Origin of the sequence: Lysinibacillus sp. FSL W7-1291, from assembly GCF_038593415.1 — a bacterium.
Lineage (GTDB): Bacteria > Bacillota > Bacilli > Bacillales_A > Planococcaceae > Lysinibacillus > Lysinibacillus fusiformis_D.
Genome location: NZ_CP151994.1, coordinates 4,017,672 through 4,248,357 on the forward strand (window position 1 = coordinate 4,017,672; position 230,686 = coordinate 4,248,357).

Annotated in this window: 214 protein-coding genes, 9 tRNA genes, 3 rRNA genes, 1 pseudogene, 1 riboswitch and 2 other annotated features (1 of these 230 running past the window's edge); of the genes and pseudogenes, 61 read left to right on the forward strand and 166 right to left on the reverse strand. The window is 37.6% G+C overall.

Annotation, left to right across the window (positions count from 1 at the left end; all coding sequences use genetic code 11):
• Window positions 1-163 precede the first annotated feature (163 nt).
• Window positions 164-583, forward strand: a complete 420-nt coding sequence (locus tag NST76_RS19530) for a hypothetical protein (protein ID WP_058843580.1) — start codon at window positions 164-166, stop codon at window positions 581-583.
• A 13-nt stretch (window positions 584-596) separates the two neighbouring features.
• A complete protein-coding gene (locus NST76_RS19535; protein ID WP_342544369.1) occupies window positions 597-5,687 on the forward strand; it encodes a DUF4132 domain-containing protein in 5,091 nt (1,696 codons plus the stop codon).
• Between the two features lie 43 nt (window positions 5,688-5,730).
• On the opposite strand, the gene NST76_RS19540 is transcribed toward NST76_RS19535, so the two are convergent.
• Together NST76_RS19540 and NST76_RS19545 are read right to left on the reverse strand one after the other, a co-directional pair.
• Window positions 5,731-6,462, reverse strand: coding sequence for a hypothetical protein (locus NST76_RS19540; protein WP_036118980.1), 732 nt, complete (start codon window positions 6,460-6,462; stop codon window positions 5,731-5,733).
• Window positions 6,455-7,792, reverse strand: coding sequence for an AAA family ATPase (locus NST76_RS19545; protein ID WP_342544371.1), 1,338 nt, complete (start codon window positions 7,790-7,792; stop codon window positions 6,455-6,457). Before NST76_RS19545 ends, NST76_RS19540 begins: the two co-directional genes overlap by 8 nt.
• A 150-nt stretch (window positions 7,793-7,942) precedes the next feature.
• Here NST76_RS19545 and NST76_RS19550 point away from each other — a divergent pair, with 150 nt between their 5' ends.
• The 3 genes from NST76_RS19550 (at window position 7,943) to NST76_RS19560 (ending at window position 13,998) form a co-directional block, all read left to right on the forward strand.
• On the forward strand, window positions 7,943-8,407 hold the full coding sequence (locus NST76_RS19550) for a hypothetical protein (RefSeq protein WP_036118983.1): 465 nt from the start codon (window positions 7,943-7,945) through the stop codon (window positions 8,405-8,407).
• Window positions 8,408-8,946: 539 nt separating this feature from the next.
• Entirely contained in the window at window positions 8,947-10,695 is a 1,749-nt protein-coding gene (locus NST76_RS19555) for a methyl-accepting chemotaxis protein (RefSeq protein ID WP_036118985.1), read from the forward strand.
• A gap of 135 nt (window positions 10,696-10,830) precedes the next feature.
• Window positions 10,831-13,998, forward strand: a complete 3,168-nt coding sequence (locus tag NST76_RS19560) for an amino acid adenylation domain-containing protein (protein ID WP_342544372.1) — start codon at window positions 10,831-10,833, stop codon at window positions 13,996-13,998.
• A gap of 349 nt (window positions 13,999-14,347) precedes the next feature.
• Here the strand turns inward: NST76_RS19560 and NST76_RS19565 are convergent, their stop codons facing one another.
• The 5 genes from NST76_RS19565 to groES form a co-directional block, all read right to left on the reverse strand.
• The gene (locus NST76_RS19565) at window positions 14,348-15,358 is read right to left on the reverse strand and encodes an ABC transporter substrate-binding protein (protein WP_036118989.1); all 1,011 of its coding nucleotides are present in this window, start codon (window positions 15,356-15,358) and stop codon (window positions 14,348-14,350) included.
• A gap of 10 nt (window positions 15,359-15,368) precedes the next feature.
• On the reverse strand, window positions 15,369-16,130 hold the full coding sequence (locus tag NST76_RS19570; protein WP_036118991.1) for an ABC transporter ATP-binding protein: 762 nt from the start codon (window positions 16,128-16,130) through the stop codon (window positions 15,369-15,371).
• 4 nt (window positions 16,131-16,134) lie between these two features.
• Window positions 16,135-17,184: an iron ABC transporter permease gene (locus NST76_RS19575; RefSeq protein ID WP_180957836.1), complete on the reverse strand. Its 1,050-nt coding sequence runs from the start codon at window positions 17,182-17,184 to the stop codon at window positions 16,135-16,137.
• Between the two features lie 700 nt (window positions 17,185-17,884).
• Window positions 17,885-19,516 (reverse strand): chaperonin GroEL, encoded by a 1,632-nt coding sequence (gene groL / locus NST76_RS19580; RefSeq protein WP_058843576.1) that lies wholly within the window; start codon window positions 19,514-19,516, stop codon window positions 17,885-17,887.
• A 130-nt stretch (window positions 19,517-19,646) separates the two neighbouring features.
• Window positions 19,647-19,931 (reverse strand): co-chaperone GroES, encoded by a 285-nt coding sequence (gene groES / locus NST76_RS19585; protein ID WP_004224358.1) that lies wholly within the window; start codon window positions 19,929-19,931, stop codon window positions 19,647-19,649.
• A 171-nt stretch (window positions 19,932-20,102) separates the two neighbouring features.
• Between groES and NST76_RS19590 the strand changes: the two genes are divergently transcribed.
• Window positions 20,103-20,867, forward strand: coding sequence for a type II CAAX endopeptidase family protein (locus NST76_RS19590; protein ID WP_058843575.1), 765 nt, complete (start codon window positions 20,103-20,105; stop codon window positions 20,865-20,867).
• 77 nt (window positions 20,868-20,944) lie between these two features.
• Here the strand turns inward: NST76_RS19590 and tatC are convergent, their stop codons facing one another.
• The 3 genes from tatC to NST76_RS19605 form a co-directional block, all read right to left on the reverse strand.
• The gene (tatC, locus tag NST76_RS19595) at window positions 20,945-21,769 is read right to left on the reverse strand and encodes a twin-arginine translocase subunit TatC (protein WP_036119000.1); all 825 of its coding nucleotides are present in this window, start codon (window positions 21,767-21,769) and stop codon (window positions 20,945-20,947) included.
• 17 nt (window positions 21,770-21,786) lie between these two features.
• Complete coding sequence (locus NST76_RS19600; RefSeq protein WP_010857065.1) at window positions 21,787-21,972, reverse strand: twin-arginine translocase TatA/TatE family subunit; 186 nt, start codon at window positions 21,970-21,972, stop codon at window positions 21,787-21,789.
• 165 nt (window positions 21,973-22,137) lie between these two features.
• Window positions 22,138-22,773, reverse strand: a complete 636-nt coding sequence (locus NST76_RS19605; RefSeq protein ID WP_036119002.1) for a redox-sensing transcriptional repressor Rex — start codon at window positions 22,771-22,773, stop codon at window positions 22,138-22,140.
• Between the two features lie 253 nt (window positions 22,774-23,026).
• Here NST76_RS19605 and NST76_RS19610 point away from each other — a divergent pair, with 253 nt between their 5' ends.
• A complete protein-coding gene (locus tag NST76_RS19610; RefSeq protein ID WP_340812211.1) occupies window positions 23,027-24,970 on the forward strand; it encodes an ATP-binding cassette domain-containing protein in 1,944 nt (647 codons plus the stop codon).
• Between the two features lie 440 nt (window positions 24,971-25,410).
• Here the strand turns inward: NST76_RS19610 and tsaD are convergent, their stop codons facing one another.
• From tsaD to NST76_RS19640, 6 genes are all read right to left on the reverse strand, one after another.
• Entirely contained in the window at window positions 25,411-26,427 is a 1,017-nt protein-coding gene (gene tsaD / locus NST76_RS19615) for a tRNA (adenosine(37)-N6)-threonylcarbamoyltransferase complex transferase subunit TsaD (protein WP_058843573.1), read from the reverse strand.
• The gene (gene rimI / locus NST76_RS19620; protein WP_058843572.1) at window positions 26,427-26,879 is read right to left on the reverse strand and encodes a ribosomal protein S18-alanine N-acetyltransferase; all 453 of its coding nucleotides are present in this window, start codon (window positions 26,877-26,879) and stop codon (window positions 26,427-26,429) included. Before rimI ends, tsaD begins: the two co-directional genes overlap by 1 nt.
• Window positions 26,872-27,579 (reverse strand): tRNA (adenosine(37)-N6)-threonylcarbamoyltransferase complex dimerization subunit type 1 TsaB, encoded by a 708-nt coding sequence (gene tsaB, locus NST76_RS19625; protein ID WP_342544374.1) that lies wholly within the window; start codon window positions 27,577-27,579, stop codon window positions 26,872-26,874. Before tsaB ends, rimI begins: the two co-directional genes overlap by 8 nt.
• A complete protein-coding gene (gene tsaE / locus NST76_RS19630; protein ID WP_036119017.1) occupies window positions 27,576-28,025 on the reverse strand; it encodes a tRNA (adenosine(37)-N6)-threonylcarbamoyltransferase complex ATPase subunit type 1 TsaE in 450 nt (149 codons plus the stop codon). Before tsaE ends, tsaB begins: the two co-directional genes overlap by 4 nt.
• A gap of 185 nt (window positions 28,026-28,210) precedes the next feature.
• A complete protein-coding gene (locus tag NST76_RS19635; RefSeq protein ID WP_036119013.1) occupies window positions 28,211-28,549 on the reverse strand; it encodes a hypothetical protein in 339 nt (112 codons plus the stop codon).
• Between the two features lie 470 nt (window positions 28,550-29,019).
• Window positions 29,020-29,095, reverse strand: a tRNA-Asp gene (locus NST76_RS19640).
• A gap of 149 nt (window positions 29,096-29,244) precedes the next feature.
• On the opposite strand from NST76_RS19640, the gene opp3b reads away from it, so the two are divergent.
• The 4 genes from opp3b to NST76_RS19660 are packed head-to-tail and all read left to right on the forward strand — an operon-like array spanning window position 29,245 to window position 33,569.
• A complete protein-coding gene (gene opp3b, locus NST76_RS19645; protein WP_058843570.1) occupies window positions 29,245-30,174 on the forward strand; it encodes an oligopeptide ABC transporter permease in 930 nt (309 codons plus the stop codon).
• Window positions 30,171-31,202: an oligopeptide ABC transporter permease gene (gene opp3C, locus NST76_RS19650; protein ID WP_330493945.1), complete on the forward strand. Its 1,032-nt coding sequence runs from the start codon at window positions 30,171-30,173 to the stop codon at window positions 31,200-31,202. The genes opp3b and opp3C overlap by 4 nt, the downstream gene beginning before the upstream one ends.
• Window positions 31,203-31,215: 13 nt before the next feature.
• On the forward strand, window positions 31,216-33,207 hold the full coding sequence (locus NST76_RS19655; RefSeq protein ID WP_342544377.1) for an ABC transporter ATP-binding protein: 1,992 nt from the start codon (window positions 31,216-31,218) through the stop codon (window positions 33,205-33,207).
• Window positions 33,204-33,569 (forward strand): DUF3899 domain-containing protein, encoded by a 366-nt coding sequence (locus NST76_RS19660; protein ID WP_342544379.1) that lies wholly within the window; start codon window positions 33,204-33,206, stop codon window positions 33,567-33,569. The genes NST76_RS19655 and NST76_RS19660 overlap by 4 nt, the downstream gene beginning before the upstream one ends.
• A gap of 424 nt (window positions 33,570-33,993) precedes the next feature.
• Here NST76_RS19660 and NST76_RS19665 read toward each other — a convergent pair whose 3' ends face one another.
• Complete coding sequence (locus NST76_RS19665) at window positions 33,994-35,676, reverse strand: peptide ABC transporter substrate-binding protein (RefSeq protein ID WP_058843569.1); 1,683 nt, start codon at window positions 35,674-35,676, stop codon at window positions 33,994-33,996.
• A 136-nt stretch (window positions 35,677-35,812) separates the two neighbouring features.
• Here NST76_RS19665 and NST76_RS19670 point away from each other — a divergent pair, with 136 nt between their 5' ends.
• Both NST76_RS19670 and rpoN read left to right on the forward strand, forming a co-directional pair.
• Complete coding sequence (locus NST76_RS19670; RefSeq protein WP_036119051.1) at window positions 35,813-36,877, forward strand: Xaa-Pro peptidase family protein; 1,065 nt, start codon at window positions 35,813-35,815, stop codon at window positions 36,875-36,877.
• Between the two features lie 176 nt (window positions 36,878-37,053).
• Window positions 37,054-38,340, forward strand: coding sequence for an RNA polymerase factor sigma-54 (rpoN, locus tag NST76_RS19675; protein WP_036119053.1), 1,287 nt, complete (start codon window positions 37,054-37,056; stop codon window positions 38,338-38,340).
• A gap of 69 nt (window positions 38,341-38,409) precedes the next feature.
• On the opposite strand, the gene NST76_RS19680 is transcribed toward rpoN, so the two are convergent.
• Genes NST76_RS19680 through NST76_RS19700 form a run of 5 tightly spaced genes read right to left on the reverse strand, consistent with a single transcriptional unit; the run spans window position 38,410 to window position 43,921 of the window.
• Window positions 38,410-39,891, reverse strand: a complete 1,482-nt coding sequence (locus NST76_RS19680; RefSeq protein ID WP_342545311.1) for an aldehyde dehydrogenase family protein — start codon at window positions 39,889-39,891, stop codon at window positions 38,410-38,412.
• 18 nt (window positions 39,892-39,909) lie between these two features.
• A complete protein-coding gene (gene dapA, locus NST76_RS19685; RefSeq protein WP_058843566.1) occupies window positions 39,910-40,812 on the reverse strand; it encodes a 4-hydroxy-tetrahydrodipicolinate synthase in 903 nt (300 codons plus the stop codon).
• 26 nt (window positions 40,813-40,838) lie between these two features.
• The gene (locus NST76_RS19690; protein ID WP_089934207.1) at window positions 40,839-41,711 is read right to left on the reverse strand and encodes a proline racemase family protein; all 873 of its coding nucleotides are present in this window, start codon (window positions 41,709-41,711) and stop codon (window positions 40,839-40,841) included.
• Between the two features lie 12 nt (window positions 41,712-41,723).
• Window positions 41,724-42,743 carry a proline racemase family protein gene (locus NST76_RS19695; protein WP_058843565.1) on the reverse strand — a complete coding sequence of 340 codons (1,020 nt, stop codon included), beginning with the start codon at window positions 42,741-42,743 and terminating at the stop codon, window positions 41,724-41,726.
• Window positions 42,740-43,921, reverse strand: a complete 1,182-nt coding sequence (locus tag NST76_RS19700; RefSeq protein WP_036119068.1) for an FAD-dependent oxidoreductase — start codon at window positions 43,919-43,921, stop codon at window positions 42,740-42,742. Before NST76_RS19700 ends, NST76_RS19695 begins: the two co-directional genes overlap by 4 nt.
• Before the next feature lie 154 nt (window positions 43,922-44,075).
• Between NST76_RS19700 and NST76_RS19705 the strand changes: the two genes are divergently transcribed.
• The 5 genes from NST76_RS19705 (at window position 44,076) to NST76_RS19725 (ending at window position 49,455) form a co-directional block, all read left to right on the forward strand.
• Window positions 44,076-45,782: a sigma 54-interacting transcriptional regulator gene (locus tag NST76_RS19705; RefSeq protein WP_342504380.1), complete on the forward strand. Its 1,707-nt coding sequence runs from the start codon at window positions 44,076-44,078 to the stop codon at window positions 45,780-45,782.
• Window positions 45,783-45,923: 141 nt separating this feature from the next.
• A complete protein-coding gene (locus NST76_RS19710; RefSeq protein ID WP_058843564.1) occupies window positions 45,924-46,193 on the forward strand; it encodes a (2Fe-2S)-binding protein in 270 nt (89 codons plus the stop codon).
• Complete coding sequence (locus tag NST76_RS19715) at window positions 46,190-46,528, forward strand: (2Fe-2S)-binding protein (protein WP_036119074.1); 339 nt, start codon at window positions 46,190-46,192, stop codon at window positions 46,526-46,528. The genes NST76_RS19710 and NST76_RS19715 overlap by 4 nt, the downstream gene beginning before the upstream one ends.
• A complete protein-coding gene (locus NST76_RS19720) occupies window positions 46,521-47,741 on the forward strand; it encodes an FAD-dependent oxidoreductase (RefSeq protein WP_089934205.1) in 1,221 nt (406 codons plus the stop codon). Before NST76_RS19715 ends, NST76_RS19720 begins: the two co-directional genes overlap by 8 nt.
• Window positions 47,742-48,003: 262 nt before the next feature.
• The gene (locus NST76_RS19725; protein ID WP_342544381.1) at window positions 48,004-49,455 is read left to right on the forward strand and encodes an alanine/glycine:cation symporter family protein; all 1,452 of its coding nucleotides are present in this window, start codon (window positions 48,004-48,006) and stop codon (window positions 49,453-49,455) included.
• A gap of 34 nt (window positions 49,456-49,489) precedes the next feature.
• Here the strand turns inward: NST76_RS19725 and rrf are convergent.
• From rrf to acpS, 23 genes are all read right to left on the reverse strand, one after another.
• Window positions 49,490-49,605 (reverse strand): 5S ribosomal RNA (gene rrf / locus NST76_RS19730).
• 187 nt (window positions 49,606-49,792) lie between these two features.
• Window positions 49,793-52,720: ribosomal RNA gene (locus tag NST76_RS19735) — 23S ribosomal RNA — on the reverse strand.
• Between the two features lie 182 nt (window positions 52,721-52,902).
• Window positions 52,903-54,454, reverse strand: a 16S ribosomal RNA gene (locus NST76_RS19740).
• Together the 16S, 23S and 5S rRNA genes with 8 tRNA genes alongside form the textbook arrangement of a ribosomal RNA operon.
• A gap of 197 nt (window positions 54,455-54,651) precedes the next feature.
• A tRNA-Gly gene (locus NST76_RS19745) sits at window positions 54,652-54,725 on the reverse strand.
• Between the two features lie 18 nt (window positions 54,726-54,743).
• Window positions 54,744-54,820: transfer RNA gene (locus tag NST76_RS19750), tRNA-Arg, on the reverse strand.
• Between the two features lie 26 nt (window positions 54,821-54,846).
• A tRNA-Leu gene (locus tag NST76_RS19755) sits at window positions 54,847-54,932 on the reverse strand.
• A gap of 66 nt (window positions 54,933-54,998) precedes the next feature.
• Window positions 54,999-55,071, reverse strand: a tRNA-Lys gene (locus tag NST76_RS19760).
• A 15-nt stretch (window positions 55,072-55,086) separates the two neighbouring features.
• Window positions 55,087-55,161: transfer RNA gene (locus tag NST76_RS19765), tRNA-Gln, on the reverse strand.
• Between the two features lie 5 nt (window positions 55,162-55,166).
• Window positions 55,167-55,242, reverse strand: a tRNA-Asp gene (locus tag NST76_RS19770).
• 31 nt (window positions 55,243-55,273) lie between these two features.
• Window positions 55,274-55,345: transfer RNA gene (locus NST76_RS19775), tRNA-Glu, on the reverse strand.
• A gap of 1 nt (window position 55,346) precedes the next feature.
• Window positions 55,347-55,423 (reverse strand) — tRNA-Asn (locus NST76_RS19780).
• A gap of 89 nt (window positions 55,424-55,512) precedes the next feature.
• Window positions 55,513-55,971 carry a SprT family protein gene (locus NST76_RS19785; RefSeq protein WP_036119086.1) on the reverse strand — a complete coding sequence of 153 codons (459 nt, stop codon included), beginning with the start codon at window positions 55,969-55,971 and terminating at the stop codon, window positions 55,513-55,515.
• A gap of 74 nt (window positions 55,972-56,045) precedes the next feature.
• Window positions 56,046-58,214: a Tex family protein gene (locus tag NST76_RS19790; protein WP_089934475.1), complete on the reverse strand. Its 2,169-nt coding sequence runs from the start codon at window positions 58,212-58,214 to the stop codon at window positions 56,046-56,048.
• 137 nt (window positions 58,215-58,351) lie between these two features.
• Window positions 58,352-59,137 carry an RNA polymerase sigma factor SigB gene (gene sigB, locus NST76_RS19795; protein WP_036119097.1) on the reverse strand — a complete coding sequence of 262 codons (786 nt, stop codon included), beginning with the start codon at window positions 59,135-59,137 and terminating at the stop codon, window positions 58,352-58,354.
• The gene (gene rsbW, locus NST76_RS19800; RefSeq protein ID WP_036119099.1) at window positions 59,115-59,585 is read right to left on the reverse strand and encodes an anti-sigma B factor RsbW; all 471 of its coding nucleotides are present in this window, start codon (window positions 59,583-59,585) and stop codon (window positions 59,115-59,117) included. The genes sigB and rsbW overlap by 23 nt, the downstream gene beginning before the upstream one ends.
• On the reverse strand, window positions 59,585-59,917 hold the full coding sequence (locus tag NST76_RS19805; protein ID WP_036119101.1) for an STAS domain-containing protein: 333 nt from the start codon (window positions 59,915-59,917) through the stop codon (window positions 59,585-59,587). The genes rsbW and NST76_RS19805 overlap by 1 nt, the downstream gene beginning before the upstream one ends.
• 63 nt (window positions 59,918-59,980) lie before the next feature.
• Complete coding sequence (locus NST76_RS19810; protein ID WP_271911108.1) at window positions 59,981-60,976, reverse strand: PP2C family protein-serine/threonine phosphatase; 996 nt, start codon at window positions 60,974-60,976, stop codon at window positions 59,981-59,983.
• A 12-nt stretch (window positions 60,977-60,988) separates the two neighbouring features.
• Window positions 60,989-61,390: an anti-sigma regulatory factor gene (locus NST76_RS19815; protein WP_036119108.1), complete on the reverse strand. Its 402-nt coding sequence runs from the start codon at window positions 61,388-61,390 to the stop codon at window positions 60,989-60,991.
• A gap of 413 nt (window positions 61,391-61,803) precedes the next feature.
• The gene (locus NST76_RS19820; protein WP_004232054.1) at window positions 61,804-62,154 is read right to left on the reverse strand and encodes a type II toxin-antitoxin system PemK/MazF family toxin; all 351 of its coding nucleotides are present in this window, start codon (window positions 62,152-62,154) and stop codon (window positions 61,804-61,806) included.
• A gap of 4 nt (window positions 62,155-62,158) precedes the next feature.
• On the reverse strand, window positions 62,159-62,422 hold the full coding sequence (locus tag NST76_RS19825) for a hypothetical protein (RefSeq protein ID WP_036119113.1): 264 nt from the start codon (window positions 62,420-62,422) through the stop codon (window positions 62,159-62,161).
• 337 nt (window positions 62,423-62,759) lie between these two features.
• Window positions 62,760-63,881, reverse strand: a complete 1,122-nt coding sequence (gene alr, locus NST76_RS19830) for an alanine racemase (RefSeq protein WP_036119117.1) — start codon at window positions 63,879-63,881, stop codon at window positions 62,760-62,762.
• A gap of 213 nt (window positions 63,882-64,094) precedes the next feature.
• On the reverse strand, window positions 64,095-65,153 hold the full coding sequence (locus NST76_RS19835; protein ID WP_036119122.1) for an outer membrane lipoprotein carrier protein LolA: 1,059 nt from the start codon (window positions 65,151-65,153) through the stop codon (window positions 64,095-64,097).
• A gap of 124 nt (window positions 65,154-65,277) precedes the next feature.
• Complete coding sequence (gene acpS / locus NST76_RS19840) at window positions 65,278-65,631, reverse strand: holo-ACP synthase (protein WP_036119125.1); 354 nt, start codon at window positions 65,629-65,631, stop codon at window positions 65,278-65,280.
• A gap of 64 nt (window positions 65,632-65,695) precedes the next feature.
• Here acpS and NST76_RS19845 point away from each other — a divergent pair, with 64 nt between their 5' ends.
• Complete coding sequence (locus NST76_RS19845; protein ID WP_036119129.1) at window positions 65,696-66,319, forward strand: rhomboid family intramembrane serine protease; 624 nt, start codon at window positions 65,696-65,698, stop codon at window positions 66,317-66,319.
• Between the two features lie 61 nt (window positions 66,320-66,380).
• On the opposite strand, the gene NST76_RS19850 is transcribed toward NST76_RS19845, so the two are convergent.
• From NST76_RS19850 to NST76_RS19885, 8 genes are all read right to left on the reverse strand, one after another.
• On the reverse strand, window positions 66,381-66,956 hold the full coding sequence (locus NST76_RS19850; RefSeq protein ID WP_058844938.1) for a GNAT family protein: 576 nt from the start codon (window positions 66,954-66,956) through the stop codon (window positions 66,381-66,383).
• A gap of 580 nt (window positions 66,957-67,536) precedes the next feature.
• Window positions 67,537-69,009 carry a PH domain-containing protein gene (locus NST76_RS19855; RefSeq protein ID WP_058844724.1) on the reverse strand — a complete coding sequence of 491 codons (1,473 nt, stop codon included), beginning with the start codon at window positions 69,007-69,009 and terminating at the stop codon, window positions 67,537-67,539.
• Window positions 69,002-69,481 carry a PH domain-containing protein gene (locus NST76_RS19860; protein WP_080717038.1) on the reverse strand — a complete coding sequence of 160 codons (480 nt, stop codon included), beginning with the start codon at window positions 69,479-69,481 and terminating at the stop codon, window positions 69,002-69,004. The genes NST76_RS19855 and NST76_RS19860 overlap by 8 nt, the downstream gene beginning before the upstream one ends.
• A 135-nt stretch (window positions 69,482-69,616) precedes the next feature.
• Window positions 69,617-71,149, reverse strand: coding sequence for a DEAD/DEAH box helicase (locus NST76_RS19865; protein ID WP_249646076.1), 1,533 nt, complete (start codon window positions 71,147-71,149; stop codon window positions 69,617-69,619).
• A 352-nt stretch (window positions 71,150-71,501) separates the two neighbouring features.
• Window positions 71,502-72,194 carry an alpha/beta fold hydrolase gene (locus tag NST76_RS19870; protein ID WP_089934464.1) on the reverse strand — a complete coding sequence of 231 codons (693 nt, stop codon included), beginning with the start codon at window positions 72,192-72,194 and terminating at the stop codon, window positions 71,502-71,504.
• Between the two features lie 59 nt (window positions 72,195-72,253).
• Window positions 72,254-73,624, reverse strand: a complete 1,371-nt coding sequence (gene murF / locus NST76_RS19875; RefSeq protein WP_036119153.1) for a UDP-N-acetylmuramoyl-tripeptide--D-alanyl-D-alanine ligase — start codon at window positions 73,622-73,624, stop codon at window positions 72,254-72,256.
• Between the two features lie 11 nt (window positions 73,625-73,635).
• Window positions 73,636-74,715, reverse strand: coding sequence for a D-alanine--D-alanine ligase (locus NST76_RS19880; RefSeq protein WP_101966904.1), 1,080 nt, complete (start codon window positions 74,713-74,715; stop codon window positions 73,636-73,638).
• 237 nt (window positions 74,716-74,952) lie between these two features.
• Complete coding sequence (locus NST76_RS19885) at window positions 74,953-75,705, reverse strand: hypothetical protein (RefSeq protein WP_036119163.1); 753 nt, start codon at window positions 75,703-75,705, stop codon at window positions 74,953-74,955.
• Between the two features lie 346 nt (window positions 75,706-76,051).
• Here NST76_RS19885 and NST76_RS19890 point away from each other — a divergent pair, with 346 nt between their 5' ends.
• Window positions 76,052-77,239, forward strand: a complete 1,188-nt coding sequence (locus NST76_RS19890; protein WP_036119166.1) for an FtsW/RodA/SpoVE family cell cycle protein — start codon at window positions 76,052-76,054, stop codon at window positions 77,237-77,239.
• Window positions 77,240-77,296: 57 nt separating this feature from the next.
• Here NST76_RS19890 and NST76_RS19895 read toward each other — a convergent pair whose 3' ends face one another.
• Window positions 77,297-77,434, reverse strand: a complete 138-nt coding sequence (locus NST76_RS19895) for an Lmo0850 family protein (RefSeq protein ID WP_164908744.1) — start codon at window positions 77,432-77,434, stop codon at window positions 77,297-77,299.
• Window positions 77,435-77,743: 309 nt separating this feature from the next.
• Between NST76_RS19895 and NST76_RS19900 the strand changes: the two genes are divergently transcribed.
• From NST76_RS19900 to cls, 3 genes are all read left to right on the forward strand, one after another.
• Complete coding sequence (locus NST76_RS19900) at window positions 77,744-78,904, forward strand: MFS transporter (protein ID WP_058844749.1); 1,161 nt, start codon at window positions 77,744-77,746, stop codon at window positions 78,902-78,904.
• A gap of 62 nt (window positions 78,905-78,966) precedes the next feature.
• Window positions 78,967-79,761, forward strand: a complete 795-nt coding sequence (locus NST76_RS19905) for a YwqG family protein (protein ID WP_036119169.1) — start codon at window positions 78,967-78,969, stop codon at window positions 79,759-79,761.
• Between the two features lie 137 nt (window positions 79,762-79,898).
• Entirely contained in the window at window positions 79,899-81,356 is a 1,458-nt protein-coding gene (cls, locus tag NST76_RS19910) for a cardiolipin synthase (RefSeq protein WP_036119229.1), read from the forward strand.
• Window positions 81,357-81,406: 50 nt separating this feature from the next.
• On the opposite strand, the gene NST76_RS19915 is transcribed toward cls, so the two are convergent.
• The 4 genes from NST76_RS19915 to NST76_RS19930 form a co-directional block, all read right to left on the reverse strand.
• Window positions 81,407-82,189 carry a M15 family metallopeptidase gene (locus tag NST76_RS19915; RefSeq protein ID WP_036119172.1) on the reverse strand — a complete coding sequence of 261 codons (783 nt, stop codon included), beginning with the start codon at window positions 82,187-82,189 and terminating at the stop codon, window positions 81,407-81,409.
• A gap of 153 nt (window positions 82,190-82,342) precedes the next feature.
• Window positions 82,343-82,591, reverse strand: coding sequence for a hypothetical protein (locus NST76_RS19920; protein WP_058844729.1), 249 nt, complete (start codon window positions 82,589-82,591; stop codon window positions 82,343-82,345).
• Between the two features lie 55 nt (window positions 82,592-82,646).
• Window positions 82,647-83,408 carry a membrane protein insertase YidC gene (gene yidC / locus NST76_RS19925; protein WP_036119178.1) on the reverse strand — a complete coding sequence of 254 codons (762 nt, stop codon included), beginning with the start codon at window positions 83,406-83,408 and terminating at the stop codon, window positions 82,647-82,649.
• Between the two features lie 164 nt (window positions 83,409-83,572).
• Window positions 83,573-84,367 carry a helix-turn-helix transcriptional regulator gene (locus NST76_RS19930; RefSeq protein ID WP_036119181.1) on the reverse strand — a complete coding sequence of 265 codons (795 nt, stop codon included), beginning with the start codon at window positions 84,365-84,367 and terminating at the stop codon, window positions 83,573-83,575.
• A gap of 505 nt (window positions 84,368-84,872) precedes the next feature.
• Here NST76_RS19930 and NST76_RS19935 point away from each other — a divergent pair.
• The 3 genes from NST76_RS19935 to NST76_RS19945 all read left to right on the forward strand — a co-directional run bounded on the left by NST76_RS19935 (window position 84,873) and on the right by NST76_RS19945 (window position 88,658).
• Window positions 84,873-85,523 carry a LytTR family DNA-binding domain-containing protein gene (locus NST76_RS19935; RefSeq protein ID WP_036119184.1) on the forward strand — a complete coding sequence of 217 codons (651 nt, stop codon included), beginning with the start codon at window positions 84,873-84,875 and terminating at the stop codon, window positions 85,521-85,523.
• Between the two features lie 352 nt (window positions 85,524-85,875).
• On the forward strand, window positions 85,876-87,396 hold the full coding sequence (locus tag NST76_RS19940; protein WP_036119187.1) for a succinate CoA transferase: 1,521 nt from the start codon (window positions 85,876-85,878) through the stop codon (window positions 87,394-87,396).
• Window positions 87,397-87,515: 119 nt separating this feature from the next.
• A complete protein-coding gene (locus NST76_RS19945; protein ID WP_058844730.1) occupies window positions 87,516-88,658 on the forward strand; it encodes an MFS transporter in 1,143 nt (380 codons plus the stop codon).
• Between the two features lie 17 nt (window positions 88,659-88,675).
• Here the strand turns inward: NST76_RS19945 and NST76_RS19950 are convergent, their stop codons facing one another.
• The 12 genes from NST76_RS19950 to NST76_RS20005 form a co-directional block, all read right to left on the reverse strand.
• Window positions 88,676-88,984, reverse strand: a complete 309-nt coding sequence (locus NST76_RS19950; protein ID WP_036119194.1) for a hypothetical protein — start codon at window positions 88,982-88,984, stop codon at window positions 88,676-88,678.
• 496 nt (window positions 88,985-89,480) lie between these two features.
• The gene (locus NST76_RS19955) at window positions 89,481-89,762 is read right to left on the reverse strand and encodes a GNAT family N-acetyltransferase (protein ID WP_036119196.1); all 282 of its coding nucleotides are present in this window, start codon (window positions 89,760-89,762) and stop codon (window positions 89,481-89,483) included.
• A gap of 146 nt (window positions 89,763-89,908) precedes the next feature.
• Window positions 89,909-90,823, reverse strand: a complete 915-nt coding sequence (locus tag NST76_RS19960; RefSeq protein ID WP_036119200.1) for a DUF1002 domain-containing protein — start codon at window positions 90,821-90,823, stop codon at window positions 89,909-89,911.
• Window positions 90,824-90,971: 148 nt separating this feature from the next.
• Window positions 90,972-91,829 carry a S1-like domain-containing RNA-binding protein gene (locus NST76_RS19965; RefSeq protein WP_036119203.1) on the reverse strand — a complete coding sequence of 286 codons (858 nt, stop codon included), beginning with the start codon at window positions 91,827-91,829 and terminating at the stop codon, window positions 90,972-90,974.
• 29 nt (window positions 91,830-91,858) lie between these two features.
• Window positions 91,859-92,278, reverse strand: coding sequence for a transcriptional regulator MntR (mntR, locus tag NST76_RS19970; RefSeq protein ID WP_036119205.1), 420 nt, complete (start codon window positions 92,276-92,278; stop codon window positions 91,859-91,861).
• A gap of 122 nt (window positions 92,279-92,400) precedes the next feature.
• Window positions 92,401-92,703 carry a late competence development ComFB family protein gene (locus NST76_RS19975; protein ID WP_036119208.1) on the reverse strand — a complete coding sequence of 101 codons (303 nt, stop codon included), beginning with the start codon at window positions 92,701-92,703 and terminating at the stop codon, window positions 92,401-92,403.
• Window positions 92,704-92,867: 164 nt separating this feature from the next.
• Entirely contained in the window at window positions 92,868-94,991 is a 2,124-nt protein-coding gene (locus NST76_RS19980) for a heavy metal translocating P-type ATPase (protein WP_271911138.1), read from the reverse strand.
• Window positions 94,972-95,343: a metalloregulator ArsR/SmtB family transcription factor gene (locus NST76_RS19985; protein WP_036119214.1), complete on the reverse strand. Its 372-nt coding sequence runs from the start codon at window positions 95,341-95,343 to the stop codon at window positions 94,972-94,974. The genes NST76_RS19980 and NST76_RS19985 overlap by 20 nt, the downstream gene beginning before the upstream one ends.
• Window positions 95,344-95,494: 151 nt before the next feature.
• On the reverse strand, window positions 95,495-97,864 hold the full coding sequence (locus NST76_RS19990) for a penicillin acylase family protein (protein WP_342544384.1): 2,370 nt from the start codon (window positions 97,862-97,864) through the stop codon (window positions 95,495-95,497).
• A 417-nt stretch (window positions 97,865-98,281) separates the two neighbouring features.
• Entirely contained in the window at window positions 98,282-99,037 is a 756-nt protein-coding gene (locus NST76_RS19995) for an exodeoxyribonuclease III (RefSeq protein ID WP_342544385.1), read from the reverse strand.
• A 52-nt stretch (window positions 99,038-99,089) separates the two neighbouring features.
• Entirely contained in the window at window positions 99,090-100,004 is a 915-nt protein-coding gene (murB, locus tag NST76_RS20000) for a UDP-N-acetylmuramate dehydrogenase (protein WP_271911143.1), read from the reverse strand.
• Between the two features lie 223 nt (window positions 100,005-100,227).
• Window positions 100,228-100,533 carry a helix-turn-helix domain-containing protein gene (locus tag NST76_RS20005; protein ID WP_036119224.1) on the reverse strand — a complete coding sequence of 102 codons (306 nt, stop codon included), beginning with the start codon at window positions 100,531-100,533 and terminating at the stop codon, window positions 100,228-100,230.
• 326 nt (window positions 100,534-100,859) lie between these two features.
• Here NST76_RS20005 and NST76_RS20010 point away from each other — a divergent pair, with 326 nt between their 5' ends.
• Window positions 100,860-101,387 (forward strand): YceI family protein, encoded by a 528-nt coding sequence (locus NST76_RS20010; RefSeq protein WP_036119238.1) that lies wholly within the window; start codon window positions 100,860-100,862, stop codon window positions 101,385-101,387.
• Window positions 101,388-101,423: 36 nt separating this feature from the next.
• Window positions 101,424-101,795 carry a DUF2500 domain-containing protein gene (locus NST76_RS20015; protein ID WP_101966900.1) on the forward strand — a complete coding sequence of 124 codons (372 nt, stop codon included), beginning with the start codon at window positions 101,424-101,426 and terminating at the stop codon, window positions 101,793-101,795.
• Between the two features lie 25 nt (window positions 101,796-101,820).
• On the opposite strand, the gene NST76_RS20020 is transcribed toward NST76_RS20015, so the two are convergent.
• The 3 genes from NST76_RS20020 to NST76_RS20030 form a co-directional block, all read right to left on the reverse strand.
• Window positions 101,821-104,181 carry a bifunctional 2',3'-cyclic-nucleotide 2'-phosphodiesterase/3'-nucleotidase gene (locus NST76_RS20020; RefSeq protein WP_058844738.1) on the reverse strand — a complete coding sequence of 787 codons (2,361 nt, stop codon included), beginning with the start codon at window positions 104,179-104,181 and terminating at the stop codon, window positions 101,821-101,823.
• 304 nt (window positions 104,182-104,485) lie between these two features.
• The gene (locus NST76_RS20025; protein WP_036119245.1) at window positions 104,486-105,112 is read right to left on the reverse strand and encodes an FMN-dependent NADH-azoreductase; all 627 of its coding nucleotides are present in this window, start codon (window positions 105,110-105,112) and stop codon (window positions 104,486-104,488) included.
• A 184-nt stretch (window positions 105,113-105,296) separates the two neighbouring features.
• Entirely contained in the window at window positions 105,297-106,004 is a 708-nt protein-coding gene (locus NST76_RS20030; protein ID WP_036119248.1) for a DsbA family oxidoreductase, read from the reverse strand.
• A gap of 123 nt (window positions 106,005-106,127) precedes the next feature.
• On the opposite strand from NST76_RS20030, the gene NST76_RS20035 reads away from it, so the two are divergent.
• Entirely contained in the window at window positions 106,128-107,507 is a 1,380-nt protein-coding gene (locus NST76_RS20035) for an FAD-dependent oxidoreductase (RefSeq protein ID WP_089934454.1), read from the forward strand.
• Between the two features lie 133 nt (window positions 107,508-107,640).
• Here the strand turns inward: NST76_RS20035 and NST76_RS20040 are convergent, their stop codons facing one another.
• Complete coding sequence (locus tag NST76_RS20040; RefSeq protein ID WP_036128351.1) at window positions 107,641-108,567, reverse strand: manganese-dependent inorganic pyrophosphatase; 927 nt, start codon at window positions 108,565-108,567, stop codon at window positions 107,641-107,643.
• A gap of 457 nt (window positions 108,568-109,024) precedes the next feature.
• Here NST76_RS20040 and NST76_RS20045 point away from each other — a divergent pair, with 457 nt between their 5' ends.
• Window positions 109,025-109,828 (forward strand): GNAT family N-acetyltransferase, encoded by an 804-nt coding sequence (locus NST76_RS20045; RefSeq protein WP_036128353.1) that lies wholly within the window; start codon window positions 109,025-109,027, stop codon window positions 109,826-109,828.
• 112 nt (window positions 109,829-109,940) lie between these two features.
• On the opposite strand, the gene NST76_RS20050 is transcribed toward NST76_RS20045, so the two are convergent.
• Window positions 109,941-110,807, reverse strand: coding sequence for a MurR/RpiR family transcriptional regulator (locus tag NST76_RS20050; protein WP_089934452.1), 867 nt, complete (start codon window positions 110,805-110,807; stop codon window positions 109,941-109,943).
• A 305-nt stretch (window positions 110,808-111,112) separates the two neighbouring features.
• A complete protein-coding gene (locus tag NST76_RS20055; protein WP_051891771.1) occupies window positions 111,113-112,342 on the reverse strand; it encodes an MFS transporter in 1,230 nt (409 codons plus the stop codon).
• A gap of 204 nt (window positions 112,343-112,546) precedes the next feature.
• Here NST76_RS20055 and thrC point away from each other — a divergent pair, with 204 nt between their 5' ends.
• The 3 genes from thrC to NST76_RS20070 all read left to right on the forward strand — a co-directional run bounded on the left by thrC (window position 112,547) and on the right by NST76_RS20070 (window position 115,301).
• Window positions 112,547-113,599 (forward strand): threonine synthase, encoded by a 1,053-nt coding sequence (gene thrC, locus NST76_RS20060; protein ID WP_036128358.1) that lies wholly within the window; start codon window positions 112,547-112,549, stop codon window positions 113,597-113,599.
• A complete protein-coding gene (gene thrB, locus NST76_RS20065; RefSeq protein ID WP_342544387.1) occupies window positions 113,596-114,495 on the forward strand; it encodes a homoserine kinase in 900 nt (299 codons plus the stop codon). Before thrC ends, thrB begins: the two co-directional genes overlap by 4 nt.
• A gap of 119 nt (window positions 114,496-114,614) precedes the next feature.
• Entirely contained in the window at window positions 114,615-115,301 is a 687-nt protein-coding gene (locus tag NST76_RS20070) for an MtnX-like HAD-IB family phosphatase (RefSeq protein WP_058844741.1), read from the forward strand.
• A gap of 48 nt (window positions 115,302-115,349) precedes the next feature.
• Here NST76_RS20070 and zupT read toward each other — a convergent pair whose 3' ends face one another.
• The 8 genes from zupT to NST76_RS20110 all read right to left on the reverse strand — a co-directional run bounded on the left by zupT (window position 115,350) and on the right by NST76_RS20110 (window position 122,683).
• Entirely contained in the window at window positions 115,350-116,159 is an 810-nt protein-coding gene (zupT, locus tag NST76_RS20075; RefSeq protein WP_036128366.1) for a zinc transporter ZupT, read from the reverse strand.
• 377 nt (window positions 116,160-116,536) lie between these two features.
• Window positions 116,537-117,145, reverse strand: coding sequence for a phosphatase PAP2 family protein (locus NST76_RS20080; RefSeq protein ID WP_342544390.1), 609 nt, complete (start codon window positions 117,143-117,145; stop codon window positions 116,537-116,539).
• A gap of 84 nt (window positions 117,146-117,229) precedes the next feature.
• Window positions 117,230-117,361, reverse strand: a complete 132-nt coding sequence (locus NST76_RS20085; RefSeq protein WP_255358824.1) for a hypothetical protein — start codon at window positions 117,359-117,361, stop codon at window positions 117,230-117,232.
• Between the two features lie 37 nt (window positions 117,362-117,398).
• The gene (locus NST76_RS20090) at window positions 117,399-118,298 is read right to left on the reverse strand and encodes a hypothetical protein (protein ID WP_036128369.1); all 900 of its coding nucleotides are present in this window, start codon (window positions 118,296-118,298) and stop codon (window positions 117,399-117,401) included.
• Between the two features lie 422 nt (window positions 118,299-118,720).
• Entirely contained in the window at window positions 118,721-119,332 is a 612-nt protein-coding gene (locus NST76_RS20095) for a response regulator transcription factor (protein WP_244504882.1), read from the reverse strand.
• Window positions 119,316-121,562, reverse strand: a complete 2,247-nt coding sequence (locus tag NST76_RS20100; protein ID WP_051891772.1) for an ATP-binding protein — start codon at window positions 121,560-121,562, stop codon at window positions 119,316-119,318. Before NST76_RS20100 ends, NST76_RS20095 begins: the two co-directional genes overlap by 17 nt.
• A 47-nt stretch (window positions 121,563-121,609) precedes the next feature.
• Window positions 121,610-121,768, reverse strand: a complete 159-nt coding sequence (comX, locus tag NST76_RS20105; protein WP_036128375.1) for a competence pheromone ComX — start codon at window positions 121,766-121,768, stop codon at window positions 121,610-121,612.
• 12 nt (window positions 121,769-121,780) lie between these two features.
• The gene (locus NST76_RS20110; RefSeq protein WP_036128377.1) at window positions 121,781-122,683 is read right to left on the reverse strand and encodes a polyprenyl synthetase family protein; all 903 of its coding nucleotides are present in this window, start codon (window positions 122,681-122,683) and stop codon (window positions 121,781-121,783) included.
• A 587-nt stretch (window positions 122,684-123,270) separates the two neighbouring features.
• On the opposite strand from NST76_RS20110, the gene NST76_RS20115 reads away from it, so the two are divergent.
• Window positions 123,271-123,810, forward strand: coding sequence for a hypothetical protein (locus NST76_RS20115; RefSeq protein ID WP_036128391.1), 540 nt, complete (start codon window positions 123,271-123,273; stop codon window positions 123,808-123,810).
• 91 nt (window positions 123,811-123,901) lie between these two features.
• Here the strand turns inward: NST76_RS20115 and NST76_RS20120 are convergent, their stop codons facing one another.
• The 12 genes from NST76_RS20120 to putP form a co-directional block, all read right to left on the reverse strand.
• A complete protein-coding gene (locus NST76_RS20120; RefSeq protein WP_036128393.1) occupies window positions 123,902-124,216 on the reverse strand; it encodes an antibiotic biosynthesis monooxygenase in 315 nt (104 codons plus the stop codon).
• A gap of 1 nt (window position 124,217) precedes the next feature.
• The gene (locus tag NST76_RS20125; protein WP_036128395.1) at window positions 124,218-125,243 is read right to left on the reverse strand and encodes a siderophore ABC transporter substrate-binding protein; all 1,026 of its coding nucleotides are present in this window, start codon (window positions 125,241-125,243) and stop codon (window positions 124,218-124,220) included.
• 66 nt (window positions 125,244-125,309) lie between these two features.
• A complete protein-coding gene (locus tag NST76_RS20130) occupies window positions 125,310-126,071 on the reverse strand; it encodes an ABC transporter ATP-binding protein (RefSeq protein ID WP_036128397.1) in 762 nt (253 codons plus the stop codon).
• A complete protein-coding gene (locus NST76_RS20135; RefSeq protein ID WP_036128399.1) occupies window positions 126,068-127,021 on the reverse strand; it encodes an iron chelate uptake ABC transporter family permease subunit in 954 nt (317 codons plus the stop codon). The genes NST76_RS20130 and NST76_RS20135 overlap by 4 nt, the downstream gene beginning before the upstream one ends.
• Window positions 127,014-127,964, reverse strand: a complete 951-nt coding sequence (locus NST76_RS20140; protein ID WP_036128401.1) for an ABC transporter permease — start codon at window positions 127,962-127,964, stop codon at window positions 127,014-127,016. The genes NST76_RS20135 and NST76_RS20140 overlap by 8 nt, the downstream gene beginning before the upstream one ends.
• 285 nt (window positions 127,965-128,249) lie before the next feature.
• Window positions 128,250-129,302, reverse strand: a complete 1,053-nt coding sequence (locus tag NST76_RS20145; protein ID WP_036128403.1) for a membrane protein — start codon at window positions 129,300-129,302, stop codon at window positions 128,250-128,252.
• 42 nt (window positions 129,303-129,344) lie between these two features.
• Complete coding sequence (menC, locus tag NST76_RS20150) at window positions 129,345-130,451, reverse strand: o-succinylbenzoate synthase (RefSeq protein WP_342535129.1); 1,107 nt, start codon at window positions 130,449-130,451, stop codon at window positions 129,345-129,347.
• A 21-nt stretch (window positions 130,452-130,472) separates the two neighbouring features.
• Window positions 130,473-131,297 carry a GNAT family N-acetyltransferase gene (locus NST76_RS20155; RefSeq protein WP_058844744.1) on the reverse strand — a complete coding sequence of 275 codons (825 nt, stop codon included), beginning with the start codon at window positions 131,295-131,297 and terminating at the stop codon, window positions 130,473-130,475.
• Window positions 131,297-132,442, reverse strand: a complete 1,146-nt coding sequence (locus tag NST76_RS20160) for a M20 peptidase aminoacylase family protein (RefSeq protein WP_036128409.1) — start codon at window positions 132,440-132,442, stop codon at window positions 131,297-131,299. The genes NST76_RS20155 and NST76_RS20160 overlap by 1 nt, the downstream gene beginning before the upstream one ends.
• A 205-nt stretch (window positions 132,443-132,647) precedes the next feature.
• Entirely contained in the window at window positions 132,648-134,135 is a 1,488-nt protein-coding gene (locus tag NST76_RS20165) for a peptide MFS transporter (protein ID WP_036128411.1), read from the reverse strand.
• Window positions 134,136-134,548: 413 nt separating this feature from the next.
• Window positions 134,549-135,835, reverse strand: a complete 1,287-nt coding sequence (gene hflX / locus NST76_RS20170; RefSeq protein ID WP_249646074.1) for a GTPase HflX — start codon at window positions 135,833-135,835, stop codon at window positions 134,549-134,551.
• A 135-nt stretch (window positions 135,836-135,970) separates the two neighbouring features.
• On the reverse strand, window positions 135,971-137,458 hold the full coding sequence (gene putP / locus NST76_RS20175) for a sodium/proline symporter PutP (protein WP_249646073.1): 1,488 nt from the start codon (window positions 137,456-137,458) through the stop codon (window positions 135,971-135,973).
• Between the two features lie 199 nt (window positions 137,459-137,657).
• Between putP and NST76_RS20180 the strand changes: the two genes are divergently transcribed.
• Window positions 137,658-138,818, forward strand: coding sequence for an SAM-dependent methyltransferase (locus NST76_RS20180; RefSeq protein WP_249646072.1), 1,161 nt, complete (start codon window positions 137,658-137,660; stop codon window positions 138,816-138,818).
• A gap of 61 nt (window positions 138,819-138,879) precedes the next feature.
• Here NST76_RS20180 and NST76_RS20185 read toward each other — a convergent pair whose 3' ends face one another.
• Both NST76_RS20185 and NST76_RS20190 read right to left on the reverse strand, forming a co-directional pair.
• Complete coding sequence (locus tag NST76_RS20185; protein WP_036128417.1) at window positions 138,880-140,199, reverse strand: FtsX-like permease family protein; 1,320 nt, start codon at window positions 140,197-140,199, stop codon at window positions 138,880-138,882.
• Window position 140,200: 1 nt separating this feature from the next.
• A complete protein-coding gene (locus NST76_RS20190; protein ID WP_036128420.1) occupies window positions 140,201-140,887 on the reverse strand; it encodes an ABC transporter ATP-binding protein in 687 nt (228 codons plus the stop codon).
• A 423-nt stretch (window positions 140,888-141,310) separates the two neighbouring features.
• Here NST76_RS20190 and NST76_RS20195 point away from each other — a divergent pair, with 423 nt between their 5' ends.
• The 3 genes from NST76_RS20195 (at window position 141,311) to NST76_RS20205 (ending at window position 145,722) form a co-directional block, all read left to right on the forward strand.
• The gene (locus NST76_RS20195) at window positions 141,311-141,931 is read left to right on the forward strand and encodes a DUF47 domain-containing protein (protein WP_036128422.1); all 621 of its coding nucleotides are present in this window, start codon (window positions 141,311-141,313) and stop codon (window positions 141,929-141,931) included.
• A gap of 21 nt (window positions 141,932-141,952) precedes the next feature.
• Window positions 141,953-142,969 (forward strand): inorganic phosphate transporter, encoded by a 1,017-nt coding sequence (locus NST76_RS20200; protein ID WP_058844748.1) that lies wholly within the window; start codon window positions 141,953-141,955, stop codon window positions 142,967-142,969.
• 641 nt (window positions 142,970-143,610) lie between these two features.
• A complete protein-coding gene (locus tag NST76_RS20205) occupies window positions 143,611-145,722 on the forward strand; it encodes an MMPL family transporter (protein ID WP_036128463.1) in 2,112 nt (703 codons plus the stop codon).
• 46 nt (window positions 145,723-145,768) lie between these two features.
• Here the strand turns inward: NST76_RS20205 and NST76_RS20210 are convergent, their stop codons facing one another.
• The 20 genes from NST76_RS20210 to NST76_RS20305 form a co-directional block, all read right to left on the reverse strand.
• Window positions 145,769-146,377, reverse strand: a complete 609-nt coding sequence (locus tag NST76_RS20210; RefSeq protein WP_342544391.1) for an alpha/beta hydrolase — start codon at window positions 146,375-146,377, stop codon at window positions 145,769-145,771.
• Window positions 146,378-146,394: 17 nt separating this feature from the next.
• Window positions 146,395-146,586, reverse strand: a complete 192-nt coding sequence (locus NST76_RS20215; RefSeq protein ID WP_036128468.1) for a hypothetical protein — start codon at window positions 146,584-146,586, stop codon at window positions 146,395-146,397.
• Between the two features lie 21 nt (window positions 146,587-146,607).
• Window positions 146,608-147,072, reverse strand: coding sequence for a hypothetical protein (locus NST76_RS20220; RefSeq protein ID WP_036128470.1), 465 nt, complete (start codon window positions 147,070-147,072; stop codon window positions 146,608-146,610).
• Window positions 147,073-147,208: 136 nt separating this feature from the next.
• The gene (locus NST76_RS20225) at window positions 147,209-147,832 is read right to left on the reverse strand and encodes an NUDIX domain-containing protein (RefSeq protein ID WP_036128472.1); all 624 of its coding nucleotides are present in this window, start codon (window positions 147,830-147,832) and stop codon (window positions 147,209-147,211) included.
• Window positions 147,833-147,843: 11 nt separating this feature from the next.
• Window positions 147,844-148,935, reverse strand: a complete 1,092-nt coding sequence (locus tag NST76_RS20230) for an AI-2E family transporter (protein WP_036128475.1) — start codon at window positions 148,933-148,935, stop codon at window positions 147,844-147,846.
• Window positions 148,936-149,177: 242 nt separating this feature from the next.
• Window positions 149,178-150,875 carry a M3 family oligoendopeptidase gene (locus NST76_RS20235; RefSeq protein WP_036128477.1) on the reverse strand — a complete coding sequence of 566 codons (1,698 nt, stop codon included), beginning with the start codon at window positions 150,873-150,875 and terminating at the stop codon, window positions 149,178-149,180.
• Window positions 150,876-151,017: 142 nt separating this feature from the next.
• Window positions 151,018-151,578 (reverse strand): YdcF family protein, encoded by a 561-nt coding sequence (locus NST76_RS20240; RefSeq protein ID WP_101966906.1) that lies wholly within the window; start codon window positions 151,576-151,578, stop codon window positions 151,018-151,020.
• A 626-nt stretch (window positions 151,579-152,204) separates the two neighbouring features.
• Window positions 152,205-153,947 carry a cache domain-containing protein gene (locus NST76_RS20245; RefSeq protein ID WP_330493694.1) on the reverse strand — a complete coding sequence of 581 codons (1,743 nt, stop codon included), beginning with the start codon at window positions 153,945-153,947 and terminating at the stop codon, window positions 152,205-152,207.
• 199 nt (window positions 153,948-154,146) lie between these two features.
• Window positions 154,147-155,895, reverse strand: a complete 1,749-nt coding sequence (locus NST76_RS20250; protein ID WP_342544393.1) for a methyl-accepting chemotaxis protein — start codon at window positions 155,893-155,895, stop codon at window positions 154,147-154,149.
• Between the two features lie 82 nt (window positions 155,896-155,977).
• Window positions 155,978-157,273, reverse strand: coding sequence for an arsenic transporter (locus NST76_RS20255; RefSeq protein WP_036128494.1), 1,296 nt, complete (start codon window positions 157,271-157,273; stop codon window positions 155,978-155,980).
• A gap of 66 nt (window positions 157,274-157,339) precedes the next feature.
• Window positions 157,340-158,059 (reverse strand): YebC/PmpR family DNA-binding transcriptional regulator, encoded by a 720-nt coding sequence (locus NST76_RS20260; protein ID WP_036128496.1) that lies wholly within the window; start codon window positions 158,057-158,059, stop codon window positions 157,340-157,342.
• 200 nt (window positions 158,060-158,259) lie between these two features.
• Entirely contained in the window at window positions 158,260-158,721 is a 462-nt protein-coding gene (locus tag NST76_RS20265) for a low molecular weight protein-tyrosine-phosphatase (RefSeq protein WP_036128500.1), read from the reverse strand.
• Between the two features lie 58 nt (window positions 158,722-158,779).
• The gene (locus NST76_RS20270; protein ID WP_036128502.1) at window positions 158,780-159,382 is read right to left on the reverse strand and encodes a 1-acyl-sn-glycerol-3-phosphate acyltransferase; all 603 of its coding nucleotides are present in this window, start codon (window positions 159,380-159,382) and stop codon (window positions 158,780-158,782) included.
• Window positions 159,383-159,461: 79 nt separating this feature from the next.
• A complete protein-coding gene (locus NST76_RS20275; protein WP_036128503.1) occupies window positions 159,462-160,295 on the reverse strand; it encodes a putative RNA methyltransferase in 834 nt (277 codons plus the stop codon).
• A gap of 2 nt (window positions 160,296-160,297) precedes the next feature.
• Complete coding sequence (locus NST76_RS20280; protein ID WP_342545312.1) at window positions 160,298-161,653, reverse strand: MATE family efflux transporter; 1,356 nt, start codon at window positions 161,651-161,653, stop codon at window positions 160,298-160,300.
• A gap of 150 nt (window positions 161,654-161,803) precedes the next feature.
• The gene (locus NST76_RS20285) at window positions 161,804-162,571 is read right to left on the reverse strand and encodes a tyrosine-protein phosphatase (protein ID WP_036128509.1); all 768 of its coding nucleotides are present in this window, start codon (window positions 162,569-162,571) and stop codon (window positions 161,804-161,806) included.
• Window positions 162,572-162,713: 142 nt separating this feature from the next.
• Window positions 162,714-163,664, reverse strand: coding sequence for an ABC transporter substrate-binding protein (locus NST76_RS20290; protein WP_036128510.1), 951 nt, complete (start codon window positions 163,662-163,664; stop codon window positions 162,714-162,716).
• Window positions 163,648-164,205, reverse strand: coding sequence for a hypothetical protein (locus NST76_RS20295; protein WP_036128512.1), 558 nt, complete (start codon window positions 164,203-164,205; stop codon window positions 163,648-163,650). Before NST76_RS20295 ends, NST76_RS20290 begins: the two co-directional genes overlap by 17 nt.
• 152 nt (window positions 164,206-164,357) lie before the next feature.
• A riboswitch (cobalamin riboswitch) is annotated at window positions 164,358-164,558 on the reverse strand.
• 99 nt (window positions 164,559-164,657) lie between these two features.
• Entirely contained in the window at window positions 164,658-165,203 is a 546-nt protein-coding gene (locus NST76_RS20300) for a glutathione peroxidase (RefSeq protein ID WP_036128514.1), read from the reverse strand.
• An 84-nt stretch (window positions 165,204-165,287) separates the two neighbouring features.
• A complete protein-coding gene (locus tag NST76_RS20305; RefSeq protein WP_036128516.1) occupies window positions 165,288-165,836 on the reverse strand; it encodes a hypothetical protein in 549 nt (182 codons plus the stop codon).
• A gap of 90 nt (window positions 165,837-165,926) precedes the next feature.
• Here NST76_RS20305 and ytvI point away from each other — a divergent pair, with 90 nt between their 5' ends.
• Complete coding sequence (ytvI, locus tag NST76_RS20310; protein WP_036128518.1) at window positions 165,927-166,985, forward strand: sporulation integral membrane protein YtvI; 1,059 nt, start codon at window positions 165,927-165,929, stop codon at window positions 166,983-166,985.
• Window positions 166,986-167,179: 194 nt separating this feature from the next.
• Here ytvI and NST76_RS20315 read toward each other — a convergent pair whose 3' ends face one another.
• Both NST76_RS20315 and NST76_RS20320 read right to left on the reverse strand, forming a co-directional pair.
• Window positions 167,180-168,313, reverse strand: a complete 1,134-nt coding sequence (locus NST76_RS20315) for a C40 family peptidase (RefSeq protein ID WP_036128519.1) — start codon at window positions 168,311-168,313, stop codon at window positions 167,180-167,182.
• 848 nt (window positions 168,314-169,161) lie between these two features.
• The gene (locus NST76_RS20320) at window positions 169,162-171,150 is read right to left on the reverse strand and encodes an AarF/UbiB family protein (protein ID WP_058843809.1); all 1,989 of its coding nucleotides are present in this window, start codon (window positions 171,148-171,150) and stop codon (window positions 169,162-169,164) included.
• A 245-nt stretch (window positions 171,151-171,395) separates the two neighbouring features.
• On the opposite strand from NST76_RS20320, the gene NST76_RS20325 reads away from it, so the two are divergent.
• Window positions 171,396-173,090, forward strand: a complete 1,695-nt coding sequence (locus NST76_RS20325) for an FAD-dependent oxidoreductase (RefSeq protein WP_089933765.1) — start codon at window positions 171,396-171,398, stop codon at window positions 173,088-173,090.
• Between the two features lie 552 nt (window positions 173,091-173,642).
• Here the strand turns inward: NST76_RS20325 and NST76_RS20330 are convergent.
• The 11 genes from NST76_RS20330 to hmpA form a co-directional block, all read right to left on the reverse strand.
• Window positions 173,643-174,593, reverse strand: coding sequence for a c-type cytochrome (locus NST76_RS20330; RefSeq protein WP_089933762.1), 951 nt, complete (start codon window positions 174,591-174,593; stop codon window positions 173,643-173,645).
• Window positions 174,594-174,820: 227 nt separating this feature from the next.
• A complete protein-coding gene (locus NST76_RS20335; protein ID WP_058843909.1) occupies window positions 174,821-175,525 on the reverse strand; it encodes a DsbA family oxidoreductase in 705 nt (234 codons plus the stop codon).
• A gap of 2 nt (window positions 175,526-175,527) precedes the next feature.
• Window positions 175,528-176,313, reverse strand: coding sequence for a sulfite exporter TauE/SafE family protein (locus NST76_RS20340; protein WP_342504364.1), 786 nt, complete (start codon window positions 176,311-176,313; stop codon window positions 175,528-175,530).
• Between the two features lie 85 nt (window positions 176,314-176,398).
• The gene (locus NST76_RS20345) at window positions 176,399-176,626 is read right to left on the reverse strand and encodes a sulfurtransferase TusA family protein (RefSeq protein ID WP_342544395.1); all 228 of its coding nucleotides are present in this window, start codon (window positions 176,624-176,626) and stop codon (window positions 176,399-176,401) included.
• Between the two features lie 141 nt (window positions 176,627-176,767).
• Window positions 176,768-177,895, reverse strand: a complete 1,128-nt coding sequence (locus NST76_RS20350) for an MBL fold metallo-hydrolase (RefSeq protein ID WP_036128565.1) — start codon at window positions 177,893-177,895, stop codon at window positions 176,768-176,770.
• An 81-nt stretch (window positions 177,896-177,976) separates the two neighbouring features.
• The gene (locus NST76_RS20355) at window positions 177,977-178,372 is read right to left on the reverse strand and encodes a DsrE/DsrF/DrsH-like family protein (protein ID WP_036128567.1); all 396 of its coding nucleotides are present in this window, start codon (window positions 178,370-178,372) and stop codon (window positions 177,977-177,979) included.
• A 16-nt stretch (window positions 178,373-178,388) separates the two neighbouring features.
• Window positions 178,389-178,937 (reverse strand): sulfurtransferase TusA family protein, encoded by a 549-nt coding sequence (locus NST76_RS20360; RefSeq protein ID WP_342544396.1) that lies wholly within the window; start codon window positions 178,935-178,937, stop codon window positions 178,389-178,391.
• Between the two features lie 63 nt (window positions 178,938-179,000).
• Window positions 179,001-179,300 carry a rhodanese-like domain-containing protein gene (locus NST76_RS20365; RefSeq protein WP_036128571.1) on the reverse strand — a complete coding sequence of 100 codons (300 nt, stop codon included), beginning with the start codon at window positions 179,298-179,300 and terminating at the stop codon, window positions 179,001-179,003.
• Between the two features lie 11 nt (window positions 179,301-179,311).
• On the reverse strand, window positions 179,312-179,653 hold the full coding sequence (locus tag NST76_RS20370) for a rhodanese-like domain-containing protein (protein ID WP_342544398.1): 342 nt from the start codon (window positions 179,651-179,653) through the stop codon (window positions 179,312-179,314).
• A gap of 42 nt (window positions 179,654-179,695) precedes the next feature.
• Window positions 179,696-179,956: a metal-sensitive transcriptional regulator gene (locus tag NST76_RS20375; protein WP_058843906.1), complete on the reverse strand. Its 261-nt coding sequence runs from the start codon at window positions 179,954-179,956 to the stop codon at window positions 179,696-179,698.
• A 228-nt stretch (window positions 179,957-180,184) separates the two neighbouring features.
• The gene (gene hmpA, locus NST76_RS20380; protein ID WP_036128577.1) at window positions 180,185-181,351 is read right to left on the reverse strand and encodes an NO-inducible flavohemoprotein; all 1,167 of its coding nucleotides are present in this window, start codon (window positions 181,349-181,351) and stop codon (window positions 180,185-180,187) included.
• Window positions 181,352-181,541: 190 nt separating this feature from the next.
• On the opposite strand from hmpA, the gene NST76_RS20385 reads away from it, so the two are divergent.
• On the forward strand, window positions 181,542-181,979 hold the full coding sequence (locus NST76_RS20385) for an Rrf2 family transcriptional regulator (protein ID WP_036128579.1): 438 nt from the start codon (window positions 181,542-181,544) through the stop codon (window positions 181,977-181,979).
• A 48-nt stretch (window positions 181,980-182,027) separates the two neighbouring features.
• Here NST76_RS20385 and NST76_RS20390 read toward each other — a convergent pair whose 3' ends face one another.
• The 4 genes from NST76_RS20390 to NST76_RS20405 form a co-directional block, all read right to left on the reverse strand.
• Window positions 182,028-183,008, reverse strand: coding sequence for a GNAT family N-acetyltransferase (locus tag NST76_RS20390; RefSeq protein ID WP_342544400.1), 981 nt, complete (start codon window positions 183,006-183,008; stop codon window positions 182,028-182,030).
• A gap of 61 nt (window positions 183,009-183,069) precedes the next feature.
• Window positions 183,070-183,447 (reverse strand): VOC family protein, encoded by a 378-nt coding sequence (locus NST76_RS20395; RefSeq protein ID WP_036128583.1) that lies wholly within the window; start codon window positions 183,445-183,447, stop codon window positions 183,070-183,072.
• Window positions 183,448-183,882 carry a DUF1801 domain-containing protein gene (locus NST76_RS20400; RefSeq protein ID WP_058843904.1) on the reverse strand — a complete coding sequence of 145 codons (435 nt, stop codon included), beginning with the start codon at window positions 183,880-183,882 and terminating at the stop codon, window positions 183,448-183,450. It lies immediately after the preceding gene.
• Window positions 183,883-184,256: 374 nt separating this feature from the next.
• Entirely contained in the window at window positions 184,257-184,751 is a 495-nt protein-coding gene (locus NST76_RS20405) for a DUF1648 domain-containing protein (protein ID WP_036128585.1), read from the reverse strand.
• 311 nt (window positions 184,752-185,062) lie between these two features.
• Here NST76_RS20405 and NST76_RS20410 point away from each other — a divergent pair, with 311 nt between their 5' ends.
• Window positions 185,063-186,757, forward strand: a complete 1,695-nt coding sequence (locus NST76_RS20410) for a methyl-accepting chemotaxis protein (RefSeq protein ID WP_330493691.1) — start codon at window positions 185,063-185,065, stop codon at window positions 186,755-186,757.
• A 68-nt stretch (window positions 186,758-186,825) separates the two neighbouring features.
• On the opposite strand, the gene NST76_RS20415 is transcribed toward NST76_RS20410, so the two are convergent.
• Window positions 186,826-187,578: an HAD-IIB family hydrolase gene (locus NST76_RS20415; RefSeq protein ID WP_330493690.1), complete on the reverse strand. Its 753-nt coding sequence runs from the start codon at window positions 187,576-187,578 to the stop codon at window positions 186,826-186,828.
• A 198-nt stretch (window positions 187,579-187,776) separates the two neighbouring features.
• Window positions 187,777-188,015, forward strand: a binding site (T-box leader).
• Between the two features lie 91 nt (window positions 188,016-188,106).
• On the opposite strand from NST76_RS20415, the gene NST76_RS20420 reads away from it, so the two are divergent.
• A complete protein-coding gene (locus NST76_RS20420; protein ID WP_058843902.1) occupies window positions 188,107-189,678 on the forward strand; it encodes a 2-isopropylmalate synthase in 1,572 nt (523 codons plus the stop codon).
• A gap of 107 nt (window positions 189,679-189,785) precedes the next feature.
• Here NST76_RS20420 and metG read toward each other — a convergent pair.
• The 4 genes and pseudogenes from metG to rsgA form a co-directional block, all read right to left on the reverse strand.
• A pseudogene (metG, locus tag NST76_RS20425) lies at window positions 189,786-191,419 on the reverse strand (methionine--tRNA ligase).
• Window positions 191,420-191,478: 59 nt separating this feature from the next.
• Window positions 191,479-191,740: a binding site (T-box leader), on the reverse strand.
• A gap of 96 nt (window positions 191,741-191,836) precedes the next feature.
• Window positions 191,837-192,484: an NIF family HAD-type phosphatase gene (locus tag NST76_RS20430; protein WP_058843900.1), complete on the reverse strand. Its 648-nt coding sequence runs from the start codon at window positions 192,482-192,484 to the stop codon at window positions 191,837-191,839.
• A gap of 15 nt (window positions 192,485-192,499) precedes the next feature.
• Window positions 192,500-192,925: a FosM family fosfomycin resistance protein gene (gene fosM / locus NST76_RS20435; RefSeq protein ID WP_330493689.1), complete on the reverse strand. Its 426-nt coding sequence runs from the start codon at window positions 192,923-192,925 to the stop codon at window positions 192,500-192,502.
• Between the two features lie 17 nt (window positions 192,926-192,942).
• The gene (rsgA, locus tag NST76_RS20440; RefSeq protein WP_058843898.1) at window positions 192,943-194,013 is read right to left on the reverse strand and encodes a ribosome small subunit-dependent GTPase A; all 1,071 of its coding nucleotides are present in this window, start codon (window positions 194,011-194,013) and stop codon (window positions 192,943-192,945) included.
• A 402-nt stretch (window positions 194,014-194,415) separates the two neighbouring features.
• On the opposite strand from rsgA, the gene NST76_RS20445 reads away from it, so the two are divergent.
• Together NST76_RS20445 and NST76_RS20450 are read left to right on the forward strand one after the other, a co-directional pair.
• A complete protein-coding gene (locus tag NST76_RS20445; protein ID WP_036128609.1) occupies window positions 194,416-195,498 on the forward strand; it encodes a 3-oxoacyl-[acyl-carrier-protein] synthase III C-terminal domain-containing protein in 1,083 nt (360 codons plus the stop codon).
• A gap of 1 nt (window position 195,499) precedes the next feature.
• On the forward strand, window positions 195,500-196,042 hold the full coding sequence (locus tag NST76_RS20450; protein ID WP_101966888.1) for an isoprenylcysteine carboxyl methyltransferase family protein: 543 nt from the start codon (window positions 195,500-195,502) through the stop codon (window positions 196,040-196,042).
• A gap of 19 nt (window positions 196,043-196,061) precedes the next feature.
• Here the strand turns inward: NST76_RS20450 and NST76_RS20455 are convergent, their stop codons facing one another.
• Window positions 196,062-197,255 carry a GTP-binding protein gene (locus tag NST76_RS20455; protein WP_036128614.1) on the reverse strand — a complete coding sequence of 398 codons (1,194 nt, stop codon included), beginning with the start codon at window positions 197,253-197,255 and terminating at the stop codon, window positions 196,062-196,064.
• A 169-nt stretch (window positions 197,256-197,424) separates the two neighbouring features.
• On the opposite strand from NST76_RS20455, the gene rpmG reads away from it, so the two are divergent.
• Entirely contained in the window at window positions 197,425-197,574 is a 150-nt protein-coding gene (rpmG, locus tag NST76_RS20460) for a 50S ribosomal protein L33 (RefSeq protein WP_036128616.1), read from the forward strand.
• Window positions 197,575-197,910: 336 nt separating this feature from the next.
• Here the strand turns inward: rpmG and NST76_RS20465 are convergent, their stop codons facing one another.
• The 4 genes from NST76_RS20465 to NST76_RS20480 form a co-directional block, all read right to left on the reverse strand.
• Window positions 197,911-198,648 (reverse strand): hypothetical protein, encoded by a 738-nt coding sequence (locus NST76_RS20465; protein WP_230593978.1) that lies wholly within the window; start codon window positions 198,646-198,648, stop codon window positions 197,911-197,913.
• A gap of 8 nt (window positions 198,649-198,656) precedes the next feature.
• The gene (locus NST76_RS20470) at window positions 198,657-198,938 is read right to left on the reverse strand and encodes a hypothetical protein (RefSeq protein ID WP_036128620.1); all 282 of its coding nucleotides are present in this window, start codon (window positions 198,936-198,938) and stop codon (window positions 198,657-198,659) included.
• A complete protein-coding gene (locus NST76_RS20475; protein WP_036128622.1) occupies window positions 198,931-199,503 on the reverse strand; it encodes a hypothetical protein in 573 nt (190 codons plus the stop codon). Before NST76_RS20475 ends, NST76_RS20470 begins: the two co-directional genes overlap by 8 nt.
• A 153-nt stretch (window positions 199,504-199,656) precedes the next feature.
• On the reverse strand, window positions 199,657-200,295 hold the full coding sequence (locus NST76_RS20480) for a hypothetical protein (RefSeq protein ID WP_036128625.1): 639 nt from the start codon (window positions 200,293-200,295) through the stop codon (window positions 199,657-199,659).
• A gap of 235 nt (window positions 200,296-200,530) precedes the next feature.
• Between NST76_RS20480 and NST76_RS20485 the strand changes: the two genes are divergently transcribed.
• Both NST76_RS20485 and NST76_RS20490 read left to right on the forward strand, forming a co-directional pair.
• On the forward strand, window positions 200,531-201,706 hold the full coding sequence (locus tag NST76_RS20485; RefSeq protein WP_058843894.1) for a hypothetical protein: 1,176 nt from the start codon (window positions 200,531-200,533) through the stop codon (window positions 201,704-201,706).
• Between the two features lie 167 nt (window positions 201,707-201,873).
• Complete coding sequence (locus NST76_RS20490) at window positions 201,874-202,488, forward strand: exosporium glycoprotein BclB-related protein (protein WP_058843893.1); 615 nt, start codon at window positions 201,874-201,876, stop codon at window positions 202,486-202,488.
• Between the two features lie 82 nt (window positions 202,489-202,570).
• Here the strand turns inward: NST76_RS20490 and NST76_RS20495 are convergent, their stop codons facing one another.
• The 12 genes from NST76_RS20495 to NST76_RS20550 form a co-directional block, all read right to left on the reverse strand.
• The gene (locus tag NST76_RS20495) at window positions 202,571-203,083 is read right to left on the reverse strand and encodes a YfiT family bacillithiol transferase (RefSeq protein ID WP_036128632.1); all 513 of its coding nucleotides are present in this window, start codon (window positions 203,081-203,083) and stop codon (window positions 202,571-202,573) included.
• Window positions 203,084-203,162: 79 nt separating this feature from the next.
• Window positions 203,163-203,819 carry a hypothetical protein gene (locus NST76_RS20500; RefSeq protein ID WP_082673706.1) on the reverse strand — a complete coding sequence of 219 codons (657 nt, stop codon included), beginning with the start codon at window positions 203,817-203,819 and terminating at the stop codon, window positions 203,163-203,165.
• 367 nt (window positions 203,820-204,186) lie between these two features.
• On the reverse strand, window positions 204,187-205,740 hold the full coding sequence (locus NST76_RS20505) for a BCCT family transporter (RefSeq protein WP_058843891.1): 1,554 nt from the start codon (window positions 205,738-205,740) through the stop codon (window positions 204,187-204,189).
• Between the two features lie 117 nt (window positions 205,741-205,857).
• Window positions 205,858-206,628 carry an alpha/beta hydrolase-fold protein gene (locus NST76_RS20510; RefSeq protein ID WP_036128638.1) on the reverse strand — a complete coding sequence of 257 codons (771 nt, stop codon included), beginning with the start codon at window positions 206,626-206,628 and terminating at the stop codon, window positions 205,858-205,860.
• Window positions 206,625-207,407, reverse strand: coding sequence for an ABC transporter ATP-binding protein (locus NST76_RS20515; RefSeq protein ID WP_036128674.1), 783 nt, complete (start codon window positions 207,405-207,407; stop codon window positions 206,625-206,627). Before NST76_RS20515 ends, NST76_RS20510 begins: the two co-directional genes overlap by 4 nt.
• Window positions 207,408-207,436: 29 nt before the next feature.
• Window positions 207,437-208,468, reverse strand: a complete 1,032-nt coding sequence (locus NST76_RS20520) for an iron ABC transporter permease (RefSeq protein WP_271911233.1) — start codon at window positions 208,466-208,468, stop codon at window positions 207,437-207,439.
• A complete protein-coding gene (locus NST76_RS20525; protein ID WP_058843890.1) occupies window positions 208,461-209,468 on the reverse strand; it encodes an iron ABC transporter permease in 1,008 nt (335 codons plus the stop codon). The genes NST76_RS20520 and NST76_RS20525 overlap by 8 nt, the downstream gene beginning before the upstream one ends.
• A 162-nt stretch (window positions 209,469-209,630) precedes the next feature.
• Entirely contained in the window at window positions 209,631-210,611 is a 981-nt protein-coding gene (locus NST76_RS20530; protein ID WP_342544403.1) for an ABC transporter substrate-binding protein, read from the reverse strand.
• A gap of 203 nt (window positions 210,612-210,814) precedes the next feature.
• Window positions 210,815-211,645: an AraC family transcriptional regulator gene (locus NST76_RS20535; protein WP_036128644.1), complete on the reverse strand. Its 831-nt coding sequence runs from the start codon at window positions 211,643-211,645 to the stop codon at window positions 210,815-210,817.
• Window positions 211,646-211,776: 131 nt separating this feature from the next.
• Window positions 211,777-212,121: a DinB family protein gene (locus tag NST76_RS20540; RefSeq protein WP_271911273.1), complete on the reverse strand. Its 345-nt coding sequence runs from the start codon at window positions 212,119-212,121 to the stop codon at window positions 211,777-211,779.
• A gap of 18 nt (window positions 212,122-212,139) precedes the next feature.
• Window positions 212,140-212,709 (reverse strand): nucleotidyltransferase family protein, encoded by a 570-nt coding sequence (locus tag NST76_RS20545; protein ID WP_342544406.1) that lies wholly within the window; start codon window positions 212,707-212,709, stop codon window positions 212,140-212,142.
• Window positions 212,710-212,912: 203 nt separating this feature from the next.
• Entirely contained in the window at window positions 212,913-213,278 is a 366-nt protein-coding gene (locus NST76_RS20550) for a nuclear transport factor 2 family protein (RefSeq protein ID WP_036128648.1), read from the reverse strand.
• A gap of 119 nt (window positions 213,279-213,397) precedes the next feature.
• On the opposite strand from NST76_RS20550, the gene NST76_RS20555 reads away from it, so the two are divergent.
• The gene (locus NST76_RS20555) at window positions 213,398-213,889 is read left to right on the forward strand and encodes an SRPBCC family protein (RefSeq protein WP_340809585.1); all 492 of its coding nucleotides are present in this window, start codon (window positions 213,398-213,400) and stop codon (window positions 213,887-213,889) included.
• 25 nt (window positions 213,890-213,914) lie between these two features.
• On the opposite strand, the gene NST76_RS20560 is transcribed toward NST76_RS20555, so the two are convergent.
• The 3 genes from NST76_RS20560 to NST76_RS20570 all read right to left on the reverse strand — a co-directional run bounded on the left by NST76_RS20560 (window position 213,915) and on the right by NST76_RS20570 (window position 217,081).
• Entirely contained in the window at window positions 213,915-214,670 is a 756-nt protein-coding gene (locus NST76_RS20560; protein ID WP_058843885.1) for a hypothetical protein, read from the reverse strand.
• A gap of 73 nt (window positions 214,671-214,743) precedes the next feature.
• Window positions 214,744-216,375, reverse strand: a complete 1,632-nt coding sequence (gene abc-f, locus NST76_RS20565; RefSeq protein ID WP_342544407.1) for an ABC-F type ribosomal protection protein — start codon at window positions 216,373-216,375, stop codon at window positions 214,744-214,746.
• A 343-nt stretch (window positions 216,376-216,718) separates the two neighbouring features.
• Window positions 216,719-217,081, reverse strand: coding sequence for a hypothetical protein (locus NST76_RS20570; protein WP_330493687.1), 363 nt, complete (start codon window positions 217,079-217,081; stop codon window positions 216,719-216,721).
• 132 nt (window positions 217,082-217,213) lie between these two features.
• Between NST76_RS20570 and NST76_RS20575 the strand changes: the two genes are divergently transcribed.
• From NST76_RS20575 to NST76_RS20585, 3 genes are all read left to right on the forward strand, one after another.
• Window positions 217,214-218,071, forward strand: coding sequence for an endo alpha-1,4 polygalactosaminidase (locus NST76_RS20575; protein ID WP_342544409.1), 858 nt, complete (start codon window positions 217,214-217,216; stop codon window positions 218,069-218,071).
• Window positions 218,072-218,187: 116 nt separating this feature from the next.
• Window positions 218,188-218,661 carry a DUF2243 domain-containing protein gene (locus NST76_RS20580; protein ID WP_342535786.1) on the forward strand — a complete coding sequence of 158 codons (474 nt, stop codon included), beginning with the start codon at window positions 218,188-218,190 and terminating at the stop codon, window positions 218,659-218,661.
• 13 nt (window positions 218,662-218,674) lie between these two features.
• Window positions 218,675-219,469 (forward strand): cytochrome c oxidase assembly protein, encoded by a 795-nt coding sequence (locus NST76_RS20585; protein WP_036128662.1) that lies wholly within the window; start codon window positions 218,675-218,677, stop codon window positions 219,467-219,469.
• Window positions 219,470-219,482: 13 nt separating this feature from the next.
• Here NST76_RS20585 and NST76_RS20590 read toward each other — a convergent pair whose 3' ends face one another.
• Both NST76_RS20590 and NST76_RS20595 read right to left on the reverse strand, forming a co-directional pair.
• The gene (locus NST76_RS20590; RefSeq protein WP_089933710.1) at window positions 219,483-219,995 is read right to left on the reverse strand and encodes a DNA-deoxyinosine glycosylase; all 513 of its coding nucleotides are present in this window, start codon (window positions 219,993-219,995) and stop codon (window positions 219,483-219,485) included.
• Window positions 219,996-220,013: 18 nt separating this feature from the next.
• The gene (locus NST76_RS20595) at window positions 220,014-220,808 is read right to left on the reverse strand and encodes a DUF2268 domain-containing putative Zn-dependent protease (RefSeq protein ID WP_342535154.1); all 795 of its coding nucleotides are present in this window, start codon (window positions 220,806-220,808) and stop codon (window positions 220,014-220,016) included.
• Window positions 220,809-220,913: 105 nt separating this feature from the next.
• On the opposite strand from NST76_RS20595, the gene NST76_RS20600 reads away from it, so the two are divergent.
• Complete coding sequence (locus tag NST76_RS20600; protein WP_036128668.1) at window positions 220,914-221,174, forward strand: hypothetical protein; 261 nt, start codon at window positions 220,914-220,916, stop codon at window positions 221,172-221,174.
• 65 nt (window positions 221,175-221,239) lie between these two features.
• Here NST76_RS20600 and NST76_RS20605 read toward each other — a convergent pair whose 3' ends face one another.
• On the reverse strand, window positions 221,240-221,977 hold the full coding sequence (locus NST76_RS20605) for a polysaccharide deacetylase family protein (protein WP_036128670.1): 738 nt from the start codon (window positions 221,975-221,977) through the stop codon (window positions 221,240-221,242).
• A 241-nt stretch (window positions 221,978-222,218) separates the two neighbouring features.
• Between NST76_RS20605 and NST76_RS20610 the strand changes: the two genes are divergently transcribed.
• From NST76_RS20610 to NST76_RS20625, 4 genes are all read left to right on the forward strand, one after another.
• Window positions 222,219-222,350: a hypothetical protein gene (locus NST76_RS20610; protein ID WP_280139374.1), complete on the forward strand. Its 132-nt coding sequence runs from the start codon at window positions 222,219-222,221 to the stop codon at window positions 222,348-222,350.
• Between the two features lie 174 nt (window positions 222,351-222,524).
• A complete protein-coding gene (locus NST76_RS20615) occupies window positions 222,525-222,827 on the forward strand; it encodes a DUF1805 domain-containing protein (protein ID WP_036128672.1) in 303 nt (100 codons plus the stop codon).
• Between the two features lie 110 nt (window positions 222,828-222,937).
• Window positions 222,938-223,564 (forward strand): DUF2238 domain-containing protein, encoded by a 627-nt coding sequence (locus NST76_RS20620; protein ID WP_342535156.1) that lies wholly within the window; start codon window positions 222,938-222,940, stop codon window positions 223,562-223,564.
• A 47-nt stretch (window positions 223,565-223,611) separates the two neighbouring features.
• Window positions 223,612-224,256, forward strand: coding sequence for an SIMPL domain-containing protein (locus tag NST76_RS20625; protein WP_058843880.1), 645 nt, complete (start codon window positions 223,612-223,614; stop codon window positions 224,254-224,256).
• A 42-nt stretch (window positions 224,257-224,298) separates the two neighbouring features.
• On the opposite strand, the gene NST76_RS20630 is transcribed toward NST76_RS20625, so the two are convergent.
• Both NST76_RS20630 and NST76_RS20635 read right to left on the reverse strand, forming a co-directional pair.
• The gene (locus NST76_RS20630; RefSeq protein WP_036128684.1) at window positions 224,299-224,946 is read right to left on the reverse strand and encodes a phosphoribulokinase; all 648 of its coding nucleotides are present in this window, start codon (window positions 224,944-224,946) and stop codon (window positions 224,299-224,301) included.
• 238 nt (window positions 224,947-225,184) lie between these two features.
• Window positions 225,185-225,832 carry a TetR/AcrR family transcriptional regulator gene (locus NST76_RS20635; protein WP_058843879.1) on the reverse strand — a complete coding sequence of 216 codons (648 nt, stop codon included), beginning with the start codon at window positions 225,830-225,832 and terminating at the stop codon, window positions 225,185-225,187.
• 130 nt (window positions 225,833-225,962) lie between these two features.
• Between NST76_RS20635 and NST76_RS20640 the strand changes: the two genes are divergently transcribed.
• Genes NST76_RS20640 through NST76_RS20655 form a run of 4 tightly spaced genes read left to right on the forward strand, consistent with a single transcriptional unit; the run spans window position 225,963 to window position 230,304 of the window.
• Complete coding sequence (locus NST76_RS20640; protein WP_058843878.1) at window positions 225,963-226,982, forward strand: ABC transporter substrate-binding protein; 1,020 nt, start codon at window positions 225,963-225,965, stop codon at window positions 226,980-226,982.
• On the forward strand, window positions 226,969-228,027 hold the full coding sequence (locus NST76_RS20645; protein ID WP_036128690.1) for an iron ABC transporter permease: 1,059 nt from the start codon (window positions 226,969-226,971) through the stop codon (window positions 228,025-228,027). Before NST76_RS20640 ends, NST76_RS20645 begins: the two co-directional genes overlap by 14 nt.
• Before the next feature lies 1 nt (window position 228,028).
• Window positions 228,029-228,805 (forward strand): ABC transporter ATP-binding protein, encoded by a 777-nt coding sequence (locus tag NST76_RS20650; RefSeq protein ID WP_058843877.1) that lies wholly within the window; start codon window positions 228,029-228,031, stop codon window positions 228,803-228,805.
• 44 nt (window positions 228,806-228,849) lie between these two features.
• Window positions 228,850-230,304 (forward strand): MFS transporter, encoded by a 1,455-nt coding sequence (locus NST76_RS20655; protein WP_342544414.1) that lies wholly within the window; start codon window positions 228,850-228,852, stop codon window positions 230,302-230,304.
• A 120-nt stretch (window positions 230,305-230,424) separates the two neighbouring features.
• Here the strand turns inward: NST76_RS20655 and NST76_RS20660 are convergent, their stop codons facing one another.
• Window positions 230,425-230,686, reverse strand: the final stretch of a protein-coding gene (locus NST76_RS20660) for a DMT family transporter (RefSeq protein ID WP_036128694.1). It continues 593 nt past the right edge of the window; the window shows 262 of its 855 coding nt (coding positions 594-855); its start codon lies off the right edge, out of view; the stop codon is at window positions 230,425-230,427.

Here is a 230,686-nt window from a genome sequence, read left to right on the forward strand (position 1 = left end):
CCTTCTGTATAAATTCCCCCTCTTTCTACCTTATACATAAGTCTCTGTACGCTAGTTTTTGTCGCACTTTTCCCGAAATATTTAACGCAACTAGTATCATATGCCTTATTCTTTTCACTATCACCACTCTTGTATAATGAAATTATTGTAAGGAGGTGTTAGATTGCGTTTATTTTACCAGCAAAAAGTAATCGGCAAGAAATCTCGTAAGCTTCAAAAAATTCCATTTTCTATTGATGAGCCTGTTACAACTTTACAAGATTTACTTGTTCAACTTGTGACACAGCAGGTACAACAATTTAATGAAAAAATGGTCGATACACCACTTCATCTTTACTTAACGGATCAGCAATTAGATGACGCAACCCAGTATGGGAAAGTACATTTTGGAGAGAAGAAAAATGATTCTTTACAGTCAGTTGACCAAGCCATGTCCAATATGCTTCAAGCATTTCAAGATGAGCTGTTCTTGGTCCTTCACAATGAGGAATCGCTAGATTCTCTTACTACACCTTTAACCATACAGGAAGACGATGTTTTTACATTCATTAAATTAACTATGCTTGCAGGACGCATTTGGTAAGGAGGGATATTTCATGACACTTTCACATGAACAAAAAACATATTTTCAAGGTATAGTCGATTCCGCACCTATAGCTATACAGCCATTAGCTGCAGCATTACTAAAATATATGGACAACAGAGATTATGAAATAGAACAGCTGATTGCTGCTCAACAAAATTCAACACTTGAAGAGCTATTTAGTGGTCCACTATTTGACGTGCTTACGCTATTTTCTTCACAAGAACGTGCACTAAAGATTAAGAAACTAGCATTACGTTTTGATGCTACAATGTTCCAAACCGATGTTTTACGTCGATCATTTCGTTCATCTCAACCCGTGCAGGATCATCTATTCCAGTGTTTACAATTAATAGAAGAAATGCTGACCTTTGAGGAAATTACTTTGGAGGAGTTACTAGCGAATCATCATCAATACGAACATGGTACCTATCCCAATTACAGCTCTTACGTTTTGAAGAATGAAAATATAAAAGTAATGGGCTTTAACGTCTTTGAACAGTTGCTTGCTGACGAACTCTCTTTAGAAAATCCTTCTATTGAAGAGGTAGTGGAAAGTATTTTATTTGATGAGCATCACAGTAGCTTTTTCGGTCATCCGTTCATTCGGGGTATTTTTAAGTCCAATAACCACCGTATGCACGAGGCTCTTGGCAAATTATTAGTAGCAGCTGCCCGTCAAGAAGGGCTACGACAAGCAATCGTTGAAAATATTGACCATGGCAATCTTGTTGCACAGCTAAAAATGATGAAACTTATTCAAGAACATCAACTAACACGCTTCTCCTCTGTGATTCGAGCAGTCGATACTTGGATGGGGCTTGGCTATAATAGCTTTGAAAATCAAAAAGTGACGGAGGAAGTTTTAGCTTTAGCTGTCCAAGCCATCGAAGAAGATAACTTTGTTGAACAGCTACTAAAGAGTGAACGTACAATTGATATTTATGTCGCATTATGGGCAACTGCTACAAGAGACTATACAAGGCTAGATGCTGTCGTGACAACGCTCTTAAAGCGTAACAAACATATCCAGCTTACAACGCTTGCCTTTTTAAAAAATTTATCTAAGACCTCATTTACAGCGCCATTTGTGAAGGATTTAATTTTAACGACGAAAGATATCGAGTTATTTGCCTTTGCATGGGGCAATTTCCTCTATGCTAACCACTATATTAATAGCGAGTATGCAAGAGATCATGAATGGGATCAAAACCTTCAAAAATTCATGCAAGAAAATGCACAGTTGCAAGGCATTGAATATCTATTATTCGAACAACTAGAATGGGCTAAGAATGAAGTTACAAAAGAAGGGCTGAATATTACAGGTAAACCTTTATCCTTTGTCCATGTCCATTTATCATTAGAAGATTTAATTTCAACCCAAATTATTTTGGCCCATCATGTACAAGATGAGGTATTATTCCAACGAATTATTGCACAGGCAGATTCCTACTCACCATCAAGTAGAATCGGCTTACTTAATATTTATTGTCTTGATCCTAAAACACAAGGTCAACGTGAATTTTTATTTAATTCTTTACGAGATCGCAGCTCCATCAATCGTTCTCTTGCATTGAAAAAAATACATGCTCTGACACCAACCGAAGAAGAAATCGTAAAAATTGAAGATCTTTTAGCTAATAAATCAGGGGCACTTCGTAAAGAGGCTATCTCCTTGTTAAAAGCTCAACCACAGGACCCGTTATTGCAAAGTGCTGAACGACTGATAAAAGATAGTAAGCAGTTAAAAAGGCTTGGAGGACTTGAATTACTGTTAGAAGCTTCTAAGGACGACAATTTAACGAGTGAGCAAATTACCACTTTATGTTCCTTATTACCAAAAATAACAAAAAGTGAACAAGTTCTGTTAGAACAATTAGTAGCAAGGGATGTACCACAGTATAACGAGCGCAATGGCTTTGGCTTATATACGCCGCATTCCCCTATTCAATATGATCGTATTGCCGATGGGGCCATTCAAATGAATGGTGAAGAACCTTGGCAGCAGCTTGTTCCTTTCTATGTACAGACACCGACACCATTTGAACAATTTTTTCAATATGATATTGAAAAATTGCTGTCGAAGCTTGAGCAACTTATCCAAGTACTTGATGAACATGCTGAACTTGAGTATGAGACGTACCAATGGAATGATACGCCTATTACTACAACGTTAGGACAACAATATAGTGTCCTGACAGATAAAACGGACAGTCGGCGAGATGCTAGTCTAGATGCTTATCCTATTCCTGAGGAAATTGTTCAATGGATCAAGTCATCTCTATTTAGCCGTGAGGACTTAGTCTATTTTAATTTCTACAATAATCTATCAGAATACCCTGCTGCCCATGATCTTTCCGATGCAGCCCATACACTTATTAAACCTTTCTTCCAATACGAAGAAATTAAAGCACGAGTTGTTCAATTTGATTCCTTGAAATATAACTATACGATTCAACAAATTTTCTCTGTGCTATCGCAAGATAGCGATAAAATTTCAGGAGAGACAATGTTGCATAAAGAAGCTCTCTCATTACTAGAAAAGCATGCTCCTGAATTTAATAGCTTTGAACAGGCTATCGGCATAATGCTACAGCTATTCAAACAAATCCCTGCAGATCAGTGGCAGCTTGATGTTAGAGAGCAAAGTTATTATTACTATCGTTCTACATCTACTATTATTGATTTGGATGTTATTGAGACATTTGTAGAGCGATGCTGGTCTGGTTACTCAACCTATGGTGAATATGTCAAAATGCTCGCGATCAATGAAGAGCTTACAAAGCGTATGAAAAACGAAGGCTATAGTGCTAATGTATACAATTTATCACTGTTCCAATATTTAGATGCTATGAAGGCTGGGTTATTGACACAGGATCATTTATTTGAAGCCATCTTTACTGATACACTTGCTTCAGAAATATTTAACGAGCCTAATAAATTACTAGAACGCTATCAGCAGTCATTTGAAGACTTAACAGATTTTTTTGCTATTCGTGAACAAGCGATTGATCGTATTTTAGCCATAGAGCTAAAGCGTGGTGATACACCTACCACTGTAACCAAGCTTGCTAGTAATATTTCTTATTTTGAGGGTATTCATTATTTCTTACAAATTCTACAGGCACTTGATGGAGAAAAGCTTGCGCGAGGTTATATTTGGCAAGCCGAAACGAAAAAGGATGTATTCTCTCGATTGCTAACTAGCTGCTACCCTAAAAAAGAAGAAACGGCACAGCAATTAAAAGAGGCGTGGGAACAAACAGATATTTCAAAAGAACGTTTAATCGAAGCCATGATGTACAACCAGCATTGGATAGACCTTGTCAGTGAGGTCATTGACTGGGATGGATTAAAGGAATCAGCCTGGTATTTTATCGCCCATACAACTGATTCTTTATCAGACTTTGCCAAAGATCAGATTGCCCTCTTCTCTAGCATAACTGCTGAGGATTTTCGTGATGGTGCATTCGATTTAGCTTGGTTCCAAAGTGCCTACGAAACACTTGGTGCAAAAAAATTCAAACTCGTCTATGATGCAGCAAAATATGCTTCTGAAGGAGCCAACCATCGTCGGGCACAGCTTTATGCAGATACGGCTATCGGTAAGCTCAGTCCCAAACCATTTATGCAAGAAATTCAAGACAAGCGTAATAAAGATAAATTACGCGCACTTGGCCTGATTCCTTTAAATAAATCTGATGATAAAGATGCCCTAACACGCTATCAATTTATTCAACAATTTTTAAAGGAAAGTAAGCAATTTGGTGCGCAACGCCGGGCTAGTGAAGCACGCGCAGCCAGTATTGCACTAGAAAACTTAGCACGCAATGCTGGTGATGGAGAAGCCACACGCTTTACATGGCGTATGGAATTATCAGCCTTTAACGACATCAAGTATTTATTTAAAGCACAACAAATCGAGCAAATTACAGCTCATTTGCTAATTGAAGAAGATGCGTCTGTAGCCATTGTCGTTGAAAAGGATGGTAAACGTCTAAAGAATATTCCTGCTGCATTAAAAAAACATGCTGCTATTGTAACCTTGCAGGAAGCTCGAAAAGATTTACAAGAACAATATAAACGGGCCCGTCCAGCACTGGAGCAGGCTATGGAATTAGAAACTGTATTTTCAGCTGATGAGCTTATCCATTTATTAGCTCATCCGATTCTAGCTCCCCTTTTACAAAAGCTCGTCTTTATCAGTGATGAACATGTTGGCATGCTTACACCAGATGGCTTACAGCTTTTATCTGCTGACATTGTGGCACTGGCACCAACGTCCGCCATCAAGATTGCCCACCCTTATCACCTTTTAGAAAGTGGTCAATGGAGACAGTGGCAAGCCTATATGTTTGAGCACAAAATACAACAACCATTTAAGCAAGTGTTCCGTGAGTTATATCTCATCAATGCAGATGAAAAAGCACAAAAACAATCATTGCGCTATGCAGGACATCAGGTAAATCCATCACAAACGATAGCTTTGCTGAAAACACGAGGCTGGCAAATGAGTTATGAAACAGGTCCTCGTAAAGTGTATTACAAGGAAAATATTGTGGCATCCTTGTATGCACAGGCAGATTGGTTTACCCCAGCAGAAATTGAAGCACCTGCAATCGAAGGGGTTTACTTCTATGATCGTCTAACCGGCAAAAATATCGTGTTAGATGTTATTCCTGCTACGATATTATCTGAGGTTATGCGAGATATTGACCTTGTTGTCAGCGTTGCTCATATTGGTGGTGTAGATCCTGAGGCAAGTCATTCTACTGTTGATATGCGCAGTATTATTGTAGAAGAATTAGCTAAATTATTGAAGCTAAACAATGTGGAAGTGAAAAAACAGCATGCCCTCATTGAAGGTAAGCTAGCAAGCTACTCCTTACATTTAGGAAGTGGTGTGGTGCATCAAGTAGGTGGTTCGATGATTCCGATTATTGCTGTTCCATCACAGCATCGTGGACGAATTTTCTTACCAATGGTGGATGATGATCCACGCACAGCCGAAATCATGTCAAAACTGTTATTACTAAGTGAAGATACTAAAATTAAAGATCCTGCCATTTTAACTCATATTCGTAGCTATGAACAAATGCGCTAATGTAAGCCAAATAAAAACAGGTGACAAAACAAGTCACCTGTTTTTATTGTACATCCGTTTTAATCATTTCAAATAATAATGGTACATTCGTACCTCGTTGCAATGAATGGCAACCTTCCATTAAAAACGACCAACTTTTCTTTATTTTTTCCCTATAAGGTAGCTCTGAACTAACCGGGAGATAGGCTCTCAAATATTCTTCAATTGTGCCAGATAGATTGTCCATAAACGCATCTGCTTTTTGTATTTTTTCTGTTGGGATTTCATTGCGCTCATCCCATAAAACATGCTCTAAATTCGTAGAGAAATAAAACAATTGATAAGGTACTTTCATACGATTAATGCTAAAATGGTCGTTGGCAATTAAAATTTTAGCATTCTTCGCTTTCATATCATTACGTTGTTCAATTTGTTCTTTACGCTTAGCTGACTTCACTAAAATAGCATCCTCAGTATAAAATAAATTTTGCTCAATTTTCTCATCTACCTTGACACATTCCGGTGCAATAAAGCAACCATCCGTATCTGTAATATGAACGACAGCAGTTAAATCATTTGCTAAAAATTTATATTTTTCAAGATAGCTTTGGATTACTCGTACCACACTATTTTTAATATTCGGGATACGTTTATGGGCATCCCATTTTGTCAAAATATCTTCACGTTGTACATCAAAACGTATGGTTGAATTCGCAAAGTGAGCATCTAAATAATCCTCTAAAATAATTTGCTCCGTTTGTCCTTCCACAATGATTAAAAGTACCTTTTTAGTCATACTGAACACCCGCTTTACGAAAAGCACGTTTAATTTTAAATGTTTTGGTTTCCTTATAGACATCTTCATCCTGTCCACCAAGTTGAATAGCACGTAAGTAGACATCTCTAGCATTATTTACTTCTTTAATGCCTTTTAGCTGCATATAGCGGTGATTTTCATTTGTCGTTGTAAACCATAAGTTTTTAATAGCTAGCACCTCTAATACACGTAGATTATGGGATGTAAAAATAAGTTGTCCTTTTCCATCCTCATCTATCACTGTTAACAACTCACCCAACAAATATTCAAATACTCCCGAATCTAATTCATCAATAACCACACAGGCATTCGGATTATTGTAGACAGCTATCAATACACTAAGAACAGAAATGATCTTTAAAATCCCCTCAGACTCTGTTCGCAGCGGTAATTCCCTCTCTCCACGCTGTGATAAAAATTCAAAACGAATTCCCGGCTCACCATTATCCATCATTTGCTTTGTAATCACATTAATTTTAATAGTTAGACCTGGAATAATAGCCGTTAACACACGGTTACTTTGCTCAATTACTTCACATAATGCATAGAATGCATCCTCTGGTAATATTGCTGGTCCCTTTAAATCGTAAGGTATTAGACCTCTCGTTTTCTCTAAATGAATACTAAACGGCATGATCCGTTCTTCAAATAATGGTGCTATATTTTGATTATTAACAACATGTAAGTCTCTATTAAAATCAACCGCAATATTTTGAAGTAGTTGCATTTCTTGCTCCGAAAGTCGTTCCTGTAACAATGGCTTTACATCTTTATGGAATAGAAATGACATATATTGCTTTCTTGCTAACTGTTGAATAACAAGTATTTGGATACGTGCCTGCTCACTTAAATCAGCCAGTTTTGATTGACGAATTCGGACGTCCTTCTCTGTTACAGCTATTAATATCTTTGAACGCTTCCCTTTAGCATTTTCTCGATAGCTAAGACGTTCCAGCGTTGTATATAACCGATGCTGATCCTCCTGTAGCTCCACATAGTAATTTACATAAAACGTCCCAAATTGATTTTCAACTAAAAATTCGACATCTATGCAGGCTGTTTGCTCACCTGCTAAGATAAGTCGTTTTTCTTGTGAGGGTAGTTTCACTTCAGCAAGCCAACCCGATATAAGTGTCTTTAATATTTCAAATGCATCCACAATGGTTGTCTTTCCAGAGCCATTCTGTCCATACAGCCCTACAACATTTGCTTGTAGAAATGTCTCAAAATTTACTCCTAGTACAATTTCGCCTTGTCTTACATTTCGTAAATTTTGTATGTTCATCTTTTTTATTTTAATAATCGCCATTTGCTAAACATCCTTTTAACCTTTTTCCTTATTATAATGAAAATTGTTATATTTTATAACAATTTCAACCTTAAGTATCGACTAGCCTAAAGCCTATGGCAATTATCGCAATAGGCATATGTTAGAAAAAATGAAGAAAGGTGTGTTTCATTGGTTTATCCTAGATTAGCTCCTGATGATTTTAACAGTCAATTTCGCCCAGGTATGAAAATATGGGTAACACTCCCCACAGGTACTTATGCAGGTACATTGATTCGAACATTTGGCACTGGAGGAAGAACAGCTGAAATCCAGCTAGATAACGGTCAAATAGTGACTGTGGATGTTAGTCAAATTACTGCCGCAGGTACAGGTACACCACCTGGTAGTTCCTATCCTCCGCCATATCCACCACCCTATCCACCACCTTATCCGCCGCAACCATACCCTCCACGTCCATATCCGCCACAACCTTATCCACCGCAACCCTATCCTCCACGTCCATATCCACCACAGCCCTATCCGCCGCAACCTTATCCACCACGTCCAGGAGGGCAATATCCCGGTTTCCCACCACCATTAATACCAGGATTGCCTAATATTTTACCAGGTATCTTTGGTAATCCTCGACCATAGCCAATTAGAAAAGGTTATTTCTTTGTTCATCTTTGAATAAAGAAATAACCTTTTTTTCATTTTATTCCCATAATAAAAATGACAGAAAACCATAGCATTCTCAATGCATATCAGACATTACAAAATAAGTAAAAAGCCCTAACAAGGAGTTGAAAAATAGGATATCCACCAAATTTTTAATTCAATTGAAATCGACTAGTTCCAAGCAAACTTCTTTTTTATACTAGTAATCGTTCGAGTTTTTGTAAAAATACAGACTAAAATACAAAATAGACAGACTAAAAAACTAAATTCCATTCTTTAATTTTATAAATCTAGACTTTAAATAGTAAGTTTTCTGGGTTGTGAATCAATTTTTTTGGCAGTATAGTAGTTTAATGTTAGGGGATAAATAGATTACTTTGCATTCATAAATATTTAATATGCATCTGGACTTCTACGAATAACATCACAATCTTCAATGTGCAGTACATTGACTAAATTATCCATTTCTTATCCTTAGCTTGAAATATTTGTTATATCATATTAGGAGGAAAAGTATGAAAAAACGCAAGAAGCAGCATATGTCCATTAGCAAAAAACTAACCGTAATAATGGTAAGTATTTTATTATTATTTGGTTTAGTTACTCTAGGCCTTTCTTATTATATTGTCAGAAATAGTAATTTAACAGATATGGATCAATCGCTCTCTGACAAAGGCATGATCTTAGCAAAAACGATTGATATCAATACGTTGAAATCAATACTAGATAATCCAACAAACAGTAACTCCGACGCCTTAAAATTAACAAGAGAAATGGATGCGATCAATGACAATTCTGATAGCATTACCAATCTATTTTTAATTACGGTTAATGGAGAAAATATTAATGCACCTGTTCTTTCATCTAGTATACTAGAACTAGGTGCTGAATATAATCAAGATATGATTGCTATGGGTTTATCTCCCGATTTCCTAGCAAGAATCAAAGAGGTTTTTAACACAAAAAAAGCAACAGCAACAGATATTTATAGCGATGAGTTTGGTAGCTACAAAACGGGCCTCACACCCATTTTAGATGAAAATGGTGATATGTTGGCTGCATATGCCATTGACTATGACGTATCGATGGTAACTGGAAAAGCCATGTCTGAAGCTCTATGGACATTATTAGTCACTGTTATTTTCTTAATTGGTTCATCTATTGCTGTATACACTCTTTTGAGAAAAAAATTAACACCAATTCAACAGCTTTCCTTACAATCTAAAAAAGTAGCAGAAGGTAATTTAGAGCTTGAACCATTATCCGTTACTTCTACAGATGAAATAGGAACGCTCACACAAAACTTTAACTTAATGATTGAAAATCTAAAAACTGTCATTAAAAGTACAACAAACGTTTCTGCTCGTGTGTCAAACACAGCCAACGTTTTATCGGCAAATATGCAGGAAGCTTCCGATTCTTATAATAATGTAGCTTCTTCTATGCAAGAAATTGCGAGTGGTGCGGATCTCCAAGTTCAAAAGGCAAAAGAGAGTACGATTACTATTGAAGAAATGAGTATTGGTATCCAACGCATTGCGATGACATCCAATCAAATTTCAGAATCCTCTATCTTAGCATCAGAGGAAGCTGAAAGAGGTAATGAATCGACAAATAAATCAGTTGCACAAATGAATGCGATTAGTAAAGCTGTAAATCAGTCTGCTGCTTCTGTTAAATTACTTGGCGATCACTCCAATAAAATTGAAGAAATTGTGGGCATTATTACGGGAATCGCTTCCCAAACAAATTTACTGGCATTGAATGCAGCCATCGAAGCTGCCCGTGCTGGAGAAGCTGGTAGTGGGTTTGCAGTGGTTGCTGACGAGGTACGTAAGCTTGCTGAACAGTCTGAGGCATCTGCACGGGAAATTTCTACACTTATTTCTCATATCCAGCATGATACAAACGAATCTGTCAATATCATGGTTCACGCTGTAGAAGAGGTCGATCATGGAATTGTTATGATTAATGATTCAGAAAAATCATTTAGCCAGATTCTAACTTCCATTCATCATGTAACAGGACAAATTCAAGAGCTTTCTGCTACGATTGAAGAAATGGCAGCTGGTATGGAAGAAGTAACATCTGCTGTTAAAGATATGGAAGACTTCTCTATCAATTCAAAAGACAATACGAGAGCAGTTGCCGCAACTTCTGCCTCTCAGCTGAATACCGTACAACGAGTTTCTGAAGAAGCTCAAGTATTATCCGAGTTATCTGATGAACTATTAAATGTTGTTAATACCTTTGTAGTGAAATAAAAAAGCGAAAGGGCTGCTCTTATCAGGAGATGTATGTCCGTTAGAATTCTGAGAATGATTCATTTTCTGTGGAACTAATGGCATAAACACTCCTTCATAAGTGTCTGCCCTTTTCTAAAATAGGAGTTGTCATGATTGAATAATAAACGAGAATTTGATGTATACCCATTAGAGAATAATACGCATTCTTATGAGCCACAAACTCTACCATCCAATCGTACACAACTGTTGAACGAAGAAGATTTACTAGCCTATCAAACTTTAAACCAAACATTAGCTGACTACGATCAAAACACCACAATACCTGACGTATTTTATCAGGCAGCACAACAGTTTGCTGAACGCATTGCATTGTCCTTTGAAAATGGTAAGATGACCTACCATCAGCTAAATGAACAATCCAATCAAGTTGCTCACATGCTAATAGCAAACGGTCTGCAAAAAGGAAACTATGTGGCAATCGTTATGGAACGAAGTAAAGAAACAATCATCAGCCTTTTAGGTGTCCTGAAAGCTGGTGGTGTATATGTTCCTATTGATCCAAGCTACCCGAAAGAACGGTGTCAGTATCTATTAAACGATACAGGTGCCCCGTTTATTCTAACGAAAAACGAACATACAGCATTACTGAATGATTTCATACATAATGATTCCCAAACACGTACAGTGTTAACGATCAACCAATCAGAAAAAGGCTACTCACAGGAAAATCTAACTTGTGAAATACATCCATCCGACCTAGCCTATATTATTTATACTTCTGGTTCTACGGGCAAACCAAAAGGGGTTATGCTTAAACATGAATCTGTTATTAATTTGATTACAGATAATCAAAGAATCTACCATTCAACACAAGACGATGTATATTCTCAGTTTATCTCCTATAGTTTTGACCCATCAGTAACAGAGACTTTTACCGCTTTCTTTTCTGGAGCAAGGCTTCATATGCTAACAAGTGTGGAACGTCTATCGATTGAAGCATTTGCTGATATGATTGGTCGTGAGCAAGTAACCGCTGCCACTGTACCCAATGCTTTCTTTACACAGCTAGCAACACATTTACCTGTAGAATACCGAGAAAAACTGACAACACTAAACTACCTATCTGTTGGTGGCGAAGCTCTATTACCTGCTGTCGTTCAAAAATGGCATGAAAAATTTGGATTAACTACAGAAATTATTAATCTTTACGGACCAACTGAATGTACAGTATTGTCCTCTTACTTCAAGATAAAGGATTCTATAATAGATAAACAATCCAGTATTCCTATTGGCAGACCAATCGCTAATTATGAGATGTATGTTGTTAATGACGATGAGCAGCTTTGCCCAGTTCATGAAACTGGAGAATTATGTATTGCAGGTGCTGGTTTAGCAGCAGGCTATTTACATCAGCCAGAAAAAACGGCTGAGGTATTTGTACCTCATCTATTGAAGCCAGAACAAAAAATGTATCGTACAGGTGATTTAGTTCGCCTATTACCTAGTGGTATTATTGAATTTGTTGGGCGCAAGGATTCACAAATCAAAGTAAGGGGCTTCCGTATTGAGCTTGGAGAAATTGAAACGGTGTTAAGCAATCATCCTAACATTCAGGAAGTCGTAATCATTGCGAAGAAAAAGTCCGATGGTAACAATCATTTATTTGCCTACTATACAGTGACTAGTGGTATACAACTTGAGGAAGATATTTTAAGAGACTACCTGTCAACTCTTCTACCAGATTATATGGTGCCTGAGCGTTTTATAGAATTGCCTGAAATGCCGCTTTCTCCTACAGGAAAAATCGATCGAAAACAACTAGCATCACTGGAAGTGGTTTTATCGCGTAGCCATGCATACAGCGCACCCCAAAATAATATACAGCAGCTGCTAGCTATCGCATGGGAAAAGGCACTTGGTATCGAGCCAATAGGCATTCACGATAATTTCTTCCATATTGGAGGTCATTCATTAAAAGTGCTTGAAATTCTTGTACAAGTGAAAAAGCATATACCATTCTTAAAAATACAAGATTTCTTCCACTACCAAACGATTGCTGAGCTAGATCAATATATTCGTCATTATCAGCCGGAAGCTAATGACAATCAAGAGCAACCAGCTAATCTTGTTTTTAAGGATTTAATGGAGCCAAGTCCGCTGCAAGTCTCTCAAACTGTAAGACCCTTGCCAATGACGTCGGTATTATTAACAGGAGCTACAGGTTATTTAGGAAGCCATATATTATACGAGCTGTTAACAGTAACAAATGCACATATTTACTGTCTTATTCGACCAGGTGCCCATGCAACGATTAAGGACAAGCTAATGGATAGTATGCAATTTTACTTTGGCAACGATCTTGTTCATCCTATGAAAGAGCGTGTCACAGTTATCCCAGGCGACTTAGGAAAGCAACAACTTGATTTATCTGATGAAGCTGAACAAATGTTGCTGGAAAAAACCAATGCAATCATTCATTGTGGTGCCGATGTACGTCATTTTGGTGCGGCTGACCATTTCAATAATGTCAATGTGAATGGTACTCGCCATTTGCTTGAAATAGCTAAACGAAAACCGGGTATGCATTTCCATTATGTATCAACAATTGGTATTCCAGAGGAGTTAGCTGCCATTCAATGGGGCTCAAATGAGGCAAAAGGTAATTTTAATTACGATGTGAAGCTTAATAATGTGTATACCCAAAGTAAGCTAGAGGCGGAAAATCTTGTTCGAAATGCTGTAAATGATGCCATTCCTATTTCCATTTATCGTGTAGGAAATTTAAGTTGTCACTCTGAAACAGGCAAATTCCAACGTAATATTGATGACAATGCCTTTTACCGTATGATTAAATCGATGCTTTATTTAGGTAAAACACCTACTGCACAATGGCATGTTGACTTTACTCCTATTAATTATGCGAGCCAAGCACTCGTTTCTCTGGCGAGTCAGCCAGCAGCAAACGGTCATGTCTTCCATTTATGTAATCCTGTATCGCTTCCTTATTTAGAATTAATCGACATGATTAAGGAATTTGGCTATGATCTATCAATCGTTTCAGCACAGGAATATACAAATTGGCTATTGCATAGTGAGCATACAAAAGAAGCACAGGAATATTTATTGTTAGCCATTGCTCAGCTTGAAGGTGATGGAGCTGGTGATTCCCCGTTTATTTTCAATTGCAAAAAAACACTAGAATTTTTAGTCAATACGAAAATTGAATGTGCAGTACCTAATACAGCCTTTATTCACAGAATGATTCAATATGGAATAGATACAGGCTACTTCCCTGCTCCAAGTCAAGTCAACATAAGATAATCAAACAGGATATACAGCTATTTGCATATCGTTAACACTAACAGAGTAGGATACTTTTTTTAAGTACTCCCTTCTGGTGTTTAACGAAAATTTAAGAAATACAGGCTTTTGCAGGATCAGCAATGAGCATTGCTTGGTTGGGCATGTGCTATAAACCTCATTTGTTTGATACCATTAATATTAAGCGAGCCAAGAAAGAACTTTCTAGCTCGTTCTCGATTCACAACATCCTTTATCCATCTGCCGAAACAATTACAATGTTTAATAGAGAGCTGCTTCCATTGCTATAACAAAAAGGAGGAGAAATTAATAATTTCTCCCCCTTTTTTAAGCTGTCTAATCGACTCTCTTATTTAAATAAGTCTGGATACATCTCTTTTGCTAATGCTTCCATTCCATCTATTGTGTTGTAGCCATAACCAAACATGTAATTATAATCTACGATATAAATTTGTTTATTTTTAATAGCTTTCATGCTTGAAAGTTTAGGATTTGCATAAATTTCTTCGCGTACTTTTGTTAGATCAGAACCATCCCAGTTAGGAAGAATTAATACATCTGGATCTGCTGCAATTAATGTTTCAACACTTACATCGCCTGTTTCATCTTTGAAAATGTTATCTAATTTAACCATTTTGAATGCGTCATTGAAGAATGTTTCATCGTGAGCTGGGTATACAAAAAGCTCTTTTGGATCATTTGTATGCAAATAAGCAAAAGTTTTTTCTTCTTTAATACTTTCTAATTTTGAAGAAATGTTTTGTTGTCGCCCTTTTAATTCTTTAATAAAGCTATCCGCTTTGTCTTGCACTTTGAAAATTTTACCGATATTTTCGATATCTTTGTAAATAGAATCATATGTGCCACCTGTTACAGATGATTCTAAAACATATGTTTTAACGCCCATTTCATTAAGTGAGTCTACTGTCCCTACGCCCCATTCAGCATTATCAAATAAGCCACCGCGACCAAATACAAGATCAGGATCAGTTCCTAATGTAACCTCTTTCCCCACATACTCATCACTTAAAATATTTAACTTAGCGTATTCTTCTTCTACAGATTTATCGACTGCACCAAAGTTTGCACCGACACCAACGATTTTATCACCTAATCCTAAATGTAATAATAATTCTGCTGCTGGGCGTGTATTAGCCATAATTCTTTCAGGTGCTTTATCGAATACTTGATCTTTCTTTTCCCACGTTGAGCCTCCCTCAGCTTTTGCAAAGTTAGCAACTGTCAGTGGATAATAATCTTTTGTTTGTGTTTCCTCAGCTGTATTTTTTGATGTGTTACCACAAGCTGTTAATGTTAATAAAGCTGCTAAACCAATTCCTAATAATAGTTTTTTCTTCATGGTTTTCCTCCTATAGTCCATATGCAAAGCCTAATCCGTTTGTCACGGGATTAGTAAACGTTTGACATTTAATATGATATAAAGCTTCTATTGTTTCCGGTGTTAAAACCTCTGCTGGTGTGCCATGCGCATAGATTTCACCATCTTTGACCGCATAGAGATAATCACAGTAATGGGCTGCCATTTCTAAATCGTGAAGCGCTGCTAAAACACCGATGTTTAAACTTCTAACACAGGATAGTATTTCGATTTGATAACGAATATCTAAATGGTTTGTTGGCTCATCCAAAATCATAAATTTAGGCTGCTGAGCAATCGTTCTTGCTAAAATAACTCGTTGCTTTTCGCCACCAGATAGTGAAAGAAAACTACGCCCTCTATAGGATTGTAAGTTCGTACGCGTTAACGCCTCTTCCACTATGTCAAAATCCTTTTGGTTATCTGACTCTAGCATTTTTTTATGAGGTGTTCTGCCTAACATCACCATTTGCTGTACCGTTAAATCAAAATGCATTTCATTGAATTGCCCTACTACACCTAAGTGCTGAGAAATCTTTTTTTCAGGACTCTTCAAAACATCTAAATCATCTAAAAAAACCATCCCTTTTTGAGGCACAAGGCTTTTATAAATACTTTTCAACAAAGTTGACTTTCCGCATCCGTTTGGTCCGATTAAGCCCACAAATTGTTGCTTATTCACATGAATGGATATGTTTTTTACTATTTCCTTTTTGCCGATCTTTACCTCTATTTCCTTTGCTACTAATTCCATTGTTCTACCCTCCGAAGTTGTAACCTTTTTTTACAATCATATAGATAAATAATGGCGATCCAATGACAGAAGTAATGATACCAATTGGTAATTCAACATTTTGGATTAATGTTCGAGACAGAATATCCGCCCAAATCATGAAAAGACCACCTAAGAGCAATGTTCCTAACATTAATCGTTTATGGTCTGCTCCAAAAATGCCTCTCGTGATATGTGGAATAATTAAACCAACAAAACCGATCATACCCGCATAAGCAACCATTGTTCCTGTAATGAGCGAAGTAAGGATCATGTACAATTTGCGATAAGCACTTAGATTGATACCTAATGTGATAGCTGATTCATCTCCAAGTAGCATTGTATTTAGCACACGATGTTGGAAAAGGAATAACGCAGCCCCTAGCACAATCACAATTGTTAAAATCGGTGTTTTATCCCAGCTAGCAGAGGCCAAGCTTCCCATAGACCAAAACGTAACGGTTTTAATGCCCTCAGCATTATTCGCAAAAAAGATAATAAGACTTGAAAAAGAACTACATAATGCTCCAATGACAACACCTGATAAAACAAGTTTGACTGATGTCGCTTTACCACCAATGCTGGATAAGATCAGCACTGCCATAGAGGTAATCATTGCCCCTGCAAATGCTCCAAAGGCTACCCCAAACTGTGCCAACAATGCACTACTTCCAAAACCAACTAGAATGGCAAAGGTTGCACCCAATGACGCCCCTGAAGAAATACCAAGTATGTATGGATCAGCAAGGGGGTTTTGTACAACCGCCTGCATGACAGTCCCGCATAGTGCAAGTCCAACGCCAATCAATAATGCAAAAACCACACGAGGCATTCTGACCTGTAAAATAATATTCAAGTAGGATTCACTATCCACACTATCAAGCGAGCCAAGCTTCCCGTTGGATATAGTATGTAGCAAAATATCCATTGATTGCTTAAAAGGTATGCTGACTTGTCCTATTGATACAGAAAAAACGGCAGATATTAAAATGGCGCCTATTAAAAGCAAGATAATAACATAATAAATATTGCCCATTCCTATTCTGTTAGCTTCCTGATTATCCAAGATTTCACCTCTATCTAACAAACTATTAGTTAATGATAACGATTATCATTTTCATTTTGTATTGTAAGTGATAATCTTTTGAAAAACAACAGGAAAATTTTTAATTATAGATTATTCATACATTTAGTAGATGAATAATCCACTAATGGCGCTTTCATTCACTAAAATTATTTTTTCGTTGAGCATCACAACAATAAGTTTAGAAATCCCATTTATTATATAGAAGAGAAAATTTAGGAATTTCTAATTAACTAAATATAATCAACAATTGAATGCGAAAATGCTCGCTTTTATTTTTGACTATGGGTCTGTTTTATTTGGTTTATGATTATCTCATTGGGAACTAGAGGAATTAGCTATAGGAGAATTGCTATTGGAATCCCCCTCGCCTAACTACCTTGACTAAAGGTTAGGCAACAGGAAAATCAGCAATCGATGATGGAGGTAAATTTAAACAATTTATTGGAGCTATGATGAAATCACCCTGCTGTTAAATGGATCATCGACTATAAATAGAGCTCATTGGAAAAAGGGGACTGAATGGGACAAATATAGAGCGATATACTTGTTACAAGCGCTGTACATTTAAGCTATTCATTATAAAAACCACTTCCCATAAAGTTATGGAAAGTGGTTATGTTTAGTCAAAAATTTTAGCTGAAACTAAAACTTACATCATGCCTGGCATACCGCCCATGCCGCTCATATCTGGCATTGCTGGTGCTGCTTCTGGAATATCTGCTACAACTGCTTCTGTTGTTAAGAATAGCGCTGCAACTGATGCTGCGTTTTGTAAAGCTGAACGAGTTACTTTTGCTGGGTCCACTACGCCTGCTTCCATCATGTTTACCCATTCGCCAGTAGCTGCATTGAAACCAATGCCAACTTCTTCACGTTTTAGGCGATCCACGATGATTGAACCTTCAAGACCAGCGTTATTAGCGATTTGGCGAACTGGTTCTTCTAAAGCACGTAAAACGATTTTCACACCTGTAGCTACGTCGCCGTCTACTGATTCAGCTGCTTTTTCCACTGCTGCATAGACGTTAAGAAGGGCTGTACCACCACCTGATACGATACCTTCTTCAACAGCGGCACGAGTAGAGTTTAGGGCATCTTCAATACGAAGTTTACGTTCTTTAAGCTCAGTTTCTGTTGCAGCACCAACTTTGATAACTGCTACGCCACCTGCTAATTTTGCAAGACGTTCTTGTAATTTTTCTTTATCGAATTCTGATGTTGTTTCAGCAAGTTGTGCACGGATTTGACCAATGCGTCCTTCGATTGCGTCTGCACCGCCAACACCTTCAACGATTGTTGTGTTGTCTTTTGTTACAACAACTTTTGCTGCACGTCCAAGTGAAGAAATATCCGCTGATTTTAGGTCTAAGCCTAATTCTTCAGTAATTACTTGACCACCAGTTAGGATAGCGATATCTTCAAGCATTGCTTTACGACGATCACCGAAGCCTGGTGCTTTTACTGCTACAGCATTGAATGTACCACGAAGCTTGTTCACAACAAGCGTTGCAAGTGCTTCACCTTCCACGTCTTCAGCAATGATTACTAATGGACGACCTTGTTGTACCACTTGTTCTAATAATGGTAATACTTCTTGAATGTTTGTAATTTTTTTATCAGTAATTAAAATGTATGGGTTATCAAGAACCGCTTCCATTTTATCTGTGTCAGTTACCATGTAGTGTGAAGCATAGCCACGGTCAAACTGCATACCTTCTACTACATCAAGTTCTGTTGTGAAGCCTTTAGATTCTTCGATTGTAATAACGCCGTCGTTACCAACACGCTCCATTGCTTCAGCGATCAGTTGTCCAACTTCATCATCTGCAGCAGAAATAGCAGCAACTTGTGCAATTTCTTCTTTATTGCTTACTGGACGAGAAATAGCATGTAATTCTGTAAGTGCAGCAGCAACTGCTTTATCAATACCTTTGCGGATACCTACAGGATTTGCACCAGCCGTAACGTTTTTCAAGCCTTCACGAATAATTGCTTGTGCTAATACTGTTGCTGTTGTTGTACCGTCACCAGCGATTTCATTTGTCTTAGAAGCAACCTCTGCTACTAATTTTGCCCCCATGTTTTCATATGGGTTTTCTAGCTCGATTTCTTTAGCGATTGTTACACCATCATTTGTAATAAGTGGTGAACCGAATTTTTTTTCTAAAACAACATTACGCCCTTTTGGTCCTAATGTTACTTTTACTGTATTCGCTAATTTATCTACACCTTGTAACATTAATGAACGAGCGTCTTCTGAGAATTTAATATCTTTTGCCATGAGAATTTACCCTCCTGAAATGGAATATTCGTTAAGCTTCTTCAATATATTTATATCAATTTCATCTTATTGTCATTTTCGTTAAACAAACAATAAGCCTTCACCTTTATTTAAGGTGTGAATAATGTACTTATTCAATAATTGCAAGAATATCGCTTTCGCGTAAAATTAGGTATTCATTACCTTCAAATTTAACTTCTGTTCCAGCGTATTTAGAGAAAATAATGCGGTCGTCAACTTTAACGTCAAGCTCTACACGTTGCCCGTTCTCTAATACACGACCTGTCCCAACTGCTACTACTTTACCCTCTTGTGGTTTTTCTTTTGCAGAGTCAGGTAGTACAATACCGAATGCAGATTTCTCTTCTACCTCGATTAGTTCAATTACAATACGATCTCCTAGTGGTCTTAACAAGTGAAACAACCTCCTAATAATTAAATAATTGTTAAAATTTATTAGCACTCTATATCAATGAGTGCTAACACAATTATTATGATAATCAATCACACTTTTTTTTGCAAGCCAGAACTTCGAAAAATTTTGTTTTCTTTCCATATTCCTCTACAATAGAAAGGAAGCATATGAATGGAAAGGATTTTGACTGTGACTAATTCTCAAAAAATAACGAAACATAAAAAAACAGCCCTGTATGTCTTATTAATTTATATCTTGATGCAGATTTCAAGCAGATGGCTGCTCTTACCGTTTCATAAGCTCGTTATGAAGATAACTGGTCTAGCTTCTGAACAAGCGGCTCCCATTACTCAAGGCTGGTATATTGCCCTTAGTTTTGCTATTGCGCTCATTTTAAGCTTAATCCTAACATCTCGTGATAAAGCCTTTTGGAACATTTATCAAGGAAAAAAGGAAACGATCCCTCTTACAATTGTTTGGGGAATCTTCGGTTTCTTCCTCGTGTTCTTTGGTCAAATGATTGGTGCCGCTATTGAGATGGCTGTTTTCGGTATCGAAGGAGGTTCCCAAAATACCGCAGATATCGTCGCTATAGCTCAAGGTGCTCCCGTTGCTATATTAGCGATTGTTGTATTTGGGCCTATTTTAGAAGAATTCGTCTTCCGCAGAGTCATATTTGGCTCGCTTGTCCAAACAACAAATTTCTGGGTGGCGGCTATAGTAAGTGCCATATTCTTTGCGATTATCCACTTCGACTTCTCGCATATCTTGCTTTATACCATTTGTGGCTTAATATTTGCCTTTTTATATCACAAAACAAAACGCATTTGGACTTCTATTATCGCACACGTTATGCTTAATGGATTTGTGACACTTGTACAATTCTATGCAGAGCCATTGCAAAAGTTTCTTCAAGAACTAGAAAAAATGCAATAATTTTTTGTAAAGTCATCGTAAAGCGGAATTAGAACACAAAAGCTCGGTGTCCCATTGAGGGCACCGAGCTTTATCTATTACTGTTGATTCAATTCTTCTATTTGTCGTCGTTGCTGCTCAAGCGCCTCTTCAATCTGACGCTTTTGCTCCGCTTCCTGTTCTTCTTTTAAACGAATTTCCTCTGATTTAAGATATTTCTTATAACCAATCCGAGAAATCATAATACTAATTTCATACAAGATAAACAATGGCACAGAAACCATTAAATGTGACGCCAACTCAGGCGGTGCAATAATCGCTGCACATACAAATAAACCAAAGTATGAATATTTACGAATTCGAATTAGTAAATCTGGACTTAATATACCAATTCGCGAAAAGAATAAAACAACAATCGGTAACTGGAATAGAAAACCAAAAGGTATTGTAAGCTTAAACAAAAATGTAAAATACTCATGTATACCAATGGTTTGCTGTATCTCCAAATCATTCGATAAATTCATCATGAATTTTATGACATACGGGAAGAGTAAAAAGTACGAAAAAGATAACCCTGCAATAAACAATAGAAATGAATATGGTATATAGCTTAGAGTGGCTTTACGTTCTACTTCTCTTAATCCAGGGCTGATAAACGACCACAATTGATACATCAACACTGGCGATGAAAGAATAAAGGCAATTATAAAAACAACTTGGATATAAATCGCAAGTGGTGTGACTACGTCAAATGCATGAAGCTCAATATTATATTTTGCTCCAGTCATTTGAAGGTATTTAACAAGCGGCTTTGCGACGAAAAAGCCGCCAGCCATAGCGAGAACAAAGAAAACGGCAACAATGAACAGCCGTTTTCTTAATTCTTCTATATGCTCAATGACAGTTAGATCTTTTGGATTCATTCCTCAAACATCCTAACTTACTTATCTAGTTCTTTCTTTTTCTTGTCATCATCATCTTCGTCGGCTAAACCTTTAGTAGCATTTTTGAATTCACGTAGTGTTGAACCAAATGCCTTACCAAGCTCTGGTAACTTCTTAGGGCCAAAAATTAATAACGCGACAATTCCGATAATAATGAGGCTCATAGGACCAATTCCACCCATTACAGCCACCTCCTCTTTATATCCATCATTTTAACGCATATTTCGCCATTTTGCTAACTAATTATATGTGAAAGTTTTTCGTCTCTCTCATAGGTTTACCCGCATTTTATTAAAAAATATTATTTGACAGAAATGGTGAATTACACTTAAAAATATGTATTATTTTCACACTTCCTGATTACGAATTAAATATATAAGCGCTTGCAATTCTACCGATAAATCAATGGTTAAGAGCTGCATTCTATCTGGTACTGTTAACCGTTCTGGTGTAAAGTTTAAAATACCCTTTGCATTCATTGCTGCTAAACGATCCGCCATTTTTTGTGCGGAGCGTGGTGAAACGGTTAAAATCGCAAGCTCTGCACCGTATTCAGCATACTTCTCCTCCAGCAAATCTGGATGAAAAACAGGAATATTACTAATCATTTTGCCATCCTTCGGTGCTTTAGAATCGAATGCTACGACAATATGTGTATTATGGTTTTTTTGAAAATTATATTTTAATAATGCACTGCCCAAATTCCCCACGCCAATTAACGCTACTTTTGTCGCTTCATGTTGATCAAGCGTCTGGCTAAAAAATTGTAATAAATGCTGCACATCATAGCCATAGCCCTTTTTACCAAGAGCGCCAAAATAAGAAAAATCACGGCGAATCGTTGCAGAATCTATTTTCATCGCTTCACTCAGTTCCTTCGACGAAATACGTTCCATACCTTCTTGTGCAAAGTTTTGAATAAATCGATAGTAAAGAGGAAGTCTTTTTGTAGTGGCTTGTGGGATTTTTAATTCTTGTTTCAAACTTTCTCCTCCTTATGATGAACCTCAATCAATTTTACTGTATTTAACTACTAATTTTAATACATTTATCCTTAACTATATACAACATTTTTGCAATCCACTAGCGTATTTCTCTTTAGTTAATGGCGCTTTGTACGCAACTAACTAAAAAGAAATCGTTTCAATCTTACATGACTGCTAGGAATAAGTAAAGCACCTACATTGCATGCAAATCGTTCATCCATTACACTAAGGTAGAATTGAGGTGTCAAGAATGATTGTTTTACAGGTCAATCAACTAACTAAATCCTTTCTTGCAGATGAAATTTTAAGTGGTGTTAAATTAGAAGTTCAACACCGTGATCGCGTTGCCTTAGTAGGGCGAAACGGTGCAGGTAAATCGACTTTATTAAAAATAATCGCTGGTCAAATGTCCTATGACTCTGGGGATATCATTATCCCAAAGGGCGTTCAGGTTGGCTATTTAGAGCAACATGCTGGATTAAATTCTACGTTAACTATTTGGGATGAAATGATGACCATTTTCGAACCGCTTTTAGCTCAAGAACAAACGCTCCGCTCGCTCGAACAGCAGATGGCTGATCCTACCGTTTACGAAAATTCCACTCTGTATGCGAAAGTTATGTCGGAATACGATCAACTACAGCATACTTTTAAGGATGCTGGCGGCTATCAATATGAATCGGACATACGTTCAGTGCTTCATGGAATGCAGTTCTATCCCGAAGACTATGATAAACCCATCAGCTCACTATCTGGTGGACAACGCACACGTTTAGCACTGGCTAAGCTTTTACTTAGTAAACCAGACCTTTTAATTCTCGATGAGCCTACGAACCATTTAGATATCGAAACATTATCTTGGTTGGAATCTTATTTAAAGAGCTATGAAGGAGCTATTTTAATTGTTTCCCATGACCGCTACTTCTTAGACCAAGTCGTTTCCATTGTCTACGAGGTGTCACGTCATCGTGTTACAAAATATACAGGCAATTACAGTGCTTATTTAGATGAAAAGGCTAAAACCTATGAACGCGATGTCAAACTTTTTGAGCGTCAGCAAGATGAAAAGGCCAAGCTAGAGGATTTTATCCAAAAGAATATTGCACGTGCCTCTACAACAAAAATGGCACAAAGTCGACGTAAAATGCTTGAACGAACTGAGTGGATGGAATCGCCAGATGGTGATGAGAAATCCGCTAGTTTTGGTTTTACTATCGAACGTCAAAGTGGTAATGATGTTTTATCCGTCGATGATTTAACAATCGGCTATGATGATCAGCTAATATCTAGTGGTATTAACCTGCGCACTTTTCGCGAGGATCGGATAGCCCTTGTTGGACCAAATGGGGTTGGTAAATCAACATTATTAAAAACAATTGTGAAAGATTTAACACCTCTTGCAGGTGCTATTCGTTATGGTACTAATGTACAAATTGGCTATTATGATCAAGAGCAAGCAAAGCTTTCAAGCAATAAAAGTGTCTTGAAAGAGCTATGGGATGAATGGCCGCTCATGAATGAAAAAGATATTCGCACTGTCTTAGGACGCTTCCTATTTAGTGGAGAAGATGTGGATAAAACCGTATCCTCTTTATCAGGCGGTGAAAAAGCACGCCTTGCACTCTCAAAATTAATGATGCAAAAGGCCAATTTTTTAATTCTCGACGAGCCTACAAACCATCTAGACTTAGATAGTAAAGAGGTTCTGGAAAATGCACTGATTGATTATCCTGGAACGCTTCTATTTGTCTCCCATGACCGCTACTTCATTAATCGTATCACAACGAAAGTGGTGGAGTTGTCTGGAACTGGGTCATTTGAATATTTAGGTGACTATGATTATTATGTAGAGAAAAAACAGGAACTGTTGGAGCTAGCGCAAATGAAGGCTGCCTCCCAACTACAAGTACAGCAAGACCTCCCTGATAAGACTTCTACCTCTAAAATTGATAAAGAGGCAAAAAAACGCGAACGTCAAATTAGACGTACTATTGAAGAACTAGAAGTGAAAATGCAAGAAACGACAGCTAGCATTGATAGGCTCGAGGAAGCTCTCTGTGACCCTGCAATTTTCACGGATCACGAAAAAATTTCACAGCTTCAAGACGAATTAGCTATTGCTAAAGAACAGCATGAGCGATTGGAATTAGAATGGTTAGAGCTAAATGAGGAACTTGAAAATATGAATATGTAGTTACTGATTTTAAGCCATGTGCCTCGCCGCATGGCTTTTTTCTTTACACACCTTTATTTTTCATATATATTGGTCAAGTGCTATTTTTCGACAAAAAATGCCCACAGTTTTATACACACTATAAATCTAGTAATACCAACATATCAACAGAGTTTTCCACATTGTCCACAATCAAAAATTATTTTATCCACATCCTACCTTGTAAAACATGCTACTATATATTGAATAATCACAAGTTATACACAAGTTATCAACATATTGTGCATAAGTACGCGTGTTCGGTACTTAGTTCGCTCCATTACCTGTGGATAATTTTCTGAAAAATTTGTCAATTAATGTGTTGAATATTATTATTCTCTTCGCAACGTTCATTTTTTATCAACAAATTTTCGACAATCAAAAAAGAGATATCTTCAATAAGATACCTCCTTCATTTACTGCTACACCCAAGATTTTAACTCCATTCCGGGACGTCCATTCATCATTAAGTTTCCTCGAACCCCCGCCTCAAACATTGGCATGGCTGCTGCTCCAATCATTGCCGCATTATCTGTACACAATTTGAGTGGTGGTACAAAAAATGGGATACCTTCCTCGGCAAATACAGCCTCTAAAGCGCTTCGCAGACCTTTATTCGCTGCTACACCACCAGCTGCTATGACTTGCTTCACCTGATATTCGCGAGCAGCACGCAATGTTTTCGCTGTCAGTACTTCGACAACACTTTCCTGAAAACCTTTAGCAACGGCTGCTGGCGAAATAGCTTCGCCTCGTTGATCCATATTGTGTTTATAATTGATGACTGCTGATTTTAAGCCACTAAAGCTAAAATCATAAGAACCCTCCTCTAACCAAACTCTTGGAAAAGGAACAGCCTCTTCACCCTCATGAGCAAGCTGATCAATACGTGGTCCACCTGGATAAGGTAAGTTTAAAACGCGTGCCACTTTATCATAGGCTTCACCAGCTGCATCATCTCGTGTTTCACCAATGACCTCAAAGGAGCCATGTTCCTTCATATAAACAAGCTCTGTATGACCACCTGATACGACAAGTGCCAACAAAGGAAATTCCATTGGCTGAACAAGTGCATTGGCATAAATATGTCCTGCAATATGGTGGACGCCAACAATCGGCAAGCTGTTAGCAAAAGCAAAAGCCTTAGCTGCGTTAATGCCAATCAATAATGCCCCTACAAGACCTGGGCCCTCTGTAACAGCAACTGCATCTAAATCAGCTGGCTTTAAATTAGCTTGTGCCAGTGCTTCTTCTATTACTACTGTAATTTGTTCAACATGATGACGTGATGCAATTTCAGGTACAACCCCACCAAATCGCTTATGACTTTCTATTTGAGAAGCCACAACATTCGACACAATTTCATGACCATTTCGAATAATCGCTGCAGCTGTTTCATCACAACTTGATTCTATTGCTAATATCAATCCATTATTCATTATAAATTCACCCACATGACAAGGGCATCCTCCCCGTTATCAGTATAATAGCCTTTCCGTATGCCACCATCTTGGAATTGAAGCTTGCGATAGAGATTTTGTGCAACCATATTTGTTACACGTACCTCTAACGTCATGACCTCCATTCCATGTAAACGAGCTATTTGCATCGCCTCACGCATTAACCCCTCGCCTATCCCTCGGCCACGTGCCTCCTCAATAACAGCTACATTTGTAATTTGAGCTGCATCTATGACCATCCACATCCCACAAAAACCAATAATACTGTCATTTTCATCTATAGCCAGCACATAATGCGCATACTGATTTTCATGCACTTCGTAGTAAAAGGAATCTAACGTCCATGGCACTGGAAATGAAGTCACTTCAATTTCATAAACCGTTGGCACATCGTCAGAAACCATTTTACGATAAGTTACATTCCTACTCATGTTCCTTCTCCTTCTGTTCTTTCAGCCAGTTCGCCTCAGCTTCTGCAATCCGTTTATATTGTGGAACAAAGCGATGGATAGCTTCGACTCTAGGTAACTCTAATTTCGTTGCTACACGAATGACTTCCGTTGCGCGTGGCAAGTCAATACTAAATGGTGCACGTACTGCTGTATCACCAAGCACCTGCTCAATATTCTCCCAAAATATATCAACATCTGTTCCTACAAATAAAATAGGCGCCTCTAATGCCTTTAAACGCACTAATAAATCATCAATATGTACATGATGATCCTCCACAAGGGCCTCTAATGTCTCGCCCTGATAAACAGCTGTATAGACATTGCCTCTTCTAGCATCAATAATTGGACAAATCAATCCGTTGTAAAGAGCAGCATTAGCAGCCAATGTCTTTAAGCTAGATACACCAACTAAAGGCTTCTGTAATGTCCATGCTAGGGTTTTTGCTAATGTCACGCCTATACGAACACCTGTATAAGAACCTGGCCCTTCAGACACTGCAATCACATCCAAGTCATTCGGTTTTAAACCTATTCGTGCCAAGATTTCTTCAATCGCCGGCATTGCACCTGCAGAATGCGTTAATTTTATGTTTTGTACCATCTCGGCCACCACTTTGCCATCCTTCACAACTGCAATGGAGAGTGGTGTATTTGCTGTTTCTATTCCTAACCAAATCATTTCATTAGCTCCTCACATAGTGCCTCATAGCGTTCTCCACGAGGTATTAACACAAAGCGTCGTTCATTTTCTCCGATTCGGTAAATCTCTATCGCTAAGCGATCCTGTGGCAAATCCTGTTCAATTAAATGCGCCCATTCGACCACTGAAACTGCATCTCCATAAAACAGTTCATCCCAGCCTAGGTCTTCATCACTTTCTGCTAACCTATACACATCTAAATGATTAAACGGTAATCTCCCCTCATACTGCTTAACAATCGTAAATGTTGGACTGTTGACTGTTCGTTTGACCCCAAGTCCCTTTGCCAAGGCTTTCGTAAATGTTGTCTTGCCAGCACCTAGATCCCCTTCTAATGTAATCGTATCTTGAGCTTCTAGTATATTGGCAAGTTTAATGGCGAAACGTTCTGTATCATCAACTGAATTCATGATTATTTCATACATATTCTTTTTTCCTCTCATCACTACATTACCTCTAGTTTACCTAAACTAACGAAAATGTTCAAAGCATCCAATATCAATTATACCTGCTTTGATTATGCTTGTTAAAAAGCCCTGTTCTGTGATGACAATAGTTAGGTAACCTAAATGCAAACAAAAACACGTCTTCTCTTATGAAGACGTGTCAACTATCTATTGGAATGACCTTTTACAGCTATGATCTCTTTAGCAATTAATTTATCATCCTTAAATTTCACTATATAAGCCTGAGTCAACAGGGTTTCATCATTCCAACGATATTCATTATTTTTAACCTTTTTACCTGCGCCGCCTGCTGTCTCTACTACCTCAATATATGACATATCATTTTTTAATTTCTCAAATTCTACTTCGTTCATATTTTTTTGCCAGTGATACGTATTTGCTTCTTCAATCTCTATAATAGGATCTCCACAGCCTACCATCATAATCATGGAACCAATAAGCAAAGGTAAATAAAGACGTTTTAAGAAATGGTCTTTGCTCATATAAACACCTCCGTAGCCAATCCGATTACTTCTAAATTTTTACCCCTAATTTTTATTTTAGAAACATATCTCATTTTACCTTATAAAAACGCCCTCATTTATCGGTAATTTTTACTATTTTTAGATAATGTTAAAAATATGCAATAAGTTAGGCTCATGTCAATAATTCAATTAACTTCACTGGGATTGGGTGATTTTTTAGTAGCAGTAGAGGCGTTATTTAGGGCAATAGATGTTATTTTATTAAAACCAATGGGAGGTTGGTCATAAAGGCTTCAGAAATTGTAAAGCTTTTAGCCTCTATGTTTCTACCCTATGAACTGGGTCTTTATAAAATGATGCTTTCACAATTTCAACATAAGCTTGAATGCATTTCATGCTCAAATGCTAAGTTGAAAGAAAATCATTATTAAATAAAAAAAGCTCTTATGACTGTAGCAGTACATAAGAGCGATCATATCAATTTTAAATGGCGGTCCCGACCGGGATCGAACCGGCGATCTCCTGCGTGACAGGCAGGCATGTTAACCGCTACACCACGGGACCTCTTTAAGACATTTATAAATATATCATATAGTAAAAAGCTATGCAATATATATTTTCATATTTTTTCTTCTCATAATTTCTGCAATTGGCATCAATCTTGCAAATAAATTAATAGTTTTAACAACACTATTTAGTAGGAGGTTGGTGCCATGGTTCGGTACATATTTACACGAATTGGTTATATGATCATTACCCTTTTTATTATTATTCTACTGTCATTTTTATTAATGAAAGCTTTGCCAGGTTCACCATTTAATGATGAGCGTCTTCCGGAGCCTCAAAAAGAGCTACTTTACAAAAAATATGGGTTAGACAAGCCTGTTCCTGTGCAATTTGGCATTTATTTAACGAATCTTGTACAAGGAGATTTAGGAGTTTCTTTTGTCTTTGATAATCGACCAGTGACTAAAATTATTCAGGAACGTATCGGTGCATCGGCAATTTTGGGCTTTCAAGCCATTATCGTGGGAACAATTATTGGGCTTTTATTAGGAATTATAGCGGCTCTAAAACATAACACTATTATTGATTATGGAGCCACAATACTAGCCGTACTAGGTATATCGATTCCATCGTTTGTCTTTGCAGGCTTTCTACAATATTGGGTTGGCGTTAAACTAGGCTGGCTACCCATTGCCTTTTGGAATGGCTTTGAATATTCTATTTTACCAACGATTGCTTTAGCAGTTGGAGTAGTTGCTACAATTGCCCGTTTCACGCGCATTGAAATGCTAGAAGTACTTAGTCAAGAATACATCTTAACCGCAAAAGCCAAAGGTTTATCAAACCCTTTTATCATTACAAAACATGGTATTCGAAATGCCATGATTCCAATCGTGACTATTATTGGTCCGTTAACTGTTAACACTATTACTGGTTCACTTGTTATTGAAAAGATATTCAGTATTCCAGGTTTAGGTGAGCAGTTTGTTAATTCTATTATTACCAACGATTATCAGCTAATTATGGGAACAACTATTTTTTATGCGGTGCTATTTGTAACCGTTATTTTAATCATCGATATTTTATACGGGTTGATTGATCCCCGAATCCGTGTGACAGGAGGCGATAAGGCATGACTATAAAATTGACAGAAGGTATAACTAAGAGCTATTCAAAGGAGTTATTTGAATATGCAACGCAAACTGATATTACGGATGATATCACCTATCGTCCTGAGCAATCATTTTGGCAAGATGCATGGCGTGGTTTGCGGAAAAATAAAGCAGCTATTGTTGGGTTATGTACTATTATCGTCGTTATATTACTTGCCATTTTCGGCCCTTTTATGAATAGCCACGGTTATGATGAACAAAATATTGCGCGCACTAATTTACCTCCAAAAATTCCTGTCCTTGAGAATATTTCTTTCTTAGGCTTGAATGGTGTTGATAGCCGAGGCGTAGACCAATATGAAGCAAAAGGGGTTGCAGAATATTTTTGGTTTGGTACAGATGAATTAGGTCGAGATCTTTGGACGCGTATATGGGAAGGAACACGAATTTCTCTTTATATTGCTTTTTTAGCAGCAACCATCGATCTCATTATAGGGGTTGCCTATGGGGCTGTCTCAGCATTTTATGGTGGTCGGACAGATAATATCATGCAACGTATTATTGAAGTGTTAGTTGGTATCCCTGGCCTAATTGTGAACATACTTTTGATTCTTATTTTAAAGCCAGGGATTATTTCGATTACGATTGCAATGGTGATTGTAGGCTGGATCAGTATGGCTCGAATTGTTCGAGCACAAATATTGAAGTTAAAATCATATGAATATGTGCTTGCTTCACGGACACTTGGTGCTAGTAACCAACGTCTCATTTGGAAGCATTTAATTCCCAACACGCTTGGGCCAATTATTGTTGCAACTACGTTTACTATTCCAGGAGCCATTTTCACGGAAGCATTATTAAGCTTCATCGGATTAGGGCTACAGCCTCCAACAGCTTCTTTAGGAACAATTGTCAATGATTCGTATAAATTACTACGAATTTATCCACATGGCATGATTGTTTCATCTATTGTCATTAGCTTGATTATGATTAGCTTTAATTTACTCGGAGATGGACTGCGTGATGCATTCGATCCAAAAACTCGTAAATAAGGAGATGCTCTAAATGAAAAAAATATTAGAAGTGAAAAATTTAAGTGTCTCATTCAACACATACAACGGTGAGGTACAAGCAGTACGCAACATTTCATTTGATTTATTTGAAGGTGAAACCTTAGCCATTGTAGGCGAGTCTGGCTCAGGAAAATCAGTTACTTCTAAAAGCCTTCTTCGCCTCAATCCAACTGAGACAACGATATTAAAAAGTGGACACATTTTATATAACGGACATAATATTTTTACTTGCAGTGAGCAAAAAATCCGAGCAATTCGTGGAGCTGAAATAGCCATGATATTTCAAGATCCAATGACTGCTTTAAACCCTACGATGACGATTGGTCGCCAAATAGCAGAAAGTATAAAGAAACATACAACTTTACGTGGCCAACAAATTACTAACCGTGTTATAGAACTATTGCAACTAGTCGGTATTAAAGAAGCTGATAAACGATATAAACAGTACCCACACCAATTTTCTGGAGGGATGCGCCAACGAATAGTGATTGCCATGGCGCTAGCTTGTGAGCCGCGCATCATTATTGCCGATGAGCCTACTACAGCACTAGATGTTTCGATCCAAGCACAAATTTTAGAATTACTAAAAAACATACAACAAAAAATGAATTTATCGATTATCTTTATTACCCATGATTTAGGTGTTGTCGCCAAAATGGCTGATCGTGTTGCTGTTATGTATGCTGGAAAAATAATTGAAATTGGCTTAGTTGATGAAATTTTTTATCATTGTCAACATCCTTATACACAAGGCCTACTTGCAGCCATGCCTAATCCAGATATTGATACCAATTCATTGTATGCCATTCCAGGAACACCACCAAACCTGCTTCAGCCACCTACTGGAGATGCCTTTGCAGCTCGTAATAAACATGCATTGAAAATTGACTTTATAGAGGAGCCACCGATGTTTCAAATAAGCGACACTCATTTCGCAGCAACTTGGTTATTGCATAAACACGCACCTAAAATAGTACCGATTCATCAACAGCCTACACAGGTACAGCAAGAGAAAAGTAAAGCACCCACTGTATTCGATAAAGAACATCCATATTTATCATTAAAGGAGGTCAAGCAGCACTTTTCTTTAGGAAAAAACACTGTTAATAAAGCTGTTGATGGCATTACGTTCGATATTTATAAAGGAGAAATTTTTGGTCTAGTGGGAGAATCAGGATGTGGTAAATCTACAACTGGACGTTCCATAATTGGACTCAATTCGATTACTAGCGGAGAAATTCACGTTGATGGTCGTAATATCAATGACAATCAAACAAAAAAAGACAAACTAACTTTCAATAGCAAGGTGCAAATGATTTTCCAAGATCCCTATTCTTCCCTTAATCCGCGTATGAAAATAGTGGATATTATTGCAGAAGGATTGGCCATCCATGAAGTACCAAAAAGTGAATGGAAGCCCAAAATATATGAGCTATTAAAAATAGTAGGATTAACAAAGGAGTATGCAAACCGTTATCCTCACGAGCTTAGTGGTGGACAACGTCAGAGGATTGGTATTGCACGTGCTCTTGCTGTAGAACCTGAGCTCATCATTGCAGATGAACCTATTTCTGCGTTGGACGTGTCCATCCAGGCACAAATAGTGAATCTACTGAAAAAGTTACAAAAGGAACATGGATTGACCTATCTTTTTATTGCACATGACTTGTCGATGGTGAAATATATTAGTGATCGTATTGGTGTGATGTATCGAGGAAAAATCGTTGAGATAGCAGACAGTCAAGAGCTCTATGATCACCCAGTACACCCTTATACGAAGTCATTATTATCAGCCATTCCATTGCCAGATCCTAAGTTAGAGCGAGAACGCAAACGCATTATTTTTAATGAAGCTACCTATCAAGCTAGCAGAAATTATGAAAGTGAAAGCTTTGTAGAGATACGGCCTGGTCACTTTGTTATGCTGACAGAAGAAGAGCTTGTCCAATACCGTCTAGCACAAGAAGGAGGTATATCACTTTGAATATAAAGGTCACAGCCCTACTTGCTAGCTGTATTGTCATAAGTTCCCTTAGCTATACTTGGCTCCTCCATCAACCAATAACTTTTTTAACATTGATCAACAATATTTTCCTTATTTCACTTGCGTTCACTATTGTAGGTGCATCATTATTTGTTGTGCAAGGTGGGCTTTTTAATGGTATCGCCTATAGTTTTAAACGTTTGTTTGCACGTGTCACTAAAAATGGTGCCTATGCCTTTGAATTAGATGGAGATTTAGAATTTGTTCATGCACCTTCCTACACCTTCACTTATCCACTATTACTAGCGGGTATACTTGGCTGTTCCGCAACAGCCATTTTATCGATAGTTTTCTATCTATAAATGAAAAACAAAACCATCAATAGAATTTTGTGAAAGGTGAAAAAGGATTTCCGTTGCAGGTTAATTGCTTTCCTGTGGTTGAGCGCCGAGCCGCTTCGCTCAAATGTTTCTTTTTAGCAAAGTTTTTTAAATAAAGTCTGGTAGAGGGGTGTTGTCACTCATCACTTCTCCACATTGAAAATAAGAGGCTGTCTACAAATAATGGGCTATTTTGCTCGCTACGGCTCGTATGAAAGATAAGGAAAGACGCTTTTGCATATGGCGAGACTCTGGAGCAAACGCAGTGAGTGAAGCAGCTCATCGGACGCTGGCGGAACGGAAATCACCCCCCTCGCCTTTCAAAATAGCTTTTTTTGCCGTTGACATCGCCCTTTTTCAACAACATGAAAAAATGCTGTCCTCCGAAAGTAGAGGACAGCATTTTTTAGTTTACAATTTCTACCCATTTATAGCTTATGTCAGCTGAGAATGGATGCTCATATAAATTTTTCACGTATGGTTTTGTCAAACGACTTAACCCTTTTTGAAATGTTGGAGCGAATGCTACGTCTTCCATCATTAATTTTTCAGCTTGCTGCATAAGTTCCCAGCGCTCTATAACATCAGAGGTAGTTTTCGCTTGTTTTATTAATGCATCCACTTTTTCATTTTTATAGTTGGATTGATTATAATAAGCTGTTGATTCAAATAATTCAATGTAAGTCATAGGATCTTGATAGTCAGGACCCCAACCGCCATAGTCTAAGTCAAAATCAACAGCCCCCTCTAATGCAAGTTTTTGCTTATTAGGCTGCATATTAATTGTTAGCTCTAAGCCTTCTAAATTCGTCTCTAATTGATTTTTAATAAATTCAGCAGCTTTCTTAGATTCTGCACGGTCATATGTTAAAAACTCCAGCTTTACTTGGTCTACACCAAGTTCCTTTTTGCCAGTAGCCCATAGTTCCTTCGCTAATTCGATATCTGTTTTATTCATATCACCGTTTCCATCGCGGAAGTCATTCCCCTTGTCATCTGTTGATAATCCCTGTGGTACTAAATAATAAGCAGGAATAGAACCATCCTGTAATATCACATCAGCAAAGCCTTGTTTATCCCATGCCAAATCAATGGCTTTACGAATGTTTTGATTAGCTAAATATTGATTTTCGTGATTTATACGAATAAAATACGTATTTGGCTTTAAAAACGTTGAATACTCTGGACTGTCTTTATATTGAGCGACATACTCACTCGATAACTCGGCAGTGTCTATTTCACCAGCCTCATAGAGATTGACAGCCGTTGCTGTATCTTTGACAATTTTTTGTGTGATTTTAGTAAGCTTGACAGTGTCTTTATCCCAATAACTTTCATTTTTGACGAACGTCCATCCTTGCCCATGTTGCCAAGATTCCATCTGGAAAGGACCATTATAGATCATATTAGCCGCTTCTAGCGCATATTGATCGCCTTGGGATTCTGTAAATTCTTCATTTAATGGGAAGAACGGTGCATAAGTCGTTAAGCTAATAAAATACGGAATAGGCGCATTTAGTTGCACTTCTAATGTTTCATCGTTTAACGCCTTAATACCAATTTCCTCTACCTTTCCATAAAGTGGGTCCTCTTCTGTTTGAACATTGGCCGCATTTTTTATATCCAACATTAAGTAAGAATAAATTGCTTGTGTTTCTGGGTTTATAGCTCTTTTCCAAGCATATTCAAAATCATGTGCTGTAACTGGAGACCCATTACTCCACACTGCATCCTTGCGTATTTTAAATGTATAAACTGTACCATCCTCAGAAACTTCATGTGACTCTGCCATACCCGGAACTGGTGTATTTTCAGGCCCTATACGATATAACCCCTCGAACACAGAGTTCATTGCCGTCACAGCAAGTGCATCTACACTCCCCAATGAGCTCATTGTCGTTAAATCACCTGTTGCAACTAAATGAAGCTCTTGTGCAGCAGTATTGTCGCCTTCATCAGTAGATGCATTGTCTGATTCATTACTATTTGTAGTATTTCCAGAAGTATTGTTTTCTTTCCCGTAACAACCGACCAATACAATGAGCATTAATCCTAACAATACGACAAGCCATTTTGTTTTTTTAGCCATCCTCAAAACCCCTTTGATTTTATTGCACGAATGAAATCGCACTATAAAAATCTATGCAATTTTCATGCCGACGCCAAATATTTTTAAAATTGGCACAGATTTTGCATTATAATTTCACTAAAGGGGGAATGACAACATGTCAAAATTAGAACAATTACGGAATGCTTTACAAGCACAAGATACAAGCGCAATGATTATCACAAATGCACAAAACCGACGTTATCTAACAGGATTTACTGGAAGTGCAGGAACGGTTGTAGTAACTAATAGGCGCGCACTTTTATTAGTGGACTTCCGCTACACACAACAAGCAACGGAGCAAAGTAAAACTTTCGAGGTTCATGAGATTGATCGCAACCGTATATATGAAACGATTCAAGAGATTTTAGATCAAGATTCAATCCAATCAGTTGGCTTTGAACAACATCACGTAACTTATTACGCCTATCAATTAATGGCTAATAAATTGACAGCAACATTAAAGCCTTTATCTAATATTGTGGAAAATTTACGTATGATTAAGACACCAGAAGAAATTGAAATAATTAAGAAGGCAGCTTGGATTTCAGATGAGGCATTTAAGCATATTTTAACATTCATTAAACCGGGTGTTTCAGAAATCGAAATTGCCAATGAATTGGAATCCCATATGCGAAAAAACGGTGCAACTAGTGCTGCATTTGATATGATTATCGCTTCAGGTCATCGCTCTGCTCTACCACATGGTGTAGCATCTTCAAAAATAATTGAGCAAGGTGACATGCTAACACTTGATTTTGGTGCTTATTATCAAGGCTATCGTTCTGACATGACAAGAACTATTGCTGTTGGTGAGCCACCTGAACAATTAAAAGAAATATATCAAATTGTTTATGATTCCTTGCAACATGCTCTTTCTAATATGAAAGCTGGTATGACAGGGCAAAATGCAGATAGCTATACACGTGACTACATTACAGCTAAAGGCTATGGGGACAATTACGGACATGGAGCAGGACATGGCATCGGGTTAGATATCCATGAAAATATATTCATGTCGTCAGTTTGTGAAGACATCTTAGAAGAGAATATGGTACTTACAGTTGAGCCAGGCATTTACGTTCCACAAGTTGGCGGTGTTCGCATAGAAGATGATGTCATCATTACAAAAGACGGTGTAGAAGTGATCACACACTCACCAAAAGAACTCATTATTTTATAATTTCTTTACACTTATCCTATAGATGTTTACTTTTTTTACACTTTTTAAAAACCTTTCATTTCAACATTTTGAGCTTTTTATTGGAAGCTTATAATATATTTCGTTGCACATGTCAAAATTTCTTGTCACTATATTTTCTAAGGTTAGATAGATTGATAGAGAATCGAGGTTTTATTATGCAACTTTCTATTAAGCAAACACAAGAATTACAAATCGTTATGTCTGCCCAACTTCGTCAGGCAATCGAGCTACTCCAATATTCAACTCAGGAATTAGAACAATATATACGTGAACAAGAACTCGTTAATCCTTTAATTGAATTAAGTGAACCAACACTTAAAGACCATCTACAGATTCCAAAAATGAGTAGCAGACATCTTGATATTATGCATCTTGCCACAAAATGTGAAAAAAATGTTCGTGATGAACTATTCCAACAGGTCAGGCTAACATTTTCTAACGAAAAGGACATTCAACTCTTAAAACATATTATTTATCATTTAGATGACAATGGTTATTATGAGCATTCAACACAAACGTCTTATAATGACCTAGAAATTGAAAAGGGCATTCATTTATTACAAACAATTGGTCCCTTAGGAATTGGTGCACGCAATTTGAAGGAATGTTTACTATTGCAAACCATTTATTGTCATAACAGCCCTGCTCATGCTGAAACCGTTATTTCTAATTATCTAGAAGAGCTTGCCAATAAGAAGTGGAAACAAATCTCAAAAGAGCTGGATATATCGCTAAGTGACTTACAAATGATCTATCTTTTTATACAATCACTACAGCCAAAGCTGAGCTCATTATTTTATCAAGAGTTGGTACATATGACGATACCAGATATCATTGTTGATATCGTTGATGGTGGGATTACCTTTTCGTTAAATGATTATTATTTACCAAAAGTTAATATTCACGCTGACTACTTTCCTTATATAAAAACGCATTCCTCAGAGAAGAGTTATTTTAAAAAACACTTAACTGACTACCACTGGTTAGTTAACAGCATTGAACAACGTCGAAATACAATGATCAATATCATGAAGGCACTTATTGAAAAACAAAAGAAGTTTTTTCTATATGGCTTTGATGCCATGCAACCACTTACGTTGCGTGAAATTGCTGACCAAATAGATGTTCATGAATCAACGGTTAGCCGCATTACAACGAATAAATATGTACAAACTGCTTTTGGCACATTTGAATTAAAAGAATTATTCACCTCTAAATTGTCAACAGCAAATGGTCATAGTGTGTCGCAAATAAAGGTGAAGTCATTGCTGTCAGACTATATAAAATCTGAAAATAAAGCAAAGCCCTTCTCTGATCAAAAAATAGCTGAGTATTTTAACTCTGCGTTGGGAATTGAAATATCTCGTCGTACCATAGCCAAATATCGCGAGGACATGAACATACCTTCCTCTGCTAGACGTAAAATAAACCAGTTTAAATAATGAGAAAAGGAGCTATCTATTGGGGGTAGCTCCTTTTCCATCTAAACAAATTTAAAGCAGACTCACTTATTATTGCTTCATATTGACAAATACACTTTTCACCTCAGTATAATTGGACAAACCATATTCGCCGCCCATTTCACGACCAATACCTGACTGTTTATAGCCACCAAATGGCATCGTTTCCCATTCTAAGCCAAAATCATTAATCCATACTGTTCCTGCCTGTAGTTTACTAGCAATATAATGTGCTTTTTTTACATTTTCTGTCCAAATGCTTGCAGCAAGTCCATACTTACTATTATTAGCACGCACGATCACTTCTTCTATTGTTTCAAACGATAGAATAGACATAACAGGTCCGAAAATCTCCTCCTGAGCAATCGTCATCGTGTCCTGTACATCAGCAAAGATAGTTGGTTGTACAAAAAATCCCTTTTGGAGTGCTCGATTACCACCAGCTACTAAGCGAGCACCCTCTTCTTTTCCTTTTTCAATAAAACCAAGGACTGTATTTAATTGTTTTTGTGACACTAACGGGCCCATTTCTGTTTCCGGATCTAGTCCTGGTCCTACCTTCAATGCCTTAGCCTTTTCTGCAAGTCGTTCAACAAATTGATTGTATAGACTACTATGCACAAATACTCGTGTACATGCGCTACAGTTTTGGCCGTGATTGTACATCGTTCCAGCAAAAGTTCCCTCTATTGCTTCCTGTACATCTGCATCTGGTAACACAATAGCAGGAGATTTCCCTCCAAGCTCTAATGTTACACTTTTCACTTCATCAGCTGCCTTTTTCATCACGTGGATTCCAGTTTTTGTTGATCCAGTGAAGGCTACTTTAGCTACACCTTTATGTGTAACAATAGCTTCTCCAGCTTCTCCCGTACCCGATACAATATTTACTACACCATTTGGAAAACCAGCTTGTTTCATTAATTGCCCTACATATAATAATGATAATGGCGTTTCAGCCGCTGGTTTGATGACAATCGTACACCCTACAGCTAACGCTGCGCCTAGCTTCCATGCCGCCATTGCAAGAGGGAAATTCCAAGGAATAATTTGACCTACAACACCAACAGGCTCATGTACAATATAATTTAAGTAATCCTTGGATACTTGTACAGTCTGTCCTGTAATTTTTGTCGCCCACCCTGCATAATAACGGAAATGCTGAACAGTGCCATCCACATCATCTGCGAGAGCAGTTTGATATGGTTTACCATTGTCTATTGATTCAAGCTGTGCTAGCTCTTCACGATGTTCTTCTAGTAAATCTGCCAATTTATAAATAATTCGTGAGCGTTCAGCTGCCTCCATCGTTGACCATGCACCATCAAATGCTTTTTGAGCAGCTTCTACTGCAAGATCAATATCTTCTGCCTGTGCTTCGCTTACTACAGCGATGACCTCTTCATTAGCAGGATTTAGAACATTCAATGTTTTACCTGATTGAGCTTGCATGTATTCACCGTCGATATACAAGCCGATTGTGGACTGTAGAAATTCCTTTACTTGTGGTTTTAATGTCAACACTGCCTCCATCATTCATCCCCCTTTGCATTAATAATGTTCAATTGCCAGTACGTCTAAATTAGTCATAATTGCTTTAAGTTGGGCATCTTCTTCCTCTGTTAGTGGGAGTCGTGGTAGACGACATGGTCCCCCTGCCCATCCTTTTAGTTCCATTGCACGTTTAGTGATTTGTACATATTTACCTGATCCCTCTAAAAATGCACATAAAGGTAATAAACGATCATAAATTGCCCAAGCTGCCTCTAAATTTCCTTCTTTTACTTGACTATATAACTTTGTGACAAGCTCTGGCACAATATTTCCAGATACAGAAATCCACCCAACAGCCCCAACTAAAAATGATTCTATGGCTAAGTCCTCTGAACCACAAAATACTTTAATATTATCTTGGCCTTGACGTACGATATCACGCGCTTTTCCAATACTGCCGCTCGATTCCTTAATGTGTGTAATATTTGGAACATCTCTACCTACTTTTAAAATCGTTTCTAAACCAATATCTACCCCCGAAGTAAACGGATTATTATAGATCATAATAGGGAAGCTTACAGATTCGGCTACTGATTTAAAATGAACATATATTTCCTCATCTTTTGGGTGTGCATAATAGGAATTAATCAATAATGCTGCGTCTGCGCCGGCCAGTTCAGCCTGCTGTGTATAGGTGATAGCCTCTGCAGTTGTCTCAGCAGCTGTACCAACAATCAATGTAATTCGCCCTTTAATTTGATCTACAGCTACTTCTACTGCTTTAAACCGTTCTTCTTTCGTTAAACTTACAAATTCGCCTGTACTACCGTTAATAGCAATACCTGTTACCCCTGCTTCAATAAAATGTTCAATATTTTGACGGAAACCATCCCAATCAATGTCCGTTTGGTTTTTCATTGGTGTTACTAATACCGGAAATACACCTTCTAATTTTTTCATCTTTTTTCCTCCTCTATCCTCTTTTATTACACTATGATAAATCCATGCTGCAAAGGATCTTCACGGTCCACTACAAATTGATGGATTCCTGTGATATATCCTGTTAATGCAATTTCATAGCCAGCTTCATGCTTTTGACTAATTTCAATGCTGCTACCAAAAATACTGTCATTTTTTTTGACAGCTTCTTCCCCTAAAACTGCTAGTAACGCCAATGTACTGTCCACACCAGGTGAACGTAATATATAGCCATCTCGCTCAAAGGTAACTGACCGTACTGAACTGTCCAGCTGTTCATACATAATGACACCATCCGCTGTACTATATTTCTCACTTTCTAGTAATCCCCACGTACTGATTTCTGCTAATTCATCTAGAACAATTGCCTTTAATTGATGTGGTTTTTCTACAACAAAGTAGCGGCGCTCATTATCGATAATTACTTCGTCACCTTCTATATGCGCTGGCTTCAATGTCAAATGAACTGATAAAACAGTATCTTTCGGTTCAGAAAGTTTTACATAGGCTTCATAAACACCTTTTACTGTTTCAATAGAGTAAATATTATCTCTTGAAAGCTCTATTATTCCTTGCTCAATCAACGCTGTCATTGTGGCTACAAGTGCTTCATACTTAAAATTTGTAGAAGCCGAATGTTGGAAAAATAATAGTCGATAGGATGCAATAGCTGATGGTAAAACAAGACAGCCATTCATTCCACGGTGTCCTCTAGGTTCATTCAGAAGCAATTGTTTTGTATCTTCGAATTGCGTATTTAAAGCATGAGCCGCTTCCGTAATATTTTCATGCGCAAGTATGATTGGTGATTGCACAATAATACGAAAGGCTTCTCCCACTACTTGTGTATCGATCGTTTGAAAAGACTTATGAAAATTCATGCTTATCCTCCCTTAGTGATCCATTGGCGGAATCATCAAATAGCCCTCTTTCAGTGGATCCTGATTATTGTAAAAGAATCGATGCATACCCATAACCCAGGCAGATCCTGTTACCTCTGGAATAACAGCGGTTAGGCCACTAATAGCTACTTCTTCTAGTACACGTGCTTTAAACATTGTCCCCACAATACTTTCATAGACGAAGGACTCATTGAGAGCGAGCTCATTTTTTGAATAGAGTGTAGCAATTTTTGCGGATGTACCAGTGCCACAAGGGGAACGGTCAATCCCTCCTGGCGGAACAACAACTGTATTTTTTAAATCTGCTAATGGATTGACTGGGTCTGTATAAAACTCAATATGTGTAAGTCCATGGATAAATGGGAATTCTGGATGGACAATATCTTCCTTAGCATTCACAGCATTGCGGAGACGAATAGCTGTGTTAATAATTTTCGTTGAATTGTCTACAGCTAAGTTTAGATTGATTTTTCTAGCATCTATAATGCCGTAAAAGTTCCCTCCATAAGCTATTTCACATTCCACTACACCTAATTCAGAATCATTTATTTCAATCGTTTTTAATAGAAAGGATGGTACATTTTTAAATGTCACTTCCTTCGCTACGCCATCCACTACTTTAATCTTTACATCAATTAAACCTGCAGGTGTGTCCAATTTTATGTTTGTATAAGGTGTATTAACCTCTATTAAATTTGCTTCAATAAGTGCTGTACAAACGCCTATTGTGTCATGTCCACACATCGGCAAGTAACCACCTGTTTCTATATAAATCACTCCAAAATCTGCTTCGGGATGGCAAGGATCTGTAATGATAACACCTGACATCACACTATGTCCTCGTGGTTCATTCATAAGAAATTTTCGAATCCAGTCAAAATTCTCTTGCATAAATAACATTTTTTCAGACATTGTTTTGCCTTCAAGCTTAGGCATACCGCTTATTAATGAACGTGTTGGATTCCCGCCTGTATGGGTATCAATTGTTGTAAAGAGCTTTTGAAATTTCATTTGTGAAGTACTCCTTTCTGGAAACGACTAAGATGAACTGGTTCAGTAGGAATGCATGTATCTTTGTACTGTAGTAATTCTTGGATAAGCTTCCCAGTAACTGCAGCCAAGCTAATTCCATCTCCTTCATGACCTGCCGCAATATAGAAACCAGGCACTTCTTCTACTTCACAAATAATAGGTAAATGATCTTCCGTCCATGGTCTTAACCCTGCATATGTACGAATAATCGACATATCAGCGATTTTTGGATAAAAACGTACAGCACGTCTAGCAATCATTTTCACCACATCATGATTCACCTTCGTGTCAAAGCCTACAAATTCGCGACTACTTCCTATTAAAAAATTTTGTGCCTCTGTCGGCTCAAACACTAACGCTACTCCGTATTTTTCAATATCCACATCCACTTTACGTTCTCCACCAAATTTTGAAATTAAATAACCAAATTCCATCACTTTTCTTAGCCCTACTAGTTGCTGACGTGATGCGACAAGAATATGTCCTTTGCGAGGTTTAATTGGAATATCAACACCCAGCATTTGCCCAATAAACGGTGCCCAAATTCCACAAGCATTAATTACTTTATTTGCTGTTATCCATCCCTCATTCGTTTCAAGTAAAAATGTACCATCTGGCTGTTTCGTAATATTTTTGACTTCTGTATGTTTTTTTATCTTTGCCCCTAACTTTTCAGCTGAGTGGAACATAGAAAATGTCAGCATATATGGGTTCACTGTTGAATCGGTTTTACATTCCAATCCACCGTATAAGTCATCTGCAAAGTATTTTGACTCATTCCGCAAGTCCTCACGATCTAACATTGTAAAATCTAAACCCGCCTCCCGTTGACGATTAACCCACTGCTGAGCAGCCTCCATCTCTAGCTCACTTTCACAAACAAGAATGCTGCCAGGATTCCGATATTCAAAGCTCATATCTAACTCTCGATTTAACTCATGTACTAATCTTTGACTGACTAAAGACATTTGACTGTCAAAGCCAGGATCTTTATCAATAGCTAAAATATTGCCATCACAGCGAGAAGAAGTACCACTCGCAAGTTCATTTTTTTCAAGTATTGTGATATCAAGGCCCGCTTTTGCACAATAATAAGCAATTGCTCCACCAATAATGCCACCGCCAATAATGACGATATCATGATGGGATTTCTTCATGTCTCTCCCCTCCTTTTCTATTCATGACTGTATGATGCAAAAAACATGCCAATCTATCTTATTGGAATTTGTTTGATAAACTAGTCACTATGTGTCAAAATTATTTATATTATTCAAAATAATTTGACAAATAAATAATGAGGGGGGACTTACATTGCATCCATATCATTTAATAATGAATAAAATATTAAAACGTAACTTTGCTATTATTTCTACTGACGATATAGTGTCCAAAATAAACGATGACAGCAAACAATATTTTGTGCTTGAAAATAATAAACCCTATGCAACAATGCGCGGTAAAAGAAAAAATGATGTTCACTATGTTGCTTGTCATACCATCCAGTTGGATTGCCCACTCAACATAGCTATTGAATATATGAAGGAATATGAATTTTTACTAGTTTGTAGTGAGGAAAAACAATATTTAGGATATTTATGGAGAGAGTCCTTAGTATACGATCTTGCCTATGAATTAGAATGTGGCAATGCTTATTTACAAACCATTTTAGACACAATAAATGAATCATGTACTGTCATTGATGCTGAACAAAATGTTGTTTATTGGACGAAGGGAGCAGAAAGCATTTTTTCTGTGTCTGGAGAAAATATTATTGGAAAGCCCATCACTCAATTTTTCAAAGAAGATCAACTAGAAATTTTACATACTTTACAGCATAGAAAATCTGTTTATCAACAGCAGCATTTTCCTCGGGAAGATCTCGTCGTCATGATCAATTCAAACCCTGTTATGCTGCATGATAAGACAATTGGGGCAGTCGTTGCTGAAACTGATATTACCCATGTCAAAAAATTAAACGAAGAGCTTCATCTTACATCTGAAAAATTATTGAATTTAGAGAAACAGATGAATACTAATGGCTTAGCCTATGATCCATTTACACTTATTCGTGGCAATAGTCCAAAGCTTAAAGAAGTATTAGAAAAAGTAAAAAAGGTAGCAGAAACCGAGGCAAATATTTTAATTTACGGAGAGAGTGGAGTTGGTAAAGAACTGTTTGCACGTGCAGTTCATGCCATTCGAGAAAAGCCTGAAGCACCATTTGTCGCTATCAATTGTGGAGCCATTCCTAGTGGCTTATTTGAAAGTGAGATATTTGGTTATGAAAAAGGAGCTTTTTCTGGAGCCCATCAAAAAGGAAAAAAAGGTAAAGTAGAGCTTGCACGTGGAGGTACTTTATTTTTAGATGAAATTGGTGAAATGCCGCTAGAAATGCAAGTAAAGATTTTGCGATTGCTACAGGAAAAAACGTTTTATACAGTTGGCGGTACAAAGGAAATGGACGTTGAATTTAATTTAGTAGCTGCTACTAATAGAGATTTAAAGCAATTAGTGGCAGAAGGAAAATTCAGAGAGGATTTATATTATCGACTGAATGTGGTGAATTTCACAGTTCCCCCGCTTCGAGAGCGAGCATCAGATATTTTAGAAATCAGCAATTATTTCTTATATGAAAAATCGATTAAATATAATCGACCTATTCAAGGAATCCCAACTGAAATAGCCAATGTTCTTTTAAAATACCAATGGCCAGGCAATGTACGGGAATTATCTAACGTTATTGAGCGACTTGTTGTATTTTCTGATGAGGGAGCCATTCATATGGAAGACTTACCTACGGATATTTTAGCAGCTATGCCAAAAGATGAAAAGTTGGAAGTTAAGAGGGATTTTCCTCTAGGGACAGAGCTTAACAATCAACTTGAACATTATGAACGGGAAATTATTTTAGAACAGCTTGCCAAAGTAAATGGTAATAAAAAAACATGCGCTAAAAACTTAGGCATTACTCGTGCCACTTTATACAATCGATTAAAAAAATTAAACATAGATGTCTAACTTTTTAAAATAAATGTCAATGTTTCTATACACTACTTTCACATATGTCTATAAAATCATTTTCTTAGCGACTTTCTTTTTTCTGGCATAGTTTTTGCATTATCTAGTATGGAAAGTATTTCATATAGTAGAGGTGGAACTATGCAAAATAAATCGATGATTGTATGTCGTTGTGAAGAAATTAGTTACGATGAATTAATAGAAAGCGCATCAAAATATAAGTGCTCTGCACGAGAACTGAAGTTACGAACACGTGCAGGAATGGGCTATTGCGGTGGCCGTACATGCCGTACTATGGTAGATAATATTGCTCATCTTCATCATCCACGTACAAATGATGAAATTTCATTAAAACATCAGGCACCCATTCGACCAGTGCGATTCTCCGATTTAGGGGAGGTTAAATCATGACAGAACGTATAATTACCCACCCCGTTTTAGGGAATTTAATCCAAAAAGAAAAAATAACTTTTACTTTTGACGATCAGGTAATTGAAGGTTACAAAGGTGAATCCCTAGCTGCTGCATTGCTAGTACAAGGAATCCGCACTTTACGTTTGCACGAAGAAACAGGGCAGCCTCGAGGCATTTATTGTAATATTGGTCACTGCTTTGAATGCCGTGTCAATATAAACGGCTTGGACGGCGAGCGAGCATGCTTAACCCCTATTTCAGATGGGATGGTTGTAAAAAGTGGGCAGCCGCTTCCTACGACAGTAAGGGACTGGAGGAAGAACCATGAATAATAAAGTAATTATAATTGGAGCTGGTCCTGCCGGGCTTGCGGCGGCCATTACATTGGCGGAAAAAAATATTGCTGTCCTTGTTATCGATGAATATTTATATGCTGGCGGGCGATTACTTGGACAATTATATGAAGAGAAGCCAGGAACATGGTGGAATGGTATTGTGGAATCTGAACGTTTATTAAAACGAGCTAAAGCAGTCAATGTTGAATTTTTACTACAAACAAGTGTATCCGATTTAGAAAAAGTGGATCAAACGTGGATCATCCACACAACCAAAGGTATATTTCGTACCCAACATCTGCTATTAGCTACTGGAGCTGCCGAATCACCTTTCCCAATTCCAGGCTGGACTCTACCAGGTGTAATGTCTGTTGGAGCAGCACAAGTAATGACAAATGTGCATCGTGTGAAGCCTGGTAAACGGGGAGTCATTGTCGGGGTCAATGTACTATCTTCTGCTATTGCGATGGAATTACAATTAGCAGGGGTTCAAGTAGCAGCTATCACATTACCTCCCTCTAACTTGTTAGCGAAGAAGAATAGTAATCCTTTAGAAGTTATGAACTCCTTATTACATGTAGCTCATATGGCTCCCTCCCCTCTTGTTAAAATGGGCAGCAAATTGATGAAAAATGACTTTATGAAAAAGCTCGGTATTTCCTTTTATCCCAAAAATGGTGTGAAAATGTGGGATATACCTATTATGTTGCGTAAAGCTGTTATTGAAATCGTCGGTAAAGATCAAGTTGAAGGGGTCGTTTTAGCAACAGTGAATACAGATGGCTCTCTTGTTAAAGGTAGCGAACAACGAATCAAAGCAGATTTTATTTGTATCGCTGGCGGCCTATACCCTTTAGCAGAACTTGCCTCTTTAGCTGGTTGTCCATTCCATTATATCGAAGAATTAGGTGGGTTCATTCCTTTACATAATGAACAAATGGAAACTAATTTAGAGGGGTTGTATGTCGCTGGAAATATTACGGGCATTGAAGGAGCCAAGGTAGCATTAGCACAAGGAAAAGTTGCTGGCCTTACAATTGCTCAACGTCTCAATGCAGGAGCCTCAAAGTATGATATTAAGCTTGCTATCCAAGATGTTGAAAAAACAAGAGCTACTGCACATATTCAATTTCATCCTGAAATTTCAGCCGGTCGTCAACAGATGAAACAAATTTGGGATGAATCTGTTGGACCGCTTACGATTCATTAAAAATGCCTATTAAAGAATAAAAGTCTTTTTCTCATCTTCATGAGTAAAAGGCTTTTTTGCTTTATGGCATAAAACATGCAATACATATGATGTGATTAAAAATCGTGAAAGGAGGTTTTGATTCTTAAACAATATGCCATATATGTACCTTCCATAATATTGAATTACTGATTTGTGTGACAAAATGGATGCTGCTGTATAGTACACAATTTCTTGGGTGGGAATTTCGGGTTTTGATTGAAGAAAACAAGGGGGAAAATCTATGGAGACAATCGTTAATACATTGGTCGATTATATTTGGGGGAATGCACTCGTATACTTAGCATTAGGTGTGGGTCTTTACTTTACCATCCTGACAAAAGCTGTTCAATTTCGTTATATTCCTGAGATGATTCGTTTATTACGTGAACGTAAAGAATCAAAAGAAGGAATCTCGTCGTTCCAAGCTTTTTGTATGGCATTGTCTGGACGAGTTGGTGTTGGTAATATCGCAGGTGTGGCTACGGCCATTGCTGCTGGTGGACCAGGCGCAGTATTTTGGATGGGTGTTATGGCATTTCTAGGGGGTGCAAGTGCATTTATAGAATCTACCCTTGCCCAATTATATAAAGAAAAGGCTGATGGTCAGTATCGTGGTGGTTCACCATACTATATCGAAAAGGGTTTAAAACTAAAAGGCTTTGCTATATTTGTTGCGTTTGTTATCTGTCTTTCATATGGTGTTCTAGTGCCTGGGATCCAGGCAAACACAATTGCCACTTCATTTAATACTGCTTTTCATATTCCACCATTTATAACAGGCGCGGTGATTGTTGTTCTTTTGGGATTAATCATATTTGGTGGTGTTAAACGTATAGCTCGTGTTGCTGACAAAATTGTTCCTATCATGGCACTTGCCTACGTCATTTTAACACTTATCATATTAGGGGCTAATGTGAGTGAAATTCCAGATATGCTTAAACTTATTATTACAAGTGCTTTTGGTACTAATGAAATCTTTGGGGGTATAGTTGGTACTGCAATCGCCTGGGGTGTAAGACGCTCCGTATTTTCAAATGTAGCTGGAGCTGGAGAAGCAACATTTAGTTCTGCTGCTGCTGAAGTATCTCATCCTGCTAAACAAGGTTTAGTTCAGGGTTTCTCAATCTATATTGATACAATCATTGTATGTACTGCTACAGCATTAATGATTCTCATTACAGGTATGTATAATGTTACTCCTCCTGGAACAACGGCACCGTTAGTTGAAAATATCCCAGGCGTCGTGGCAGGTACTGCTTATACACAAGCAGCAGTATCTACAGTATTCCATGATTTTGGAAGTGGATTCGTGGCTATTGCCATCTTCCTCTTCGCATTCACCACTCTAATGGCATACTACTATATTGCAGAGACAACAATTGTTTATTTAGATAATAAGCTACGCTTCCCCATTTTGAAATTAGTATTAAAAATAATCTTCTTACTCGTTGTTTATGTCGGAAGTGTACAATCGGTCAGTCTTATGTGGGGGCTTGGAGATATTGGATTCGGAAGTATGAGTTATTTAAACTTTATTGCGATTGTATTATTAACCAAACCAGCCATTCAAGTTTTGCGAGATTATGATCGACAAAAAAAGGCTGGTCTCGATCCTATTTTTGATCCAAGAGAAGTTGGAATTAAAAATGCTGATTTCTGGATAGAATATAGCAACAGTCATAAACGGAAATAAAAAAACAGTCAGCATACAGCTGACTGTTTCTATTGCCTAGCGACGTCCTACTCTCACAGGGGGAAGCCCCCAACTACCATCGGCGCTAAAGAGCTTAACTTCCGTGTTCGGTATGGGAACGGGTGTGACCTCTTTGCCATCATCACTAGACTATGGTCGGCTTTCAATATACATCGCATTTCTTCGTCAGCTTCTGTCCTTCAGTCAGTCACGTACTTGAGTACGCTCCTTTCCTCTCTCCATTGCTTCCTCGAACTACTCGTATTTTGAAACCCTTCATAAAAGAAATTATTCTTTCAAAACTGGATAAACGGTTCATTGAATGGTTCAAACGTTTTTGGTTAAGTCCTCGATCGATTAGTATTCGTCAGCTCCATGTGTCACCACACTTCCACCTCGAACCTATCTACCTCATCGTCTTTGAGGGATCTTACTTACTTGCGTAATGGGAAATCTCATCTTGAGGGGGGCTTCATGCTTAGATGCTTTCAGCACTTATCCCGTCCACACATAGCTACCCAGCGATGCCTTTGGCAAGACAACTGGTACACCAGCGGTGTGTCCATCCCGGTCCTCTCGTACTAAGGACAGCTCCTCTCAAATTTCCTACGCCCACGACGGATAGGGACCGAACTGTCTCACGACGTTCTGAACCCAGCTCGCGTACCGCTTTAATGGGCGAACAGCCCAACCCTTGGGACCGACTACAGCCCCAGGATGCGATGAGCCGACATCGAGGTGCCAAACCTCCCCGTCGATGTGGACTCTTGGGGGAGATAAGCCTGTTATCCCCGGGGTAGCTTTTATCCGTTGAGCGATGGCCCTTCCATGCGGAACCACCGGATCACTAAGCCCGTCTTTCGACCCTGCTCGACTTGTAGGTCTCGCAGTCAAGCTCCCTTGTGCCTTTACACTCTACGAATGATTTCCAACCATTCTGAGGGAACCTTTGGGCGCCTCCGTTACCTTTTAGGAGGCGACCGCCCCAGTCAAACTGTCCGCCTGACACTGTCTCCTGCCCCGCTAAGGGGCATGGGTTAGAATTTCAATACAACCAGGGTAGTATCCCACCGACGCCTCCTTCGAAGCTGGCGCTCCGAGATCTCTGGCTCCTACCTATCCTGTACAAGTTGTACCAAAATTCAATATCAGGCTACAGTAAAGCTCCACGGGGTCTTTCCGTCCTGTCGCGGGTAACCTGCATCTTCACAGGTACTATAATTTCACCGAGTCTCTCGTTGAGACAGTGCCCAGATCGTTACGCCTTTCGTGCGGGTCGGAACTTACCCGACAAGGAATTTCGCTACCTTAGGACCGTTATAGTTACGGCCGCCGTTTACTGGGGCTTCAATTCGCAGCTTCGCTTGCGCTAACCACTCCTCTTAACCTTCCAGCACCGGGCAGGCGTCAGCCCCTATACGTCACCTTACGGTTTTGCAGAGACCTGTGTTTTTGCTAAACAGTCGCCTGGGCCTATTCACTGCGGCTCTCATGCGCTTGCACGCTCAAGAGCACCCCTTCTCCCGAAGTTACGGGGTCATTTTGCCGAGTTCCTTAACGAGAGTTCTCTCGCACACCTTAGGATTCTCTCCTCGACTACCTGTGTCGGTTTGCGGTACGGGCACCTCTCACCTCGATAGAGGCTTTTCTTGGCAGTGTGAAATCAGGAACTTCGTCCATACGGACTCGCCATCACAGCTCAACGTTACAGTGTGCGGATTTGCCTACACACACGCCTTACTGCTTGGACGCGCATAACCAACAGCGCGCTTACCCTATCCTACTGCGTCCCCCCATTTCTCAAACGGTGAGGAGGTGGTACAGGAATATCAACCTGTTGTCCATCGCCTACGCCTATCGGCCTCGGCTTAGGTCCCGACTAACCCTGAGCGGACGAGCCTTCCTCAGGAAACCTTAGTCATACGGTGGACGGGATTCTCACCCGTCTTTCGCTACTCATACCGGCATTCTCACTTCTAAGCGCTCCACCAGTCCTTCCGGTCTGACTTCAACGCACTTAGAACGCTCTCCTACCACTGACATCGTAGATGTCAATCCACAGCTTCGGTGAATCGTTTAGCCCCGATACATTTTCGGCGCAGCGTCACTCGACCAGTGAGCTATTACGCACTCTTTAAATGATGGCTGCTTCTAAGCCAACATCCTGGTTGTCTGTGCAACGCCACATCCTTTTCCACTTAACGATTACTTTGGGACCTTAGCTGGTGGTCTGGGCTGTTTCCCTTTTGACTACGGATCTTATCACTCGCAGTCTGACTCCCGTGTATAAATATCTGGCATTCGGAGTTTGTCTGAATTCGGTAAACCGGGATGGCCCCCTAGTCCAAACAGTGCTCTACCTCCAGTATTCTCATCACGAGGCTAGCCCTAAAGCTATTTCGGAGAGAACCAGCTATCTCCAAGTTCGATTGGAATTTCTCCGCTACCCACACCTCATCCCCGCACTTTTCAACGTGCGTGGGTTCGGGCCTCCAGTAAGTGTTACCTTACCTTCACCCTGGACATGGGTAGATCACCTGGTTTCGGGTCTACGACCACGTACTATTTCGCCCTATTCAGACTCGCTTTCGCTGCGGCTCCGCCTTCTAAAGCTTAACCTCGCACGTAATCGTAACTCGCCGGTTCATTCTACAAAAGGCACGCTATCACCCATTAACGGGCTCTAACTACTTGTAGGCACACGGTTTCAGGATCTCTTTCACTCCCCTTCCGGGGTGCTTTTCACCTTTCCCTCACGGTACTGGTTCACTATCGGTCACTAGGTAGTATTTAGCCTTGGGAGATGGTCCTCCCGGATTCCGACGGAATTTCACGTGTTCCGCCGTACTCAGGATCCACTCAGGAGAGAACGAACTTTCGACTACAGGGCTTTTACCTGCTCTGGCGGACCTTTCCAAGTCGCTTCATCTAACTCGCTCTTTTGTAACTCCGTATTGAGTGTCCTACAACCCCAAGAGGCAAGCCTCTTGGTTTGGGCTCTTCCCGTTTCGCTCGCCGCTACTCAGGGAATCGATTTTTCTTTCTCTTCCTCCAGGTACTTAGATGTTTCAGTTCCCTGGGTCTGCCTTCAAGACGCTATGTATTCACGTCAAGATACTACGCGATTAAACGTAGTGGGTTCCCCCATTCGGAAATCTCCGGATCAAAGCTCACTTACAGCTCCCCGAAGCATATCGGTGTTAGTGCCGTCCTTCTTCGGCTCCTAGTGCCAAGGCATTCGCCGTGCGCCCTTAATAACTTAACCAAGTTATTAAGCCTATAAAAAAACTTAAAAAATAAATGTGTTTGTTACAATTTCAATGTCGTTTTATCCAGTTTTCAAAGAACAAGTTTTGAAGCTTTTCATTCAAGAAGAATGAACCTTCAAAACTGAACGCAAAACGTAATCTTACAAACCCTAGGTTTGTATTCCGAAATAATCCTTAGAAAGGAGGTGATCCAGCCGCACCTTCCGATACGGCTACCTTGTTACGACTTCACCCCAATCATCTATCCCACCTTCGGCGGCTGGCTCCAAAAGGTTACCTCACCGACTTCGGGTGTTACAAACTCTCGTGGTGTGACGGGCGGTGTGTACAAGGCCCGGGAACGTATTCACCGCGGCATGCTGATCCGCGATTACTAGCGATTCCGGCTTCATGTAGGCGAGTTGCAGCCTACAATCCGAACTGAGAACGACTTTATCGGATTAGCTCCCTCTCGCGAGTTGGCAACCGTTTGTATCGTCCATTGTAGCACGTGTGTAGCCCAGGTCATAAGGGGCATGATGATTTGACGTCATCCCCACCTTCCTCCGGTTTGTCACCGGCAGTCACCTTAGAGTGCCCAACTAAATGATGGCAACTAAGATCAAGGGTTGCGCTCGTTGCGGGACTTAACCCAACATCTCACGACACGAGCTGACGACAACCATGCACCACCTGTCACCGTTGCCCCCGAAGGGGAAACTATATCTCTACAGTGGTCAACGGGATGTCAAGACCTGGTAAGGTTCTTCGCGTTGCTTCGAATTAAACCACATGCTCCACCGCTTGTGCGGGCCCCCGTCAATTCCTTTGAGTTTCAGTCTTGCGACCGTACTCCCCAGGCGGAGTGCTTAATGCGTTAGCTGCAGCACTAAGGGGCGGAAACCCCCTAACACTTAGCACTCATCGTTTACGGCGTGGACTACCAGGGTATCTAATCCTGTTTGCTCCCCACGCTTTCGCGCCTCAGTGTCAGTTACAGACCAGATAGTCGCCTTCGCCACTGGTGTTCCTCCAAATCTCTACGCATTTCACCGCTACACTTGGAATTCCACTATCCTCTTCTGCACTCAAGTCTCCCAGTTTCCAATGACCCTCCACGGTTGAGCCGTGGGCTTTCACATCAGACTTAAGAAACCACCTGCGCGCGCTTTACGCCCAATAATTCCGGACAACGCTTGCCACCTACGTATTACCGCGGCTGCTGGCACGTAGTTAGCCGTGGCTTTCTAATAAGGTACCGTCAAGGTACAGCCAGTTACTACTGTACTTGTTCTTCCCTTACAACAGAGTTTTACGAACCGAAATCCTTCTTCACTCACGCGGCGTTGCTCCATCAGGCTTTCGCCCATTGTGGAAGATTCCCTACTGCTGCCTCCCGTAGGAGTCTGGGCCGTGTCTCAGTCCCAGTGTGGCCGATCACCCTCTCAGGTCGGCTACGCATCGTCGCCTTGGTGAGCCGTTACCTCACCAACTAGCTAATGCGCCGCGGGCCCATCCTATAGCGACAGCCGAAACCGTCTTTTAGTGTTTCACCATGAGGTGAAACAGATTATTCGGTATTAGCCCCGGTTTCCCGGAGTTATCCCAAACTATAAGGTAGGTTGCCCACGTGTTACTCACCCGTCCGCCGCTAACGTCGAAGGAGCAAGCTCCTTCTCTGTTCGCTCGACTTGCATGTATTAGGCACGCCGCCAGCGTTCGTCCTGAGCCAGGATCAAACTCTCCATAAAAGAAATTTGAATAGCTCAAATTGTTTTGCTGGCATCAATTTTGATGTCCAAAATTTTGTTTCGTTCACTAACCAAAGCTAGTTACTGAAAACTTTATTGATTACGTTTTGCTTGTTCAGTTTTCAAGGTTCATATCATTGTCTCTTCGGACAACTTCTTTAGTCTATCAGACAACCGGAAAGTTGTCAACACTTTTTTGGAGCGGGTGATGAGAATCGAACTCACGACATCAGCTTGGAAGGCTGAGGTTTTACCATTAAACTACACCCGCATAATATGATTTATAAATTGGCGCGCCCGGCAGGAGTCGAACCCACAACCTTCTGATCCGTAGTCAGACGCTCTATCCAATTGAGCTACGGGCGCATATAAGAATATAAAATTAATTGACTTGGTGCGGCCGAGAGGACTTGAACCTCCACGGGGTTGCCCCCACTAGGCCCTCAACCTAGCGCGTCTGCCGTTCCGCCACGACCGCATTCAATCAGTAACTTTCTCATTATACTACAAGGATCTGAGAAGTCAATGTTTTTTCCTAAAAAGATGAGCCATGAAGGACTCGAACCTTCGACCCTCTGATTAAAAGTCAGATGCTCTACCAACTGAGCTAATGGCTCAAATTAAGAAATGAATGGCTGGGGTACTAGGATTCGAACCTAGGCATGACGGAATCAAAATCCGTTGCCTTACCGCTTGGCTATACCCCAAAAAGTGGCGGTCCCGACCGGGATCGAACCGGCGATCTCCTGCGTGACAGGCAGGCATGTTAACCGCTACACCACGGGACCAATAAATAGTATTAATTAAATTATGAAGAAATGACCCCTACGGGATTCGAACCCGTGTTACCGCCGTGAAAGGGCGGTGTCTTAACCACTTGACCAAGGGGCCATGGCTCCGAAGGCAGGACTCGAACCTGCGACAACCTGATTAACAGTCAGGTGCTACTACCAACTGAGCTACTTCGGAATACTATGTTTTGCTGTCGTCGTTATCTTGTCGACTTTTACTATTATAGGGACAACTCAACAAAACGTCAACTATTTTTTTATAATTTTTTATTCCACTAGTATTAGCCTACCCAAACACTTACTACAGCAATACTTCTCAACATTCATTTTTATTTTCCGTACATATAGTTGTTGGCAATTGACACAAGTATAAGTATGACGATGATGTCTTTTAGTTGTAGCTTTAGGGGGTTGTAAAACTGAGCAAAATCGAGGTGCATTTACTTTTCTTAATAGCTCTCGAAAATCTTTATCTCGATGTTGATACCCTTTACCTTCAATATGTAAATGATAATGACATAATTCATGGAGTACAATACCTTCAATCTCTCTATAGCCATATAACTCATAGGCTTTCGGGTTTATCTCAATATTATGAGATTGTAAAAGATATCGTCCACCAGTTGAACGTAATCTAGCATTAAAGTAAGCCTGATGCTGAAAAGGTTTTTGAAAGCTTTCCAAGGATAAGCTGTGAACAAGTTGTTGTAACTCCTCATTGTTCATATATTAATCACCTCTAACAACAAGAATACCACACTGTGTAGTATAGACAGTGTGGTAAATATTTATTACTTAAATTATAATGTTTGATTTTTAGGCGGAAGCATTGTTAAAGAAATACGCCCTTTATTGACATCTATTTGTTCTACCCATACTGTGACAATATCACCTAATGCAACAACTTCTAATGGATGTTTAATGCGTTTGTTTTGTAATTTAGATATATGCACCAACCCGTCTTGCTTTACGCCAATATCAACAAACGCTCCAAAGTCCACCACATTTCTCACTGTGCCTTGCAGTTCCATACCTACTTTTAAATCTTCCATTTTTAATACATCTGTTTTAAGCAAAGGCTGTGGGAAAGCATCACGTGGGTCACGACTTGGTTTCATTAAAGTATCCACAATATCTTGAATAGTCACAACACCTATGCCCAGCACGCTACTTAAATTTTGAATATCTAAAGCTGCAATAGCTTCTTCGGCTTTCGGCGTCCCTAGCTCTTTTTTATCAATTTGAGCTTCTGCTAATATTTGTTCAGCTAAATCATAGCTCTCTGGGTGAATACCTGTAGCATCGAACGGATTTTTTGCTTCAGGGACACGTAAGAAGCCGATAGCTTGTTCATACGTTTTAGCACCTAGCCTTGGAATCTTCTTTAATTGTGCACGTGTAGAAAATTGACCATTTTCTTCTCGCATCTTCACGATATTCTCTGCAACTGTTTTGGATAAACCAGAAACGTATTGTAAGAGTGAAGAAGAAGCCGTGTTTACATCAACCCCTACTTTGTTAACAGCAGTTTCTACTATAAAAGTTAGTGATTCATTTAATTTTTTTTGAGAAACATCATGCTGATACTGACCTACACCAACCGCTTTAGGTTCAATTTTCACTAACTCCGATAAAGGATCTTGTAAGCGGCGTGCAATGGACACAGCACTACGCTGCTCAACCTGTAAATCGGGAAATTCAGCCCGTGCAATATCTGATGCTGAATAAACAGATGCTCCCGCTTCGTTGACAATAACATACGCAACATCAGTAGTAAGTTCATTTAGTACATCTGCAATAAATTGTTCTGTTTCACGCGATGCTGTACCATTACCAATTGCAATTATGCTTATTGGATATTTTTCTAAAATTCCTTTCACAGTAGCTTTCGCTTTTGCTACATCTGGTTTAGGAGGATGTGGATAAATAGCTGTAACCTCTAACATTTTCCCCGTTTCATCTACAACTGCTAACTTACAACCTGTGCGGTAAGCTGGGTCAACCCCCAATACATATTTCCCTTTCATAGGTGGCTGCAGTAATAAATTACGTAAATTCTCAGAGAAAATATGAATTGCTTGTGTTTCAGCTTTCTCTGTCAATTCGTTTCGTAATTCTCTTTCAATCGAAGGCTGAATTAAACGTTTGTACGAATCTTCAATTGCCAGTTTTACTTCTGCAATTGCAGGAGATGAGCCAATTGCAGGTATCCATGCCTTCCACATAATCATCAAAACTCTGTCTACTGGCACTTGGATTGAAACCTTTAAAACTTCCTCTTTTTCTCCACGGTTGATCGCTAAGATGCGATGCGGAACGATGCGATTAACAGGTTCTTCATACTCGTAATACATTTCAAAAACATTTTTTTCATCGATCTCAGCATTTTTTACAGTCGTTACAAGGACTCCATCTTTCCATGAATAGGCGCGGATTTTTTCACGAATCGCAGCATCATCCGCAAAACGTTCTGCTAAAATATCTCGTGCGCCCATTAGTGCTTCTTCTGTATTGGCAACCTGTTCATTATCCACAAAACCAACCGCTAGCTGCTCTAATGCGTCATTACTAAACGCCAAGAGAAGTTCTGCAAGAGGTTCTAATCCTTTTTCTTTGGCAATCGTCGCCTTTGTACGTCTTTTTTGCTTGTAAGGTCTATATAAATCCTCTACCCGCTGTAAGACGGTTGCAGCAAGTATGGCTTTTTCTAATTCTGGTGTAAGTTTTTCTTGCTCTCGGATTAATCGAATAACCTCTTCTTTCCGTTGTTCAAGTTGCTGTATGTAGTGATAACGATCCTCCACAGCTTTAATTTGCACCTCGTCGAGAGAGCCCGTTGCTTCCTTTCGATAACGTGCAATAAATGGTACCGTATTTCCCTCTTCTAATAACTTAATAACAGCATCTACTTGCCCTGGTTTGACTACAACATCCTTTGCAATGAGCTGTAACATTTGCTTTTGTTCCACATCATCACTACCTTTTTCTTTTCATTTTACCATTACACCTTACTAAAAATGCAAAAAGATAGTCTACTCAGACGAATATGAGTAGACTATCTTCATCCATTTATAAGTGTTTAACACATAAAACACCCAAAGAAAGATTAGAGCGAAACACCGCCACTTGCTAGAATAGCCTCTTGTAATTTCTTTATTGCTTTCCTTTGTATTCGAGATACATGCATTTGAGAAATTCCTAATCGTTCTCCAGCTTCTTTTTGACTAAGTTGCTCTAAATATGTAAGCTGAATAATTTGTTTTTCCCTTTCATTTAACACAACAAGCGCCTCTGAAACAATCATGCGTTTATTAGTCATTTCATAACCATCGTCTTCCCTACCCAAAATATCAAATAAGGTGACTGTACTGCCATCTGAATCTGACTCTATCGAATGATCCATAGAAAGAGCCTGATAGCTACGGCTCATTTCCATCGCTTCCAATACCTCTTCCTCGGCTACTTCTAATCGCTCAGCAATATCTTGAATAGAAGGAGAACGCTGCAATTCAATCGTCAGCGCCTCCACTGTTGATTTGATTCTCGGTCCTAATTCTTTTATTCGTCTAGGCACATGAACATCCCATGTTTTATCACGTAAAAAACGCTTGATTTCTCCAACAATCGTTGGCACAGCAAATGCTTCAAAACTACGACCAACATTCGGATCAAAACGTCTGATTGCACCTAACAATCCCAGCATCCCTACTTGAACAATATCATCATAATAAGATTTACCATTCGAATATTTACGAGCTATTGACTCAACTAGATATCGATAATGAATCACTAATTTTGTTTGCGCTTCATCATCCTCCGTTGACTGGTACAATTCAATCCACTTTAGTATATCTTCCTTGGATGAAGATTTATGTAGTGATTCTTTCGACATTTTTTTCCACCTGCTCTCTAGCGACATACTTTGTCATGAAGACAGTTACGCCACCATCGTTATTGATCATCACCTCATCCATCAAAGTTTCCATTAAATAAAGTCCTAAGCCACCTTCTCTTAGCCCTGCAATACTTTCCTCAGGATGATACGGTCCAATCTTAGACTTGATCTCCTCGAAATTAAAGCTGTTGCCATAATCCGCAATCATCATTTCCATTTTATTGTCATACAAAGCACACCCGATGACAATTTCACCTTCTTCTTCATCCTTATAAGCATGGTGAACAACATTTGTCACAGCCTCACTTGCAGCAATTTTTAAATCTTCGATATCATCATAACTAAAGCCAATCCTACTAGCTAAGCCCGAGACAGTTAATCGAATGACACTGACAAATTGCGGTTTAGCAGGAACTCTAATTTCAATATAGTCAAATTCCTTCATTATTTTAATTCCACCTTTTTATCAGTTTCAATATCCATCAAATCACTTAGACCCGTAATTTCAAACAATCTTTGCAATCTATTCGATAAACCAACTAGCTTCACTTTGCCATTTTCACGTAATGCTCTTTTATAAAAGGCAACAAATATCCCAAGACCTGTACTGTCCATGTAATTTACTTTTGATAAATCAAGTTCAATTTCTAATCCGTCTGTAATCTTTACCGCTTCTAATTCCTCTCTTAAACCAGACGCGGTAAATGTATCGATTTCCCCTTCAACAAAACCAAATAATTTATGATCAATCTCTTTAAAATATATCGTTACGTCCATATAGCACACCTCCACCATATTTGTTAGACTATTGTCTATTCCCTATTTTATTAATAATTAAACCTATTTTTTTAAAATAACGACAGTAAAATCATCCGATAGTTTAAAATTCTGAGCTTTCTCTATTTCCTTATAAAGAAGTTGGCACAACTGCTGGGCTGTTAAATGTCTATTTTGTTTTATTAAAGTTGTAATAACCTCTCTAGAATTCAAGTCTTCCTGTGCTCTAAATTCAGTCACACCATCGGTCATCATAATAATTAAATCATTGTCCTCTAAAACAATGTCATGAAACGAATATTTTGTTTCAGGTAAAACACCGAGTAATAAGCCTTTAGCCTCCAAAGAATAGAATCGATCGTCCTTGGCAATATAGTGTAACGCTGGCTCATGACCTGCCGAGGCATAAGAAAAGATATTGTGTTGTACATCTAAGCATCCATAAAACATAGAAACAAACATACTGTCGTCCACACCTTTTTCAATTACCCTGTTAATGACTTCTAAAACATAGGAAGGATCTTTATATGCATATCCTAATGTTTCAAGCCCATATTTCACCATCGACATACATAACGCAGCAGGAACTCCCTTGCCGACAACATCTGTCACTGCCACACTTAAATATTCTTCACCATCATGAAAAAAATGTACATAATCACCATTCATTCTACGAATAGGAACTGAAATCATTCCTATATCAATACTTTCTAGCTGCGGCACATATGTTTTTAATAGCGTTTTTTGAATGTTTGTCGCAATTTTCATTTCCATCTCGTATTCAGCTTGCTTTTGAAGTAAGCTTTGATGCTCTCTATGTGCCATCCCATAATGAACCATCACTTCAATAAGAAAATCATAGGCTGGCTGTGATTCACTCATTTGATCAGGAAATATTTGTTCAACAGCATTTTTATGAATACTAACAACATCCTCTGGAGATATATTTTTTTGAATTAACTGACGCGTGAAATTTTGAGCAATATATAAATTTCTTTCAGTTTGGCTGACCATATAATCTGATAATATTTTTTTATACTGAGCTTCTAATTGTTTCAATTTCTTCACGTCCTAACGCAACCATTTTTCCGCCCTTATTGTTGTACCCACTCCCATGACAGATTGAATATCTAAACTGTCCATCAATCGTTTAACACCTGGTAAACCAGCTCCTAGCCCTCCTGAAGTAGAATAACCATCCTCCATTACTTTGCGAACATTTTGAATCCCAGGTCCTTTATCTGTTGCAATAACGACTATTTTCTTTTCATGATCTATCTCAACCCTTTCAATTTCAATCGTCCCTATATTCGCATATAAATATATATTTCGTGCTAATTCACTAATTGCTGTGGTTATACGAGCTTGATCAACAGTGCCAAATCCAAGTGCTCTTGCTTCATTACGCCCCAGTTGTCTTGCTGCCACAATATCCCACTCTGTAATAATTTCAACCGAAGACTTACATGTCACTGCTGTCCCTCCATTTCCTTACAGTGTTATACTCTTACACTATAGTTCGACCTGCTGGACTTAAATTAAACTTCATAACCTCTATTAATGGAATATTCTATGTAAATTTTCATATACCTTTTAAGAATTTTTTCAAAAATCTATTTTTATTAAAAATCTTGAATATATCTTAAAGCTTTTTGTACTATTTATCAATTACGCCTCAACGGAATTTAGCTCCGATTTATTGAAGCTGCTCGAAAAACTTTTCTTCAAAATTTGTGACTTCTGCCAGAGGTTTTATCTAACAAAATTGAACTTTTATGGAGAGTTGGCCAGCTGAATCAAGATAAATAGTAAATTCAAATTATCGATAGAGAACAAAAAAAGCACCGAGATTTTATTATCTCGATGCTTCTATACACATATGTATATCAAAATTTAACTAGACCTAAACTAATCATCAACGCTCCATCAACTTTTTCCATCACAGCATGATCAAGTTGCGTAATACGATCCGTCAATCTTGACTTATCAATTGTCCGCACCTGTTCTAGCAAAATAACCGAATCACGTTCAAAACCATACTTTTCAGCATTGATTTCAACGTGTGTCGGTAACTTTGCCTTTTGAATCTGTGCAGTGATAGCTGCGATGATGACAGTCGGACTAAATCGATTGCCAATATCATTTTGAATAATCAGCACCGGTCTAGTGCCTCCTTGTTCAGAACCTATTACCGGTGATAAGTCTGCAAAAAAAACGTCACCACGTTTTACATTCAAAGTGTCATCCCCCGCTAACGAGACGCTCCACCATATGCTGTGCTTCATATTCTGCATGCAAGCATTCACTTGCAATCATTAAATTAATATGAGACATTTCAACATATCCTTTAATCATAGCTTCCCGTATTTGATTTGGTTGCTCCTGCATTAAATTTTTGCGCGCCAAAGTACGCACAAAAGATTCACCTTCAATTACTTCCTTTGTTTGTAGAAATAGTCTGTCTTGAACAGCAATTGTAGCTTCTCTTAACTTTTTCTCGTACACAGCAAGCACCTCCAACGGAACCATACACTTTTTCATTACTTCTCATTCTATCATTGAAAGATATTGTTGAAAAGACATGAAATGACAAAATATCTGACAATTTGAAGTACAAATTGTAAAAATATGTTGGTTGTCGAAGGTATATGCTGAATAATTATTATTGCAATGTTCTTCCAAATATGAGTTACTTTATGTTTGGAAAAGAAATAAGTTCTCCAGTGCTAATTTATTTACCAAATTCAACTTTTACATTGAAATGTTGTTCATTACACATTACAGTGAATGCTATTGAGAGAATGTGTACTGTGTATCAGTAACTAATTCTAATGAAGGTTCATTAAAAGTATATTCTAGGAACTCTTGCTGTTATAATGCATGGTATTTCATAATTAATTGTTTCAAGCTTTGTAGCCCACTCATCGATGGAAATCACATGCTGTCCTTGTTGACCAATGAGTGTTACCTTCTCACCTATAGCATATGCTTTTGGTAGCGCAACCATACATTGGTCCATACAAATTCGTCCAACAATCGGCACTTTCTGTCCATCAACCAATACTTCTTGTCCACCTAACTTACGAATTACGCCATCTGCATAGCCAATCGGAATAGTTCCTATCCACGTCTCCGTCTGAGCAGTAAACGTAGCGCCATAGCCAACTGATTCACCTGCTTTGATTTGCTTCACATGAACAAGTTCACTCTCAAGCGAGAAGGCAGGCTTTAGTGGGAATGGTAAAATGCTTTCCACATAGGGAGAAGGAGATAATCCATACAGCGATATCCCATATCGAACAGCATCATACTGTAGGTGTGAATTTTTCACTAATGAAGCTGCCGTATTAGATGCATGAACAAGTCGCGGCTTTAAAGGCATGACTGATAAACACTTCTCAAAAAACTGCACTTGCTGATTAAAATGTGTCGAATTTTCTTCATCCGCTGTCGCAAAGTGAGTGAATATGCCATCTAGCTCCACATTAGCTGTAGACTGTATGGTTTCGTATAGTTCTACTAGCTCTTGCTCTGAGCGAATGCCTAGTCTCCCCATTCCACTATCTACTTTTATATGTAGACGCAAAGGAAGTTCTTCATTCACTAAAAGAGGAGCTGCTTGTTGAATCCAATCACTAGCAAATGCTGTAAGAATAATACGCTGTTGTGCTGCATAAGGAGCAAAGGAAACAGGAGATGCACCTAATATTAGTATGTCTGGTTCTTCAAAATGTGCTCGTATATGTAATGCTTCGTCGGGCGTTGCCACTGCAAGTATTGTGGCACCAGCCTCAAGTGCCGCCCGTGCAACGGCTACATCTCCATGGCCGTACGCATTTGCCTTTACTACAGCAATAATTTGAACATTAGGTTGTAAAAATTCTTTTAAATTTTTAACGTTCTGTTGGATTGCTTGCAAGTCTATCATTGCTTTGGTTGGTCGAAAATACTGCTGTGTCTTCATAAGAATACCCTCTTTATTTTTAATTAAAACACTATGTATGACATACATTTGTTCTAGTACGTCTATTTAGCTTGTCCACACAATGTTATTGTTCCATTCTCCAGAACTCTCACTTTAAAGGAAATAACTTAACATTTTCTAAACAGTGAGATCTTATTTCATATTGTCAATAAGCTACAGCTTTCATATTTCTGAAAGCTGTAGCTAGCAAAGTTACTTCATACTACTTATCGTCATAGATGTAGCAACTTCAATCATCTCTTCTCGCGTCAACTTGCTTGAAGCTACAAAGAATTCAACACCATCTTTTTCCCAACTAATCGATGTATCTGTAATAGCTCCTATTGTATAGCCTAAGTCAACTGGATCACCAGGTGACGATACTGGTAACATTGAATTTTCCTTTGTTACTGGTTGCTGCATAACTGTAAATGCCTTTTCACCATCGAAAGTTAGGATAACACGTTCCATACCATTTTCTTGCACAACTTTTTCATTCGCTAATTGTGCCCAATTTAGAACAGGATAATGTGTTTGGAATTCTTGATATTCAACTTCTGCACCAACTGCTTCTTTTTCATCTTTTCCTTCTTGCCCCTCTTTGTCAGCAGGTGTAGCTTGTTCACCTTTCGTGCTATCTTTATCAGTGAATTGTTCAACAGCATACTCTTTTGCAGCATGTTGCACACCTAATTTTATTTTCTTAAAGGTGATACGAATTTGCTCTTCCTTCACATCATTCATAATCGCTACAGAGGTTGGCAATAAAGTTTTCTTATCTACCGTAATGACTTGATGAGGCATACTATTTTTATAGCTATTTCTAGTAGCCGCTTCAAATATATATGCTTTTTCTTCTTCTTTCATGACAAGATTTTTATCTTCTGCTAAATCTTCTGCTAGCGCTCCAATTAAGTAAGCCTGACTATTTTTCTTTGGCCAGTCACTTTGGAATTTATACATTTTGTTTAATGTCGGTGTTACTACAAAAACGCCATCAGCATTACGCACAATCATTTGAGAAACATCTTTCCCACTTTCGACTACTTCTACTCGATAGAAATCAGGTTTTGTATGCCATACTGTCACATCATAATTTCTTGGCTCACCACCAGATTTAATCTCCATCGATGCATTTAACTCATAACCATTTGTTTCTGCCCATTTACCATTCACTTTCTTCAACACTTTTTCCTGTGAGGCTGCACCACATGCCGACAGAAGTAATATCGTACAAAGTAAGACGAGCCATTTAACTATACGGTTGCCCACGCTTTCACCCTTTCTTCTTTCAAATCCACTACGACAATATATGAACCGTATTTGTCAGTTATGTCATTTGAAGAAAGGGCAATATATTTAAATTTATAAGCCAACCTTTTAGACAAGTTAAGTACTATTCTAATAAGATTACTTGAGCAGCCGCATATTGTTTAGAATGCGTAATACTAACAAATCCATTGACAAGCTCTTCCTTAAAATATAAGACGGGATTGCCAGCCTCTCCTCTTAATATCTCCATATCATGAAGCTTACATTGTTCCCCAAGGCCTGTTCCTAGCGCTTTCGAAAATGCTTCTTTAGCAGCAAATCGCCCTGCCAAAAATTCTATTTTACGAGTTTCTGAATGACCGTCAAATAATTTTTTTTCCTTAACTGTTAAAATGCGATCTTTAAATTTATCTGTACGTTTCATGGCTTTTTCAATACGATCTATTTCTACAATATCAAGACCAATTCCCTTAATCATGTGACCTTCTCCTTTACCTATTTCCAACAAGGCATGTATAATAATTGTAAATTGAGGTGGAGCCATGTTTAGTAGAACAGAAAATTTTAAGCAATATACAAAGTATTACCCTATTGTTTCAACTTTAATAGCAATTAACTTAACGCTTTATGTATTGTCTCTTATACCCGGCGTCGGAACACTCTTGTGGAATTACGGAATCCAAGCAAATTTCCTGATTCAAAATGGTGAATGGTGGCGTGTCTTTTCCGCAATGTTTTTACATGCAGGATTTATGCATATGTTTTTTAATATGTTTTCCTTATATCTCTTTGGTCCAGAGCTTGAAAAAATCGCAGGTAAAGCACGCTTCATCACAATTTATTTGGTTTCAGGTATTGTTGGCAACATGGCAACCTATATCTTCTATGATAGTAGTTATGCGAGTCTTGGTGCAAGTGGGGCTATTTTTGGAATTTTTGGTGCTTTTGGGGCATTAGTTTACTATACACGTCGTACAATGCCAATGCTTCGTAAGCTCATCTTACCAATCATCATCATAAGTGTCATCATGACATTTCTTCAACCAAATGTGAATGTTTATGCACATTTAGGCGGTTTAGTAACAGGTTTCATTCTTGGACTTGTCTATTTACACCCAAAAAGAATTTTAAGCTGGCGTAAACAAAAGATGTCGGGTAGACCATAAAACTTAAAAGAGGAGCAGCTCAATCATGGAGTTGCTCCTTTTTCATTAGAACGAATACATGCTATAAAATCACAGTGGCCTCATTTGCCATCTTAACCTTTTTCCATTCAGCGGCGGTTAAGCCATAAACAACTTGGTCAACATGATGATCATAAAGCCACTCTGCATCCCTTAAACGCCCTTCTTCATGGAAGCCCAATACTTTGGGAATTGTACGACTGCGAATATTCCCTACCGCTACACGTACTTCAATACGATTTAACATTAAATAATTAAAAGCATAATCAATCAATGCTTTCATTGAATTTGTTACGAGCCCCTTCCCCACAAACTCATTTCCTAGCCAGTAGCCAATGCTTGTCCATTTATGCTGCCAGTTGATTTGATGATAGCCAATTACGCCTGCAAGCTCTCCATCATAGTAAATCCCTGCTTGTATACCATTATGATCAACATATTGTTGCATAGCCTTTTTGACGAATTGCTCTGTATCTTCTACAGTTTTAACACTATCTACAAATGGCAGCCATTCACGTAATGTATCCCTTGAACGGTCAGTTAAAGCAAATAATTCATCTACATCACTCAAGTCTAATAGCTTTAAATAAGCGCTTTCATTAATATCATATTTAAACAAAGTCCCCCACCCCTTTTGTTCTATTTATTTTATTATAAACAGCATTCACATATATTTATAGTTAAAAAAGCTAATCCTTCCATAAAATTGAAAGGATTAGCTTCATGTTGTTGAAAAAAGGTGATATCAATGGCAGAAACAGCCATTTCGAAAGGCTAGGAGTTAATTTCCGTTCCGTTAGCGTTCTTTCCAGGGAGCGTCCGATGAGCCGTAGTAAATAAAATAGCTCATTATTTGTATGATTGGAGAAAGGATGGCCTCTTATGTTCGATGTGGAGAAGTAATGAGTGGCAACACCCCTCCATAAAGAGGAATGAATACTTCACTTTATTAGAAAACCTTTCTAAAAAGGTACCATTTTCATGGATTGGAGTGGAAGGCTACTTGACTCCCGTGGGATAGCGAGACAGGCGAGCCCCTGCACGGAGGAAGCGGCTCGGCGCTCGCCCACAGGAAAGCAAGTAGCCTGCAAAAGTAATCCATTTTCACCTTTCGAAAAAATTCTATATAAATGTTTTTGTTTTTCAACACTATGAAGCTAATCCTCCCATAAAATTGAAAGGATTAGCTTTTTAGTTCATTAATGTTCATACCAAGTTAAGATTGTTTCTGCATCCTGTTGCTCTATGCTTGATACACTTCCCGTTGTACCAGTTGCTCCAGACATGACTGTTGCTTTTATAGACATAACATTTTTTCTTTTTTGAAAGTAAGATTGTGTACTTTGAATAGATTGAATTCGCTTTTTCTCCACAATCAATGTAATACGACTAAATACTCGATACTGCATGGCCAGTTGCTTTCCATCAATTTGATAGCCTGCTGTTTTATGCTGCCATATTCCGATTAGGATTGTTAACGGAATTAACAGTAATGACAACAGTCCATACGGATAAAAGTAATAACTACATGCACCCATAATTGGAATTAGCCAAATAAAATCTATTCGATAGAAGAATGGTCTTGCTCTTTTTGGTGATCGAATAAACGAAGGATGCCAATTCATATCTGGGAAAAGCTGCTCTAATGTGTGCAAACAATCCTGCTTCTTAATGAGTGGAAACAAAGTAATCTTTTTATCATTCCCATCTTCACCGTTGCCTCCAGCGCTTTCAACGACCACCGTTGCAAAGCCAGTTAATTGACGCAAAGGGTTTTCAACAATACGAATGGCTTGAATTCGATTCAGCGGTAAAGTAATACGCTTTTTCTCTAAAAGTCCCTTGGTGATAATCAATTTTTCTTCTTCAATTCGGACTGTATAATCATAGTAATTAATCAGTGTGATGACAACTGATACAACCCAAGCTACAATTAAAACGAACATCGCTGTTAGAGCGACTAAAAATGCCCCGACTTTCACAAAATCAGCTAGTTCGTGAAATACTGTTTCATAAGGAATAATATCGGAAAACTGTGAAGCAATTGCTGCAAGACCTGATAGTACGACACCGATTCCACCAGATGTTGTTGCTAAAACGAGTAAATCACGTATGGACATATGGTAAATCGTTGGAATTAAGGCCGCTTCCTCTATCACTTGGATTTCTTCCTGATCTTGTTGTTGATCTACCCCATTTTTAGCCCGACGCATTTCTAATTCAATAACATCTGCTGCCGCTTTACGGATTGCTGTCAGTTCGACCTCAGGCTTACCTCCCTTACTACCTGCTGTTTCAACCTGAACTTTCACTAAACCAAAGATGCGATGAAAAATCCCCTCGTTATAATTTAAGCTTTGTATACGTTCAAAAGGAATATAACGCTTCTTTTTAACAAACAATCCATACTTTATGCGTAACTCCCCGTCTTCAAACCAATAAACAAATGTCCGCCATTTTATAATGCCCCCAATAAGTGCAAGAAGTGCCGCACCTCCCCAGACACCAAAAAGTAAAATGGTATCAAAAAAATGATCGCTATGAAAATTCAAAGAAAAATTAAAGCCGTTTCCTATGATAATAATGGCAATTGGTAATATCATACTTTTTAATGCTTTAACGCTCGTAATAACTGCAGATACTGGATGTAAACGATTAATTTCTTTAGACATCATCTTCCGCCACCCTTGCTAAATCAGAGATGCGAGCACGAAGTATATCTGCTTCGTCCATAACAAGCGCAGGAATCGTATGTACAGTTGCTGCTGTTGAAATTGAAATATTACCTAAGTCGTATTTTTTCAAAATCGGTCCTTGTGTTGTATCAACATGTTGAACACGTACCATTGGTATTAATGTACGTTTCACAACAAATAAACCATGTTGTACTTCGATTTCATGCTCACGAACCTCATAACGCCATCGTTCCCATCTTATTTTCGGGAATACAAAAATGGATAGTATTGCACTTAGAACTACAACTCCCCCAGCTATGAAGTAAATAAATGACGGCCATTCAAAATAATATGTACCATAGCTTACTAGCCCTGCTACAATGAATAACACCAATGTTTGTATGACTCCATATAAACGCCACACAGTTAACCCTTTTCGGGAAATTTGATGAATCGGCTGTGCTCTCAATATCGTTCCCCCCTCTTTCTTCATTAGGTGTATACGGATTTACTCACCTTTTTGTTTCAACTATAGCTGAAAAAAAACCTTACAGCCACTATGACTGTAAGGTTTTTCATAAAGAATTAGTGTATTCGGTTAAAATTAACCTTCGTGACGTCGTGGAGAGCGAGAACGACCTTGTCCACCTTCTCGACGACCTCCCTCACGGCGTCCGCCTTCTCGGCGGCTACTGCTACTACTGCTATTGCGACGATCTCCACTGCGAGCGCCGTCACGACGTCCGCCACCAAAGCTACGGTTACCTCGGCCACGATCACCGCCACTACGGTTACTGCTAGAACGCTCACGTCGCATTGGTAATGGACGCTCTTCTGTGATTGTTACTGGTGTATCGTCTGGCTCTCTCGTTAATGAACGTAGAGCAGCTGCAACAACGTCAATTGCTTCATGATTATCTAGTACTTCCGCTGCAAGTGTGCGGTAATCACCTAAATTGTTATTAGCAATAAGATTTTCCAGTGTTTCCACAGCTAAACGTTGTTGACCCTCTAATGCTTCATCAGTTGTTGGTGGGCGAAGAGGTGTCATACGTTTTTTCGTTGTTTCTTCCACAATACGTAAGTAACCCATTTCACGAGGTGTTACAAATGTTATGGCAAGACCTGATTTACCCGCACGACCTGTACGTCCAATACGGTGAACATAAGATTCAGGATCTTGAGGAATATCAAAGTTATAAACGTGTGTTACACCAGAAATATCAAGTCCACGAGCGGCAACGTCCGTCGCAACAAGGATATCGATTTTATTTTCTTTAAACTGGCGTAATACGGAGATACGCTTCGCCTGGCTTAAATCACCATGAATACCCTCAGCTAAATAGCCACGAATAGATAGGGCCTGTGCAAGCTCATCTACACGACGTTTTGTACGACCAAAAATAATAGCAAGCTCTGGTTGGTGAACGTTTAATAAACGAGATAAAACATCAAATTTTTCACGTTCAGCAGACTTAACAAAATATTGATCGATATTATCAACTGTTAATTCTTTTGCTTTAATTTTCACAATTTCTGGATCACGCATAAATGTTTCTGCAATTTTACGGATTGCTGGTGGCATTGTTGCTGAGAACAGTAATGTTTGACGTTCAGAAGGCACGTTTTCTAAGATTGAATTAATATCATCGATAAAGCCCATGTTTAACATTTCATCTGCTTCATCCAATACTAATGTTTGAACATCTTCTAATTTTAACGTACGACGATTAATATGATCAATAATACGTCCTGGTGTACCAACAATGATTTGAGGTCTATTTTTCAGTGCACGAATTTGACGGCCAATTTCTTGACCTCCGTATACTGATAATAATTTTACGCGCTTGTCATAGCCAATTTTATATAGCTCTTCTGAAACTTGAATCGCTAACTCACGAGTTGGAGCAATAACTAACGCCTGAATATTAGGGTTTTTTGGATCAATTTTCTCAATTAGTGGAATCCCGAAAGCGGCAGTTTTACCAGTACCTGTTTGTGCTTGACCTAATACATCACGGCCTTCAATCGCAAAACGAATAGTACCTTCTTGGATTGGTGTTGCTTCTTCAAATCCCATACGCTTTACTGAGCGTAATGTAGATTCGCTAATATTTAATTCTGAAAAATTTGTCAAACTTCTCAATCTCCTTTTTTTCCTTTTAAGTTGACAAATGGTTACATTTTCAGATGAAGTTGTCGGCAAATTCGAGCCTGTGTAGTGGAACGTTTCCGTTACTTAAAAATTTTCTCTACATGATAGTCCATATAGAGCTCTCTTATATGAAAAGGAAAGCCCGGTCTTTACCGAGCGGTTCGATTCTGTCGTAATTATTCACTTTAGAATAAAACCGTTGTGTTCAAAAAAAAGTACCCTTCAACCAAATATGAAGAGTCTTCGCACAAAATGTATCCATTGCTTACACTAGTCTAACATGGCTTTAAATCCTATGCAACGATAACGCATGAGTCGTAATAATCTGACTACTTTATTTATCCCTTAAAAACGTTAAAACCCTTGGAAACCATTCAGAACAATCTTCCTCAAAACATATATGATGCTTGCCATTATCAGAAAAATACAAATTTTTATCTTTCGAGGCTAATTTATCAAAAAGGAATTGCGCCGTATGATAGGGCACTATTCCGTCCAATTTCCCTTGCACGATATAAACAGGAATTTGAATATGTTGATAATAAGGTTCCACCATTCTAACCAGCTTCATAAATTCTATTGTGGATGCTAAAGGCACATTGTTAAATTTATGATGGTATCGTAAAAAAAGTTCGTTATTCGTCAAATTACGGTGATAAGCCTCTGTAGCAAGCACTTTGAAATCATTGACTAACTGTTTGGGACTGACATACTTTGCAGCAGCACTTAATAATACGAGTTTTTTTACTTTATAACGTTTAGCTAAATATAATGCTATGATTCCCCCCATTGAAAAACCAACGACGATTACCTCATCTACTTTTTTAGCTAATGATCGATAGGCAAGCTCGGCATCCATTAACCAATGCTTCGCTGTAAAACCACTCATTTGTAATTCTTCTCCATGCCCTGACAACGTCGGCTCTACAATTAGCCAATTTGTCTGTGCCCGTAAGTATGTTGTGAATGGCTCCACTTCATAAGGTCCACCTGAAAATCCATGAATACATAGTACACCTACTGACAACGTCCTCACCTCGTTTAACAATGAATAAATCGGTGAGCCTAATCCCACCGATTCATTGGTTACTGTGACGTAAATGCATTTAAGATCGTCTCTAATTTCATACCACGCGAGCCTTTAAGTAAAACAATAGATGATTCATTCGCTAGTTTTAGCTTTTCAATAATAGCCGTATAATCATCTGCTACATACAGTAAACGTTCTTTCTCAAAGCGCTCTTTTAATACTTGATAAAGATATGCCATCCGAGGGCCAAATAAGCAGAGATAATCAATTTCATGCTCATTTATATATGCTGCTAGCCCTTCGTGAAAACTTTGCTCATTCGGTCCAAGCTCCAGCATATCTCCTAACACAAGCCATTTTTCAGGTCGAATTGTAGAGGAAGCCATAAATTGAATAGCAGCCTTCACCGAGGTTGGTGCTGCATTATAGGCATCGTTGATAAATAGTGCTCCATTTGTTCCTTGTACTTGTTGCATCCTCATATCTGTTAAGACTACATGCTCTAAGGATGTACGAATTTGTTCATTGTTTAAACCTAGCTTATGAGAAATTAACATCGCCACTAATGTATTTTTTACTTGATGCTTACCAAGAACTGAAATAAAGAAGTCGCCTTCAATGATTCCATGCGTAGTAAAGTGACTGCCATCCGCATTAGCATGAATATTTTCAGCGTATAAAAGATTACCTGGCTCTAATCCGAACGGCACTGCTTGTAAGTGCTGTTCCTTGGCCACCAATTCTTGGAGCAGCGGTTCATCACCATCATAGAATAATAGACCATCAGGCTGCATCCCTTGAATAATTTCAAATTTTGCTTTTGCTATACCTGCTCGTGACCCTAAATCCTGCATATGAGCCTCGCCGATATTTGTAATAACCGTCATATGTGGACGAGCAAGCTTCGTTAAAAATTCAATTTCACCAAAACCACTCATACCCATTTCAAGAACAGCAACATCTGTATTTTCATCAAGCTGTAAAATTGTAATAGGTAACCCTAATTGATTATTAAAGTTCCCAATAGTCTTTTGTACTTTAAAAAATGGCGCAAGTGTACCCGCTAAAATATCCTTTGTGGATGTCTTACCATTTGAACCTGTAATGCCGATAAATTTCGCCTTATGTTCATTACGGTAGGCTCTTGCCATTTCCTGTAAAGCCACTTCTGAGTCATCCACAAATAGTAAAGGATAACCTTCTGGAGGATTTGGTTCATCTTTTTGCCAGAGAGAAGCTCCCGCGCCTTTCTCAAATGCTTGAACAACAAACTGATGCCCATTTGTTTGCTCGCCACGAAATGGCACAAATAAATCTCCCTGTTGAATTGTTCTTGTATCGATAGAAATTCCTGATACAACGGTATCACCAAAAGCCGCCATATCCTCATTTAACCATGCAGCTAATTGTTTTAATGTTTTTTTCACAATAATCCCACTCAGTCTTTTTTATAGTGAAGCTGTTGTTTTTCTTCGTAACGTTCGATTGCTAGCTTAATGAGACGGTCAATCAGCTCTGGATAGCTCACATTTGTATGTTGCCATAATAATGGGTACATACTTACAGGCGTGAAACCAGGCATTGTATTCACTTCATTGATGTAAACGCTATTTTCAGCCGTTACAAAAAAGTCGGCACGAACTAAACCGCTACCATCTATTGCTTTAAATGCACGTTTTGCTAATTCCTTTAAGCTTGTCACAGTTTCCACTGGTAGCTCCGCTGGAATAATAAGGGCTGTAGAACCGTCCTTATACTTCGAGTCATAATCATAAAATTCAGTGACTGGTTTAATTTCGCCTGGTACCGAAACTTCAGGATAATCATTACCTAACACAGCTAGTTCAACTTCGCGAGCCATAATACCTTGTTCTACAACAATTTTACGATCATATTGCAGAGCAATCTCAATTGCTTTTATTAATTCCTCACGATTAGTTGCTTTGCTAATCCCAACGCTTGAACCTAAGTTTGCAGGCTTCACAAACATCGGCCAACTCAAGCCCTGTTCACATCGTTCAATGATGGTCTGTTGCTCGTTTTTCCACTCACTACGAATAAAGTACGTATAGGGCACTTGTGGTAAGCCTGCAATTTCAAATAATTGCTTCATCACCACTTTATCCATACCAGCTGAAGATGCTAATACACCGTTTCCTACATATGGTAAATTCAGTACTTCCAGTAATCCTTGCACAGTTCCATCCTCACCATTTGTTCCATGTAACAATGGGAAAATAACATCAAACTGCACCGCATTGCCTTTTTCATCGATTAAAAAATCAGTAATATTATTTTCTAAAATTGTGGCATTATCACCAAATTGTAATTCTTCTATTGCACTTACAGGTTTTTCCAAACGTTCTCCACGTCGCCATTCCCCGTCAGATGTAATGAAAATCGGATATACTTCATACTCCTCGAAATTCAAAGCTCCAGTAACTGCACGAGCTGTCGATAATGACACCTCATGCTCCGCTGACTTTCCGCCGTATAATAAACCGATTCTTTTTTTCATTTTTGTGCCCTCCACATACTTCTTGAGTACTATTAGTTTATCATGAAACGTCTTGACAAATGACATAAAAATCTCACCGTAATTTTTGACGGTGAGATTTTGACATTTCATCGATTATGCCTTAGTTGCATCTAATTTTTAAATTGTCTAGGCTCAATTCAAAATTCAGCATATCTGCCAACAACTGATCTTCATTTGATAGTCGCTTAATCGCAAAAATCGTTACTGATATGAAGATTAAATAATATAAATTAATTCATCATGTTCCGTTTTCAGGATCGTATTTAAGTCATCCCAAACTTCATCAGGAAATGAATACTCTGATAGGTTGCGAACTTCTATGCCATAGGCTACCTTTGGCTTTTCAATTCTGTACAAAGATAGTAACGCTCCGTCCTTAGCAAAGGATCGGTAAGATCGTAAAAAATCGGGCGATATAGATGGAATACTCGCCTTTACTTTTCGACGCCAAAAACCAGTACTCCGTTCCTTTTCACGAATTAGGCTATTAAATACATTGGCAACCAATAAATCCGAATCACTTAAATGACGAAAATAAATTTTTGTCATCTTCTCTTGATCTGAAGAATAATAGACAAATCTATTTTGTAATTTGTTAAAAAATGCAGACGTAATCGGTTCTTTTTTATGACTTATGTAAAGCAATTCTCCTTGTTCCATTGGTGTCAAATGATCTAGCCTCTTTTCGTCCATAAAATCAACCCAACACAATTCCTTTGACTCTGCTGATTTTTTCACAAAACGAGGAACTTCATCTTCCAAGACATATTCAAATTGTGTATGCATATTAAAAGAACCGTCTTCATAGGAATGTTTTAATAACAGTAAGTGATGCAGTGGTTCAAGTGCAGCCACAAATTGCGGGAATTTTAACCCGCTAAAAATGACAAATTTATCTACATCATTCATATGGACATAAATATGATACATAAAATCATCAGCTGACTTTAATTTTTTAGCCACAACCATCACCCCATTCTTCACTACATTATAAGTCTAAACATGATTTTTTTGAAACATTTTATGTTAATTGTCGTCCCAACTATATGCACAGGCATAAAAGTATTTTTTGCGTTATAATAGGAATGTTAAACATGCATTTGCATATTAATTTAAGATTACTCAATGAGTACAAGTATTGCTGAAAATTCCATTGACAATGTTCAAAGCAAGTTGCAAGCTTATCAATAGATATGAGTTATCTCATACACTCTACTGGTCAATAGCTCTCTTCTTTGAACAATTATAAACGAAATTGGAAGATTCGCATCATATTTACTCATATTGAGATACTATTTTAATTTAGGTGGCTTTTATGGAAAATAAACGAAATTTCGCAAACCGTTTTGACTGGACCCTCGCTTTTATTCTTTTCACTTTTCTAGTCATCAGTTTGTTAGCTATTGCATCTGCCCAGACATCGGGTCAATATGGCATTAACTACGTACCTAAACAAATGCAATGGTATGTTATTGGTGCAGTAATTATTGGCATCGTCATGTTTTTTGAGCCAGATCAATATAAAAAAATGTCATGGTATATGTATGGAGCAGGGATTGCCTTATTGGTACTGCTTATTTTTATGCCTGAAGGAGAAGGTCAAATCGGTGCACCCGTTAATGGTGCTAAAAGCTGGTATCATACGCCGATTGGAAATATTCAGCCTTCTGAGTTTATGAAAACTTTTTACATTTTAGCACTAGCACGACTAATCAGTAAGCATCATGAAGTTTATTCGTTAAAATCAGTAAAAACGGACTTCCTACTACTAGGGAAAATTGGTATCACACTCATCATACCATTGGCTATCATTATGAAGCAGCCTGACCTTGGTTCTGCTCTTGTATTCTTTGCGATTACTGCTGCTCTTATCATCGTAGCCGGAATTTCTTGGAAAATCATTCTACCGACCTTTTTAGGTGGAGTGGTAGCAGGTGGCACCCTACTGTGGATGGCACTTTATATGCAGGATTTCCTAGAAAAAACGTTCGGCTTAAAGGCTTATCAATTTGCTCGAATTTATTCTTGGCTAGACCCCTATTCCTATTCATCTAGCGAAGGCTATCATTTAATAACATCGTTAAATGCTATTGGGTCAGGAGAGATCTTTGGTAAGGGGTTCCGAAATCGAGAGGTATATGTAGCAGAAAACCATACCGATTTCATTTTTACTGTTATCGGTGAAGAATGGGGATTTATTGGCGCTAGTATTGTTATTTGTGTTTTCTTCTTATTAATTTATCACTTAACAAAGACAACGCTCTTATTGAAAGATCCATTCTCAACATATGTTTGTGCAGGTATCATTGCCATGATTACTTTCCACGTCTTCGAAAATATAGGCATGACTATTCAGTTATTACCAATTACAGGTATCCCGCTTCCGTTCATTAGTTACGGAGGAAGTTCTTTAATGGGCAATGCTTTAGCCATTGGGCTAGTCTTTAGTATGCGGTTCCATTATCGAACGTACATGTTTACGACACATGATGAAGATGAATAAATATAGAAAAAGGGAAGTCTCGCGCATTGAGACTTCCCTTTTCCTATTGTAAACGAGTTAAGCTTGAACTTGCGGAGTCTGCGTTGGTGGTGTTAGCACTTTTAAAAGTTCTAGTCGAGACTTTGTTACAGTGGCTGTTACACCCAACTTAGATAAATTCGAAACAATCTTTTTCAAATCTACTTCTTTCCTCATACATTCCACCTCAATCTTTCCTCGATTTTATATAACGTTTTAGGGAACAAAAAAGTTTCATTTTTCTACGAGTAAGATGTCTGACAAATTTATCATACCATTTAACTTACATATAAAATTTTTCATTTTTGTTACATTGTAAATTATTTATACCACCAAACACTTATAAAATAACCACAATCACTATATTTTATTCATCTTCAATTAATAACTATCTCCACCATGTTTCTCCATCCGAATTCTTGTCATCGTAAGAGCAAGAAGGGTAGAATGTACATAGTGAAATATTGTATGAAAGCAGGGAACTGTATGAAAAAGGCAATTTTATTATTGATGTCTGTTCAATTTCTCGTTTACCTAGGATTTGGCATTATTATTCCTGTCTTACCTGAGGTGATTGTGCAGCAAAATTGGAATGATCTCCACGTCGGTGGTTTACTAACCGTATATTCACTTGCAAGTTTCTTTACAGCACCATTTTGGGGCATGCTATCAGATAAGATAGGTCGTAAACAACTAATCTTAACAGGTCTGGTTGGTTTTAGCCTTAGTTTTGTTATTTTTTCATTATTTATAGATAACCTAGCTATTTTGTATGTCTCACGCATTGTAGGTGGTTTATTCTCAGGAGCATTGTATACAGCAGTAACAGGATTTATCGCAGATATGTCCAGTGAAGAGGATCGTAATAAATATATGGGCTTTATGGGCATGTCCATTGGTCTTGGTTTTATTTTTGGTCCAGCAATCGGTGGGGTGCTAGGCCATTATAGTTTGCAATTACCATTTATCGCATCCGCATCATTAATTGCACTATTATTTATTTATGCAAGTTTCGTCTTAAAAGAACCTGAAAAACGGAAAGATTCAACTAAACGTGCTATTGTACCAAAAGGCGCTAGCAAGATGCTACAGTACCGTGTGCGTTACTTATTTATGTTTTCATTTTTAGTAACCTTTATGCTAGCGGGTGTTGAGGCTACTTTCCAACTATTCCAAATCGAAAAGATTCATATTACACCATTACAAATTGGATATTTATTTATGTTTAGTGGTTTCGTTGATGCAGCCATTCAAGGTGGCGTTGTTCGACGTATAAAAAATGGCAGCGAAACAACATGGTTAATCGGTGCTCAAATTGTAACAGCAATCGGTATGCTATTATTCACACTCACAGCTAATCTTTTTATCGCTGGTCTAGCCCTATGTGTCTTTACAGCTGGTAATGCACTTGCTAGAACGTGTGTGGTATCGCTCTCCTCGAAAGAATCTGGAGGACAATATGGAACTGCCGCAGGTCTTTCCTATTCAATGGATAACTTAGGACGTATTCTTGGTCCACTATTTTTCACTTGGTTATTTACGATGCAAGCAAGTCTCGGGTACTATATATCGGCAGCAATAGCCATTCTTTCGATAAGTTTGATTTTTATCTATAAGGCTTCCAGTAAATCATTGCGTTTTGAATAGATTCTCACTATACCGTAACTTGTTATACTTTAAAGACCTAGAGAGATATTCGGAGGGTTTGCATGAACAAAGCAACCAATTTTTTACTTCCTAAAGAGCTAGAAGCTTTTCGCTCAGAAATCGAAGACACGCTACTTTCAACAATCATTATTCAGCCATACCAACGTTCAACTACGTTAACTGAAAGTAAATTTGCTGGCGAACCCTATCTCCCCTCTTTTCAAACCTATCCAAAAGATTTAACAGGGGAGCCAATGAGATTATTAGCTCAAATTAATTTTGCCGAAATCCCACCACTACTAGGTTTTCCTTCAAGGGGATTACTGCAGTTTTTTATTTCAGCCAATACTTTTAAAACTACTACTGTCAATTATTACGAAGACATTTTTCAGCAATTTTATAAAGTAAGATTTTATCCAACTGTTAATGACAGTGCAGCCCACTCTCAACAGGCACACTTTTCTATACCGACTACATTAGATGGCTTCCCTATTCGTCAGGAATTAGCTTTACAATTTCAGCTAACACAGGAACCCATTTCTGCACTAGATTATCGAGCACAACGTCACCTTCCCTTCCTCCTATCCTCCCAAATGGATGATGTGCAAGAGATTTATTTGCAACACTTCCTAGGAGCGGGAGCTAAAATTGGTGGCTATGCTTATTATTTAAATGAGGATATTCATCAAGAGTCCTTGCTACTTCAGCGCTATAATGTCTTATTATTACAAATTGACTCTCATGATGAATTAGGAATTATGTGGGCAGATTGCGGTGTTGGCAAGTTTTTTATTAACCGAGAAAAGCTTCTTCAAAAGGATTTTTCCGATATTTTATTTCAATGGGAAAATTACTAACGAAAACATGCGGATTATCCCTTACAAATCGAAGAGATAATCCTTTTCCTACCTAGCTAGATTTCATATCTTCTTTCTTCTTTTGAAGTAGGCTATACTTATGTATGTTGTTAACAATAGTAAAGGCAGGTGTAGGAATGAGCATTTTTACAGACATAGAATATTTAGTCCCTTTAACCTTGTTTTTTAATATTTTATTAGCCATGACCATCATTTTTTTAGAACGTAAAGATGCTACCTCTACATGGGCATGGATTCTTGTATTATTTTTCTTGCCATTAGTTGGATTTATTTTGTACTTATTACTTGGAAGGCAGTTACGAAGAAAGCATTTATTTCGTTGGGAAGGGCGTAAGGATATCGGGATAGATAACCTCATTAGCTATCAAATGGAAGCCATTCGCAGTGAAACATTTGAGTTTCGCATTGCAAACGCAGAAAATTATCAAGAAATGATTTATATGCACCTTAGAACAAACAATGCGGTATTAACACAAGACAACCATTTAGATATTTTCGATGATGGTGCCAATAAATTTGAACAACTCCTAAAAGATATTGAAGCAGCTAAAGATCATATCCACATTCAGTATTATATTTTCCGTCTAGATGACTTAGGTACACGTATCGTGAATGCACTGATTAAAAAAGCAAAACAAGGTGTCAAGGTACGTCTACTCTATGATGAGATGGGCTCACGTAATGTAAAAAAGCGTCATTTTAAAGAATTGCTGAATGCTGGAGGTGAAGTAGAAGTTTTCTTCCCATCCATTTTGCCACTTCTCAATCCCCGTCTAAATTTTAGGAATCACCGTAAAATTGTTGTCATTGATGGTCGAATTGGCTATATTGGTGGCTTTAATGTCGGTGATGAATATCTTGGGCTACAAAAAAAATTCGGTTATTGGAGAGACACTCACTTGCGAATTGAAGGAAGTGCGGTGCATCCACTGCAAACTCGCTTTTTACTCGATTGGAATCAAGCAAGTGCACAGCAGAAAATGGGCTACTCTGATCGCTACTTCCCTGCTATCCCGCAAAAGGGTGATGTTGGCTTACAGATTGTTTCAAGTGGACCAGACTCAGACTGGGAACAAATTAAGATTGGTTATTTAAAACTTATTAATATGGCGAAAAAATATATTTATATTCAAACACCTTATTTTATCCCAGATGTAAGCTTCTTAGACGCCATTAAAATCGCAACATTGTCGGGCATTGATGTGCGCATTATGATTCCTAACAAACCTGACCATATGTTCGTTTATTGGGCTACTTATTCCTATGCCGGTCAGTTATTACGTGCAGGAGCGAAAGTCTACATTTATGAAAAAGGCTTTATCCATGCCAAAACCATTATTATTGATGACGAGGCATCGACTGTCGGAACAGCTAATATCGATGTCCGAAGTTTCAGTCTGAATTTTGAAGTCAATGCCTTCATCTATGATGCAAACATATCGCACCAACTTGCAGAGCTATTTGAAAAGGATATTTTTGATTGTACGGAATTAACATGGGAAATGTATAAAAATCGCTCAGCACTTATTAAATTTAAAGAATCCATTTCACGTTTATTAACGCCTATTTTATAAAAATAAAAAGGAAGAGAGCCTGTTCATAGTGAACCGCATCTCTTCCCTTTTTATTTCACTCCTAAATATTCTTCCAACGTAATATTTTGCTTTGTAATCTCTTTTGCAATATCTTTGCCTACATAACGATAATGCCAAGATTCATACATATAACCTGTAATATCTTCTTTATTTTGTGGGAAACGTAAAATAAAACCATACTCTTGAGCATGCGCAAATAGCCATTGTCCTGCTGGCGTTTCTCCAAATTCTGCTGTCAGCCATACATCCTCTTTTCCACGCTCTCCTATATCAAACGCTAAGCCTGTTTGGTGTTCGGAATAGCCTGGTCGAGCACTGTATCGATCTGCTGCTGCTTGTCCATCACGTTTTACATAGTTATCATAAAGTTTTGTTTGATATTCAAAAGAACGATACCCACTAAATGCAACTAAATCAAATCCTTGTTGCTTGGCGGCAGCTAACATCTGATTTAGAGCTTGTCGTGCCTCTGGATTTTCTTCAGGTGCAAAGGTAGAAGGAAGTGGATATATTTTATTTGCTAGCAAAATACCATTTATGTAGGTTGGTTCAGTAGGTAATGTTTGATTTGGTAGATAACCGTTTTCGTCAGGTTGCTGCTCTGATTCTGCAGGTGTTTCAGGTGTATTGTCTGGCTCCTCTGTTACAGAAGAGTCTTTCTCTGTAGAGTCGTTTGTTTCTGTTGTTTTTGGTTGCTCATCAGTCGCACTATTTACTTGATCATTTTTATAGTTATAGACTACAAAAATAGCTGCGATTAACGCGATAGAAATCAAAGCACCTATGATGAGCGGAAGACGATTGTTTTTCACTATTTATGCCCCTTTTAAAATATCAGGTACAACAAGGATATTGCTCTGAAAACATGCCATCCTGAAAATACCCATTTTTTTGTATTACTCGTTATAATCTTATTTTAGCACTGTTCACATTTTCAGGTGTGAATTTCCCATGTAAATATTTATTTAGTCTGTTAGAACAATGACAAATACTGCTATTGAAGCAATAGCAAAAAAGATTGCCATATACTTCATCCACTTTGCTTCTTTTACATAGCCCTGCTCTGCAAAACTTTTAGCTCTAAACCCATTTGATAAAGCGAACATAATCGTCATCGCAAGTACGGCAAAATTAAATTTCCCTATAATAATAAATACGAGTGCCGCAATACTAAAAATTGCAACAAGAATAGATGCTAGCCACTTTCTGTTCATCTTGCTGACCTCCTAAAAAAGTCGAGGCAACAGAGGCGCCTCGACATTGTTTAATTTATTTTTTTGCTTTTTCGGGATGCTCCGAATAATATTTACGCCCAATATATGTTTGAATAATCAATAATGCACCGCTGACAGACCAATACAGAGGTAGCGCTGCCATAGAAGACATTGAGATAAAGACAATCATAATTGGTGAAATATAAATAAACATTTTCATTTGAGCCTTTTGTTGCTCAGGTACAGTCCATAATGATACACGCGCTTGGACTAAGTAAACAATCCCTGCAATAATGGTCATAACGATATCAGGTGACCCTAAACTAAACCATAAAAACTCATGTGATTTTACATCCGCAGAATACAAAATCGAGAAATAAAGTCCCATAATAATTGGCATTTGAATTAACATCGGTAAGCAACCCATGTTAAGTGGATTAATGCCATGCTTTTGATAGAGAGCCATCATTTCTTGTTGATATTGTGTTTGCTCTTCTTTTGTCTTAGCTTCCTTCATTTTTTTCTGAACGGCTTCCATTTCAGGCTTGAACGCATCCATTTTCGTTTTCATCAATTGCTGCTGACGATAGTTTTTTAACATAATCGGCATTAGAACTAAACGAATTAGAACCGTGATCGCAATGATTGCTAAACCATAGCTTCCTGAAAAGATATCATTCCCGAAAAACTCCAGTAAAAATTCCATAGGTTTTACAAAGATACTATAGAAAAAACCTTCTTTGTTTTGCACTGCTTGACAGCCACTAAGCACAAAAACTGCTAGACCAAGCATTGAAAAGAGTTTCAAATTTTTCATTTTTCCACCTACTATAATTTATCAACTACTGTGAAGTATACCTTATAGGCTCTACCTTTATCAAATAGCAAGTGCTACTAATTTAGACCGCAGTTGTTCGTAAAAAAGGTGCGAGCTTTAGCCATGCTAAACGTTCGCACCTTTTCACATCTTATGCTCAAAATTTAAACATTCTGTAATTCAGTCTCTGCCATTTCAAAACGATAAAATTCATGATGAAGTTCATCTCTGAAATGCTTTGGTGTAACACCTGTATATTTTTTAAAAATACGAGTGAAATAACTTTGGTTACAGAAATGGAACTGATCTGAGATAGATGTAATACTTTTATTTGTATGTCGTAAGTAGTATTGTGATTCTTCTACACGTCGAACATTTAAATACTCAACTAATGTAATACCTACATGTTCTCTGAAAATACGTGATAAGTGACTAGTACTGATATGAAAGTTATTAGCGATACTTTCTACAGTTAAATCATTCTCAAGTTCATCATTTATATACATAATTACTTTGTTGACCGTCTGATGTCGGAAAGTCGGTTGTTTGCGATCTGCAATAAAGTAAACAAAGAAATCAATTAAATCATCCGCAAATTGTAAAAACTCTGCGTCTTTCATCTGATTTTCTATCATATCGTTACAAGCAATATTAAAAGCAAAGGCTTTTTTCGAAGGTACTTGATTGTCCAGCAGTTTACGGGCAACAATTGATGATAAAACGGAAAAATAACTTCGAACAATTTTAATGACCTGCTTACCAAAACGGATTGAAAGAATATCAATTAACTCATGCAAAGACTTTTTCGCTTTGGTAGATTCTAAATGGTAAATTTCAAATATTAATTTCGACTCAATATTAAAAAATTCTTCGACACCGATATATTGATTAATATTATCGATTTCTTGGAAGTATCTTTTGGATATCGTTTCTGACATAGAATGTTGATGTAGTTGCATAATCTTCCCCATCTTTCCTCAGAGTGCACGAATTGCATGACAAAATCTGACACCAATCCCAACGAATTAAAAATAAGAAAATAGTATTTGCTTATTCAATATAAGAACTGAGTCCTATTTCACAATTTTTTATTAAAAATAACTCAAAAATAACCCAACTAAAACACCAAATCTAAAAAAAATAGACTATACAGTGGATTTTACCATATTCTGCGATTTCCTTTCAACCACATTTTACTTGCTACTCTAGTTCTAATTTATCACATACGCATAGTAGAAACCTCGTAAACTTATTCCTAACAATTAGATTTTACCATATACCTATTAAAAAAAATTAGTCATTATATAAATTTATTTACAAATTATACAAGACATCTTACACCATTTTAATGAGTCAATCGACATTTTTCTATTTTATTCCTAAATCTTCTCTATATAATTTATATGGATATGTAGTAAAATAGATGATAATACTATTTTTAAAAGTTTAGACGAGGTGTTTAAAGTGGATCCAAAACAAATAGAAGAAATAATGGAGATAATTAAGGAGTTCTTCCCTGAGAATACATCCATTGCTATCTCTGATACAAATGAATATTTGTATTACCAGCCAAGCAAAAAAGTTGATTTAAAAATTAAGCCGGGTGATCCGATTAAAGAAGGTTCAGCCGCACACAAAGCACTTAGCTATGGTCAAAAAATCAGCTCATACATCGAACCTGATGTTTTTGGTGTCGCTTACTATGGAATGAGTATTCCTTTAATGGAGGAAGGCGAAACTAAAGGAGCTATTACTGCTATCTTCCCGCAAAAACCATCAGCATTCTTAACAAATTATATTACCATCAAAATTGATGATTGCTGGTACCCAATCAAACATGATCAAGTGATTTATTTAGAAACTCAACTCCGTAAAACATTTGTTAAAACAATGACTCGTGAAGGTTATCACCGTTTGAACCTAAGTGATCTAGAGCTATTTTTAGCACCTGACTCATTTATTCGTTGTCACCGCTCTTATATCGTTAACATTGACTTCATCGATGAAATTCAACCAGATTCACACTCAACGTTTTTATTAATTATGAAAGATGGTACGCGCATTCCGGTTAGCCAACGCTATGCAAGCTACTTCCGTCGTTCTCTAGGTTTTTAATATGGACAGACAGCGAGCAATTTTATGAATTGTTCGCTGTTCTTTTTTGCGTTAAAAGAGACCACTTCTCTCCCCTCCATTAACAATTTTGACACAGTTTTTAATGTAGAAATTTTCTAATTTTATACAACTCTACAATAAAACGTTTTCTCTGTCGAAAAATCATCTTAATGCTCGATTTTCCTTTTTTTACTCAATTTAATGCTAATTCTAAAGTTTTTGTGACAATTTGGTGATAGTATTATTCAAATGGTTGGAGTCATACTACAACTGAATAAACAGAAAATTCTCAAATGTTTTTTCTAGTTTTGTAATCGGTTTCCATCAAAATTATTTAGGGGAGGATTTTTTTATGGATGCAAATGTTCAAAAACGCCTAGGTTTAAAAGAACTTGAGAGTAAAATTGTTACTGCTGAAGAAGCAGCAGCACTTATTTCTAACGGTGATGTAGTTGGGATGAGCGGTTTTACTCGTGCTGGGGACGCAAAAGTTGTGCCAATGGCATTAGTTGAGCGCGCGAAAAATGAAGAATTCAAGATTGATGTATATACAGGTGCATCATTAGGACCAGAAGTAGATAAGTACTTAGCAGAAGCTGGTGCAATTCGTAAACGTGGACCATTCCAAGGGGACGCAGGTATCCGTAATTTAATTAATTCTGGAGATGTCTTATATGTAGATGCTCATCTTTCTCATAACGCTGAGCTAGTACGTCAAGGAATTATCGGGCCAATTAAATATCTAATTCTTGAAGCTGTTGCAATTACTGAAGATGGATTAATCATTCCAACAAACTCTGTAGGTAACTCACCAATTTTTGCAGAATATGCAGAAAATATTATTATCGAGTTAAACATTTCTCACCCAGAAGCTTTAATTGGTATCCACGATATTTATGTTCCAGGTGAACAAGGTAATCGTGAAGCAATTCCAATGACCAATGCTATGCAACGCATTGGTGAAATCGGTATCAAAGTTGATCCAGCTAAAATTAAAGCAATTGTTATTTCTGAAGAGCCAGATGCCCCTTCATTAATCGTTCCACCAGATGAAGAAACACAAACAATGGCTAACATTTTATTAAACTTCTTCAGTGATGAAATTAAAGCAGGTCGTCTAACAAAACAATTAATGCCTTTACAATCTGGTGTCGGTTCTGTAGCAAACGCTGTACTAGATGGTTTCGCAGATTCTGAATTCGAAGATCTCATTGTGGCATCAGAAGTACTGCAAGATGCAGTATTTAACCTGATTGATGCAGGCAAAGTTAAATTTGCTGCTGCTACTTCCATTACACTGACTGAGGAATTACAGAAGAAAGTATACGGCAATTTAGAAAAATATGCCGATAAAATTTGCTTACGTTCACAAGAAATTTCTAACCACCCAGAACTTATACGTCGTTTGGGACTAATCTCAATTAATACGGCTTTAGAGTTAGATATCTATGGTAACGTTAACTCTACACATGTATCTGGAACACGTATGATGAACGGTATCGGTGGTTCAGGAGACTTTGCACGTAACGCACGTCTTGGTATTTTTGTTACAAAATCATATGCAAAAGGTGGAGCTATTTCATCGATTGTGCCAATGGTTTCTCATGTTGACCACACTGAGCATGATGTGGATGTAATTGTAACAGAGCAAGGTATTGCTGACTTACGTGGTCTTGCACCAAAAGAGCGTGTACCTTTAATTATTGAAAACTGTGCACATCCAGATTACAAAGAACAATTATGGGATTACTACAACCGTGCAGTTGAGGCAACAGGTAACCACCAAACGCCTCATCTTTTAGAGGAAGCACTTTCTTGGCATGTAAATCTTGCTAAAAACAAAACAATGAAAAAAGAAGTTGTAAAAGCTTAATTTCTTAATTTTTGGACGTCTAATAAGTCAAAACTTATTGGGCGTCCTTTTGTATTGGAAATGTTATAATAGAACTACGAATCTAACTTACTATAATGTTCTATTTCATCGGAGGAGCTATGAAGAAATTTATCTATGTAATTATTTTCTTTTCGTTTTTCGACCTTTTTACCCAGCTTCCTGTTATGAGTACATATGCTGAATCTTTAGGAGCATCAGCATTTCTAACTGGTCTAGCAGTGGGTATGTATTCACTTTCCAATACATTTGGTAATATCATTTCAGGCTTTTTAACAGATCGTAAAGGACCTTTTATCATACTAATTGTTGGTCTTTTCACAACAGGTTTATCGTTAACACTATATAATTTAATAGAGGAGCCAATCGCACTATTAATTGTACGTTTTATCCATGGACTTGTTGCAGGCTTCATTGTTCCTGCTGCCTTCACATTTTTAGCAAATGCTACTGAGCAAGAAAAAAGAGGTAAGGGCAGTGCTATTTCTGGTGCATTTGTTGGTATTGCTGCCATTATAGGCCCTGCTTTTAGTGGTATTTTAGCAAGTCGAACAAGTGTCCCATTTGTTTTCAATATCACGGCAAGCTTTATGCTGCTATTAGGCATTCTTGCGTTCTTTCTACTGAAAGCAAACCAAGTAAAAAAAGAGAAAGCAGAACCGAATACATATATTCCGATAAGGGTCTTTTTTAAGAACACGGGAACATTAAAAGCCTTTTTAGGAGCCTTCTTCTTAATGTTTTCTCAAGGTGTCATTGCTTATCTACTTCCGCTCAAAGTCCAATCTTTAGGCTATGACTCTCGTTTAAGCGGTACTTTAATGAGCACATTTGGTATAATTGCTGTTCTTGTTTTTCTTTTACCAACGAACCGCATTTTTGATAAGGTTGATCCTCTGAAAACATTGTCTGTTGGTATAGGGTTAATGGGCATAAGTCAATTATTAATTAGTCAAGCTGATTCTAACACTTTACTTTATATAGCGATGGCTTGTTATGGCGTCGGTTTCGGTTTCCTATTCCCTTCAGTCAATTCCTTACTAATTGACTCTACAACTGCTGAAGTACGAGGAAAAGCGTATGGTTATTTTTATGCATTTTTCTCTCTTGGCGTCGTTTTAGGCTCTTCTTTATTAGGCTGGCTGTCACTTGGTACAATTAGCGGCTTTATATTTACTGGAATCGTCCTTTTGCTCTTTGCAGGAGCGATCCTTATTTCACACAAAGGACCTTCTCATGCTTAAATGAGAAGGTTTTGTTTTTATTTTTCTTTTTCTTGAATTTCTTCGTTATAGAAATGGACACCTGTATGTCCTCCACCCTCTGCTACCATTTCATTCGAAGCAATTTTAGTTGGAGATGTGCCCGCCTCTGTTGCTACCTCTGTTGAAACTCGTTCTGTAATTCTGTCATCCATATTAGGTCCAGATGTGAGATACGTTTCGAATTTAGCTTTCATACTATTAAACATCGTTAGTGCTTTATCACGATTCTCTTTTTTACTTAAGTAAGATGCTGCTAATCCCGCTAAACCTGCAAGGACAACACCTGTTCCTTTTCGTTTTGCCATGATCTATGACCTCCTAAAAATATAAAAACTAGCTCTGTAATATAGTTTTTCCCTATTCTTAGAAGAATAAACATTATTTTTTTATAACTTCTAGCATATATATAAATGTAAGACTTATACTTGCTTTTTTATCTAGTAATGATACTGCTATTCAATACAATTCGTCTCGTTTTTATTGCAGACAATCACACTCCATCTCCTACCAAAACTCACTTGAAAACCTTCTATTTTTTCATTCAACATAATTTTGTAACTATTTATGATTATAAAAGGCAAGTAAAGGGAATTAATGAATTAATACTAAAAATAGGAGAGTGGTTAGGATGAAAGAATTCGATTTAGCTTATGATTGGATAGATATGGCTGCATTACTAGGTGGAGCTAGCTTCTTAACGGTATTAATTTATAGTGTCACTCTACTGTAAGGAGCTGCTTACATGATTTGCTCTAGCAATTAAAAGGCAATCCGCTTAATCAAAAGCAGATTGCCTTATTTTTATTGTTTCACGTCATTATATGCATCTGATTTTTCAAATGCGGCTACAACATAGGAACAAACGGCCTCCATTTTATAACCCTTTTCACGTGCATACGATGCTGCTTGATCGAGTAATTGTTTGGCCACACCTTGACCACGGAGCTTATCTGATACATATGTGTGATCCATTACCATCACTGAGCCATTTTGCTGCCAAGTAATTTCTGCGAGTTTCTCCCCTTCTTGCTCATTCAAAAATGCATATTGATTTTCCGCTAGTTGCTGTAATTGGAATTCCATTTCTCACCACTCCTTTTTTTCATAGTACCATAGCTTTTTATATTTTCACAAAATTTGTGTACTCTTTGTGTTATGCAAAAAAAATCTGAACACCCACTCTAGCATACTGAGTAGGTATTACAGATTTTTTTAACGACTATAACACTTTAGTTAAACCATGAAGAAATGGTATCTTTTAGATTTGCAAAGAAACTTTTCACACTTTCCCAGAAACCTTTATCTTCCATTAGTGAGCCGAATTTTTCTTGGATTGTGTTACTAATATCATTTAACTGTTCAGACCATTTACTAAAATCAATGTCTAGCTTACTGATTTTATTCATTAAATCTACTAGCAATTGACGGTCCTTTTCACTTAAATTAATTTCAAGTTTGTTTAATTGCTCTTGTACAATCTTTTCTACTTCTTCACGTGTTGCTGGCTTCAATTCCGCAATTTGCTTTTTAATTTCTGTCAGTAATTCTGCAACCTTAGCATCATCTACCCCTGCAGATTCTGCAATAGATGTAGCCACTGATAATTCTTCGTTGGCAACATCGGTACGCTCAATATCAAGCGTTTCGCCTGTTGTAACCTCATATGCCTTGTAAATACCTACTAGCGCTGAATGTCCCGTAACAGCTTTTGGCGCAGCTACTTGTACCGTTGCATCTTGAATTCCTGCCGTAAGCATCGCATTCGCGTACATTTCAGAAGTTACCTGCGTAATATTAGATGGCGTTACAATCTCTATAACTAAACCTTTCCCCGTATCTCTACGTGTAATTTTCGCAGAAGAATACATACGAGAGCTTGAATTACTATCTTTAATGTATTTTACTAGATCCTCACCAGACACAGTAATTTCTTCGATTTCAGGTTCTTCACTTACTTTTAATGATTTTTTGACGGATTCTTTTTCAGCCTCAGATAAATTTGCTCCATATACGACGATAGGTACGCCCAATTTTTCATCAATTGCTTTTGGAGGCGTATTATCAGATGCAAACCCTGTTGCTGGTGCCATCACTCCAAATACCAACATTGTAGCTGTTAGTATTTTAATCCATGTTTTTTTCAAATCGTGTGACCCCTTTCGCTAAAACATCTATTAGCCTGTATAATGTATGCCACTATACAATTATTAGTACGAAAAAAAGACGAGAAGGTTTCAGATGTCTCTCGTCACTTTTTCTGTGGTAATGCAATTCTAGCAAGTGAATTTTCCACTAAACTTCTTCAGTCCAACCGTCTTGTTGCTTTATTTTACCAGCCTTCATGAGTGTTCCTAGTGCACGTTTAAATGCCCCTTTACTCATATTGAACATTTCTTGAACCTCTTCAGGGGATGATTTATCACCAAATGGCATTTTGCCGCCCACATCTTGTAGATAAGTCAATATTTGCTGTGCATCATTTGAAAGTCGTTCATGCTTTCTTGGTAAAAGGGAGCCATTCATCGAACCATCCTCTTTTACGTCGATAATCCGTACAACTACATCTTGCCCTAATCGAGGCTCTGCATTGCGCTCTGATTCATGAACAAAAATACGGTAAGGCGCTTCTACCCCTAGTAAAAATGTGCCAACTGGTAACAAACGATATGGACGTGCCTGAATGTTTTTATTGTGCATATCTTCTAGTGCACCTTCATATAGTTCTGTCACTTTTTCTTCCGTTGCCAAACGTCCAAATAAATCACCATTTCGATCCGTGCGCAATGTCATAAATACATGGTCACCTGGTTCTGGCCACAACTCTTTTACTGCTGGTAAATCCTCTGCTCTTACTAAAACCTCACGAGATGTACCAATATCTACAAAAGCACCTTCACGTTCAACCACTTTCAAGACACGAGCCCAGCCATATTCTCCTTGAGTAAAAGCTGGAATAGCCGTTGTAGCAGCCAAATCACCACGACGATCTACAAATAAAAATACTTCAAGGCGATCACCTACTGCTAGTGGCTCTGTTACCTCTGAAGCATTTAAAGGGAGTTCTTCCACTCCATTTGTTAAAATCCATTTCGATGCTTGTTGCTCTAATACCGTTAATGTAACAACTTCACCTGATTGTAATGCGTTCATATTGTCTTCCTTTCCTTCACACCATCATTTTAAAGATTATGCTGTGTCTTAGATGCCTCTAATTTTTTCACGATGTCTGGATTCTCTTCCATTACTTGCACAAGATCTGCAATACGATCGATTGAATTCCAACTTAAATGATGTTCAATTCCCTCAACATCATCATAAATACGCTCTTCATCCACACCAATCATTCGTAAAAACTGCTCGAGCAATTCATGGCGCTGCACAAGACGCTTGCCAAGCTTTTCTCCTTTAGGCGTCAATGTCAGTCCACGGTATTTTTCATAAACTAAATAACCATCTTTATCTAATTTTTGAACCATTTTTGTAACAGAAGAAGGAAGTACAGATAATGCTTCAGCAATGTCAGACACACGCGCATATCCTTTGTTGGCGATTAATAAATATATTTGTTCGATATGGTCTTCCATACTAGGTGTTGGCATATCCTTTTCCCTCTCTTTCCTTTTCTTACTCTCTAGTTTACTACAAGCTTGGCTTAAAAGTTAACTGAAAATACATATGTCAGAAAAACACTTCTTCTCCAACTTAAAAAGAGCCTCTTCTATTAAGAAGTAGGCTCTACTTTGTGTCGAGGATACTTATTTACCACATGTAACGCATGAATAATCTCTTTGTTGATGCGCTCAATACTTTCAGGAGTATTCATTTCTTTAAATGCCTCATCTCTGGCTTCCATAGATGTAACATACTTACTTGGCAATGCATTTAGTGTAAGTGCCACCGTGTCGAATTCACAGATTTCGCATTTACAAAATGTTTGATATTCTGGTCCTCGTAGTAAAAAGCTTACTAAACCACGCACAATCTCTTCTGTAACATTTACTAAAATAGGATCTGACATATTCAAACTTTCGCCTCATTTATATTTAATTGTTACATTACTCCTGAAACTATAATAGCCTTTTAAAAATGCTTTTTCAAGAATCCCTAGTAGCATCTATTCGCATAAAATTCATAGCGTTAGCGTGAGATTAATTTCCTATCTTATTTTACAGAACTACACCTTACATACTACTTTTTTGCTCTAATTAGTCTTAAAGAATTAAATACAACTAATAGCGTAGCACCCATATCCGCAAAAATTGCTATCCATAATGTCAGCCATCCTGGAATGACAAGCAACAACGCAATTAATTTTAAAACTAGGGCAAATATAATATTCTCTTTAATGATGCGTAATGTTTTTCTGCTCAAGCCAATGGTATACGGAAGTTTGGTTAGATCGTCACCCATTAAGGCAATATCCGCCGTCTCAAGAGCTGCATCTGTTCCTGCTCCACCCATGGCAATTCCTACATTTGCAGTTGCTAATGCTGGTGCATCGTTTACCCCGTCCCCAACCATCGCTACAGCACCAAATTGTGCACGTAAATCCTTAATCGCCATTAATTTTTCCTCTGGTAATAAACCAGCGCGCACATCTGTCATCTTTAATGAAGTAGCAATAGCTTGTGCTGTGGGTTCTGCATCACCTGTTAACATCACCATATGCTTTACTTTCAAGGCATTTAATTTTTGTAATACGTCCTTACTTTCATGGCGCAATTGATCAGCAATTCCAATAAGCCCAATAAATTGGCTATTCGAAACAGCTGCTATTACTGTTTTACCCTGTTCTTGCAATTTTTTAACTTGATTTTCAATTTTTTTATCTACAGTAGTTAATGTCACTATCCATTTCATACTGCCTACATAAATAATCTGATTGTCTACTGTAGCATACGCACCCTTACCTGTTACTGATTGGAAATCTGTTGGTACTAACTCTGGTAAATTTTTATCATGTGATTTTTTTAAAATAGCTTTAGCCAAAGGATGCTGAGACTGCTTTTCTACTGCTGCCACTAGTTGTAATACATAGTCCTCTGAGCAATTATCTGTTGTCACAATATCCGTTACTGCTGGTTGTCCCTCAGTTAATGTACCTGTTTTATCAAAGGCTACAGCTTCAATATGTCCTAATTGTTCTAAATGAACACCGCCTTTAATAAGTACACCTTGCCTTGCAGCATTCCCAATTGCCGTTACAATGGCAACTGGTGTAGAGACAACAAGTGCACAAGGACATCCTACAACTAAAACAGCTAAACCTTGGTAAATCCAGTGCTGCCAGTCACCTACTAATAATGGTGGAATAACAGCTACTAGAAAAGCAATAATCATGATGGCTGGTGTGTAATATTTTGCAAAGCGATCAACAAATTGCTGAGAAGGTGCTTTTTCTGCCTGTGCTTCTTCTACCAGATGAATAATTTTGGCAATGGTTGTGTCTTCCACACGCTTTGTCACACGTACTTCGAGCGCACCCTCTTCATTAAGAGTCCCAGCAAATACTTCATCATTTACTGTTTTATTAACAGGAATCGATTCACCCGTAATGGCTGCTTGGTTGACTGCAGACAACCCGCTAATCACAATCCCATCCATTGCAATCTTTTGCCCTGGCTTGACAATTAAAATATCACCTATCTCAATGTCTTCTGTTGGTAGTTCCATCTCATGGAAGTGTTCTCCGTGAGCTCTTTTAATAATAGCTGTTGGTGGAGCTATATCCATTAACTGACGGATGGACTGACGAGCTTTATCCATTGAATACGCTTCAAGCGCCTCACTCACAGCGAATAAAAAGACGACAACAGCCGCTTCTTCCCATTCGCCAATAATAGCAGCGCCAATAATGGCAATCGTCATAAGCGTTTTCATATCAAATTCAAAGCGCGCTAGATTTCGGAAGCCTATTTTAAAAATGCCAACTCCACCCACAAGGATCGCTAATATGAACATCGCTATCGGTAGCGGATGTGATTCCTCTAGCATACTAACAAATAGATAACCTAAAATAACAAAAAGCAAAGATATACCAGCTAGAACATTCTCTTTTTTACGGTAAAAAGGGGTAGCATTGTCAAGTGTTCTTGCTGCTGATTGGGTAACCTTAATGCCATCAAAGGCACCTGCTTCTTCAATTTGATCGACACTAATAGGGCCGATTACAGTAATTTTAGAAGCGCCAAAATTAACTTGTGCATCCTGTACAGCAGGTATAGCCTTTACATTCTTCTCAAATTTCGCCGCACAGCTGGCGCAGGATAGATTTTGTAGCCTGTATTCTTGTTTAGTTGGTGTCGCTGCCATTGGCAATCCCCTCTTTCGCATGTTCATAGGCAATTGTTACAATTTGGTATATATGCTCATCTGCTAAAGAATAATACATTTGCTTTCCTATACGGTGTGATCTGGCTAAATTATTTTCTTTTAAATATCGTAAATGATGGGATGCTGTCGCTACTGATGACCCAATAATAGTTGCAACATCACAAACACATAATTCATCTTCTACTGTTAAGGCATAGGCAATTTTAAGTCTTGTTTCATCAGATAATGCTTTTAAAAATTTTGCTACACCTGACAAATCAGGCATTTGTTGTTGTACCTTCGTGACCGCTTCTTCATGTACATGCGTCACCTCACATATTTCTTTTGGCATTTTCTCACCTCATTCAAATATTCGTTTGATTGTAATCAATATAACATATTATTCCATCATATTCAAACGAATATTTGAATGTTAATGATCTATATCATTGTAATTTTTAATAAAAAAAGTTAGCGCACTTATTATGTACGCTAACCTTTTATTACTGTGCCTTTAATTGTAATGTTTTTCCTTTTATATCTTCTTGTTTCACAAACGTTTGATGATAATCACCATTCGCCCAATCAAGCACTTGATCCTGGTACCAATCAGACTTTACGTGCCCGCTCTGACCAGGACCAACAATATGATAGGCTGAGCTTAAATCCCCTACATCTACCACAAAACGCCAAGATGCACCATGATTTACATTACCAGCTAAATCATTATCTGCTGCTTGTACAGTAACCTTCGATCCCCCGATTGGAACCTTTTCAGCATTAAAGTAAGCGGCAAGAATTGGTGAGGCACTACCCAATGTATGATCAAACGTAAGCTGATGGTAATCACCCCATTGCCACTTCGCTGCATTTTTGCCGAATTGATCTTGTAATTGTGCAATAGTCAGCTCGAATGCCTTATAAACTGTCTCATCCACACCACCCTGCTCCTCAATCCAAATGCTTTTCTCTCCTGCATACGCTGTACGTAAGAGTTGGTCTGTAATATTAAACTTCCCATACATGATGTCATACATATCTTCAGGCATTTGATCCTTAAACAACACTTCCTGTAACTTAATCATAAGTGTATGGAAGACAAGGGGGGCACCTGATTCCTTTGCATCTACCATATCCCAATCCTCTAACATAGCAATAATCTCTGTGTACTGACCATCCTGCTCTTTCGCTTTTATAGATGTTAATAAATCGGGTAGAAACTCTCTTGCATAAAGATTATGCTGATCCATTTGCAAATCCATCATATCTTCTACTGTAATTCCATCATTTGCCTCTAGCACTTCTTTAATTCTCTCGAAACGATAAGGCTGCGCCCAGAAATCCGTGATGTGATAAGGATAGTCCTCTCCAATGACTTGGTTATTCGCCGTTGCAATAAAGCCTTCCTTTGGATTCACTACAGTCGGTAGTTTATCCCAAGGAATAAAATCTTCCCAGCCATAGTCACTAGAATCACCTGGCACTGGTAATTGTCCATCACCTTGCTTACGAATAGGTATTTGACCATTAGCTTTATAGGCAATTGTGCCATCCTTTGAGGCAAAAACAAAGTTTTGAGCTGGTGCCTTAAAATCTTCTAATGCTTTTTCAAAGTCCTCCCAAGATTTTGCCTTATTAAACCCAAGCACCGCTCTCAATTCCGCTGTAGGTTGAAGCGCTGTCCATTGCATCGAAAATTGTGCTGTGGGCTCAGTATCCTTAAAAGCTAAATCTGTCATAATAGGGCCGTGACGCGTGACAACGACGTCAAAATCTACCGTTTCACCATCCTTCACCTTGATTGGCTCATCACGTACCTCCGCTTGCTCCCACTGACCATCATAGCGGAATTGTGTTGGGTCATCCGGATTTGGTATTTCAATATATAGATCCTGTACATCAGGCCCCACATTCGTAACACCCCAGGCAATTTCATCATTATGACCTAAAATAATACCTGGAATTCCTGCAAAAATAACACCACTGACATTTTGTTGTGGGGATTGTAGGTGCATTTGATACCAAATAGAAGGTGTACTTAATCCTAAATGTGGGTCATCTGCTAAAATCGGTTTTCCAGATTTCGTTTTATCCCCAGAAACAACCCAGTTATTACTACCATTAAATTCATTTGGTAATAAATCTGCACTAAACTGCCCTGCCACTGCTACAGGAGTTTGGATATTGGCCTCGATAATGGACGAAGCATTTTCAGGATATTTAATAAATAATTCCTTCGCCTTTGCTTCATCAAAGTTTTGTAATGCCCAGTGACGGAAGGCTAATGTATTCCAATTTCCGCCCAAATCATAAGCCATATATTTACCTATCGTTAAGGAATCAACAACCGTCCATTCCTCAGGTTCATAGCCTAACAAAGCAAATTCATAGCTTAAGGTATTGTTTTCCTTCGCCTGTGCAATAAAAGCATTTACCCCTTCAGCATACCATTCTAGTACTTGCTTACTTTCTTCATCATAAGCTGCTAATGATTTCTCCGCCGCATCACGTAAACTGAACGTACGGAAGTGCTTGTCCGTATTAATGGTTGCTTCCCCAATAATTTCAGATAATCGACCACTTGCCTGTCTTCGTGCTAAATCCATTTGAAACAGTCGATCTTGCGCTTGGACATAACCTTGTGCACGATACAGATCGGCATCTGTTTCAGCCAAAATATGCGGAACCCCTTTATCATCCCTTGTGACCGTCACATCCTGATCCAGAATACTAACAACTAACTCACCATCAATTACTGGCTTGGATTTATTCATAAACCATGTAAACCCAATAAAAGTCACAACAGCCAAAGCAGCTAATACCCCAGCAAAAACAATGAGCCACTTTTTCCACCTAAACTTTCTCTTTCCCACTGCATAACCCCCTCTTTGCACTATATTCACGTTTTACCTTCCCAAACCCGTTTTAACGAGCAAATTTTTTAGCGAATTTCCGTATGTTATGTATAAAAAATCTTCTTTAAATACAAAATTTTATATCAATTCGCTATTAAAATAGTATAAACAATAAGAATTTTGAAGGCTACTGAACCGTTTTGAAAAATCATATTTTCCTATAGAGGAAGATATGACTTTATGTGAGAAGGTTATCTTGTGTTGGTTTCATTAGATTTTGGCTTACGGTCTCCTATTTTATGAGCACTTCGATGCTACCCTTTAGTGGTTCCCTCAACGCTTTGCTTTCACTTTTGAGCGAAGCAACCCCTATTAATTTTCTAGAACAACCATAAAAAAATCGTATTTTCTCCATGAAAATACGATTTCTTAGCACTAGACATGTAATTGTAATTCAATTGGGCAGTGATCGCTGCCCATAATGTGTGGGTGGATTGTTGCAATATCAATTTGATTCTTTAATAGATCAGAAACAACAAAGTAATCAATACGCCAACCAATATTGCGTTCACGTACTTTATTCATATAGGACCACCATGTGTAATGGTCAGTTTCATCAGGATACTTATAGCGAAAAGAATCTACAAAACCACTTGCTAATAACTCTGAGAATTTCGCTCGCTCTTCATATGTAAATCCTGAATTTCCTATATTAGACTTTGCATTTTTTAAATCAATTTCAGTGTGTGCAACATTTAGGTCACCACAATAGACTACGGGCTTCTTACTATTCAGTTTTTGTAGATAGCTTGCTAAACGGTCCTCCCAATCTAAGCGGAGAGGTAATCTGGCTAAATCGCGCTGTGCATTCGGAGTATAGACATTCACTAAATAGAAGTTTTCATATTCTAATGTAATAATTCTACCTTCATCCTGAGTGTCTTCCTCCCCCACTCCATACTTAACAGACAACGGGGTATGCTTAGTGAATATAGCGGTTCCTGAATACCCTTTCTTCTGTGCATAATTCCAATACTGCTCATATCCTTCAAGAGCAAGCTCTACTTGTCCAGCCTGACATTTTGTTTCTTGGATACAAAAGAAATCTGCTTCCATTTGATGAAAGAATTCTAAAAAGCCTTTACCTAAGCATGCTCGTATTCCATTAACATTCCATGATATAAATTTCATTTCATCCTCACTCCTAAAAAAACGCCCTTCGACTTAAACGAAGGGCGTGATATTATAGATCGTCACCAACAATTTTAACTTCTGTCTCTAATTCAACACCAAATTTTTCCTTCACGACGCGTTGGACCATTCGGATTGTTTCAATATAGTCAGTAGCAGTGGCATTACCTTTATTGACAATAAAACCTGCATGCTTGGTAGAGACTTCTGCATCACCTACACCTTGGCCTTGCAAGCCACTATCTTGAATAAGTTTACCTGCAAAATGACCTGGTGGGCGTTTGAAGACACTTCCAGCAGATGGGTATTCTAAAGGCTGCTTTGATTCACGTTGGAACGTTAAATCAGCAATCTTCGCATCAATTTCTTCTTGCACCCCTACCGCCAATTGAAATTCAGAGGATAACACATAATAGCCTTTTTTGGCAATTATGCTTTGTCGATAGCCGAGCTCAAGCTCTTCTTTGGATAATATTAAAATGTTTCCTTCTCTCGTTAACACCTTAGATGAAACGATAATATCCTTAATCTCACCGCCATAAGCACCTGCATTCATAGCCATTGCTCCGCCAATTGATCCAGGAATACCACAAGCAAATTCGAAACCAGTTAAAGAGGCTTGCGCTGATAGCTTCGATACATCTTTGATTAGTGCACCACTTTGTGCGTAAACATGCTCACCATTAATACGAATCTCATCCAGACTTGAGAATGTTACAACGATTCCTCTATGACCGCCATCACGAACAACCATATTTGAGCCGTTGCCTAACATTAATAAAGGAATATTATTTATATATGCATAGCGAATAACTGATGCTGCCTCTTCTTCTGTTTCAGGAAGAACAAAAACATCTGCTTTGCCACCTAATTTTGTCATTGTATATTGCTGTAAAGATTCATCTAACTTAATATTGGCAGGATTAATATTTTTTGCTAAATCCTTCGCCCATTGTTCTTTTGTCATGAGAGCTAATTCCTTTCTAACGTCCTTCTTACTCTACACCAGTATGGATTTAGAACCCCAATTTGACAAGTAAAATGAAGGGTATTTTTATCTCATATTATATGACAGGTAAGACCTGTGCAGAGATGATGAATATTATAAAGAAAGTTGACAGTCATTCCAAGTGTCGTTTTTGGCACAATATTAAAACCAGTTTATTTACTAGTAGAACAATCTGTTCATGTTAGAGCCAACTACTTGCCCATGTTTCTATATTGCGGATAGCGCCTTCTAATGCTCGACCTTTATCTGTTAAAGAATACTCTACGCGTACAGGAACTTCGGAATATACTTTGCGTTCAACAAGCCCTTCTTTCTCAAGTTCCTTTAAGCGTTCTGATAATAAGCGCCCACTGACAGGTAAGGCAGACTCGATTTCATTAAAACGCTGTGGTCCATCTAGTAATTGATATAATATTAACCCCGTCCATCGTTTTCCGATTAAATCCATTGCTTTTGCTAAACGAGGACATAAAGTTGTCTCATTCATAATTTTTCACCTCTATGTAACTATTGTAACGATTAATGTAGTAAATGTAAATTTGAAGTAACTTATTTACATAAAATAATCAATTAACTTTTTTATATTTAATTACTAAAAGTAACTTTAATCTCATTTTTTTCAATTTATAGAGGGAATTTTTTAGATCACCTGCTAACAATAAAATGCCCATCTTTATAAGAATATGACTAACATGCTCACAGATTACACTTTTATAAAAGTGTCTACATTTCCACATTTATGAAAAACTCATTGAATAAGCAAATTATTTACTTTATCATTCGTTGTAGAATGCTGTTTTAGGGGGTTTTCAAATGAAAAAATACACTATTGATTTCAGTCATTCAACAATTGGCTTTTCTGTGCGACATATGATGATTTCCCGTATTCACGGAACATTCGAAGCGTACAATGCTGAGATAGTTGCAGCAGATATTGAACAAATGCAGAAGGCAAACATTTCATTTACTATTGCCGTGGCTAGTGTCTCTACCAAAAATCATGATCGTGATGTCCATCTCGTTTCTCCCGATTTTTTTGATGCAGACGTCTATCCAAAAATCATATTTACTTCTACATACATTGATCAACTTCATGAAAGAAAATTTGCAATTCATGGGGATTTAACTATCAAAAACATAACAAGGCCCATTGTATTTACAACAGTATATACAGGAAAAGGTGTCAATCCATGGGCACAAGAAGTATTTGGCTTTCAAGCAAAGACACAAATTGATCGTCGCGATTTTAATCTAGTCTATAATACGTTTCTAGAAACAGGCGGCGTTTTAATCAGTGATGAAATAGATATTGTTGTTGATCTAGAGTTAAATCTTCTGTAAGAATCACCTCAACACCAAAGGAAAGGAGTAATTTAGATGCTCTGGTTTGACGATCAATTTTTATTTGGTTCCGTTTTTATAACGATTATCTTTTTCATTGTTTTCGGCAGCATTGCCTTCATAGTTGTGAAAGGCATTATCAGCTGGTCTAAAAACAACAGTTCTCCCATTTTAACGGTACCCGCTAAGGTTGTGACAAAACGTACAAATATACGTGGAGGCTCTAATAATACTGGAGCATCTACGTCCTATTATGTAACGTTTGAAGAACTAAACGGAGAGCGTCATGAACTAAAAATGAATGGGCACGACTATGGACTGCTAGTAGACGGGGATTTCGGCATTTTAACTTATCAGGGCACACGGTACCATTCATTTAACAGACATAAAAAGGAGAGTAGCGATTAAATCGTACCCTCCTTTTCATAAACCGTTATTTAATTAAATATTTAGCGAATCCAGCTTCTGTTTCTGCTAAATATTCGATGCTACTACCTGCAGGAATGAACTTTTGTGCATCTTTTGCAGATAGGTAAATAACCTTTGTATTAGCTGGGAACGGCACAAATGACCAGTTATTATCCGCAGCAGGATTAATTGTTTTATTCGCCATAATATAATCAACTACAGCTTGGCGATTTTCATACGCATAGTTAGTAATATTAGAGCCATCAGCATTTTTAAATGTTGCCCCATATGATCCACCAACACGATAATTGTTTGTAATGATGATGAATTCTTGTTTTAGATCGATTGGCTTACCATTATATTGTACATTTTTAATACGGTTTGCCTTCTCATCAACAAGGATACCACGGCGATCATATTTTGCTGGTGATGATACATCAATTTGATACGTTAAGCCATCCAACACGTCAAAATTATAAGAACGTGCTTCTGAATCGATAATATTTTGCTCTTCTGTTTTATTCGAATCAATTGTTGCAAAAATACCCGCAGCCATTTCTAACCATTCAATTGCTTGAGCACCTGTCACTTTAATAGTAGCAACAGTATTATCATAATGATAGATGTCCGCCATATTTTTAATGGCAAGTGGTCCCACAGGAATGTTTGTGTAATCTAGTGGGTTATTTCGAGAGCCTGCTTTGAAAGGTGCTCCAGCAGAAAGAAGAGGTGTCTTTTCATCAGCAGTACCTTTTAACTCCTGTTCAATAAACCATTTTTGTGCTTGTGTTACGATTTGAATAGAAGGATCATCTTGTACCATTGAGAAATAGCTATGGATTGGTGCAGTTGTTTCTCCAACAGGCTGACGGATATATGTTAATGTACCTTCATGTGCTTCTTTAATAGCCTTTAGCACTGTTGCAGATGGTTTTAAGCCTTCTTGCTTAATTGATTGCAATGAACCTTTACCGTCTACCACTACCCACTCTGATCCTTGTTGTTCCAATTTTAAATCAATGACACCAAGGTGACTACCATAGCTACCCGCCATAACAGTCGGTACACCGTGAATCGTACCCTTTTCTTGATCTACATCTTTCAAGTCCTTATAGTCACCAGGGAATGTTAAATGAGAATGCCCTGTAATTAAAGCATCGATGCCTTCAATTTCTGCTAGTTGGTAACCAACATTTTCAGCACCCTTCACATAAGTGTCCCCACCAATACCTGAATGCGAAAGAACAACAATTACATCTGCACCAGCTTTCTGCATGTCTGGTACTACCTCTTTTACTGCTTCAACAGGCTCCTGCATTTCCACTTTACCTGCTAAATGAATGGCATCCCATTCAACAATCTTTGTTGGAACGATTCCCGTTACACCAACTTTTAGTGTATGCTTTTTACCTGAGCTATCGACCACTTCTTTATCAAGAATGACATACGGTGTATACATACGCTTTTTCGTTTTTGCATCGTAAGTATTAGCATTTACGACTGGATATTTAGCATCGTTTAATACTTCATCTAAAAAGTCTAGGCCATAGTTGAATTCATGGTTTCCTAAAGTTCCACCATCATATTTTAATGCATTAAGTGCTGCGATAGCTGGATGCACTTCCCCTGGCTTTAATACACTTTCTAACGCTTTATAAGAGCCAAGTGGTGTACCTTGAATTAAATCCCCATTATCGAATAACAATGTATTTGGATTTTTAGCGCGCGCTTGTTCAATTAATGTAGCCGTATTAGCTAAACCAACCTCCGTTGAGGGAGCATCTAAATAGTAATTATAATTAGCTAAATTTGTATGGATATCTGTTGTCCCTAAAATCTGAAGGTCTACTGATGCTCCAGCTGAAGGTGCTTTATATTCTGCTACAAAGCGCTCCACAATACTTTCCATTTGCTCCTTCGTCACATAATCACGAGGGCGAATGGTATTATCCTCAAATGCTTGCAAAATGTTTGCAGCAACTGCGTTAGCTAAATCTTGTTTATATGCCTCTGCAATTTGGTCTGCATCTTTAAATTGCTCTAAAATAGAAAGGGAAGCGTTTTCACTAACTAGTCCACGAGCAGATATAACAAATGCTTGTTGACGTGTTAGTTTATCGTTTGGTCCAAATGTAGTTGCTGTTTTACCTTTAATAAGTTTTAATTCCACAGCCTTTTCTACATAAGGTGCTAAATCCTTAGAGACATCGGTAAAGGCAAGAGAAGAACCATCACCTATCTCTACATCTAAGCTCTTTACTAGTTCTTTTACATAATCTGCACGTGTTACATCATTGGAAGCAGCATCTGCAGAAAATCCAAATGGTATAAACGCGAATAGAACGAGTAACATTGCCAAGAAATTAGTTATTAATTTCTTATTCATACAACAACCTCCTTAATAATCTAGTATTTTCCTACAAATCCTATTATATTAAACTAATTCTATTTTTTACTGAATAAATAGTCCTGATTATATGTATTTTTAAAAGAATGGTTAATTACTTTTCTCCAAAATCATAGATTATTATCATTTTAATTCTTGCGTCGCAAACAGGATGTTAGTAAATGTAAATTCTAAATAATTAATTAATATCAATATATCCGACCTCCATACCACACCATACATCTGTTCACAAAATAAAAAAAATCCTCCCGAATTTGAGAGGACTTTTATTAAAAAATATTTTTTATGCATTCACAGTTTGAAGTGATTGAGCTACTTTTTTCACTTCTTCTAGGCCATTTGCAATAATTTCTTGTGCTTTATCAGGTGAAGCATTGTGACCTTCAATAATAACTTCTTCGATAATTTCCATACCGAATACGCCACCTGCTACATTTTTAATGTAATTTACTGACATTTCCATTGGTTGTGCTTCTGGTGATGAGTAGTAGCCACCACGAGCATTTAAAATGATTGCTTTTTTGTCAGTCATTAAGCTAATTAATTGACCATTTTCACCATACTTGAATGTAAATCCAGCTTGGTATACATAGTCGATAAATGTTTGTAAAGGTGCTGGAATTGTTAGGTTCCAAAGTGGGAATGCAAATACAACGATATCAGCTGCAGTTAATGCGTCCATTGCTTTTTGTTTTGCAGCTAAAAGACGTGATTCGATGTCTGTTAGCTCACCGCCATTTTGAACTTTACCAAATGCATTGAAAAGGTCTTGTCCAAAATAAGGCATATCTTCAGCAAATACGTCAAAAGTTGTAACGTTGAGGCCTTGTACATTCTCCATGAATGTATCATACATTTTTGTTGAAATACCGTCTGGACGGTTGTTAGCTTTTACTACTAAAACGTTCATTATATAAATTCTCCCTTAAACATCATAATCTAATATCTCGAATTCAAGATATATATCAATCTTAAAAAATTTCACCTAAAATGTCAACGTTACTTTCCTCAGACTTTTGACTGAAATATTATGTTAAGATTCTTTCATTCATCTAACAAGAGGGGGTATAAAGCTTTACTCCCCTCTGTGTAAACTACAATTTACAGTTATCATCTGTACATACACCCTCATCATCAGAGCCAGCCATCTTTAACTTTGGTTGCAAACCCTCTTCCTCAGCAACTTTACGTAGTGTATCTTCAAATACCTCCTGTGGCTGAGCACCTGAAATACCATATTTACGATTTAAGACAAAAAATGGTACCCCACGAACACCAAGTTGTAGACCTTCTTGAATATCTACTTCTACTTCGTTTTTATAATCGTCACTTGCAAGAACCTTTGCAACCGCTTCACGCTGTAGCCCTACTTGCTCAGCTATCTCTAATAAAATGTCTTCTTGGCCAATACGCTTTCCTTCAATAAAATGGCTGTGTAAAAGTAATTCCACAAGTGCTGTAACATCTCCCTGTTGTTCAGCCCATTTCACAAGTCGGTGTGCTTTTAGCGTATTTTCTTCCATCAAATTGCTAAAGTCGTAGTTTAAGCCCACTTCTTTTGCACGTGCCGTTACGCCCAATGTCATTTCCTTAGCCTTTTCTAAAGACATTCCATATTTCTTGGCTAATGATTCATATACAGTACTAGTTGATTCTACTGGTGTAGTTGGATCTAATTGATAGCTTTTATAAACAAACTCCACTTGCCCTCCAAAGCCAGTATCTTCAATCGCTTTCTCTAATTGCTTTTTACCAATATAACAAAATGGACATACATAGTCAGACCAAATTTCAATTTTCATTACACTCACTCCTTTTGCTTCATTGTAGCGATAGAACAAATCACAAGGCAATATTTATGCTTCACTGCATAAATTTTCAAGCCCTTCTACATACTGAACATAAAAACAATGTGAGGTTTCAATATGACACAATCTCTGTGGCTCGCATCAACCGAGTCAGTCTCGCTAGCTTCTCTTACTTCCTCAACAACTTGTGATGTATGTATTATCGGTGGGGGCTTAACAGGTTTGTATACAGCCTATACTTTAGCAAAAGCAGGTGTGGATGTAGTTCTACTTGAGGCGAATACCCATTTTGGTCACGGAACGACAGGGCATTCCACAGGAAAATTAACAGCACAGCATAGTATTGTCTATGCGAATCTGTTAGAAAAACTATCTATAGAAGAGGCGCAGCTTTATTATCAGCTCAACCAACAAGCCATCGAGAAAGCTAGGCAATTACTTCCGACACACAGTGTTCGATCAGTGGACTCACTGTTGTACTGTCAAACAAAAGAAGGCTATGCACAATTATTAAAAGAATGGAATGCCTATAAGGTTTTAAATATTAAATCTAAAATTACCTCTGAGACAGAGCTACCGTTTCCTATCACAAAAGCATTATGTATGTCACAGCAAGCTCAAATAAATCCTTTAGAGGTGAGTAATTTCCTTGTCAAAGAGGCACAGGCAATGGGGGCAAGACTTTACAGCAATACTCGTGTTCAGCAATTAAACATATCACAAAATAACTTACATACCGAAAAAAATATGTCGGTTCAATACAATAAGCTTATTTTGTGTTCGCATTATCCCATTGAGGCGTTTAAAGGACTCAAACTTTTTAAACTGTCCAATAGTCGCTCTTATATGATTGCTAGTAAGATTTCCGAAACGATGCAGGGGCAATATCTATCCGTTGATTTCCCTTCCCGTTCGATTCGGACTGCCACGATAGACAAGGAACATTATTTAGTAATGGGTGGAGCGAATCATATAGCTGGCGAAACCGTTCATACGGAGCCGTATTATGAAGCGATTTCCAATGAAATGAAGGAACACTTTGAACAACAGCCACTTTATCGATGGTCAGCTCAAGATATTGAAACACCTGACATTGTTCCTTACGTTGGAAGAATTACAAACTCCTTACCTAATGTACTGATTGCTACTGGCTACCGTAAATGGGGGATTTCCAATTCCTTTGTCGCTGGTGACATCTTGTCCACCCTGATTACAGGCGCACAGAGTGAGGATGGTGCCATTGCCCTTTATTCACCGTCACGTACAAAATTCGGCGCGCAATTCATGCAGATGCTTAAAGTAGGGGGCTTTGTTGCAAAGGAATATATAGCTGGTTATATGAAGAACGCCAAAGCACCGACTTGCACCCATTTAGGCTGTAAAACGAAATGGAATGAAGCAGATGAGACATGGGATTGTCCTTGCCACGGTTCACGCTTTAACGCTAAGGGTGAGGTACTTGAAGGCCCAGCAGTACAACCATTAAAACTCGATTAATATGAAAGCTGGATAATTTTCGAATGAACTAAGCAATTTAAACAGAAACCCCGAACTATTACGAAACATTAATGAACATTTCGTAGTTCGGGGTTTTCTTTGGCTAAAATTCTTTTGTCCCAGCCTCTGCCTATTATTTTAGTGCTTCCGTTAATACTGGTACAATTTGTTTTTTACGAGAAACAACACCTGGTAGTACAACACGGTTGTTAATGAGTTCCGCACCGAATCCTTTTGCTGCCGCTTCTGCTACTTGTCCAATTGCAACAGCAGTTGAATCATTATTTAAAATGTCTGTCACAACGAAGAAGAATAAATCTAAGCCGTTTTCTGCAACGTTTTTATTTAATAGGATTTCTAGTTCTTCTTGACGATTAAGTACATCATTAATATCAACTGCATTAACTTGGGCTACAACTGATTTGTACTCACCAAATTGGAATTCTTTCGCATCTAATGATAAAAGATCTTCTAGTGATTTATCAGATAGGTCAGCCCCTGCTTTTAGCATAGCTAATCCATAGTCTGCAACGTCCACACCTGCAATTTTTGCTAGCTCTTCACCAGCTTTTACGTCTTGCTCTGTACAAGTTGGTGATTTAAAAAGTAATGTATCAGAAACAATTGCTGATAACATTAAGCCAGCAATATTAGCTGGTATTGCTACACCATTTTCCTTAAAGATTTTGTTTAGAATTGTTGCTGTACAACCTACTGGCTCAGCACGATAGTATAGTGGATCTGCTGTTTGGAAGTTTGCAATACGATGGTGGTCGATTACCTCTGTAATTTGTACTTCCTCAATACCATCCGCTGATTGTTGGAATTCATTGTGGTCAACAAGAATTACCTTGTCCGCTTCCCCTACTACAGAAGAAATTAAACGAGGTGCTTCAAAACCAAATTTATCTAATGCAAACTGAGTTTCATTATTAATATCTCCAAGACGTACTGCCTCAGCTTCTTCACCAATTTGGTGTTTTAAATAGGCATATACAATAGCAGACGTGATTGTGTCTGTGTCTGGGTTTTTATGTCCAAAAACTAATACTTTACTCATTCAATCAATTCCTCCTAAAATAGCACTTACATTTGTATTTTATTTTATCATATCTTATAGCCTAATAAGTGATAAAGTGTAACTTTGAATCAACGAAGCCTCATCAAACTCACTCGAAAATTTGCTCCTAAAAGCATTTGCTGAATCCAGATAAAATCTTACTGCCTATCATTTATTATATAAAAGAATAATTAATCTTTAAATACATACTTTGCAAATAAGATATATATTATAACTACCTTATGTTGCTATATAACTTCTATTGGGTCTACACACTCCTATAATACTCTCTATTTTTACCAACCTATTTTTAACATTTAATAGTAAAAATGCATCTTTTTAAAAAAATAATTAGTTTATATAGATATTTAGTTGGGTTTTCATATTTAAGTCATCGTAATTTTATGCTATCATCAGATAGTCTATATTTTTGGATATTCAGGAAATGGGGATTACGATGACAAAGAAGATGGAAAAAAAGTACATTCCTTTAGCAAACTATTTTGAAGTAGCTTTACAACAAGAGATCACTTTATCCTTTAGTGAATTAGAAAACATTATGGGACAAGTATTACCAAACGCCGCCTACTTAAATAAGAGCTGGTGGAAAAAAACTAAGCCCCCTCTCTCACACTATTTATCTTGGACCAATGCAGGTTATTATGTTATTGATGTTAAATTAGGGACAAGCGTAACTTTCTCACGTTCGCAAATGAAGCCAACTGAAAGCAGTACTTCTAACAATGAGGAAAGCCCATCTGCATACATAATTCGAGGGATTGAAGCATCCGATGCTAGATCATTCATTCATTTACAAGAGGAAATCTTTCAGCAAACTGACTTCATGTATAATGTTCAAAATGAAGTAGATCTAACGGTCCAACAACTTCGTAAAAATTTAGCCTATTGGAAACAGCTAAAAAACCGCACAATACTACTCTGTGTATTAAATGGCATTTTTGCAGGCTATGCAGTCATTCATGGGTATAAACAATCGAAAGCTAGACATGTTGCTTCTGTTCGCTTAGCAGTAAAGGAAGAACATCAACAAAAGGGCATTGGCTCTGCACTGATGAACGCTGTTGAAAATTGGTCTAAACAGCGAGACATTTCTCGTCTAGAGTTAACGGTGATGGAACATAATAATGTAGCATTACACCTTTTTACAAAACTAGGGTTTCAACAAGAAGGCATCCGACAAAATGCCATTAAATTAAATGATACGTATGTGAATGAATATAGCTTAAGTAAAATTCTATAATTCATTTTTCCTAGATGTCTAAATCATATTTGGACATCTTTTTTTATAGTGAATTTCATAAAAACACGCATAGACCTGTGTATGAGTACACACCATCTATGCGTTGCCTACATTAAAAAACCTGCTTCTCTCTAGCAGCATCTAAGAATAACACATTACTTTCAACTTGCTCATAGGATTGCTGATATTTTTCATATTGTCCCTTATCTTGACTCATCATTTCCTCTAACAAGGCATGCAAAAAGGAAAATAAGACTGGTGCAATGTTTAGTGAAGAATGCTTTTTTGTGCCAAGAGCAAATAATGCACTGGCATATTCTCGGATAGGGGAAAATGTAGACCCTGTAATCGCAATAATCTTTACTTTCTTCATCTTGGCAATTTCAACAATCGTCTTCATATCCTTCATCTGTTTATCAAAGGATAGCACAATGAATGTCGTATGTTCGCCCATACTATTCATTTGATTAACGAGATCATCCGAGTCTAAGCGAAGCTGCTTAATATTAGAACGTAATGTTTTTAATGTGTTGGCTAACCAATTGGCGACATATGCATTGTGACGAGTACCAAGAATATAGATATGATCTGCCTCATGCATCCATTTCGAGCTTTTTTGAATTTGCTGATCGTTAATCAATTGAATCGTTTCTTGAATATTTTGGCTATCTTGTTGCATGATCTTACCAAAGCTAGAATTAGTTAATTTTTTTACTGTATATGTAGGTTGTAGATTTACCCCTTCATTTTGAGACATCATATATTCTCTAATTTCCTCTTGCAATTCTACATATCCTGATAAATCCATGGCATAACAAAAACGAATTACTGTAGATTCACTTACATTCGCCAGCCTGCCAACCTCTGCTGCTCCATTAGCAATAACTGTAGTGGGATTATCCATCACAAATTGTGCTACTTTACGCTGCCCCTTTGACAGCCTTACAAACCTTTTCTTTATATCCTCATGAATACTCATTCCTAACAACCTTTCTTTCAATGACCTTATCACGAACGGGAGATTGTTTCCTACTGACTCAAAATTCGATTAAAAATACAGTATCACGATTACAATTTGAATACAATGACTTTTCTGAAAAATCTTTAACACATTAACCTGCTAATAGAACAATTTGATTTACCTTTTTATATTGATTTGTCATTTTAACAAATAAATTCGTAAAATTGAATAAAAATTAATAAATACTTATTTTTATGTATTTCACTAGCGAATATAAACAAAAAAGTCCTGGATTCATTACTCTGATCCAGAACTTTTTATTTTTATTCTAATTCAAGCTGCTTTGTTTCCCTTCCAAGGAAGATGACACCCACCACGCCTATAATGATAGCACCACAGAAAATGGCAAAGATAAAGCCTATATCATAGCCTGCCGTTAATAAAAAACCAACGAGCAATGGACCAAAAATACCTCCGATTCGCCCAACAGCTGCCGCCATGCCAGCACCTGTGCCGCGAATAATAGCTGGATATTGCTCAGGTGTATAGGCATATAATGCACCCCATGCCCCTAAGTTAAAGAAGGATAAAAACATCCCTGAAATTAACAATACGGCAAGTGTATCTGCATTCCCAAAAACGAAAGCACTTCCAGCAGTACCAATTAGATAGGAAACAAGGACAAATTTACGGCCGAACTTTTCTATAAACCAAGCTGCTGTAAAATAACCTGGCAATTGAGCTAATGTCATGATTAGAACATATTTAAAGCTTGTAATCATATCAAAGCCCTTTCCAACCATTACACTTGGCAGCCATAAAAACATGCCATAATAGGAGAATACAACTGTAAACCATAATAGCCACAACATAAACGTAGAACGTGCGTACTTCTTCGACCAAACTTCTTTCATATTTTGGCCAATACTGCGTTTTTTGGATTCTTCCTTCACCGTAAATTGTGGTGAGTCTGGCAAATGCCAACGAAGATAAATAGCATAAAAGGCTGGAAGAGCTGTTAATATAAGGGCCACTCTCCATCCCCAAGTAGGGATAACGAAATATGAAATAAGTGCAGCAATTAACCATCCTGCCGCCCAAAAGCTTTCTAATAAGACAACTACACGCCCTCTTTCCTTGGCCGCTACACTTTCAGATACTAATGTTGAAGCTACAGGTAATTCTCCCCCTAGCCCCATACCTACTAAAAAGCGTAAAATTAAAAATGCAGTTAATGTAGTTGTAAAAGCGGATAGTCCACTTGCAATAGAAAATAGGACCAGAGTCCACATAAAAATTTGCTTTCGCCCTACTTTATCAGCAAAAACACCAAAGAAAAGTGCTCCTACAGCCATCCCGATTGAATTAACACTACCTATCCAGCCAGATTGACTTGGTGATAGTCCCCATTCAGCTGCCAATGCCGCAATGACGAAGGATAATATACCAACATCCATGGCATCGAAAAGCCAACCTACCCCCGCTACACCTAAAAGTTTATTTCTAGAAATGGATTGCTGAGGTTTATTTGTTACTACTGTATTTGTTGTCATCCCAACCACCTGTCTTTACACTTGACTTTACATTACAAGATTACTATACAGTTGTTTCAAGAAAGTGACAAGTAAAATTCAAATTACCGAATTGTTTCGACAATTAATGAAATGCTATTGAAATAATAGTACGATTTGCGTTAAAATGTCTTTTATACAAAAACAACTGTTCTTCCTATAAGAACAAAAGGAGATCGTATCGTTATGTGGAAAGGCCTTATTGAAGAATATAAACAATTTTTACCCGTAACTGAAAACACACCTGCTTTAACTTTAAACGAAGGCAATACGCCTCTTATACATTTAGTGAATTTATCTAAGAAACTAGGCATTGAGCTTTACGGAAAAATTGAAGGTGCAAACCCGACAGGCTCATTTAAAGACCGAGGGATGGTATTTGCCGTTGCAAAGGCTATTGAAGATGGGAGTCAATGCGTTATTTGTGCCTCTACAGGAAATACTTCTGCAGCTGCGGCAGCTTATGCAACACGCGCTGGTATTCAATCCATCGTTGTTATTCCGAAAGGAAAAGTCGCTCTTGGTAAACTTGCTCAAGCTACCATGTATGGTGCAAAAATCATCGAAATTGACGGTAACTTTGATGATGCCCTTAATATTGTTCGCCAAGTAAGTGAAACGACTCCTGTCGCACTTGTAAACTCTGTGAACCCATACCGTATTGAAGGTCAAAAAACGGCATCCTTTGAGATTGTAGATGGCTTAGGTACAGCACCTGATTATTTGTGTATTCCAGTAGGTAACGCAGGAAATATTACTGCATACTGGAAAGGCTTTAAAGAATACCATGCAGCGAAAAATTGCGGTCTACCAAAAATGTATGGCTTTGAGGCTGAAGGTGCCGCAGCTATCGTCAAAGGAGAACCTATTGCTAATCCTGAGACAGTGGCAACAGCCATCCGAATTGGTAACCCTGCTAGTTGGAAATTGGCAGAAGCAGCTCGTGATGAATCTGGCGGTATCATTGATTCTGTTACAGATGAAGAAATTGTAGCTGCCTATAAATTAATCGCAAGTACAGAAGGTATTTTCGTTGAGCCTGGCTCTGCTGCTTCTTTAGCAGGTGTTATTAAGTCAGTTGAAAACGGAAAAATACCACAGGGTGCAAAAGTTGTCACAATCTTCACTGGGAACGGACTAAAAGATCCTGATACAGCTATGAACGTTTCTACTGTAGAAGTAGTGTCCCTTAAAAATGATGAAGAAGAAATTCGTGCATATATCGAGGGTGTACTATGAGTAAAGTGTGGCAAATCTCAGTTCCTGGAAGCACGGCCAACCTAGGGCCAGGCTTTGATTCGATAGGACTCGGCTTGTCCCTTTACTTAAAGCTTACCGTTACTTTACAAGATCAATGGAATATTATCCATCTCGATGATAATGGTCCTAAAGAGTTTGAGCTTGAAGAACACTTACTATACATCATTGCTAAAAAAATTGCAGATCAATATGATCAGCAACTACCTGCTTGTCGTGTCGAGATGACTAGTGAACTTCCATTAGCACGTGGCCTTGGAAGCAGTGCAGCTGTGATTGTGGCAGGTATTGAACTTGCTAACCAAGTATGTGAACTTGGTTTAACTGTTCAAGATAAGCTCAATCTCTCCTCACAGATTGAAGGACATCCAGACAATGCAACCGCTTCTGTTTTAGGGGGATTAACCATTTCCTCAATGGATGACAACGGAATTGTCGATACATTTCATATCAATGATATCGAGGCATCATTTGTGGTATACGTACCAGATGTTGAGCTCAAAACGAGCGAATCTCGTTCTGTTTTACCAGAACAACTAAATCGCGCCTATGCTGTTCGTGCTTCTGCAAATGCGAATATGTTAGCAGCTTCCTTAATGGCACGTGATTTCGAGCGTGCTGGTCATTATATGGAGGCTGATTTATTCCATGAACCGTTTCGTGCAAAGCTAATTCCTGCCTATGCAGAAATTCGTACTGCTGCAAAAGCTAACGGTGCATACGGTACCGCTCTAAGTGGCGCTGGGCCAACGTTGATTTCCATTATTCCTTCTGCTATTGCTACTGACTTTGTTCAGTTAATGACAAAGCAATTCCCAGAGCATCAAGTAATTTTAACAAAAGCGGATGAACATGGTGTGCAAGTCCATAAGCAATAAATGTTTGAAACGTCTACTACCCTAGTAGGCGTTTTTTTGAAAGCAAGTACTTATAAAACTAATATGATAGAAGTATAGAAAAGGATATTTTATACGTGCTTTTCTAAGGAGGGACTATCTTGAAACCAATTATATTCTGTGATTTCGATGGCACGATAACAGAAACTGATAATATCTTTTCATTAATGACTGAATTTGTACGAGAGGATTCTGAAAAAATTGCTAAAGCCATGATGGAACAAACCATTTCATTTAAAGATGGGCTTTCTGCTATGTTTCATCTACTTTCTACTCAACAAAAAGATGAAGTAATTCAATATCTTATGGATTCAGCAGTAATTCGTGAGGGCTTTGGGGATTTTGTTCGCTATGCTCAAGACCATAACATACCATTTTATATTGTAAGCGGTGGCGTTGATTTTTTCATTGAGCCTCTAGTTGAAAAATATGGTCCTTTTTCGGGCATCTACTGTAATAAAGCCGATTTTTCAGGTGAACAAATAGAACTAATCTATCCAAATAACTGTGACGAGGAATGTGTTAAATATAGCACACAAGGTTGCGGTTGCTGTAAACCTAGCGTGATGCGGAAGGTTGCAGAGGAGGATCATTTTAAAATTGTGATTGGTGACTCTCTTTCTGATTTTGAGGCAGCTAAACTAGCAAATATTGTTCTTGCTAGAGATCATCTCGTTCAGCGCTGTGAGGAGCTTCATATTCCATATAAACCTTTTACTACATTTCATGATTGTCTAAATAGTGTACAAGAGCTTGTGGAATCAAAAAAGGCTGTTCCTACAATATAGAAAAATAACAAGGGAGCCACTTTAAATGACTCCCTTTTCCTATTTTAATTATGCTAATAATACTAAGCTAATGGCCATGACAGCCATTCCCCCTACTAGACCATACATGGATAAATGTGTTTCATCGTATCTTTGCGCTGCAGGTAATAATTCATCTAATGAAATAAAAACCATAATGCCTGCAACACCAGCAAACACGATGCCAAACATTACATCTGTTAAAAAGGGCATAAGGAGCAAAAATGCTACTAGTGCACCGACAGGCTCTGCTAATCCTGATAAAAAAGATAACTTAAAAGCTTTTCGACGATTGCCCGTTGCAAAGAAAATAGGGACTGATACAGCAATGCCTTCTGGAATATTATGAATGGCTACTGCAATAGCAATAGCAATCCCCACATTTGGGTCATTAATAGCTGACATAAATGTAGCAATGCCCTCAGGAAAATTATGAATGCCAATAGCGAGAGCTGTAAAAATACCCATCTTCATCAAATGCTCTTCATTGACCTGAGGCTTCACTGCATTCACATCTTCAACTAGCTTTACTTCGTGAGGATTAGTAGCCTTAGGAATAAATTTATCTATTAAAGCAATAAATAACATCCCGCCAAAAAATCCGAGAATTGTCATCCAATAGCCATTTGTTGTGCCTAATGCGTCGGTTAAAGCATCTTTCGCTTTAACAAAAATTTCTACAAGGGATACATATATCATGACCCCTGCTGAAAAGCCCAATGCAAATGATAAAAATTTTGTATTTGTTCTTGATGTAAAAAAGGCGATTAAACTACCTACACCTGTTGCAAGTCCGGCAAAAAGAGTCAACCCTAGTGCCAGTAAAACATTTCCGTCCATTCCCTTCTTCCTTTTCTCTTTTTATTATTGTACTCATCTTAACTTAGAAGTTTCCTATACGCAATTCTTTTTTATAAGGTAAATATCATTCTTTACAATAGGGAAATCATGCTCATTCATTAGTATATAAAAAACCGTGAGCACATTCTTTCTGAGAGAGTCACTGCCTCCCGTTTCATCTACTTCTACATAGAAGATAATCAAATATAGCAAAGACAGAGACATTTTGCTTATCTTGCTGTCACGACTGTGATGTTGTGGGGAATTTAAAGAAATGCTTATAAAAAGGACCGAAACATGTAAAAAGGAATCGAGATTAAATTTCTCGATTCCTTTTGTAGACAGTATCAGTTCATCCTGATACTATTTATACTTTTTTATTTATGGTTTGATTGAAACGATTTTTTACGATGTTCATACCAGATGACACAGATGATAAACCAAGTATATCCCATACTCCAACCTGCAAGCACATCCGTAGCAAAGTGTCGAGCTCCTGCAATACGTGATAATCCAATGAGTACCATTAGAATTATTGCACCTAGCCACAGCACAATTTTACGACCTTTACTATTATTCTCGGCGAAAATATAAGCGATTGTGAATAAGTACAGAATACCCGTCATAGCATGTCCAGATGGAAAGCTAAAGGATGTCAGTTGGTTCTCCAATTCAGGACGTGGTCTTTGGATCCATTTTTTTAGTAATTGATTCAAAACATTGCCCGCTGCAAAAGTTAACACTACAAATAGCATGGCTCGATAATTTTTTACCTTCCAAGCTAAATACACCATTAAGACTACTGCGACAGCGACAACAAATTTAGGCTCTCCTATATAATGAAAGATCTCTATAAATCGATTACCAAAAAAGATCTCCGCCATCTTTGCGTCAAATGTATTCATGAACTCGCTTTGATAAGTAGCTCTTACTACGAAAAATACAATTAGCGTTAAAATTGCTAATGGATATGCCCATTTTTTCATTCTTTCACCTCAAAAACATTCATGCTATGATCTTCACATCATAACATAAATAAGTCTATTCTGAGCGAAATATAGACTCTCGTTTTAAGAAAGGTAAGCACGTTCGTATTCTTGATAAACATGGATGGATGCTTCTTCAGGTTTGTTAAAATAATCGGAAATAGCCAATGCAATAATAAACAAAATGGCTACTATAGGTAGTATTTTTCTAAACATCCTAAACACTCCCTTATCCTTTTTTGTTCCACTTCGTTTACTTGATTAACACAGGATCAAATAGCCAATCTTTTGGGCCAAAGTTTGAATCCTTTTCTCCTCTAACTTCACGAGAAATACCATTTTTTATAATCGTTTCTCTAAATCTTTTACTGAACAAAGTCTTTCTATAAAGATATCTTCCATCGTGACTACATTCAGCTGAGTAAAATACATCGCCTTTTAAGTGCTTTAAATCTTCATGCTCATAGGTATCAGGACCATTAATCACGCCATTTAAGCCGCAGCTACATGGAGGTTGTTCCGTTGCAAAATATAATTTTACTCTATCCTTGCTACATTCAGGCAGCACTTGCACAGGAATAATTTGATAAGCTAGTTGCTTTCCTTCTTCAGGTCCTTGATGGATAACCTCTAAAAGTTCAAAGCCTTCTAAATTTTCCTTTTTCATGAGTGATGCTAGTGCCTCAGAAGCAACCCAATAACCATTTACATGGACTAAATGGCGATCCTTCATTTGTGTAGTATCAATGACTATAGGTGATAACTGCTCTTTATCCATTAGACCACAGTATTTACAGTGTGTGCTTAAAGAAAATAATGTCCCTTTGTCCTCTAAGAACATTTCTGGTGAATTACCTGTTGAATTTAAAGTAAATAATGGTGCCCGTTCATATTCCATATCTGAAAATTCAAAGTAAAAACGTTCTCCTATTGAAACAATACCAAATTCGCGTTCTAATGATTTATATAAAGCTGTTACCTGTTCGTATGTTACATCTTCATTTAATGTAAAAATAGGATTAAACTTTGTTTTTAAATTTCTTTTTCTAATTTCAGGCGCACCAATCGCAATACCATGACGATTATAAACGTTAATAACTTGATCTTGACTAGTTTCATCTACGGAAAACAAATTTTCAAGTTCTACTTTCACAATACACGCCTACCTTTATAAAGTTTTATGGTGAAGTATATTGACTAGCTAGTAACATTCTACAATCTACTAACGCTACTTTATTCATAGATAGTCAGGCTGCTTATTCTAATAAAATCTATTGTCTATTACTCACTAAAGCAAATCTACTTAACCACCGTTAATTTAAGCGTACCAGTACTTACACCGTCTTTTCAACTTCGGGTTTACGCCAATTTTTTGGCGTGATTCAAGTGAAAATCTGGCGTGATTTGGCGGTCATAAAAAACACCGCCACTTTTTTGGCGGTGTTCCTAGTATTTTATAGGTTATTTCTCATATAAATATGGTTTTATTTTACTAAGGTAATATTTAGGATAGTAAACTCCCAGAAAGCTCCCTTTTTATTGAAAAATATACCAAGAGTATAGCATAGAAATAGTTTAGAGTAAATTCATTCTTTCAGCTAGATTTACAGCCTCTGTTCGTGAATCTACATTGAGCAGAGAAAAGAGTTGTGTCAAATATCTCTCAGTTGTTCGCTGAGGAATGTTTAATTCAATCGCGATGGCTTTATTTGTATGGCCCTCCGCAATCAATCTTAAAATTTTCTTTTCCTTTTCATTTAAATGAATATCTTTTGCATCTTGCAGTTTAAATTTATCATCCAAAAAATCCAAGAAATTTTTAGGTAAAACAATTTCTCCGTTTGCAATGGCTCTCACCGTTCGTAAAATTTGCTCTTTAGAGGCCGTTTTAGCTAAAATGCCTTCTATTTTTCTTTCCAAAATAAGCGGGTAATAATCCGTGATATCATCACCTGTATAGAGGATAACTGCAGCATTTGACTGAAAAGCTTTAATATTACGGGCTAAGTTAATGCCATTTTCGAGTGGCATATTGATATCAATCAAATAGATATCATATGGCTTATTTTTTATTCTTTGAATAACACAAGTAGCATCGCTTTCCGTATCAATGATAATATCATCATTCTCTTGAAATAAGTTTTTAGTTCCCTCTAATACTATTGGGTGATCATCCACTATGAGCATCGTAATCAAGTGTTTCACTCCCTTCTTTCACTATTATTCTAATAGACATCCCTTTGTTTATGTGAGCGTCAATATAAAATTGCCCATTAAATGCTTTTACACGCTCCTGCATACCTCGAATACCCATAGACTCTGCTACAATAATATCCTCCACGTTACAGCCTACACCATCATCATTATAAATGATTTCAAAGCCATCATTCATCTCATTTAAATGGATTTCAACGGATGCGGCATAGGAATGCTTTAACGCATTATTCAGTAGTTCTTGAAACAATCGATAAATCATTAAATTCATGCGCTCATCCTCTAAATAAAGACGATCGATTGTATAAATGAGCACAAAGTTAGCTCTTTCTTGAACTTTTCGAATTAACTTTTCTAATGCAGCATTTAAACCTAAAGTATCCAATAAAGGAGGCTTTAGATTTTCACAATAGCTCCGCAATTCATATAAAGAGATAAGCATTTGTTTATGAATTTTAGCAAGTTGCTCTTGAATATCCGATGTATTCTTTGCATTAACAAGGACATCCACTTCTCGTGCAATATGGAGTTGCTCTTGTAAATTGGTGTCATGTAACTCTTGAGCTAACTGGTATTTTTCTTCTTCAAACCTTAACCATAATAGCTTATTTAGCCATGGTAACTGACCATCGTCAGCCTGTTTCATATGCTTTAGTTCCTCTATCAGTTCTTCCACCATCTTTGTATTTTCAATAAAATTATTTACATACAATAGGAGCAATTCAAGCCATAAAAGCTCCTCATCTTTTAAATGGATCGTATTATTATGCCCCAACACTAATGCTCTTTTATAATGTGCGTCTTGATGGAGAAAGGCTACATAAACTTTGTCTATCTTTCTTATTTCTCCTAATCTCAACTCTTCCACAGTATCAGGATGAATCGTAAAACTTTCTCCAGCCATCGTTAAGAATTCATTCGTAACATAGTTATATGTTATGACAAAAACATCCTCTAACTCAAGATGCATAGAAACTTCATAAGCAAATTTCTCTAAAAGCTCGTCGATTTTAATGGTTTTACCAATTTTATCTACAGCAGTATATAGTTGATGAATATAGTCACCTTTTGTAGAAAATAGTATTTTCCGTTTTCGATAATCAACCTTTTCTTTTACGTAAAAGAGAATTACTAATGATGAAAATGTAAAAAGTGCTACTCCTGACATGACAGTCATAGTTAAATACTGTCCTGCAATAAAATACAGTCCCATAGTAATCCATAACGTAAAGCTTAAAGAGAATATGACATAATAGCGTAATCTTGTAATATGATACTCAATATCAAATAGCCTTTCCGTTAGTTGTGTAAAGATAAAGCTAAAAGGTATAAGCAATAAAAATAATGAGCAAATTTCAGCTGAAAGAATGTACGTATGAAAAAGAATTTGTGGAAGTGCATACAAAAAAAGAAATGGTAGAAACGGTATTAATATACTATTTAATAAAATTTTCAACTGTGGTGAGCTGTATTTGAAATAGCTTATTAGTAAAATACTAAGGATAATCACAAGGAGAAGAAGAAACATGGCTAATACTATATTGGAAAGAATATCGTTAGCAGCAGGATAAATAGTGCCTGTAAAACCTAGTATAAAAGCGATTATGGGGAAAACATAAAAGAGTTTGATATTATCCATAAATACCCAATTCGCTTTCACAAATAAAAAGTAATTTCTTAAAAAATGTAATAATAGGACTAAACATAACACCATACTACTACGATTGACGATAATACCGATCGCATCTAACCTACCAGAGACACCACTGCTCACATATGCTAATGAAACATTTAACATAAAAAGAATAAGTAAGTCTGCTAACTTTGAATTCCTTTGCTTGGAATGTAAATAAAACGCAATGAATAACGTCAAAAAATAATAACACGCCGGAACAAAAAATATATATAAAAATTGCTGAGGAATATCTAAGTGTCTAATATGTATGTTTATTAAACTTCCACTTGGCTTCATAACTGTTAAATCATTAGCTGATAATATTTTGGATTTATACTTCAGCTGATTTAAATGGTCAATTGGACGTTCATCTACCTTTACAATAACATCACCAATGGCTATATTTTGACTGTCCGCCCAGTCTTTATAATCAAGTTGAGTTACTACCCACTGACCATTTTCTTTTTCTACCTCAATATCAATATATGGCGCGCTATAATTCACATAATTTAAATAAAAGCCAATCATTAAATAGAGAATTATAGCTGGCCAAAATAATTTACTACGCAATGTTTTTAGTTCCAAACATCACTTTCTGCAATCATCTCTCCGCTAAATGCTTCTAGAATTGCTTTTTGTTCAACAGGTGAAACTCCAATTAATGAGGCTTTTTGTTCTTTTAATAGTCCAACTAGGCTAGGATTTTGTTCTAAATACTGGATTACATTAATCATACTAATCTCTCCTCATTTCATTAATTCTTGCAGATATATTTTACCTAATTCGTTTATCTCTACATTTTCAAGGTAATTCAAGGCTTTAAACTTGTAAACATTTTTTATTGTGATGGCATAGCGTATTGCCCCACTATTTGTCAACTCATTTTCTGTTGCATTTTGATCTAAAACTGTAACTATATCATCATTATAATAGCTGGCAACAGAATTTGAAATATCATTTTTCTTGGTTAAAAGGTAGATAATAGGCAATGAATATTTTTTGTTTAGCAGGTCATTTTTAGGGCCCCACACTTTCAAGCCTTGTATATCATTTTTAATTTGCTGGATAATACCTATGTATTTCCCATACTCCTCTACTTCTTTAGAAACTTCCCCTTTTGCAAGTACTTCGCCGATCAAACAGCCCATTGCTGTTAAAGAGCCAGATTTCTGAGTTATCATTTGTACATAGGATTCTTCATCGCGGCAATTATTTAGTAAATCTAGTTGTTGACCATTTATACTTTGTAACGCGTATTTCTCAAGTAGTCTTATAGCAACTTGTTTATGCTCAAAGGAAGTGTCATCGATTGCTTTAGAAGCCATGATCAGCATTGCTAAGGCAACGTTTAATGATAACTCAGGTGTTTTACTCCAAATATAGTCTGAATCCTTATCCTGTATATCATCAATAATATCAAAGGAAAGTATTAAAAGTTCAATTGCCGCAGCTACTTTATAGATATCTTCATTTACTCCGTCAGAAAATGCTTCGTAATGCCAAAAGCATAACTTACCAAAGGAAAAACCTCTGGTTGTTTTTTCTTCTTTAAAGCTTTTTAACAGTAATTGTAGCTCATGTCCCAGTAATGTCTCATTTTCTATAAGAATGTCTAATGATTCATTAATACGTTCATCTAAACCGTTCAATAGTCCTCTCTCCTCTCTAGCATATTACTAGATATTATATAGATTAGTGGGAATTAATACTAGTAACATAATTAGGTAAGCCATATAAAAGCATTAATTCTTTTTTAGAGATAGAGACCGCCAAAAAATGGCGTTATTCATGCAAACCACGCCAGATTTTTGCTAATAATTACTAAAAAAATGGCGGTAGAGAACTAAGCACCGCCACTAAAGTGGCGTAAACTTACCCTTGAAATGGCGTTCTAACAGATGTTACGCTTATAGTAACTCGAGGATTAGTAATTTTAGCTATAGCAAGATTTTTATCCTGCTCAATATACTACTGCTATGTAAAACAAATGAAAGTACTGGTAAATGACTATCTGTACTGTCTAATACATATTTAATTTACAAATAAGGGGATCAGGACTTACGGTTTGAAATAAATATTATTTTCTGTATGTTTATTTCTGTCCTAATTACCTAATATACCAATTAACGGAATTTGATATTACTACAATATCTGTATTATTAGAACAAAAGATTTTATAGCAATAAATTAAACATTAGTGAACAATAAATTCTTTTGTACTGGGAGTGATTTAATATTGAAAAATGCATTAAATGAAACTATTTTCATACTTACGGCTACTTTTTCATGTAATATCTCTGTCTCAGCTGAAGAAATTACAATTAAACAGCCTACAATTGATCAACATCGAATGGAGCAAGTCATTATTCAATCCGAGTTAAAAGCTTATCAAGAAACTTTAGCAGCATATCAAGGTATTTCAACCGTATCAAATCTTATTAGTGATATTCCTGGATTTGAGGATACATTCCAACAAAAAAGGGATCTTTATATGGAGCAGCATGGCATTATAAGAGTTTCGACCGAAAGTTTATCCAGTATGGCATCTGTCAATCCTTTTACCTTTGGATTAAACCTAGATTCACCTTCTGTCTATATGACACCACAATACACCATCATCAATGCTAGAGGGCTAGAAATGGAGACGACGACTCAAGATCATTTTGATGAGCAAGGAAATACAAGCATTTCAGGATTGTCCATCAATGAAAGCACGATATCCTTTAATATGGATTCAACATTTAGTGGGTGGCGAAAAACATCAATCAAACATTAAAATATAGTTAAGCAGGTCACCATCATCAATGTGACCTGCTTTTATATGTATTAAAAAAGGTGCCTCAATCTCTTGAGACACCTTAAGGCTATTAACCTTTTACATAATAAACTTCTTGTCCACTTTCAATGATATGATCAGGCTTTGGCTTTCCTGCGCTTGCCTTGTGGCCGGCAATATGCTCAGGGCTCTTCTCCCAATTTTTCCATGCTTCTTCTGATTCCCAGCGAACCATCACTAGCACTTCCTCATCACCGCGGCGAACTTTCTTTACAAGAACCTGTTTATCAATATAACCAGGTTGTTGTTCAAGTAATGATGGACTGTTTGGCTTAGCACCAAAGCGTTCCACAACCTTATCCGAATTACCTTCCGTCACAACGATACGTTTAATTTGTACAAACATATTAGTTAAACGCCTTTAACACATCTTCAGCTTTTTGTGTTTCTGATTGTAAACCGCCACCTGAAAGGTACCAAACTTCCGGATCCAAGTAGAATACTTTACTGTTTTTCACAGCATTTGTTGCACTTACGATTTCGTTTTCAATTGCTGCTTTTGTACCTGACTCACCGTTTTCATTTACAACAGCGTCACGGTCAATAACGAATAAAATATCTGGGTTTTTCTCACGTACGAACTCAAAGCTTGCATTATCACCATGAGACTCAATTTTAAATCCGCCAGCTTCAGCTACAGCTTTTACACCATATACATCATGAATCACACCGAAACGTGAACCAGGACCAAATACAGATAATGAACCTTCACTACCTAAAACGATTAATGCTTTTTCTTCTGTTGCAGTTGCTTTTGCTTTTACTTCTTCTACTTTTGCTTCATAGGCAGCAATTGCATCTGCTGCTTCTTTTTCTTTACCAAAGATTTTACCTGCTAATTCTGTATTAGCTTTGAATGACTCTAAGAAGTTATTGTTATCTACACCAACGTATACAGTAGGTGCAATTTTAGATAATTCAGCATAAGCTGCTGATGCACGACCAGAGATGAAAATAATATCAGGGTTGATTTCAGATAGTTTTTCATAATCAGGTTCGAATAATGTACCTGCATTTACATAAGTGCTATCTTTATATTTGCTTAAGTAAGCTGGTAATGAATCTTGTACTACAGCAGTAGGATTAACACCTAAAGCATCTAATGTATCTAGGAAACCATTATCAAAAACGACAACTTTTTCTGGCATTTTATCAAGTTTTACTTCTTCAAATGTAGTAGTGCTATCACGACCTTCAACTGTGCTTCCAGGAATTGTTAGTGGGTATACTGATGATTCTTCATTTTGTTCTTCAGCCGGTTTGTCAGTTGAAGTCCCTTTATCTTCTTCTTTTGCTTCGTCTTTTGAACCGCAAGCAGCTAATACTAATAGCATCATTGCCATTAATACCGTAAGTAATTTCCATTTTTTCATTGTAAAATTCTCCTTTAAATAATTTATTTGATAGTCAATTGATGGTTGATCCATCGATAACTATTTTTACGAATTAAAATAAACACAAATTCGACAGCCATCCTGTTCTTGAACAGGGATATCCATATCATAGATTTCCTTCAATGCATCTGAGTTAATAATGTCATTTGTAGGACCGTTTTTAACTACACGGCCATCTTTCAATGCCACGATATTATCAGAATAAACAGAGGCAAAATTAATATCATGTAATACGATGACCACTGTTTTCCCTAACTCATCAACAAGTTTACGTAAAATCTTCATAATCTGGACAGAATGCTTCATATCTAAATTATTCAATGGCTCGTCCAGTAAGATATACTCTGTATCCTGCGCAATAACCATTGCAATAAAAGCACGCTGACGTTGACCGCCTGATAGTTCATCTAAATAACTTTGTTGCATATCTTCTAAATTCATGTAGCGAATAGCTTCGTCCACTTTTTCTTCATCTTCAGGCTTTAGGTTTCCTTTTGAATAAGGGAAACGACCAAAGGATACAAGCTCACGAATGGTTAGACGGACATTCATAAAGTTTGATTGCTTTAATATCGAGACACGCTTGGCAAAATCATCTGATTTCCAACGACGTACATCTGCTTTATCGAGTAGTACTTCGCCAGTATCTGCATTCAGTAAACGGCTTACCATTGAAAGTAGCGTGGACTTCCCTGCACCATTCGGTCCAATAAAAGATGTGATTTTTCCTGAAACAATGTCAACACTTACATCTTGAACGACAGGCTTTTTCCCAAAAAACTTCGTAATTTCTTTGACTTGAATCATCCTGCTGACCTACTTTCTCTTAATAATAAGTAGATGAAGTAAACCCCACCCACAAAATTAATAATGACACTAAGTGTAGTACTGAAACCAAATACACGTTCAACCATCCATTGTCCACCGATTAAAGCAATAATACTCATGACACAGGAGCCAGTAATCAAAATAGAATGCTTGTATGTTTTGAAATACTGATACGATAAATTTGCAACAATTAAACCAAAGAATGTGATCGGCCCAACGAGCGCCGTCGAAACGGCAATCAAGATCGAAGCTAAAATCAACATACGTTGTACCAACTTATCGTAAGGTACACCTAAATTAATCGCTGTATCTCGTCCCAAGGACATCACGTCTAATTGATTCATGTGGCGAGCACCATATGCAAACGTTATTAAAATGATAACACCTGCTAGCCAAACTAAATCTGAATTGACATTATTAAAGCTTGCAAACATTTTACTTTGTAAACCTAAAAACTCATTAGGATCGATTAATACTTGGAAGAACGTCGTAATACTTCCTAAAAACGTACCAACAATCATTCCGACAAGCAGTAAAAAATAAATCGGTCGCTTTCCTTCTTTAAATAATACTCGGTAAAAAATTAAAGCGAATATAATCATCACTACAATAGCAAGCGTGAAATTATAGTAAATATTAATGACTAATATAGATGTAGAGCCAAAGAAAAAGTAGATGAATGTTTGAATCAACATATATAAAGCATCTAATCCCATGACACTTGGCGTTAAAATACGATTATGGGTAATTGTCTGGAAAACTACTGTTGAATAGGCAATAGCTATACCTGTTAACGACATCGCTACTACCTTTATGACACGACGTGGAAAAGCATAATGATAGTTACCATTTAGTGCCCAAAATAAATACAATAAAATGGCTATTACGGCAAGACCTAGTAAAATGAACATTTTTGTACGATTACGCATATGCTCTCCCCCTAAACAACATGAATAGGAAGATGGCACTTCCAATTACACCAACAGTCATACTAATTGGTATTTCATAAGGGAAAATCAGTACACGTCCCAAGATATCGCAGAATAATAAAAATGACATACCAAGTAATGCTGTATGTGGCAAGGTTTTTGCCAAATTATCACCTTTAAACAGTGAAATTATGTTTGGAATAATCAAACCAAGGAAAGGAATGACACCGACTGTTAACACCACTGTTGTGGAGATAAGGGCTACCAACACTAAGCCTAAATTCACCACAAATTTATAGGATAGACCAAGATTTTTTGCAAAATCCTCTCCCATCCCAGCTACAGTAAAACGATTTGCGTAAATGTAAGCTAAAATGAGTACTGGTACACTTATGTATAACAGTTCGTAACGGCCTTTCATGATTAATGAGAAATCTCCTTGTAACCATGCAGAAATGTTCTGGATAATATTCGCCTTGTACGCAAAGAATGTTGTAACTGAGGACAAAATATTTCCATACATTAAGCCAATAAGCGGTATAAAAATCGCATCTTTAAACTTAATTCGGTTTAATATTTGCATAAATAGTAATGTGCCGGCTAAAGCAAATATGAAAGCGAAGGAAATTTTTTGAAAATACGTGACATTCGTAAAGAACATCATGGAAATCAATACACCCAACCGCGTGGCATCTAATGTACCAGCTGTTGTTGGCGATACGAACTTATTCCTACTTAAGCTTTGCATAATTAAACCAGCAATACTCATACCTGCACCTGCTAGCAAAATAGCAACAAGTCTAGGTACACGACTAATTAAAAATAGTCTAGCTTCTTCTGATTGAAAGTCTAATAGGTCGCTAGGCTTAATATCTATTACTCCGATAAATAGCGACACAATAGACAGCACAATCGTTGCTGTTAAAAGATATCTTATTTTCATAGTAATCCCCGGTAGATTTCATTTTTGTGTGTAATTCACTTTCTAGTGAAAATGATTATCATTACTCACGTTTCCCATTATAAGCATGATTTTATTGTCAGTCAACCAACAATTGAGAATTATTCTCGTTTTATTGAGTATTAACTAAAAAACGTGTCTAATAAACAAAATATCAGTAAGTTCGCTAAACTCTACAACTGAAATAATTCACTATTTCTACAAATTTTTTATCCAAACAAAAAGGTAATTGAGAACAAAAGCTATCTCTCAATTACCATTTTTATATTAAATAATCTTCCTCGTACCCCTTAACCACGCAGAAACAATAAATATAATTAACACCAAACCTACATAGCCCATGACTGCATACAGCTTTGCGACTAGTGTCGTGAAGCCTACAAGACTCGCTAGAAATCCGAGACCACCTATAAAAATAACCGCTACTCTAAAGCTAGCTTTACTAGGCTCGAAAAATCTTACCATGAAAGAATAGAGCATTCCTACGGCCGTATTATAAATCATCCCCAAAAGGGAAATTGCCATTAAAAGGCCCACTATAGGATGAATTTCATTCGCTAAGGCTAGCATTGGAATATCTAGTCCAACAATGATATTCATTTTTGCTAGAAGGGAAAAATTAACAAGTAAAATTAAAGCGCCTAACAAAATGCCACCAATTATGCCACCCATGCCAGCAACTTTGGCATTGCGTATAGAACCACACATAACCGTTAGTAAAGAAAAGCTAACCCCTACATTGAATGACATATACAGTAAGGCCGTCACCCACCAACTGTTTGCACTTACTTGAACCTGTTGGGCAATAACTGCCTGCTCTACAAAGGTAAGGTCCATCGTTGCTATAGCATAGATTGCGATAATAGAGACAATTGTTAGTAGATAGGGTGTGGCAAGGGCAATGATATTAATAATGCTTTTGACATCCATCATGACCGTAGCTACTGTAAGTAAAATCATACAAATACTCCCTAGCCAAATAGGTAGTCCAAACATTTGCTGAAATGTTGCACCCGCACCAGCAAACATAATCACGGCTACACCAAATAAAAAGAGAGATAATACAAAATCCAACACAAAGCCAATCGTATTCCCTGAAATTTGATAAATCAAATCCTTATGTGAGGCTGTGCGGAGTCTTGAGCTCACTTGAGCAATACACATGCCAACAATAGAGAAGCCAACCATGGCTAACAGCGCACCATATACGCCTTGAAAGCCATAGCTTGTAAAATAGAGGACAATTTCCTGTCCTGATGCAAATCCAGCTCCAACGATGATTCCTACATAGGCCCCACCGACTTGCAAGCTTTTTTTCAATCAGTTCTCTCCTTGTTTTTCCTTTATTGACTTACTAATGCTTTATTGATAGACCTCTGTACTAATCGTTAACTTATCAATAATAGTCATATTAGGCGCATACCCAATACCAACTGACTGCGACACCTCAATATAACCATCTTTCACTACTACTTCAGGAACAATTATATCTTCATACCAATAATGACTAGAACCTGCAGTATCACCAGGTAAAATAAAATGACTAAGCGATGTTAAGGCAATATTATGTGCTCGTCCGATCCCTGCTTCTAACATACCACCACACCAAACTGGAATTCGTTTCACTTTACATAAATCATGGATTCGTTTCGCTTCTGTTAAACCACCTACTCGTCCAATCTTGATGTTAATAACACCACAGCTCCCAAGCTCAATCGCTCGTCTGGCATCCTCAAAAGATGTGATACTTTCATCTAAACAAATAGGCGTTTTTAACTTTTTCTGTAATGTTGCATGATCGACAATATCATCCGTAGCTAATGGTTGTTCAATCATTAATAAACGAAAGTCATCCAGCTGCTGAAGTATATTTATATCCTCTAATGTATAAGCAGAGTTTGCATCCACCATCAAAGGTAAGTCTGGTAGTTCCGCACGGATTGCTCGTACTACCTCAACATCATAGCCAGGCTTTATTTTTATTTTCACCCTTTTGTAACCCTTTTCAATATGACTTTTTATTACCTCTATTAATTGCGCAGTGGAAGGCTGGATACCTACACTGACTCCGACTTCAATACGCTGCTTTTGGCCACCTAATGCCTGTGCAAGTGATTGCTTCGTTAGTTGAGCATAGATGTCCCAGACAGCACCCTCTATCGAAGCCTTCGCCATACAATTTCGACGAATAGGGGCAAATAAGGAATTGACCTCATCTGGATGCCCAATCTCTTTATGTAACAAGATGGGTATCAAAAAATCCTGTAGCATATGCCATGTGGTCTTTAATGTCTCTTCTGTATACCAAGGTGCTACAAAAGCAACGGTTTCTCCCCATCCTGTAATTCCTGACTCATCTCTTGCTTCTACTAATAACAGCTCTTTTTCATCGACTGTGCCAAAGCTCGTTGTAAATGGTGTTTTCATGGGCATTTTTAAGTGCCTTAACGTTATCTTTTCTACTCTCACGATATTCACTCCTTATCCTTATTATAAGGCTAATAAGGAGCGTCTGACTAACAGATAGCTATGAACATATTCTGGGTGCTTCTTCATACGTACAATGGCATAATCTTGATTAAATAATGTAGTTAAGATTGTGCGTATTTTATAACGCCAATCCTCTGCAAGTTTTGGACTCTCTACTTTCATTTTCTGTAAAGATTGTGGAATTGGTAAGAGATAGGCATCCTTGTAAAAGGACTGCTCCATCTGAAATGCATTTTCCACATCAAGCGCAGGTAAGCCATCGACGGTTAATGTCCACGGTACAATCTCCCCCGCTATTTCTTCTAATTCATCAAGGCTATCTGTCATTTGGTCACGCTCGATCCACCATTCAACGACTAACCTATCTGAAGGTAGTCCTTCATTAAAATCATCCTGGAGCGGGCCATAGTAATCATTTTCATATTGATAGCTAGTGGCATTTAGTTTTAGAAACGCTAGATTAGCTAAACGTACTTCTAACGGTTCAATTAACCAACGGACAAGCTGAAAACCATGTTCTTTTGCATATTCTTGTTGCGCGTGCTTCAATAATTCAGCTACACCTTGTTCACGATATGCTTTTTCTACACCAATCATGTGCGAATGTAAGTACATTTCGCCATCTTGATAACCCACGAAGCAATAGTTAAAGCCAATTAGCTTTTCTCCTAAATATGCCCCTACTATTAACCCACCATTTTGTACAGCTGCTAGTAATTGATGGGAGGGAATTGCTTGGCTACCCCATATTTCTGCATTCAATTTTTGGACCTCTGCAATTTCTACCGGTGTCATTACTTTCTGTATACGCACTTGCTCTAACATTATGCTGACGCCTCCTTTGTCTGCCCTGAATCCAATGCTAGCAGTACTGCCCTCGTTAGAATTTCAACTCCCGTGACAAGTCTTGCTTGTTTAAATTTCATTTTTGGATGATGCAATCCCGGTGTAAGACCACAGCCCAAGCCAAGCATCGTTGTTTTTAAATGTGGTCGTTGCACAGCATAGTGATGAAAATCTTCTCCACCAGGTGTATGAACTGGCTTTCTTAAATTCGATAATCCCACAGCCTGTATAATGGCCTGCTCCATCATGTATTGTGCACTTGTGTCGACTTCAGCAGCTACAATATTCGCAACAGTGCGTAATTCAATCTGCACCTTATGCAAGATTTTAGAGGAATCTATAACGCGCTTTACCCCTTGTGCTAAATCATCCATTACATTATTTTGCTGGGCACGAATATCAATCGTAAACGATGCATTACCAGGAATAATATTGCCTGAATCTCCACCAGCATGAAATTTCGTCATCTTAACAGACACTGGCACCATAGGATCAGTATGAATAGTTCTTAAATCTTCAATGATCGTTGCGCCTACTTCAATGGCATTAATGCCTAGGTGAGGTCTTGCAGCATGGGCATCCTCCCCTATAATCTCCCCCTCAAGCAAGCGAGAGGCACCGTGATAGAGCGCAGCACAATACGTACCATCCTCTAGCTCATGGACAGGTCGTACATGAACACCAAATAAATAATCTAAGTCATCAATAACACCTTCCTCTAAAACAGATAACGCTCCAGTTCCCTTTTCTTCTGCCGGTTGGAAAATAACACGAATTGTACCATTAAATGATTGCTGTAAGTCTTTTAAAAGTAATAGCGTACCAATGGCCATCGTCATATGTCCGTCATGACCGCAGGAATGATTTGCACGGAAATGACCATCGACCTCCTGCCATAAGGCATCTATATCTGTTCTTAACCCCACTTTTGGATATCCATGGCCAACATCGACGTATAGACCTGTGGAATTTTTAAACCGTATAGGAGAAAATCCTTCCTGTGTTAATAGCTCAACTATATAATTGGTGGTTTCTACTTCATGCCAGCTAATTTCAGGATTTGCATGTAAATACGTAAAAATCTCCATTAACCTTGGCCTCAAATAATCTAACTCTTCTTTCATGGCTTCCAACCCCTTAAATTTTCATATTATTAAGACTATTATAACGAAAATGATTATTATCTACATAGAAACTTATACCCACATTCAATAAATTAACTACTTACGATAATATATTTCACTCTAAATTTCTTAGATAGACTTTTATTTAGATAGCAAAAAAAGATGCAAGTACAGTTACTAATCAAACTGTACTTGCATCTTTCTTTTAATTAATACCCTTCATCGCTTTTGAAATAATCGGTGAAAGTACTAATATAATAATTCCGACCACAATAGATAATGAACCTAAGAAGCCGAAGTATGTGAATTCGCTTACAACTTCATAAACCTTTACTAATTGCGCATTAATTGCTTGTGCTGCGGCACTTGTTAAAAACCATAATGACATAGTTTGTGCTGCAAAGGCTTGCGGTGCCAACTTTGTTGTAGCAGATAGACCAACTGGTGATAATAATAACTCACCAACCACTACTAGGAAGAATGACAGGACTAGCCATAAAGGGCTTACTAACGTTTCCCCACCAGATAAGTATGCTGGAATCATCATTACTAAGAATGAGAGACCTGCAAAAAACAATGCATATGAAAACTTACGTGGTGTAGTTGGTTGCTTGTCCCCCCATTTAAGCCATAGCATCGCAAATAATGGTGCCAATGTTATGACAAATAAAGGATTCAACGACTGGAACCATGAAGATTGAAGCTGAATGCCTCCAATACTTAACTGAGTACGCTCATCTGCATACGTAGCTAAAATTGTTGCCCCTTGTTCTTGTATAGCCCAGAACATTACCGCTGATAAAAATAATGGAATATAAGCAAGTAGGCGAGACTTCTCATCTTTCGTAGTTTTTTCACTGCGATACATATAAATGAAGAACACAGTTGGAATTAATACACCTAGTGCCGTAATAATAAAACTGAATACATTCATTGTTAATGTACCCGTTTTAATACCAATAGCACCTAAAATGATGATAAGTAAGGCTACAATTCCGAATTGTGTAAAGACTTTTTTACGTTCTTCAGGCTTTAATGGATTATTAACTTGTAATCCTGCTAAGCCTAAATACTTTTTCTCTGTTAATTTGTAAACAATTAAACCAACAAACATTCCAAGACCAGCTAAACCAAAGCCTAGATGGAAGCTATATTTTTGTCCAATTGTTCCGACAATAAATGGCGCAATGAATGCCCCCATATTAATACCCATATAGAAAATAGAAAAACCTGCATCACGGCGGCTATCTGTTTCAGCATAAATGTCCCCAACAATACTTGAAACGTTTGGCTTTAATAAACCTGTACCCATGACGATAAATGCCATTGAAGCAAATAACATAGTCACTCCGCCAGGCAATGCTAGCAGTAAGTGACCGATCATAATTAACACGCCACCATAAAAAATGGTTCTACGTGTTCCTAAAACTCGGTCGGCAATCCAGCCACCTATAATACCAGACATATAAACAAGTGAGCCATAGATGGCCATAATAGAGTTCGCTGTTCCGCGGTCTAGACCTAAGCCACCCTCATTCAATTCATAATACATAAAGAAGATGAGAATTGCTCGCATTCCATAATACGAGAAACGTTCCCAAAATTCCGTGAAAAACAAAGTAAAGAGCCCTTTAGGGTGTCCAACAAAGCCATTTTGAGGGACAGATTTTACAACTTCATCTTTACTAGACATACAATACCCTCTCCCAAATAAAAATTATTCTCCAAAAACATTACTACCCTAATTTAAGGATAAAAAAACTTTGTTTCATCATACTAAAGCGTTTTATTATCTTTAGCAAGAGTTTTAAAAAATGTTGAAAATTTGTCATTTTTCTATAAATTCTGATTGGTTATAGCACAAAATATTAAATCCTTTGATATATCTAAGTTTTCTCATTCTTTGTTTTCAGAAAACTGACATAAAAGCTTTAAATTATTCTAAAATATTTAACATTCGGATTTTTTACTTATTATACAAATTCACACTATTTTGTCTATAAAATTTACGAAGTCCTGTCATGTAGTTCTAGATTCTACTATTCCCACTAATCACAAAAAGCATGCCAAAAATCCTTTGGCATGCTTTGGGTGATCTACATTTTTTTAATTGACAACATATTGTTGGTACTTGGCATAATCTGCTGCCTTTACTTCAAGCGATAATAATGTACCGCCCTCTTCATAGGCTGTATTAAAAACAGAGGCATATTCATTTAAATAAGAAACAACGTTGCCTTGGTCATAAGGAATTAACATGTCACACGTCACATAATGAGAGAAGATATGCTGACGAATCAATTGTATTAATTCCTCTAAACCGATCCCTTGTTTTGCTGAAATCCACATATTATCACCGCTGACTACAGGGTAAGGAACATCTGCTATATCAGCCTTATTGTAAACATAGATTGTTGGAATGTCTTCTACTCCAACCGCCTTCAGCGTTTCATTTGTCACATCCATCATAAATCCATGCTCTGCATTTGAAACATCAACAACATGGAGTAAAAGATCAGCATCTCGCGCTTCTTCTAATGTGGATCGGAACGCTTTTACTAAATGGTGGGGTAATTTACTAACAAAACCAACTGTATCTGTCAGTAAAAATGTCTTTTTATCGGGTAGTTCAATTTGACGAACTGAAGTTTCAAGTGTAGCAAAAAGCATATCCTTTTCAAAAACCTGTTTATGTTCTTCTTGCCCTATTTGGGCAAGCAACTGATTCATAATGGTTGATTTACCCGCATTTGTATAGCCGACGATTGATACAACTGGGAGTGCATTTTTTCGACGCTGTTTACGTTGTGTTTCTCGTTGCTCTTTAACGTGCTCAAGATCCTTTTTAATTTTAGCAATTTGATCTTCAATTTTTCGTCGATCCAATTCAAGCTTCGTTTCACCAGCACCACGGTTTTTAAAGCCGCCTCCAGTACCACCGCCCTGACGACTTAGAGAGGCATGTAAGCCCACTAAGCGAGGTAGCATGTATTGTAACTGAGCTAATTCCACCTGCATTTGTGCTTCTCGTGTTTTTGCCCGTCTTCCAAAAATATCTAAAATAAGCATTGTTCGATCAATAACCTTCGTTGCTAAATCACGCTCTAAATTACGAATTTGAGAAGGCGACAATTCATCATTAAAAATAACAAGATTTGCTTGCGCTTCTTCATAAAAATTTTTGATTTCTTCTATTTTACCTGTCCCCACATAATGAGACGGTGTAACACGCTCCAAATTTTGCGTGACAACGCCTACTACTTCCACATGCAAGGCCTCTGCTAAATTTTTTAGCTCTTCCATAGAATAATCAAAATGCTCATCATTTCGTAAATTTACGCCAACTAATATGGCCTTTTCAAGTAATACATCGACTTCCTTAATTCTATCCATTAGAAACCTCCCACCAAAGCTTGGTGTCTCTACGACAAATTTTCTTCATTTTACCATATATAACTCTTTTTCGTATCTCTTGATATTCAGCTATTTTTCTAAAAAATGCGCCTCTTAAGAAAAGGCGCATTTTAACTATTTTCTTTCTTCTTTTAGTATTGTCTCTGAGCGAGTGAACTCTTCTTCAATTTCTTTATTTGGTCTATATGTCAGCATACTGACAACAATCGCAACAATTAAACAAACAAAGAAGCCAGGAACAATTTCATATAGAGCACTTGATAAAACATCCACTTTACCCCAAACAAACGCAGTTGCAGCCCCTGTTATCATTCCGCTAAGTGCCCCATAATTCGTGAGCTTTCTCCAATATAAAGAGAGTAAAATAATAGGTCCAAACGCTGCACCAAATCCTGCCCAAGCAAAGCCAACTAAGCTTAAAATGGAACTATCTGGATTCCACCCTAGGATTGCTGCAATAATTGCAACAACTAATACAGCCATACGCCCAACAAACACATAATGTTTATCATCTGCTGTTTTATTAAATAAAGCTTTATAAATATCCTCTACAAGCGCTGAGGAAGTCACAATAAGCTGTGAGGAAATGGTACTCATAACAGCTGCTAAAATAGCCGCCAGCATAATACCGGCTATAAATGGATGGAATAAAACTTGTCCTAGGACAATAAATACTGTTTCAGCGTCTTTCAGCTCACCAGCGTTTTGCTCATAATAGGCTACCCCTACCAAAGCTGTCCCAATAGCACCGAATAAACTTAACATCATCCAGCCAATACCAATACGTCGAGCCTGCTTTGTTTCTTTCACAGAGCTAATTGCCATAAAGCGAACAATGATATGTGGCTGTCCAAAATAACCTAATCCCCAAGCAACTGAAGAAATAATTCCTGCCGCTGTCGCAGTGGCTGGTAATAAATTTAGAAGATCTGGACTAACCGCTTTAATAGAGGTAATTGTATCTCCTATCCCACCTGTTACAAATAGCCCGAATAACGGTACCATAATAAGTGCTAAAAACATAATAAGCCCTTGTAAAAAATCTGTATAACTAACCGCTAAAAACCCACCGAATAGGGTATAGGCAACTGTTACGCCTGAAACGATTAATAACCCTGTGTGATAATCATAACCAAATGAACTCTCGAAAAACTTGCCTCCTGCTACCATTCCTGACGATACATAAAACGTGAAAAATAATAGGATGATAATACCTGAAGCAATCCTAATAAGCTTAGTATTATCACGTAATCGATTATCCAAATAACTTGGAATGGTAATGGAATCATTCGTAACCTGTGTGTAAACCCGTAAACGTGGTGCAACAAGCAGCCAGTTTAAATAAGCCCCTATTGTAAGTCCAATCGCAATCCAAGCTTCCACAAGACCTGATAAAAATATCGCACCTGGTAAGCCCATAAGGAGCCAGCCAGACATATCCGCAGCACCTGCACTTAGCGCAGTAACCGCTGGACCTAAGGAACGACCGCCAAGCATATAGTCTGTTAAATTGGATGTTTTCACAAATGCATACCAACCTATTGCTAGCATGGCGACCATGTAAATAATAATTGCTAATAATTGATACATGTTATCTGACATATTTTCTCCTCCTTTTTTCCTCTTTAGTATCTCCAATTCAAAAAGAATTACTATATTTAAGATACCATGAATATACAATTCCACCTATAAATACTCAGAATTTTTATTAAAATTTTTCCGAATGTCAAAGTAGCCATTGTCTATTATAAAATGTGTTAAACTAGTGCCATCTATTACACAATAAAGTAGGCGAAAATGTATGACATTTGAAGAAATGAAAGCTCTGCTCATTGAGCAAATTTTACAGCAACAGCTTGTGACTGCTACAATCAGTCAACCACGCATGAAATCGAACGAAATCAAACGTATAAAATTAAAGCCATTAATGTTAAAAAATCATTATCATATACAAATTGAATACCAATATGAACGCATTTTAAAACATGAAAATATTGAAGTGGCCGATTTCCCTTACAAGCTTGAAGCCATTTTTGAGGATTATCGTCAAGCACATATCGATTTTGTAGATGAAAAAGTACATGTGCAATTATCCAAAAAGAATAAGGTCCTTTGGAAATCTAATAAATCGACCTCCCCTAAACAAGTCAATTTAGCTCATAATCGAAAAAAAAATTATTTACTATCTGATGACCAGCCCTATCCATTTTTAATTCGGCTTGGGGTACAAACAGAGGAAGGGAGAGTAAAGAAACAAAAATACGATAAGTTTAAGCAAATTAATCGTTTCATTGAATTTATTGATGATGCTTTAACTTACTTACCTCAGGATCGACAAGTGCGTATTTTAGATTTTGGTTCGGGTAAATCTTACTTAACCTTCGCTTTGTATCATTATTTAAAAATCGAAAAGGGCTTAGACATTCGTGTTACTGGTTTAGATTTAAAAAAAGAGGTTATTGAAGAATGTTCAAGAATCGCACAGGATCTAGGCTATGACCAGCTCGAATTTCTTGTAGGAGATATTAATGATTATAATGATGAATCTGCTGTGGACATGGTGGTAACACTACATGCATGTGATGTTGCGACAGACATGGCACTAGCTCGTGCTGTGAAATGGGGGGCCAGTGTAATATTAAGTGTCCCTTGTTGTCAGCATGAGTTAAATCGTCAATTAAATACGCCAGCTCTTGATATTATGTTGCAACACGGTCTTGTTCGAGAACGTTTTGCAGCACTAGCCACAGATGCTATTCGTGCTGAAATATTATCCTTGGTTGGCTATGAGGCACAGCTTTTAGAGTTTATTGATATGGAAAATACCCCTAAAAACATTTTAATCCGAGCATATCAAACAGGTAAAAAACCTAGTGAAGAGCAACGCGCCAGCTATGATGCCTTCTTAAAATTGCTCAATGCCACACCATTTTTAGCTAAAGAGTTAAAAGATTATTTATAATCTACGGGGTACTCCTTCCCTAATAGAAAGGCGATCCATCTTTGAAATGGACCGCCTTTTATTATAGCTCTTGTCGTAAAGCTTGAATCACATCTATTTTAGTCGCTTTGCGTGCTGGACGATAGCCTGAAATCATCGCTACTCCGATACTAATGGCGGCTGCAATAATGACTAATTGCCATGGTATAAGAGAGAATATTATATCATTTGTTGCAAAAGCCTCCTCTCCTGTCGCTGCCTTAAGAATCAATGGTAATGCTGCGTTAGCCGCAAAGCTGATGGCATACGAAATAACAACCGCAATAAACGTTCCAAAAATACCAATAAACGTGCTCTCCATTAAGAATAATCGTTGAATAAGCTTCGGACTTGCACCAATCGCCTTTAACACACCGATTTCACGTGTACGCTCTGTGACAGCCATTGTCATTGTATTAAAAATACCAATAGAAGCAATCAGCACCGCAATCGTCCCTACAAAGATTAAGCCAATTTTTAGTACAAGGAAAAATACATTCATTTGATCTAATTGTTCGGTCACTGAATAGACACTATAGCCTTTACCCTTTAACTTCTCCAAAATCGGCTTTACATTTTCTAAAGTATCCGCATAAATATTAAATTCTGAGTAAAATAGCTCATCTTCTTTGATATCACTATTGGCAGGTATATTTTCAGCTAACACTGACTTTTGTGCTTTATCCATGTGAATGGCGTTATCAACCATCCAATCATAAGAAGGCTTCTCCATCACACCAACAATTGTATAGGCCATTTTTTGCGTTTCATCATTTGTGCCAGTATGAGGCACTAAGGAAAGCTCTATATTTTTTCCAATTAATGATTCTTTATAGCCTTCTTCACTACCATCATAGTATGTTCCTTCTGCTTCAGCCTTTTTACTCTTTTCTTCAATAATATTGCGTTCTGCCGCATTCAATAATGTTTGACCAAAATGATAGCCTACAACAATTTCATTTGGCTTTGTTGGATAGTGTCCTTTTGCAAGCTTGCCGTTCACCTGCTCAAAGTCCTGCATATCCGACAAAATTAAATTAGAGGTTGTATCACGATCACCTAAAAAGGAATGTGCAGAAGCATTCACACTTATCGTTTCAAGCACCGTTTCTACATGGTTCAAATTTTTAATTTCTTGTACTTGCTCTTCTGTCAATTGCTTATCGCCATATACTTGAATTTTCGTAACTGTTTCATTCGAAAGAATTTCATTGCGTAAAGATTCCTGTAATCCAAAACCAACGGATGCTAGCACAATCAGAAAAGCACAGCCCATCGTTGCAGCTAATATCGTCATAAACACGCGCAGCTTATTTTTCTTAATATGTTGTGTTACAAAATCTAGTTGATCTTTAAATAACATGTTAAGCCTCCTCCTTTACAAGTTCGCCATCATACATGCGAAAACGTCTATGTGCTATCGTGGCCACTTCTTCATCATGCGTAATAATGACAAAGGTTAGCCCTAGCTCACGGTTTAGGCTCTGGATAAGCAATAAAATATCTTGCTCGGTTTCTGAATCAAGACTTCCTGTAGGCTCATCAGCAAGCAATATCGGAGGATTTGTGATAAGGGCACGCGCAATACTGACACGCTGTTGTTGTCCACCAGATAATTCATTAGGATAATGATCTGCCACTTCTGTCAGACCAACTTTGTCCATTAATTTCTTTACCCTTTCTTTCCGTACAGCCTTACGTAAGCCCTGTAGTTTTAAAGGTAATTCAATATTTTCGAAAGCCGTTAAACCCGGCATCAACTGAAAGTTTTGAAAAATAAAGCCAAATTGACGTAAGCGAAAAGCAGCACTTTCTGTTTCAGTCAGATGGGCTGTTTCCTTACCATTTACTTTAATAGACCCCTGTTCAGCTTTCATAAAACCAGCAAGAACTTGTAATAAGGTCGATTTGCCAGAGCCACTTTTTCCTACAATGGCAACAATCTCTCCTTTATTAACTTCAAAGTTCACACCTTTCAATACTGGAACCTGTTTTTCCTTCCCTCTTTTACCAATTAAAAATGTATGTTGTAAGTTTTCAACTTGAATCATTTGTTTATAAACGCTCCTTTCTCATTCATTTCCCATTGTAGAAAACAATTCTTAATAAAGAGGAAGGATAAAAATGAAGAAATTCTTAAGAATAAGAAGACTTCCTCATAGTACAAACGTATTTACATTAGCTTTACAATTCATCATGCTATTTCTCTTGTTATTCATCCTATTTTTCGTTGTAATCTGTACCAAACAGAAAAAATTATAAGGTAATTCCTTATTAAATAAGGACTTTACCTGTATCTATAAAAATAAATACAGTCTGTTCCCCTTTCTTTTTGTGAACGAAATAAATATTACAGGAATGTAAATTTTCATGTCGAATATAAAGTTTTTATGTAGATAAATTAAAGATTTTGTTATGATAATAAAGTTTAGAGGTCGATTAATTTTATTTACATCCAGGAGGATTCGATTTACATGCTTAACTCAAAAAAACAAGACCCTTTCTTTATTGCATTGCATAAAATTGCTGAAAATATGAGAGAGGCTGTACATTACGCAAATGATTTTCGTATTAACAGTGTAGCTGACCTAAAAGAGATTAGCATTACAATGAAAAATTACGAAACTGCTGGCGATAAGCTCATTCATGAACTGATCGTAATGCTAAACAAATCATTTATGACACCTATTGAACGTGAGGATATTTTAGAGTTTGCCATTCGTATGGATGATATTTTAGATGGAACAGAACACTGTATTGCACACTTTGAAATGTTTTCCCTGACAGAAATCGATGAATCCATGCGTACGTTCTTAGGGTTTATTTCTAAAAGTGCTGATGAAATTGTTAAAGCGACTGAAGAGTTAAAGAAAAAGAATCTAATTGGCATGCGTCCACACGCAATTCTTATTAAAGACTATGAACGTGAATGTGATGAGGTACAGCGTTCTTCCATTAAGAAATTATTTTTAAATGAAAAAGATCCAATTCGCCTCATTAAATTTAAAGATATATATGAACAACTTGAAGATATCGCTGATCATTGTCAAAACGTAGCAAATACTATGGAAACAATTATCATGCGCAACGCATAATTAGGAGATGGGCACTTTACAATGAACACAATCATTATACTAACCGTACTGGTCGTCATCTTTGCCCTTACATTTGACTTTATCAATGGCTTCCATGATACAGCAAATGCTATCGCAACTTCGGTTTCCACTAGAGCATTGCCACCTCGAGTAGCAATCATCATGGCAGCAACCATGAACTTTATCGGTGCTATTACCTTTGTAGGGGTTGCAAAAGCTCTAACAAAAGATATTGTAGACCCTTTCTCTTTAAATGCTTTTGAAGGTGACACAACCGGTTCAGTCGTTATTTTAGCTGCATTAATTTCAGCTATAATTTGGAATTTATTGACATGGTATTTTGGTATTCCATCTAGTTCTTCTCACACATTGATTGGCTCTATTGCCGGCGCTGCTATCGCTTCTGCTGGCTTTAATGTACTAAACTATGGTGGCTTTACTAAAATTATTATGGCGTTAGTTTTTTCTCCAATACTTGCTATTTGCGCAGGTTTTATTATGATGACGCTATTTAAAATATGGTTTAAAAATTTAAACTTATATCGAACAAATAAAGGTTTCCGTACTATGCAAATTTTCACTGCGGCCATTCAATCATTTACCCACGGGACAAACGATGCACAAAAAGCAATGGGGATTATGACAATGGCGTTAATTGCTGGTGGTTTGCATACAGGAGATGAAATACCGTTCTGGGTGCGTGCAGCAGCAGCAGCAGCAATGGGTCTAGGTACATCGATAGGTGGTTATAAAATCATCAAAACCGTTGGCGGTAAAATTATGAAAATCCGCCCTGTTAACGGTGTAGCAGCAGATTTAGCTTCCGCTACTGTCATTTTTGGGGCTACGTTAGTCCACTTACCAGTATCAACCACACATGTTATTTCTTCATCTATAATGGGTGTTGGTTCTGCACAGCGTGTACGTGGTGTAAACTGGGGTATGGCCCGCAAGATTGTCACTACTTGGATTATTACAATGCCAATTTCAGCCGTTATGGCATCTGTTATTTATTTCCTCTTATCATTATTCTTTTAATAAAAGGCTCCTGTCCAATAGATGGACAGGAGTCTTTCATGTTGTTGAAAAAAGGTAATGTCAACGGCATAATAAGCAATTTTGTAAGGCGAGGGGTTGATTTCCGTTCCGCCAGCGTCCTTTCCAGGGGGCGTCCGATGAGCCGCTTCACTCACTGCGTTCGCTCCAGGGTCTCCTCTATGACGCTAAATTCCCCTAGGAGTGACGCTGGCTCCACTCCAATCAACCTTTCTGCAAAAGTGTCTTTTCCTGAACAAAATAGCCCATTATTTATATTATAAGAGAGGATAGCCTCTTATTTTCAATGTGGAGAAGTGATGTGTGACAACACCCCTCCATAAAAGAGTAGTGAATGCCTTCACTTTTTTATGGATTGGAGTGGAAGGCTACTTGACTCCCGTGGGAATAGCGAGACAGGCGAGCCTCTAAACGGAGCGGTAGCAGAGGAAGCGGCTCGGCGCTCGCCCACAGGAAAGCAAGTAGCCTGCAACGGAAATCCTTTTTCACCTTTCACATAAATTCTATGGATGGTTTTGTTTTTCAACACTATGAAAGACTCCTGTCCAATATCTTTACTTTGTCACACGACAAAATGTGACACATCCTTTACACTATTTGAGAAGGGGGATGCATTAACAACCATGAAAACTTTTTCGGCATTTATTACAGCACATGCAAAAGCAATCGTAGCGATATGGCTTATTATTTTTCTAGCAATGGCTTATTTTGCTCTACAGCTTCCAGGTAAACTTCAGGGTGATGGCTTTTTTGTTGAAGCCGATCATACCTATGTGACAAATGAGCTAGCAGAAAACTTTGATCTACCATCTGATACGATTTTAATTGTCTTTGATCCAGCTGAAGATCAACAAATGAAAGACACTTTAAAAAAACTAGATAGCATAAAAGACATACATTCAATCCAATCACCTTTAGAAGACTCCTCTTTACGTAAAGATGACATTGCCTATGCAATGGTTCATTTAAAAAATGATGTGGAGAATCTTTCTGACATTGTAGAAAATGTTCGATCATTAATTGAAGAAGACGGCGTTAGCATTACGGGAGGACCCGTTATTTCTGCTGACATTAATACAGCCAGTCAAAAAGATTTAGCTTCCGCTGAAGCCATTGGGTTACCCATTGCCATCGTTGTTCTCTTATTGGCTTTTGGTACAGTGATTGCTTCTATTTTGCCAATCATCATTGGTGTTGTAACAGTTGTTACTGCGTTCGGTATAATGACGCTCCTTAGTGGTAGTGTGAATCTATCCATTTTCGTCTTAAATATTGTCCCAATGCTCGGGCTTGCTTTAAGCATTGATTTTGCATTGTTGTTTATTAATCGTTACCGAGAAGAGCGTGCGCACACCTCTATAGTCCAAGCTATTCAAACTGCTATACAAACAGCAGGGCGTTCCATCATTTTCTCTGCTGTTTGTGTCATGATAGGCTTAGGCGCTATGATCGTTATTGATGTAGAGATTTTTCACAATATCGCTCTAGGAGGTACCATAGTCGTCCTGTTAGCCGTTCTTTCTGGCTTGACACTACTCCCTGCCACTATGATGCTATTAGGAGATAAACTCAATAAATGGCGTCTAATACGCATTAAACCAGGTGGTGCCAATCGTTGGCGTGGCTTTGCAGGCTTTGTCATGAAACATCCAATAGCCATTGTAATCTCTGCTTTATTATTACTTGGCATTGGTATGCTCCCATTAAAGGACATACAACTAACGATTCCACAGGTTGACTCCTTGCCAACTAAATATGATGCACGTGCAGCATATGATAAATTAGATGAAACGTTTGGACTGGGTGAATCATCTACGTTATATTTATTAGCTGAACGAAAAGAAGGCTGGGAGGATGCTGAAGGAAGAGAGCTCATTTATGCTATTCAAGAAAAGCTATTAAAGGACTCCCTAGTAACAAATGTTTCAACAGTCTATACAGCTGCTAACATTCAAACACCTGAGGAGCTTTCCACTTCTTTAGCAATTCCACAGATTGCGGAACAGTTAAAGTCTGTAATGAATACTTTTTCAAAAGATACTCAATTATTTATCCCTATTACCATCGATGCAGCGGGCTCTTCCACTACTGCTCAAAAATTTGCCCGATCTTGGATGGATCAAGATTTAGGTGTAGATTTCGCGCTTGGAGGACCCGCTAAATTCAACCAAGAGATTTTTGATGAAATTGCGAATAAAATAGTTTTGGCTATAGCCATTATCATCGTTTCCACATTCTTTATTTTAATGCTGGCATTCCGTTCGATTTTAATACCGTTAAAAGCGATTATTATGAACATTATTGGGCTTTCATCTGCGTTCGGTATACTCGTTTATATTTTCCAATATGGACATTTTGGTATTGAAGCAGGTCCGATTGTACTAATTATTCCAGTCATTGTTTTCTGTCTGGTGTTCGGCTTAAGTATGGACTACGAAGTCTTCTTAATCTCTCGTATCCAAGAAGAATATTTAAAAGGGGCAGATAATACACACGCAACAATTGATGGGTTAACATCCACTAGCCGTATTATTACATCGGCAGCGCTTATTATGATTGTTATTACAGGGGCATTTGCCTTCACAGACGTGATGCCTGTAAAACAAATTGGTGTTGGTATAGCCATTGCCGTTGCTATTGATGCGACGATTATTCGTCTTATGCTTGTGCCAAGTCTCATGAAATTATTTGGTGATTGGAACTGGTGGCTACCTTTTTCAAAGAAAAGTAAATAAAATCATTAAAATCCGCCTCCTTTAGGAAAAGAGGCGGATTTTTCAATTAAACATAGATACTGTTATACCATTCTTTTGCTGCTTGTACTTCCGGCATTGTTAGCTGATGACCAAAATTAAACCAAGCTGTCGTGACCATTGCACCTGAAGACGTTAAAAGCGCTTCTAAATCCTCAGACTCCTGTGCTGTACACATCGGATCATTCGTTCCAGCACCGATAAAAACAGGCGTAGAAGAAAGTTGAGGTAATTCTATTCCACGTCTTGGTACCATTGGATGATGTAAAATAGCTCCTGCTAATGCATCAGCATAGTGGAATAATAAGCTTGCTGCAATATTAGCGCCATTTGAATAGCCAATCGCTACAATTCGTTGGCGATCAAAGCCATATTGCTGTGCCGCCTCCTGTAAAAAGTCATGAAGCTCTTTAGTTCGAAAGATTAAATCCTCTATATCAAAGACACCTTCTGCTAATCGACGGAAAAATCGCGGCACCCCATGCTCAAGAACATTTCCACGTACACTTAAAATATTGGCTGTTTCATCTATTTCTTTTGCCAACCCAATTAAACTTTCTTCATTACCACCCGTGCCATGTAACAATAGCAACGTCGGTTTTGTTTCATCTGTACCTTTATAAAAAATGTGTTGCACTAACAATCACCTCTCGATTATCTTGAATTCGAGATAATTGTAGCCTGTGGCAAAATTAAATTCAAGCTCTTTGACTTATTAATTTCTCGATTTTCTCGATTCGGCTGTTCCTCATGGTTTTTATAAAAATTAGTAATGGTAAAAACTGAAAATAAACATGCCACGATTAAAACAACAATTACAATTCCCACTAATTTTTTTCCGTTCATTTATGATGATCCCCCGTATGTTTATTTCTTTGTACGAAAGCCTTCTTCTAGTAAATATTCCTTTGCCGCGTCATACGTACCAAATGCCTCTTCAAGATTTTCTCCATGATACACATTCCAAGAACGTTGCTCAAACGCTAGCTGTAATTTCACACCATCTCGGCTATGCCAAATCTCTACAATCGGCTCCTGCTCTTCTACTTCTTCTGATAAATACTGAATAGAATCCTCAATAATCTCACGTAGCTGTTGCTCATCGTAATCACGGATATTCACTAATCCTTTATCAGTAGCCTCTTGCTCATAGCGTAATAAATCCCCAACAAAGACAAAGCCATTGCCATTTGGGTGAAGCTTTTCCACTACAATTGTCTTTTCATAAAGACTATCCATATAGTGATAATTTAAGCGTTTTAATGAAATCTCCTTTTTTGTTAGTCCAGAAAACGATTCAATAATCGCTTGTTTTTGTTCAAATGTTAGCATATTAAAAATGCTCCTTTTCTTTACAATCTATCTTACAGTATAACGTATTTTTTACTGTTATATCGTGTAGTTTCTAAATCATTTTTGCCCAAAAAGTAGGACAAGCTTACATTGATAGCTTGTCCTACTTTCCCTCTTATGATGTTTGATTAAATATCTTTTCGCGTGTAAATTTTATCACTTGTGCTACATACAATTCTCGATAAGGAACAAATTGCGTGGTGCCAACTGGTCTGACAATTTTCACTCGTTGACCATCAGGGAAATACTCGTACCCTTCAATATTAAGTGTTGTTGTTTCTCCCAAGAAGAAAGCCTCAGCCTCATTTAGCCTTGCTCTCACTACACCTGATACTTCCTCGTACTGTAAATCAAAGGAATCCCAATCGTGCTCGAAAGGGTATATGTAGACATGGCAAAATTCATTGTCAATCATATTTTCGGAAACGATACTACAAGAGGTCATGCCCATTTTGACAACTTCATGGACATCTATCTGGAGCCCTAATTCTTCTTTTACTTCTCTGATACCTGACTCCACAGTCTCAATCGCTAAAAGATGTCCTGCTGCTGTAATATCGAGTAAGCCTGGATAATCCTTTTTCTGTGAGCTACGTATTTGAAAATAAATATAGTCTTCATTGACAAGCCAGCAATGAAAAGTCTCATGCCAAAGCCCTTTTTCATGTACTTCTGCTCTCGTAGCTGTCCCTATTTGCTCATGCTGCTCATTAAATACCTTTACAATTTCTTGTTCCATTGTTTCGACTCCTATACTGACTTCGTCGCTTTTTTCTTAATCGCATTACGTTGATCATAAATATTGGATACGATAACCTTTAATACTGCATAAAATGGTACAGCGATAATAATTCCAATAAAACCTGCTATATTACCTGCTGCTAGAATAATTGTAATCACGGTTAGTGGATGGATATCAAGGGATTTCCCCATAACATTAGGTGTGATAAAGTTGCTATCAATTTGCTGAGCAACAAGCGTCACAACGGATACCCACACAACTAAAATAGGATCCTGAATAACTGCTACGATCAGCGCTGGCGCAAAGGCGATCCAAGGTCCGATAAATGGAATCATGTTCATAAAGAACGCGAAGATTACTAGCAGCAACGAATAGTCTAATCCAATAATTAAATAGCCGACATACATAATAAGTGCTAATAAAAAACTAATTTGCAGTTGGCCCTGAATATAAGTACGTAATACATCATCAATTTCACTTAACGTTTTCTTTACCCATTGCTGACGTTCACCACTGAAATACTTATAGATGGATGGTGCAAATTTCTCATGATCCTTCAGCATAAAAATAAAGAAAAACGGAATTAATATAGCTAATAACGATACGGACACTATGGATTGTAAAAAAGACATAAATCCTTTACTCGCCACTACTGCAACATCTTGTACTGAATTCGCCATTTTTTCAATAACATCATTTAATTGCTGTGGGAAGTTATCTTTATTTTGCGTTACATAGTCTGTTAGTTGCTGAATGCTTGTGCTAATGCTCGTACTAATCATAGGGGCATTCTTCACTAATTTATTGATCTGCTCAGCAATCGGATTACCAATAATCCAACCAAAAATCCCTACAATGGCTATTAGCCCAAATACAATCGTCAAAATACTTCCCCATCTAGGAAATCTACGTTTTTCTAAAAATCTCTGGATCGGTTCTGTCACATAATAGAGGACACCGCCAAGTAGTAAAGGGACAAAAATAGCTTTTAATATGATGACTAATGGTGAAAAAATCCAATGAATCTCTATAAAATATTTAATGATTAGTAGTGTAATTAATATCCCTACACCTACTTGAAACCAAACTTTCCTCGTCACTTTTATTCACTTCCTTTTTTCACAGTTACTGAAAATACTACTGATATATTACCCATTTCGCAAGTATCCTAGTATTTTTAAACAAAATCAACGATACTACTGGACGACATTGCTACATGCGCACAGCTAAGCCATGCGTCCAGATTTTTCGAATTTGCTTGAAAAATCAACTTTGACAAACTAAAAAATTCGCTCACTTCCACAACGCTTAGCATGGAAGTGTAGCGAATTTACGTAATCAATTATAGTGAAGAATCGTCTACTGAATTTAAGTATTCCTCAATTTCCCCGATAACCGATTCAACACAGCCATCTTCAAATGGTGAAATTAAACCTGCCTCTTTTACCAGCTTTGTAAAGGACATAGAACCACCTAAGCCACATAGATGAATATAGTCTTTCCAAGCCGATTCAAATTCTTCACGTGAGCGTTTCCAGAACTGGAATGCACAAATTTGGGCTAACGTGTAATCAATATAATAAAATGGACTTGCATAAATATGACCCTGACGTTGCCATATGCCTCCAGCCTCTAGGTAGCTGTTATGATCATAGTCGCGGTGTGGTAAATATGTTTCCTCAATTTTTTTCCATGCTGCTTTACGTTCAGCCGGCGTCATTGTTGGATTTTCATAAATAACATGTTGGAACTCATCTACTGCAACACCATATGGTAAGAATAAAAGACCACTACTTAAATGCGTAAATTTATATTTCTCTGTATCCTCTTTAAAGAACAACTCCATCCAAGGCCATGTGAAGAATTCCATACTCATCGAGTGAATTTCACAAGATTCATAGGTCGGCCATAGATACTCTGGAATGCCAATGTTACGGCTTGAATAAACTTGGAAGGCATGTCCTGCTTCATGTGTTAATACATCGATATCACCTGACGTACCGTTAAAATTCGAGAAAATAAATGGAGAATGATAGTTTTCAATAAATGTACAATAACCACCACTCTCTTTCCCTTTCTTCGCTACTAGGTCCATTAAGTCATGGTCAATCATGAAATTGAAGAATTCTCCTGTTTCAGGTGATAATTCCTCATACATTTTCTTACCATTCGCCACGATCCACTCTGGATCTCCTTTTGGAGCAGCATTACCTGATAAGAAGTTGAATGCTTCATCATAGAATTTAAAATCTTCAATTCCAATACGCTTTGCCTGACGCTCATATAGCTTCGTTGCCACAGGTACAATTAAATCACGAACCTGATCACGGAATTTTTGAACCATTTCCGCATTATAATCAATACGATTCATACGAACATATCCTAGCTCAACATAGTTGTTATAGCCTAGTTTAATCGCAATTTCATGACGTACTTTTACAAGCTCATCATATAAACGATCGAAATCATCTTCATGCTTCGCAAAGAAACCGAAACGGGCATCAGTTGCTGCCTTACGTGTTTCTCGATCAGTTGATTCTGCAAACGGACCAAGCTGAGCAAGTGTTAATGTCTCCCCATTAAAGTCAATTTGTGCAGAAGCTACAAGCTTATTATACTCAGAAACAAGCTTGTTTTCTTTTTGCATTAAATCAATAACTGCTGGTGAAAAACCCTTAATTTGATAGCTTGCAAGGTCAAATAATTGTTGACCCCACTTCTCTTCTAATTGCTCACGGAATGGTGAATCAATTAATGCTTTATAATATTCAGTCGTTACTTCTTCTAGCTCTGGGCCTACTTCATCGAAATAATCGCGTTCTGCTTGATAAAATTCATCATTCGTATCGATTGAAGCGCGAATGTATACTAAGTTAGCCATTGTCGCAAAGTCATTACTGATGGCATTTAGCTTCTCAATTACACCACTTTGCTCATCTATTGATTGTGCATGTTTAAATTGCTCGATAAGTGCTAATTGCTGTTCTTTCATCGCTGCCACATTTGGACGGCTATACTGATAATCTTTAAACGTTGTCATTGAAGTCCCCTCTTTCTGTCCTATACCCCGTGATATTTCTATTATATGCCAAATGGAACCTATTAAGAAACAATTATCTATTTTTGTAGTGGTGTTTTTTACGAGAAAGCACTAGAAATGATTACGCCTCAATGAAAGTACTTTAATAGCCAACAATATACGTTTTTAATAAAGCGGCTCTTTCTCTCAATCTTAGTTTAGCTTCTACTGACTTTGGTGTTTCGGCTGCGACGACATCCACTTCGAAATCTAAAGTTTCTGCTAAATACTTGGCGCGTTTCAAATGAAAGTCATTTGAAACGATGGTGATTTTCTTTGTATCTTTCGGTAATAGTTCTTTGGAAAATACTAAATTTTCATAAGTGGACGTAGACTTGTCCTCGACGATAATCCTTGTAGCCTTGATACCGTTCTGTTCTAAATATTCTTGCATAACAGATGCCTCTGTTTGATCTTCATCAGGTCCTTGCCCCCCTGACACAATGACCTTAACATGAGGGTATTTTGTTAAGTATGGAACTGCCACCTCTAATCTACTCTTTAATGAAAGTGATGGTACACCACCCGCCTTTACTTTTGCCCCTAGTATAATCATATAGTCAGCAGAGCCTTTTGCACTTGGTTCAACACCCTGCTCTATTTGTTTTCCCAACCAAATATAAAGAACCATTCCAATGCTTACTAGAAGTACACTTCCTCCAATTACCCATTTTTTCACAAATCACCCCTCCTTTACCTTTTATTAACGCAGCTAAAGAAAAAAGGATGCTTGTTGACCAAGCATCCCATAGTGTTGAAAAACAAAACCATCCATAGAATTTATGTGAAAGGTGAAAAAGGATCTCCGTTGCAGGCTACTTGCTTTCCTGTGGGCGAGCGCCGAGCCGCTTCCTCCGCTACCACTCCGTTTAGAGGCTCGCCTGTCTCGCTATCCCACGGGAGTCAAGTAGCCTTCCACTCCAATCCATAAAAAAAGTGAAGGTATTCACTACTCTTTTATGGAGGGGTGTTGTCACACATCACTTCTCCAAATTGAAAGTAAGAGGCTATCCTCTCTTATAATATAAATAATGGGCTATTTTGTTCAGGAAAAGACACTTTTGCAGAATGGTTGATTGGAGTGGAGCCAGCGTCACTCCTAGGGGATTTAGCGTCACAGAGGAGACCCTGGAGCGAACGCAGTGAGTGAAGCGGCTCATCGGACGCCCCCTGGAAAGGACGCTGGCGGAACGGAAATCAACCCCTCGCCTTACAAAATTGCTTATTATGCCGTTGACATTACCTTTTTTCAACAACATGGGATGCTTGTTGACCAAGCATCCTGCATAATTATCTCAATATAAAGCGTTTAATAGACTCCTGTAAGGCTGATATTTCATCAGTTAGATCATTGGAAGACTCACTAACAAGCTGGATTGCTCGTTGCTGCTCATCTACAGACGCTGTTACCTCTTCAGATGCAGCAGCATTCTTTTCACTAATCATTGCAATGCTTTCAATCGACTGCATAATAACATTCTTGGAGCTATTTAAATATTCTACACCCTCTGCCATATCTCCTATAATGGCTATTATTTTTTCAACAGCCAATTTAATTTCTTTAAAAGATAACGCTGTCACCTGAACCGAATCATTTTGCTGATGCACAATAGCATGCGTTTTCTGCATCTCATCATTGACTAACTTCGTTTCACTTTCAATCCCCTTTATAGTGGTGCGGACGAGCTCTGTCGCCACTGATGTTTGATCCGCAAGCTTACGTACTTCTTCTGCAACAACTGCAAATCCTTTACCATGTTCTCCCGCTCTTGCGGCTTCAATAGAGGCATTAAGAGCCAGTAGGTTTGTTTGGTCGGAAATTTGCGTAATTGTCTCTACAATACCTTCAATTTCATGCACTTTGACTATTAAACTGCCAAAAACAGATTGAATGTTCTGAATAATATCGGAAGATTCCTGTGATGTCTCTTTTAAACTATCTAGATTAACGAGACCTTCTTCATTTGATTTTTTCATATGCTGTGATGCATCCAACATTAAATCATTTTTATCGTGCAATCCTTCAATTTGCTGAGCAAACTCAATAGCTGTTCGATTTGTATCCTCCGCATCTGATGCTTGCTTGACTGCACCTTTAGATACTTCATTGATGGCTTTGACGATTTCGTCACCATAGGCATCCGTCTCTTCAGCCACTGCTGTTAGGTTCGCTGATGTCGATTGTATTTCTACAATCGCTTCCTCCACATCTGAAATAAGCGTTTTGAGTTGATTTACCATTTCATTAAAGCCCTCATTTAATTGTCCAATTTCATCTGAACGCTGTAAATGCTCAATCTCTACAGTTAAATTCCCTTGCGCTACTTCTCGCACACGCATCGATAATTTTTTAACTGGTAATGCCAGATGTCTAGATACTAAAATGACTACGATTGTCCCGATAATAATCGCACCCACTAATGTCACACCAATCACTAACAATAAAGAATTTGCCCCTTCGTTAAAATCTTGCATATATGTACCTGATGCGATTACCCATCCCCAATGTGGATCTTTCTCCGAATAAATAATTTTATCTGCTAAGACATCCTGACCTGGTAGCTCAAATTCATATACTGTAAAACCACCACCAGCAAGAGCTTTTTCAGTCACTTCCCGAATAAAATAATTTCCGCTACTATCCTGGTCATTCCAAAGATTATCCCCTTCTCGCGTTGGATGTGTTGTTAATGTCCCCTTATCATCCAATACATAAATATAGCCATATTCTCCTAAATCACCAGGATAATTAATAGGGCGTTTCCCTTCGCTATCTTTAGGTCCAAGAAACGCCTCACGTACTCGCTCCTGTGCAACTTCTAAAGGAATGTCACCTTTTTCAACACTCTCATTGGCAAGCTCAATTATTTGCAAAGCTGATTCTACGCTATTGTAAAGTACTTGCTCACCAATTTCCTCCATGCCATTCTTAGCCTTACCGTAGCTAACTATACCAATTATTAAACTTGGAATAATCAGTATTGCTAATGAAATAATAATCAATTTCCCCTGTATTGAACGTAAAAACCTCATACTTTAGCCCCCCTATTTCGTTCAACAAATATTACTTTATATTATGTTATGGTTTGAAAGTTTTCACAATGGGTAAAACACAAATTATTTTCTAATTTCCCTTAATATGGTTTATTTAGACATTTACACACTACTATCTCCTATTAAAAAACTATTTTTCTACAAGACCTATGCTTATAGAAAAATAGTTTCAAGGTCATCATAATTTGAATGTATTAATCGTATCGATAACTTCTTTAGATGTCTGATCTAAAATGGTTACAACTTCATTTAATTCCGAAACCATTGATACTTGTAAGTCAGAGGAAGTTGCAACTTCCTTTGTTCCTAGCACACTATGCTTCGCAATATCATTCATTTGCTCTATAGTAGCTAATATTTCCTCAGAGCCAGCTGACATTTCCTCGATCACAGCTGAATCATCTTGAATTTTGTTATTTACCTCAATGACTGATTGCAATATTTGCTCTAAGCTTACACCAATATATTGCACCGCTTTATTGCCTGCTTGTACGTCTACTGTACTGCTCGACATCTCTTGCAATACTCGATCTGTTATTTTCTTAAAGCTTTCTAAATGCATGTGTATTTCGTCAGCTGATGATTTAGACATCTCTGCAAGTTTACGTACTTCGTCCGCCACAACCGCAAATCCTTTACCTGCTTCCCCAGCCCTCGCTGCTTCAATCGCCGCATTCAAAGCAAGTAAGTTTGTTTGATCGGCAATACTCGTAATGATCGTCACCATCTCTTCAATAGAACGGAACTTCTCGCCCATCTCCTCGACATGATTAGCTGTACGTAAAACGGAGGCTTCTACATTTTGAATTTGTGATACAACTTCTTGTGAATGACCAACACTTGTTTCAACTAGACCCGTCATAGCTGAAGATGACTCGGCAATTTCAGACGTAGTATCAGCTAGACGTTGAATACCAATCGACATTTCGTTCATCGTTAAGACAACCTCTTGATTGTTTTGCTGCTGCTGCTCACTCCCCGCAGCAATTTCGATAATACGATCCGCAATTTGAGCGTTTGATGTTTCCACATGATGAGTTGTCTCATCAATCTTTTGAACGACACTTTGTAAAGCTAATGTTCGTTGTTGAATCGTGTGGAATGTTTCTTTTAATCTTTGTAGAGACTCCTTAAAGGATTGAGCAAAAATAGTAATCTCATTTTCTCCTGTCAATTGAATTTCCTCTACTGCCATAGATGCCTTAGCAATATCTCCTTGTGCAAAGTTTTGTGCGGCAACACCTAAATTTGTTAAAGGCTTCAACGCTCGATTGATATAACGATACATAATAAACATAACAAGTCCTATTAAAGCTAATATAACGACAATTAAAGCAGGTAAAATGGCTGTTAGCACAGCATTTGTCACACCACTTACCTCTGTTGCCTCTATATCTACCCCTACAAAGGCAACAATATTTCCTGAGGCATCTTTCAATGGCACAGTACCTGATAAATAATCGCCAAAATCGCTATGTAAAATATCGGAGTAGTAGTTCCCCGTATCCATTACCTTTTTTAAATCTTTATAATAGGTGGAAGCAGATTCATCTCCTATAACGCCAGCATTTTCTTGATCATCTACTGGCATACCATCCACTAAAAATCGAACCTTTTTATCTTCCTTTGGGACTGCGAAAGTATAGGCATACAGAACCCCATTTATTTCACGCAATTCATTGAGTTCTTGCCTTAGCTGCCAATATAATTCAGATTCCTTTGGGTCCTGTGAGAGTTGTTCATATTCATCTGCGTTCAAACGTTTTGCAATATTCTCAGCAACTGCAACTGCCTGTGTTCCCATTGTTTTATTAACAGATGATTTCGCTGTATATATCGTTGTTACAATGAAAAAGGCTAACAAAGCTAATAGCATAACAAATGACATTAGCACAATTTTATTACTTAATTTACCTGTCGCTCGCATACTTTCCTCCTTTAATACGCTGATATATTAATATCTTACTATTACTTATTGTACTATTTATTTCACTATTTCGACAATATAACTATGCTATTATACTTATCCAAAAAACTAATGCTAGTAAAGTAGCGAGCAGTGTTGGAATTGTAAGAATGATGCCGATTCTAAAATACTGTCCCCAGCTAATTTTAATGCCCTTTTGAGCCAATATATGAAGCCATAATAATGTCGCAAGTGAGCCAATCGGTGTCATTTTCGGACCTAAATTTGTGCCAATAACATTTGCATAAATGAGCCCTTCCTTCATCATACCAGTTGCACTTGTTTCAGAAATGGCTAAGGCATCAATCATAACAGTAGGTAAATTATTCATCACTGCAGACAAAATTGCCGCAACAAATCCCATCGTCATGGTTGCCACTACAAAACCATGCTGTACCGCTTGCTCTAGTAAACTGGCTAGCAATCCTGTCATCCCTACATTTTTTAATCCATAGACCACCACATACATACCGATGGAAAAGAACACTATATTCCACGGCGCTCCTTTTATGACCCTCTTCGTATCTACAACCTTACTACGCTGTGCAAGCGATAAGAAAATAGAAGCAACACCGCATAAAACGAAGGATACAGGAATGTGTAGAACTTCACCGACCACGAACCCTACTAATAGGATGGCAATCACATACCAAGCTATCGAAAATAAGCGAGGATCTCGAATTGCCTGCTTTGGATGCTCAACCGCCTCAAGAGAATAATGCTGTGGAATGGACCGTCGAAAAACAATATACAGTACAACAATACTGGCCACTAAAGAAAAGAAATTCGGTACAACCATATGAATTGCATACTCTATAAAGCCGATTTCAAAAAAATCAGCTGATACAATATTAGTTAAATTACTTATTACAAATGGTAAGGAAGTTGTATCTGCTATAAAACCACTTGCCATGATAAACGGAAAAATCATTTTTTCAGTTAAATTCAGTTTTCTTACCATTGCTAACACAATGGGAGTGAGTATTAAAGCCGCTCCATCATTAGCAAATAGGGCCGACACAACTGCCCCTAGGCAAGCAATATAAACAAATAACCGAATTCCGCTTCCCTTCGCAAGTCGTGCCATGTGCAGAGCTGCCCATTCGAAAAAACCAATTTCATCTAAGATTAGCGAAATTAAAATAATGCCAATAAATGATAACGTCGCATTCCAAACAATTCCAGTTACTGCTAACACATCATGCCAGGTAACTACACCCATTAGTAAGGCAATCGCCGCCCCTATACAGGCTGACCAGCCGATAGATAGTTTACGTGGTTGTACTATGACAAAAAATAATGTGACTAAAAATAAACTAATGGCTAAAATACTCTGCATCGTTTTCCTCCCTAATTAAAAACCAGTAGCTAATTTGCTACTGGTTTACTCACTTCATTTATCGATTTATTCGCCCAAATCTGCATTGTGGAAGACATTTTGTACATCCTCTAAATCTTCTAATGCATCGATTAGTTTTTCAAACTTAGCTACATCATCGCCAGTTAAGGCAACTTCTGTTTGAGGTAGCATAGAAAGCTCTGCTACTGTAAATTCTGCAACCCCTGCAGCCTTTAACGCTTCTTGTGTCGCAAAGAATTGATCTGGCTCCGCATAAATAATAACCGCGTCATCCTCTTCTAAAATATCGCGAGCATCAAGATCTGCTTCCATTAAAATTTCAAGTACTTCATCAGCCGTTTTACCTTCTAAGCCAATAACTGCAGTTGAATCGAACATATAAGCGACAGATCCACTGACACCCATGTTCCCGTTATTTTTACCAAATGCCGCACGAACATCTGATGCTGTACGATTCACATTGTTTGTTAAAGCATCCACAATAATCATTGTGCCGGCTGGTCCAAAGCCTTCATAACGTAATTCATCAAAGTTTTCATCGCCGCCACCTTTTGCTTTATCGATGGCTTTTTCTATAATATGTTTTGGAACACTGTATGTTTTTGCGCGTTCGAGCACTACTTTAAGTGCACGGTTTGACTCTGGATCTGGTTCGCCTGATTTAGCTGCCACATAAATTTCTCGCCCGAATTTTGCATTAATACGGCTTGTGCTTTGATCTTTAGACGCTTTCTTTTCTTTAATGTTGTTCCACTTACGACCCATTGTTTCCACTCTCTTTCAAATATAAGTTTATAAAAATGATAGATACGCAGTTGCACATCTGTAAATGGTAATTAAATACTTATCGTATCTTTACTCTGCAAATAATAACACAATGATGCTTACAAAGCTATATATACCAATGTTTAAGCTAATATTTTCTGAAGAAATAGCTGTTAAAATTTTCGTTTTTTAGTGTCACTTTACAACAGCTCTTGTTTTATTTTTGCTAGTAATGCCTGACAGCCTTCTTGCACTAAATCATAGGTTTCTTGAAAATCACCCGTATAATATGGATCAGGGACGTCTTTGCGATGTTCCGTTAAATCTAGAAAACGAAAAATCTTTGGTGAGCGCGGATCGCCTAGCATCGTTCGGATATTGCGAATATTGCTTTCATCCATACCGATAATATAAGCGAATTTTTCAAAATCAGCCCTTTGTAATTGTCGACCTTGCATGCCTGTTGTGGAAATACCATTTTCTCTAAGCTTATCCAATGTACCTTGATGTGGAGGTTCACCAATATGCCATGAACTTGTGGCAGCAGAATCCACTTCAATTTTATCTCCTAAATGCTCTTTTTCTACTAACTCTCGCATGACGGCTTCTGCCATGGGAGAGCGACAAATATTACCTAAGCAAACGAAAAGTACTCGAATCATGTTTCTCCTCCTACAACAAAGCACTCAAAATCTATGTGACTCTGAGTGCCGCTTCTCTTTATTTGACTGCAATACGTTTTTGTAATTCTTCCGTTAAAGAAATTAGCTCATGTTCAAGATGTTGTGTAAATTGCTCACGACCTTCTTTCCCTTTCCCTGTTACATAAAATGGCTCACCATAGATTAAGTAGCCTTTGCCACGCTTCATTACATCGCCAGCATTACGCGCGCCAACATATGCAGCTGGAACAATTTGCGCCTTTGCTAGCTGTGCAATCGTAATCGCTCCTTGCTTCAAATCCGTTCCTTCTGAGCTACGAGTACCAGAGGGAAAAATCCCTACAATTTTACCTTCTTTCAATAACTGTGAAGGAATTTTAATCACGCTTGGTCCAGGATTATCACGATCCACCGGAAAGGCATTTAAACGCTCAATAAGCCAGCCAAGCCCTTTCATTTCAAATAATTGCTTCTTCGCCATAAAGTGAATTTCACGAGGGTACATGGCTACACCAAGGTTTAAAATATCAACGTAGCCTGTATGTGTACAAGCTATAATATACCCACCATCTTTTGGCAAGTTTTCTTCTCCATATACACGAGCCTTTGAACCCATTAATTTTAATATTACTTTGACAACATTAGCTGCTAATTTATACACTGTTACATTCCTACCTTATTCAATAGTTATTCCCATTGTAATCGAAAAGACCAGTATACTGCAATTGCAGGTGGCCCTCTTAAACTTTCCCTACTAATAGATCTACATCAATCGTAATTTCATTTAATACAATGGCCGTTTCCTCTTTTTTATGCCAGCCCATCGGTGTCATCTCTAATAACGCCGGCACAAGCTCTTCTGCAAGCGGTAAAGTATAGGTTACACGTTCTACTATAACTTCACTAAAGCTATCTTTAAAACGGGCAACAATTTGTTCATTAGAGTATGTTTCCTTGCTCGAATCTGCATATAATTGGGCACGCAGTTCCTGTAAATAGCCGCTTTGTGGTACAACCTTTACAAGACAGCCATCTGGGGCAAGAAGACGCTTAAATTCCTCATAATTTGCGGGCGATAAAATATTTAATATTGCATCAAAGCTTTCTTGCGCAAATGGACTTTTGGCTAAATCACCTACACACCAAATTTGTTGTGGATAATGACGTGTTGCTGCCAATATGCCCTCTTTTGCTATATCGATACCAACACCGATGCCATTGTCTATGTCTGTCATAATACGAGCTAAATGTGATCCTTCTCCACAGCCAGTATCAAGCACTGTTTTTGCAGAGGCTATAAGCTTACTAATTTTTTCTTCTACAGCATCATAAATCCCACTATCAATCACTGCCTTACGAGATTCAAAAAGACTTTTGCTATATTTAGAAGCAGCGCTATGTGTCAGCATGTTGACATAGCCCTGCTTAGCTATATCAAAAGAATGGTTAGCAGGACAAACCAATCTTCCCTGCTCATAGACATGCATCGATTGCTGACATACAGGACAAGCAAAAAGTGTGATAGATTGCTCCATTAATGCTGCCGCTATCGCACGTTTAGATAATGCTCCCATTTCTATGCCTCCTTCTGTTCATTCAGTGAAACGAGGGCAAATCGCTCCCATTTACGGCTTTTCCATCTAAAGTATACGATAATTGCACGTACCCATTCATCTGCTGAAATAGCTAGCCATATTCCAACCAAGCCCCAATCCAATATAAATACAAATAAATAACCAAGCGGAAGACTCATACAAACCATCGATAGAAAACCAATCTTCACAGGAAATCTGGCATCTCCAGAAGCACGTAAAGAGTTAATGACAACGATATTCATTGTACGGCCAGTCTCTAGCAAAATACTGAGGGCTAACACGGATGCTCCAATAGTAATGACATCTGGATTATCGGTAAAAACATGCATGAGTGGTTTGCGGAAAATCGTAACGACTGCAACCATAATAATCGTAAAAACAAATGCCGCACGGACACTTATCCATAGTTGATGGTATGCCTCATCCTTCTTCCCTGCCCCCACATGACGTCCGATAATAATAGCTGTTCCTGTACCAATGGCAATCGCAAATAAATACGTAAACATCGAAATATTCATAGCATATTGTCGTGCTGCCAGTGTTTCTGCTCCTAAATATGTCGCATAATATAAAAAGACAATCTGACAAAACTGATAAAGTACCTGTTCAAAGGCAGAAGGTAAACCAATGTTTAATATTTTCCTTACATATTCCTTAGAATAATCAAAATAATAGTGTAGCTTCACGCGTACTTCCATCACTTGATAGAGCAACCAGAAAAACACTAGTACAGCTAATCCTCGACTAATGACCGAAGAAATAGCCGCTCCTTTTACACCAAGCTCTGGTAAACCTAAATTCCCAAAAATCAGACCATAGTTTAGCACAACATGCAAGATATTCATGCCAAGTGATACATACATCGTTTGCTTCGTCCAACCATGTACACGAATTATTGCAGCAAGTGCATTAATAATAGCCTGTAGAAAAATAAAACTCCCGATGATAACTAAATAACTTTGTGCATAGTGAAGTACTTCTCCCTGCAAGTTCATCATAGTCATTAAATGTTTTGCAAAGAAGAAAAATAGAATACTCATTAACAGTCCAACAACCAAATTCATTGTGACAGCTAAAGCCGATATTTTCGCTGCTTCAAAAAAACGTCTTGAACCTAAATACTGTGAAACGACAATGGATGCACCATTCCCTACCACTTCAAGAATCAAGATCGCAATATGGATATATTGATTGGCTGCACCTACTCCGGATACAGCATTATCTGATAAAGCACTGAGCATAAAAGTATCGGCTAATCCCATTAACATAAATAGAAATACTTCTAAGAAAATAGGCCATGTTAAATGGAATAGACTTAACTTATTTGTCTCTTTCATTGTCTCTGCCAATACTTTCACTTCTCCTATATTTTTCTTAAAAATCTATTGTATCTTATCATAAATTTTCAGACTGTAAAGAGGTTTATAGGAAGACAGCGCTTCCACATAAAAAATCCCTCTCACACAGATATGTGAAAGGGGTCATTGTTATGTTAAGCAATAAGCTTGCAATTGCTCTCGTCTAGCAATAGTTAGGCCAAACTCCTGCTCTAAAAACTTAGTCTTTGAGCCATAATGGTAATCCATAGCATCCAATGCTGCTTGTAAATAGTCTTCTCGAGCAGACATTAATGCATAGAATTGCTGTAATTCTTGCTCATTATATTGATGTTGAATAGCCTGTGCCATTCTGTCTACCATTGGACGTAAATGGATATTCGTGTTTAAATAGTCTTCCATAATCGTCTCCTCAGGTACATCTAAGGCTAGCAAAATAAGAGCTCCCCCTATACCTGTGCGATCCTTACCAACTGCACAATGGTGGACAAGACCCAAATTGTCAGGATTTTGTATGGTTTTCATTAACTCTTTAAAAGAAGGATTATTAAACGGCATCTGTGCATAAAAATCTCGGAACATTTCGGGGCTTACTGCTTTATAAAAATCTCTACCACCAGCATTTGTAGGCATTTCAAATGTATGATTGCCCTTCGCTGGTATTTGAATATATTGAGCGTGTGAGAACATAGGGTTAGGATTATGGTGTGCCTCATTATTATCACGATAATCAAAAATGGTTTTAATCCCTAATGTTTCAAATAGCTCTTTATCCGCCAACGTCATTTTCCCAAGAGCCGCTGAGCGGTAAAATAAACCGTTCTTGACAATGCGCCCATCCCTTGTCCTATATCCCCCCATATCTCGAAAATTATAAACTGCCTCAAATGGAATTATCTTTGTCTCTAACTGTTCCAATTACTACACCTCCTAAAATTATCGAGCACTCTTACTTTTATTTTATAGAACTAACTCAATTAATTCCAATTTTCACACTAGGAAATAACAACCCACATAAAAATGGCTAGCTGTCAGTATACAGCTAGCCTTGAATGGTTTCTTATTTAAATAACTCTGGATAGACAGCCTTTGCTACTAGTTCTACGGCTTCCCCAATACGTGGGCCAGGTCGATTAGAGATATCTGTATCAAGAGTCTGTACTGCTTTATTTTGAACTGCTGTCACTGTATTCCATCCATCACGTGCAAGTATTTCACCTATTGGATCCTCTGTGTAGTTTACTGTCGTTAAAATAACATCTGGGTTTTTCACTATGACATCTTCCTCAGAAACTTGTGCCCAGCTGCTCAAGTCAGAAAAAACATTCTTAACATTGGCTGCATCTAGTATTTCTTGCTGGAAAGTACCAGAGCCTGCTGTATAAATATCGGGCTTAGGACTAATTTCTAAATAAACATTTTTCGGTGCTTTTACTTCCTTCACCTTTGCTTTAACGTCAGCTAATTTCGCTTTAATCTCTTCGTTTACTTCATTTCCTTTATCTGCAACACCCATTACAGCTGCGATCTGTTCGATGTCACCATAAACATCATCGAATGTAGCTGCTGATTGAATAACAAACACTTTGATTCCAGCATCTTCAAGTGGTTTCATTGCTTCCTTATCACCAATCGTATAAGCTATAACAACATCTGGCTTCAACGCTATGATTCGTTCACTGTTAAAATTCACAGAATCAGAAACCCGTTCAATTTTCTGTGCTTCCTCTGGGTAAGTATCATACTCAGTTGCTCCTACGATTTTATCACCAACACCTAGAGCAAATAAAATTTCTGTATTACTTGGTTGCAATGATACAACTGTTTTTGGTACTTCTTTAAACTCTATTTCTACACCGCGATCATCTGTCACTTTGTAGTTTGTTTGCTCTGTTTGTTGTGTATCCTGTGAAGCGTCTTTATTTTTAGTATCTACTGAAGTACCACAACCTGCTAAAATCATTGCAAGGAAGAGTACTGTTAGCCATTGAACATTAAATAATTTCTTCATTATTATTCTCCTTTTTCTTTTTCATCGGATATGATTTACTAATAAATGATATTTCAGCTATCCCTGCTTGTTGATTCATAAAGACAGCCATAACGAAGCACACATTGGCTAATAGGCCTAAATAATCAAAAAGAATAGCTGGAACCTCTCGTTCTTCCGATACTTTGTGTAATGTACGATATGATTTTTTTGCTTCACTACGGCAAAGATGTAGAGCAGCGGCAGCCTCTGTACCTTGAGGTAAGACAAAGTTTTGTATCTCTTCCTTCACATGACGAACATAAAAATCATAGCGCTCACTTAACCAAGCAAGATCCTCTTCTGTTACAGCTAGTTTTCCACGAACCGAGCCATTGACATGGTAGGCCATAGGTAAAATAATCATTAAATCTTCTACAACAGCTTGTACATCCTCTTTCTTAACTGCAGCTAAAGCAACTCCCAAATGCGTAGTCAGACTGTCTGTTCGAATCTCAAAATCAACCGTCGAAGCTTTTTCACGCATAAATGGATAACAAGAATAACGTGCATCTTTTTTCACTTGCGATCCCCCCACTTTTCATTATGAAAATTCTTGCATAAAAAAACGCCGCTCCTTTACGCAAAGGAACGACGAAAATAACATAATAATGGCCAAATTAACATGACATAGCCTATGTATTTGCCGTATATCCTCCTAGCTTCCGAGAAGTTTTTATACGTTCAAACAAAGGTCGGTCTCCTGGCTTGTACAGTTCATTACATAAAAAACGAATGTGTGATAAAGTACCTTCCCATCTCTGTTAAGACAGTGGTAAACCTTTATACTAGCTGTACTTACAGTTGCGGAAACAGCTTCGGTTTTTCACCGAATTCCCGATTATGCTTGTTAGCACCTTTATTCTGCAAGAATAATTCACTTGTAAAGCAGTTTATCATATATTAATAGGAAAAAATAGCTGTGCTTTGAATGGATCGTCACCATTTCTAAAGAATAAGATAAACAAAACTGTTTTATAGTATAGTTTCAATTGCCTGTTCAATATCAAGTTGTGAATCTGTTGGTTCAAAGCGTGCAACGGTCTTGCCGTTAGCATCTACTAAAAACTTTGTAAAGTTCCAGCGAATATTACGACCATCTAAAAAGTTAGGGGCAAGTTGAACAATTGCCTCAGCAAGCATTTTTTCCTGCATGCTCGCCTTGCCAAACTCTCGAAAATCCACTTCATGTTTTAAATAATTGAATAATGGGTGGGTAGTCTCTCCATTTACTTGTACAAGCTCAAAAATTGGGAAGGTAACGCCATAATTCACTTTACAAAGATGCGTAGTCTCCTCGCCATCTTCAGGATTTTGATGACCAAATTGATCGCAAGGAAATCCTAGAACGACAAAATTATCTTTCCCATATTTATCATACATTTTTTGTAAGTCATCAAATTGATATGTAAATCGGCATTGATTCGCCGTATTGACAATTAGCATCGTTTTTCCACGATATGTTTCCATGGATAAAATTTCACCATTAGGTTTTCGTACTAAATAATTATAAATGCTCATGTCTTAACCCCTTTTATTTTTTCATTTATTATAGTTGACTATTCAATAATTTACCAAATAATTTGCACAAAAAACACCATCTCGTTACGTTGAACGGATGGCTGACTTATACTTCTGTTTAGATTTAACGTCCTGCTCTTCATTAATTAAACGATGGGCAATGTCTAATAACTTTATGTCACTTGTCTCGTCATATAGCTTTTTAAAAGATACAATAATATCATGGCGAATGTGAGTCGGATGCTTCTCATCTAAACAAGTTTGAAATCTCTTTGCTAAATAAGACACCACTAAGTCACTTTGTACTTGACCTGCTAGCCCAATTTTCCAAATAGCTTGTAATGCATTTCGAGCTGTAACGGATCGTTCATCATAAGTCACAGCCCAAATCTTTAAAAAATCCTCCAATACCCTTTCTTCTGGGTCACTTTTTGCGGCTAAGGCGCATAAAATTTGTGCAGCACGTGCACGTGCATGACCATCTTTGTATGTAAGTGCTTGTACAAGCTGTTCCCAGACTGCATATGTCCAATCTACGGGTTCCTGCAGAATTTTTATTAGTTCCTCGTAAGATTCAATATCGCGGTCATGCTCTGTTAGATTATTAAAAAGTTGCAAAATCTCTTTCTCCATAATTTATCCCTACCTTTATTGTTTCAGAACGTAATAAAATTTGATTTATGGTACACTTAACTTAATTTTTTTCTCAAAGAAGGTGAGTTTATGAATAAATTTAATGCTAGGAAAATGATTTTCCGATTGATTGTGATTCTTTCTCTACTTGTAGCTGCCTATTTTGTAATCCCTGTATCCATGCCTATAATACTTGCTGGTGTCAGTGCATTTTTCTTAGAACCCATTGTTATGTTCTTTAAAAGGCGATGGAAAATGTCAAGGAAAATTGTAGTTGCTTTTATATACATAGTGAGTGTTATTGTTATCTCTATTATTTGCTATATATCCATTACACAAATTATGTCGCAAATAATTATATTGTCAAAGCAAGCTCCCTATTATATTTCCAAGCTATCAGATATGTGGCTTCATATGCAAGAAAATATTTCTAAATACACAGAGGACTTTCCACCTGAAGTAAGTGCTTCGCTTCAAAAAACCACTATGGATTTCATAAAGAAAGTTGAAGAATCCTTTTTAAGCTTCTTTAATTATAACAAAGTTTCAGCATTCTTTTCAGAGATTCCAAGCCTATTTATCAGTCTTCTCGTTTATATGATTGCTTTATTCCTATTTATGCTTGATTTGCCCAAATTAAAGGAAATCACTTATAAATATTTAAAGCCTAACACAGCAAAGAAAATAAAAATCATCTTAAATCGTTTAAAAGATGCAACATTCGGTTATATGAAGGCACACTTATTTGTAAGCTTTATCATAGGTGGCGTCACACTTATTGGATTACTATTAATCCAACCGAAATATGCAGTTACGATGACCATTATTATTTGGTTAATAGATATCGTTCCTTTCCTAGGGTCCATTATTATATTAGCCCCATGGGGACTATACCATCTATTAATGGGAAACACAGCTATCGCTGTAAAATTATTCATCTTAGCTGCTATTTTACTTATTATTCGTCGTGTCGTCGAGCCTAAACTAATGGGCGACCACATTGGCTTATCCACTTTGCCAACATTAATTGCCATGTTCATTGGTCTACAGTTATTTGGTATCATCGGTTTACTCGTTGGCCCATTTGTTATCATTTTCTTTATTGCCTTAAAAGAGACAGGTGTCATTAAGCTAAATTTTAAAATTTAATGCAAAGTCATTACGCTTCGAGCTTACCTCTAATGCTCCTCTTAAACCACTGGAAATGCAAAATAAGTGTTCATCTCTCCTCGACAAAGGAGGTAGATGAACACTAAAGCAAAATAAAAAAGGTCATCTTTGTATATTTTTTCTCTACAAAGATGACCTTTTCATCATGTCAATCGTCTATTAAATATAGAGGCTTATTGAATACGACCAAAGCCTACTAAGTATTGATTCCACCAATCAAGTGATTCAATTACGATACCATTGTTTTGAGCATCGATCATTGTGTTGTTCCCTAAGTAAATACCTACGTGAGCTACACCAGAACCATAGCTGAAGAATACTAAGTCTCCAACACGTGCTTCACTTGCTGAGATACGTTGAGTTGCTAAATACTGCTGTGATGCTGTACGTGGTAAAGAAACACCTGCTTGTTTGTATGACCACTGTACAAGACCTGAACAGTCAAAGCCTGTCGATGGGTTACTACCACCCCAGACATATGGACGTCCTAGGAATTGTTTAGCTGTTGAAATAGCATCTCCTGAAGAAGCCGTACCAGCTCCTGAGCCCATAACAATTTTTTGTGGCACGCCGCCATCATTATTTTGAGTTGCTTGTACAACTGGAGTTGCTGCTTGTAGCGCACGTAAACGGGCTGCTTCTTCTTCAGCTGCTTTACGCTCTGCCTCTAAACGTTCTTCTTCTTGTTTCGTTGCAATTTGAGCTTTTAATGCAAGTGATTTCGCTTCATTTTCAGCCTTTTTCACTTCCATTTCGCTTTCCTTTTGTTGAAGCTCTTGGAATTGCTTTTGAAGCTCTTTTTGTTTTTCATCTAATATAGCTTTTTGTTGCTCTAAGCTTGCTTTATCTGCTTCCTGTTGATCTACCAATTCTTGGTCAGCATCCATTAATGTTTTGACCGCTACGACACGATCCATTAAATCGGCAAAGCTTTTTGCTTCAAGAACGACATTTAAATAAACGCCTACAGTATTATCTTGTGCTTGGTATGCAGCCATACGCTCACTTAAAATTTTAGAACGTTGCTCGATACGTTTTTGTGTTTCAACAATACTAGCATCCACTTCTTTAATATCAGCTTGTACCTGTTTAAATATTTTCACCTTTGCGTCGATCTCTTGTTGTAACTTTGTTAATTCTTCTTGTAATTTTTTAACTTGTGCATCAATTTCAGCCTTTTTCTCAATCATTTGTTGAGAAGTTTCTTCGGCATGTACTTCTGTTGGTTGAATTGTATTAAATAATAAGCCGCCAGCTAGTGCTAATGCTAGCACCATCGACTTACGCCATTTATTGCGCTTACCCACTGATTTTCATTCCCCTTCATCTGTCAATTTCGCTCTAGATATTCTATGTAATCACTTGAACGATTCTATTTTAATCAAATGTTCTTATATTTATTTTAGCCTTTTAAAGTTTAGCATTTTCGGCATAACTTTTATACTATTTCATGTCTATTTAATACATTAGTAAAACTCGAAATATTTCTGTAATATTTGCAAGAAAACTACTTTATTCTACAAAACGCCTAATTTATTCTATCTAATGTCGATATTAGCTGATTCAACATTAGACCTACACATCACTTTGTAATGTTTTTGTAATATTTTATTCAAATATTTCAATGAAAAAGGTAGGGAATCAATCCCTACCTACTAATGTTTGAAAAAAAACCACCAATAGAATTTTCGCGAAAAGTGAAAATGGATTTCCGTTGCAGGCTACTTGCTTTCCTGTGGGCGAGCGCCGAGCCGCTTCCTCCGCTATCGCTCTGTGCAGGGGCTCGCCTGACTCGCTATCCCACGGGAGTCAAGTAGCCTTCCCATAAAAATGTTTCTTTTTAGTTAAGATTTTCCAATAAAGTGAAGGGTATTCACTACTCTTTATGGAGGGGTGTTGTCACTCAGCACTTCTCCACATTGAAAATAAGGGCCTCTCCTTTCTCTAAGAAGACAAATAATGGGCTAATTTGTTTACTACGGCTCGTATGAAAGATAGGGAAAAGACACTTTTGAACATGGTTGATTAGAGCGAACGCAGTGAGCAAAGCGGCTCATAAGACGCCCCCTGGAAAAGGCGCTGGCGGAACCCCCCACCCGTCTCTGCCGTTGACATCACCTTTTTCAACAACATGAGGTAGGGAATCAATCCCTACCTACTGCTTCATCGATCTCAGTGCTTGTATAGATAATCTCACTAACAAAATTGCACATAAAAATAAACCTAAATAAGCGGCTGTGTTTAAATATACCGCATACGAATCATGAATAAATTGTGAGATGGCTAAAAGAGCGACAGATATAATGCCAAATGTTATCCCTACTAGAAGCAGAACAAATCGAGAAAACAGATGTGTGATAAAACGTGCATTATGTTCATCCGAGAATATATCATGATGTAAAATGATTTTCCCACTTTCAACCCGTTGAATGAGTTGATCTACCCTTCTTGGCATTTTTCGCAAAGTGGGAATCAGCATGGATAGTTCCTCCTGCAGTCGCTCTTTTGTTGCCATCGGTTCTTTAAATGGCTTTAGGAAAGACGCACGCATATATGTAGCAGAAAAATCCTTTGCCTCTGTAAATATATCGAAACGTTGATCAATGACCCGTAATGTGCCATCTAGCGTCACCAAGGACCGGAGAGCCAATCCTACAGCAGGATAAAATGCAAGTCCAAAATCTCTTACCACTGTAAAGAGCGCATGGATCAATTCTTCAGTTGGTATGCGATCAACATAGGAGATTTTTAATAAAATTTGATCGATGGCCTGCTCCATTCTTGCGCGTTCTGCATGATCAGCATTTTCCACTAATAATGTTAGGCCATCATATAACACGCTTGAATCATTAAGCTGAATGCCCATCAAAAATAGCTTTAAGCCTTCTTGCTGTGTAGCTCCTAATCGTCCAACGGCTCCAAAATCGAGCAAAACGGGTGTGCCATCCGATTCATCGATATGAATATTACCTGGATGTGGATCTGCATGAAAAATACCTGAGAATAGCATTTGCTCAAAGAAAGAATATAATACCGTTTTGGCAAAGTGCCTACGATCAATAGATAAACGTTTGAATTCTGATGCCCCATCCGCCACACTTTGTCCACGAATATATTCCATCACAATGATATTCTCATTACTATACGCTGTATAAATTTTAGGAATTCGCACCTTATAATCACTTTTGGCTAGCGCATTCTTTACCTGTAATGTGTTACGCACTTCAATATCTAAATGAATTTCCTCACGTAGTCCATCGGCAAACCCACCCGCTAACTCCCGAAAGCCTAATGACTCTGCCCAAGTCGATTTTGTTGAAAGCCAATTAGCAAATTCCTCTAAAATTTCAAGATCATCACGCATAATCCCTTTTACTTCTGGGCGCAATAGCTTGACGACAACCTCTTCATAATTTTTGAGTCGTGCCTTATGCACTTGGCCAATTGACGCTGCTGCAATGGGCTCCATTTGAAAATGACTAAAGATTTCATCCATAGGTTGTGGAAGTGAACCCTCTAAAATTTGTGTAACTTGCTCTGCTGGTAAAGGCTTCACACTATGTTGCAATCTTTCTAACTCATCAATAAAAATAGGTGAAAATAATTCTTTACGTGTAGAGAGGACCTGTCCAAATTTAATAAAAATCCCACCACACTGCTCTAAAGTTGCTCGTAGTGCAATCGCAAGCTCTTTTTCATTTTCCCGCTGCCTTGCATATTTAATTGTTTGCACAACACCGTTTGTAACAGCAATTTTTAACACCTGTCGCAAACGTTTCTGCTGTCGCCAATAGCTTCGCAGACGCAATAGCAAGGACTTTTGACCGTTACGACGATCTCCAGCCGTAATACCGCTTGGATCAAATAACTCAAAAACCAAATAAAGCAACATCGAGATAAGTAGCATACTACCAATCCAAATAAGTGTGCTAACCTCTGTCACTGTCTGCATCATTGTTTCAGACAAAAAATCTGTATGGCGTAAATAAGAATACCAGTAAACAAAAGAGGTTAGTGTCACACTAATGACGACCGATAGCACTCTGCGAACAAAATTAATATTTGAACCAATTAATCGTCCGCTCACAATATAAATCAAACCCGATACAATGAGGATTTGAATTAAAAATTTCAAAAAAATCAACAGTGTCACCCCCTGTGTCATTTCCAATTCCTACTACCGCTAGTATAGCAAATTTATGCCCTAACTTTCTTTTACAAGGAATATCTCTGAAATTTTATAATATGTACTGCTTGATAATATACCCTTATAGGTATATTATTTATTTATAGTATTCATCCTATATAAATAATCAATCATTAGAATTTAAACCCTTATTTAATAGTATCCAAATACCCTAATATGTATTTTGAAAAGGAGTGTTTACTTTGAGTAAAAAATTTATAGTAGTTGGTGGCGTTGCAGGTGGCGCATCAACAGCGGCACGTATACGTCGTCTTGATGAAAAAGCAGAAATTATCATGTTTGAGAAAGGCCCGAATGTTTCTTTCTCTAATTGTTCCCTACCGTTCCACTTGAGCGGGATTGTTGAAAATAGCGATAAATTAATCTTAATGACACCTCAAGCCTTTCAAACAAAATACAATATTGAAGCTCGTGTTCAACAAGAAGTTATACGTATTAACCGCATGCAAAAAACTGTCACGATTACGGATTTGAAAACTGGTGTTGATTATGAGGAAAGTTACGATACGTTAGTTCTGTCGCCTGGTGCAAGTCCTATCGTTCCAAACTTAGAAGGTATTCATTCTGAACATGTCTTTACTATTCGAAATGTGGTGGATATTGACCGTTTAAACCGTTATCTACAAACGGATAATGTGCAAGATATTGCTGTAATTGGCGGAGGCTTCATTGGTGTAGAGGCAGCAGAAAATCTAAAGCTTGCAGGCTTTAATGTATCACTAGTCGAATTTGGTCAACAAATTATGGCACCGTTCGATTATGACATGGCTCAAATATTACACAAGGAAATGGCTGACAAAGGGGTTCAAGTCATTGTGAACGACGGCCTCGCACAAGTTGCACCAGATTATGTGGTATTAAATTCAGGCAAGCAATTAAAAGCACAAGCAGTTGTATTAGCCATTGGTGTTCGCCCTGAAACCAAATTAGCTAAAGAAGCTGGGCTAGTTATTGGTGAACTAGGGGGTATTCGAGTGGACGCTAATTATGTGACATCTGACCCTTCCATCTATGCTGTAGGAGATGCTATTGAAGTATTCCATCAGCTTACTCATAAACAAACGCGTCTAGCTTTAGCTGGTCCTGCTCAACGACAAGCACGCGCCGCAGCTAACCATATGTATAGTATCCCACAGCATAACAAAGGGGTTATTGGTTCTTCGAGCGTACAAATTTTCGACCTTGTATGTGCTGCAACAGGTTTGAACGAAAAAACAGCTCTAGCAAATGGCTTTCAAGCAAAAAGTGTTTATTTAATTGCACCAGACAAAGTAGGATTAATGCCAAATAGTAATCCACTTCACTTTAAACTCATTTACGAAACACCAACTGGAAAGGTTCTTGGTGCACAGGCGGTTGGTAAAGGGAATGCAGATAAACGAATAGACGTTATAGCCACTCTTATCACAATGGGCGGTACTTTAGAAGATTTGAAGGAACTAGAATTATCCTATTCTCCAATGTTTAGCACTGCACGTGATATTGTAAATTTGGCAGCACTTGTAGCACAAAACCAATTACACGGGAACTTCAAACAAATAAAAGTGGATGAAGTTAGGCCACTCATTGAAAAGCAAGCCTTTTTCTTAGATGTACGTGAAAAGAACGAATTCGAATCTGGTCATCTCATTGGCGCCCACCATATACCTTTAAGCGAACTTCGAGAACGAATGAATGAGATACCAAAGGATCAGCCTGTTTATGTACATTGCCGATCTGGTCAACGAAGTTATAACGCGGTTATGACTCTACAAAATAATGGCTATTCTAATGTCATGAATGTCAGTGGATCATTCCTTGGTATTTGCTTATATGAATACTTTACAGATATAACAACTAACAGGGAAAAAATTGTAACTACCTATAACTTTAACTAATCTAAAAGGGATGCGGTGATGTCAATGGGAGAAGCAGCTATTTTGAAAGGTAAGGGGTTGATTTCCGTTCCGCCAGTGTCCTTTCCAAGGGGGGCGTCCGATGAGCCGCTTCACTCACTGCATTCGCTCCAAGGTCTCATCTGTGACGCTGGCTCCACTCCAATCAACCATGTGCAAAGGTGTCTTTTCCTTATCTTTCATACGAGCCGTAGTGAACAAATTAACCCATTATTTGTCTGATTAGAGAAAGGAAAGACTCCTATTTTCAATATAGAGAAGTGATGAGTGACAACACCTATCCATAAAGAGTAGTGAATACCCTTCACTTTATTGGAAAACCTTTACTAAATTTATGGGTTGGAGTGGAAGGCTACTTGACTCCCGTGGGATAGCGAGACAGGCGAGCCTCTAAAAGAGGAAGCGGCTCGGCGCTCGCCCACAGGAAAGCAAGTAGCCTGCAACGGAAATCCATTTTCACCTTTCGCAAAAATTCTATGGATGGTTTTGTTTTACAACACAATAAGGGATGCTGTTTAACAGCATCCCTTATTGTTAATTTGTTGACAGTACTTTTTCCCAATCAATCGTACCGTTTTTAATTTGTTCACGTTTTTCTTTATCCATAATGTCATTTGGACGTCCGCCTTTTGGCCAGTCTTTATCATGGTTTGCCCATTCTGGACGATCTTGCGACAAAATAAAGGCAGCTAAATCAGAAGCTTCCTGGTCAGTTAAAGTACCCGCCGCACCTATCGGCATATTATTTTGAATATAACCTGCCATCTTCGACATACGCGCCATGCCAGCTCCATCATTAAAGGAATTTCCCCCCCATAACGCTGGACCAGTATTGGCATCAGTACCAGATCCGTCAGCAGCATGACAAGCAATACAAGACTGTGCATAAAGCTCCTCGCCATCAGCAACATTTGGAATCGGAACATTCTTCATATCACTAGTGCCTGCCCATTCACGTTTTGCACCGATAGGTACACCTTCAGAAATATAAGCAAAATACGCCACCATAGCCTCTAGCTCATCACTATTCATTTCAAATTTTTTACCATTCATACTACGAACCATACAACCATTAATACGTTCTTCAATCGTAACTATACTACCTGAGCGTCCGATATATTGTGGATAATTTGCCATTACTCCCACTAACGACGATGTTTGCTCATCATAGCCTGCACCTGCGTGGCAACTTGTGCAAGATAATTGGTTTCCTACATATTCATCTGCCGCTACATGCGTGTTATTGACAAGATCATAACCGTATAAGATTGCCTCTTTCATAGGTCCATCTGGTACTTCTTCAATACTTGGCGGAGCATAGACCACTGACTGAGCAGCTGCTGTTGTTGGTAATTGCGTCTGCACTGTCGCTTCTTGCTTGCCAACATTCGAATCAACTGATATTTTATCGCTGACAATTGTTCCAACAAAAATTGCGCCTGCTAACAGTACTGTCCCTGCTACTCCTGCTACTATAGGTTTCATCTATAATACCCCCCTTTGTATCCTCTCTTATATTTTAGCAACATAGCAATTAATTGGATGTGATTTTTCTCACATCTCTTTAAAATAACACCGTTAAGATGATAAAAATGGATATATTATACATTTATTTTTGTTCTATAACACAAAAAACTAGACTTAATACCTCTTGTAGTATATTGCTCATTCTGAATAAAAAAATGTCGAGCACCCAAGTACTCGACACTTTTTTATAGTTTACATACGTCATCATTACAGGCAGCTCCATCATTTCCCACCAACTTTATCGTCGGTTGATTTCCTGCTAATGCTGCCGCCTGATGTAAAGTTCGCACAAACACTTCATTTGGCTCTGCCCCTTTAATGCCATAACGGTTTTCAAACACGAAGAACGGGACACTTTGCACACCAAGTTGCTGTGCATCATAACGATCTCGATCTAAGGCCTCGCTAAAATCATTCGTTGCTAAAATAACCTTTGCCTCTTCTATATCTAAATCTAATTGTGCTATCACTTTTAATAAAAAAGCATCTTCGTTGACATCTTCTCCAGCTGTAAAATACCCTGCCATGAGAGCTTCAGTATAAGCCGCCGCCTTGCCAAACTGCTGAGTCCACTTCGCTAAACGATGAGCCTTTTCTGTATGGGCTGTTGTCATCTTATCAAAATCATAATGCAATCCAATCTCTGCTGCTCTCACGGCGATGCCCTTCGTCATGTCTTTCGCAGCTTCTAGCGAGATATCATATTTTTTAGCCATCCCCTCGTAAAAAGAGGGGGCATTCACTTTCGGCGTATCTGGCCCTATTTGGTATGCTTTATATTCTATTTCTACTTGCTCTGTATAGCCCGCAACATCAATAGCTCGCTCCAATTCACGCTTACCAATATAACAAAATGGACATGTGAAATCAGAAAAAACTTCAATTTTCATCGCTACACTCCCCCTATTATATCCGCCCAAATTTTAATAGCCGTTGCAACGATCAGCACCGCTAAAATGGCTTGTAACACTTTTGTATTCAATTTTTTCCCCGCTCTTGCACCAAGAGGAGCCGCTAGCAGACTAGCTACAATTAAGATGAAAGCTGGATAATATTCAACTTGTCCCGTTATTAATTTCCCAATGGTGCCTCCTATTGAAGAGAGAAAAGTAATGGCAAGGCTTGTCGCTATGGTCATACGTGTTGGAATTCCTAAGACAACTAGCAGAATCGGTACTAATAAAAAGCCACCTGCTGCCCCCACAATTCCTGAACCAATACCAACAATCCAGGCCAAAATGATCGCCAGTGGTTTACGAAATGTCACTTCCTCCATCGGCTTATCATCAATTTGCTTTTTCGGGATAAACATCATGACAGCTGCAATCAATGCCAGGATACCATAGACAATGTTAATGCCTGATTCTGATAAGAACTTTGAACCGAAGCTCCCTACAAAGCTACCGATTAAAATAGCACTACCCATGTAGATAATAAGTGATTTATTTAAATACCCACCTTTCCGATATACCCATACACCAGCAAAGGAAGCAAAAAGCACTTGAATTGCGCTAATTCCTGAAACTGCATGCGCTGAAAAAGCCACAAAGCCTAATAATGACGGAACATACAGTAGCATCGGGAAATTAATAATAGCACCACCAATGCCGAGCATCCCCGAAACAAACGAACCGACAAAACCAATCAAAAATATGGTGAAAATCCATGCAATATCCATTTATTTTTCCTTCTTTCTAGCTCCCATCTATCAAGATAAAGAGAAAGAAGGTTGTGCTACGTTAATAGACAACCCTCAATAAGCTCTATGCTTTCTGAATTAAAAATGTAATGACACCAGCAACCTCGGATTGATCTAAAATCACATGCCCTCCCGCTTTAGCCCAAGCAGAAATATCCGCTAAAGCTCCTTTATCTGTTACTTGAACTTCTAAGATTTCCCCCGTAACTAATGTATCCATTGCCTTCTTTATTTTCACAATAGGCATCGGACATGACAAGCCTTTTGCATCTAGTTGTAAATTTGACATCATAGTAATCTCCTTTGATCCAACAAAGGGTGTAAGCGATTTTGCCGGTTCCACTTTATTAACTTCAGGAAGGAAGAGTGCCTTCCATTCACGGAATTTACACGCTACAAGCATGCATGCGTACTCATTGCACTTTAGCATACACTATCGGACAGCACAGCGATTTGGTCCAATTTCCATTTCTGTCTGTTCATCTGGTGCAGGTGTTATTTTCCCCATATTTACCTGACGAATCTCTTGATATGCATTTGGCTGTGGAGGTAATTGATCCGTGACAACACGTCTAAATTCCTCGTCACTTTGAATATTTAAACCATGGTTCTGCGCCAATAACTCTCCTAATCGTTTCGCAACCGTTCCATCTGCATTAAGCTCATCAATAATCATGAAATGTGCTGGTAGCACTATTAATTCTTCAGACAATTTGCGATAACGCTTATAAAGTGTTTCTCGTAAATCTCCAACCCAATCTTCAGCAAGTCCAGCTAAATCAGGTCGACCAATTGAATCAATAAATAAAATATCACCCGTTAATAAATAGCTGCCGTCGATGACAAAAGATGTAGAGCCAATTGTATGACCAGGTGAATAGATAGCACCTACATCTATTTTAGAAGCACCGATTTGAACAGTGGCTCCATCAACTAGAGGTGTATAAGGAAAGACAACCTCTTCAGCATCTTTTGGTGGTAAGTAGTAAGCTGCACCAGTTTCTTCTGCTATATGGCGTCCACCTGAAATATGGTCGGCATGTAAATGTGTATCAAAAACATATTTAATTGTAACGTTCTTCTGTTCAGCGAAGCTTGTAAATACATCTGTAAATCTCACAGCATCAATAATCGCTGCCTCACCTTCAGAAATGACCATATATGAAAGGCAGCCCTTTCCTAAACGGACGAATTGATACAGCTCTCCACCACCTGTTAAATCCCCAACTTTAATCGGCTCTAAATATTCACTCCAAGATTTCATGCCTCCTGCTAAATAGGCAACATCACGACCTGCCTCAGACAACATTTCAGCGACCATCAATGATGAGCCTTCTTTGGCACAGACAACTAATACTGTTTGTTCAGCCGGAATTTTAGGTAAAATATCTTCAATCCCATCTAACAACTCAAAGTACGGGATATTTAGGTACTCAAATCGATGTCCCTCCATTTTCCAATCTTCAAATGCCTCTGCATTACGAACATCTAAAATAAACAGCGCTTCATTATTAATGACCTTTTTAGCAACTTGTGATGCACTCCACTTTTGAATAGACATACATTTTACCCCCATAGGTATGATTTCAATGTTTTTTATAGCGGAGAGCTATAGTCACTCCCCACTCTCAAGAACAAATTACTAGAAAGTTAGTGATGGCGCTGCATCTTTGGCAAACTCAAGGAAAGTTACAGCTCCACCTACTTCAATACCGTCAATAAAATCATCTGTTGATAAACCCATGACATCCATAGTCATTTGACAAGCAATAAATTTCACCCCTAGTTCTTGTGCCATTTCCACCAGTTGTGGGATGGCTGGTACATTTGCTTTTGAAAAACCTTTTGCATAATGCTCCGCGCCAGCAGGCATCGGTAGTACATGCATCCCTTGTTTATGAATGAGATTCAGCCCTTCAAACGTAAAGAAGATGGCTACCTCCTTCTCAGAAGCTGCCGCAGCCGTTGCGATATTAAACACTTTATACGCATCAAATAAACCACCATTACTTGCAATGATTGCTACCTTGTTTGACATCTTAAATTCCTCCTAATTAAATGCTTTTTGTTAAATTGCCCGTCCAGGATGTCATCCCCGGCAAGACATTAAATACCTTTGTAAAACCATGTGAAGCAAGCTTTTGTGCAGCCATATCACTGCGTGTTCCTGTACGACAGATGACATAAATCTCCTGCTCTTTATCAAGCTCCGTAAGTCGTGCCATTAGTTCACCCATCGGAATAGATTTTGCTCCCTCAATATGTCCGAAAGCGAACTCTGTCTCCTCTCGTACATCAAGAATCAATCCCTCACGATTGGTAATCTGCTCTAGATCAATCGTTTGACCAAATGCCATCTCTACTATTTGTTCATTTGTACATTTGCGAATATAATGCTTTAGCACACCATCTGTCTCTAACGTACCAATGTATTGATGACCAACCGTTTCAACCCATGCAGCAATATCCGCTTTCGATCCTTTATCTGTCGCAGAAACTTCTAAAATTTGACCATCCAGTAAATCAGCCATCGCCTTCTTCGTTTTCACTATCGGCATCGGACAAGATAGTCCTTTAGCATCTAGCTGAAAATCAGACTTCATACACCTAACAACCTCCATATACCTACATGGGTATTATTTTTACTAAAAAAATATAGCTATGTTCTATATTTTTACTGCGCCCTCCCAAGCAAGCATACCACCAGCCATGTTGGATACAATAAAGCCATTACTTTCTAGTATTTGAGTAGCACGACCACTACGTCCACCTGATCGACAAACCATAATATACGGCTCATTCTTATTTAATTCATGTAGTCGAAACTCTAATAATCCGAGCGGGATATGAATAACACCTGGAATATGACCAGTCTCTACCTCATCTACCTCTCGTACATCAATAAGATTCAACTTGCTTCCCTGCTCCATAGCTTGTTGAACTTCTTTTGCTGTAATTTCCTTCATTTTTCCTCCTCCTAGTATGCACTCATTCCGCCACGAACATTGGTAACATGCTTAAAGCCTTGTTTTTTTAGTTTCTTACAAGCCTGGCTACTTCGCATTCCACTTTGACAAATGACAATAATTTCTTTGTCCTTTGGTAGTTTGTCAAAGCTTGATCCAAGCGGAACATTTTTAAATTGCGGAATGTTACGTCCCCTATACTCAGCTGGTGTACGCACATCAATAAATACCTTATCTTTATCATTAAGCATATTTTTTAATTGTGCAGCAGAAATTGAATGAACACCTTTAGTAGGCTTCATTCGCCAAATGAAAAACGCTGCGATAAGCGCAATAACAATCCATGTTTCCATGTGATCACTCTCCTTCTTTATACATTTTGGGGTATATCAAAACTATCGACTTTTCACAACTAAATCCATTGCCTCTTGAATAGCGAAATTCACTTTTTCTGTATCACCTTTAGCTGTTGATACACAATCCAATAAATTTTCACTAACAATAACACCTATCGTCTTATCAACCGCGGAACGTACGGCAGATAGCTGCGTTATCACATCCTTACAGTTTTGACCGTCTTCCATCATACGTAAAATACCCCGTAATTGGCCTTCCATACGTTTCACACGATTTGCTGTGTTAGAACCATAAGCCATGCTGTTTGCGCCCCCCTCCATAACGATTGATTGAACTTGCTTACGTGATTTATAATATACCCCATAAGGTATATTGTCAACGGGAAAGTCCCTACTTTTTTTCATAGTTTCGCTCTTTCCGTCATACCGCTTCACTCATCTCGTTTCAGATTTAATCCATCTCTCAGGATTGTCCGCAAAAAATCCCTGTTACGAGTTGTAACTCATAACAGGGACCTACACATTATATTATTTAGCTAATTGCATGGCTGGTCCGAAGAATTCATAGTGAATTTTTTCATCTTTCACGCCAATTTCCTGTAAGTTTTTAATAACAGCTTCCATAAAGCCTACAGGCCCACATACATAAACATCTGCATTATTAGCAACTTTTTCTGCTAATAACTCTTTTGTAATAAGCTTATCTTCTTCAGAGAATAAAGCCGTATAGGATGCATTCGGTAGTACCTTTACTTTCTCCTGAATGTCATCGCTGAACGCTACAACTTTCTCATTACGAGCACATTGGATAAAGTTTACTTCATTCACTGCATCATCATGTAAAGATTGCAACATACTGTTTAAAGGTGTTACACCGATACCACCACTTACAAATGTAATTGGTGCAGCCGTTTCTTCTAAAACAAATAACCCAGCTGGAGCACTTACATCAACTAAATCTCCTACTTGTAAGTCATCATGAATATAGTTTGAAACTTTACCATTTGGCGTATGATCGCTTTCTCGTTTTACAGAAATACGATAGCCGTCTTCTGCATTCGCTTGTGAAAGTGTGTATTGACGGTTCATCAAATACTCTTCGCCTGGCACTTTCACACGGATGCTAATATATTGACCTGGTTCATAAGCTGGCAGTGGTGAGCCATCTTCATTCACAAAGTAAACGGATGTAACTAAGTCACTTTCAACAACTTTCTTCGCCACTTTTAATGGTTTAAATAAACGCCATCCACCGTTATTCTCAGTTTTCTGGTATAACTCTTCTTCTACTTGAATGAAAATATCTGCTATAACGCCATATGCCTCAGCCCATGCATTAATAATGTCATCGGTTGCTGCGTCACCAAGTACTTCCTTAATAGCTTTTAATAAGTTTTCCCCAACGATTGGGTAATGTTCAGGTAAAATACCTAAACTACGGTGTTTATGTGCTATAAGCATTACTGCTGGTAAAATTGCTTCTAAATTTTCAATATGAACTGCAGCAGCATAAACAGTGTTAGCTAATGCTGTTTGCTGACGACCTTGTTCTTGGTTCGTGTGATTAAAAATATTTAATAATTCTGGATGAGCTTGAAACATATTTTTGTAAAACGTCTTCGTGATCTCAACACCGTGAACTTCTAATACAGGTACTGTTGCTTTAATAATTTGAATTGTTTCTTGTTTTAACATATCGCTTACCATCCTTTCGTGATTACAATATAACCCTTTCATTTTCTTAAAGCAATATTTTAAATACATCTTTAACAAAATGGACATAATTAATGTATTTTAAATACATCTTTAAAAATGGTTTGAAAATATTATACTTCAATGTAAAAATGCTATAATTATTTTGAATTATAGAAAGTAGGGTGTTCTGATGCGCTTAACTTTATACACAGACTACTCTCTGCGTACTCTTATTTATCTAGGTGCGAAGGAAGATGGTCAATTATCAACTATTCAAGAGATTTCAGATGCTTATAATATATCGAAAAACCATTTAATGAAGGTGACACATCAGCTTGGATTATTAGGGTATATCGAAACGATTCGTGGACGTGGTGGTGGCATTCGCTTAGCCATCGATCCAAAAACCATTACTATCGGTGAAATTGTTCGTCATACAGAAGAAGATTTTCATCTTGTAGAATGTTTCGATAAAGAAAATAATCTATGTAAAATAGCCCCAGAATGTCAGCTGAAAGGTGTTCTGTATGAAGCTTTACAAGCCTATTTGAACGTATTAGATCGCTATACATTAGACGATTTCTTACATTCCAAAGAAAAGTTAATGGCTCTTCTGCTTGGGAAATAAAAATACCCGCTCAACCTTTGTTGAACGGGTATTTCTTTATGAAGATACTTATAATGCCTTTGAAAAGAAAATCATATCTAATGCGCGAATGCCGTTTTCATAAATAGGCTCTGGATAATGGCGGAAGAAATCTTTTTCAATAGCCTCCATGCGAAAGCCTGCTTTTTGATAAAAGGCAATATTATCAATACTTGAGTTGGCTGTTCCAACAAGCACTGTTTGATAGCCTTCCTTCTGGCATATTTCAGTGAGTTGTCGTAATACCTCTTTGCCCATTCCCTTCCCTTGGTACTTTGGCACAATAGCAATATTCTTCAACTCGATCGTTGTATCAGATTGCGCAATGACTAACGCCACCCCCACCAGCAGCTCCCCACACTTAATTTCAAATAAAGTGCCTTTATCAAAGTATTCTCGAACTACCATTTCACTTTCATCAGCTAGCATTAATTGTGGTAAAAAATCTTCACGATTGCCATCTACCTTCTGTAGGGATATTCGATAACGGACAAAATCTTCACGTTCAAAGACATTTAACACACACGGTTGTTTTTCCTTCACCTCCAACCATGAATGCTCCTCTGGATATTTACTTTCCACACCTAATCGAATAAAAGGCAGTTTTTCTTGTGCTTTTTGTGATCGGATATTTACCTTCCGAGCCCCAGCAAAAACCCGTGCTAGTCCTAGCTCGAAAAATGCAATGTCTAAGATAGCTGTTTTGGCTTCAAGATTATAGTCTTTCCCCCAAAATTGGTGACCTAGCCAAGAGCCAATATGACAGCTCTTTTTATCATGATCTATAAACATTAGGGATGTTACACCAATCAGTTGCCCTTCCTCATTCAAAACTACACGAGGAACCGTCTTCCCCTCTTCCTCGTCCACACATTCACGTTTGATAAAATTAATGGTATCTTCTACCTTACCAGCAGGTAACCCGAGGGCATCTCGCACCTGCGGCATAGAAGATAACTCATGCATCGCCTCAGCATATTTAATATCATGCTTCACTAAAGTTACCGCCATCCTCAATTCCCCTTTTACTACTATTTTTTGTTTTCTTTTCATTATTTATATTCCTAATTCATCAATCATACGATAATTGCCAGGACATGCCAAAACGATCTTGAATCCATGCAAACTGTTTAGAAAAACCATAATGATTAAGTGGCATTAATGCTTGGCCGCCTTCTAGCATTTGGGCAACAAAACGGTTTATTTCCTCCTCCGAATCACACTCTATAAAGACTGATGTTGATGGAGTAAACGTAAACTCGTGTTGAATGGCACTATCATTCACCAGCAATTTTAATCCCTTTAAATGGAGGACTGCCATTGCTACCTGTTGTGAATTATCCATATACGCTAAGCTAACAACTTCTAAATCTGGAAACCACTGCTTATACTGTTCAATTGCCTCATTGGCCTGCCCTTGAAACATTAAAAATGGAGTCGCGCTTTTCATCTATTTTTTCACTCCTTCATAATGTGAAATCCATTGCGTAGGGGTTATTTTTGACACAAGCTCACCGATTAAATCAAATGGAATATTTTTTGCATTTGTAAATCGAATACAGCTTTTCCCCATATTTAATTTTGTGGGCACTCGCTTTGCATACTCCTCTTGGAACCAAGAAAGCAATGCTGGATCTGCATAAATACCCATGTGGTAGAGTGCAATATGACGCTTCTGTACAGCTAGGCTAATAAAAGGTAATGGCGTATTCGGTGTCACATGGTAACCCTCAGGATAGGATGTTAATGGTACCACATAACTGACCATTCCATATTGCATTGTTTGTTCAAATCCATCTGGTACATTCGTTTCTACGACAGCAACAAGCTCACTAAAAGCATCACGCCATTTTTCTTCGACTTGCTCCATATATACATTTTTCATATTTTGCCTCACTTTTATCATGTAGTTTACTACCTTCACTCCTAGCGTAGTCCTCTTTAACACTTTTTGTAAATAATTTACCATCTCATCACTAGAGAACACAAATGAAATAATTCGATTAAATGGTGCTTTACCAGAACTTCTAACTAACAAATCACGAGGTTTATTGATTATAACAACTGCTAATTCAGCCTTCAGTTTAAATTCCTTTTGCCTAGCTTTAACACCATTTTACTGTACCTTTATCTCCTTTTTGGCAGCTAATAATGTACTGATACATTTTCATCTTAGTTTTGTTAGTATACTGAATTATTGAAAATTTGGGTATAAAAAATAAACGCCTGAAAAATTTCAAGCGTTTACGTTATTACCTATTATTTTATTTTTGCAGTCGCAATTATCCCTTTAATGATCGGAATAGCAGTTCCTAATAGGATGACAGGTAAGACCCACCAACCTAACGAATTTGTTTCACCAAGACCAATACGAACCATTTGGAATGATATAAATGCGAAGAAAATAAGACAGAGGTTTTTCACTTCATTTAGTATTTTTCTGCTATTTAAATAGAATGCTTCTACATTGTTTTCATTCAAGCGTGCTGGATAGTTATGCATATGTGGGGCCCTTTCTAGTAGTCCCATGACAATCCATAAAAATAAACCAATGAATGGAAGAATAAATAACTCTACTTTTGAGCCCCATCGATCTACCTCGCCTACACCATTAAAGTGCGCAGGAATTTCATTAGGTAATTCGAACCATGCAAATATAATATAGATGATGGATACAACAAATATACCTCCGCCAATATAATTCCATATTTTCTCTGATTTTGTTTTGGGTAATTTTAAAATTGGTCTATACATTTCCTTCACCCCTATTCATTTCCATTACTCCTTCTACGTAACTACTATAAATAAAGTTTCAAAATTTATGAAAATTGGCTTAATATTCAATAGATATCATTAACCATCTCTATTATTATTAATATTTTATCTATAAAATCTCCTTTTTTTATCACATCACATATAAATTGATATTATCTTCAAACTATTAATTACAGTAAAAATACTCATAATACTTTGTAAAATCCGTATAATCTGATATAAATGATATATATACATATTTCATTATTTTGTAACATTTCTACTAATTACTGAGAAAGGACATTTCAACTATGCGATTTACTATCTACAAGAAATTATTACTCGGTTTTTTTATAGTGATTTTAGTGCTTGTTACGACAATTGGTTTAAATATAAAACAGCTAGATTCTGTAAATAAGACCTATCGTACATTACTGGAGGAACAAACAACTAAATCAATCAGTATTCAGGAATTACGAGTTATTGCAAAACAAGAAATTGTTAGTATGCGTGGCTATTTACTGCTTGGAGACAAGCAAAATTATCAAAGCAATCAGGACTCTCGCGAGGAATTTAAGCAAAAATCTGAAGAGTTGATGGCTACTTTAGATTCTGATGAATCAATAAAATTCTTAGAGGCTATTAACAAAAGTGAGCAAAGTGTCCAACAATTCGCTGACCGTATGTTTGCGTTAAAGGCTGAAGGAGAAACTGAAAAGTATGAAAAACTTGATAGTACTCAAGGACGCCTAATCATTAAACAGTTTGATGAACGCGTTGAAAACCTTTCAAATTATCAAAGTGACTATATTGATAAAAAAATGGCTGCTACATCAAAACAAATTCAAGATATTAAACTCCAAATGCTTCTACTTGGGGTCTTTGCTGTTGTCATAAGTCTGATAATTGCAATGGTTGTAGGAAGCCTAATGTCCCGCCCTATTAACGGCATGGCTAAAGCTGCTAAAAAAATAGCGGAAGGCGACTTAACAGCCGAACAAATTCGTATTAAAAACCGTGATGAGGTGGGTGACTTAGCCCTTGCCTTTAATCAAATGGCTGCAAATTTAAAGGATTTAATTACAAATGTCCGTCAAAACACAGTGCAAGTTAGTGGCTCTGCTGCTGAGTTAACAGCAAGTGCAGACCAAACTATACAGGCTACAGAACAAATCACTTCTTCTATTCAAGAGGTTGCTAGTGGCTCTGAAGCCCAAGGAAAAAATGCCTCAGAAAGCTCTGAAGCGATGAAAAATATGACAAAGGGCATACAGCAATTAGCTTCTACGACGGCTGCGGTTTCTGAACTGGCAATCGAAACGAATTCAGAAGCTAAGAAAGGCAATGATTCATTACATCGTGTCATTTCTCAGATGACAACAATTAATACAGCCGTCTTAGAGTCGGCAAGTGTTGTGAAAAATTTAGATGAACATTCTATTGAAATTGGCAATATTATTGGGATTATTACGGATATTGCTGAACAAACAAATTTATTAGCACTTAATGCTGCAATTGAAGCGGCTCGTGCAGGCGATCATGGGCGTGGTTTTGCCGTTGTTGCTGATGAAGTGAAAAAGTTAGCAGAGCAATCGAAAAAATCCGCGGAGCAAATTGCTACTTTAATTTCTGAAATTCAGCAAGATACAAATCGTGCTGTGACCGTGATGGATACCGGTATGCAAGAGGTTCAAATTGGTATGAAAGTTGTAAAAGTAGCAGAAGAAGGCTTCTCTAAAATTGTCGAGCTTATTGAACAAGTTTCCATGCAAATCCAAGAAGCTACAACCGTGTCGGAGGAGATGTCATCTAGTGCAGAGCAAATTTATGCTTCCTTTGATGAAATAGCAACGATTGCACAAATGTCCTCATCTAATTTACAAAATGTCGCTTCTGCCTCAGAAGAACAATTGGCTACTATTGAAGAAGTGGCAGCTTCAGCAGCTACCCTTTCAAATATGGCAGAAGAGCTTCACACGCAAGTTTCTCGTTTTAAATTAGATTAAATAAAAACTGCTCATTTTCTGAAGGTTTATTGCCTCTAGAAAATGAGCAGTTTTTTAGTTATATATTTCTATGTACTGTACTTTACACTTAGCATAAGAAGCATTTCAATGACGGCAGCTTCCTCGCTAGGAACTTGTAATGTAGCCATTTCACGTACCTGGTGCTCTCCTACACAGACACTTTCCTTCGCCTTCAAAAACATAGAAGCATCATTTGCATCATTTCCAAATGCAATAAACTCCCCTGCAGCAACACCCAATTTAGATAAGCCGTTCCATTTATCAATACCATTAGGACTTATATCCACAATATTTTCTGAAGCATGCTCATACAGACTCACCGGAAGCTTTTGTAGTTCAGACAATACAGCTTCTCGCTGTTCCCCTGGAAATAACACTACCTTTACAATGTCATGAATATCCTGCAATGCTACTTTTTTTGCCGCTTTTAAAGGATCTAGATTTCGATAAATTGGATGATCCTCACTTCCTGTATAAGCATAATCCCAATGACTATCTACTAGATATGGTAATTGAAAAGCGGTAATAATCTGCCGAATACCCTCCACTATTTTTGAAGCAAAAGCTGTCACCTCAATTGTTTCTCCATCACGAGCAACAAATGCCCCGTTACCACCTACCATTGGATATGCTCTCATTGATTCTGGTAATACCGGTAATAGATCACGTATTGGTCTTGCAGAGGCAAACATCACTTCATGTCCATGCCGTCTACATGCTTCTAAAGCATTGATGATTCCTTCACTTAACGGTTTCCCTTTAAAACAAATAGTCCCATCTAAATCAAAGACAAATTTCATGGTGTTTCCTTCCTTTCATGATGTTCAATTACTCCATTATTATCTCACAGAAATTACTATTTTTAGTGGTTTCCTATACATTTCACTAAATATCAAATGATTAATAAGATACACATCGCTTAAGACAGAATTAAAAAAATTTTTAGAATATTATTGACAGGAAGTTAATATCCAAGTATTATTGCTTTCAACAACACATTGCAGGCCAAGATTGGAAATAGTAAAAGTGATTGTGTACTTGTAGAGAGCCGATGGTTGGTGTAAATCGGTAGACACACATTTTGAACTCGTCCATGAGCTACTCCCTGAACATAATAGTAAGGGATGTCGGTTTCCCCCGTTAACAGGATAGACAGTGATAGCTGTCGATAAGTGGACTTTTTCTGTAATGAGAAGGTCAATTAGAGTGGTACCGCGAGCATAAACTCGTCTCTATTTTTATATAGAGATGGGTTTTTTTATTTTTTTAATGACTTTGGCCTACGTGTAGATTTTAGATACTAATTACGACAAAAGGAGTGTTTGAGAATGGGAAGAAAAATTTGGGTGTTTGATACAACTTTACGTGATGGCGAGCAAGTGCCTGGTGCAAAGCTAAATCTATATGAAAAAGTAGAGATTGCACAGCAACTGAAAAAACTAGGGGTCGATATTATCGAAGCTGGATTCCCCGCTTCATCACAAGGTGATTTTGATGCTGTCAGGGCCGTAGCTGAAAAGGTCGGCAACACGAACGACATCATGATTACAGCATTAGCACGTGCAGTGAAGGCAGATATTAATGCCGTCTATAACGCTGTAAAATATGCAGAAAATCCAATGATTCACATGGTACTTGGAACATCCGACATTCATGTGGAGAAAAAATTCAGCAAATCAAAGGATCAAATTCTACAAATTGGTGTAGATGCTGTGAAGTACGCTAAATCATTATTGCCGCAAGTTCAATATTCCACAGAGGATGCGTCTCGTTCAGATTTTGAATATCTTTGGAAAACAATCGAAGCTGTTATGAAAGCTGGCGCAACTATGATTAATGTTCCTGATACGGTTGGCTTTGCAGAACCAGAAGAATTTGGAGAGATGATTTTTAAATTAAATGACCGTATGAAAAATTTAAACGATAGCGTTCTTCTAAGCGTTCATTGTCACAATGACCTAGGGATGGCAACGGCTAATACACTTGCTGCCATTAAAAATGGGGCGGATAAAGTGGAATGTACAATCAATGGTATCGGTGAACGTGCAGGTAATGCTGCATTAGAGGAAGTTGTCATGGCGCTAAAAACTCGTAGCTCCGTCTACAACGCTGAGACACGTATCAATACAAAAGAGATTATGAATACTTCACGCCTTGTTTCTAGCTTTATGGGTCTAGATGTCCAGGTCAATAAAGCTATTACGGGAGATAATGCGTTTGCGCATTCTTCTGGTATTCATCAGGATGGTTTGCTAAAATCTCGTGATGCTTATGAAATTGTTCACCCTGAAGACGTAGGTCTTGATGATATGGAGCTAGTACTAACAGCTCGCTCTGGTCGCCATGCAGTAAAAAATGCCCTTGAAAAATTAGGGTTTACTAATCTTTCTACAGATGAATTTGAAGGCATTTTTGAAGGCTTCTTAAAGCTAGCGGATGCGAAAAAGGAAGTATATGATCACGACTTATACGTTATTGTGGAAAGCTATTATGAAAAACATGATGCCAATAATAAAAATGCCACACATTATAGTGACCAATTCTTTGATATCGACGATCTACAAGTCGTCAGCAATACTAGCTTCCCTTCTGCAAGTGTGAAAGTTCGTAAAGGCGGCGAAGTATTTAAAGCAAGTGCAGTAGGCTCTGGCCCAATCGATGCCTTATATTCAGCCATTGCAGAAATTACAAACATAGATATAAAACTAGTGGAATACAATATCAATAGTGTTTCACGAGGCAAAGAGGCTTTAGGTAAGGTGAAAATTACGATTGAGTATGATGGCGAAAAGTATATTGCCAAAGCAGCTGATACAGATATTCTAAAGGCCAGTGCCCTAGCCTATATTAATGCTATCAATAGCATTGTTGTAGCAAAATTAACACCTGTGATGAATTAAATTGAATTGAAAAAAGCAGTATGTCGTATGTGAACTACCCCGTAAAAATTAGACATCAATCTATCTTTTTGGGGTTAGATCATATGAGTCATACTGCTTTTTCAAATCTAACGACTGTCCCTCACTAATTTTTGATACTCTTCTTCAATTCGTTCAATGTCAAGACGTTCAAACAAAGGAGCTACTGCTTGAATCATTTGAGGCAATTCTACTTGTTCATGCCACATCATTTCCTGTATGCCTAACATATTCCTTACCTTCTCTGCTGAAAATGGTAAGAAAGGATGCAGTAGCTGTCCTAAATTAGCAATAATATAGACACAGGTTGCTAGTGTACGATTACTAGCCTCCACATTTTCTTTTACTTGTTGCCATGGCTGTTGTACGTCAAAATAGCGATTAGCCCCTCGAATATACTCAAAAATGGCTTCTAACGCTTGTTTAAAATGCCCTCCTTCAATCAGCCTGCCCGCTTCATTAAACAGTTGAATGGTTTGTTTACGAATATTGCTATCTACTTCAGCCTGTGGCACCTGGCTGGCAAAGGATTTCTCAATAAACTTCAATGTACGATTGACAAAATTACCATAGGCACCGAGTAATTCACTATTATGACTGTAAATAAATTCTCGCCATGAAAAATCAGTATCACGGTTTTCTGGCGCATTCATCGTTAAGAAGTAGCGAATGGCGTCTGCGTCATAACGACTTAAAATATACGGAACCCACACAGCCCAATTTTGACTAGTTGATAATTTTCGTTTTTCTAATGTTAAATATTCGTTCGATACGATATGTGTTGGTAATGCTTGCGCCCCAATTCCCATTAAAATAGCTGGCCAAATAACCGTATGGAAAGGAATATTATCCTTCCCATGGACATAATACGAAATGGTCTCTTCATTCCATAAATCTTCAATCGCTATTTGATGCTCTTTTGCCCACTCTAGACTTGCTGATAGATAACCAGCTACTGCTTCAATCCATACATATATTTTTTCCCTTCAAAGCCTGGCACTGGGACATCTATGCCGTTTGGTAAATCTCTTGTTACTGCTCGGTCAGGAACCCCTTCTGCCAAGTAACGCTCCGTTAAACCTAAAGCATTATCTCGCCAACGTTTATGGGCCTTCGCTTCTGCCACATAAGACTCCAATCTACCTTGAAATTGACTAAAGGTAAAATAAAAATGCTCTGTCTCACGAATAACAGGCTCATTGCCACATATTTTGCAACGTTTATCTATTAAATCCAGTGGGTCTAAGATTTCTGAGCAGTTATCACATTGATCTCCCCTTGCCTTTGCACCACAATTTGGGCAAATTCCCTCAACAAATCGATCGGGTAGAAATTGTTGATCTGTCTCACAGTAAGCCTGTTCAATTTTCTTTTTGTATAAAAGATTGTTAGCTAGTAGCTGTAAAAATAGGCCCTTTACGGATTCATGATGGTGTTCTGCATCTGTTCTAGTGTATAAATCATAGGTAAATCCTAAATCACGAAAGCACTGCGTAAATTCAGCATGATAGTGATTGGCAATGGCCTCTGTTGTTGTATTTTCTTGTGCTGCACGAATAGAAATAGGTGTACCATTACAATCACTGCCTGATACATATAAAACCTGCTCACCTTTTTGTCGGTAATATCTAGCCAAAATATCACCTGGTAATAGTGCGGCAACATGCCCTAAATGCAAAGAACCATTTGCATATGGCCAAGCGCCTCCAATAACAATTGTCATTCTAGTTTGCTCCCCTCACTAAAAAAATGGTAAAAAAAAAAATCGTCCTAATCAAATCTGATTAGGACGAGTATACCCGTGTTACCACCTATATTTACAAATAGCTCACACTATTTGTCTCCATCAGTACGTCTCCATTCAAAATGAGAGATACTGCCGCTGTTGTAACGAGTGCCCATCTCGTCGTAATCTACTTGCTAAAAAGCTTTCGGTACGAAGCTCAAAGGTCATTTTCAAAAGGGTTCATTTACCTCATTTCCACCAACAGAGGCTCTCTACAAAATGCTGATCCAATTTACTTTTCCTTTTCAATGCTTTTCCTATAGGATTGGCACTATTTTACGCTTTCTAGTGATGAAATGCAATGATTGTCGTTAAATCAACTCTATTTTTCGATAAAGATTAAAATTTAAGCAATTAATTGAATGTGATGTTTAATAACGCTGTTAAATCATCTATTATAATGTCTGCCTTTTGCAATTCGTTATCCTGTGCAAAGCCAAAACGAACGCCTATCGACTGTAGTTGATTGTCATGTGCAGCCTGAATATCCGACGAACGATCTCCCACCACTACCCCGTTCTGGATTTCATTTTCTTCTACAACTCGTTTTACTAGATCTGATTTATGCCCACTTACAATAGATTGAATGCTGTAGATTCCCTTTATAAAACGCTCTAATTGATAGGTTTCAACAATCGCCTGTAAATAGTCAACCTGTCCATTACTCGCTATGTATAACGGATAATTCTCTGATAATGCTGCAAGAGTTTGTTCAGCATATGGATATAAAGCTCCCTGATGATTGCGTATTTGCTCAATCAGCTTTACATGGAATAAAACATTGCTCTCTTCACGTATCTCTATTGTATGCATAGGACATAATGTTTCCCACACAACAGGTAAAGGAACGCCCATTATTTCTCTGTATTTTTCTATCGGTGTTTCTCCTTGCCACAAGCCACTTGTCCGTAGCACATCAAATGTTGCGTCGAGCGCAGGCTCTAATATAAGATTTGTTTGAAATAACGTGCCATCCATATCAAAAATAAAAGCTTTATTCATAGAATCACTCCCTGATTAATTATCAAAAAACGTCATGTGAGGCTTTTCCTGCTGATAATAAGCCAAACGATCTTGCAAAGTTCCTGTATGAAATTCAAATTTATGACCATCTGGGTCTGTAAAGTAAATCGATTTTTTGTCCTTCTCATCTCTTTGACGCCCTGTTAAAATATTGACCTTTAATTGTAGCAATTTATCATACATTTTATTATAGTCATCCTCACAAATAGTAAAGGCGATGTGGGTATAGGAATGATGGATTTCATTCCGTGGTATATCCCTCTCTACATTCAGGGCGAGCCACAGCCCATTTACATCAAAATAGGCTGTGCTTTTCCCCTTTACTAGCAATTTAGCATCGAAAACATTTTCATAGAATGCGATGGATTCCTCTAAATTGGATACAGAAAATAGTAAATGATTAATATGTTGAATGGTCATAACTAAGCTCCTAATGCTTATTTTTTACCTTTTTTTATTCCTTTAGAAATCTGCTTCCATTTACGTTGCTCCTCAAGTTTCGCCTGTGCATTGGTTTTGCGTTCCATATAAGCTAATTCTCTTTGGAGCTTAAAGTAGCTTTGGAGGCGATATTGATCCAACTCTCCATCAACAATAGCTTGCTGGACAGCACAATAAGGCTCTTTTTGATGAGTACAATCACGATAACGACAAGCTGTTGCTAGTTCCTCAATATCTTGAAAGCTTGAAGCTAAACTATCACCTTGATCCCATAATTGAAGCTCACGCATCCCTGGTGTATCGATTAAACAGCCCCCATCTGGTAATATGACTAACTCTCGATGAGTAGTTGTATGACGACCCTTAGCATCTTCCTCACGAATACCAGCAACCTTCATCAGCATCTCCCCACACAAAGCATTTGTTAAGGTCGACTTCCCTGCCCCTGAAGAGCCTAGCAATGCCCCTGTCACTCCCTCCGTGAACAATGTCTTAATTTCCATTAAGCCTTCGCCCGATAAAGCACTCGTCACAAAAATATCTACACCAAATGCTACAGACTCAACTTCTTGTACCAAGCTTGCAGTATCCTCACATAAATCTGCCTTCGTCAGGACAATCACTGGCCTTGCCCCTGAATCCCAGGCAGCTACTAAATATCGCTCCAAACGTCGAATATTAAAATCAGCGTTCAAGCTCATAACAAGTAACACAATATCCACATTCGATGCCACAATTTGTTCTTGAATTTCCAGACCTGCAACTTTGCGTGAAAAGACAGATTTCCGTTGAAATAATTGATGAATAATGGCACGTTCCTCACCAGGCATTTTCTCTACTAGCACCCAGTCACCTACTGCTGGATAATCCTCTCTTGCTAAAGATGTGTAAGCATAATGACCAGCAATTGTCGCAAGCCATTCGCCCTCTTCAGCTAACACTCGGTAAGAATGCTTATGCTCCAATGTAACCCTCGCTGGCACACAATTCTTCAATTTAGGCTGTTTTTTCATTTCCATCATTTGCTCTTCAAAATACGTTGTAAAACCTACTGTTGTTAAATTCAATTTATTTTCCTCCTAAACGTACATATCCTTGACGCCTCAGCGCAATGTCTGTAATATCCGCCAGAGACTCTATCGTCATTCAGCATTTTTTGAACCACGAAAAAAACCTTGTAGCTGCAATTCGGCAGTTACAAGGTTTCACAGGCACGTTTAAAAGATACACAAATACCCCGAGTTATAGCACGGCGTCACTTTGTATATTTTAGGCGTGTGAAATGGAACAAACCGAATTGCAGTTCGCTAAAAATAGATCTATTCATCATGTCACATCACCTTCTTTCCATTTAGTTGTTATCAATATAGCTAAATTTTCAGAAATTGTCAATTATAATCTTATAAGCATTTATTCTAATCCTCGACGCATAGAATGAACAAGACCACTAAATGCGAGGAGATGTTGAATTGCCTAAAATCATTTCTATTAGCACACATCAACCACCTTACACATTACAGCAATCAAATGCAGAGGAACTAACGAAAGAGCTTTTCTATGCAAAAATCCCCAAACTAGAGCGCTACTTAAAGGTTTTTGAAAATGGTGGCATCGACACCCGCCATTTTTGTGTTCCATCAGAATGGCATCGTACGAATCACTCCTTTGAGGAACGCAATGATTTATATATTGAATTAGCTACACAATACAGCGTGAACGTCATCCAGGCATGTTTAGAAAATGATGCTTTTTTATCTTCACCCATTTCTCCCGAAGAGATTGATGCCATCATTTTTGTCAGTAGTACTGGCATTTCAACACCAAGCATTGATGCGCGTGTGATGAATAAACTTCCCTTTTCAGATCGACTGAAACGTATTCCACTATGGGGGTTAGGATGTGCTGGCGGAGCAGCAGGTGTAAGTAGAGCCTTTGATTTTTGTAAAGCCCATCCACATGCGAAGGTGCTTGTCGTTTGTGTCGAGTTATGTAGCCTCACTTTTCAGCCAAATGATTTTTCTAAAAGTAATTTAATCGGTGCTTCTCTTTTTGCAGATGGTGCTGCTTGTATTCTCGTTTGCGGAGACGATTTAACCATCGATACAAAAAAAACAACACCTTCTATTTTGGCAACAGGCTCTAAATGGATGCCAGATTCAGAAAATGTGATGGGTTGGAATGTAAAAAACAATGGACTTCATGTTATTTTTCAAAAAAGTATTCCTGCCATTATTACTAATTGGCTTGGACCATTCATTGAAAAATTTTTAATGGAACAAGGACTATATAGTGAGCAACTTACTCATTTCATCGCTCATCCTGGAGGGAAAAAGGTTTTAAAAGCTTATGAAGATACACTTTATTTGTCTCCCCAAAAAACCGACATTTCTCGGGAAATATTGCGCCAACATGGCAATATGTCATCACCAACTGTGTTGTATGTATTAGAGCAATTTATGCTACATGAAGGACAAGTGGAGGATACAGGTTTACTCGTCGCTCTTGGCCCTGGTTTTTGTGCAGAAGCTGTATTATTAAACTGGAGGGAGTAACATGATCTTCTATCTTATTTTAACTATTGTCATTCTACAAAGACTGACAGAGGTTGTCATTGCCAAACGCAATGAGAAATGGATGTTTTCACAAGGAGCCTATGAGGTAGGTGCCTCTCATTATCCCTATATGGTCACAATGCATGTTAGTTTTTTTCTGTTTTTAATTGTAGAAATCGTCACAAATAACAATGGTATCTCGCCCTTATTCCCATTATTTTTTCTATTATTTATAGCTGTGCAAGCCTTAAGGATTTGGTGTATTCGCTCTTTGGGCTCCTTTTGGAATACAAAAATTCTTATATTACCTGATGCTCAAGTTGTCCGTAAAGGGCCATATGAATATATGCGTCATCCCAATTATGCGGTAGTTTGTTTGGAAATCCTTTTACTACCTCTCATGTTTCAGGCTTACTTTACAGCATTTTGTTTTACATTATTAAATATTACAATGCTTTCTGTACGAATTCCTATAGAAGAAAAAGCATTACGAGATGCTACTAATTATAATCGTGTATTTCAAAAGAAGATTTCGGAGTCTTAACCGAAATCTTCTTTTTTTCTTAATGCCATTCCCAGTTGAATGGGTCCTGTAGACGCTCCCAAGGATTATGGAACTCTTCATCCGTTAATAAACAGTTGTCCAATTGTTTGATTATATCTTCTCGATTTAAATCAATCCCAATAATAACAAGCTGTGTCATTCGATCTCCAAATTCCTCATCCCAATCCTCCAATACTTCAGGACTTTGCTGAAATACATCCTGCTGCTGTGCTTTAGGTAGGGCTGCTACCCAATAAGAAACAGGTTCAATTTTTGCAGATGACCCAGCCTGAGATAATAATAGTGCAACATCCTGATGTCTTGCACTCCAAACAATTCCCTTTGCTCGTACAATCGATTCTGGCATTTGATCACACCACTCGACAAAACGCATCGGATGGAAGGGTCTTTTGCTTTTATAGGTGAATGAAGATATCCCATACTCTTCTGTCTCTGGTGTATGATTTTCATGACCAAGCTCTAATTCCTTTAGCCAACCAGCCGACTCTGAAACCCGTTCAAAGTCAAAGCGACCTGTATTTAAAATATCTGCTGGATCAATCACACCGTTTGTTGTACGAATAAGTTTCGCTTCTGGTTGCAATGCACGCAAAATACGTTCTAACCGTTCAAGCTCCTCTGCCGATACTAAATCACACTTATTTAAGACCAGAACGTCACAAAATTCAATTTGATCAATGAGCAGATCCGCAACATCACGTTCATCTAATTCACCAACCGCTTCCTTACGCTCTAATAAGCTTTCCCCCGACTGAAAATCATGCCAAAAGCGATGTGCATCCACGACAGTAACCATCGTATCTAATTGGCAAAACTTCGTTAAATCGATGCCAAGCTCCTCATCTAAATAACTAAATGTTTGTGCGACTGGAATTGGCTCACTAATCCCCGTCGATTCAATCAAAATATAATCAATATTGCCAAGCTTCGCAAGACGTTCCACCTCCTGCAATAAATCCTCTCTTAATGTACAACAAATACAGCCATTGGATAGCTCTACAAATTTTTCCTCTGTACGCGATATACCGCTGCCATTAGCAATCAGCTCCGCATCAATATTAATTTCACTCATATCATTTACAATAACCGCGACACGTAAATCCTTGTTGTTTTGCAATACATGATTCATCATAGTTGTTTTACCAGAACCTAAATAACCACTCAATACTGTAACGGGAATTCTCTTTGTCATTATTACAACTCCTTAAATCGTAATCATTACTATTTACAATTTGTAATTAAATCATACAATATTGGAAAATGCAAAGCTTTTTATTACTTACAAAAATAAACTTGACAATATTCGATGAGAAATATATCGTTTAAATCGTAACAATTACTATTTAAAAGGAGGGTCATACATGCGTGTTCAAATAACACTAGCCTGCACTGAAACAGGTGATAAAAACTATATAACGACTAAAAATAAACGCAATCACCCAGAAAGATTGGAGCTTAAAAAATACTCCCCTCGCCTGAAACGCGTAACAGTCCATAGAGAAACAAAATAATTTTGCAATGGGATAAATTTGGAGTAGTGCTGATGCATTTATTGAGTGGATTTCTCTATTGTTGGAGCAGGGGCAACATCGTATGTGCGAGGTTATCTAATCTTGGAGCAGATGGGGCTTTCTTTAACACCAGTTTCCACACTTTGAGAGCGCTGTTGGCAAACCTTTGAGCGACCTACTCTATTTTGAGAACGAAGTTTAGCTCTTCTCGAGCGGAGCTCAAGCAGCTTTCCCTTCCATCAAACGTAGCACCTCCAACATCCCTTCCAATCGAGCAACTAAAAAATGACTGTTTCAAAGGTATACATTTTGAAACAGTCATTATAAAATTTTCAGCTATACTTGCTTTCTATTGATTTCTAAAGCTAGCTCGTTCAATTTTTGATCTAATTCATCGAGCACCCTTAATCTGAAATTTATTTGTTCATCTATCTGGACTTGTTGCTTTATCGATGAGCTACTACCATCAGTTTGATTTTTGAATTCAACTAATTCATGGGTTAATCTTTCAATTTCTAAATTTTTCATCTCCAACTCTCTTAATAGTTGCTGTTGAAGGCTGTCCGCTTCTACTTTATCCCTATGATATGTTTCTAGCGCCTCTATAATATGCTTCATTTGTTTACCTGTTACTGTTGTATAGTCGCTTATTTTTTTATCTAGACCTTCAATAATAGCTTTATCATTTGTCTCAATCGAAGCTTTATGTGAGACTTGAACACTGTTCTTCAATGACTTATTTTCAGCTCGCAATTCGGCAACTTCCTTTAATAATGCTTCTATGGATGCAATTTGTTTTTTTCTTTGTCCTTCTCGTTTTTGAATTTCTTCATCGTAGGCTTGAAGCTCTTTGTCAAAGTCTCTTTTCAACTTTAATAGCTCCATCGAAAGATCTTTTCTTAGTCTTGTTAATTGTATATTTTCTCGTTCGAGCCGCAGAACTAAAGCATAATAATCACTATCTCTAAGCCTTTTCACTTCATTTTTATACTTGGCTAATTCGGCCCTTAAAAAAATAATCATTTGTTGGAGCTGTATCGGATCATTGTTTTTTACAATATCATTGTCCATCATCACACCCCCTAGCCAGAATACCTTTTTAGTAAATCAACCACCTCTTCAAACTGCATTCTACTTTCCTCTAGTATTTCATCCAACTGCTTTATCCACTCCGCTTCTTGTTGTGGATGTTGTGATTGTTCAGCATCACTCTTTTCGCCTAAGACAAGAGAGGCGATTAATAAATGTAATGTACTTTTTTCAAGAAATGCAAAGCTATTATCCTGTTCATTACGGCGACTTAGTTGCTCCTTCAATAATTGATGGAGCACACTACCAAACTCTTGTTTTTCATTTTCACTCATTGTCTTCCTCCTGTGTTTGGCCCATTCCATTGAGATTAATCGGATTTAAAACGACAATACCATCTGTAAGCTGATCGCAATATGTAAAACCCATAATAGTGCCTGAATATGGTAAATTATGTGACCATTTTATTTGAAAATTAGTAAATGAAATGGTTTCATTCGGTTCGATTATTGATTTTCCTACGGGTTTCAGCCAGTACTCCTCTTTGCTTAATTTATCGTTAAAACGTTCCCAGTTGCTCTGTCCCTGTGTCTTAAAATTTGGCGTAAAATTTTCATGAACATATCTCCCAGAAAAGTAAAATGGCGATTCCTTCGGTAATGTTATACACAGATAGGGGTTTGTAATGGCTGTACTACCGATATTGTGAATATGATAGGAGCCTAAACATAAACTTTCTTGTTCAGGGTCATAAGAAATATTGAACGAGGTTGTAAAATAACTAATGAGGTTGACTCTGTTTGGAATGGTCAGCCCCTCGACCAGCTGTTTAATTTCATAAACATAAGCGTTTGTTTGTTCTTTTAATTCCTGTATCTTGTCTTCTACACGATTTTTCACTCCGTACCTCCTTACTATTTTCCATCAATTGTGCCTAGGCGTAATGGTATCCAGATTATTTTGGAAATCTGCGACATCCGCTGACTTAAAATAAAAAAAAAGAGAGGATTATCCTCTCTTCATGATATGACTTTCCTCTATTTGTTAGCACCGTTAACCTAAAGTTGGGAAAATAATAGGGCACTGTTGTGGACGAACTGCAGTTGGACATGAGAATGGTAAGTCTGCTCTTGGTTCGCAGAAAGTTGCTAAGAATTCCACAGTAACTGGGAATGTAGACTGAATGCTTTGACAAACGGCAACAGTAATTGTTAACGCAGAAAACGTAATTGTACCTGTTCCAGCTGCAAGTGTTCCAGTTGTACATACGAAGCAATCTAAATCTGTGTATAAGATTTCAACATCTGTACCTTTAGGAGCACATAATGTCACTTGCTCACAGCGAGAAACTGGAATTTCAGCACTTGTGAAAACAGTACCATTAGGTAAAGTAACGACAATCGTTAGAATGAAGTTCTTTTGAATATTTAAATGTTGCAGACAAACAGTTGATCCATCAATAGAGAATTGACGATTCTCACGGTTCAGGATCACAATTGGGTTTGTAGCAGCTGGAATTACTCTACATGTAACAATTGCACCAGTTAAGTCAGTCGTTGGTGTTACGCCTGGGAATGTAATTGCTCCAGTAGGAGAAATATCAAATGACATTTCTTTTACAATCCAGTCATATACCTTATCGACATTTATACAAATTAGTTCCTGCGCCTGGGATGGCATATGCTCTTGCATCCTTTTGACACCTCCATAAAATTTTTATCTTTCGTTTGTAGCATATGTTTTTCAGCTATAAGTGCATGGGCTAACAAATAGTTCCTTATGATATTTGTTAAAATCAGCAAAGGATCATTTTTTCACACACTTTCTTCTTTATAGGAAGACTAAAATGTTGAAAGGACCGGTATATTTGTAACAGAAAGTCAATATTTTTAATAAACTAATAATGGACTGAAAGGGGTGAACTACAATGGAAGAGTCAAAATTGTATACCACTCAAGAAATTGAAAAATTAAAGCAAAAAATTGAAACCTACAGAGAATCGTTAACTTCATTAAAGATGGGAACGTCAATTGAAGATTTCCTTTATATGCAGCAGGAGTTTGATGGACTGAAAACACAAATGGCCCATTTAGAAGGGATCACAGAGACATTAGATAGTAAACAAAATTCGTATATAAAAGGCTATGATGACCAAATAAAGCTTCTTTCAACACAGATTGAATCTTTGAATCAAACCATTGAAGGGATGAATCAAGAGATTTTAGCGGTTTTAAACAAATTATTAACAGTTGAAGAAAATGATACAACAACCATTCCTTCCTCCATTGAATTGCCTTCTCAAACTTCGGCTACTCTTTTACCTAGACAACCTAGAATGGCTCAGACAACAGATCAAACGACGATTACATCAGCACAGCCCTCTTATAGACTACTGCAAAGTTTGGCAGGTAAAGCTACAAACCACCAACTAAATGTAAATAATAGCGCTCCTTCTCCTGGCAATGATCTACAGGCAACTAAGCCTGAAGAGCGACATTTTAATCAACAATATTTTCAATCAATTAATACGCACCCAAGCCAAATATACAATGGTTTATACAGAAACACGACAGTTGAATCCACCTTCCATTTTAAAAATGCCACGGATGCAAAGGAAGTTCCAGTAAGTATTTATGACCCATCTGCTGTACAGCCTACTTCAAGTGATGAAAACATCGAGAATAATTCTTCTATTGTTCATGAATCGGTTAGCATTGGAACGGAAATAGTAGACGATCCTAGCGAGGTTATGCATTCTGAAAAAGAGGATAACAATCTTGAGTTTTCCCAAATATCTAAAGAATCGTTTGAACAAGTTATTTCGGAATTGCCTAGCGAGCCTGTTAGTCAAGATATTACAGCAATAGTTAGCGAACCTCTCGACCAAGTCATTTCAGAAACAATAGCTGACCCTGTTGACATTTATCATTCTCCTTCTTTAGAAACAGAGGAGTTTGTTGAAGTGTATCAAACCGGAGCAGCTTATGAGGTTCATTCGTCCCTTGAAGAGGAGAATACGCATCCTGAATCTGTAAATAAGCCGATTGAAGAAAATAAGAAGGGAAAGAACTCATTTTTCGATTTCTTTAAAAGATGGAGTTAACTTATTTATTTTTTACATCCACTATGTATTTACACACATAGTGGATGTCTTTTTGTTTCCAATAAAAACTGTCTTTTAAGAATTCATCGAATTTGTAGGTTTAGAAGATAATTGCCCTTAACCCCCAATCTGAACTGAATAGAATAATGAAGAAAGGGGGTGTAAAAATGTGTTTTAATAACTCAATGTGTGGCTGTTCAGGTAACGGTCATGGAAATGGTGAATGTAGTGCACTTGGACCTTTTGTAGCGATTGATGCAGCATGTATTACTCCACCAGTAGCAACAGGCTCACTCATCCCATTCGCTTCTGGAACAGTTCCGGTTATACTAGTATCACTTGCTACAGGTTTAGTGGATACAGTAAGCCTTGTGGGATTCGGTACATCTATTCCAGGCGTATCCCTTGCAGGTACTAATATCGATTTATCAGCATTAGTTGGAACAGAAGCTTTTTCTGTTTCTAGAGCAGGTTCCATTACATCTATTTCAGCTACATTCTCTGCAACTATTGGTGTAACTATAATAGGCTCGGCAACAGTTAGAGCACAAGTTTATCACGCGGTAGCAGGAAGCAATGTCTTCACTCCTACAACAGCATTTGTTGACTTAGCACCAGCTCTTTCAACAGTAGTTCTAGGTACTCTAGCAAGTGGTACAGCAAATGTTACTCCAGTACCAGTATCTGCAGGTGACCGTTTATTAATGGTGTTCTCCGCTACTTCGACAGGAGTAATTGCAACTCTTACTGGTAACGCTAGTGCAGGCATTACTATCGTATAAAATATACTATAAAGTTAAGCAAGCAAATAAGTGATTTCCAGTAACTAGGAAATCACTTATTTCTTTCACAAAATACTATTCTTTAGTTCGTCAAAGCATGCTGAATATGAGCCAAATGATGCTTACCGTGCCATGCATAGAGACCAATTGCATGTTCCAATGTTGTTAGCCCTGAATCAGGATGATGAAAGGCTCTTTGTAATTGTTCCTCCGTTAAGCTTGTCAGTAAATAAACCCAACGTTCATGTAAATTTTCAATTAAATTAAAAGAAGTTGCTACTGGCATTTCAGAATCTGGTAATTGTGCCCATTCCGCTTCATTATATGGCTTAATGGTTGGGACATCCTCTGTTAGCGCTAGCTTAAAACGGATATAGCTATTCATATGACTATCGGCAATATGATGGACTAGCTGTGTAACTGTCCAGCCATTTTCACGATAGGATTTAGCCAATGCATGCTCGCTTGCACCACTTAATGCTTCCGCCAGTTGTTTTGGTAATAAACGAATGTCTACAATCCATTCCTGTACTCGCTGTGGAGTCATTTCTTTTGGGAATTGAAATTGTCCAATAGGGTATCGTAGATCTGTCATAGTGCTATCTCCTCCGTTTCTATTCTCTTACTTTTCCATGGTACCATTAACAGTATTGCCTATTAAAATAGAAATTGTTTTATAACGTTACTTCCATTTGCTTCTTTACGACCTCAACCAAAGCCCTTAGTGGATGAATAATTGTTTGAGCGGTCTGCTCTTCAAATTGTCTTGCCGCATCCATCATTGAGAGCTGAGCTACGGAGATGGCCTTTTGCTCACTCATTAACTTATGTAGAGCTTGTGAAATAGCATCATTATAAGCTTTCTTTTTCCCTTGCATAATGAGATCAAATGTCCCCTTGATGATTTTTGCCTCAACATTTACTGATTTCCCATGCTGCCTAGCATATTGGTGAAGTCTTGCCATCGTTCCTTCTACTGTCGCAGGATTTGTAAAAAGAATAATTTGAGGCTGTTGCACATTACATATGCTTTCAAAAAAAGGCTCGTCAATCTTTATAATGGGTATCGAGGCATTGAACACAGCCTCATTCTCTAATAAAGCAATATAATTTGTACACGTTATTAACATCGCATCCACATCACAGCTAATAATCCATTCTATTTGCTCCTTAACCTTATATGCTACACCATCACTACCTTTCGACACATGCTGTAAAACGCCAGGATCTACAAAATGAAGCAGCTCTAAATCTTCCTCACTTTGAAAAGCTTGCTCTATGTACTCTATATTTGAATGATGAGCATGCAAGCAGCCAAGTTTTTTCATCAATTGTCCCCCCTCTTTCCATTGCAGCTATAGCTAGCTGCTCTCCCATTTCTTCATTCGTTACAACATTACCCAACGAGCAGTATAATTCAATATTTCGTAGAACACTTATACATACTTTACACTAAATTCTTTTTTTGATTATATTAGTGCATATTCAATTGACTCTGTCGTTGCACTCAGTGTACTAGAGCTTTTTCGTACTCTTGCAAAGCCTGTAGCATCAACTTATATATTCATTGGTGCATCCTTTATCTCTGCTAAAATTACCTTCATAGCTCAACAACTCTTCAATCACCTTTCTTCATATATTTAAACAAAAAGAAACCGTATTATGCACGAATACGGTTTACTGCTTTAATTTTTTTCTTTATTTTTTTGTTTCCTTTTCAATATGCTTTCTTGCTATTTTTAAACGTTGAATGTCCTTTTTCTTCAGAGGAATAACTTCATCCTTCATCATTTTAATGTATGAAAACATGAGTAACAGTAAAATCACGGTAAAGGGCAATGCGGCAATTAACGAGGCGGTTTGCAATGCTTCAAGCCCTCCTGTGTACAATAAAACACCTGAAATTGCAGCCATTAAAATACCCCATACTAGCTTCGATAATATTGTCGGATTTAAAGAACCTTTTGTTGTCATACTTGCCATAATGAATGTGGCGGAATCGGCAGAGGTAATTAAAAATATAACGATTAACAGTATTCCAATTACAGAGGCAAGCGTTGAAACTGGCAAGTGTTCTAACAACTGGAATAGGGCAACAGTTACATCATTATGAACAGATTGAGCGATTTCTGCATCTTGATGTAAATCAAACCACATAGCTGTTCCACCGAATGTGGCAATCCAAAAGCAAGCAATAATAGGCGGAATAATTAATACCCCTATAATGAATTCTCGAATGGTTCTCCCCTTGGATACACGAGCAATAAAGGAGCCAACAAAGGGTGACCAAGCGATTGCCCATGCCCAGTAAAAGATTGTCCAATCCTTCACCCAAGTTCCCCCAACATATGGCTGCATTCTTAAACTGTATTGAATAAAGTTAGAAATGTAATCACCTATCGCTAATGTAAACGTCTCAAGTATGAAAATCGTTGGACCTGTAATAAAAACGAATAACAGTAAGACAATCGCTAAGGTCATATTGACATTACTCAGAATCTTCATGCCCTTTTGAAGTCCTGTCGTTGCAGACAACATATAGCCAATAAACATGATAAGAATAATGGCTACTTGCAAGATAAATGTATCCGGCAAACCAAAGACGAAAGTCAAACCTCCGTTCGTTTGTAGCACGCCAAGCCCTATGGATGTGGCTACCCCCATAACTGTAGCAATGACCGCAAGAATATCGATCGTTCCTTTAACGACTCGATTTGTTCCCGTTATAGGCTCTAAAGCGGTAGAGATGAGCATATTTCTTTTTTTATTGAATTGAACATAGGCCATAACAAGCCCCAATATGGCATAAACAGACCACTGGCTTAATCCCCAATGAAAGAAGGAATAACCCATTGCCAATCTGGCTGCATCCGTTGAAAGAGGTTCTGTGTCACTAAAGGGTGGTGAAAAGTAATGACTCATAGGCTCAGCCACGCCCCAAAAAACCAGTCCGACACCTAGTCCAGCTGAAAAGAGCATGGAAATCCATGTTAGAAAACTAAATTCTGGACGACCATCTTCAGATCCTAAGCGAATGGTGCCATATTTGCTAATCGCCAAGCCAAATAGAAAAATAACGATAATAAAGACTGCCATTAAATAAAACCAACCAAAATAATCCGTTGTCATATGAAATACGCTGTTTGCTACGTTCTTAAATTTTTCCGGTATCGTTGCTCCGATAATGACTAAGAGTAAAATTGCCCCACTAGAAATAAGAAATACTGGGTTCTTTAAAATTTTATTTTGCATACAGCGCCTCCATTTATCCCAGACAGATGACCAAATTTCCTTTATTATGCGTACAATTCAAGTATTTTATTAATGAAAAAAGAAACCGCATTATCAAAAGACAATGCGGTCTACCTATTATTGTGTTTTCTGCATAAAACGAATTGCTCTACTCATAACAGTTGGTACGATAGAGGCATGATTTTCATCTAAGGCCTCATAAAAATCAACTTCCATTATTTTTTCTAACACCGTTGCCATTTGTCGTGCATCATCCACCATAAAGGTTTCAAGTTCACCTGCGCTAATAAACAATGTTTCATTCATATCTTGATGCTCGTTCAAAAATACTGACGCACATTGTACTAATTCGTGCTCATTCCACCAAATAGAAGGGCTAATAGCTAGATAGCGTTGGAAGCTAGATTGATGGTGAAATAGTTGCCAAAGCGTAAAATAACCGCCTAAGGAGTGACCAAATAATGCTTGCTGAGTTTTATTTACTGGATAATGAGCCTCAATTATTGGCTTTAACTCTTCCTCTATAAAGCGGCTAAAATCTACTGCTCCTCCAAGCTTTTCATGACCTTTTCCTTTAAATCGTGCGGGATAGATATACGTCTCTGCTGGCGCTGTAAAATCGTAAAACCTTCTTTCACGCATATCATCACCATGTTCAATGCCCACAACAATGGCTGGTTGAACTCCTGTTTTCGGTGCATTACGACTTTGTAGACGCACGGCTTCCTTTACAAGATTAAAATAAGATGAGCCATCTAGTACATACAACACTGGAAAACCTTCTTCTGGTGCTTCCTCATTTGGTACAAAGATATTAATCGTATACGTATAATCTGTCAATTTTGAAGTTATTTGTTGTGTAGCATACTCTATTTTAGCTGTACTCATTTGTTGTCCTCCTTCAAAATGTCATAGCCATAGCACACAGGTGTATTCGTTACAGGATCTTCCATAATGCGAGCATCAATATTAAATACTTTGCGCATCACCTCTGCACTTAAAATTTCCTGTGGCGTTCCAGATTGCATAATAACACCTTTGCGCATCGCAATAAGATGATCTGAATATCTGGCAGCGTGGTTAATATCATGTAGAACCATCACAATTGTACAGTTGTGCTGCTCATTTAAACTTTTGACAATATCCAATACTTCTAACTGATGTGCCATATCTAAATAAGTAGTAGGTTCGTCCAACAACAAAATATTTGTTTCTTGTGCTAATGCCATCGCTAGCCATACACGCTGACGCTGTCCCCCAGAAAGCTGTGCAAGCTCCCGATTGCGATACTCCATCGTATTCGTGACCGTTAACGCCCACTCAATCATTTCCTCATCCTTATTCGTTAAACGATTGACGTTGTTTCGATGTGGATAGCGACCATACGCAATTAACTCCTCCACTTTTAACTGACCTGGAGCAACAGGTGTTTGAGATAATATGGCTAATTTCTTGGCTATATCTTTCGTCGATAAATTTTGCATGTTTTGCTCCTGCAAATAAACCGTCCCTTGTTGCTTTTTTAAAATACGTCCAATCGTCTTAAGGAGGGTTGATTTACCGCAGCCATTCGGGCCAATGATTGTTGTCACTTTGCCCTCCTCTATCGTTAAATTTAATCCCTCAAAGACACGAACCTGCTCATAACCAGAAGCCAAGTTTTCCATTCTAAATGCAGTTTGCACATCTTTTCCTCCTATGCCTTAGATTTCACCAGTAAATACAAGAAATATGGAATCCCAATAATTGAAACAACAATTCCAACAGCTAGCTCCGATGGTGCAAATACGGTTTTGCCGATAAAATCAGCTAAAATTAACAAACCTGCACCAATTAACGCACTCACGGGCATGACATAACGATGCTGAATACCAACAAGTTGCTTCGCAATATGTGGTGCCATTAAACCGATGAAACCAATACTTCCTGATACGGATACACAAGCACTAACAAGACCGACACTGGCTAATAAAAGCTTCATTTTCTCCTTTTCAACCGCAATCCCTAAACTCGTGATGCTATCCTCTTCAAGCTGAAAATAATCCAGTAAATACGATTTCCTATGCACATAAATGCCTAAGATGACAAGCCAAGGAATCATCGTTAGTACAAAAATCCAATTCGCATTATAAATTGAACCTGCCATCCAAATGGCTGCTGATTCAAAATCTTGTGCACTCATTTTTAAGGATAAGAACAGGGATAAAGCTCCGAACCCACTGTTAATGGCTATACCCGTTAATATTAATCGTTGCATATCGAGATGACCATTTTTCAAAGCAAAAGAAAAAATCAGGATAGCCGCAATCGTTCCACCGATAAAACCGAACAATGGCATCATTAAAATAGACAGCCAGCTGCTCATATCTGCACTCACTAGCTTTAATTGAAAGAAGAACATAAATATGACGACTGCCGCACCTGCTCCTGCATTTATCCCTAAAATACCTGGGTCTGCTAGTCCATTACGTGTAATACCTTGTAAAACTACTCCTGCCATTCCTAAGCCAATGCCAACGAGTCCGGCAATGACGATTCGAGGTAAGCGAAATTCAAAAATAACAAGGTCAAATTTAGAATTTGGCTCAATACGCAATAGTGTTTTGATAACATCCATTACAGACATATCGAAAACACCATTTGTAATATGTAGATAGCTCGCAACTAAAATCAGTAAAACAAGCATCGACATAGTCAAAAAGAATACACTTGAGGTATTTTTACGCACGTTTTTCACCTCCGTGCTTACGAACTAGATATAAGAAGAATGGTACACCAACCAATGCTGTTAGGACACCAATTGGCGTTTCAAATGGATAATTGACAACACGACTTAAAACGTCACAGAGCGCTAAGAAAAAGGCACCAATGACAGCCGCGCAAGGAATAATATAGCGATAATCAACACCAACAAGGAAGCGTGTAATATGTGGTATGACTAACCCTACAAAGGCAATTTTTCCTACTAGGGCTACTGCTGTCCCTGTCAAACATACTACAGCTAGCATGCTAATAATACGCACTGCTTTTGTTTTCTGCCCTAGTCCCATGGCAATATCTTCACCTAGTGAAGTAATGGTAATTGCTTTTGCAGATAATAGAGCCAAGACTAATCCTGTCAAACCAAACGGAATAGAAAGGACGAGCATATCCATATCTACCATATGTACCTTTGTGTTATACCAAGCACTTACTGTTTGTGATACTTGGAAATACATAGCAATCGCTGTAGCAATACTACTTAAAAATGTACCAATGACCGTTCCTATAATGGCTAGCCTTACTGGTGATAGACCATTGCGAATTAACGAGCCAAAACCAAAGACAATCCCTGCCCCTAATGCAGAGCCTAGCATTGACAATAAAATCATTTGATAATTTGGTAGCCCTGGAAAAAAGACGATAGCTAATGTGATGACAAATGCAGAGCCATCATTGACCCCCATTAACGAAGGAGATGCTAAATAATTTCGTGTAATCCCCTGCATGACTGCTCCAGCTACTGCTAAAAATCCTCCAACTAGCAATACAGCGGCTACTCTAGGAATACGTCCTGTCCGTATAATTTGATGATCAACATTAGATGGATCGAATGCTGTCATTGACTGCCACACTGTCATTGCACTAATATCTTTAGTTCCATACAGAACGGAAACGAGTGCTATAAGGGCAATCAGGAAAGGAGATACCGCTAATATTGAAAATGACACGATGTTTGTTTTTTTCAACTTTCACACCTTTTTCTTTATCCATTTCGCGAAACACAATGTCGATTACTCAGGTGATATACCCTTTGGAAAACAACTACCTTCAATGAAAAAATACGATATCTTACAAAAGGCTGGTAATAGCCCGGTGATATCACCAAATCTACTACCAGCCTGTTTATCTTATTTAAGTAATTTTTCAGCTGCGGCATCTAAAAATTTCACCTTAGACCAAGCAGTACCACCTTGTGCTAATGGCTCAATTGTGTTGACGAAAACTTGATTATTTTGTGCTGCCTTTAAGCTAGTGAAAATTGGATTCTTTTGTAACTCCTCTAACGCTTTTGGAGAATCCGTATTTTCTGATTCCTCAAATTGAAGGAAAATGGCATCTGGGTTTACTTGCGCTAATGTTTCAAGTGATAATTCAGCTTGTGCTTTTGCAGTTGTTAAAATTTCTGGAACTGGTGCTCCTAAATCTTCATATAGTACAGGGTTTAAATACACACCTGCTGGATAGATGTACATTACGCCACCGCGAACACGAATGATTAACACTTGCTTATCTGCTAATTGCTCTTTGGATTTCACTTGTGCATCAGTAACTTTTGCTTCATAGTCTGAGATGATTTTCTTAGCATCCTCTTCTTTATCAGCTAACTGTGCAAGCAATGTTAAATTTTCCTTCCAGTTTGTTGAAATATGTGAGTATGGAATCATTGTTTGAATTTTATTCAACTTTTCAGCCGTTTCTTCAGGGAATTTCGAAGTACCCACGATTACATCAGGGTCCAGATTAAGAATGGCTTCTGCATTTGGCTCCATTTTATTTCCTACAAGTGTAGCACCTTCAAAATCTGATGCTAGATAAGCAGGAATTTTGCCACCAACTTCAAGTACACCGGCTGGCTTAATACCAAGCATTGCAGCATCTTCCATAGATTCAAGACTTGCAGCGATAATATTGTTCACTTCTGCTGGAAGCTCATATTTCTCACCTAAGTACGTGATTGTCTGTGTTTTAGATTGTTCAGTTTGTGATTCCGTTGCACTTGTTTCTGCTGTATTAGTAGTTGACGTAGACTCCTCTGCCTTATCTGTTCCACATGCAGCCAAAGATAATGCTAAAAGTGCTGGAGCACACATTTTAAAATATTTATTCATAGATATTCTCTCCTAACGAGCTCATATTGATAATGATAATCGTTTTCATATGTATGTCAATACATAATTGATACTCATTATCATTTACGGATACTATCCTAACAAAGTGAAAAAAGATTGTGAATGGACGATTTCGAAAATGACATGGATTTTTGCCGATTTCATCAAAAAAAAACTGCTTCTTTTTTATGAAGAAACAGTTTTTATATATAGTTAGCTTCCTCCATTTTTTCCTTTCGGTATGCTGAAGGTGACAAGCCCGTACATTTTTTAAAAACTCGGCTGAAATAAAAACAATCTACATATCCGACACATTCAGCTACTTCTGCTACAGGAATCACATCATACTCGAGCAATTCCTTTGCACGTCGTATACGATATTCTGTTATATATGTGCTCGGATTCATGCCTGTATGCTGCTCAAACAAATAAGCAAAGCGGCGACGCTCAATACCAAATTCCTTAGAAATATTTGATACGGAAAGTTGCTCCGCATAATTTTCATGTATATACTGTAATGCCTGTTCCATTAACTCACTGGCACTATCTAGAACCTTCATTTTTGCCGCTAAAAGAATATTCTCCAGCAAATTCATAAATAAAGTCTTAGACTTAAATATAGCCATATTCCCCGGAAAGGAATAGCTTTCTATCAATTGCTGAACATGACTAATAATTTGCGTATTAAACCCTGTATTAATTAAAAAATGTTGCTCTGAAAGTGGAAAAAGAGCTACTTCCTCTGTTGGTAGACTGTAGTGAACGACTGCATACTCCCAACCCTTGTGGCCCGTCGCTTTCACTTCGATTGGCATTTGAGGCCCTGCGTGGACAATCATTCCAGGCTCCATCACATAAGGAGTTCCATTAAAGCTAAAGATTGCACTACCTGCAAGGGGAACAACTAATCCACACTTTTCTGGTGCTGTTGTTCTGCCTCTATCAACTTCACCAGGTTCCATTTTTTTAGTAAACACATCTGTAAATTTTACAGAAGCATGTGCAAAATAATCAATTAAATATTTGATATCCATAGGCAAACTCCTATACCTGTATAGCTTTCTGAAGCTGTGAAAAATGATGTACATCGTGATTGATTAATCCTACAAAATAGTCCACAATTGTCAGCTCCGACTGCCCAATTGTAAACGATTGCTGCCATTGCTCATCTGTCAATTGTTGTATGGCCTGAAGTAATCGACTCCTCGTGGAAAATAAAATCTGTCAATGTTGCAAGCATAGGCTGTTCACGACTTTTTTTAGCCGCCATCTTATTCAACTGTGCTGCATCAGGTCCTGTTGGTAAAGGTTCCTCTGTAAAAAGAAAAGGAAGTCGATGATTCAAGACAAATTCATCCCATGACGGAAGATGTCCGATGACCTCAGCAACTGACCATTTTTCAGGTTCGATCGCCATACGCCATTGATTCTCCGATAGTCTCCTCAAATCATTTATCCAGTCAATTGATCTTTCATCATTTTTGATGATATAGATTTTATCTCGTTGCAATGGACTCCCCTCCTTTTTTTACTGAAGATTAATTTCTAATTTTGGCCAACTTACATGCCATTTCTTTTGAAGAATTCTTTGGCGATAAATTGTATAATAATCCTTACTTTCGAGGAAAAATGGTGTCGGCTCTACAATGCCAGCTCCTAAATGCCTAATGCCATATGGTGCAGCAATTTCTAGTGAATCATCTATTAATTTTATCCCAATTGCCGTTGGGATTTCAGGAAAATGAGCGATTCCATCGACAGCAGATTGATACGGCTTACTACCATTTAGCACATGCATTCTTGCCTGATTTTTCACAGACCACGGCTCATTTGGAGATATCTTTCTAAGTTTCTGTTCATACTGTTTTTCTATGTCTTCTGCTAAATTGATTTTATCAAAATATATCACATCAATATCAGCAATTGGTGTTCTTTCTTCTTTTTCATGAAGATAATCCCATACCATGGAACGAATGACCCCAGCACATACCCACCAATCGGGGAGTTGCAATGTATTGATTGTTGATAAAATATTCATCATCCAATCATCTGCTACTATTAAATTTCTTAGTTCTTCCTCCGTTTGTAGTAATCTCACTTCATTAGCCTCCAATTTATATACCACAGTTATATAAGGGCTGTTCAGCTCACATGTGTCTTCACCTTTGGAAGCTGTACAGGTGCATTTATTGGCTCCCAGTTAGGTTTCCTAGCACTGCCAAATATTCCGTTAAAAGTAGCTAAAATACTACTAACACTCATTATTTCATTGTTGTTTGTCCAAGTCGCATTGAAAATAATTTAATAGGCACCACTCAAATGTTCATGAATTAACTTCCATTCATCGTTCACCCAAGTAAAAATATTTGTTGCTCTACCACTACCTGATACAAATTTTTCGTTATGATAACCTTCATAGTGATATGTATAAAGACAGGTAGCCGTCTTTTCATCAATTGTTAACCATTTTACATTACTAGCCGAGTAAACCTCTTCTTTAATGACATGCCATGCATGCTTGAAGTATGCCTCAATCTCTTCTATAGTTGTGCATGTTTTATCAGAAAACCAATAAACCGCTTGTGGATGCAAAATTGCCTTTACTTCTTTAAAATCATGTGTATTTGTTGCTTGTATATAACGTTCTAATGCCTGTTGATGTGTCATTATTTCTCCCCTTTTTTAACAATATTATCCTAAAATTTCATGATTGTCGTGTGATTTTTTGCTCTAACAGCCTATAATGAAGATAAAACTCTAAAGGCGAAGAATTGAGGAGGAAGCTGATGTTAGCAACTATTGAAAAACAATCTAATCGTCATGTCGTAAAGTACAAACGACCGTTACCACATTCAGTAAACGCCGTTTGGAAAGTGATTACTACCAATGAAAAATTGCAAAAATGGATGAGTAATCTTGAAATCATTGATCTACGTAAGAATGGTAAAATGCGTTTTAATATGAACGATGGAACAAATACCTATGAGGAAATAGCTATAACAGATTATATAGAGAAAAAGGTACTCGAATTTGATTGGGGAACAGATTCAGTGAGATTTGAATTGTCTTCTACAGACAATGGCTCATTATTGCTTTTTGCAGAGACTTTGCACGAGCTAACGCAGCACACTTCAAGGGATTTAGCAGGGTGGCATATATGTCTTGATCTGTTAACAGATTTGTTGGATGGCATTGAACATCATAGCTTTCCAATGGAGGAGTGGCAACAACGATTCAACGAATACAAAGAACTGCTGGATAGCTATAAAAAATCCTAGAGTAACCATTACTCTAGGATCACTATTATGGATAAAAGGCAGTGGCTATTTCCAATGCTTTTAAAGGATCTTTGATCGAATCGAGTGTGTAGACAAGCTTTTCATCCTGCCACACGATTAAATTGCCTGATTGATAAACATCCAGCTGAGCCATGCCATATTGCTTAGGAATAGGCAGCATATGACTCTCTAAATATTCTACTGCCTGCTTAGCAAGTTTTACTCCTGCTTCAGGATTATCAGTTCGTGTATGCGAGGCAATGGACCATCGTCCCTCATTCCAACCAGTCCATAATGAGCCAGCACCCGCATCTTGATAACCTTTTATATTATACCCAAGGTCAATTTCTTGCCCACCATTTTGACTAAAGTTATCAAATGCAATCTGTGTGCTTGCCCCTTCTGCGCTTTTATATTGTTTGACCAACAACCTTCCAATGACAGTCGCTGAATTTTTTAATCGTATATCATTAATTGGCATATTCTCTTTGCTTTCATAAAAGATAATTTCAACTAGGTCATCATCAGTCCTTGTTGTAGCTGTTAAAAAGCTTCCTTTAGCAATGGGTAAAGCGGTTGGCATTTTTATTGGTACATTCACATGTATTTGCTCCTTTATTTGTTGAAGAGCCTCAGTCTGTGTCATCGATGTATCAGTATTAGATTGTCTTACAGATGTATCGTTCTTATTGTCATGTGCTTGATGATTAGTAGCTTGATCAGCACAAGCACCTGCTATAGTCATACTTAACAACAAAAAGAGAAATATTATTTTTTTCATCGCTTAAACCTCCATTTACCAGTTTACCTATAATCCATATTTTTCCCTGGCAACAGTTTATTTAAACGCTTAGCTATTTAAGCTCATTGATTTGCTTCGTCAGCTCGTTAAACTTTTGGTCAAGCATTGGATAATCCTTATCCTTAGCTGTCAAAAAGCTCAGTTTACCTAATATCTCTTGTCGTTCTGTTTCAAGCTTTAAACGAAATGCGACTGTGTCGTCTACTTGCTTCGGAGCATCTTTTCTCCATTTTTTCTTGATGTGCTGATTGTCAATCTCCCAAACGCTATTCGTTACTTTTTCTAGAAAGTATCGATCATGGGAGACGACAAGTAATGTCCCATTATATTGCGCAAGTGTTCGCTCTAACTGTTCACGCGAAGGTAGGTCAAGATGATTCGTTGGTTCATCTAAAAGAAGAACGTTTTTGTCCTCTAAAATATAAGCCATCAGTTTACACTTGACACGCTCGCCCATGCTCATCTTGCCTATAGCAGATGTCCAATGTGTTGGTGTAAATCCTAGATTCTTCATCAGATTGCGGACTTTCCCACGCTCTTCAAATGTTTCTTGATAAAAATATTGCTCTGGTGTCTGATCTAGTGGTAAATCAAATACTTCCTGTGTTAAATAACCTATGGTTGCTGCAGGGGATAGCCACACCTCTCCCTCAGCTTCTAGCTTCCCTAAAAGAACTTTTAAAAAGCTTGTTTTTCCGCTACCATTCTTTCCTGTAATAGCAATTTTATCTCCAAATTGAGCAGTGATGCTGACATCTTTCAATAACGTACGATCACCAAAAGATAAAGATAAATGCTTGCTCTCCAATAATCGCTTGCCAACACGTTGATTCGTGTTTAAAGAAAAACGAATGTCTGCTTCAGGCTCCACCGCTTCCACCCTTGCCTTCGCAAGCTCTGCCTCTAATCGCCTCTTCTTAGATTTCACTTGTGCGTCTAGCCGCTTTGCCTTCACACGATGATACTCCTTAAAGCCTTCTAGTTTTGTTGACTGTGCATGACCCTTTTGTGACCAAGATGTGAGTTCCTGCATTTGGGCCTCAATCCGATCAATGTTTTTTTGCTGTTTCTCGTAGGCACGTTGCTGCGTCAATCTTCGGTGCTCTCTTTCAGCCATATAGCTTGTATAATTGCCATAATGTTCAATTAAGCTCTGTTCCTCAATAGACCAAATTTTTGTGGCAACCCTATCTAAAAAATAACGGTCATGTGAGACCACAATAATCGTTCCCTTATTGTTTTGTACTTGTTTTATAAGAAAAGCGGTACTTTGCTCATCTAAATGATTCGTCGGTTCATCAAGCAATAGAATTTGAGCATTCTGAGCAAAACCTTCTGCAAGACGCATTTTAAGTTTCTCTCCACCGCTTAAAGCTGCAAATGATCTATTGGGTACCTGCCATTTTGCCAGCAAATCAGCCTCTCTTGCAGATATTGCTGGTTTGTCAAAATGAGCTAGCTCCTGTTCAACGATTGTGATTTTTACAGCTGATAACCCTTGTATTACTCCCGCAGTTGGCAATAATGCACCTTGAATCAACTGTAACAATGTCGATTTCCCAGCACCATTTCTTCCAATAATGCCGATAACCTCACCTTGTTTTACGGTGCCTGTCACATGTTCAAATAGTAAAGTATCCTTTATTTCATAACGTACATCCTGTAATTTTAAAAGTTCCTTCATACTATCCACCCTCTCCAGTTGGAGGGACAAAAAAATCCCTCCAATTATTTTGGAAGGATTAGTCGCTACAATATCATGCACAAATAAGCTATTGTAATAGCTATATTTATCACTCCAAAAGCAAGTTTTGGAGTAGCTAAATATTAGCAACTATGGGCCAATATTTAGCTATTATTATGGAAAATGGGCAGACTAATCCTATTTTTGTTTTTCGTGAAATATAAATTTCATGTGCAAAAAATAAGATTAGTTATTCATTAGCCACCCATCTTCCCTTCATTTTTAGTTACCGTCATTGTAACACCTTTTATTAAAAAATAAAAATCTCTACTCTAGAGTAGGTTTATCTAAAACATTCATAGGAGCGAATTTGATTTCTTGAAATGGTACGGAAATACCAGCCATATCTGCGGCTCCAGCGGAAACCCGCAATGATTTCCCTTCCTATAGCAGTTGGGAAAAACCAAAAACTCCGACCAGTGTTCATCCAAATATACGTATTTCTAAACAAACAAGAACGTATACCACTTGATCCTACTCGCCATGCAGGAATCGGTGGCGAAAAACCTGGTGGTGTGCTCATGGGCATTTGTCCTACCGGAGGAGGTCCGAAATGAGTTGGCCCAAATGACGTTGTTTCAAAATCATCATAATCTCCCCAGCCAGGTCTTCTAAAATTATCTTCTCTAAATGGATTATTGTACACACAAACCCTCCTTTTACATTACTCAATATATGTAAAAGGGCGATTAACCGTTGAGCCATTGCCCATCTATCGAAGGTAATCCGTTACCTATTAATGTATAATGAAAGGGATATTTTTCTAAAAGGAGTCCTTATGAGAAAATTACTGTTACTCTTACTAGCCATTCTTATCGCAGGAAGTATGTGGTTGCTACTTGCTCAAAATCCAGTATCTTCTTCCACTAGTATCCAAGCAAAAATTGCTGACGTGAAAGATTACAAATACTACTTAGATAAAGGCAATGCTGCCATTGGTAAGGACATGACGAAGCTTGATCTAGTGATTGTAGAACCTATTGAAATGCAGCAGAAGTATATTGACAGTGCCCAAAAAAGCGGTACTTTAGTGTATGGCTATATTAATGCAATGGAGGCAGATAAATGGAACAAAGCCCTCTACCATCAATTAAACGAAGAAGACTTTTATCGAAATAAACAAGGTGAAAAAGTGTATTTTGCTGAATGGGATTCCTATTTAATGGATATGACTTCGAGTCATTATCAAGAACTTTTACTAACGGAAATCCAGAAGCAAATTGTACAGAAAGGCTTAGACGGTGTGTTTTTAGATACGGTTGGTAATATTAATTCTTATTTACCCCAAGACGAGCAAACATGGCAAAATGAAGCCATGTTATCATTTCTCCAACAAATTAAAAAACACAATCCTGATCTATCTGTTGCTCAGAATTGGGGGTTTCAAACACTAGCTGATTATACAGCACCCTATGTCGACTTTATTATGTGGGAAGACTTTTCTTACCCAGTGGTAGGAAAAGACGAATGGTCACTCGATATGATGCAAAAACTCGTCCATATACGAGATGAATTTGGTACACAGGTTATGGCAATTAGTTTTGAAGATGAAACAAAAAGTCGTGTATTAGCTGAGAAGTTTGATTTTAAATTCTTTTATAGCCCTGCTGGTTCATACTATAACACCTGGCAGTGATGATATCCCCCCTCTAAAACACTACTGTTTTTGTGGGGGTATTTTGTTTAAGTGCTCACCTCATGGGTAGACTAAAAGAAATTCAGCTTGAGGTGATATGATTGGGTATGACAAAGATGTACGAGGAACAAAATCATAAACACGAAAACCGCTTTCAATATAAACAACGTAATACGTGGACAGGCATATTATTCGGCCTTGGGGTTGTGGCATTTATAGATGAGGTCATTTTCCATCAATTATTACATTGGCATCATTTTTATGATAAATCTACAGCTGCTATTGGGTTAGTGTCAGATGGTTTATTTCATGCATTCGGCTTTTTCGCGACGATTGGTTCTGCTTTTTTATTGGCTGACCTACATAGAAAGCATGGATTTTGGCTAAAAAGATGGCTTGGTGGTATTTTTCTAGGAGCTGGCATATTTCAATTATACGACGGGATTATTCAACATAAATTCATGAAACTGCATCAAATTCGTTATCATGTTGATATTCTCCCATATGATGTGGTTTGGAACATATTAGCGGCTCTATTAATTGTTATTGGTGTGGTCTTGTTACTCCAAACCAACCAAAAGGGACATTAGGAGGTTGCCCGTTTTGCATTCTGCTCATGCTCAAAGCTTTCCCATTATAGTACAGCTACTAATAGCTTTGCCATTTTTTATAGCCATTATTTTTTATATCGTAGCTGTCATTGTTTCGAATCAACATAAAAAACAATGGCCGCATTTTCGTACTATCTGTTGGCTTGTGGGAAATGTAAGTGCCATCGTGACACTAATCGGTCCATTGGCTTCTCTTAGTCATGTCCACTTCGCAGCACATATGATAGGGCATCTATTGCTTGGCATGCTTGCCCCCCTACTTATGGCATTAGCAGCTCCCATGGCACTCCTTTTAAGGACATTATCAGTGAATACGGCTCGTACTCTTTCTCGTACAATGAGGAATCCTTATGTTCGTTTTATTTCTCACCCAATTAATGCGTCTATTTTAAATGTAGGTGGCTTATGGTTACTCTATACGACATCACTTTTCAATCTTATGCATGAACATATACTTCTATATATTTTCATTCACCTTCACATTTTTCTAGCAGGCTATGTGTTTACCATTGCCTTTATTTATATTGATCCTACACCCCATCCATACCCTTATGTCTTTCGATCACTTATATTAGTAGTAGCACTAGCAGCTCATTCTATATTGGCAAAATATATTTATGCAAATCCTCCTCAGCATGTCCCTGTCACACAGGCAGAGCTAGGTGCCAAGATCATGTACTATGGTGGCGATGCAATTGAAATCATCCTTGTTTATATCCTTTTTTATCAATGGTTTAAAAGCACAAGAAATGCTATTCACACAAAGACAACCATCTCATCACGCTAATTCTACCTCTGACTTAAGAGGATAAATAGGATTGAATAATCCGCCAGTCCTCTAGCTTTTCAGCAAAAGATTTTATATTTTTTCCTGGGATCGGACTGGTTGATGGCATTTTTTTATAAGCTCGTTCTTCTAAAAGCTCTAGACCTATATGCTTTTTAAAAACCTCAAATGCTTTCGCTCCATTAAAGAGTACTAACTGGATATTAGGATATTCTTCAAATAAGGTTTGAAAATCATTTGGTTTTTCATTGCGAATTGCTGCGTCTAAGCTTCCTTCACGCTCACAAGTTTCAACCGTGTCCCAAAGACCGATTGCATTGTGTTTTAACAATGCGATTCTCTTTACATAATCGTCAGGAACCTCCGTCTCTAACAGCTCACTCATAATGGGCCAAAAGTGATTGCGTGGATTGCCATAATACTGTTGCTTTTCTAATGATTGCTTTCCTGGCATTGAGCCTACAATGAGCACCTTTGTTGCTGAATCTACGACTGGTAATAATACATTTTTTATTTCACTGGACACAACAATCACTCCTTTCCTCTATTGTAGCGGAAAATCTGAACCAGCAAGTATATCTTTGCTTGACGTAAATAGGAGATGTCGGGATGAATGCTTCTTACTATACGACTGAACAATTTTATAGCCTATACAGTAGCCTATCCAAGGTGGCAGCTCACCACCGTATAAAAACGGCCTATGTTTTTCTACTCCTTCAACCTGTAAATTCTGCAAAAAATGACTTTTCCATAAAACTAAAAGCTCTGTAGCTGAATATTTTTTTAACCATGGTGCAAGCCACTTTTCTCCGTATAAGTCTTTCACTGCACTCTCTGCTAAGCCCTCTAAAATAAGAGCATCCAACAAAGTCATCTCATCGAGGGGTTTTTTTAAATTGTGTAAACGGCAAACATGATTATATTCATGTGCGAACAATGCTTGCAGTTCCTGTGTCTCTACTTCTCCGATAAATAAAAAAAGAGCCTGAGGATAAGCCACACCGTTTTTATTGGTCATCGTTTGCTGTTGGGTAATTGGGAAAATATAAATCGGTATAGTCGGGCCATTCCATTTTTTTTGCAAGTATATAAATTCTTGCTGTACGCAATCCCACACATTATGCTGCTTTAATTGCTCTACATCGACTGTCTCATCTGGTAGAAAAAGTCCCTGTTGCTGTAAAGAATAGTGTATTTCTTCTGACAAGCCATCTTGAAATAATTCGACTAAATGATCACAAAGAATGGAGCATTGCAAACTATGTAACTCATCTTTTTTTGTGGATTTTCTGGCATAAACAAATTCATCTAACCACTTATCTGTTGGCACAACTGCCATGTCATCACCTCTTCTCAGCATATGTCGTGAATAGACAATCGGCTAGTGATAAATGCTTCGGATCGCATATATTAGCTTGTAATGACATCGAAAGGAGGGATAATATTGAATCCAGCTGATGCTTATAATCTTTGCTGTAAATATCATGGCAAACGCGTTCGAATCTCGGATTCATCTGGTAGGGTACATGTTGGGGAAATCACTAAGGTAGACAGAAGACAGGTATGGATTCTACCTGATAGAAGACATAGTGGTTATGGTTTAGGTTTTTGGGGATTTGGAGGATTTGGTGGGGAAGGTTTTGGCTATGGAATTGCTTTAGGAACAATCTTAGGGATTGCACTAGCTCCAATCATATTCTTCTAACTCAAACTTTTAATATATGTGAAAAATAAGCCATTTCAAACCTTGTTGAGATGGCTCATTTTTCATTATTGAACTTGCTCCTGTTGCTGTTGTTTACTTTCAATCATCTCGGATATTGTGACAAATGTGTAGCCCTGTTTTTTTAATGCAGGGAGGATTTCTTCTAATGCCTTAATGGTTTGTGTACGATTCCCACCACCATCATGAAATAAAATGACATCTCCAGGCCTCGTTCCCTTCATCACCTTTTGCACAATTTTCTTTACACCAGGCTCTTTCCAATCTTGCGTATCCTGATGCCAAGACCACATCACAACCTTGTAGCCATCCTTTACAGCAGCATTAATCATAGCATCCGTATAATTTCCACCTACAGGACGGAATAAAACTGGGGAAAAACCAGTAATACTATAAATCGTGTCATTTGTCTTTTGAAGCTCCTCTTGCAATTTTTTGATGGAAACTTTAAACGGATGTGTATACGTATGATTGGCTAATTCATGGCCTTCTGTATAAGAACGTAAAACAAGCTCTGGATATTTTTCTGCATTCTTTCCAATAATAAAAAAGGTTGCTTTGGCATCATATTTTGCTAATAAATCAAGCACTGCCGCAGTGTACTTGGGATGTGGGCCATCATCAAAGGTGAGGGCGACAATTTTATCCTCTGTGTTGATATCCCATACCACTTCTCCTGTTTCCTCATAATAAGGGCGACCCTTATCAGCATAGCCTTTCTCTCCTAAAAATCCCGAGATGATTAAAAAGCAAACTGTAAAAACCAATACATGTATACGTGTCATAGCATCACCTCCCAAGTCCGAATTCACAGAACTCCGTCAACTTACTATTTACGAATTGCAATGAAATATACTTGTGAAGGATTGTCTGTTTTCTCCTTTTAATTATTTCATAACAATTTTGAACGATATGTGAAAAACAAGGGTTAGTGCTTTATTTATTTCTTTATTGATGTAAAATAAAATCACAACTGATATATAACAATTTTATAAAAAAATAATGTTATGTAACACAATGGAAGGTATGACATATATGTGGGTTATTACAGTATTTGAAGAAAACACTTATCGAATGTTTGAATATCGTTCTAAAAGTGAGGCAACAACTGCATTACATAAATTTAAACAAACTGCTCTGCTTTCTTATACAAGGTAAAGAGATACAAGGAATCTATTCATCAGGAGTAGATTCCCTTTTTAATTGCCTCCATTAACTTCATCCATCATCTCATTCGTTTTCAGCATTATTCATCTGATGACTTTTTTCAAGGAAATGTTGAACACCTTGCTAGTCATCACCATATGTATATAGAGAAAAGGAGTGATTTCGATGGTGACAATTGAACCTATTATGATTAAAGGGCATTTCTTCACTGCAGTAGTTGTTCAATTACCTAAAACAACGCTACTGACCATTTCTAATACGACAGGCTACATTATGTGTGGAGCTTTAGATGTTGGCCTATTAAATAGTCGCTTAGTTGATCGAAAAATCGTTGCTGGTCGTGCAGTAGGTGTTAAAACAATTGATGAGCTATTAACAGCCCCATTAGAATCGGTAACGTATGAAGCAGAACAACTTGGCATTACTGAAGGAATGACTGGCGTAGAGGCACTTTTAAAAATGATCTAATTGGCTATAAAAAAGCGTCAACTAGACGCTTTTCTTTTTTGTTTGCCAACCGATAGTTGAATAAGCAAATATCCCCTTCCACATACTGTGGGACAAAGGGAGTTGTTGTTATGAATAATGGTCAACATTTTAAGATACATCTAACCTTACTTGCTATCGTCTTAATTGTATTTACCTGGTCAGTCATTAAACCATCCTCCTATTTAGATTGGCTGGCTGAGGTTAGCCCAGGAGTTGTGGCAATAATAGTCGTAGTTTGTATCTATCATAAATTTCGCTTCACCACATTTTCTTATATCATCATTGCCCTATTGTCGATCCTTACTTTTATAGGTGGACATTATACCTATTCAGAGGTTCCTCTTTTTAATTGGCTAAAAGAAGAATTTCATTTCCAACGCAATCACTATGATCGTTTCGGTCATTTTTTAAAAGGTTTATTAGCCATCGTGATAAGGGAAATATTACTTCGAAAGACGCAGCTTACTAAAGGAGCTTGGCTAACAGGTATTACAATTAGTATTTTGCTCGCAATTGCTGCTTTTTATGAAATCATCGAATGGTTAAGTACAAGAATCTCGAAGGGCAGTAAAGGGACGAAAGATTTTTTAGGCATGCAGGGAGATCGCTGGGATGCACAATGGGACATGTTTTTAGCCTTGTTGGGAACTATTTTAACTTTACTTTTCTTCACAAAGCTTCATGATAAATATTTAAAAAGACTAAACAAGGAATAAATTTCTTTGCATAGCATTATTATATACCTTACGAAAGGTGGTTTTGTATGTACTATGCACAAGTCAATCAACAAGTACCCCATCTATCACGCGTTATTACGGTAACTGGCAATGGCCAGGTAATGGCTACTCCAAGCTCTGTACAAATACAAATAGAAGTCCAAACACAAGGCAATAATGTACAAGGCCCTCAGCAGGAAAATGCAAGGATCATGAATCAAGTCATTCAGTCACTAGTAGCCCTCGGTATTCCAAGAGAACAAATACAAACAGCTAGTTATACAGTTACACCACAGTATCATTTTGAGGATGGCAAACAAATTTTTAATGGCTATGAAGTGGTCAATGCCATTACCGTCAATGTATCAAACATCGATAATTTGGGCTTAGTCATTGATACAGCCATAGAAAATGGAGCAAATCGTATTGCCAACATTCAGTTCAAATTGGACCATATAGACGCTTACTATCAGCAAGCATTAAATTTTGCTCTTCAGAATGCACAGTTGAAGGCGAAAACAATAGCAGAAACCATGCATCTTCCTTTACAGCCACTCCCTATAGAAATTGTGGAAGAGCAAGCTAACACACCGATCCTTTACCGCTCTATGGCTGTTTCCTCAGGAGTTACGCCTATAGAACAGGGACAAATTGCTATTGATGCTACTGTCCGCGTAAAATTCCAATACTAAAGACAGGCGCCTTCCACTAATTGATTAGTAGAAGGCTCTCATTTATTTTACAAGTGTATTTTTTTCAATAAGGATTTCATCATCCTCTGTTTTAATAACCATATCAAAATGTTGGCAATATGGATGCATAAATAATTCATATTGAATACGTCGTTCATCATGTGATTGTTTTAAATAATTTATATCTGTCCCTCTATCAAGTACATCACGATCTGATCTTCGCTTAAGCTCTGTAGCCCCATCTGTATAAAAATAAATTTTGAAATCCAATAACTCTGGATCTATAAATGCTACACTCATTCCTTCTACTATCGTGATCTGTTTTTTTGAAGAAATTAATGTGCTTTTCATATAATGTGTACCGATTGTCAATAAATCCAGCCCTGCTCTTATCATCTGAACATCTCTTTCCAATGAAGGAAGGTGATGGGCAGCGGGATGACAAGCGGTCATTTTAAAACGATGATTTACATTTTGATATGTATAATTAATCATTGTCTGTTTGCGAATATCTGAACTAACAATATAAGGATCAGTATTCAAATAATTCACTTCAGCTTGATTTAAAACTTTTAAAAGCTTTTCAGCAAATGTTGTTTTTCCTGCAGCTCCATGACCTGAAATGCCAATAATAATCCTTTTATCAGCAAATCTGATCGATTCCAATATTTCTTGAAAAATCTTCTCCATAGTATTGTTGTCCTCCCTAATTAAAAAGGTATGATGGAAAATTTGCACCATACTCGCTGTACTTTAAAAATAATAACAAACAGTTACAATACATAGAAGTTCATTTTCCAAATTTTTATGCGTTAACTCCATATCATTTCTAGCTTCGATCTAATAAAAACAATTTGACAGGTTGTCAGTCAATAATTATAATAAAAGCATCTTAATTGATATTGATTATCATTTAAGATGCTTTCACTCAATAATTAAATTTAACTTTCACAGTTTGTCTTAGGAGGGATAAATCAAATTTTCCATGAGGGACTCCGAATAAATGTTCGAACGTAGATTGAATGGCTTTAATTCTAGCAATACGTTCATCTTTATTCCATTTAAATAACGATGAATCTACCCAATGGTGGATTGTCGATAGGAAAAATTCTGCCACTAGCGTTGGATTTTCAATGTGAAAGAGCCCCTCTTTATTGCCTTGTATATTTAAATCTGTTAGCAGTGGCGTAAACTGACAAATGGTTTGTACATGTAATATTTGACGCAGAGTAGCATTACTATCATGTTGTAAATATTTAAAGATTTCGACATGGCCTGTTGGATCATCAAGCTCATAAACAAAAATCCATGCAATTTTCTCATACGCCGTAAGTGTCTCATTATAGATGACTTCTGTAAATTCTTGCTTTATTCCTTTAAGTTGCCTATCAATTAATGCATTTGCCAATGCTTCTTTGGATTTAAAGTAATAGTACAGCGTTCCCTGTGCTACTCCCATCCTTTTAGTTATATCAGTAGTTGAGGTTTTTTCATAACCTTTTTCACTAAAAAGAGACTCTGCTGTATCTAAAATCTCATTTCGTCGTTCTGATGCACTTTTTGTTACTCTAATCATTTTCTGAACTACCCCCTTTTTTCATTTAAGCATTTGACTAATAACTAGTCAAATGATCAGAGTGAGAAGAAATATTGTGAAACATTATTGAGTGACTGTCAGTCAAATACTAATTTTTAGGAGGATTTAAATGTTAAAAAAAACCCTTTCTCTATTAGGTTTCACACTTATATTGCTGATTTTAGGTTGTGCACAATCACAGGAAACTATTTCTGAGAAAAAAGACAATACAACTATTAATGGAAACTATCCATTAACACTAGATACCTACACTTATGAAGGACAGAAAATCTCTCAGACTATCCCCAATGCTCCCGAGAAAGTGATGGTCATCGGTTCAGCTGTCGCAGAGTTAATAGTTAAGTTTGGACAGCAAGAAAAAGTCGTTGGATTTGCATATAGTGATTTAACAAATTCAGACTACAAAGATGACATTGACAAACTACCTTTAGTTAGTGAAATGTGGCCAGCTAAGGAGGCTATCATGGCTCTAGAACCTGATTTAATCTACTCTATTGCTTCTGCATTTAGAGAAGAATTAATTGGAAGTATCCCTTCTTGGAACAACCGTGGACTGCCTGTTGTTTCTTCCACCAACTTTACAATAGGACGTAGCATAGATATTTACTTTGAGGAAATTCAAACATTTGGGAAGGTTTTTAATATAGAAGATAAAACGAACAAATATCTAACTGAACAACAAACACGCATAGATGCCATTACTTCTAAAGTTAAGGATTCTAAAGAAAAGCCTACTGTCCTATTGATAAGTGGCGCTAGAGGTAAGTATTTCTACTTCTCACCAAAATGGGCCATGATTGACGAGATGATTGAAGGTGCAGGCGCTACATATTTAGAACTTTCGAAAGAAGACTATATTGAGCTTTCAACAGAGGCAATTATTGCAGCAAATCCAGATAAAATTATCATCACAGAATTCCAAGAGCCTGATCAAGAAAAAACAAAAAATAATTTAATGAATGATAAAAAGCTTCGAACTGTAAAAGCCATTCAAAATAATGAAGTTATGGCCGTAGAATATACAGGAGCTATAAATGGTGGTATTGAGATTGCTGATTTATATGAGGAAGTAGCTGCATTTATCAACCCTGAAATAGTTAATGGAGTGAAAAAAAATGCTCAAAAGTAAATTTTCTTTTTTTACCCTACTTCTATTTTTGATAGTGCTAGTTTTCATTTCTATAATTGCTTCTGTTTCCATAGGACAAGTCAGTATACCATTTCTTGATTCTTGCAAAATTGTTTTATATCAAATTACAGGAATAAACATAGGTCATATAGATACAACTATTTCTAACATGACACTTGAAATCATATGGCAAATTCGTTTTCCCAGAGTTTTATTAGCACTATTCGTCGGGAGTGGTTTGGCACTTTGCGGTAGTGTGATGCAAGCAACCATTCAGAATCCACTTGCAGATCCTTATTTACTTGGTATCTCCTCAGGTGCTTCACTAGGTGCAACATTCTCTATCATATTAGGGTATCAGCTCAGCCTTTTTGGAGAATCAAATTTAATGATTTGGGCGTTTCTAGGTGCGTTATTGGCAACATTTCTAGTATTGCTGCTATCAAGTATTGGGGAAAAAATGTCTGTTATTAAACTTATTCTAGCCGGAACTGTTGTCAATGCACTATTTACAGCTCTATCTAATCTATTTATATATTTTGCTAAAGATGCGGAAGGTGTACGTTCAGTATCATTTTGGACAATGGGGAGTTTGTCCACTGCTGATTGGGATGACCTGCCTTTAATCGCTACTACTATTATTATTATAGCTGTATTTTTCCTCTCCCAATGGCGCATTATGAATGCAATGCTTATGGGAGATGATGCTGCTATGACATTAGGTATTAATATAAATACTTATCGGAAAGTATTTTTAGTTATTTCTGCCGCTTTGACAGGCATTATAGTTTCAACATGTGGAATCATTGGCTTTGTTGGGCTTATCATTCCACATATTGTACGCATCTTTACAGGGTCAAATCATCAACAACTACTACCTATTGTTATTTTAGTAGGGGCTATCTTTTTAATCTGGACAGATTTATTAGCAAGGTCAATCATTCCTAACAGCGAATTACCAATTGGCATCGTAACCTCATTATTAGGTGCCCCAGTATTTATGCACATGTTAATAAAAAAGAAATATGGTTTTGGGGGTAACTAATATGGAATTAGATGTAGAAAATGTTTCATTCGCAGTATCAGATGTTGAAATTATCAAAAGTATTTCGCTAAAGGTGAAAGAAGGACAATTTGTTGGCATTATTGGACCGAATGGTTGTGGAAAATCAACACTATTAAAAAACATTTATAAAGTCATAAAACCCACTAGTGGCAAGATTTTTTTAGATGATATAGATATTGTTAAATCCTCTGCCAAAGAAATCGCGAAAAAAATGGGGGTTGTTGGACAATTTAACAACTCGAATTTTGACTTTACTGTACGTGATATGGTGATGATGGGAAGAACACCACATAAAAGAATGTTAGAATCAGATACAAAAAATGATATTGAACTTGTGGATAACATATTACGAAAAGTAAACTTAGAGCATTATGCTTCAAAACATTTCTCTTATCTTTCTGGTGGTGAAAAGCAACGTGTCATTCTCGCACGTGCCTTAGCTCAAGAACCACAGTTTTTAATTTTAGATGAACCTACAAATCATCTGGATATTAAATATCAAATTCAAATTTTATCACTAGTGCAATCATTACAGATTGGTACACTAGCCGCATTGCATGATCTATCTATTGCTGCTATGTATTGTGAATATTTATATGTACTAAAAAATGGTCGCATACTAACACATGGCAAGCCTGAGAAGCTACTAACACCTTCATTAGTAAAAGAGGTTTATGAAGTTGACTGTTGTATCTATCAAAATAATGATACGAATAATATAGTCGTTGCGTATCATCCAGCTTTACCTAATCACTAAAGCTATTTTTGACTGACAACCAATCAATATAAGGAGGAGTATCTATGAATCCAATTTCATCAGAAAAATCAAGTACGTTCTATTCATATAGATGGTTGGCATTAGCGGTGATATTACTTCCAACATTATTAATCTCCTTAAATACTTACATGATACAAATTGCATTACCTTCCATTCAAAACGACTTGCATATATCCTTTTCTCACGCTCAATTACTATTTTCAGGATATTCGGTTGGGCTTGCAACTGCTCTAATAATTGGAGGTAAACTAGGCGATATTTACGGTAGAAAAAAAATATTATGGATTGGCGTATTGTTCTTTACCCTTACTGCTTTCTTAGGAGGAATACTTTCAAGCCCATTGTTATTAGTTGGGATTCGATTTGTTCAAGGCTTAGCCGCAGCCCTTATTCAGCCTCAAGTTTTATCAACAATCCAGGAAATTTTTCCGCCTAGAGAAAAAAATTTAGCTTTCGGCTTGTATGGTGCTGTCATTGGAGTAGCCTTTACCTTTGGCTTAATATTAGGGGGATTATTAGTTCAATGGAATATATTTAACGGCGGTTGGCGAACTGTATTTTTTTTCAATGTTCCAATTGGCATGCTAGTACTCCTTTTGCTCCCTTTTATACCGGAGTCAACGGATAAGAAATCCAATCATATTGATTGGATGGGTTCAATTTTATTAATGGTTAGTATATTTCTACTTATTTATCCTTTATCCGAAGTCCAACAACAAGGATGGCAAACATGGATTTTTAGCTGTCTACTGCTTTCATTTGTTGTACTTATTCTGTTCATTTATCTTGAGCGATTTAAGCAAAAACTTCAACAATCACCTCTCGTAGACCTAAGTTTATTTAAGCATCGCCCTTTTGTATTTGGCATTTGTTCTGTGCTAGCTATTTACTTAAGTATGTTTGCCTTTTTCTTTATCCTTAGTTACTTTTTACAATATGGCCTAAAGTATGATACAGGAGAAACGAGTTTAGTTTTTCTACCAATAGGAATTGGATTTTTTGTAACGTCTATTATTTCTTCAAAAATTATTAATAAGTATGGTTTTATTGCTTTAAAAATGGGTGCATTATGTATGAGTATGTGTACTTTTTTACTTGTCTTCTTTTTATGGATGGAGCAATATAATTTACTCAGAACTGATGCAATAATCCTTTTATTCGTCTATGGCCTTGGACTTGGTCTTGCTACAACACCTTTAGCAAATGCCATATTGGGTAACATTCCAAAGATTCATATGGGGGTTGCTGCTGGTCTATTTACAACCTTTATGTACTTAGCAAATTCCTTAGCAGTCGCAGGTATTAGTATACTATTTTCTTATTATTTAGGAACAAGTTTAGAGAGCGCTTCTTTGTTAAATTATATACATGCTTTTACTATAAGTTTAATTGTCATTGGACTGTTTTCTATGATAGCCTATATGATTTTGTCACTTTATCATAAAATGATTTTAAGAATAAAAATAAAGCAACAATAAATTACTATTTTGATTTATAGATTTTTCAAATAATGTATGACAAGCTCTTCATTATTTCGAGCTTGTCTACAGTCTGAAATCACCTCGTACACTATCGAGGTGATTTTTTATAACCAACGTTCACTTCTTGTTTCTTTTCGACAACAAAAGAGCACAAAGAATAATACATATCCCTATGAAATGTTTGATTAATAACGGTTCTTTCAATATCAAATATCCAAGTAGAACACCTACTACAGGAACGATATAATTACTAAAAGAGGCAAATAAAGCACCCTCACTTTTAATTAAAAGATTATAAAGCATATACACAATCCCTGCGTGGAAAATGCCTAATATAACAATGGAGACGACCTGAATCCCATTTATGCTTAATCGTAAT

What these genes read in the sequence shown, in the direction of transcription:
- NST76_RS19535 (WP_342544369.1), top strand. Translation starts at nt 597, where the DNA reads ATGACACTTTCACATGAACAAAAAACATATTTTCAAGGTATAGTCGAT.
- NST76_RS19540 (WP_036118980.1), bottom strand. Translation starts at nt 6,462, where the DNA reads ATGACTAAAAAGGTACTTTTAATCATTGTGGAAGGACAAACGGAGCAA.
- NST76_RS19545 (WP_342544371.1), bottom strand. Translation starts at nt 7,792, where the DNA reads ATGGCGATTATTAAAATAAAAAAGATGAACATACAAAATTTACGAAAT.
- NST76_RS19555 (WP_036118985.1), top strand. Translation starts at nt 8,947, where the DNA reads ATGAAAAAACGCAAGAAGCAGCATATGTCCATTAGCAAAAAACTAACC.
- NST76_RS19565 (WP_036118989.1), bottom strand. Translation starts at nt 15,358, where the DNA reads ATGAAGAAAAAACTATTATTAGGAATTGGTTTAGCAGCTTTATTAACA.
- NST76_RS19570 (WP_036118991.1), bottom strand. Translation starts at nt 16,130, where the DNA reads ATGGAATTAGTAGCAAAGGAAATAGAGGTAAAGATCGGCAAAAAGGAA.
- NST76_RS19575 (WP_180957836.1), bottom strand. Translation starts at nt 17,184, where the DNA reads ATGGGCAATATTTATTATGTTATTATCTTGCTTTTAATAGGCGCCATT.
- groL (WP_058843576.1), bottom strand. Translation starts at nt 19,516, where the DNA reads ATGGCAAAAGATATTAAATTCTCAGAAGACGCTCGTTCATTAATGTTA.
- NST76_RS19590 (WP_058843575.1), top strand. Translation starts at nt 20,103, where the DNA reads ATGGAAAGGATTTTGACTGTGACTAATTCTCAAAAAATAACGAAACAT.
- tatC (WP_036119000.1), bottom strand. Translation starts at nt 21,769, where the DNA reads ATGAATCCAAAAGATCTAACTGTCATTGAGCATATAGAAGAATTAAGA.
- NST76_RS19600 (WP_010857065.1), bottom strand. Translation starts at nt 21,972, where the DNA reads ATGGGTGGAATTGGTCCTATGAGCCTCATTATTATCGGAATTGTCGCG.
- NST76_RS19610 (WP_340812211.1), top strand. Translation starts at nt 23,027, where the DNA reads ATGATTGTTTTACAGGTCAATCAACTAACTAAATCCTTTCTTGCAGAT.
- tsaD (WP_058843573.1), bottom strand. Translation starts at nt 26,427, where the DNA reads ATGAATAATGGATTGATATTAGCAATAGAATCAAGTTGTGATGAAACA.
- rimI (WP_058843572.1), bottom strand. Translation starts at nt 26,879, where the DNA reads ATGAGTAGGAATGTAACTTATCGTAAAATGGTTTCTGACGATGTGCCA.
- tsaB (WP_342544374.1), bottom strand. Translation starts at nt 27,579, where the DNA reads ATGATTTGGTTAGGAATAGAAACAGCAAATACACCACTCTCCATTGCA.
- tsaE (WP_036119017.1), bottom strand. Translation starts at nt 28,025, where the DNA reads ATGTATGAAATAATCATGAATTCAGTTGATGATACAGAACGTTTCGCC.
- NST76_RS19635 (WP_036119013.1), bottom strand. Translation starts at nt 28,549, where the DNA reads ATGAGCAAAGACCATTTCTTAAAACGTCTTTATTTACCTTTGCTTATT.
- opp3b (WP_058843570.1), top strand. Translation starts at nt 29,245, where the DNA reads ATGGTTCGGTACATATTTACACGAATTGGTTATATGATCATTACCCTT.
- opp3C (WP_330493945.1), top strand. Translation starts at nt 30,171, where the DNA reads ATGACTATAAAATTGACAGAAGGTATAACTAAGAGCTATTCAAAGGAG.
- NST76_RS19655 (WP_342544377.1), top strand. Translation starts at nt 31,216, where the DNA reads ATGAAAAAAATATTAGAAGTGAAAAATTTAAGTGTCTCATTCAACACA.
- NST76_RS19665 (WP_058843569.1), bottom strand. Translation starts at nt 35,676, where the DNA reads ATGGCTAAAAAAACAAAATGGCTTGTCGTATTGTTAGGATTAATGCTC.
- NST76_RS19670 (WP_036119051.1), top strand. Translation starts at nt 35,813, where the DNA reads ATGTCAAAATTAGAACAATTACGGAATGCTTTACAAGCACAAGATACA.
- rpoN (WP_036119053.1), top strand. Translation starts at nt 37,054, where the DNA reads ATGCAACTTTCTATTAAGCAAACACAAGAATTACAAATCGTTATGTCT.
- NST76_RS19680 (WP_342545311.1), bottom strand. Translation starts at nt 39,891, where the DNA reads ATGGAGGCAGTGTTGACATTAAAACCACAAGTAAAGGAATTTCTACAG.
- dapA (WP_058843566.1), bottom strand. Translation starts at nt 40,812, where the DNA reads ATGAAAAAATTAGAAGGTGTATTTCCGGTATTAGTAACACCAATGAAA.
- NST76_RS19690 (WP_089934207.1), bottom strand. Translation starts at nt 41,711, where the DNA reads ATGAATTTTCATAAGTCTTTTCAAACGATCGATACACAAGTAGTGGGA.
- NST76_RS19695 (WP_058843565.1), bottom strand. Translation starts at nt 42,743, where the DNA reads ATGAAATTTCAAAAGCTCTTTACAACAATTGATACCCATACAGGCGGG.
- NST76_RS19700 (WP_036119068.1), bottom strand. Translation starts at nt 43,921, where the DNA reads ATGAAGAAATCCCATCATGATATCGTCATTATTGGCGGTGGCATTATT.
- NST76_RS19710 (WP_058843564.1), top strand. Translation starts at nt 45,924, where the DNA reads ATGCAAAATAAATCGATGATTGTATGTCGTTGTGAAGAAATTAGTTAC.
- NST76_RS19715 (WP_036119074.1), top strand. Translation starts at nt 46,190, where the DNA reads ATGACAGAACGTATAATTACCCACCCCGTTTTAGGGAATTTAATCCAA.
- NST76_RS19720 (WP_089934205.1), top strand. Translation starts at nt 46,521, where the DNA reads ATGAATAATAAAGTAATTATAATTGGAGCTGGTCCTGCCGGGCTTGCG.
- NST76_RS19725 (WP_342544381.1), top strand. Translation starts at nt 48,004, where the DNA reads ATGGAGACAATCGTTAATACATTGGTCGATTATATTTGGGGGAATGCA.
- NST76_RS19785 (WP_036119086.1), bottom strand. Translation starts at nt 55,971, where the DNA reads ATGAACAATGAGGAGTTACAACAACTTGTTCACAGCTTATCCTTGGAA.
- sigB (WP_036119097.1), bottom strand. Translation starts at nt 59,137, where the DNA reads ATGTCGAAAGAATCACTACATAAATCTTCATCCAAGGAAGATATACTA.
- rsbW (WP_036119099.1), bottom strand. Translation starts at nt 59,585, where the DNA reads ATGAAGGAATTTGACTATATTGAAATTAGAGTTCCTGCTAAACCGCAA.
- NST76_RS19805 (WP_036119101.1), bottom strand. Translation starts at nt 59,917, where the DNA reads ATGGACGTAACGATATATTTTAAAGAGATTGATCATAAATTATTTGGT.
- alr (WP_036119117.1), bottom strand. Translation starts at nt 63,881, where the DNA reads ATGAAGACACAGCAGTATTTTCGACCAACCAAAGCAATGATAGACTTG.
- acpS (WP_036119125.1), bottom strand. Translation starts at nt 65,631, where the DNA reads ATGATTAAGGGAATTGGTCTTGATATTGTAGAAATAGATCGTATTGAA.
- NST76_RS19845 (WP_036119129.1), top strand. Translation starts at nt 65,696, where the DNA reads ATGTTTAGTAGAACAGAAAATTTTAAGCAATATACAAAGTATTACCCT.
- NST76_RS19855 (WP_058844724.1), bottom strand. Translation starts at nt 69,009, where the DNA reads ATGTCTAAAGAAATTAATCGTTTACATCCAGTATCTGCAGTTATTACG.
- NST76_RS19880 (WP_101966904.1), bottom strand. Translation starts at nt 74,715, where the DNA reads ATGAAAAAAAGAATCGGTTTATTATACGGCGGAAAGTCAGCGGAGCAT.
- NST76_RS19885 (WP_036119163.1), bottom strand. Translation starts at nt 75,705, where the DNA reads ATGGTTGTGGCTAAAAAATTAAAGTCAGCTGATGATTTTATGTATCAT.
- NST76_RS19890 (WP_036119166.1), top strand. Translation starts at nt 76,052, where the DNA reads ATGGAAAATAAACGAAATTTCGCAAACCGTTTTGACTGGACCCTCGCT.
- NST76_RS19895 (WP_164908744.1), bottom strand. Translation starts at nt 77,434, where the DNA reads ATGAGGAAAGAAGTAGATTTGAAAAAGATTGTTTCGAATTTATCTAAG.
- NST76_RS19900 (WP_058844749.1), top strand. Translation starts at nt 77,744, where the DNA reads ATGAAAAAGGCAATTTTATTATTGATGTCTGTTCAATTTCTCGTTTAC.
- NST76_RS19905 (WP_036119169.1), top strand. Translation starts at nt 78,967, where the DNA reads ATGAACAAAGCAACCAATTTTTTACTTCCTAAAGAGCTAGAAGCTTTT.
- cls (WP_036119229.1), top strand. Translation starts at nt 79,899, where the DNA reads ATGAGCATTTTTACAGACATAGAATATTTAGTCCCTTTAACCTTGTTT.
- NST76_RS19920 (WP_058844729.1), bottom strand. Translation starts at nt 82,591, where the DNA reads ATGAACAGAAAGTGGCTAGCATCTATTCTTGTTGCAATTTTTAGTATT.
- yidC (WP_036119178.1), bottom strand. Translation starts at nt 83,408, where the DNA reads ATGAAAAATTTGAAACTCTTTTCAATGCTTGGTCTAGCAGTTTTTGTG.
- NST76_RS19930 (WP_036119181.1), bottom strand. Translation starts at nt 84,367, where the DNA reads ATGCAACTACATCAACATTCTATGTCAGAAACGATATCCAAAAGATAC.
- NST76_RS19940 (WP_036119187.1), top strand. Translation starts at nt 85,876, where the DNA reads ATGGATGCAAATGTTCAAAAACGCCTAGGTTTAAAAGAACTTGAGAGT.
- NST76_RS19945 (WP_058844730.1), top strand. Translation starts at nt 87,516, where the DNA reads ATGAAGAAATTTATCTATGTAATTATTTTCTTTTCGTTTTTCGACCTT.
- NST76_RS19950 (WP_036119194.1), bottom strand. Translation starts at nt 88,984, where the DNA reads ATGGCAAAACGAAAAGGAACAGGTGTTGTCCTTGCAGGTTTAGCGGGA.
- NST76_RS19955 (WP_036119196.1), bottom strand. Translation starts at nt 89,762, where the DNA reads ATGGAATTCCAATTACAGCAACTAGCGGAAAATCAATATGCATTTTTG.
- NST76_RS19965 (WP_036119203.1), bottom strand. Translation starts at nt 91,829, where the DNA reads ATGAACGCATTACAATCAGGTGAAGTTGTTACATTAACGGTATTAGAG.
- mntR (WP_036119205.1), bottom strand. Translation starts at nt 92,278, where the DNA reads ATGCCAACACCTAGTATGGAAGACCATATCGAACAAATATATTTATTA.
- NST76_RS19980 (WP_271911138.1), bottom strand. Translation starts at nt 94,991, where the DNA reads ATGGCAGCGACACCAACTAAACAAGAATACAGGCTACAAAATCTATCC.
- NST76_RS19985 (WP_036119214.1), bottom strand. Translation starts at nt 95,343, where the DNA reads ATGCCAAAAGAAATATGTGAGGTGACGCATGTACATGAAGAAGCGGTC.
- NST76_RS19995 (WP_342544385.1), bottom strand. Translation starts at nt 99,037, where the DNA reads ATGAAATTTATATCATGGAATGTTAATGGAATACGAGCATGCTTAGGT.
- murB (WP_271911143.1), bottom strand. Translation starts at nt 100,004, where the DNA reads ATGACAAAAGAACAATGGGCGAAGGATTTAGCAAAAAATATTAATCCT.
- NST76_RS20005 (WP_036119224.1), bottom strand. Translation starts at nt 100,533, where the DNA reads ATGAATGAGACAACTTTATGTCCTCGTTTAGCAAAAGCAATGGATTTA.
- NST76_RS20010 (WP_036119238.1), top strand. Translation starts at nt 100,860, where the DNA reads ATGAAAAAATACACTATTGATTTCAGTCATTCAACAATTGGCTTTTCT.
- NST76_RS20015 (WP_101966900.1), top strand. Translation starts at nt 101,424, where the DNA reads ATGCTCTGGTTTGACGATCAATTTTTATTTGGTTCCGTTTTTATAACG.
- NST76_RS20020 (WP_058844738.1), bottom strand. Translation starts at nt 104,181, where the DNA reads ATGAATAAGAAATTAATAACTAATTTCTTGGCAATGTTACTCGTTCTA.
- NST76_RS20025 (WP_036119245.1), bottom strand. Translation starts at nt 105,112, where the DNA reads ATGAACGTTTTAGTAGTAAAAGCTAACAACCGTCCAGACGGTATTTCA.
- NST76_RS20030 (WP_036119248.1), bottom strand. Translation starts at nt 106,004, where the DNA reads ATGAAAATTGAAATTTGGTCTGACTATGTATGTCCATTTTGTTATATT.
- NST76_RS20035 (WP_089934454.1), top strand. Translation starts at nt 106,128, where the DNA reads ATGACACAATCTCTGTGGCTCGCATCAACCGAGTCAGTCTCGCTAGCT.
- NST76_RS20040 (WP_036128351.1), bottom strand. Translation starts at nt 108,567, where the DNA reads ATGAGTAAAGTATTAGTTTTTGGACATAAAAACCCAGACACAGACACA.
- NST76_RS20045 (WP_036128353.1), top strand. Translation starts at nt 109,025, where the DNA reads ATGACAAAGAAGATGGAAAAAAAGTACATTCCTTTAGCAAACTATTTT.
- NST76_RS20050 (WP_089934452.1), bottom strand. Translation starts at nt 110,807, where the DNA reads ATGAGTATTCATGAGGATATAAAGAAAAGGTTTGTAAGGCTGTCAAAG.
- NST76_RS20055 (WP_051891771.1), bottom strand. Translation starts at nt 112,342, where the DNA reads ATGACAACAAATACAGTAGTAACAAATAAACCTCAGCAATCCATTTCT.
- thrC (WP_036128358.1), top strand. Translation starts at nt 112,547, where the DNA reads ATGTGGAAAGGCCTTATTGAAGAATATAAACAATTTTTACCCGTAACT.
- thrB (WP_342544387.1), top strand. Translation starts at nt 113,596, where the DNA reads ATGAGTAAAGTGTGGCAAATCTCAGTTCCTGGAAGCACGGCCAACCTA.
- zupT (WP_036128366.1), bottom strand. Translation starts at nt 116,159, where the DNA reads ATGGACGGAAATGTTTTACTGGCACTAGGGTTGACTCTTTTTGCCGGA.
- NST76_RS20080 (WP_342544390.1), bottom strand. Translation starts at nt 117,145, where the DNA reads ATGAAAAAATGGGCATATCCATTAGCAATTTTAACGCTAATTGTATTT.
- NST76_RS20085 (WP_255358824.1), bottom strand. Translation starts at nt 117,361, where the DNA reads ATGTTTAGAAAAATACTACCTATAGTAGCCATTTTGTTTATTATTGCA.
- NST76_RS20095 (WP_244504882.1), bottom strand. Translation starts at nt 119,332, where the DNA reads ATGCTCATAGTGGATGATCACCCAATAGTATTAGAGGGAACTAAAAAC.
- NST76_RS20100 (WP_051891772.1), bottom strand. Translation starts at nt 121,562, where the DNA reads ATGATTGGCTTTTATTTAAATTATGTGAATTATAGCGCGCCATATATT.
- comX (WP_036128375.1), bottom strand. Translation starts at nt 121,768, where the DNA reads ATGATTAATGTAATCCAGTATTTAGAACAAAATCCTAGCCTAGTTGGA.
- NST76_RS20120 (WP_036128393.1), bottom strand. Translation starts at nt 124,216, where the DNA reads ATGTTTGTACAAATTAAACGTATCGTTGTGACGGAAGGTAATTCGGAT.
- NST76_RS20125 (WP_036128395.1), bottom strand. Translation starts at nt 125,243, where the DNA reads ATGAAAAAATGGAAATTACTTACGGTATTAATGGCAATGATGCTATTA.
- NST76_RS20130 (WP_036128397.1), bottom strand. Translation starts at nt 126,071, where the DNA reads ATGATTCAAGTCAAAGAAATTACGAAGTTTTTTGGGAAAAAGCCTGTC.
- NST76_RS20135 (WP_036128399.1), bottom strand. Translation starts at nt 127,021, where the DNA reads ATGCGTAATCGTACAAAAATGTTCATTTTACTAGGTCTTGCCGTAATA.
- NST76_RS20140 (WP_036128401.1), bottom strand. Translation starts at nt 127,964, where the DNA reads ATGAAAATAAGATATCTTTTAACAGCAACGATTGTGCTGTCTATTGTG.
- NST76_RS20155 (WP_058844744.1), bottom strand. Translation starts at nt 131,297, where the DNA reads ATGTTAGAGCAAGTGCGTATACAGAAAGTAATGACACCGGTAGAAATT.
- NST76_RS20160 (WP_036128409.1), bottom strand. Translation starts at nt 132,442, where the DNA reads ATGAAAGAAGAGTTAGATTATTTGAGGCCAAGGTTAATGGAGATTTTT.
- NST76_RS20165 (WP_036128411.1), bottom strand. Translation starts at nt 134,135, where the DNA reads ATGTCTAGTAAAGATGAAGTTGTAAAATCTGTCCCTCAAAATGGCTTT.
- hflX (WP_249646074.1), bottom strand. Translation starts at nt 135,835, where the DNA reads ATGGATAGAATTAAGGAAGTCGATGTATTACTTGAAAAGGCCATATTA.
- putP (WP_249646073.1), bottom strand. Translation starts at nt 137,458, where the DNA reads ATGTCAGATAACATGTATCAATTATTAGCAATTATTATTTACATGGTC.
- NST76_RS20180 (WP_249646072.1), top strand. Translation starts at nt 137,658, where the DNA reads ATGACATTTGAAGAAATGAAAGCTCTGCTCATTGAGCAAATTTTACAG.
- NST76_RS20185 (WP_036128417.1), bottom strand. Translation starts at nt 140,199, where the DNA reads ATGTTATTTAAAGATCAACTAGATTTTGTAACACAACATATTAAGAAA.
- NST76_RS20190 (WP_036128420.1), bottom strand. Translation starts at nt 140,887, where the DNA reads ATGATTCAAGTTGAAAACTTACAACATACATTTTTAATTGGTAAAAGA.
- NST76_RS20195 (WP_036128422.1), top strand. Translation starts at nt 141,311, where the DNA reads ATGCTTAACTCAAAAAAACAAGACCCTTTCTTTATTGCATTGCATAAA.
- NST76_RS20200 (WP_058844748.1), top strand. Translation starts at nt 141,953, where the DNA reads ATGAACACAATCATTATACTAACCGTACTGGTCGTCATCTTTGCCCTT.
- NST76_RS20205 (WP_036128463.1), top strand. Translation starts at nt 143,611, where the DNA reads ATGAAAACTTTTTCGGCATTTATTACAGCACATGCAAAAGCAATCGTA.
- NST76_RS20215 (WP_036128468.1), bottom strand. Translation starts at nt 146,586, where the DNA reads ATGAACGGAAAAAAATTAGTGGGAATTGTAATTGTTGTTTTAATCGTG.
- NST76_RS20220 (WP_036128470.1), bottom strand. Translation starts at nt 147,072, where the DNA reads ATGCTAACATTTGAACAAAAACAAGCGATTATTGAATCGTTTTCTGGA.
- NST76_RS20225 (WP_036128472.1), bottom strand. Translation starts at nt 147,832, where the DNA reads ATGGAACAAGAAATTGTAAAGGTATTTAATGAGCAGCATGAGCAAATA.
- NST76_RS20235 (WP_036128477.1), bottom strand. Translation starts at nt 150,875, where the DNA reads ATGACAACGTTTAAAGATTATCAGTATAGCCGTCCAAATGTGGCAGCG.
- NST76_RS20245 (WP_330493694.1), bottom strand. Translation starts at nt 153,947, where the DNA reads ATGAGGTTTTTACGTTCAATACAGGGGAAATTGATTATTATTTCATTA.
- NST76_RS20250 (WP_342544393.1), bottom strand. Translation starts at nt 155,895, where the DNA reads ATGCGAGCGACAGGTAAATTAAGTAATAAAATTGTGCTAATGTCATTT.
- NST76_RS20255 (WP_036128494.1), bottom strand. Translation starts at nt 157,273, where the DNA reads ATGCAGAGTATTTTAGCCATTAGTTTATTTTTAGTCACATTATTTTTT.
- NST76_RS20260 (WP_036128496.1), bottom strand. Translation starts at nt 158,059, where the DNA reads ATGGGTCGTAAGTGGAACAACATTAAAGAAAAGAAAGCGTCTAAAGAT.
- NST76_RS20265 (WP_036128500.1), bottom strand. Translation starts at nt 158,721, where the DNA reads ATGATTCGAGTACTTTTCGTTTGCTTAGGTAATATTTGTCGCTCTCCC.
- NST76_RS20275 (WP_036128503.1), bottom strand. Translation starts at nt 160,295, where the DNA reads ATGGGAGCATTATCTAAACGTGCGATAGCGGCAGCATTAATGGAGCAA.
- NST76_RS20280 (WP_342545312.1), bottom strand. Translation starts at nt 161,653, where the DNA reads ATGAAAGAGACAAATAAGTTAAGTCTATTCCATTTAACATGGCCTATT.
- NST76_RS20290 (WP_036128510.1), bottom strand. Translation starts at nt 163,664, where the DNA reads ATGAAGAAATTATTTAATGTTCAATGGCTAACAGTACTCTTCCTTGCA.
- NST76_RS20300 (WP_036128514.1), bottom strand. Translation starts at nt 165,203, where the DNA reads ATGAGCATTTATAATTATTTAGTACGAAAACCTAATGGTGAAATTTTA.
- NST76_RS20305 (WP_036128516.1), bottom strand. Translation starts at nt 165,836, where the DNA reads ATGGAGAAAGAGATTTTGCAACTTTTTAATAATCTAACAGAGCATGAC.
- ytvI (WP_036128518.1), top strand. Translation starts at nt 165,927, where the DNA reads ATGAATAAATTTAATGCTAGGAAAATGATTTTCCGATTGATTGTGATT.
- NST76_RS20330 (WP_089933762.1), bottom strand. Translation starts at nt 174,593, where the DNA reads ATGAAACCTATAGTAGCAGGAGTAGCAGGGACAGTACTGTTAGCAGGC.
- NST76_RS20335 (WP_058843909.1), bottom strand. Translation starts at nt 175,525, where the DNA reads ATGAAAATTGAAGTTTTTTCTGATTTCACATGTCCATTTTGTTATATT.
- NST76_RS20340 (WP_342504364.1), bottom strand. Translation starts at nt 176,313, where the DNA reads ATGGATATTGCATGGATTTTCACCATATTTTTGATTGGTTTTGTCGGT.
- NST76_RS20345 (WP_342544395.1), bottom strand. Translation starts at nt 176,626, where the DNA reads ATGATGTCAAATTTACAACTAGATGCAAAAGGCTTGTCATGTCCGATG.
- NST76_RS20350 (WP_036128565.1), bottom strand. Translation starts at nt 177,895, where the DNA reads ATGTCTATTCAAAAGTGGAGTGCATCACAAGTTGCTAAAAAGGTCATT.
- NST76_RS20355 (WP_036128567.1), bottom strand. Translation starts at nt 178,372, where the DNA reads ATGTCAAACAAGGTAGCAATCATTGCAAGTAATGGTGGTTTATTTGAT.
- NST76_RS20360 (WP_342544396.1), bottom strand. Translation starts at nt 178,937, where the DNA reads ATGAAGTCTGATTTTCAGCTAGATGCTAAAGGACTATCTTGTCCGATG.
- NST76_RS20365 (WP_036128571.1), bottom strand. Translation starts at nt 179,300, where the DNA reads ATGAAGGAAATTACAGCAAAAGAAGTTCAACAAGCTATGGAGCAGGGA.
- NST76_RS20370 (WP_342544398.1), bottom strand. Translation starts at nt 179,653, where the DNA reads ATGGAAACATGGATTGTTATTGCGCTTATCGCAGCGTTTTTCATTTGG.
- NST76_RS20375 (WP_058843906.1), bottom strand. Translation starts at nt 179,956, where the DNA reads ATGGCTTATGGTTCTAACACAGCAAATCGTGTGAAACGTATGGAAGGC.
- hmpA (WP_036128577.1), bottom strand. Translation starts at nt 181,351, where the DNA reads ATGTTAAAACAAGAAACAATTCAAATTATTAAAGCAACAGTACCTGTA.
- NST76_RS20385 (WP_036128579.1), top strand. Translation starts at nt 181,542, where the DNA reads ATGCGCTTAACTTTATACACAGACTACTCTCTGCGTACTCTTATTTAT.
- NST76_RS20390 (WP_342544400.1), bottom strand. Translation starts at nt 183,008, where the DNA reads ATGGCGGTAACTTTAGTGAAGCATGATATTAAATATGCTGAGGCGATG.
- NST76_RS20395 (WP_036128583.1), bottom strand. Translation starts at nt 183,447, where the DNA reads ATGAAAAGCGCGACTCCATTTTTAATGTTTCAAGGGCAGGCCAATGAG.
- NST76_RS20400 (WP_058843904.1), bottom strand. Translation starts at nt 183,882, where the DNA reads ATGAAAAATGTATATATGGAGCAAGTCGAAGAAAAATGGCGTGATGCT.
- NST76_RS20405 (WP_036128585.1), bottom strand. Translation starts at nt 184,751, where the DNA reads ATGTATAGACCAATTTTAAAATTACCCAAAACAAAATCAGAGAAAATA.
- NST76_RS20410 (WP_330493691.1), top strand. Translation starts at nt 185,063, where the DNA reads ATGCGATTTACTATCTACAAGAAATTATTACTCGGTTTTTTTATAGTG.
- NST76_RS20415 (WP_330493690.1), bottom strand. Translation starts at nt 187,578, where the DNA reads ATGAAATTTGTCTTTGATTTAGATGGGACTATTTGTTTTAAAGGGAAA.
- NST76_RS20420 (WP_058843902.1), top strand. Translation starts at nt 188,107, where the DNA reads ATGGGAAGAAAAATTTGGGTGTTTGATACAACTTTACGTGATGGCGAG.
- NST76_RS20430 (WP_058843900.1), bottom strand. Translation starts at nt 192,484, where the DNA reads ATGAATAAAGCTTTTATTTTTGATATGGATGGCACGTTATTTCAAACA.
- fosM (WP_330493689.1), bottom strand. Translation starts at nt 192,925, where the DNA reads ATGACCATTCAACATATTAATCATTTACTATTTTCTGTATCCAATTTA.
- NST76_RS20450 (WP_101966888.1), top strand. Translation starts at nt 195,500, where the DNA reads ATGATCTTCTATCTTATTTTAACTATTGTCATTCTACAAAGACTGACA.
- NST76_RS20455 (WP_036128614.1), bottom strand. Translation starts at nt 197,255, where the DNA reads ATGACAAAGAGAATTCCCGTTACAGTATTGAGTGGTTATTTAGGTTCT.
- rpmG (WP_036128616.1), top strand. Translation starts at nt 197,425, where the DNA reads ATGCGTGTTCAAATAACACTAGCCTGCACTGAAACAGGTGATAAAAAC.
- NST76_RS20465 (WP_230593978.1), bottom strand. Translation starts at nt 198,648, where the DNA reads ATGATGGACAATGATATTGTAAAAAACAATGATCCGATACAGCTCCAA.
- NST76_RS20470 (WP_036128620.1), bottom strand. Translation starts at nt 198,938, where the DNA reads ATGAGTGAAAATGAAAAACAAGAGTTTGGTAGTGTGCTCCATCAATTA.
- NST76_RS20480 (WP_036128625.1), bottom strand. Translation starts at nt 200,295, where the DNA reads ATGCAAGAGCATATGCCATCCCAGGCGCAGGAACTAATTTGTATAAAT.
- NST76_RS20485 (WP_058843894.1), top strand. Translation starts at nt 200,531, where the DNA reads ATGGAAGAGTCAAAATTGTATACCACTCAAGAAATTGAAAAATTAAAG.
- NST76_RS20490 (WP_058843893.1), top strand. Translation starts at nt 201,874, where the DNA reads ATGTGTTTTAATAACTCAATGTGTGGCTGTTCAGGTAACGGTCATGGA.
- NST76_RS20495 (WP_036128632.1), bottom strand. Translation starts at nt 203,083, where the DNA reads ATGACAGATCTACGATACCCTATTGGACAATTTCAATTCCCAAAAGAA.
- NST76_RS20505 (WP_058843891.1), bottom strand. Translation starts at nt 205,740, where the DNA reads ATGCAAAATAAAATTTTAAAGAACCCAGTATTTCTTATTTCTAGTGGG.
- NST76_RS20510 (WP_036128638.1), bottom strand. Translation starts at nt 206,628, where the DNA reads ATGAGTACAGCTAAAATAGAGTATGCTACACAACAAATAACTTCAAAA.
- NST76_RS20515 (WP_036128674.1), bottom strand. Translation starts at nt 207,407, where the DNA reads ATGGAAAACTTGGCTTCTGGTTATGAGCAGGTTCGTGTCTTTGAGGGA.
- NST76_RS20530 (WP_342544403.1), bottom strand. Translation starts at nt 210,611, where the DNA reads ATGAATAAATATTTTAAAATGTGTGCTCCAGCACTTTTAGCATTATCT.
- NST76_RS20535 (WP_036128644.1), bottom strand. Translation starts at nt 211,645, where the DNA reads ATGGATATCAAATATTTAATTGATTATTTTGCACATGCTTCTGTAAAA.
- NST76_RS20550 (WP_036128648.1), bottom strand. Translation starts at nt 213,278, where the DNA reads ATGACACATCAACAGGCATTAGAACGTTATATACAAGCAACAAATACA.
- NST76_RS20555 (WP_340809585.1), top strand. Translation starts at nt 213,398, where the DNA reads ATGTTAGCAACTATTGAAAAACAATCTAATCGTCATGTCGTAAAGTAC.
- NST76_RS20560 (WP_058843885.1), bottom strand. Translation starts at nt 214,670, where the DNA reads ATGAAAAAAATAATATTTCTCTTTTTGTTGTTAAGTATGACTATAGCA.
- abc-f (WP_342544407.1), bottom strand. Translation starts at nt 216,375, where the DNA reads ATGAAGGAACTTTTAAAATTACAGGATGTACGTTATGAAATAAAGGAT.
- NST76_RS20575 (WP_342544409.1), top strand. Translation starts at nt 217,214, where the DNA reads ATGAGAAAATTACTGTTACTCTTACTAGCCATTCTTATCGCAGGAAGT.
- NST76_RS20580 (WP_342535786.1), top strand. Translation starts at nt 218,188, where the DNA reads ATGTACGAGGAACAAAATCATAAACACGAAAACCGCTTTCAATATAAA.
- NST76_RS20595 (WP_342535154.1), bottom strand. Translation starts at nt 220,808, where the DNA reads ATGGCAGTTGTGCCAACAGATAAGTGGTTAGATGAATTTGTTTATGCC.
- NST76_RS20605 (WP_036128670.1), bottom strand. Translation starts at nt 221,977, where the DNA reads ATGACACGTATACATGTATTGGTTTTTACAGTTTGCTTTTTAATCATC.
- NST76_RS20610 (WP_280139374.1), top strand. Translation starts at nt 222,219, where the DNA reads ATGACATATATGTGGGTTATTACAGTATTTGAAGAAAACACTTATCGA.
- NST76_RS20615 (WP_036128672.1), top strand. Translation starts at nt 222,525, where the DNA reads ATGGTGACAATTGAACCTATTATGATTAAAGGGCATTTCTTCACTGCA.
- NST76_RS20620 (WP_342535156.1), top strand. Translation starts at nt 222,938, where the DNA reads ATGAATAATGGTCAACATTTTAAGATACATCTAACCTTACTTGCTATC.
- NST76_RS20625 (WP_058843880.1), top strand. Translation starts at nt 223,612, where the DNA reads ATGTACTATGCACAAGTCAATCAACAAGTACCCCATCTATCACGCGTT.
- NST76_RS20630 (WP_036128684.1), bottom strand. Translation starts at nt 224,946, where the DNA reads ATGGAGAAGATTTTTCAAGAAATATTGGAATCGATCAGATTTGCTGAT.
- NST76_RS20635 (WP_058843879.1), bottom strand. Translation starts at nt 225,832, where the DNA reads ATGATTAGAGTAACAAAAAGTGCATCAGAACGACGAAATGAGATTTTA.
- NST76_RS20640 (WP_058843878.1), top strand. Translation starts at nt 225,963, where the DNA reads ATGTTAAAAAAAACCCTTTCTCTATTAGGTTTCACACTTATATTGCTG.
- NST76_RS20645 (WP_036128690.1), top strand. Translation starts at nt 226,969, where the DNA reads ATGCTCAAAAGTAAATTTTCTTTTTTTACCCTACTTCTATTTTTGATA.
- NST76_RS20650 (WP_058843877.1), top strand. Translation starts at nt 228,029, where the DNA reads ATGGAATTAGATGTAGAAAATGTTTCATTCGCAGTATCAGATGTTGAA.
- NST76_RS20655 (WP_342544414.1), top strand. Translation starts at nt 228,850, where the DNA reads ATGAATCCAATTTCATCAGAAAAATCAAGTACGTTCTATTCATATAGA.